The sequence below is a fragment of the Neisseria sp. DTU_2020_1000833_1_SI_GRL_NUU_006 genome, assembly GCA_032388755.1.
Classification (GTDB): Bacteria; Pseudomonadota; Gammaproteobacteria; order Burkholderiales; family Neisseriaceae; genus Neisseria; species Neisseria sicca_C.
Genome location: CP135593.1, coordinates 1 through 230,686 on the forward strand (window position 1 = coordinate 1; position 230,686 = coordinate 230,686).

A 230,686-nucleotide genomic window follows, 5' to 3' on the forward strand; every position below is an offset into this window, starting at 1 on the left:
ATGACGCTAGCAGAATTTTGGCCGCAGTGCCTCCGCCGACTTCACGATATTTTGCCTGCCGGGCAGTTCGCGCAATGGATTGCGCCCTTGACCGTGGGCGAGGAAAACGGCGTGTGGGTGGTTTACGGTAAAAACCAGTTTGCCTGCAATATGCTCAAAAGCCAGTTTGCCGCCAAAATTGAAGTGGTGCGTGCGGAATTGGCTCCGCAACAGGCGGCTTTTGCGTTTAAGACGGGCGCGGGGCAGCATTATGAAATGTCGGAAAATGCGGGGGTAGTTGCGCCTGAACAAGCCGCGTTGACGGAAGAAATGCCGAAAGCGGACGCGCAAGAATCTTTTTCGGACGGGACGTCGTCTGAAAACTTAGACAGACCCTCCGTTGCGAAAACAGCGGCGGACATTTTGGCGCAGCGCATGAAAAACCTGCCGCACGAAAACAAGCAGCCTGCCGCCGCGCCCGCAGAATCCAAAGCCGTTGCCAAAGCCAAAACGGAAGCGCAACGCGATGCGGAAGAAGCGCGTTACGAACAGACCAATCTGTCGCGCGACTACACATTCGATACCTTGGTAGAAGGTAAGGGCAACCGCCTTGCCGCCGCCGCCGCCCAAGCCATTGCGGAGAACCCGGGGCAAGGCTACAACCCGTTTTTCCTGTACGGCAGCACGGGTTTGGGTAAAACCCACTTGGTGCAGGCCATCGGCAACGAACTGCTGAAAAACCGTCCTGATGCCAAAGTGCGCTATATGCATTCAGACGACTATATCCGCAGCTTTATGAAGGCAGTGCGCAACAATACTTATGATGTATTCAAGCAGCAATACAAACAATACGACCTGCTGATTATCGACGACATCCAGTTTATCAAAGGCAAAGACCGCACGATGGAAGAATTCTTCTATCTGTACAACCATTTCCATAACGAGAAAAAACAGCTCATCCTCACTTGCGACGTGTTGCCTGCCAAAATCGAAGGCATGGACGACCGTCTCAAATCGCGTTTCTCATGGGGTTTGACTTTGGAACTCGAGCCGCCCGAGTTGGAAATGCGTGTGGCGATTTTGCAGAAAAAGGCAGAAGCGGCAGGCATCAGCATTGAAGACGAAGCCGCATTGTTTGTCGCCAACCTGATTCGTTCCAACGTGCGCGAACTGGAAGGCGCGTTCAACCGCGTCAGCGCAAGCAGTCGTTTTATGAACCGCCCCGTTATCGACATGGATTTGGCGCGCACGGCTTTGCAGGACATCATCGCCGAAAAACACAAAATCATTACCGCTGACACCATTATCGATGCGACTGCCAAATATTACCGCATTAAAATCAGCGATATACTCGGCAAAAAGCGCACGCGCAATATTGCCCGTCCGCGTCAAGTCGCCATGAGCCTGACCAAAGAACTGACCACCCTCAGCCTGCCGTCCATCGGCGACGCGTTCGGCGGACGCGACCACACGACCGTTATGCACGGCGTGAAAGCCGTAGCAAAACTGCGCGAAGAAGATCCCGAGTTGGCGCAAGATTACGAAAAACTCCTGATTCTGATTCAAAACTGAGTCAGAACCGGCTTTCAGACGACCCCTCTCTTAAAAGGTCGTCTGAAAGCGCAAATACACATTGATTTTAACGGCGGCGCATTATCCATCCCGCACGCCGAACCCGATTCAAAAACACCCGAAATAACCGATTCAAAAGGAATTGACCATGCTGATTTTACAAGCCGACCGCGACAGTCTGCTCAAGCCGCTGCAAGCCGTTACCGGTATCGTCGAACGCCGCCATACCCTGCCCATCCTCTCCAACGTCCTGCTCGAAAGCAAAGACGGTCAAACCAAACTCCTGGCGACCGACTTGGAAATCCAAATCAACACGGCCGGTCCGGAAAGTCAGGCAGGCGACTTCCGCATCACCACCAACGCCAAAAAATTCCAAGACATCCTGCGCGCCTTGCCCGACAGCGCCATCGTTTCGCTCGACTGGGCGGACAACCGCCTGACCCTGCGTGCAGGCAAATCGCGCTTCGCCCTGCAAACCCTGCCTGCCGAAGATTTCCCGCTGATGAGCGTCGGCGAAGACATCAGTGCAGCGTTCTCCCTGTCGCAGGAGACTTTCAAAACCATGCTTTCACAAGTCCAATACAGCATGGCAGTGCAAGACATCCGCTACTATCTCAACGGCTTGCTGATGCAGGTTGAAGGCAACCAACTGCGCCTCGTCGCCACCGACGGCCACCGCCTTGCCTACGCCGCCAGCCAAATCGAAGCCGAATTGCCAAAAACCGAAGTCATCCTGCCGCGCAAAACCGTTTTGGAACTCTTCAAACTGCTGAACAACCCGTCCGAACCTATCAGCGTCGAACTGCTCAACAACCAAGTGCGCTTCCAATGCAACGGTACGACCATCGTCAGCAAAGTCATTGACGGCAAATTCCCCGATTTCAACCGCGTTATTCCGCTGGACAACGACAAAATCTTCCTCGTTTCACGCACCCAACTTTTGGGCGCGCTTGAACGTGCCGCCATTCTTGCCAACGAAAAATTCCGCGGCGCGCGCCTGTTCCTGCAACCCGGCCTCTTGAGCGTCGTGTGCAGCAACAACGAGCAGGAAGAAGCCCGCGAAGAACTCGAAATCGCCTACCAAGGCGGCGAACTCGAAGTCGGCTTTAACATCGGCTATCTGATGGATGTATTGCGCAACATCCATTCCGACGATATGCAGCTCGCCTTCGGCGATGCCAACCGCTCGACCTTGTTTACTGTGCCGAACAATCCGAACTTCAAATACATCGTTATGCCGATGCGCATCTGATGCAGCGGTTGTTTTGAAATGAATAAAAAGGTCGTCTGAAGTTGGTTTTCAGACGACCTTTTTATTTATTCTTCCCAATCCCGCGTTTCTTCCAAATCATCGCTCTGACTGCCTTCCATGACGGATTTGATTTCTTGGAAGAGTGCGCGGAAGTTTTTCGGCGGTTTGTTTTGTTCCTGCTCTTTTTTCGTGTTGCGGATTAAGGTGCGCAATTTGCCTGCGTCGGCATGGGGGAAGTCCGCCATGAATTGGGTGATTGCGTTGTCGTCCGCCAAGAGGCGCGTGCGGGCTTGTTCGACGCGTTGTAAGAAGGCGTTGTGGGCGGTATTTTCGCCGCGCAGTTTGGCGAGGAAGGCTTCGATGGGCGCGGGGTCGGTGTCGCGCATGAGCCTGCCGATGAATTGGCTTTGGCGTTTGAGCGCGCCGTTGGACGTGATTTTTTTGTAGGTAACGACGGCTTCGTACAAGTCTTCGTCCAAGCCGATTTTTTTCAGCGTATCGGTCGAGAGTTTGGTCAACTCCATGCCCAAAGCCTGCAAATCGTTCATCTGCTTTTTCATTTGGGTTTTGCTGACCCATTCGTCTTCGTTTTCAAACATTTTGATAAACCTTTAATTTTGTTTCGGGTATTTTAGCACGTTCGGGCAGGTTTCACGTCAACGCCCTGTTGAAACGGCGTTTTCAGACGATCTTTTATAGTGGATTAAATTTAAACCAGTACGGCGTTGCCTCGCCTTGCCGTACTATCTGTACTGTCTGCGGCTTCGTCGCCTTGTCCTGATTTAAATTTAATCCACTATATCTTCTGCGGCGGTATTTTTGCCGAGGTCGTCTGAAAACGGTTAAAATGCCGCAAACCTCTGTCAGGAAACCTTTTATGCTGTTCAACCACACCGCCTCCGAGCTGACCGGCTTATGCGGGCATGCCTTGGATTTGGCAAAAAACATGGGCGCGGCGGCTGCCGAAGCCGACTTTAGCGAATCCATCGGACAAAGCGTCAGCGTACGGCTGGGCGAAATCGAACAAATCGAGTTCCAGCAGGATAAATCGCTGGATATTACCGTGTACGTCGGCAAACGCAAAGGTCGCGCCAGCACCGCCGACTTCTCCGAAAAAGCCCTGCAAGACACCGTCAAAGCCGCTATTGACATCGCCCGCTATACCGCCGAAGACGATTGCGCAGGTCTGGCAGATGCTTCGCTTATGGCGCAACACGTCGGCGACCTCGACCGTTATCACGAATGGGATTTAAGCACGGAAGCCGCCATTGAGTTGGCAAAACAATGTGAACAAGCCGCCCTGAGCGCGGATGAACGCATCGAAAACTCCGAAGGCGCAGGCGTTCAGACCGGACATTACCAATACGTTTACGGCAACACCCACGGCTTCACCGCCCACCAACAAGGCACGCGCCACAGCATTTCGTGCAGCATCGTCGCCGCCGACGAAAACGGCATGCAGCGCGACTACTGGTACGACGCTGCCTGCCGCCATCAAGACATGGACAGCCCCGAGCAAATCGGCAAAACCGCCGCCGAGCGTACCTTACGTCGTCTGAACAGCCGCAGCATCCCGACAGGCAGCTATCCCGTCCTCTTCGATACCACCGTCGCAGGCGGCCTTATCGGACACCTCGTCGGCGCACTCAGCGGCGGCGCGCTCTACCGCCAAAGCAGCTTCCTGATCGACAGCATAGGCAGAAAAGTCCTGCCCGATTTCCTCAGCCTGCGCGAAGAACCGCACATCACCCGCGCCTTCGGCAGTACCTATTTCGACTCCGAAGGCGTCGCCACGCGGCCGCGTTTCGTCATCCGCGACGGCATTGTCGAAGGCTATTTCCTCGGCAGTTACAGCGCGAGAAAGCTCGGTATGCAGACCACGGGCAACGCCGGCGGCGCGCACAACCTTTATTTGAACCATACGCACGAAACGCAGTCCGACCTGCTGAAAGAAATGGGCACGGGATTGTTGGTTACCGAACTGATGGGGCAGGGTGTGAACACCATCACGGGCGACTACTCGCGCGGCGCGGCAGGGTTTTGGGTGGAAAACGGCGTCATCAGCCACCCCGTCCAAGAAATCACCATCGCCGGCCGCTTGCAGGATATGTACCTCGGCATCGTCGGCACTGCCAACGACGCGCTGCGCCGCTCTTCCAACAAAATCGGTTCGGTGCTGATCGAGAGCATGACCGTGGCGGGGGAGTAGGTTTTACCCGGTTATTAAAAAGGTCGTCTGAAAACGGCGAATGTTTTTTCAGACGACCTCAGATTGATTATTACGAAAGTTTTTTCATGCACGTTGCCGTTATTCCTTCTTGGTATCCCAAAACTGAAACCGATGTGGACGGAATCTTTTTCCGTCTTCAAGCACAAGCCTTGCAGCGAAAAGGTTTGAAAGTCGGGGTGATTGCGCCGATGTTCCGTTATTTGCGCGTCCATACCAAATCTATTTTTACCGGTCCGTACGGCATCCGGAAACACAATCAGGGCGGGTTGAATACCTACGCTTACGACAGTATGTATTTTTTCCCCCGTTTTCCTGTTATTGATTTGGACCGCATCCGCTGGGTGCGCGCGGGGATGAAGGCATTTGCGCGGTATGTGCGTGAAAACGGCCGCCCCGATATTGTTCATGCACACTCCATGAACTACGCGGGCATCCTCGCTTACGAAATTTATAAGACTTACGGTATTCCCTACGTCATTACCGAACACAGCAGCACCATTACCCGCAACCTCATACGGCCTCACCAATGGCCGATCATGCGCCTCGCTGCCGAACATAGTGCCGCGCGTTTTGCCGTCAGCCGCGATTTCAGCCGCCTGCTGAAGGAAAAATACGGTTTGGAATGGGAATACCTGCCCAACGTACTGGGCGACAATTTCGCACGGGATTTCACGTTTCCCGATAAAGGAAACCAAGACTACACCTTCTGTACCGTTTCGCATCTGCGCCATCTGAAAGGGCATGACCTCCTGCTGCCGGCCTTTGCGAAAGCATTGGAAAAATATCCTTTCCTCAAATTGAAAATCGGCGGGGACGGCGTGGAAGCCGCCAATTTGCGCCGTTTGGCACAAGAGTTGGGCATTACGCATGCCGTCAGCTTCCTCGGCGCGCTCACTACGGACGAAGTATTGGATTTGATGCGCCAAAGCGACGCTTTCGTCCTTGCCAGCCGCACGGAAACCTTCGGGGTCGTGTTTATTGAAGCGTTGTCTCAGGGCTTGCCCGTCATCGCCACCATGTGCGGCGGTCCGCAATCCATCGTTACACCCGAGAACGGTATTTTGGTGCTGACCGAAAATATCCCCGCGCTTACCGGTGCATTGATTGAAATGTATGAAAATCGCGAACGCTTCGATCATGAAAAACTGCGTCGAGATTGTTTGGCGGAGTTTAGCGAGGAGGTTATCGCTTCAAGCTTAATCCGAACATTTGAACAAATCGTCGGAGAAAAGCAAAAGCAGCCTTAAGCTTTGCTATAAAGCCAATCTGACGCATCGGTTTTCCGCCGTCCCGCCATCCGTTTAATCCGTTTCCTTTTCAGACGACCTTCAAGAACAAAGGTCGTCTGAAACACTGTTTACACACTACATAATGTCTCAAACCAACCTCCCGTCCCGCCGCCTTTCCGTCGCCCCCATGCTCGACTGGACAGACCGCCACTACCGCTACCTCGCCCGCCAGATTACCCGCAACACATGGCTTTACAGCGAAATGGTCAATTCCGGCGCCATCGTTTATGGCGACAAAGACCGCTTTTTGATGTTCAACGAAGGCGAGCAGCCCGTCGCCCTGCAACTGGGCGGCAGCCACCCGTCCGATTTGGCGAAAGCGGCCAAAGCCGCAGAAGAATACGGCTACAACGAGGTCAACCTCAACTGCGGCTGCCCCAGCCCGCGCGTACAGAAAGGCTCGTTCGGCGCGTGTCTGATGAACGAAGTCATGCTGGTTGCCGACTGCCTCAACGCCATGCAGGACGCGGTCGGCATCCCCGTTACCGTCAAACACCGCATCGGCGTCGACAGGCAGACCGAATACCAAACCGTCGCCGATTTCGTCGGCACGCTGCGCGACAAAACCGCCTGCAAAACCTTCATCGTCCATGCCCGCAACGCATGGCTGGACGGACTCTCCCCCAAAGAAAACCGCGACGTTCCGCCGTTGAAATACGATTACGTTTACCGCTTGAAAAAAGAGTTTCCCGATCTGGAAATCATCATCAACGGCGGCATCACCACCAACGAAGCAATCGCCGGACACCTGCAACACGTTGACGGCGTAATGGTCGGACGCGAGGCGTATCACAACCCGATGGTCATGCACGAATGGGACAGGCTGTTTTACGGCGATACCCGCAGCCCGATTGAATACGCCGATTTGGTGCAGCGCCTCTACACATACAGCCAAACCCAAATCCAAGCCGGGCGCGGCACAATCTTGCGCCACATCGTCCGCCACAGCCTCGGGCTGATGCACGGTCTGAAAAACGCCCGCACCTGGCGGCGTATGCTTTCCGACGCGACGCTGTTGAAAGACAACGACGGCAGCCTGATTCTCGACGCGTGGAAAGAGGTCGAGCGGGCGAACGTATGGGAATAAAGCGGTTTTCTCAAACATCAAACACGTCGTCTGAAAACAGATTCCTTTTTCAGACGACCTTTTTACCTTTTGAATCCATCCCTATGATGAAACGAACCATACCGATTATCTTCTCAGCCTTCCTGCTTGCCGCCTGCCAAGCCTCGTCCACTCAAGAAACACGAACCATGAATACCCGACTTTGGGCAGTATCCGTCAAGCAAGATGCCAACCTTTACCGTATCGACGACAAACTCTACCGCAGCGAACAGCCCGTCCCCGAGGACGGCGAAACCATTTCACAGCAGGGTATCAAAAGCGTCGTCAATCTGCGCTTTTTCGACCGCAATGACGACGACTATCTCAAGCAATACGGCATCAACATCATCAACCGCCCGCTGCTGTCGTGGAACGTCAAACCTAAAGACATCGCCGAAATCCTGTACCTGATTGAAAAACAGCAACAAAACGGCGCAGTCCTCATCCATTGCTACCACGGTGCGGACAGGACGGGGCTGATTGCCGGAATGTACCGCATCCTTTACCAAGGCTGGCAGATTGAAGAGGCAAAAGCCGAAATGCAGCACGGTCCCTACGGTTATCACAGCATTTGGAAAAATATCGCTAACCTATTTACCGAAGCAAAAGTACAGGAAGTCAAAAACCATTTGGAACGCTTGCGCAGCAACGAGCGCAATGCAGTATCGGGGTAATAACGCTGACTTATAAATCCAATCCTGACTTTGGCTGCCAAGCTGATTTTTAGAGACAACATACTGATTGGTGCATTATTCCCGCTCAGGCAGAGATCCATCGGAAATCTTCAGAAGCAGGTATTTGAAAAAAACGGTTGCCGAAATTCAAAATCAGATTCAGTTCCATGAGAAAGGGTGGTTAATGGCGGGTGACGTATTCCAGATAAGTGTGGCGGCCGTATAGAAAAAGGTCGTCTGAAAACCTTATACATCAGGTTTTCAGACGACCTTTTCGTATCTGCGGTCTTAATCGGGCGATTCAGTTCAAATCACAAAATCCATCGCCGTTCCCTGCAAGCTCTGGTCCATGTCCGCCGACGGGGTTTTGACCGAACGCCCCACCGGTTTGGCAGGCACGCCGACGACGGTGATTGACGACGGTACGTCCGCAACGACCACGCTGCCTGCGCCGATTTTGGAATTGTCGCCGATGCGGATGTTGCCCAATATCGAAGCGTTCGCGCCGATCATCACGCCGTCGCCGATTTTCGGATGGCGGTCGCCGCTTTCCTTGCCCGAGCCGCCGAGCGTTACGCCGTGCAGGATGGAAATATTGTTGCCCAACACGGCAGTTTCGCCGGCGACGAAACCGGTGGCGTGGTCGAGCATCAGCCCATGACCGAAACGGGCGGCGGGGTGAATATCGACGCCGAACACTTCCGACATACGGTTTTGCAGGAAATACGCCAGCGTTTTGCGGCCGTTTTGATAGAGCCAGTGGTTGATGCGGTGCGCCTGAATGGCATGGAAGCCTTTGAAGTATAAAAGCGGCAGCGAATATTCGTCGCACGCGGGGTCGCGTTCGTAAATGGCTTTCAAATCGGCTTCGACGCAGTTGCTGATGCGCGCGTCGCTGCCCAATGCCTGCTGGTAGATTTCAAACAGGGCGCGCACGTCCATAATCGGGCTGCCGAGTTTGCTGGAAAGGTGGTAGGCGAGGACAGAATCGAGCGAGTCGTGGCGCAATACGGTTTGGTGCAAAAAGCTCGCCAGCATCGGTTCGGCTGCGGCTGCGGCTGCGGTTTCTTCGCGGATGGTGTGCCAGAGGTTGAAATCGGTTGTGTTCAGGTGGTCTTTTTTCATGGCTGAGGTCGTCTGAAAACAGGATGGTATCGGCGTATCTTACCTTTTATCAACGATTTGCGATAGCGCATCTCGGAATATGTTTATTACATCGGCTTTATAGTGGATTAAATTTAAATCAGGACAAGGCGACGAAGCCGAAGACAGTACAGATAGTACGGAACCGATTCACTTGGTGCTTCAGCACCTTAGAGAATCGTTCTCTTTGAGCTAAGGCGAGGCAACGCCGTACTGGTTTAAAGTTAATCCACTATATATGCTTGAAGTTTTTTCAGACGACCTTATATAAAGCTGCATTGAATACCAACCTCTATTTAAAAGGATGTCCGACATGACGGAGCATAACGAACCGCAACAAACCGAAACTGAAATCGAAACAGCGGCAGAAGTGGAAACCGCCGAAGCCGTCGAAACCGAGCAAACCGAAACACAACCGGAAGCGCCGACTTACGAAGAATTGCAGGCGCGTATCGCCGAGTTGGAAGGACAGTTGAAAGACAGCGAGCTGCGCGGTTTGGCGAACGAGCAAAACCTGCGCCGCCGCCATCAGCAGGAAATTGCTGATACGCACAAATTCGCCGGACAAAAATTCGCCGCCGAAATGCTGCCGGTCAAAGACTATCTCGAAATGGCATTGCTCGACCAAAGCGGCAATTTCGACGCACTGAAAATGGGCGTGCAGATGACGTTGAACGAATTGCAAAAAGCGTTCGACACCACGCATATCAAAGAAATCAACCCGCAACCCGGCGACAAACTCGACCCGCACCAACATCAGGCGATGCAGGCGGTCGTCAGCGAGCAAGAGCCGAACACCATCGTCAGCGTCATGAAAAAAGGCTACACCCTCTCCGACCGTGTACTGCGCCCTGCGATGGTTATCGTAGCGAAAAAAGAAGCCTGAAGGCACCGCTTGATGAAGTTTATCAAGCATAAAATTTTCAGACGACCCTTCCCTGTCCCTCAGTCTTCAATCCCGCTTTTGGAAAATCATTCCGATGATGCCCAATCGGAAAACAAAGACAAGGTCGTCTGAGAAACAAAATACCGTCCTGTGGATAAATAGTTTAGCTTGTTGAATTTTATATAAAAAAAATTTCAACAAAACCCTTGAAAAAATATCGGGCAACCTTATTTACAGGTCAACGGAACAAAATGTTCCACACAATTATTAATTTAGAAAAATCTTTTTAGGAGCAACATCAATATGGCAAAAGTAATCGGTATCGACTTAGGTACAACCAACTCTTGTGTATCCATCTCTGAAAACGGTCAAACCAAAGTTATTGAAAACGCAGAAGGCGCACGCACTACGCCGTCTGTCGTCGCTTATCTGGACGGCGGCGAAGTCCTCGTCGGCGCACCTGCCAAACGCCAAGCCGTAACCAACGCTAAAAACACCATCTACGCTGTAAAACGTTTGATCGGTCATAAATTTGAAGACAAAGAAGTCCAACGCGACATCGAATCTATGCCTTTCGAAATCATCAAAGCCAACAACGGCGACGCATGGGTGAAAGCGCAAGGCAAAGAGCTGTCTCCGCCGCAAGTTTCCGCAGAAGTCCTGCGTAAAATGAAAGAAGCCGCCGAATCTTACTTGGGCGAAAAAGTAACCGAAGCCGTGATTACCGTTCCGGCCTACTTCAACGACAGCCAACGTCAAGCTACCAAAGACGCGGGGCGCATCGCCGGTTTGGACGTAAAACGCATCATCAACGAGCCGACCGCAGCCGCTTTGGCATTCGGTATGGACAAAGGCGACAACAAAGATCGCAAAGTAGCCGTATATGACTTGGGCGGCGGTACCTTCGATATTTCCATCATCGAAATCGCCAACCTCGACGGCGACAAACAATTTGAAGTATTGGCAACCAACGGCGACACCTTCCTGGGCGGCGAAGACTTCGACCAACGCCTCATCGACCACATCATCGCCGAGTTCAAAAAAGAACAAGGCATTGATTTGAAACAAGATGTGATGGCATTGCAACGTCTGAAAGAAGCTGCCGAAAAAGCCAAAATCGAATTGTCCAGCGGTCAGCAAACCGAAATCAACCTGCCGTACATCACCATGGACGCAACCGGTCCGAAACACTTGGCAATGAAAATTACCCGTGCCAAATTCGAAAGCCTGGTTGAAGACCTGATTGCCCGCTCTATCGAGCCTTGCCGCACCGCATTGAAAGATGCCGGCTTGAGCACCAGCGACATTGACGACGTGATTTTGGTCGGCGGTCAGTCCCGTATGCCGAAAGTACAAGAAGCCGTTAAAGACTTCTTCGGCAAAGAACCGCGCAAAGACGTCAACCCTGACGAAGCCGTTGCCGTAGGTGCAGCGATTCAAGGCGAAGTATTGAGCGGCGGCCGCAGCGACGTATTGCTGCTGGACGTAACCCCTCTGTCCTTGGGTATCGAAACTATGGGCGGCGTGATGACCAAGCTGATTCAGAAGAACACCACCATCCCGACCAAAGCGTCGCAAGTGTTCTCTACCGCCGAAGACAACCAAAGCGCAGTAACCATCCATGTACTGCAAGGCGAACGTGAACGCGCCTCCGCTAACAAATCTTTGGGTCAGTTCAACTTGGGCGACATCGCACCCGCACCGCGCGGCATGCCGCAAATCGAAGTAACCTTCGACATTGATGCCAACGGTATCCTGCACGTTTCCGCCAAAGACAAAGGCACAGGCAAAGCCGCCAACATCACCATCCAAGGTTCTTCAGGCTTGAGCGAAGAAGAAATCGAACGCATGGTGAAAGATGCCGAAGCCAATGCCGAGGAAGATAAAAAACTGACTGAATTGGTCGCTTCCCGCAATCAAGCCGAAGCCCTGATTCACTCCGTGAAAAAATCTTTGGCGGACTACGGCGACAAACTCGACGCAACCGAGAAAGAAAAAATCGAAGCCGCGCTGAAAGAAGCCGAAGAAGCCGTGAAAGGCGACGACAAAGCCGCCATCGATGCCAAAGCTGAAGCGCTGGGCACAGCCAGCCAAAAACTGGGCGAAATGGTTTACGCACAAGCGCAAGCCGAAGCCCAAGCGGGCGAAAGCGCACAAGCCGAACCGTCTTCTGCAAAGAAAGACGATGACGTCGTAGATGCCGACTTTGAAGAAGTAAAAGACGACAAGAAATAATTGAGGTCGTCTGAAAAAAAAGCGCGAATCGCAAGGTTCGCGCTTTTTGTTTGAATTATTCATAGTAAAAGGTCGTCTGAAAACTTTTCAGACGACCTTCTGCCTATCTGTTGCCCTGTGTGTGGAAACATAAGAAAATAGCCTTATTTTTCAAACCATCCAATCAAAGGAAACCTTTATGACGACATTCCCCATAGCGCGCGCGGGCGATAAGACACTTGAAATCCAAGGCAAAATGGCGAACCGCCACGGCTTGATCGCCGGTGCGACCGGTACGGGTAAAACCGTGACCCTGCGCCGTATGGCGGAGGCCTTCAGCAGCGAGGGCGTTCCCGTATTTTTGGTTGACGTCAAAGGCGATTTGTCGGGCATCGCGCAAGCGGGTGCCGCCAGCGGCAAGGTGGGCGAACGCATTGCCGAGTTTGGCTTGGGCGAGCAATGGCTGCAAAGTTTCCCCGTGCGCTTTTGGGATGTTTACGGCGAAACCGGCATTCCGGTGCGCGTAACTGTTTCGGAAATGGGCCCGCTGCTGCTGGCGCGTTTGATGAATTTGAACGACACGCAGGAAGGCTTGTTGAACCTTGTGTTCAAAGTCGCCGACGACAAAGGCTGGCACATTCTGGATTTGAAAGACTTGCGCAGCATGCTGAAACACGTTTCCGACCATGCTTCGGAATACCGCACGCAATACGGCAACGTCTCCGCCGCCAGTATCGGCGCGATTCAGCGTCAGCTTTTGACGCTGGAGAACGAAGGTGCGGAAAAATTCTTCGGCGAGCCGTCGCTCAACCTGCAAGATTGGATGCAGACCGACAACGGCAAAGGCGTCATCAACGTCCTCAATTCGGAAAAACTGATGCGCTCGCCGCGTATGTACAGCGCGTTTTTGCTGTGGATGTTGGCGGAGTTGTTTGAAACCCTGCCCGAAGTCGGCGATTTGGACAAACCGAAATTCGTGATGTTCTTCGACGAAGCGCATTTGATGTTCGACAACGCCGCCAATGCGCTGGTGGAACAGGTCGAGCAAGTCGTGCGCCTGATCCGTTCCAAAGGCGTGGGCGTGTATTTCGTGACCCAAAACCCGCTCGATTTGCCCGATACCATCCTCGGACAGCTCGGCAACCGCGTGCAACACGCCCTGCGCGCCTTCACGCCGCGCGACCAAAAAGCGGTTAAAGCCGCTGCCGAAACCTTCCGCAGCAATCCGAATATCAAAGTTGCCGAAGCGATTGCCGAACTGGGCGTCGGCGAAGCGCTCGTTTCCTTCCTCGACGAAAAAGGCATGCCTGAGCCGGTAGAGCGCGCGCTCGTCCTGCCGCCGCAATCCGCCTTGACCCCGCTTGCCGCCGAAGAGCGCAACCGTTTGTTCCAAAACGATGATTTGTATCCGACCTATAAAGACATGGTGGACAATTATTCCGCGTTTGAAGCCTTAGCCGAAGCCGACAGTCAGGTTGAGGCGGAGAAAGAGGCGGCAGCAGCGGCAAAAGGGCAGGAAAAAGCGCAAAAAGCCGCTGAAAAAGAAGCCGCCAATGCCGACCCCGGCATACTCGGCGGACTGCTCGGCGGTTTGAGCGGCGGTCGTAAAAAGTCAGGGCAGGGTTTGGGCTACAACGTCGCCGACGCCATCGGCAGCCAAATCAACCGCCAAGTGACCAATGCCATCTCCCGCAGCGTGATGGGCATTATTAAAAATATGTTTAAGAAATAAGGTGTAAAAAGAAGGCAGAGGTCGTCTGAAAGCCTGACAATCGGTTTTCAGACGACCTTTTATATTAAATTCAAAAAATATAACGTCATTCCCGCGCAGGCGGGAATCTAGACTTGTCTGCATAGGAACTTATCGGGTAAAACAGTTTCTTTAACTTTACGTTCTGGATTCCCGCCTGCGCGGGAATGACGATTCAGGTATTTCTATATTGAATCCGCTATATTTTTACCTCAACTTACCATCAAACCGCGTTGTCGAAGCCGCTGTGGCGCAGCAGTCTGTGTAGGTCTGACTCTCGAATCAGACAGTTTAAGATGTTTGGAATCCTCGTAAAAAAGGTCGTCTGAAATTTTCAGACGACCTCTAATATTTTTGAAAATTGAAATGAAAAAACTACCTGCCGTTACTTTTGAGTAGGTGAGGAGGGAGGATTTTGTACCTGATTTTGCAAGTTTCTTTTGTCTTGCGCTTCTGCGGCGGTTCTTGCATTTTCGGGCATCAGCTGATAAAGCTCGTCTAGTTCTTTCGGTTCGGTAATGGCTTTCTTCACAATGAAATTGATTAGGTCGAACATTTTTGCGGCAACCTTGTCGAAATCCTCATCCACAATTTGGCCAGGATGTACGGCATTATTGCCGGTAATCCGCAAAGTATCGGCAACTTTGACAACCTGTCCTGATAATACTTCTTTTTTGACCAGCGACCTGATGTCGGTATTGATGTTTTTTCCTTCTTCTCCCAAATGAATACATAATTTTTGCAAGCCTAAACGCAGTAATGCCGCCGCTCCTCGAGGGGATTTGATGAAAATTCGGGCGGCTTCTTCGTAATCTTTTTTGACATCCTCGGGCATATCTTCAGCAGGAAGAGGGGCAGAGCCAAAATCTGGATAGAGCATTTCACCTTTTCTTCGGAGTTCCAAACCTGTCAAGTTCGTTTCGGTTACTCGCCAAAAACTATATTGTTCACAATGAGCACAAATGGCTTTGTAATAAACATCGGGTTCGTAACTTACCCATTGCATATGCGCAAATGCCCCGCAATACGGGCAATTAAAAGCGTCTTTATAAAAATAAGGTGCTGCGTATGTTGTCATTTCTGACATCTCCCTATCAGTATTTATTGATTTCGATAAAGGTCGTCTGAAAACTTTTCAGACGACCTTTTATAGTAAATTTCAAATATAGTGGATTAAATTTAAACCAGTACGGCGTTGCCTCGCCTTGCCGTACTATCTGTACTGTCTGCGGCTTCGTCGCCTTGTCCTGATTTAAAGTTAATCCACTATAAAAAACATCTTCGCCGTCATTCCCGCGCAGGCGGGAATCCAGACCTGTCCGCACAGGAACTTATCGGGTAAAACGGTTTCTTCAACTTTACGTTCTGGATTCCCGCCTGCGCGGGAATGACGATTCAGGTATTTCTATATTGAATCCGCCATATTTTTACCTCAACCTTACTCTCAAGCCGCGTTGTCGAATCCGCTGTGGCGCAGCAGTGCGTCTATACTCGGTTCGCGTCCGCGGAAGGCTTTGAAGGATTCTGCCGCGCTGCGGGAGCCGCCGACGGCGAGGATTTCCTGCCAGAAGCGTTTGCCTGTGGCGGCGACGTCGCCGCTTTCTTCAAAGGCGGCGTAGGCGTCGGCGCTGAGGACTTCCGCCCATGCGTAGCTGTAATAGCCTGCGGAATAGCCGCCGGCGAAGATGTGGCCGAAGCTGTTGGCGAAGCGGTTGTATTCGGGCGGTTGGATGACGGCGACTTCTTTGCGCACGCTGTCTAAAACCTGTTGCCAGTTTTTCAGACGGCCTTCGTCGTCTTCGCTGTAAATGGTCATGTCGAAGAGGGCGAACTCCATTTGGCGGACGAGGAACATGCCGCGTTGGAAGTTTTTGGCGGCGAGCATTTTGTCGAAGAGTTCTTTCGGCAGGGGCTCGCCGGTTTCTTCGTGGGCGGACATTTGTGCCAAGACGTCGTATTCCCAGACGAAGTTTTCCATAAACTGGCTGGGCAGCTCGACTGCGTCCCACTCGACGCCGTTGATGCCGGATACGCCCAGTTCGTCCACTTGGGTGAGCAGGTGGTGCAGGCCGTGGCCGGTTTCGTGGAAGAGGGTGAGGATTTCGTCATGGCTCAAGCGGGCTTCTTTGCCGCCGACGGGCGGGGTGAAGTTGCAGACGAGGTAGGCGGTGGGCAGTTGCAGCGTGCCGTCGGCGAAGCGGCGGCGGCCTTTGTAGTCGTTCATCCACGCGCCGCCGCGTTTGCCTTCGCGGGCGTAGAGGTCCATATAGACGCCGCCTATGGTTTTGCCGTTTTGCTCCAGCTCGAAGTAGCGCACGTCTTTGTGCCAGACGGGAACGGTTTTTTCGGCGAACCCGATGCCGTAGAGTTTTTTGATTTGGGCGAACAGGCCTGCCAAAACTTTGCTGACGGGGAAGTATTTTTTGACTTCGGTTTCGCTGAATGCGTATTTGGCTTCGCGCAGTTTTTCGCTGGCGTAGCTCAAGTCCCACGGCTGCGGGTCGGCGAGGTTCAGGCGTTCGCGGGCGAAGGCTTTGACTTCGGCGAGGTCTTTTTCGGCGTAGGGTTTGGCGCGGCGGGCGAGGTCGTGCAGGAAGGTGAGGACTTGTTCGGGTGTATCCGCCATTTTGGTTGCCAATGATAGCTCGGCGTAGTTTTTGAAGCCGAGCAATTTGGCGGTTTGCAGGGCGTTTTCGAGCGTGCGGTCGATGTTGGCGGTATTGTCGAATTTGCTGTCGTCTGAAAGTTCGCTGGCGCGGGTCACGTAGGCGCGGTAGATTTGTTTGCGCAGATCGCGGTTGTCGGCGTATTGGATGACGGCGAGGTAGTGCGGAATCTGCAAACCGATTTTGTAGCCTGTTTTGCCTTCGCTTTGCGCGGCGGCGGCAAACATGGCGAGCGAGTCTTCGGGAATGCCGGCAAGCGGTGCGGCGTCGTCGAAGTAGAGGGCGAAGGCGTCGGTCGCGTCTAGGACGTTTTGCGAGAATTTGGCGGAGAGTTGCGCGCCTTCGGTTTGCAGTTTCGCCAGTTCTGCCTGCTGTTCGGGCGGCAATTCCGCGCCGCTGAGGACGAAATCGCGCAGGTCGTGGTTGAGCTTGGTTTTTTGTGCGGGGGAGAGGGTGGCGAATTCAGGGGAATTTTTGATCACTTTGAAGCGGTTGTACAGCTCGATGTCTTGTCCGATTTCGGTGAAGAAGATGGTGATTTCGGGCATCAGTTCGTTATAGACGGCGCGCAGTTCGGGCGTGTCAACCACAGAGTTGAGGTGCGACACGACGCCCCAAATTCTGCCGACGCGTTCGGTGATGTCGGTCAGACGCTCGACGGTGTTCGCCCAGTCGGTGTGCGTTTGGGCTTTGACTTCGGCAATCTGCGCGCGCGCTTCGGCGATGGCGGTTTGCAGGGCGGGTTTGATGTCGGCGGTTTGGATGGCGTCGAAACGGGGTTCTTCGCCCAAATGGAGCAGTACGTTGTCGGTCATGGATGGGATTCCTTTGTGTGGGTGGCGGGTTCGGACGGAGGTCGTCTGAAAAGGGCTTGCGGAGACAAACATGGCGGATTTAAATAAAAATCCTGTACCGTCATTCCCGCGCAGGCGGGAATCCAGAAGGCTGAAGTTACTGAAAACTTCCAACAGCCTGTCATTTTAATGTCTGGATTCCTGCATGCGCGAGAATGACGGCGGGTGTCTGGGTTTTAGGTTTGCCGTTCGGGCGAACCGATTGTGTTTTCAGACGACCTGTTTGGATTCGGGGTCGTCTGAAAACGACGGGACAAACGATAGGGGAGATATAGTGCCATCGCGTCAGGCTTAAAGCGTCTTTCCCTGTTTTTACGCTATTCTGCGCCGCGCGGGTTGGATTTGAGCGGGGCGGCGAGGTCGAGGCTCATTGGTGTGCCCGCAGGGGCGAAAACGGCTTGTGCGATATTGGTTTGCAGCGAATCGGCAAACGTGCCGCGGTAGATTTTCGCGCCTTGGTGGGTCAGGTTGGATTGGACATCGACGTAAACTTCGCCGCCGATTTGCTGCCACAGGCGGCAGAACGTGTAGTCTTCGGAAAGGTAGCGTTTGCTTTCGGGATCGACCATGCAGTCGAAGAAGCGGTAGTGCAGCCCTTTGTCTTCGCGCTTGTAGTCGCTGTCGGAGATGTAGTTCAGCTCGGGGTAGGCTGCCATCATTTTTTCGAACACGCTGCGTTTGATGACCATGAATCCGGTCGGCGCGTCATCGACTTTCATAAAGCCTTCTTCATCGACGCGCAGGACGATTTCGCCGTTTTCGTTTTTATCGCCTGTGTTGACGGTGTAGGCGGTGTACATCCGCTCGAAATCCGCTTGGGTTGTGCCGGCGGGAACGCCTTCGTCCGGCCAGTTTTCCCGTTTCAACGGATAAATGCCGGCGACGACGTCTTTATCCGCCAGCAGCAGGCGGTAGAACGCTTCGGCGGAAAAACCGATGTCGGAGTCTATCCAGAAGAGGTGCGTCCATTCTTGGTTTTCCAAGAAGGTCGCCACGCAATTATTGCGCGCGCGGGTAATCAGGCTCTCGCCGCGCTGCATCATCACTTGCAGCGGCCAGCCGTTTTGCGCGCTGGTGTGGACGATATTGAGCAGCGAAAGGACGTAATTGTGGAAATATTTCCCGTCGTGGCTGGGGGTCATGATGACGGGGTACATTTGCGTAAGGGCGGATTCGGGCAACATAGTATTTTCCTGATTATTAATAGATTATGGGGTTAAGCTTGAGGGTTTAGCAGGCGGTATTGTACGCGTAAAAACTCATCCAACACCGCCTGCTGGATTTCTAAACGCTTCGCTACGGGCGAGGCATAGCGCACGATGATAAGGTACACCTTGTCGTCATGCGGCACGCGGGTTACGCGCGGCTGGGCGGCAGGGGTGATGAACAGCTTCTCCGCCTGCACGTTTTCCAAATGCCGCTGGATGGCGGGTACATAAGGTTGGCACAAAGGCTCCAATACGGCTTTCAGACGACCTACAATCACATCCGAATCCAAATGAATCGGCACGGGAATTTCCACCGTATGAATCACATAATCGCCCAAGATATTGTCGCGGCGGACGGAGTGGTTCAAAAGCAGGCTGTTGGGAAACGACAGCGTTTTACCCGAAAGCTGCCCGACCAGCGGATTCGGACCGATCTGCATCATCAACGTGTTCAAAAGATTAATATCGACCACGCGCCCGCGCAGGCCGTTGACCTCGATATAGTCGCCGATCGAATATTGTTTCGTTACCGAGCGCAAGATGCTGCCCGACAAACACATAATCAGTTCCTTCGTCGCCACCACAATCGCCGCCGCTACGGCAAACATCGACAGCGCCAGCGTCTGGATTTGTGTCGCCCAAATTATCGCCAGCCCGAAAATGGTCAAAATCAGCGTCAGATTGCGGCTGAGTACCAAGGAGCGGCGTTTTTCCTCGATGCTGTAATGCGGGTGGCGGCGCAGATACAGGTTCAGCAAAACGCCCCGCAAAACCAGCAGCGCCATGACCATCAGCACCGATTCCACCACTTCCTCGCGTACTGGCAGAGTATGCAGCCATTGCCGTACTGTGTCCCACATAGTGTAAAAATCCTATATTTATCTTGATATTGTTTTCAGACGACCTATACACATCATCGGCACGGACTGCCGGGCCGCCTAAGAAATGACATTATAAATGATAACGAATGGGGAGGTCGTCTGAAACATCCGCAAGAGTCATAACATCGAAATGGCGCGTTCAGACGACCTTTAAAGCCTATAATGATATACCGTAACACTATGTTAATAAAGAAGAAATTGTTTACTGAGCTGCCAAAAAAGGATAACATAGAGACCGTAACCTAAAGGGTTTTAATTAACCATCGATAACGAGGAATCAAAATGACTTGCAAAATCCACGATCATCACGACCATACCCATGGCACCGGTTGCGGCCATACCGCCATCAAACATGACGACCACACCGACTATCTGCACGACGGCCACCTGCACCACGAACACAACGGTCATTACGACGAACACAGCTTAAGCGTCAATGAAACCAACCCTGACGGCTGCCATCCCGTCGATACCTGCAAAGGCCACGTTCACGGCGAAGGTTGCGGCCATGAAGCCGTACCGCACGGCGATCACACCGACTACATCGTCAACGGCCGCCTGCACCACCAACACGGCGACCACTGCGACGATCACGGTCCGGTTGAGATTGTGAAGTAAGCAGTTTTTAAAGCTTAGGTATAAAAAGGTCGTCTGAAATACATTTGGGTTTTCAGACGACCTTTTTACACTGTGTATGACAAAAAACCTGCCCGAATCGTCGGGCAGGTTTGCTTATGGCTGAACCGAGTCGGATTAGTTTTTGTCCAAATCGACCAGTTTGTTTTTGGCAATCCAAGGCATCATGGAGCGCAGTTGTGCGCCTACTTTTTCGATTTGGTGGTCGGCAGTCAGGCGGCGGCGGGCGGTCATGCTGGCGTAGTTGACGGCGCCTTCTTGGATGAACATTTTGGCATATTCGCCGGTTTGGATGCGTTTGAGGGCGTTGCGCATGGCTTCGCGGGATTTGTCGTTGATGACTTCCACGCCGGTAACGTATTCGCCGTACTCCGCGTTGTTGGAAATGGAGTAGTTCATGTTGGCGATGCCGCCTTCGTAAATCAGGTCAACGATGAGCTTCATTTCGTGCAGGCATTCGAAGTATGCCATTTCGGGCGCGTAGCCTGCTTCGGTCAGGGTTTCGAAGCCGGTTTTGATCAATTCGACCACGCCGCCGCACAATACGGCTTGTTCGCCGAAGAGGTCGGTTTCGGTTTCTTCGCGGAAGTTGGTTTCAATCACGCCGCCTTTGGTGCCGCCGTTGGCTGCTGCGTAAGACAGGGCGATGTCGCGCGCTTTGCCGCTTTTATCTTGGTAAACGGCGATCAGCGAAGGTACGCCGCCGCCTTTCAGGAATTCGCTGCGTACGGTATGGCCGGGGCCTTTGGGGGCGACCATAATCACGTCCAAGTCGGCACGCGGTACGATTTGGTTGTAGTGTACGTTGAAGCCGTGTGCGAAAGCGAGTACCGCGCCTTGTTTCAGGTTAGGCTCGATTTCGTTTTTGTACACAACAGGCTGGTTTTCGTCGGGCAGCAGAATCATCACTACGTCAGCTTTTTTGGTGGCATCGGCTACGGACAATACTTCGAAGCCGGCTGCTTCTGCTTTTCTCCAAGAGCCGCCTTGGCGCAGGCCGACTACTACGTTTACGCCTGAATCTTTCAGGTTTGCCGCGTGGGCGTGGCCTTGTGAGCCGTAGCCGATGATGGCGACGGTTTTACCTTTGATCAGGGACAGGTCGGCGTCTTTATCGTAATAAACTTGCATTTGATTTCCTTTGGATAAAATGGGTTCCGGCTTTGTGTTGAGGATGCCGGACAGTTGGATTGAGGGTAAAGGGTTAAACGGAGAGTTCTTCCATCAAAACGATTTCGAGCGCGTCGGTTTTGCCGTCGATGGCTTTAACGAAACCTTGGAAATGTTCGCTGGCGTTGTGCGTATCGATGGCTGCCTGAGATTTCCAGTTTTCGACGAAGACGAAACGTTCGGGTTTGCCGATTTCCTGATGCAAATCGTAGCTGATGTTGCCTTCTTCCGCTCGGCTGGCTTTGACCAGGCTTTGGAACAAGGGTTTCAGCGTTTCTGTATGTTCAGGTTTGACGGTAACCAGCGCGACGATTTTAATGTTTGACATCAATCTCTCCTGCCGTTTCTGTTTTCAGACGACCTATCGGGTCGTCTGAAAAACCGACGGTGTTAAATTTTCAAAATACGCTCGCCGCGGCCGATGCCGGCTGCACCTGTGCGTACGGTTTCCAAAATCTGGGCGCGTCCGACGGTTTCGAGGAAGGAGTCGAGTTTGTCGGTCGAGCCTGTGATTTCGATGGTGTAGCTGCGGTCGGTTACGTCGATGATGCTGCCGCGGTAGATTTCGGTCAGGCGTAAAAATTCGTCGCGGTCTTTGCCGACGGCGCGGACTTTTACCAACATCAATTCGCGTTCGACAAAACGGCTTTCGTTCAAATCGACCACTTTAATCACCTCAATTAATTTATTGAGTTGCTTGGTGATTTGTTCGATGACTTGCTCGTCGCCGTGGGTAACGATGGTCATGCGCGAAAGGGTTTTGTCTTCGGTCGGTGCTACTGCCAAGGAGTCGATGTTGTAGTCGCGAGCGGAGAAAAGACCGACCACGCGGCTCATCGCGCCTGATTCGTTTTCCATCAGAACAGATAAGATATGTCGCATTGTCGTTCTCCTTACGCTTTCGGGTTTTCGCGCATGTGCGGCGGCAGAACCATTTCGTCCAAACCTTTGCCGTTGCCGACCATGGGCAGCACGTTTTGTTTCTTATCGGTCAAGAAGTCGATAAATACCAGACGGTCTTTTTGTTTGACTGCTTCCAAAAGCGCACCTTCAACATCGGATTTTTTATCCACGCGGATGCCGATGTGCCCGTATGCTTCCGCCAGTTTGACGAAATCGGGCAGAGAATCGAAATAGGTTTCCGATTCGCGGTTGCCGTAATACAGTTCCTGCCATTGGCGAACCATGCCGAGGTAGCCGTTGTTGAGGGTAACGACGTTTACCGGAATGCGGTATTGGAAGCAGGTGGACAATTCTTGGATGTTCATCTGAATCGAACCTTCGCCGGTAATGCAGAACACGTCTTGATCGGGGGCGGCAAGTTTCGCGCCCATCGCATACGGCAAACCTACACCCATCGTACCCAAGCCGCCGGAATTGAGCCATTGGCGCGGGCGTTCGAACGGATAATATTGCGCCGCGAACATTTGGTGTTGTCCCACGTCCGAAGTGATGATGGCGGAATTGCCGGTAACTTCGGCAAGTTTCTGCACGACATATTGCGGCTTGATGATTTCGCTGTCGTTGTCAAACCACAGGCAGTTGCGCGAACGCCATTCTTCGATGTTTTTCCACCATTTGTCCAAAGAGTCGGCGGCAGGTGCATCCTGCTTGCCCCACAAAGCAATCATTTCGGACAAGACGTTTTTCACATCGCCGACAATCGGAATATCGACTTTGACGCGTTTGGCGATGCTGGACGGGTCAACATCAATATGAATGACTTTTTTGGCTTTTTCAAAGAATTTGGACGGAACGGAGACGACACGGTCGTCAAAACGCGCACCCACTGCCAATACGACATCTGCGTTTTGCATGGCGAGGTTGGCTTCGTAAGTGCCGTGCATACCCAGCATACCCAAGAATTGGCGGTCGCTTGAAGGGTACGCGCCCAGCCCCATCAGCGTGCCGGTACACGGTGCGCCCGTCATGCGGACAAATTTCGTCAGCTCTTCCGAAGCATTGCCCAATACCACGCCGCCGCCGAAATAAACGATCGGACGTTTGGCGGAAGCCAACATTTGGATGGCTTTTTTAATCTGCCCGATATGGCCTTGCACGACAGGTTGGTAAGAGCGGATAAAGATGTCTTCCTGCGGATAGCTGAATTTCGCCATCGCCTGCGTTACATCTTTGGGAATATCGACTACGACCGGACCGGGTCGGCCGCTGGCGGCGATTTGGAATGCCTTTTTAATGGTCTCGGCAAGCTCGTTGACGTTGGTTACCAAGAAATTGTGTTTGACGCACGGACGGGTAATGCCGACCGTATCCACCTCTTGAAACGCATCCGTACCGATGAGCGAATTGCCGACCTGTCCGCTGATGACCACCATCGGAATCGAATCGCTGTATGCGGTGGCAATGCCTGTCAGCGCATTGGTCACGCCCGGACCGGAAGTAACCAGCGCGACGCCAACTTTGCCGCTGACGCGCGCATACGCATCTGCCGCGTGTACCGCCGCCTGCTCGTGTCGGGTCAGGATGTGCTTGAATTTATTGAGTTGGAAAATAGCGTCGTAGATTTCGATGACTGCGCCGCCCGGATAGCCGAAAACATACTCTACACCTTCGGCTTTGAGACTTTGCACTATGATTTGTGCACCTGATAATTGCATAATGACCTCTTTTATACGGCTTCAAACCAATAGGGGCAACCCGCCTCGCCACAGCACCTGTAATGCAAGCCCTCCAAGCAGCGGTTTAGGGTACGCGCATTGAAGGAACACGGCGACAGTCAGACTGTCCAATCAATTGGAATGAAACACAGAGTTTATGAATGAAAGAATGCAAACGATAACGCAAACCGCCTGTTCAATCAAGACAAAATCTTTCATCTTTTAACGTTGTTTGAATATTGTGAAGATTGCTTTTTGATTTTTATAGGATAAATATGATTTGGGTTTCTTGGATCTTGTATCTTCGTTCATAAAATTGTTGACATTTTGAAGCTGGATTGCAAGTTGCCTTCTTCAGTTCGATTAATAAGCAAAGGTCGTCTGAAAACTCCAATTCAAGATTTTCAGACGACCTTTCACTTCAAAACATCAGTTTGAACCGACTTTAATCTTCTGCCACAGATTAACCGACAGTTTCTTCGCATCCGAACTCATTTGCGGCATCACAAAACCGTCTTTCATATCCTGAGCATTCGGGAAGATGGAGCGGGTGTTAACCAACTCGGCAGGCATTTTCTCGCGTGCCGGTTTGCTTGCAGGCGCAAAGGTAACGGCAATGCCGTTTTTCGCAGCCACTTCGGGATCAAGCGTATAGTTGATGTATTTGTGGGCATTGGCAATGTTTTTCGCATCGGCGGGAATCAGCCAAGATTCAATCCAGAAGCCCATACCCTTCGGCGTCAACACTTCGATGCCGACATTGTTTTTCACTTCTTCGGAACGCGCTTTCGCCAAGTTCAAGTCGCCTCCGTTACCGGCCGCAAGACAGATGTCGCCGCGCGCCAGTTCGTCAATGATGGACGGACTGAAACGTTTTACATCAGGACGGATGGCTTTCAGCACTTCCGCCGCCGCTTTCAAATCATCAGGATTTGTGCCTTTGGGGTCTTTACCCAAATAATTCAGTAAAATTGGGAACATCTCGCTCGGCGTGTCCCACAAGGCGATACCGCATGATTTCAGCTTGTTGGTGTATTCAGGCTTGAACAGCAAATCCCAACCGTTTTCAGGCAGCTTGCCGCCCAAAAGTTCTTTGCCCTTCGCCGTAATTGCCAAAGTGTTGACACCGGAGAAATAAGGAACGGCATACTGGTTGCCCGGGTCGGCAGTTTCCAGCATTTTCAACAATTCGGGATCGATGTTTTTGTAATTGGGAATCAGGTCTTTATTGATTTTTTGATAAGCACCCGCTTCGATTTGACGGGGCAGGAAGGCGATGCCGGGAACGACCAAGTCATAGCCGGATTTGCCGGTCAGCATTTTGGCTTCGAGGGTTTCGTTGTTTTCGTAAAGGTCGTAGGTCAGCTTCAGCTTATTGGCTTTTTTGAAGTCTTCAACGGTGCTCTCGTCAACGTAGTTCGACCAGTTGTAGATGTTCAAAGTATCGGTGGCGGCTGCTTCGGCATTGGCAGCAGGCGCGCTGCCTGCTTGAGGTTGCTCGGTTTTTTTCTCGCCACCGCCGCAAGCGGCCAGCGATAATGCCGCCAATACGGCTAATACGGATTTTTTCATACGGGCAGATTCCTGATGAAAGATTGTTAACGGAAAATGAACACTCTGCACCCCATCAATACCCCGGCGCAAAGCGGGGCTATTGTAATGGAAGTGGGTGAGAACTCAAAGCAATATCTGACTGATTTTTATTGAAATAAGGCACGATTTCTTAGGCTCGGGAAAACGGCGTTGCACAAGATGTCGTTTTTGGGCAAAATACGGGCGATTTGCGCGCACGAACAGAGAAAATACTTGCATATAGAGGAATCTGTCTTTAAAATTGCGCGTTTACAGAATTTATTTTTTCAGGAGATATTCAATATGGCAAACAGCGCACAAGCCCGCAAACGTGCCCGCCAATCGGTTAAACAACGCGCCCACAACGCCAGCCTGCGTACTGCATTCCGTACCGCGGTGAAAAAAGTGTTGAAAGCAGTTGAAGCCGGCGACAAAGCTGCTGCTCAAGCAGTTTACCAAGAGTCCGTCAAAGTCATCGACCGTATCGCTGACAAAGGCGTATTCCACAAAAACAAAGCAGCCCGCCATAAGAGCCGTCTGTCTGCCAAAGTAAAAGCATTGGCTTAATCTTTTTCGCCCATCCTCTTGGCGTTTTATCGCGTCGGGACAGGCAAGCAGATAACGATGCCCCTGAGGTCTTAACCTTTCAGGGGCATTGCCGTATGTGATGCAAGTTGATGTAAACTTTTCAGACGACCTGCCGTAAAGAAGGCGCAAGGCGGTAAAATGCGGTTTAATCTGTTTTTCAAACGATTAATCCCGATTTTCAGGCAAAAGGTCATCTGAAAACATCCAATCGGCAATCCCATGAATGAAATGATGAACAAGATGTTGAAACACGATTTGGCGCAAAGCAATGCCCTAAAGAACAAAAAACCGTCATTCTCCAAATGTCGGCGCGCTTTGATGCTTATCCTTATCGGCGGAACAGCCGCCCCTGTCGCCTATGCCGACACAGCTTTGCAATGCACCTCCATTCAAGACAATGCCACCCGTTTGGCGTGTTACGACAGCATTTACTCGGCTCAACTGCCGCCGCAAGCACCGCTGCCCATCATTCGCGAAGAAGCCGCCAAAGCGCCGGTCGATTTGCCCAAAACCATCAGCACTAGCCGCGAGAAAAAGGCGGCGACGATTGTGTTTGACGAAAATAAAGAACAATCCACACTTTCGGAAGACAATCTCCGCATCACAGCCGATGCCTACACGCCGTTGAGCCTGATGTACGATTTGGACAAAAATGACTCGCGCGGCTTATTGAGCGTGCGCGAGCACAATCCCATGTACCTGATGCCCGCATGGTACAACAGCTCGCCCAACCTGCATCCCCATTCCCCTTCGCGCGGCACGACCAATCAGGAAAAATTCAGCGAACAGAAACACATAGAAACCAAACTGCAAGTTTCGTTCAAAAGCAAAATCGCCGAAGATTTGTTTAAAACCCGCGCGGATTTGTGGTTCGGCTATACCCAAAAATCCGATTGGCAGATTTACAACCAAGGCAGAAAATCCGCGCCGTTCCGCAATACCGATTACGAACCCGAAATCTTCCTGACCCAGCCCGTGAAGGCAGATTTGCCGTTCGGCGGCAAACTGCGGATGGTCGGCGCAGGCTTCGTCCACCAATCCAACGGACAAAGCCGCCCCGAATCTCGCTCATGGAACCGCGTTTACGCATTGGCGGGGATGGAATGGGGCAAACTGACCGTCATCCCGCGCGTGTGGATGCGCGCCTTTGATCAGACCGGCGAAAACAACGACAATCCCGACATTACCGACTATATGGGTTATGGCGATTTGAAGCTGCAATACCGTCTGAACGACAAACAAAATATTTCGTCCCTGCTGCGCTACAATCCCAAAACCGGACACGGCGCGGTTGAAGCCGCCTATACTTTCCCGATTAAAGGCAAACTCAAAGGCGTCGTGCGCGGCTTTCACGGCTACGGCGAAAGCCTGATTGATTACAACCACAAACAAAACGGCATCGGCATCGGCCTGATGTTCAACGACTGGGACGGAATTTGATGCCCGACCCTGTTTTCAGACGACCTTTTACATCATGTTGCACACAGGTCGTCTGAAAGCAAAACAAACACCCTTCCCATATTAAAAACACTCGTTTCCTATCGCCCAAACGCGTATAATGCAACGTTTGGGCGATATTTGTCGGAATAACACAGAAGATGACGGAACAAACGGCCGAAGGCGGAAAAGTTGCCAAGGCATTAAAAAAATATCTGATTACAGGCATGCTGGTATGGCTGCCAATAGCCGTAACCATTTGGGCGGTCAGCTATATCATATCTGCCGCCGACCGGCTAATCAGCCTGCTGCCCGAGCAATGGCAGCCCCAATATTTCTGGGGATTCAACATTCCCGGCCTGGGCATTATTGCCGCCATTGTCGTCTTGTTTCTGACCGGCGTGTTCGCCGCCAACGTTTTGGGGCGTCAAATCCTCGCCGCATGGGACAGCCTGTTGGGACGGATTCCCGTCGTCAAGTCCATCTATTCCAGCGTCAAAAAAGTATCCGAGTCCCTGCTCTCCGACAGCAGCCGCTCGTTCAGAACGCCCGTGCTGGTTCCATTCCCGCAACCCAATATTTGGACGATTGCCTTTGTATCAGGGCATATTCCCGACAAACTCAAAGGCAGCCTGCCGCACGATGACGACTATCTCTCCGTCTATGTGCCGACCACGCCCAACCCGACCGGCGGCTATTACATCATGGTGAAAAAGAGCGACGTGCGCGAACTCGATATGAGCGTGGACGAAGCATTGAAATATGTGATTTCGATGGGTATGGTGATGCCGGATGAAGTTCGGGTCAAGGCTTTGGCAGAACACAGGTCGTCTGAAAACGGCGATACAGAACAAAACAATTAAGGTGTCTTTTTTCAGACGACCTTTTCCTTCTTTTCAAATTGAACAATATAAAAAGGTGATTTTATGCGTACCAACTATTGCGGCCTGATCAGCGAGCAATACTTAGACCAAACCGTAACCGTCAAAGGATGGGTACACCGCCGGCGCGACCACGGCGGTGTGATTTTTATCGACCTGCGCGACCGCGAAGGTATCGTCCAAGTCGTGATTGACCCCGATACGCCCGAAGCGTTTGCCACTGCCGATTCCGCCCGCAACGAATACGTTTTGAGCATTACCGGCCGCGTGCGCAACCGTCCCGAAGGCACGACCAACGACAAAATGATTTCCGGCAAAATCGAAATCCTTGCCAAAGAAATCGAAGTGTTGAACGCCGCCGCTACGCCGCCGTTCCAAATTGACGACGAAAACATCAGCGAAAACGTGCGCCTGACCAACCGCGTTATCGACCTGCGCCGTCCGGTGATGCAGCGCAACCTGCGCCTGCGTTATCAAGTTGCTATGGGTGTTCGCCGTTATTTGGATGCGCAAGGCTTCATCGACATCGAAACCCCGATGCTGACCCGCTCTACTCCAGAAGGCGCGCGCGACTATCTCGTGCCGAGCCGCGTTCATCCGGGCGAGTTTTTCGCGCTGCCGCAATCGCCGCAATTGTTCAAACAACTGTTGATGGTGGCGGGTTTCGACCGTTACTACCAAATTACCAAGTGCTTCCGCGACGAAGACTTGCGCGCCGACCGCCAGCCTGAATTCACCCAAATCGACTTGGAAACCTCGTTCTTGAACGAGGATGAAATCATGGACATCACCGAAGGCATGGCAAAACAAGTTTTCCAAGACGCATTGGGCGTGGACTTGGGCGATTTCCCGCGTATGCCTTACGCCGAAGCCATGTTTTACTACGGCTCCGACAAACCCGATATGCGCATCAGCCTGAAATTTACCGAGCTGACCGACCTGATGAAAACGGAAGAATTCAAAGTCTTCCGCGGCGCAGCCGACATGAAAGGCGGCCGCGTGGTTGCCCTGCGCGTACCGAACGGCGCGAAATTCAGCCGTAAAGAAATCGACGAATACACCAAATTTGTCGGCATCTACGGCGCGAAAGGTTTGGCGTACATCAAAGTGAACGATGTCAGCAACCTTTCCAACGGCGAAGACAGCGGCCTGCAATCTCCAATTGTGAAATTCCTGTCCGAAAACGCCCTGAAAGAAATCATTGCGCGTACCGGCGCGCAAAACGGCGACATCATCTTCTTCGGCGCAGACAAAGCCAAAGTCGTGAACGAAGCCATCGGCGCTTTGCGTATCAAAGTCGGCTTGGAACACGGCGCGGAAAACGGCTACTTCGTGGACGAATGGAAACCTTTGTGGGTCGTTGATTTCCCGATGTTCGAATACGACGAAGACGGCGACCGCTGGGCGGCCATGCACCATCCGTTCACCTCGCCCAAGCCAGGCCATGAAGACCTGATGGCGTCCGATCCTGAAAACTGCCTGGCCCGCGCCTACGACATGGTGTTGAACGGCTGGGAAATCGGCGGCGGTTCCATCCGTATCCACCGTGCCGACGTACAGGAAAAAGTGTTCGCCGCGCTGAAAATCAGCCCTGAAGAGCAGCAGGAAAAATTCGGCTTCCTCTTGGACAACCTGAAATTCGGCGCGCCTCCGCACGGCGGTTTGGCATTCGGCCTCGACCGTCTGGTAACGCTGATGACCGGTGCCGAATCCATCCGCGACGTGATTGCCTTCCCGAAAACCCAACGCGCCCAATGTCTGCTGACCAACGCACCGAATGCGGTGGACGACAAACAACTGCGCGAATTGAGCTTGCGCCTGCGTCAAAAAGCGACCGAAAATAAAGAAGCGTAATTTTTAAAAGCAGGTGGGCAACACCTGAGAGTCAAAAGGTCGTCTGAAACCTATTACACGGGTTTCAGACGACCTTTTTCATTGTTTGGCCAAGAAGTTAGGTTGAACGTTTCATTTATCTGATTTGTTGAATAGAAGTACGCCATGATTTTGTGAAAACTGTTATTCGCGAGCGGTTGAAGCAAATGTTAGCGCTTGAAGAATATGAATATGGTCCGATTGCGGTTGCAAAAAAAAATTCTCTAGGCTTTTTTTTGAAAATGTGATTTTTGCAAATATATGACAATGTACGTTATTGATTATATATATCGGCACGGCAGCTGTGTGGCAATAATATCTATCTGATAATATTATGAATTTTATGTATTTTATGAATTTTATATTAGCAGACGGGGGTTTTGAAGAACTTAAAATTAATTTGAAGCTTGTGTAATATTGATAAATATAAGAAAATTTTCAAATATTACATTTAGATTTTTGTAAATCTCTCATTCAACAAAGAAATCACTATAAAAATGCTAAATGTATGAATTTGCAAATTCACAAATGTAATATTTTAAAAAATAATTACAGGGGTTAAGAATGTCATTATTTACAATGCTTGCAGTATTGATAATTGGGTTGGTGTGCTTCTTGATAATAATTATGAGAATGCACATGAAACGCTTTGCTTATGACGTTACAAAGGATTATCGCTATGACTGTTTGCCACAGCATTTCGTGTCGAAATTAGAGGAGGGGGTTATTAAGCTACCTCAAGAAGTGGATATTAATGATACGGTCTTGGCTGCGGTCAGTGTTGAAACTTCTTTGTTGGGCAAATGGTTGTTGCCCTATATTGAGATTGAAACCCGCAAAGGTATTTGGAAACATTACATCGAATTTGGCGGTAGAGGCGTGAGATATTTGAACTTCAGCGATATGTTTGATGCTGAAAGTCGGGAAATTTCCTTGAGGAGCAGAAGGGTCTTGTTGAAAAATCAGGAAGTCAGACTGACTGTTTATCCGCGTATGTCTTTGGATGATAAAAAAATCCTAGTGCTTGCGCCGCACGCTGACGATGCGGAGTTGGCAGCTTACGGTCTGTATGAAAAATATGCTGAAAATTCGATGGTGGTAACGGTAACGGCAAGCGAAGCAGGGCGTTTCCATTATGAAAACCTTTTCTGCAAACGCTGTCCTACGGAAACTAAGGAGCAATATTTGGAAAAGGGGCGGATGCGGGTCTGGAACAGTCTGACCGTTCCGCTTTTGGCAGGGGTATCGTCTGAAAACATTTTGCAGCTCGGTTTTTTTGATACGACGCTGAAAACTTTATATCGCCACCCCGAGCGTGAAATTCCTTCTGCCAAGTTGGAGACGGCAGACGTGGGTATTTTCCGGCGGGCCAATAAATCTGCCATATCAGAGGGTTTGCACGGTGGTTCGAATTGGCATGATTTGGTGGACAATATGGCTTACGTCATCGAATCATTCCGTCCGGATGTTATTGTTACGCCTTCGCCGAATATTGATGTCCATACCGATCATCAATGTACAACTATTGCTGCTGTTGAGGCATTAAAAAAGCTGAATTACACCAACGGTTCGCTGTTTTTATATGCGGTTCACTATCTGACCGATGACTATCCTTTGGGGAATGTCGGTGCTTCGTTGAGTCTGCCGCCGTTTTTTAGCGAAGAAGACAGTAGCGATATGTTGTATTTCCATTCAATTTATTCCCATCCCGTTGATAAAAAAACGCAAAACCATAAATTGTTGGCATTGGATGCGATGAACGATATTCGTCCGAATGCGCGTAACTACATGGATTGGAAACATGTATTACGTAGAGGTCTGAGCCTGCTGTATCACGATCTTACCTCTATCCGTTCGGATCTGATCAACCGATTTGTCCGCAGTAATGAGTTTTTTATGTTGTTCCTATCAGTGATGTCCACAATCAGGAGACTTACCAGAAAATTATTTCTCGAGGCGGGAAGAATCACCTTCATTGATCCGATCTGAAATGTTTTCAGACGACCTTTAAATATACAAAGGTCGTCTGAAAACCTATAATGGCCTGAGATTTCATATATTGCAGCCGTTATGCCGACTTATTTTATTGCCGATTTACACCTGAGTGAAACCCGTCCTGAGTTGACCGAGCTGTTTTTGCGTTTCATGCGCGAAAAAGCACCGTCTGCGAGGGCGGTTTATATTTTGGGCGACCTGTTTGATTTTTGGATAGGGGACGACGAACATTCCGAATTGACGGATACTGTTTCCCGTGCCGTCCGTAACGTTGCAGAGGGCGGGGTGGAATGTTTTTTTGTTCACGGAAACCGTGATTTCCTGATAGGTGGGAAGTTCGCAAGGCAAGCGGGCATGGTACTGCTGCCGGAATATTCTGTCGTCGATTTATACGGTACGCCGGCTTTGATTTGCCACGGTGATACTTTGTGTACCGATGATGTGCGTTATCAGAAATTCAGGAAAACAGTTCATCAAAAATGGTTGCAACGGTTGTTTCTCATGTTGCCCCTCAAGCTGCGTTTAAATATTGCGCGTAAAATCCGCCATACCAGTAAGCACGACAAGCAATATAAGGCTGCTGAAATTATGGATGTCAATCCCAAGTTTACCTCTGATACCGTCCAAAATTACGGCGTCAGCTTGCTGATTCACGGACATACGCACCGCGAACATATCCACGAAGAGAACGCATATACGCGTATTGTGCTGGGAGATTGGCGTAGCGACTATGCTTCTATATTGGAAGTCGATGAGTACGGATACAGGTTTGTTGAGTTATAGATGGTTGATTTGCAAATGTTGAAAATATAAAAGGTCGTCTGAAAGTTTTCAGACGACCTTTTTAATGACGGAAAATCAAAGTCGGATTATTTCTGGCATGGTTTAAACTGCCATCCGCTCTTTGCAGGTCAGTTTTGCGTCTATCCAATCGTTTCCTCCGGGTAAGACTATTTGGGAAACCAACGCATCCAAGTCGTGAAGGTAGGCAGAGGCTTTGGGGCTGTTGATGATTACGACGACAATCATCGGCTTGTCGCCCAGCCAGTAGCCTGCCAGTGCCCGCACGTTTTTGAGCGTGCCGGTTTTCAGACGCAGGCGGCTGCCGGGTTGCTTCAGGCGTTTTTTCAATGTTCCGTCCTGTCCGGCAATCGGCAGCGTGTCGATAAATTCTTGTTTAAACGGGCTGAAATAGGCTTTTTCCAGCATTTGCCCCATCATGTGCGCGGTAACGCGCTCGCTTCTCGATAAGCCCGAACCGTTTTCCAAAACCAGGTTTTCCGTATCTACCCCTGCAGTCGCCAATTCCAGGGAAACCGCTTCCGCTGCTTTTCTGCGTGCGGTTTCGCTGTCGCCGTTGCCGCCAAGTTTTAAGAATACGGACCGTGCAATCAGGTTGTTGGAATGTTTGTTCATGTCGGTCAGTATGTCTGACAACGGTTTGGAGCGCGAAACTGCCAGCGTTTTTGCGTTACTCGGTGCAGGAGCGGTTTTGAGGTCGTCTGAAATCGTACCGCCAAGTGCGCGCCATTGATTAACAAAGCTTTTGTGTGCAAATTCTACGGAGGAGAGCATGTTGATATGCATTTCCCCGCCTAAACAACTCTCCGGAACCTTACCGCCGATATGTAGCTTTCCACCGGAATAGCCGGCACGCATATGATTTTGCAATGCGCCGCATTTCAAAGCGTTTGACAGTACGGTTTTGTTTTCAATAGGAATATCGGGTAGGGGAGGCGAGGTCTCGACGGTAATGCCGCCTGCACCATCTGACTGCGGCCTGAGCCAGACAACCTTGTAAGCCAGCATATTCGGATCGGGGGCGGTCATAAACGGTGAACCTGCGTCGGATTCGAAATCCGGAGGGTTGCCGACGGTACCCCAGAGATGGCGGTCAAGTACCAGGCTGCCTTTAATATGCCTGATGCCTTTGTTTTGCAGTTGTTGCAGGGCATCCTTCAGCCCGTCCTGGTCGAACACGGGATCGCCGCTGCCTACCCAATAAATATCGCCTTCCAGCGTATCGCCGTTGATTATGCCTTCACTTTTAAATTCCGTAGCCCAGCGGTAATCCTTGCCCAAAGCTTTGAATGCCGCAAATGCTGTTACCAACTTCATCGTTGATGCGGGATTGACCGCTTCTCCGACTCTGTGCGACTCAATAATTTTGCCGCTATCCAGTTCTTGAACGTAGACGGAGATTTCGTCCGGCGGGATTTTGCCGAGATTCAAGGCGTAGGCAGAGAACGGTATTAGGCACAAATACCATGCAGCCACCGTTTTTTTCCAATTCATAATTATTCAGACTTTTTGAAAAATACATTAGGCATTATTATAAAATAAAGCACCGTTGTAGTAAAAATAGGCATACTTTTAGTCGAAGCAATGAAATTCTGCCATTTGCAGTCAACCTAATCAAATACAAAAATCAATTCGAGATAGAAATGATTTTGCTTGAATTTAGATGTCAAAGACGATACGAAAATTCGAACAGCATTTGAAATCATAGTATCTTTAATATTTTAAATTTATATTCGGTAGTTTTGTAAAAAATGAAATTATAATGCAAGTATATATTTTAAAATACATATCGTATTTTAATGTAACGGTTGTCAGAATATTAAGTATATGAATATTTAAAAAATAAAGAAAATGAGAAAATATACCCGGATATATTTGATTTATTGATTTTTATCTGATAGTTTAAAAAAACTGTGTTATATTATGAAATAAACCATTTGTTTATTTCGGAATAATAAAGATAGTCTGGAAGAAGAGCATGAAAGATACAGCTAATTTCATCCGCGACGACATCAAAGCCATGTCCGCCTACCGAATTGCCGACTTGCCAGAAGGCTTCATCAAACTGGATGCAATGGAAAGCCCGTATCATCCGTTTGCCCGTTTTCCCGAGCTGTCAAACGAATGGCTGAGGCTGATTGCCCAAGCTCCGATTCATCTTTACCCCAATCCCGCCGCCAGCGGGATGCAGGAAACTTTAAGAAAAGCCTTCGATATTCCTGAATCTGCCGCCATCGCTTTAGGAAACGGCTCGGACGAGTTAATCCAATTCATGACCCTGCTCGTTGCCCAATCCGGCGCGACCATGCTGGCGGTAGAGCCGAGTTTCGTGATGTATCGGCATAATGCCGAGCTGTACGGCATGAATTATGTCGGCGTACCGCTCAATGAAGATTTCACGCTTGATTTGCCCGCCGTTTTATCCGCCATTGAAAAACATCAGCCCGCGTTGATTTTCATCGCCTATCCGAACAATCCGACAGGCGTATGTTTCCGCCGCGAAGAAGTCGAAGCCATTATCCGCGCGGCGCGCGGCATCGTGGTTGTCGATGAAGCATACGGCGCATTCAGCCGCGACAGTTTTCTGCCGCAGGCGGGCAGCGTTGAAAATCTGGTCGTGATGCGCACCATCAGCAAAATCGGTTTTGCCGGACTGCGCATCGGCTATGCGGCAGGAAGCCCCGCCGTAATGGACGAGCTGGCGAAAATCCTGCCGCCCTACAATATGAACCAATTAAGCTTGGCGACCGCCAAATTCGCCCTGCAACACCATGACGCGATTCAGACGACCATCGATATTTTGAAAGCCGAGCGCGAGCGCGTTTTCAACGAATTGTCCGCCATAGGTCGTCTGAAAGCCTTCCCCAGCGAAGCGAATTTCATTACCGTGCGCGTTCCCGATGCAGACGCATTGTTTAACACGCTTAAAGAAAACCGCATCCTGATTAAGAAACTCCACGGCACGCATCCGCTTTTGGCGCAGTGCGTCCGCATTACCATCGGCAGCCCCGGGCAAAACGATGCCGTACTGGACATTATCCGCAAGCTTTATGCCTGATTTTTTAAAATTTCACAGAGAGTAAACCTATGACCATCACTCAACTCCACCTTGCCAATTTCCTGCAGCTTGTCGAAGAAGCAGGCTCGCTGACCAAACTTGCCCGCAAATGCGGTTACGACAACGCGGCATCCCTGTCCCAACTGAAACGCCGCCTTGAAGAGCAGGCAGAAGACGAAAAAGCGCGCGGCATCCGCCCCAGCCTTGCCGCCAAACTCGAAGCCGGCATGCATAAACGCAAAGGCTGGTTAAACCGCGACCACAGCAAAGACAGAGAAAAAGCCGCAGCCGCCGAAGCCGCCCGCCAAGAGCGAGCCGCCCAAGCCGCCGCAGCCGCCGCACCGGCATTCCATATGCCCGCAGAAGGCCGCGCAGTCAGCATCACCCGCAACACCAGCGAAACCCAAATCAGCCTCAGCCTCAACCTCGACGGCACCGGACAATACCGCCTCGACACCGGCGTTCCCTTCCTTGAGCATATGCTTGCCCAAGTCGCCCGCCACGGCATGATCGACCTCGACATTACCTGCAAAGGCGATTTGCACATCGACGACCACCACACCGTCGAAGACATCGGTATCGTACTCGGTCAAGCGCTGAAACAAGCCTTGGGCAGCAAAGCCGGCATCCGCCGTTACGGCCATGCCTACGTTCCGCTCGACGAAGCCTTGAGCCGCGTTGTCATCGACCTCTCCGGCCGCCCCGGACTCGTGTACAACATCGACTTCACCCGCGCCCTCATCGGACGTTTTGACGTTGACCTGTTCGAAGAATTCTTCCACGGCGTCGTCAACCACAGCATGATGACCCTGCACATCGACAACCTCAGCGGCTACAACGCCCACCACCAAGCCGAAACCGTATTCAAAGCCTTCGGCCGCGCCCTGCGCATGGCGGCAGAATACGACCCGCGCATGGCAGGACAAACCCCGTCCACCAAAGGCACCTTGAGCGACGAATCCGTTGCCGTTGAACAAGAAGAAGCGCAAAGCGAAGCGTAATCCGCTTTAAAAAAGGTCGTCTGAAACCCAAAAATCAGGTTTCAAACGACCTTTTGCCAATGCTTTTATCAGAAGCGGTAATTCACGCCCAAGGCGAACTCGCGGCCGCGCTCGTAGAAGGGAGTGCGTCCGTTGCCGTCGGGGAAGCGTTGGCTGTGCGAACGGTATTGCTTGTTGCCGATGTTGTTGACGGCAAAGTTGACGTTCAGGTTGTCTTTTTTCAGCGGCTGCCAGTTGGCGTAGATGTCGTGTACACCGTAACCGGCTTTCTTGCCGTGTATCGTGCCTTGTCCGCGGGCGACGTCGGTGTATTTCACGCTTTGGGCGTAGCGTCCGCGCCAGCCGATTTCAAGTTTGGGGTTTTCAAACTGATAAGACAGGCCGGTCAGCCATTGGCGGCCGGTGTTCCAGAAGGTGAACGAGCTTTCGTGGTCTTCCGCTTGAATCGGGCTTTCGCCGTAGTACATTTCGCCGTTCAGACGCGGTTTGACGTAGGACACGCCGGCGCGCGCGGTCAGGCCGCCCCAGCGGTAGGATGCGTCAAGTTCGTAGCCGTAGGTTTTGAGCGTGCCGCCGTTGTAAATCTTGCCGCGCTCGGTGATGGAGGCGGTGTTGTTGTTGATTTTTGCCCAACGATAGACGATGAGGTCTTTGATGCGTTGATGGAACACGCTGCCGCTGACGTTGAAGTTGTCGTTGCGCCATTTGAAGCCGAGTTCGGCACGGCGGGCGGTTTCGGCTTTGAGGTTGCTGTCCAAATCGGCGGCGGCGCCTGCGCGTTCGTTAGCCAACAGGGCTTCGTTCAGGCGGGGCGCGCGGCTTGCCTGATTGAGGTTTGCCAAGAGGGAGAAGTTGTCGTTGATGTCCCAAATCGCGCCGATGCTGGGGTTGAGCTGGCCGTGCGACGCGCTTTGTTTGCTGGCGGCGTTGTATTTGAAATGGTCGTAACGCAGGCCGGTGGTCAGGGTAACGGGGTTCAAGTTCCAAATGCCTTCCGCGTACACGCCGTATTCGGCTTTTTTCTCTTTGTCGCGGTCATACAGGCCGAGAATTTTCAGCCATGCGCCTTTGTCGGACGGCTCGGAGGTTTCGTGGCGGTAGTTGACGCCGTATTTCACCATGTGTCCGTCGCCGAAAGAGCTGGCGAGGTTCAGGTTAGCGCCGGTTGCTTTGATTTTGCTTAACTCAAGCTGGCCGATGGGAACGCCGCCTTGAGCCGTGCCGGAGGCGTGGGCTTTCGGGGAAGGCGCGCCTTTAGGCGGCTTGGTGTCGTCGGTGTTAATTTGGAAGACGTTGGCGTCGATTTTGTCGAGGAAGCCGACGTTGCGGCCGCGGTATTCCAGATTGTAGGATTGCTCTTTTTGATAAGTGCCGTCCACGCCGACGTAGCTGTCAACGTTTTGGAACTCGGCTTTGTCGGTGCGGTTGCCTTTTTGGTATTCCTGACGGTAGGTCAGGCGGATGCCGTGGTCGTCGTTGAAGTCGTAGCCGATTTTGGCGAGGTAGCTGTGCTGTTTCAGACGACTGCCGCGGTTGACATTGCCGTTGCCGTCTTTGTAGTCGCGGTTGTTGAGGAAGTTGCCTGCAAACAGGGCATCGAAGCCGTTTTGATAGCCGTAAACCGCCGCGTTGCCGGTTGAACCTTTATTGCTGCTCAAGCCCGCGCCGAGTTTGAAACCGAAAGGTTTGCCGTCGGTCAGCAGGTCTTTCGCGTCAACCGTCGTTACGCGGATGGTGCCGCCGACCGCGCCCAAGCCCGCGCTCGCCGCGCCTGTGCCTTTTTCGACGTTGATGCTTTTCACCAAAGCGGGATCAAGCTGGAAGCGGCTTTGGTGGTGGAAGATTTTGGTGGATTGGCTGGTGCCGTCCACTTCCAAATTAATCTTGTCTTCGCCGACGCCGCGGATGCTGTAAAACTGCGCCACGCCGTTGCCGCCGCCGACATCCATGCCGATTTGGTCTTTCATGACTTGTTTCAAATCGGTCGAAGTTTCGCGGTCAAGCTGGTTGCGGGTGACGCGGGTCGGTACGGCAGTACCGGTAACGACGACTTCTTTCAGTTCAGCAGTCGCTTCGGGGCGGACGTTGTCTGCATGGGCAAAACCTGAAGACAGTGCCAGCACCATGATGCTGAAACGGAAGGCGGGGGAATGGGGGGATTTCATAATTCTTCCTCTAAACGGGTTGTTCATGGGTTACGTTGATTTGAGAGTACGTATTCTAATATTAATTGATAATGATTTGCAAGTAATTATATTTATTAAAAGAATATTAATTACAATTTCAGAGATTGGGACTTGCTTATGTGTTTTAGCCAAACTTGATGGCGGTCGGATTTTCGGAAGGGTAGGGAAAACCTGTGTTTTAGGAAGAGTGGGCTTGTTGTGATGCGGATATTTTGATGGAGGGCCGGCGCATAGAGAAAGGTCGCCTGAAAACGGTTTCAGACGACCTTTGGTGGAATGAGGGAAAGGACAGCAAGAGAAAATAAATCTTTCTCCAAAAAATTTTCTTGCAGGATACCCGTAGAAAGCCTATTGGGCGGTAAAGGTCGTCTGAAAAGTCTGTCCGCCTATGGTGATGTCGGCGATGTAGTCGCGTCTGCCTTCGACGCAGACGGGCAGGTGGATTTGGTGCGCTTGCCAAGTGTGCGGAGATTGTTGTTGGAGCATATAGCGGTTGAAGCCCATGTCCATGTCTTTCATGCTGAAACTGATGCTGACTTGTTGTGTTTCGGCAGGGGTGTTTCCGACGGTGATGTCGAAGGCGGAGCGGTGGCTGATGGGGGTGGAGCGGACGTGCGAGCCGTCGGGCAGGATGCAGCCTTTGATGAGGTCGCACTCGGCGGCGCGGGCTTGGGGCTGTTGTTTTTGCCACCAGTCCAGCAGCAGGAGTTTGGCGGCGGCGAAGAGGATGAGGAGGACGCCTGCGAGGAGGAGTTTGCGGTTTTTGTCCATTTCAGACGACCTCGGTGTCATTGTCGGTCAGGACGGCGTGTGCGCCTGCTGAGAGCCAGCGGTCGCGGTAGTTTGAAACCAGTGTTTCGGGCGCGGCGACAACCAGTGGAACGGATACGCTTTGTTCCAATATTTCAAGCACTTGTCGTGCGCTTGCTTCGTTGTTGACTTGCCAAACGACGACGTCGGCATCTTGTACGCGCTGCCATTGTTCACGGGTGTGTACCGACACCCAAACGCTTTGGGCTTGGGGCAGCTTGCCGAGTTTGCGCAGTTCGGTTTCTGAGATGAGGATGTTGGCGTGGTGCGGTTCAGCTAGGGAGTAGGGCGCGACGCGGTATTCGCCGGTGCTGTTTTGTCCGTACAAACCGGTTTTCAGACGACCTTGAAGTCGGCGTGGGACGGAAAGGGCGCGCAGCAGCGGACCGTTGGCGGGCAGCATGGGGGCGACGTTGAAATCGCCCGCTTTTTGCCACGACCATGCCTGTCCTTCGCGGGATTGGGGTTCGCCCGTCCATTGGTCGGGGTTTACCCATAGGAATTTCAGGCAGACGCGGGCGTGTTCGTAGGAATGGATTTTGGTCAGCCAAGGCGTAGCGGCGAGGATGCGGATGCCGAGTTCTTCTTCAAACTCGCGTTGCAGGGCTTGGAAGTCGGTTTCGCCCGCTTCAACTTTGCCGCCGGCAAATTCCCAATATCCGGCATAGGGCTTGCCTTCGGGGCGGGAACTGAGCAGGTAGTCGCCGTCTTGGTTGAGCAGGATGCCGGCAACGACGCGGATAAGGGGGCGGGTGTCTTGGGTCATGGGAATAGGGAGAAGGGTCGTCTGAAAATTCGGAAAGGTCGGATTTGCGAATCCTACCTGCCAATGGGTACTGTCTTATTTTTCGGCAACGACAAATGCCAACACGGTGTCTTCTTCGTCGCTCATGCTGAGGCTGACGCGGCTGATGCCTTGTTCTTCCAGCCATTTGGACAGGGCGGGGGCGTAGAAGAATTCGGGTTTGCCCAATGCGTCATGCCCGATGCCGATGTTGCGGAAGGAAACCGCGCCGCGTATGCCCGTGCCGACGGCTTTGGCGAAGGCTTCTTTGGCGGCGAAGCGTTTGGCAAGGTAGTTGACGGGTTTGCCTGCCTGCGGAAATTCGAGCAGTTCTTCGGGCGTAAGGATGCGCTCGGCAAACGCTTGTCCGAATTTTTTGCTCAGGCGGATGATGCGTTTGAGGGAAACGATGTCTGTGCCTATGCCGTAAATCATGCGGTGGTCTCCTTGTTGAGAGAAGGTCGTCTGAAAAGGTGGTGTCGCCTATCAAGGCAGCAGTCTTGCCCTGAACATGGTTTCCTTCATCTGGCGGACGGCTTCGGGCAGGCCGAGGAAGAGGGCTTGGGCGATCAGCGAATGCCCGATGTTCAGCTCGCGGATGGCGAGGATTTGGGCGACGGGGGTAACGTTGTGTATGGTCAGGCCGTGTCCGGCGTTGACGACCAAGCCCAAATCGCTGGCAAAATGCGCGCCGTTTTGCAGACGCTCGAATTGCTTGATTTGTTCGGCGTGGCTGTGTGCATCGGCGTATGCGCCGGTGTGCAGCTCGATAACGGGCGCGCCGACATCATGGGCGGCTTGGATTTGCTCGTTGTCGGCATCGATAAAGAGCGAAACGCGGATGCCAGCGTCGGTCAGGATTTTGGTGAACTCGGCGATTTTTTCTTGTTGCGCCAATACGTCCAAACCGCCTTCGGTCGTGATTTCCTGACGTTTTTCAGGCACGATGCACACGTCTTGCGGCATGACTTTGAGCGCGTTTTCCAGCATTTCTTCAGTCAGTGCCATTTCAAGGTTCAGGCGCGTGCGGATGGCGTTTTTGACGGCGAACACGTCCGCGTCTTTGATGTGGCGGCGGTCTTCGCGCAGGTGCATGGTAATCAAATCCGCACCGTGCGTTTCCGCGACCAATGCCGCTTCCACGGGGCTGGGATAGGTCGTACCGCGGGCGTTGCGGACGGTGGCGATGTGGTCGATGTTTACACCTAAGAGCATGATGTGTCCTTTCTTTGGATTTTCAGACGACCCGCTAATTGTAATCTTTCTGGTCGAAAAAGGCAGCATACCGACGCATGCTGCCTTGCTGATTGGGAAAAATTGCAGTTGCCATAAGGATGGAAAGTCGTCTGAAACTCCCTTTCAGACGACCTTTATAGCTTTATACGCCTGCGGCTGCTTTCAATGCGGCTGCTTTGTCGGTGCGCTCCCAAGTAAATTCAGGCTCTTCGCGGCCAAAATGGCCGTATGCGGCGGATTTGCTGTAAATCGGGCGCAAGAGGTCGAGCATTTGGACGATGCCTTTGGGGCGCAGGTCGAAATGTTCGCGAACTAAGGCAATCAGTTTGTCTTCGCTGATTTTGCCTGTGCCGAAAGTATCGATGGAAATCGAAGTCGGTTCGGCAACGCCGATGGCGTAGGAAACCTGAATCTGACATTGGGTCGCCAAGCCTGCGGCGACGATGTTTTTCGCAACATAACGGCAGGCGTAAGCGGCGGAACGGTCCACTTTGGACGGATCTTTGCCGGAGAATGCGCCGCCGCCGTGCGGAGCTGCGCCGCCGTAGGTATCGACGATGATTTTACGGCCGGTCAGACCGCAGTCGCCTTGCGGGCCGCCGATGACGAAGCGGCCGGTCGGGTTGATCAGGTATTTGGTTTCGGCAGTCAGCATTTCGGGCGGCAGAACGGGCTTGATAATCTGCTCGATCACGGCTTTGCTCAGTTCTTCATGGCTGATGGCAGGGTCGTGCTGGGTGGACAGGACGACGGTGTCGATGCGTTTTACTTTGCCGGTTTCGCTGTCGTAAACCACAGTCAGCTGTGCTTTTGCGTCGGGACGCAGCCACGGCAGGCGGCCGTCTTTGCGCAATTCGCTTTGACGCTGCATCAGGCGGTGGCTGTAATAGATGGCAAACGGCATCAGGGTCGGGGTTTCGTCGCAGGCGTAGCCGAACATCAGGCCTTGGTCGCCCGCACCTTGGTTCAGGTCTATGCCTTCGCCTTCGTTCACGCCTTGGGCGATGTCGGGGGATTGCTGATCGTAGTACACGCCGATTGCGCAGCCGTTGGCATCAAAGCCCAGCTCGGACGAGTTGTAGCCGATGCGTTTGATGGTTTCGCGTGCGACTTTGATGTAGTCCACATGGGCAGTGGTGGTGATTTCACCCGCCAACACGCACAAACCGGTGTTTACCAGAGTTTCCGCCGCGACGCGCGCTTTGGGGTCTTGCGCCAAAACCGCATCCAAAATCGCATCGGACACTTGGTCGGCTACTTTGTCCGGATGGCCTTCGGAAACCGATTCGGAAGTAAACAAATATTCGCTCATTTCAATATTTTCCTTCAAAAACAAGCCGTCTGCTTTCAGACGACCTGTTGTTTCATCATATATCCCACAACGGAAATCATAACAAAATTTCCACCTGCGCTCCATCCAAATGATAAATATTCCCACTTGGATAAAGCGGTTCGGAATCCTGCCCGTACAGAACATACAGGCAAAAAAATTCCCGCATCAAGCGGGGGGATTTGAATTGCCCTCTCGGACCACATCGGCTTTGCAGCCGTCCACCTTACCTTTCCGTCTGAAAAGCAGGTTGGCATGGAATTCCCAACTCTTAATGCAGCGCGGATGTTAGCAGAAAAGCCCTTCCCCCGCAAGCCGCGCGCCCTTGCGTTTTACGTTACAATACGTCGTCTGAAAACACCCGAACACTCTATCATGCACCTGCCCTCCGCCATTCCCGCCCTTGCCGCCGCCCTCGTCCTTACCCTGCCCTTGGGCGCGTGCGGCAAAAAAACATCCGAACAAACCGTGCTTCAGGGCGAAACGATGGGTACGACCTATACCGTCAAATACCTTTCAGACGACCTCCCCAACCCGCCCGCGCCCGAAGCCGTGAAAAGGCAGATTGACGGCGCGCTCGAAGAAGTCAACCGCCAAATGTCCACCTACCGCGAAGACTCCGAAATCAGCCGCTTCAACCAAATGCGCGAAACCCGCAAACCCATGCCCGTTTCCGCCGATTTCGCCGCCGTTACCGCCGAAGCCTTACGCCTCAACCGCCTCACACAAGGCGCGCTTGACGTAACCGTCGGCCCGCTCGTCAACCTTTGGGGCTTCGGACCGAACAAAGAAATCACCCGCGAACCCACCCAAGCCGAAATCGACCAAGCCGCCGCCCAAACCGGTACGGACAAAATCATCCTCACGCAAAACGGCAAACAAGCTACGCTCGCCAAAACCCGGCCCGAAGCCTATCTCGACCTTTCCTCCATCGCCAAAGGCTTCGGCGTGGACAAAGTGGCAGGCGAACTTGAAAAACTCGGCATCCAAAACTACCTTGTCGAAATCGGCGGCGAGTTGCACGGCAAAGGCCGCAACGCCCAAGGCGAACCTTGGCGCATCGGCATCGAACAGCCCAACATCGTCCAAGGCGGCAACACCCAAATCGTCGTCCCCCTCGACAACCGCTCCCTCGCCACCTCCGGCGACTACCGCATTTTCCACGTTGACCCGCAAGGCAGGCGGCTGTCCCACATCATCGACCCCAAAACCCGCCGCCCGCTGTCGCACCGCCTCGCCTCCATCAGCGTCGTCGCCGACAACGCCACCACAGCAGACGGCCTGTCCACCGGACTTTTCGTACTCGGCGAAACCGAAGCCCTCAAACTTGCCGAACAGCAAAACCTCGCCGTTTTCCTGATTATCCGCGACCAAAACGGCTACCATACCGAAATGTCCGGCGCGTTTAAAAAACTACTCCATTAATACCTGCACACCCATATCCATCCCACAGGAACACCATCATGAAAACCCTACTCCTCACCTTCGGCCTCTTCCTCCTCGTCATCCTCGGCATGGCGGTCGGCTATATTTTTTCCAAGCGCACCATCAAAGGCAGCTGCGGCGGCATCTCCTCGCTGGGCATGAAAAAAGTCTGCGACTGCGACACCCCGTGCGACACGCTGCAAAAGAAACTGGACGAACAGAAACAGAAAGAAAGCAAAGGCATTACCGTCGATCACTGACCTTGCCCGGATCAGTTTCAGCCTGGCTTTGAGCTTGGCAACACAAAAGGTCGTCTGAAAACCGCATATTGCAGTTTTCAGACAATCTTTGATTTGCAAGTGTGGCTGTTTTAAAAGGCAGATAACAATTTATCGAAGCTGCTCAAATTGCCTTTGTTCCCGCGCAGGCGGGAATCCAGCCTTCGGCTTTCTCAGAGGCACTTAAAGATTGCCGTAAGCCCGAACCTCCGGCTTTCCGTCGTAGCCCGTCTCCGCGCATGCAGAAATGACAGAACAGATACTTCCGATGTGGACTTACGATACTGAACTTGTCAAAAGGTCGTCTGAAAAACCATCGTGTAAGGTTTTTCAGACGACCTTTTAATAAGAACTTCAGGCAGGATTATTCGATGATTTCGGTGAAAACGACGGTTTTGCCGCCGCGGGTAAGCGTGGCGAAGCCGTCCTGAAGCTGCCATATTGTGCTTGCGTTGCGGTATTCCGTGGTTTTCGTCATCGAATGGGTTTGCGTCAGTTTTTCGACCGTACTTCCCTGACGCAGTTCGACCGTCATCGGGCTGTTGCTGTTGATGTAGATGGCGGAGATGCGGCTGCCGTCGGCGGCTTGGTAGCGGATGGCGTTGTTTTGCGCTTCGGCGACGACGGCGAGAGGGGCATCGGGGCGGACGGCTTTATACGAACCGCAGGCGGTACACAGTCCGAGCAACAGCAGGAGAGCGTATCTCTTCATAGCGTCTCAATAATGGTGGTGGGGAATGTGGCCTTCGAGATGGTAACGCATTCCGCAGTAGGGGCATTCGATGTCGCTGTCGGACTGAATCGGGAGGAAGACGCGCGGATGACCGTTCCAAGTTTCGTGGTTGGGGCCGGAGCAGTGCAGCGGCAGGTCTTTGGGGTAGATAATGACGGTTTCGGTGTTTGCGTTCATGATTTTTCCTTGGTAAGTCCGGCCTTATTGTACGATATAGTGGATTAACTTTAAACCAGTACGGCGTTGCCTCGCCTTGCCGTACTATCTGTACTGTCTGCGGCTTCGTCGCCTTGTCCTGATTTAAATTTAATCCACTATATATCGCCTGCTTGTGCAGCGTAAAAGGTCGTCTGAAAATAGGTTTTGGTTTGATAATGCTTTGGTTATAATGCGGTTTTTATGATGAATCAGCTTTAAATCGCTTTATTTTCAAACGGGCTTTAACATGACGACACTTTTCCGGAAGGATGATTTGAACCCTCAAGACGCCGCAGAATTTCTCTACACATTGAGCGCGGCGTATTTGGATTATACGGATGCCGCAGGCGATGAGGAAATGCGGTGTTTGAACGACGAGCAGCACACGCTGACGGCTTACTGCTATTTGGACAGCCAAGTGCAGGAGGGCGGTTTTGTACAACTGATTGCGGCGGGTTACGGCGAATATGTGTTCCATAACCCCGTTGCCGACAGCCTGCGCCGCTGGCGGATTAAACCGACACCTAAGATTTTGGATAAGGCAAAGGCTTTATACGAGCGGGACGGCGCAAAAATCGAGGAAATGGCGGACAGCGGGGCATCTTTGGACGAGATTCGTGCCGAGTTTCCCGATTTTGAGGAATTGGACGGCGAATATTACGAAATCGCGGACGACGATATGGCGGCGGCTGTGGCGTATGTGTTGGCAAATTGGGAGAAGTTTGCGGAGATCGCGGATTGATGTGCGCGGTATGCTTTTGATTTTCCGCATCAGTATGAAACTAAGAGAAAAAATCGAAATTTAAAAGGTCGTCTGAAAAGGATTAAATACCGAAACTGAATTGCTGGAGCTGTTGCAAAACCTGTCTGGATTTAATGCCTTCGGGCAGGAGGTTGTCAATCAGCAGGCGCGTGATTTTTAGCGACTGTCCGAGGCTTTCGGGGTGGGTGAAATCGCCTTCGCGCAGCTGGATCAAAATGTCGCCGCCGACTGCCACGCCATGGTTGCGCGGATTGAAGCGTTCAGCTTCTTCGATGGGGACGACCGCGTTTTCAGGCGTCAGCCAGTAGGTTTCTTCGGCGCGGATTGATTCGCCATTGCCATCATGGAACAAATCGGGCGCGAATCCCAAGCGGCTGAGTAAAGTCCATTCAAAGCGGCGCAGCGCGGCGGTATGGCTGCTTTCGCCGCATACCGCCCGCATGACTGCTTCCAGCGCGTCGTAAAGCTCGGGTATCGGGTCTTCGCGAGCCGTCAGTTTGAGCATCAGTTCGTTGATATACAGACCGCTGAACAAAGCCCTGCCTTGCGGTTGCGGCCAGCCGCCTATCCACTCTGCACGATGCAGCGTTTTCAACTCTTGCGAACCGTACCAAGAGGCGCTGACCGGTACAAACGGCATCAACACGCCGCGCAACTCGCTCTGCCGCTTGCGCGCACTTCTTGCCAGCAAAGCCACGCGCCCGTAACGGCGGCTGAACACCTCCACCCACAAACTGCTCTCGCGCCAAGGGGCGGAAGCAAGCAGGAAGACGGGTTCGTGGTTGATGCGCTGGTTGGTCATGGGCAGTTGGCGTTGCTGGGGAAGGGTGGAAAAGGGCGATTGATTGTATGGTGTATAGTGGATTAACTTTAAACCAGTACGGCGTTGCCTCGCCTTACCGTACTATCTGTACTGTCTGCGGCTTCGTCGCCTTGTCCTGATTTAAATTTAATCCACTATATTTTACCAAAGCGGGCAGGGGTCGTCTGAAAATATTGGACGGGTGTCTATTTGTCAAACAGATAATCCGAAGGTCGTCTGAAACTGCTTTTTGGCGTTTCAGACGACCTTTATTTGCTTTGCGGCGCGGGTTTAGCGGAAGAAGTCGCCCATGCCTGCGGGCAGGCCTTGGGTAAATGCGCCCATGGTTTTGTTGGTGGTTTCTTCGGCTTTTTCAGAAGCGGCGTTGATGGCGGCGAGCACCAAATCTTCGAGCATTTCTTTGTCGTCTGCGGCTTCTTGAATCAGGTCGGGGCTGATTTCGAGTTTGCGCACGACATGGGCGCAGGTCATGACGACCTTAACCAAGCCGTTGCCTGCTTCGCCTTCTACTTCGGTCTCGGCAAGTTTCGCTTGCGCTTTTTTCATGTTTTCCTGCATTTGCTGCGCCTGTTTCATCAGGCCGCCTAATCCGGCTTTTCCGAACATATTTAAAACTCCTGTGGTTGAATCGTTAAGGTTATGGGGTCATACCGTTTGGTGTGAAGGGTCGTCTGAAAGCGGGTTGACGGTTTTCAGACGACCTGAATGTTTATGTATCCGAAGGGAAACGGAAATTCCCGATTGCCGTTATTCCGCCTGCTCCGCCAGTTCCAAAGAATCGGGCTGCCATTGGGCTTCGAAAACTTTTAAAACCTGACGCGCGGTTTCGTCGGCTTCGAGCAAATCCTGTGCCTGCTGCCTGCCTTCGAGCTGGAGGCGTTGGCGGCGCATGGTCGGGGTTTCCCAACCGGCGTCGTCGCGCCACGGTTCGGTTTGCAATTTCAACGGCAGTCCGTAGGCTTCGGCAAGCGTGTTTTTGATTTTGTCGAGCCGCTCTTTGTTGGCAGTCGCGCGGGCTTCGTCGGTCAGCGACAGCATCATCAGATGGCTGCCTGCGTCGTAGTGCGTCCATGCGGCGTGTTGCGCCAGCATTTGCGCGGCGCCGAGCTTGCGGGCGAAGTGTCGGACGATTGCCGCCCAGTTTTCAGTAGAGAACTCGGGTAGTGGGGCGAACTGCGTGTCTTCTTCATCGTCGCCGTCTTCTTCGGCTTCCGATTCTGCTTCTGCCGTATCGGCAGGGACGGCATGTTCCCAATCCGGCGGCGGGGGCATTTCCGCGCTATCCGCTACGGGGTAGTCATGCTCGGGCGAACCGTAATCGTAGAAAGGCTCTGCGGAAGCTTCATGCGCAAACGATTCTGCATCCACGGCTTCTTCAATCGGGGTCGTCTGAATGGGGTTTTCAGACGACGTCTCAGGCAAGGAAATATCGGTTTCGTTGTTTACTGCCTCGTTATCGGAAACTTGATTTTCAGACGACGTTTCGGCTTGAGGGGTCGTCTGAAACGGCGTTTCTGCTTCGTTTGCGGACTGAGTGTTTGTCTCTGCTGCTTCAGAGGTCGTCTGAACGCTCGTATCCGCCTTTTGCGCAGGCGTTTCTGTTACGGTTTCTGCCTCGCTCGGCGCATCTTCCCAAGGTGGGACGTCGTTGTTTCCTTGAGTCGAAACCGGTTCGGCAACTTTGTTTTCAGACGACGTGACAGGCGCAGGGGTCGTCTGAACGGGTGGTTTGGCGGCTTCAGGCTGGGGAAGTTGCAAAGGCTTTTTTGCGGTATGGACACCCGTTTCGGCAGAATGCAGCTCGGTATTTTCAATATGTCCGCCAACGTCGTGCGCATCCGCTGCCAACGGCGCAAACGCAAGCATACGCAGCAGGGTCATGACGAAGCCGGCGTATTCGTCGGGCGCAAGGCTCAAATCCTGTTTGCCATGGATAGCACATTGATAATAAAGCTGGATTTGTTCGCCGCTGAGTGCCTGACTCAGTTGCAACAGGGTTTCGCGCTCAGGGTCGTCGTGTGCCAAAGCGGAAGGAACCGCCTGTATCAAGGCGAGGCGTTGCAACAGCATGGCAAGTTCGCTCAACGCGCTGTCAAAGCCGATGGCGCGCGCCGCCATTTCCTGCGCTTTCGCCAGCAGGGCTTCGCCGTCCTGGTTGACGATACCCGCCAGCAGTTCGTACAGATATTGCTTGTCCACCGCACCAATCATTTGGCGGACGTCTTGTTCGGCAACGCTGCCCGAACCCATGGCGATGGCTTGGTCGAGCAGGCTCAGGGCATCGCGCATCGAGCCTGCGGCGGCACGGCCTAAGAGTTGCAGGGCGGCAGGTTCGTAGGCGATGTTTTCGTTGTTTAAAACATGGGCAAGGTGGTCGGCAACCTGTTGCGAAGTCATGTTGCGCAAGACAAATTGCAGGCAGCGGCTCAAAACGGTAATGGGGACTTTGTGCGGATCGGTGGTCGCAAGGATGAATTTGACGTGTTCGGGCGGCTCTTCCAGCGTTTTCAGCATGGCGTTGAACGCGCTTTTGGAGAGCATATGCACTTCGTCGATGATATAGACTTTGTATTTGCCGGCGGTCGGCGCGTATTGGGCGTTTTCCAGTACTTCGCGGATGTTGTCGATGCCGGTGTTGGAGGCGGCGTCGATTTCCAGCAGGTCGACGTAGCGTCCGGTGTCGATTTGCGTACAGCTTTGGCACACGCCGCAAGGCTCGCCGTGTTGCGCGTTTTCACAGTTCAGGCTTTTCGCCAGAATACGGGCAATGGTGGTTTTCCCGACCCCGCGCGTACCGGTCAGCAGGTAGGCATGGTGCAGGCGGCCTTCGTCCAGCGCGTTGCGCAAGGCTTTGACGACGTGTTCCTGACCGACTAAGTCGGCAAAGGTTTTCGGACGCCATTTGCGGGCAAGAACTTGATAAGCCATAAGGTTTTCTCTGCTGGAAATAAATCGGAAGGTCGTCTGAAAAGTGGTTGAACGCCTTTCAGACGACCTTGGAAGATGACGGGTATTTTAGCATTTTTTTGATTTTTATTAAGGATTTTCTGTCTGCATATCGGGAAAGGCGCGTGTATAATCGTTAGAATATTACAAAATCTAAAATATCTTGAAGAACAAATCACTATGCCTGAAATCATCTTACGCAATCATTCCGCATCCATGCAGATAAACACCCTGGGCGCATATGTGGACAATTTGGTTTTACACGGTCGAGAAGTGTTATTTCCGAAAACCAGTGTCCAAGTCGGTGCTGATACAAAATTACGCGGCGGGATGCACGTCTGCCTGCCGCAGTTCGGACCGGACGGTAAAAACCATTTGGCGCAACACGGTTTCGGCAGAACCTCTACTTGGCAAATCCGTTATCAAAACGAATCGGATGTCGGCTTGAGATTGATCAGTACGGCAAAAGGCTACGAAAACGTCGAATGGCTGCTGGATTACAGCCTGCCAAACGAAAACGAAGCAGTCGCTACATTGACCGTCTGCAATTACGGCGACGCGCCCGTGCGCACTTCGCCCGGTTTCCATCCCTATTTCCCCGCCGTCGGCACCCAATTCGATTTCAACGGCGCGCCCTACGACGCCGACTATATCGCACACACGGAATTTGTCGCTTCACCGCCGGATACACATGTTGCGTTTGACGGACTGAAACTCGACATCCGAACGCAAAACCTGCCCGTTTACGCGCTTTGGAGCGACCGCAACGGACAATACACCTGCGCCGAGCCTACCGCCGAAGGCAACGCCTTTTTATCGCCTGCGCGCGGTGGGCAGTTTGTATCGGGACATGGCAAAAAGCGTTACGGCATGAAAATCCGTTTGATTGCTTGAGTTTGGAGTGGATTTGTTTCAGGCCCTCAAATAAAAAACCACCTTGGAGAAGGTGGTTTTTAAACATTACAAACCGTTGTTGTTGATTGCATTCGCAATGTCGCGCACGGCGGTAACATACATTCGGCTGTTGTTATACTGCCAAACCGTATAGAAATTATTCAGACCGAGATAATATTCAAATACGCCCGGACTGGTTTCCAAGCTGAACAAAACGGCTTTCTCATTGTCGGCAACCGCTTTTTGCGGAACCACACCCATTGCTTTGAAATCCGCAACGGTACGGTTCAATGCAGTTTTTTCATCAATGATGGCTTTTAAATCGGGCGTAATTGTCAGATTGACGGGAACAATCATTTTGCCGCCTGTTTTCCAACCGTGCTGCTTCATATAATTGGCAACAGAGGCGGCAACGTCGCCGATATTGTTCCAAATATCGCGGTGTCTGTCGCCATCATAATCGACCGCCCATTTGCGATAGCTCGAAGGCATGAATTGCGGCATCCCCATTGCGCCCGCATAGCTGCCTTTGAAATCAAAAACGTTCTCTTTTTCTTCTTTCGCTATCAGCAAAAGCTCAATCAGCTCGTTTTGGAAAAACTCGGCGCGGCGCGGATAATCAAAACCCAAGGTGCTCAAAGCATCGGCGACACGGAAGCTGCCTGTATTTTTACCGTAGTTGGTTTCAATGCCGATAATCGCCACAATCAGCTCGGCAGGTACGCCGTATTTGCGTGCCACATCATCGATAACGGCACGGTTGGCAGCGTAAAACTGTTTGCCGCCGTTAAATTTCGTCGCGCCGGAGTTGCCCGTGCGGAATTCATACCAAGGGCGGGAAGTTGACGGGCGGTACATGATATTGATGATATTGCCCTTGTAAACCACGCCATTGAAGAAGTTTTGCAACTCAGCTTCCGTAAACTGCTTTTTCGCCACCTCGTAACGGATAAACTGGCGGACATTGGTATTGGCATTAAAGCCGCTGCTGGCAACCGATTCCGCAGCAGAATCAAAAGCAGGACGCTGGTTTTTGCTTTGATTAATCGGTTCAACCGTTTTAGCGGACTCAACGTTTGTTTTGGTTGTACTACAAGCGGAAAGCAGCAACGCGGTTGATATTCGGATGAAAGGGATAAGTTTTTTCATATCTGAATTTATAGTCACTAAGGAAGCAGTCTTAATTATGCAAAAAGGTCGTCTGAAAGACGGCAGGAATATACATTCCATTCCCTTTCAGACGACCTTTTAAGACTGTCTATTACTCGGCAGCCGCAACAACAGCAACGGTAATCGCAGCAACAGCGTCAGTGTGCAGAGCCACTTCAACTTCGTACTCGCCTACGGCTTTCAGAGGACCGTTAGGCAGGCGGACGTTGGATTTTGCAGCTTCAACGCCTGAAGCAACAATCGCGGCAGCGATGTCGGCATTGGTAACGGAACCGAACAGACGACCGTCCACACCTGCTTTTTGAGCGATAGTGATGGTTTGACCGTCCAGTTTTTCTTGACGTGCTTTAGCATCGGCCAAGATTTCGGCTTGTTTGGCTTCCAATTCGGCACGGCGTGCTTCGAATTCTTTCATGTTGGCTTCAGTAGCGCGTTTGGCTTTGCCGGCAGGAATCAGGAAGTTACGGGCATAACCGTTTTTCACGGTAACGATGTCGCCCAGGTTGCCCAAACCGCCGATTTTCTCTAACAGAATAATTTGCATGATTTAAACTCCAAAATTATTTGTGTTGATCGGTGTAAGGCAACAGAGCCAGGAAGCGTGCGCGTTTGACTGCAGTAGCCAATTGGCGTTGGTAATGCGCTTTGGTGCCGGTGATGCGGGCAGGGATGATTTTGCCGTTTTCAGAAATGAAGTCTTTCAGCAAATCAACTTGTTTGTAATCGACTTCTTGGATTTTTTCAGCCGTAAAGCGGCAGAATTTTCTACGTTTGAATGATTGACGAGCCATTGTCGTTTAACCTTTATATTCTTTAATGTTCTGTATGCGGAGTATCGGCCTTGGGAAGCGTTTGCTTCGCTGTGCGAGAAAGCCTTCTGCTTCAACCATCGTATCTTGCCGATACTGCCATTCTTCAGCCTGCTTACCTAAAATACGCGCGGGAATTTCAAAACTGACCAGGCATTTTTGCCCGTTTTCTTCCTGCCAAGATTCATGCTTTAACATAATATCCAAAACAGGGATTCCTGCCGGCGTGTATCTCAAGGATTCAACCTTGTAAATCAAGGCGGTAAGCTTTGTAAGATTATCCAATCTTATTCGGCTGCTGCAACTTCTTCAGCCGCACCGTTCAGCAAGTTTTTTGCTTTTTCGCCGCCCAGCATAGGAGAGGCTTCGGTTACAGCATGTTTTGTTTTGATGGTCAGATGGCGCAGTACGGCATCGTTAAAGCGGAAAGCGGTTTCCAGCTCTTCAACTACTTCAGGAGTAGTTTCGATGTTCATCAAAACATAGTGTGCTTTGTGGATTTTGTTAATCGGGTAAGCCAGTTGACGGCGGCCCCAGTCTTCCAAGCGGTGGATTTTGCCGCTGGCTTCGGCAATCATGGTTTTGTAACGTTCAACCATAGCAGGCACTTGCTCGCTTTGATCAGGATGAACGATAAACACGATCTCATAATGACGCATGTTATCTCCTTATGGATGATTAAATACAGCCTTTTGCCATGCGAAAGCAAAAGGCAAGGTTTGACAAAACGATGGATTCTATCCCATTCTTGCTTTTTCTGCAATGGATGATATGTAAGAAAGGGGTTTTTGAATAAAAGTGTTGTCATGAAAAGATTGGCGATTTGGTTTACAATAATGCCATTTCTGAATTCTATCGAGAGAATAATAAAATGTTAGACATCCAACAGCTCCGCAGCCACACCGCAGCCGTCGCCGAACGTTTAGCACAGCGCGGTTACGAGTTTGATACCGCACGTTTCAATGCCCTGGAAGAGCAGCGCAAAGCCGTCCAAGTGAAAACCGAAGAGCTGCAAGCCTCGCGCAACAGCATTTCCAAACAAATCGGCGCATTGAAAGGACAGGGCAAACACGAAGAGGCGCAGGCAGCCATGGATCAAGTCGCCCAAATCAAAACCGATTTGGAGCAAGCCGCTGCCGATTTGGATGCCGTTCAGAAAGAATTGGACGCATGGTTGTTGAGCATTCCCAACCTGCCGCACGAAAGCGTGCCTGTTGGTAAAGACGAAACCGAAAACGTCGAAGTCCGCAAAGTCGGCACCCCGCGCGAATTTGACTTTGAAATCAAAGACCATGTCGATTTGGGCGAACCTTTGGGCTTGGATTTCGAAGGCGGCGCGAAACTGTCCGGCGCACGCTTTACCGTCATGAAAGGTCAAATCGCCCGCCTGCACCGCGCACTGGCGCAATTCATGCTCGATACGCACACGCTGAAACACGGCTACACCGAGCATTACACGCCCTACATCGTGGACGACACTACCCTGCAAGGCACTGGCCAACTGCCTAAATTTGCAGAAGATTTGTTTCATGTTACCCGCGGCGGTGACGAGAGCAAAAAAACACAATATCTGATTCCGACCGCCGAAGTGACGCTGACCAACACCGTTGCCGACAGCATCGTGGCAGGCAGCGACTTGCCGCTGAAGCTGACCGCCCATTCCCCATGTTTCCGCTCCGAAGCGGGTGCATACGGTAAAGACGTGCGTGGTCTGATTCGCCAACACCAATTCGATAAAGTAGAAATGGTGCAAATCGTTCATCCCGAAAAATCATACGAAGCGCTGGAAGAAATGGTCGGTCATGCCGAAAACATCCTGAAGGCCTTGGAACTGCCCTACCGCGTGATTACCTTGTGTACCGGCGATATGGGCTTCGGCGCAACCAAAACCTATGACTTGGAAGTCTGGGTTCCCGCGCAAAATACTTACCGCGAAATCTCAAGCTGCTCCAACTGCGAAGATTTCCAAGCCCGCCGCATGAAGGCGCGTTTCAAAGACGAAAACGGCAAAAACCGCTTGGTGCATACTTTGAACGGCTCCGGCTTGGCAGTAGGCCGTACTTTGGTCGCTGTTTTGGAAAACCATCAAAACGCCGACGGCAGCATCAATATTCCTACCGCTTTGCAGCCTTATATGGGCGGAGTAGAAAAGATAGAGGTTAAGTAATTTAACTTGATGATATGAGACTTGAAGAGGGTATTCTGAGCAATCTTAGGGTGCCTTTTTTTATCCGTTTTTCATTAAGTTTTGTTTATTGATTTTTTGATTATTTATGGAGGTGGGTGTAAGAAGGGATAAAAAGTCTCTTAATTTGTAGAGGGGAAAATACAAATATAAGGAAACCCCGCAGAGGCGGGGTTTTGAATTAAAACTAAATTTAGTTAAGGTTTGGCGTAACCGTGTACACCGTTGTAGGGAGAAGGAATCCAACCTTCATCTACTGCAGGACGTTCACCTTGTCCCTCGACTGTTTGCCCCGGAGTGACTTGTTTGGTGACAGTGCTGCGGATTTTCACGTCAACACGACGGTCAGGTTCGATACATGCGATCAAAGCAGCGCGTTTTTTGGCTTTGGATACTTTTTTGCCCAGTTTTGCTACTTCTGCTTCACAAGTGGCAGTCATTTGAGCTTGAGATTCGCCAAGACCTACAGCGGAAACTTTGCTGGAAGGAACACCACGACCAACTAAGTAGTTGGCAACTACGTTTGCACGGCGTTCGGATAGAGCTTGGTTGTACTCTTCTGAACCCATAAAGTCGGTGTGACCTTCGACACGCACAGTTTGAACGTTTTCATTGCTCAGGCGTTGGGCTAATGCGTCCAAGTTCTCTTGAGCTTCAGGACGGAGGTTGTCTTTATCGAAGCCGAACAGTGTTTTAGAAGACAGAGATACGGTTTCATCAACATATTCGGGAGCTTGTTGGACTGCGGCTACTGCTTCACGGTCGCCACATTCGACACGACCTTGGGTCTCTTTGTCGAAATAGCTGGTTTTCCAACACTCGCCATAGTTGTTGCGGACGACTTCTTGAGACTGGCTGCTTACAACGTAACCATGTTTGGTATGCGGTTCGCTTGCCATTGCGGTGCCGGAAGCAACCAATGCAACGAACAATGCGCTTAATTTCAGCTGTTTGGTCATTTTATTCCCTCATCTAAATTGTTATGCGGCGGGTGTTTAAGAACCGCTGCAAATTACCAATATACAGGCCGCAGCATTAAGCAGCGGCAAATCGGATATATCAGTCTGCACTATAAAGAAGCATGGTGCAGACTGTCAATACTCGATGCCTCATACAATCATGAAACTGCCTGCTTCCTAGCTTTAAATCATGCCTAAAAATCAAGTTTGTGTCATTTATTTATGGGTAAATCGGAGTTTGTTGCCATTTGTTGTTGTATGAAGGATACAGTTTGTGCTGAGGGAAATGTTGGTTTCGATAATCGGTTTGTATAGTACTATTTAAAACAAAAGTTTTTATTTGAGGTGAGGGTGCTGCCGACAATTTAGGAAAAATATGTTAAATTGTCTGCCATTTGTCGCACAAATCATACAAATATATAGAACACGAGCCGTTTATGAAATTACAGCAATTACGGTATGCATTGGAGGTGTACCGGCATAATCTGAATGTGTCTGAAGCTGCTGAAGCCCTTTTTACCTCCCAGCCGGGTATTTCCAAGCAAATCAGGCTTCTTGAGGAGGAGTTGGGCGTACAGATTTTTATCCGCAGCGGCAAACGCGTGGTTTCTGTGTCGCAGCCCGGCAAGGCTGTGTTGGAAATTGTAGAACGGATTTTGCGCGATGTGCAGAATATTAAAAATATAGGCAGTGAGTTTACTGATCATGACAGTGGTTCGTTGATTGTTGCGACGACTCATACGCAGGCACGTTATGCCCTGCCTTTGATTGTGGCGGAATTTGTCAAACGTTATCCGAAGGTAACACTGACCATCAAGCAGGGCAGTCCTGCGGCCATCGCCCAGATGGTTAGTAACGGAGAGGCGGATATTGCGATTGTAACTGAGCGTATCGATGAGCATCCGGAGTTGGGTAAATTAACTTGTTATGAATGGAATCATGCGGTTATCGTGCCGCATGAACATCCTTTGTTGGATTGTAAAAATCCTTTGAGTATTGAGGATTTGGCCTCTTTTCCCTTGATTACTTATGAATTTGCGTTCAATCAGGGGAGTAGTATTGCCCGGGCTTTTAATAAAGCCAGATTAGAGCAGCCCGATGTTGTGTTGTCGGCAGCGGACACGGATGTTTTAAAGACGTATGTCCGTTTGGGTCTTGGTGTCGGGTTGATGGCGAAGATGGCTTACGATCCTGAGAATGACACGGATCTGGAATTAGTGGACGCCTCACATTTGTTTGAGTCGTCTCCAACTTGGATTGCCGTTAGGAAAGATACCTATCTTAGGGGGTATGCATATGATTTTATAGAATTGTTCGCGCCTAAGTTGACGCGTGAAGTGGTCGATAGAACGCTTTATGCTCCAGTAGTCGAGGACTTTTCTATTTGATTGTTTAGTTGAAATACGCCTGATGGTGCAAGAGGTCGTCTGGAAACGGGCGGTTTTGATTTTGTCAGAACCGTGCTTTCAGACGACCTTTTAGTTTTGCCGTATGCTTGGTTTGAATATTTCTATGTTTTTAAAGGTGTGTTTCTTGTAAGGATGCAGAGTTTGATAAACCCAAGGTGTCGAGGGTAGGAAGGCTGATTATTTAATCGGAACTGTTTTCAGAGCTAGAAACAAAAGTGTTCTGCACCTTCCGTTTAGATATTGTATTCGCTGCAATCCTTGAGTATTTTTGAAAACCCCAGATTCGGATTCCTACCTGCGCGGAAATGAAGGATATTGGGTGTTTTTTATTTTAATTGATTATAGAAGGTCGTCTGAAAACCTGATTTGTCAGGAATTTCAGACGGCCTTTGGGTGATTGGGGGAAGCGTTTGCCAAATATAGGAAGCTGCTGTTTTGTACTTATTGTCAGGCTCTCTCCAGCCATGCACTCAAACCTCCTCCGTCGCGGTTTTCAAGTTTCAACGTCAGGCCGTGGAGTTTGGCGATGTGTTCGGCGATGGACAAACCCAGTCCGCTGCCTTGGGCATTTTGTCCGGCAGGACGGTAGAAACGTTCTTTAATCCGCGACAGGTGTTCGGGGGCGATGCCGGTGCCTTGGTCACGTACTTCGATACGGTCAGCGTGAAAATACAGTCCAACCTCGCTGTTTTCGGGTGAATAGCGCACAGCGTTGTCGAGCAGGTTGCGCAACATGAGTTGCAGTAGCGCGTCGTCGCCTTGCAGGAGGGGCGGCTCGGCAAGAAATTCGCGCTTGAGGCGGATGCGTTTTTCGCGGGCGGGGAGGTTGGTGTTTTGCAGCACTTGGCTGCTGAGGCTCTCCCAATTGATGGGGGTGGTATTTTTCAGGCCTTGTTCGGGATCGAGCCGTGCCAGCGTGAGCAGTTGGTTGATTAGGTGTTCGGCGCGGTTGAGGCTTTGTTGGATTTGTTGCAGGTGGTAGGGCTGTTCGGCAGTGTCGCTGAGGGCGAGGACTTCGGCCTGCACTTTCAATGCGGCAAGCGGGCTGCGCAGTTCGTGGGCAGCATCGGAGGTAAAGCGTTGTTCGCGTTCGATGCTGGTCTGAACGCGGGCGAACAGGCGGTTGAGGGCGTCGACCAGGGTTTGGGTTTCCTGCGGTACGGCGCGGCTGACGGGGGCAAGGTTGTCGGCGCGGCGTTCGGACAATTCTGATGCGAGCTCTTTCAGCGGGTAGATGCTGCGTTTGACCGCCAGATGCAGTAGCAACACCATCAGCGGCAGAACAAGCAGCGAGGCGGCAAGGTGCGCCCAAACAATATTCCACAAAATTTCAAGGCGGTTACGCCAAGGTTGGGCGACGGCGACTGTCTGTCCGGTTTTCCCGTCGTGGTAATAGATGACGCGTAGGCTTTTTTCCTGCCAAGGCTTCCCGATGTCGGTGAAGCCGGAAATTTTGCGGAATGGAATTTCTTTACCCCTTTTGTCTGAGAGCAACAGCCTGCCGTCTGCATTCCAGACGGAAATGCCGTTTTGTTTGTCTTCTGCAAAACCGGTGTGGCCTTTGCCCAGGCTTTTTTTAACTTTGGGCAGCAGCACGGCTTTTTCCGGTTCGATGTAGGGCAGTGATTGGGCAAGGTCGCTCATCTGACTGTCGGCGGATTCGTTCAGTTCGTGTAACGCCATTGCCAGTGAAACAGCGTTGGCGGCGAACCATGCCAAGAGCAGTCCGCTGCCGATATAGAGTATCAGGCGTTTGCGGATAGAAGTTTCGGGCGGAAGCTTTTTAAACATGGAACGACCTTTTTGTGCAAGGGGGCTGTTTCTTCAATTTTTGCGTTTTCAGACGACCTTAAGGCATTTCTCCGAGTTGGTAACCCAATCCGCGCTTGGTTTGAATCACGGATGAACCGATTTTTTTGCGCAGGTTGTGGATATGCACTTCGACCGCGTTGCTTTCAACTTCTTGATCCCAGCCGTATAGTTTGTCTTCGATATGGGCGCGGCTGATGATGTGTTTCGGATTGGCGACCAGCATTTCCAGCAGCCGCCATTCGCGCGCGGTCAGGTTCAGCGGCTTGCCGCCGAGTGTGGCGGTTTGGGCGGAGGTATCCAAATACAGGCTGCCGAAGGTCAGGCCGCTGTCGCTGCGTCCGTGGCTGCGGCGCACCAAGGCATTCAGCCGTGCTTCAAGTTCTTCCAATGCGAAGGGTTTGCACAGGTAATCGTCCGCGCCGCTGTTCAACCCGGTCAGGCGGTCGGGCAGCGCATCGCGTGCCGTCAGAATCAGCACGGGTAGCGTCAGACCTTGTTTGCGCCAGTGCCGCAATATTTCTATGCCGTCGATGTTCGGCAGCCCCAAATCCAACACCGCCGCATCATAAGGCGCAGCCAGTGGTGCGGACTGTCCTTGAGCGCCATCTGAAAACCAGTCCACCGCCATACCGAGCTTTTTCAGCCCGGCGGCAATGCCGTCGCCGATGTGCGGGTCGTCTTCCACCAGCAGGATACGCATAAAGATACTCCTGTTTGTTCGGATAAATGCAGTGAATTCAAATCAAGACGCTCTGCCCCGCCATTTCCCGCCTTCGCAAGAAAAGGCATGGCGAAAACCGGGTGCCTCTATTTTAATTGGCTCTATATGATATGGATTATATAGCGGATTGGCTTGAAACTCGTTTTGTTGTACTGCCTTGCTTCAAAACAATAATGTAAGACAGGGTCGTCTGAAAACCAAAGTCGGGATGGCAATGGAACATCATGCAGACTGCCCGCTTTACCCTTGGTTTCAGGCTGAGGCCTGTCATTAAAACAGGCTGGGCTTAAGTAGAACTTAAGAAATTTTGGAGGAATAAATATAAAATAAAAACAATAATTTGAATAAAATTTATAGAAAAATCTTTTTCTTAAGGTTCGCTTAAGTTTGGCTTGTTTTAATACGCTCAATCCAGCAGACACTGTTGGCAGATTTCAAATACACAAACATTTTTATTTTTATCCGACAAAAAAGGAAACATCATGAAATTCAGCAAAAAAGGTCTCATCATCGCCGTCGCAACCGCTCTGACCATCGGTACTGCCAGTGTCGGTGCATATGCCGCAGGTGCCATAATACCCGGAACCAAAGCCGCCGCTTTCTCCAGTAGCAAAATCAGTGCCGCCCAAGCTGTCGATTACGCAGTGGCCAAAATTCCCGGCCGCGCCGTCGAAGTCGATTTCCGCCACAAAAACGGTCAGAGCTACTATAAAGTAGAAATAGTTGCCGATGACCAGAAACAAGAAGTCTTCGTCGATGCAGCCAACGGGCACATCATCGAAAGCCGCCCGGACTACGACAAAAAACCGCTCCAACCGCTGCCGAACACCAATATTTCCCTGAAACAGGCGATTGCCGCAGCCGAAGCCGAAACAGGCGGCCGCGCGAAGGATGCCGATTTGAGCTATAAAAAAGGCCCGTCGGTTTATAAAGTGGAAACCGTCAACGGCATCCAAAAATACGAAGTACGCGTCGATGCCAACAGCGGTCAGGTACTGTCTTCACACATCGATTTATAAAGTAAAAACCGATTCGTGGCGACATGTTAAAAGGTCGTCTGAAATCCCAAATCAGGTTTCAGACGACCTTTTAATATTTTGATTCTGCAAAAAACGTCCGCAAGCTGCCCAAATAGATTTAAAATCCTTATCTTTTGATGACAAAGGTCGTCTGAAAACCGTTTCGATAAATAATCAGGAGCAAAATATGCAAGCGAACACCTTAATCAAAACCCTTTCTGCTGCTGCGCTAGCCGTTATGTTGGCAGCCTGCGGCGGTCAAAAAGACAGCGCACCTGCCGCATCCGCCGCATCGCCGGCCGCCGACAACGGCGCGGCGAAAAAGGAAATCGTCTTCGGCACAACCGTCGGCGACTTTGGCGACATGGTCAAAGATCAAATCCAACCTGCGCTGGAGAAAAAAGGCTACACCGTCAAACTGGTCGAGTTTACCGACTACGTCCGTCCCAACCTTGCTTTGGCCGAAGGCGAGCTGGACATCAATATTTTCCAACACAAACCTTATTTGGATGACTTTAAAAAAGAACACAAATTAGACATTACTGAGACTTTCCAAGTGCCGACTGCGCCTTTGGGCCTGTATCCGGGCAAACTGAAATCTTTGGACGAAGTCAAAGACGGCAGCAGTGTTTCCGCGCCTAACGACCCGTCCAACTTCGCCCGTGCGCTGGTGATGTTGAACGAATTGGGTTGGGTTAAGTTGAAAGACGGCGTTAATCCGCTGACTGCTTCCAAAGCAGACATCGCCGAAAATCCGAAAAACATCAAAATCGTAGAACTTGAAGCCGCGCAACTGCCACGCAGCCGCGCCGATGTTGATTTCGCCATCGTAAACGGCAACTATGCCATGAGCAGCGGTATGAAGCTGACCGAAGCCCTGTTCCAAGAGCCGAGCTTTGCCTATGTTAACTGGGCAGCAGTCAAAACTGCCGATAAAGACAGCCAATGGCTCAAAGATGTAACCGAAGCCTATAACTCCGATGAGTTCAAAGCCTATGCGCACAAACGCTTCGAAGGCTATAAATATCCTGCTGCATGGCGTGAAGATGCAGCTGTCGGTGCAAAAGCCGAAGCAGCCTCTACGGCTTCGGCAGCAAAATAAGCAGTAAACTTCAAAAGTAAAAAAAGGTCGTCTGAAAACCCAAATAAGGTTTCAGACGACCTTTTTTAGATTGGTTTTTATAAACAGTGTGCGTGAATTGAAAATCTTGTTGTGCTGCCAATTGAAAGAAAATTTAATGCTGTTCTTTCTATCTCAGTATGTTTTGTGTAGGCAGGGTAGAATGAACGGGTTAATGAATAAAATATATCCTAAATGAAGTGGGGATGATATTTGTCCCAAACCTGCGTTGATAGGGGATTACATATTTCTTGGAACTCATAAAAAACGCACCTTGTTCAAAGGTGCGTTTTTGATGGGATATATGGCGTTTTTTGAACAAATCAGAATTTAGCGCCTGATTGGTTGGCCATGTAGTCGACCGCTGCTTTGACTTCATCATCGCTCAGGCCGGCGTTGCCACCTTTTGCAGGCATGGCGTTGAAGCCTTCGAGAGCGTGTTTGTGCAGGGTTTCTTTACCTTGTTTGATGCGCGAAGCCCATTCGTCTTTTTTACCTATGCCTGGAATGCCGGGGACTGCGCCGCCGTGACATGCCTGACAGGTTGCTTCGAAAACTTTTTTACCGTCTGCGCCGGAGGCCGCAGGAGCGGCTGCGCCTTTGTCTTCGGCTTTAGGTGCATCGGCTGCGGGGGCAGAGCCGGCAGCGGCCGGTGCGGAGGCGGCTGCATTGCCTGAAGCGGCTTGATCGGCAGGTGCTGCGGCATCCGGATCAGGGAAGGTACCGCCGCTCTTGTTCGCCATGTAAGTGATGACGCGTTTGAGTTCTTGGTCGGTCAAATCGGCTGCGCCGCCTTTTGCAGGCATGGCGTTAAAGCCGTTCAGAGCGTGTTGGAAAAGAGTATCGAAGCCTTGGGCGATACGGGGCGCCCAGTTGCCGTTATTTTCGATTTTCGGCGCGTTGGGTACGGAGCTGTCTGCGCCGTGGCACTGGATACAGATTTTGTTGAAAATCTGATCGCCTTTGCGTTCGCCTACCGGAATGCCGTCTCCCAAGGTAAGCTGTCCTACGGGCTGGATGCGGGTTTGGGTAGCAGTTTCGGAAGATTGGGCAACGTCTGCATACGAGCCGCTGCCCGCCAATTTGATGAGGAAGTAAATGACTGCAATGGCAATAACGATACCGCTCACAAGGGTAAACAATGCAGAGCCTTGGGCTTTGGAGTCGCGGAGTTGTTTCATTTGGTAGGCCTCGCCGTTAGGTTAGGTTGTGCTTTGAGTTATAGTTTGGTGTGTTAAACGCAGTTAACAATATTTTGCTGGATTATACTGAATTCACAAGGGCTTTCCAATCGCTCTTGTGGAAAATATACGCAAAGGCGGCGGTTTTTTGCCGCCTGTTAGGGGGTGAGTTGTGTATGTTGTTGATTATTTTATGGGATTTTTCTTCAAATTTGTCTTGTTTGCGCCATCCTGCATAATAGGCTTTGCCAACAGGCGGGATTTGCGTTAATCTTACGCCTTCTTCGCACCCATAGCTCAGTTGGAAGAGTGTCAGTTTCCGAAGCTGGAGGTCACAGGTTCGATCCCTGTTGGGTGCGCCAATTATAGAGAGGCCGTCTGAAAGATGAAAATTTTTCGGGCGGCCTTTTGACTTACTTCAAATAAAACTACATCAGGTTTCAGACGACCTTTTACTTTTTGCGTTTTATTTCAACACTTCGGCAAACGCATCGGCAACATAGGCGATATTCGATGCGTTCAGCCCGGCGACGCACATCCTGCCCGAATCCAGCAGGTAAACGGCAAATTCGTCGCGCAGCCTGCGGACTTGTTCCACGCTCAATCCTGTGTAGCTGAACATGCCGCGCTGTTTGATGAAATAAGTGAAATCGCGGTCAGGGATTTGGACGGTCAAGACGTCATAAAGTTTCTGCCGCATGGCGCGGATGCGGTCGCGCATGACATAGACTTCTTTTTGCCACAAGGCGTAAAGTTCCGGGCTGTTCATCACGTCGGCGGCGATATAGGCGCCATGTGCGGGCGGGCTGGAGTAGATGCGGCGGACGGTAAATTTGAGTTGACCGAACACCAATTCCGCTTCTTCTTTATTCGGGCAAACCACGCTCAAGCCGCCGACGCGCTCGCCGTAGAGCGACAGGTTTTTCGAGAATGAATTGCTGACGAACAGCGGCAAATCCATTTCCACCGCTTTGCGGATGGCGTAGGCATCGCTGTCCAAATCGCCGCCGAAGCCTTGGTAGGCGATGTCCATAAACGGAATCAGTTTGCGCGTTTTGATGATTTGCAACACTTCGTCCCATTGCTGTTCCGACATATCCACGCCGGTCGGATTGTGGCAGCAGGGGTGTAGGATTAGGACGCTGTGTTCGGGCAGGGTGTTGAAAAACGCGGTCATTTCGTCGAATTTCACGCCGACGGTGGCGGGGTCGTAATAAGGATAAGTGCCGACCTCGAAACCGGCGCCTTCAAAAATGCCGCGATGGTTGTCCCAAGTCGGGTCGCTGACGTAGGCGCGCGCTTCGGGGAACCAGCGGTGCAGGAAGTCCGCTCCGACTTTGAGCGCGCCCGAGCCGCCCAAAGTTTGTACGGTAACGATGCGTCCTTGCGCAAGCGCGGGGTTGTCTTTGCCGAACAATAAATGCTGCACCGCACTGCGGTAAGTGTTCAAGCCTTCCATAGGCAGGTAGGGCGACGGCGCGGGCGTGGCGGCGCGGGCGGTTTCGGCACGGTTTACGGATTCCAATACGGGCATTTTGCCTTCATCATCGAAATAAATGCCTATGCTCAAATTGACTTTTTCGGGACGCGGGTCGTTTTTGAAGGTTTCGACCAAACTCAAAATCGGGTCGCCGGGGTAGTATTCGACGTGTCGGTACATGATGCTTCCTTTGTCAGACGGATGGTGGCGGAAAACCTGATTTTTGCATTAAACGGCAGGATTTGTAAAACGGGGTCGTCTGAAAGCTGCATGATGTTTTCAGACGAGCTATAATTTCGTCTTCATTATTTTACGGAACACCATCATGACCACGCGCATCTGGCAGGCAGGCAGGTTTGAAATCGGTTTGGACAAGCCGAAAATCATGGGTATCGTCAACCTGACGCCCGATTCTTTTTCCGACGGCGGCGTGTATTCGCAAAATGCCCAAACAGCCTTGGCACACGCCGAACAGCTTCTAAAAGAGGGTGCGGACATTCTCGACATCGGCGGAGAATCGACGCGGGCAGGTGCGGATTATGTTTCGCCTGAAGAAGAATGGGCGCGGGTTGAACCTGTATTGGCAGAAGTGGCGGGGTGGGGCGTTCCCGTCAGTTTGGACACGCGCCGCACGGTGGTTATGGAAAAAGCGTTGGCACTCGGCGGCATCGATATTATTAACGATGTGGCGGCGTTGACCGACGAAGGCGCGCTCGAATTGCTGGCGTGTCAGGCGGATACGGGCATTTGCCTGATGCACATGCAGGGTTTGCCGGAAAACATGCAGATTAATCCGAAATATCAGGATGTTGTCGGCGAAGTGGCAAGGTATTTGAAGGCGCGGGCGGCGGAATGTGTCGCGGCAGGCATCGCACCGCAACGCATCACACTCGACCCCGGTTTCGGCTCCGGCTTCGGCAAAACCTTGCAACACAATATCGCGCTGATGCGGCATTTGCCCGAATTGATGGCGGAAACCGGTTTGCCGCTGCTGGTCGGCGTGTCGCGCAAGAGCACGATAGGCGAGCTGACCGGCGAGGCAAATGCGGCGGAACGCGTACACGGCAGCGTGGCGGCAGCGTTGGCTTCCGTGGCGCGCGGTGCGCAAATCGTACGGGTGCATGATGTGAAGGCGACGGCGGATGCGTTGAAGGTGTGGGACGCTTTAGGACCTGCCGGCGTCCGATAGTTTTCGTTTTGGAAGCAAAAAACCACTTGGAAAATGAAATGTCGGCAGCCCCTGAAGTGGTGATAAAGAGGTCGTCTGAAAACGAGTTGGACGGTTTCAGACGACCTGTTTGTTTAATCCGGTTAACTTGTTCCGTATTTTGATAAAATAAGAAACTATACCGCTCAGGCGCAATCTAATGACGCTAAACATAAATCCCAACAGTTTTGCATAAAATCCCCTATACTGCCCGTTATGACATTTACGGGTAACCCCATTCTAAAAACATCCTCACGGAGCAAACTCATGGCAAAAAAATATTTCGGCACGGACGGCGTGCGCGGCGAAGTCGGTCAGTTCCCGATTACTCCCGATTTCGTATTGAAACTCGGTTATGCGGCGGGGCAGGTGTTGGTGCAGCATGACGGCGGGCAGAAGCCGACCGTCCTTATCGGCAAAGACACGCGTATTTCCGGCTATATGCTCGAAGCCGCGCTGGTGGCAGGTTTTACCGCCGCAGGTGTTAACGTCATCCAAACCGGCCCGCTGCCTACGCCGGGTGTGGCTTATCTGACCCGCGCGCTGCGTTTGTCCGCCGGCGTGATGATTTCCGCGTCGCACAATGTGTATTCCGACAACGGCATCAAATTCTTTGCCGAAGGCGGCGTGAAACTGAGCGATGAAATCGAATTGGAAATCGAAGCCAAAATCGACGAGGAAATGAAAACCCAGCCGTCCGCCCGACTCGGACGCGCCCGCCGCATCAACGGCGCGGACGACCGCTATATCGAATTCTGCAAATCCACCTTCCCCAGCCATTTGGATTTGCGCGGCCTGAAATTGGTGGTCGATACCGCGCATGGCGCAGGCTATGACGTTGCGCCCAAAGTGTTCCACGAACTCGGCGCGCAAGTCGTCAGCATCGGCGACGAACCGAACGGCTACAACATCAACGAAAAATGCGGCGCGACCCATCCTAAAGCCTTGCAGGCCGCCGTATTGCAAAACGAAGCCGACTACGGCATCGCTTTGGACGGCGACGGCGACCGCCTGATGATGGTCGACCGCAACGGCAAAGTGTACGACGGCGACAGCCTGATTTACGTCATCGCCAAAGCCCGTGCGCGCGAAGGCATCAACATCGGCGGCGTGGTCGGTACGGTCATGACCAATATGGCGATGGAAATTGCCCTGAAAGAGCAGGGCGTCGATTTCTGCCGCGCCAAAGTCGGCGACCGCTATGTGTTGGAACAACTGAACCAACGCGGCTGGCTCATCGGCGGCGAAGCCAGCGGCCATATTTTGTGCATGGACAAACACAACACCGGCGACGGCATCATCTCCGCGCTGCAAGTTTTGGCGGCGCTGCAAATCCTGAACCAAGACCTCGCCACCGTTTGCGCCGATTGGCAGCCGTATCCGCAAACCATGATCAACGTGCGCATCCAAAAAGGTCAGAAATGGCAGGAAGCCTCGAAAGACGTATTGGCTGAAGTGGAAAAAGAACTCGAAGGCAAAGGCCGCGTTGTCTTGCGCGCATCGGGTACTGAGCCGGTCGTGCGCGTCATGGTCGAAGCGCGTCAGGCGGACTGGGCGAAAAAAGGTGCGGAACGCATCGCAGCAGCCATCACCGGCAAGCAGTAATGCTGTCGGACAATAAATCGGGTTTTTAACAAACCTTGAAACTGCCGTCATTTCCGTGTAAGCGGGAACGGCGGTACAGTGGATTGATTTTAAATCAGGGCAAGGCGGGGAACGCCATGCCGGTTTAAGGTTAATCCACTGTGTTTTTTAGGATTCAAGGTCGTCTGAAACAGATTAATTCATATTGTTCACGCCTATTTTCATAACCTTCCTTGTTATTTCTTTCAGACGACCCTATCTTTGGTAAAATACGACATTCAGTTCAAATGAATTTCCCCTCCACATTACAACCGACGGATACGCCATGTTTGCCTTTTTAGAAGCCTTTTTTGTCCAATACGGCTACGCAGCCGTGTTTTTCGTTTTGGTCATCTGCGGCTTTGGCGTACCGATTCCCGAAGATTTGACGCTGGTGACAGGCGGTGTGATTTCCGGCTTGGGGTACACCAATTCGCATTGGATGGTTGTCGTCGGTATGCTCGGCGTGTTGGCGGGCGACGGATTTATGTTTGTCGCCGGACGCTTGTGGGGGCAGAAAATCCTTAAGTTCAAACCGATTGCCCGCGTGATGACGCCCAAGCGTTACGCGCAGGTGCAGGAAAAATTCGACAAATACGGCAACTGGGTATTGTTTGTCGCCCGCTTCCTGCCCGGCTTGCGTACCGCCGTTTTCGTGACCGCTGGCATCAGCCGCAAAGTTTCCTATACCCGCTTCATCCTGATGGACGGGCTTGCCGCGTTGGTTTCCGTGCCGGTTTGGATTTATTTGGGCGAATACGGCGCGCACAACATCGATTGGCTGATGGCAAAAATGCACAGCCTGCAATCCGGCATCTTTACTGTTTTGGGTATATTTGCAGTGGTGTTGGCTTGGTTTTGGTGGAAAAAACGCCAGCGCCTCCAGTTCTACCGTACCAAATTGAGCGAAAAGCGGGCGCAGCGCAAAGCCGCCAAAGCAGCCAAAAAAGCCGAGCAAAGCGAACAATAAAATCAAGCCCCCTGAAAAGTCTGCCGATATTCAATAGTTTCTGTGTTTTTTATCCCCAAAGCGGTGTCTTCTGCCTTGAATCTTCTGCTTCGTGAATAAAAATCCACTCGGAAAATCAAATATCGGCAGCCTCGGGGTGCTTTTTCATTTCAAGGTCGTCTGAAAACCGTCTGCGCCGCCAAATTGCCAGCCTGTCCGAAATATAGTTAAATAAGCCGCATCATTATTTTCAGACGACCCGATGATGTCCATGAAACAAAAAATCTTCGTCCTCTACACAGGCGGCACCATAGGCATGACCCAAAGCAGCGAAGGCCTGCGCCCCGATACCGCGCTTGTCAGCCAAGCCCTTTCCCCCTTTTCAGACGACCTCGACTTTGAGTGGCACGTCTGCAATCCGTTGATTGATTCCTCCTCCGTCACCCTGCAACACTGGCGCGACTGGCTGGACATCATCGCCGCCAAACTGCCTTCCTGCGACGGCATCCTGATACTGCACGGCACAGACAGCATGGCGTACACCGCCAACCTCCTCGCGCTCGCCTTGCAAGGCTTGGGCAAACCCATCGTCCTGACCGGCTCCCAATGGCCTTACGCCGCCGAAAACAGTGATGCCCCGCGCAACCTCTCCACCGCCGTCGCCGCCTTCAGCCTCAAGCTCAAACAAACCGTCATCGCCTTTGACGGCAAACTTTATCCCGCCGTCGGCAGCAGCAAAGTCAGTACCGAAACCGCCGCAGGCTTCGACAATCCGCATTTCGGCGCCATCGCCGAATGGGACGAAACCCAAGGCTGGCACAATATCTGCGTCCCGTCCCAAGACGCGGCAGATGTTTCAGACGACCTCAAAATCCGCTATCCCGACCCGCAGGCAAAAATCGCCGTCCGCACGCTTATCCCCGGCTTTGCCGTCCAAGAACTTGCAGACGGACTCGGACAGCTTCCCGCCCACGCCCTTATCCTGCAAAGCTACGGACACGGCAACACCCCCGCAGACGAAGGCTTCATCCGCGCCGTCCGAGACTTTACGCAGCAAGGCAAACTGCTGCTCAACATCAGCCAAGTCCGACAAGGCAGAACCGCCGCCGTTTACGCGCAAGGCAACGCGTTCCGCAATTCGGGCATCATCAACGGCGGCAAATGCAACCTCGAAACCGCCACCGCGCTCATGACCCTCGCCGTATCACAAGGCTGGGGGATGGAAGATGTTCACAAAGAATTGGTAAGACTAAAATTAGTGTGAAACCGATGAACTTCACCGACACCCATTGCCACCTTGCCGATCCCGCCTTGCGCGAAAACCTGCCGCACATCCTGACCGCCGCGCGGGAGGCAGGGGTAGGGCGGTTTATCGTTCCCGCGACCCGGCCGCAGGATTGGCAGGACGTGGCGGATTTGGTGCAAAGGTCGTCTGAAAACCCGCTTTGGGGCAACATCCATATCGCGCTCGGCATCCATCCTTGGTTTTCAGACGACGTTTCCGAACCGGATTTCCAGCGTTTGAAACAAACATTGCAAACGCTTCCGACGGCATGGGTCGGTGAAATCGGCTTGGATTTTTACGACAAAACCCAAACGCCGCCGCAGCGCGAACGGCAAATCCAAGTCTTCAGCCGCCAGCTTGAAATCGCGCAAACCCTGCGCCGCTGCGTGATTATCCATAATCTTAAAGCCACCGCCGACATCGCCGCCGCCGTCAAGCAGACAGGCTTTGCCCAAGGCGGCATCGTTCACGCCTTCTCCGGCAGCGCGGAAGAAGCGCACGTGTTGACGACACTGGGTTTCAAAATCGGCATCGGTTCGCTGTTGCTCAACCCGAACGCACGAAAAATACGCGAAACCCTCAAAACCTTAAATGACACCGACTTCGTCTTGGAAACCGACAGCCCGTTTATGCTGAAAAACGAAATCAACACGCCCGCCAACATCCGCCAAATCGCCGCCATCGCCGCTGAAATTCGCGGCGTTGCTGTTGAAGAGATAGCCGAAGTGACCGAGCGGAATGTGGAAATATTGCTGGCAGCAGAAAAGGTCGTCTGAAAACATTCCGTCTTATCGGAATCGTGTTTTCAGACGACCTTTGGTTGTGAATTTTTGTGATAATGCAACGAACACCGCTATTTATAAAAGAGATGTCTTGCCGGACAGTTTCCTGTAATGTAAACGAGTTGACAATTTTTTACACTAAATATGACAGAATTTGACTTTATTAGACAGTTTTTGAAAAAACAGCAGGCGGAAGGTTTGGTGTTGGGTATCGGGGACGATGCAGCTATTATCCGTCCAAGTATCGGATTTGATTTGTGTTTTAGTTCCGATATGTTGATTAAGGACAAACATTTTTTTTCAGATGTTTCTCCTGAAGATTTGGCATGGAAAATGCTTGCAGTTAACATATCCGATATGGCGGCGATGGGTGCCGTTCCAAAATGGGTTCTGCTCAGTGCGGGATTGCCCGATTTGGACGAAAAATGGCTGACGCGGTTTTGCGAAAGTTTCTTCTCGCTGGCACAACGTTTCGGCATCACGCTTATCGGCGGCGATACGACCAAAGGTGATTTGGTATTCAACATCACCATCGTCGGCGAACTGCCCCAAGGGCAAGCCCTGCGGCGCGATGCGGCGCAAGAAGGGGATGATATTTGGGTGTCCGGGCAAATCGGTATGGCTGCGGCAGCATTAAACCATCGTCTGAAAAACTGCTCACTGCCGCCGAAAGTCTTCGGACTTTGCGAAGATAAACTCCTCCGGCCGGAGCCAAGGGTAGATTTGGGTTTGGCACTTTTGCCGCTTGCCCATGCCGCCCAAGATATTTCGGACGGGCTGGCGCAGGATTTGGGGCACATTTTGACCGCGTCGTCTTTGGGGGCGGAAATTTCGACAGATGTGTTGCCGGTTCCCGACGAATTGAGAACATCGCTGTCTGAAGAACAATGGACGGCTTTCGCCTTATCGGGCGGCGACGATTATGAATTGGTATTTACCGCTTCCGCAGACCGTCGCAGTGAAATCCTTGCCGCAGCAGCGCAATGCGGTGTGGCGGTAACGAGGATAGGGAAAACAAACAACTCAGGCCGTCTGAAAATAAAGGATAAAAAAGGCGGCGAATTATTGCTTACTTCACGGGGGTTCGATCATTTTGGCTGAATTTAAACCTACTTTCAAATGGCTCAAAGAGCGTCCTTTATGCTTCTTGGGCTTCGGTTTCGGCAGCGGTCTTTCTCCCGTCGCGCCGGGAACGGCCGGTACTTTGGCGGCTTTGCCTTTGGCATTTGTCCTTCATTTGATCGGAATCGGCGGCTGGGTTTTGGCATTGCTGTGTATCGCCATGTTTGTTTGGGGAATCCGCATTTGCGGTTATACCGAAAAAGAGCTGGGCATACAGGATTACGGGGGTATCGTTTGGGATGAAATCGTAGCAATGATTTTGGTTTTGTCTTTCGTGCCTTTCCGCTGGAGCTGGTGGCTTGCGGCTTTTATCGTGTTCCGACTGTTCGACATGCTTAAGCCTTGGCCAATTAAATGGTTCGACAGCCGCATCCACGGCGGGCTGGGTATTATGCTTGACGACCTGATCGCCGCACTGATGACCGGACTGGTATTGGCACTCGCAACTTGGATTTTTTAAATTTTCCATACACGCAAATTTGTATAAATATCTGTCGATGAACCATAAGTCGATAAACCATAAAAAGTAACATTTCCTATTTTTTGAATATTTAAATAAAACATAACCATACGGGGTAAACAAATGAACAATATCGAAATCAACGTAACGCCGCATTACATCGCCGGACAAAGCGATGTTTATCGCGACCGCTATGCTTTCAATTATCAAATCACCATCTGCAACCGCAGCAACAAAGTCATCACATTGCGCCAGCGGTTTTGGGAAGTTACCGACGGGCACGGGGAAATCGGGCAGGTCGGAAACGGCGGTTTGATCGAAGAGCAGCCCGTCCTGTATCCCGGTGAGGAATACGAGTACAACAGCGGCTCGCAGATTAGTACGCCTTGGGGCAGTATTGAAGGCGCCTACGAGTTTGAAGACAGCATCGGCGAGCGTTTTGTTATCGGCGTACCGAAGCTGGATTTCAAAGCAGGTTTTACCCTGCAATAAAATACTCGAAAACAATACAAAGCGGGAACCTAAGGTCGTCTGAAAGAAATAAGGGGCTTTCAGACGGCCTTTTTTTGCCTGTTCGTTTGATTTAAATGTTGAGTGATGGTTTTTTAGCGGCAAGAAGGTCGTCTGAAATTAATCGTGAATCAAAATAGAAGGCTCCGTCTTTTTATGTTTGTGCAGATAGGGCAGGTATTTTCAGTCGCCGATATTTATCGGCTTTTTGTCATGTTGAAATACAGATTTCCATTTGCGCAGGCTGACGTCAGATGGGTATTTTTATTTTAATGTTCTCTACATTTAGATCCGACTTGATGAGTTTGGATTTATAGAGAAAATAAGGAGCATATCATCAGACCGTTGCTTTTTTTAACGCTTTATGCTGAAATGACCGAACACTAAAAACACAATGAGGAGAAAATATGCAATTATTTTTGGAGAATTTAAAAGCGTTTTTTGAAACAGTCAGCGGCTGGGTCTGGGGACCCGTTATGCTGGTGTTGTTGGTCGGAACGGGCGTTTTGTTGACCGTTATGCTCAAAGGCCTGCAATTTTCTATGCTCGGTTACGCGCTCAAGCAGGCGTTTATGCCGCAGAAAACAACGGATGACGGTGAAGACCACGAAGGCGATATTTCCCATTTCGCTGCTTTGATGACCGCTCTGTCAGCCACCATCGGTACAGGCAACATTGCCGGTGTGGCAACCGCCGTGGTTACCGGTGGCCCGGGTGCGGTATTTTGGATGTGGATGACCGCCATTTTCGGTATGGCGACCAAATACGCCGAGGGCGTGCTGGCGGTGAAATACCGCGTGACCAACTCCAAAGGCGAAATGTCCGGCGGACCGATGTATTACATCGAAAAGGGCTTGGGCAAAAACTGGAAATGGATGGCATTGGCGTTTGCTTTATTCGGCACATTCGCTTCGTTCGGTATCGGCAGTTCGGTACAGTCCAACTCGGTTGCGCAGGCCGTTCAGACGAGCTTCGGCGTAGAACCGGGCTATACCGGCGTCGTCCTGACCATTTTGACCGCTATCGTCGTTTTGGGCGGTATTAAAGGCATCGCTAAAGCTGCTTCGTTTATCGTACCTGCGATGGCGGTGTTTTACGTTTTAGGCGGCATTGCCATTATTGCTGTAAATTCGGACTTACTGGCACCCGCTGTCAAGCTGATTTTCTCTGATGCGTTCAGCGCGCAGGCTGTGGCAGGCGGCGCAATCGGGACGGTGATCCGCTACGGCGTGGCGCGCGGCGTGTTTTCTAACGAGGCGGGTATGGGTTCCGCACCGATTGCCGCTGCAGCCGCGAAAACCGACCATCCCGTCCGCCAGGCATTGGTTTCCATGACCGGGACGTTTTTGGACACGATCGTCGTCTGCTCGATTACGGGAATTGTATTGGTGATGGGTTTGCTCGGCGCGGGCGGTGAGTTTGTCAAACCGGAATTGAGCGGCGCGGCGCTGACTACCGTTACCTTCCAAAAAATGCTGCCCGGTTTCGGCGGATGGGTCGTTACCATCGGTTTGATTTTCTTTGCCTATTCGACCATTTTAGGCTGGTGTTATTACGGTGAGAAATGTGCGGCATATGTATTCGGCGAAAAATCCGCGAGTCTCTACCGTGTTTTTTACGTCGCCTCGGTCATGCTGGGAACTGTCTTGAGTCTTGATTTGGTTTGGCTCGCTTCGGATACGTTCAACGGATTGATGGCTTTGCCCAACTTAATCGCCCTCTTGCTGATGGCGAAAGTAATTGTCAGGGAAACTCAGGATTTCAAACAGAAAATCCGTAGCGGTGAATTGCCTCATTAATTTGAATGAAACAAAAGGTCGTCTGAAAACCAAGATTTTGGTTTTCAGACGACCTTTTTATTTGTCTGAATGGGCGTTATTTCGCAGGGCTGCGGCTGATTTGCTTCATCCAGGCAAACAGTTCGTCCAGGTCATAATCGCCGCCGTGTCCGACATCCCAAGGCAGGGCGTAATCGACGGTGTAGCCGTTGTTTTGCAGTTTGGCGGCTAATATGGCGGAGACTGCCAACGAGGTATCGCGGTCGTTGGTGCCGACGCGGATGCGCCAGTTTTGCGGCAGGTTCGCGCCCGGTTTGCCGATGTAGTTGAGCGGGTTCATGATTTTGACGGTTTCTTCGTCCGCGATTTCGGCGTTGGCGGCGGTATTGTGTTGCATGGAAAACGCGGTGAAGTGGCGTTTATCGACGGTATCGGTGCCGAAAAGCTGGTTTTCGCCCGCGCTCAAATCTACGCCGTCAAAGGCAGGCGGTGTTTTTTGCCGTCCGGCGGCTTTGGCGTAGGCATCGAAATCGACGGAGACGACTTTGCCGTTGCGGACAGTCAGCCATTTGCGGTCGCTCAAGTCTTTGCCTGCGTCAAGCTGGGTCTGGGCGGATTGGGCGAGCAGGCCGGCAATATGGTTTTTAAAGCTGCCGTTGCCTTGGGCATCCAGCGTCAGGGGTTTGCCTTCGGGGGATTTCAGGTTCAGGCTGTTGAGATAGACGGGGTATAGCGGTTTGAGGAGGTCGGACAGTTTTTTCTCGTCGTCGGTCAGCGTGCCGGCGACCAGCTCGCGTTTGACGCGGTAGTCGAGCATGGAAATGTTCATTTTTTTATAGTCGTTAACGCCGTTGAACTGCCATTCGTAAGCCATGTCGGCATGGTCCAAGTCGGTAATCGGGCAGTAGGCGGATACGGCGAAAACTTTGTCGCTGCCTTCCGCCGTGCCTAAGGCTTTGAGGTGGTTTTCGTAATCTTTTTGGTCGGCTGTTGCGCCTAAGAGGGCGGACATCGCGCCGCCCGCGCTTGTGCCGTTGGAAATGATTTTTTCGGCATCGCCGGGCATGGTTTTGTCGTTGGCCTTCAGATAGCGGACGGCGGCTTTCAAATCAACGATGGCGGCGGGTGCTTTGCCGGTGGATTCCGTTCTGCCGCGCGCGCCCGGGGAGGCGACGACGTAGCCTTTGGAAAGGGCGGTCAGCGCGGCGTTCGGCGATTTTTGACCGTCTTCAGGTTCGCCGCGTTTGCCTTCTAAAGCAGGTTTGCCCGGTTCTGCAGGCATATAGCCGCCGATTTGGTTGGGCAGGAAAATCGGTGCGGTTTCAGCGGTAAAGCCGTCTATCTCGCCGCCGTTGTAATAGGCTTCGGGGACGTAAATATTGATGATTTCGTAGCGGGTATCGACAGGATTGCGGACGTAAACCACGTTTTCGTAAGCGCGGAATTTAACCGCCTGACCGTTCACTTCGATGCTTTGTTCGGTGTATTTCTGTTTGGAAAAGTCCAAGTCGTAGGTTTTGGCGGTTTGGACGTTGGCGCAGGCGTTTAAGCCCAGCGCGACGGAAACGGATAACAGGGTTTTGTTCAGCGTATTCATGATGTGCTTTCTGAAAGGGTAACGGAACGATGATAGCTAAGACAAAGGTCGTCTGAAAACGTTTTATCCTGTTTTCAGACGACCTTTGCGTTTCTAAACCTTTTCAATACCAATCTATTCAAGACTCGGCGCAATCTTTCAGCGTATCTTTATAAGTATAAAGGTACGACGCACCGACAAACGATGCGCCGCCTAAGACATTGCCTAAAAACACGGGAATCATGTTGAAGAAAAACTGCCCCCATGTAATGTCTGCGCCCGCCAAAATACCGGCGGGGATGACGAACATATTGGCGACAAGGTGTTGGAAGCCGTTTAATACGAAAATCATCACGGGAAACCAAATCGCCAACATCCGCCCTGCCGTATGTTTGGCGGCAAAGTGCAGCCACGCGCCCATACACACCATCCAGTTACACGCGACCGCTGAGACGAAGGACCTGCCGAAATCCATATGGACTTTGGCTTCCGCCACCGCAATCGTTTTTTCTGCCACGCTGCCTTCGGTCATGCCGACATAGTGTCCGAGGAGAAACGCCATCGCCAGCGTTCCTACTAAATTGCCCAGACACACGACGACCCAGTTGCGCAGCAGCATTTTTGTGGAAATTCGCCCTGCCAAACGTCCCAAAGACATAATCATCATATTGCTCGTTACCAGCTCGCCGCCGCCGAGCAGGATGCAGATCAAGGCGATGGGGAACATTGCCGCACCGAGCAAAGTCGCCAAGCCGCCCCATTCGTGCGGAATACCGCTGACCACTTTCAAATAAGCCAGATAACCGAAGCCGATGTATCCGCCTGCCAAAACGCTCAAAACCGCCAGCGTGGAAACGCTGGATTGTGCCTTGGCACAGCTTTTATCGAGGACGACCTGTAAAATTTCCTGTGGGTATAAATCGCGCGAAGCCATGATTTTCCTTAAAGTAGATTGAGGTGGGAACGCCGTTTCTGAAAGACGGCAAAACTGTCGCGGTAGGGCAGTGTTGAAGGATGCCGGTGTACGGTCTTGTTGGATAAAAAACAATAGTGTATTAAACCTAAAATGCGGTAGCGTTGCCTTGCTTTGGCTCAAAAGAAAGATTATTACATGAGGGGGTAATTGAGATAAGGCAGGAAGTATATATGTTTCAGATGCGTTTGAAGGAACCTGCCGTATCCGGTTTCAAATACCCGCCGATACGGTCTCCCGATTTGTCAAACCCGCCCGATTTATGGGAAAATCGCACGATTGAATTTAACGAAGGGCGACACCGTGTTAGACAGAGAAGGCTATCGCCCCAATGTCGGTATCATCTTAATCAACAACCGCAACGAAGTCTTTTGGGGCAAGCGTGTGCGCGAACATTCTTGGCAGTTCCCGCAAGGCGGCATCAAGCCGGGCGAAAGCCCCGAAACCGCCATGTACCGCGAGCTGTACGAAGAAGTCGGACTGCTGCCGCAACACATCAAAATCGTCGGCCGCACGCGCGACTGGCTGCGTTACGACGTGCCGAGCCACTGGGTACGCCGCGAATGGCGCGGTTCGTATCGCGGGCAGAAGCAGATTTGGTATCTTTTGCGGCTGGTCGGGCGCGACAGCGACATCAATCTGCGCGCCTGCCACCATCCCGAATTTGACGGCTGGCGTTGGCACCAATATTGGGCTCCCGTTGACGAAGTGATTGATTTTAAACGCGACGTTTACTTGGGGGCATTAAAAGAACTCTCCTCCCGCTTCCTGCGCGGCATGGAAAGCTACGAAGACTTTACCGCGCGCCTGCCTTTTGACAACCGATAAAACAACGAAACGCAACGCTTTCAGGTCGTCTGAAAGCGTTGTTCTTCCTTTCAGACGACCTCTTTCCCTATGACTAAAAACAACCAATACAGCGAATCCAGCATCACCGTCCTCAAAGGCTTGGAGCCGGTCAAAGAACGTCCCGGCATGTACACACGCACCGACAGCCCGACCCACATCTGCCAAGAAGTCATCGACAACGCGGCGGACGAGGCGTTGGGCGGTTTCGCCACTGAAATCGACGTGCGCATCCACGACGACGGTTCGCTTTCCGTGTGCGACAACGGACGCGGCATTCCCGTCGGGCTGCATCCTGTCGAAGGCGTACCCGTGGTCGAACTCGTGTTTACCCGTCTGCACGCGGGCGGTAAGTTCAACAAAAAAGACGGCGGCAGCGCGTATGCCTTTTCAGGCGGCCTGCACGGCGTGGGCGTATCCGTCACCAACGCCCTCTCTACCCGCCTCGAAGTAACCGTCAAACGCGAAGGCAAAATCCACCGCATCGTGTTTGCCGGCGGCGACGTGGTCGAACCGTTGGCGGAAGTGGGCAAATGCGCCGTCAAAGACAGCGGCACCGAAGTGCGCGTTTGGCCGGACGGCAAATATTTTGAAAGCCCGAATTACAGCATTCCCGAACTCGAACGCCTGCTGCGCGCCAAAGCTGTGCTGCTGCCGGGCGTGCGCGTTTCCCTGACCCGCCCGGTCAAAGGCGAAGACGAAGCGCATACCCAAACCTGGCACTACCCCGACGGCCTGAAAAGCTATCTGACCGACCTGATTGCCGACGCGCAGGAAGCCGTGCCGCTGTTCTCCTGCGAAAACTACATTTCAGACGACCACAACGGCGATTTCAGCATTGGCGAAGGCGCCGCCTTTGCCCTGACCTGGCTGGAAGAAGGCTCGTGCGCCAACGAAAGCTACGTCAACCTCATCCCCACCCCGCTGGGCGGCACGCACGAAGCGGGCTTGAAACAAGCTGTGTTCAACGCTGTCAACAACTTCATCAATCTGCACAACCTCCTACCGCGCGGCGTGAAAGTACAAAGCGACGACGTGTTCAGCAAAACTGCCTTCGTCCTCTCCGCCCGCGTCCTCGACCCGCAGTTCCAAGGTCAGACCAAAGACAAACTGACCAACCGCGACGCGCTGAAACTCGTCGCTGCCGTATCGGGCGACCCTTTGGAATTGTGGCTGAACCAAAACGTGGACTTTGGCAAAAAAATCGCAGAACTCGCCATCCGTCAGGCGCAGGCGCGGATGCGTTCGGTTAAAAAAATCGAAAAGAAAAAAGGCAGCGGCGTCGCCGTTCTACCCGGCAAACTGACCGACTGCGAGAGCGAAGACATCCGCGAAAACGAACTCTTCCTCGTCGAAGGCGATTCCGCCGGCGGCTCCGCCAAACTCGCCCGCGACAAAGCCACCCAAGCCATCCTGCCCTTGCGCGGCAAAGTGCTCAACAGTTTTGAAGTCCATCCCGACCAGCTTTTCGGCAACGCCGAAATCCACGACATTTCCGTCGCCATCGGCGTTGATCCGCACGGCATCAACGACCATCCCGATTTAAGCGGCCTGCGCTACGGCAAAATCGCCATCCTGTCCGATGCCGACGTGGACGGTTCGCATATTCAAGTCTTGCTGTTGACCCTGTTCTACCGCCACTTCCCCAAACTGGTCGCCGACGGACACATCTACATCGCCCAGCCGCCGCTGTTCCGCGTCGATGTCAACGCACAAGGCAAAAGCAAACCCGCCCGCAAATTCTACGCCCTCGACCAAAACGAACTCGACAGCATTTTGGAGCGGCTGCAAAAAGAAGGCGTCAAAGAAACTGCCTACTCCATCAGCCGTTTCAAAGGCTTGGGCGAGATGAACCCCGACCAGCTCAAAGACACCACCATGCACCCTGACACCCGCCGCCTGTTGCAGGTGCAAATCCCCGAAGGCGCGGATGACGAAACACGCGACATCTTCGTCAAACTGATGGGCAAAGGCGAAGCCGCCGCCCGCCGCGCATGGATGGAACGCGAAGGCGATACGGCTCAATTGGATATTTGACGCCGTTGGTTTGAAAAGCAAAAAGGTCGTCTGAAAACGGATTTGGGTTTTCAGACGACCTTTTCTCAATTATCTTTAGATTGTTTGATGGAAAGAACGACTGCTTGCAGGAGACCTATATTTGTGCGGCAGCAGGCAGGGTCCAGGTAAATGGAGAAAAGGCATCAAACCCTGAAAAACGATACCCTGAGTGGAGGGCTGTATATTGGAAACGTCGTCTGAAAATGTTCAGACGACGTTTTTATATGGGAATCTGCTTAACCCAAAACCGACGGCACGAATCGGGTGATGGTATCGCGCAGGACGATGAGTTTGCCGTGGAAGAAATGGGATGAGCCGGCGATGGTGATAACCGGCAAACCTTGCGGTTCCGCCCATGTCCAAGCCTTGCTGATTTCAACGACTTCGTCCTCCGCGCCATGAATCATCAGGGTTTTCGATACATCGGGGACGGAGGCAGGCTCGGGGCGGTCGGTGTAGTGGTGTACTGCCGCGCCGATGAGCAGCAGTAAATCCGGCTCGCGCTCTTGGGCGGCGAAGGTGGCGACATAGCCGCCGAAGGAGAAGCCCGACAATGCGAACTTTTCGGCTTCGGGATGTTGCGCGCGGGCGTAGTCGATGACGGCGATGCAATCTTGCGTTTCGCCGCGTCCATAGTCGTGAACACCTTCGCTGTTACCCACGCCGCGCAGGTTGGGCAGGTAACAGTGAAAACCGAGCTGAGATAAGGCTTTGGCGGCGGTTTGAATGACTTTGTTGGTGTTCGTGCCGCCTTGCAGCGGGTTGGGATGGTTGATGACTGCCACGCCGCGTGCAGGTGTTTGCACGGCTGGAAGATAGATGGTTTCGAGCAGCCCTGCGGGGCCTGCGATTTGGATGATGTCGGGTTTTTGCATGGGAGGTTTCCTTGGGGGGTGGTGTTTGGGTATGGGCATATGTTGTTGCCCGCAAGAGGTCGTCTGAAAACTGGGAGTTCGGGTTTCAGACGACCTTTTGTTGTGTGGTTTGTGTTACCACATCAATATTTTGGGCATGGGCGTTACTTCGTAACCGTCTTTGCGCAGCAATTCGATCAAGCCTTGTTCGGACATCAGGTGCATGATGCCGACGGCGAACAGCGTGCTTTTTTCGGCGGATTGGGCTTTGATTTCAGGCAGCCATTTCAAATTGCGGCCGACTAGTATGTCTTTCTCAAGCCAGTTCAACATAAAAGGGGCAAGTTCAGGGTATTTTTTCAGGGTGTCCCTGTCGTATTTTTGCTGGATGTCGGCGAAGCCTTCAAAGTTGCCTACTTCGTAAAGGTGGTACATTTCATTAATTTGTTCTGAAAAGGCTTTTTTGTCGTCTGAGATTTTCAAGACGCGGATGGGGGTGTCTTCAGGCAGGTTTGAAAAAAATGCCGCCATTTCGGGCATGGTTTCGAGGAAGCGGCGAGCTTTGCCTGTTTTTTGGGCTGACTTGGAAAGCAACATATCGACTCCGGTCATCGAGCTGTATTCGGCAGGATAAACGCTTTGGACAAATAGAAATGCTGCCCAAGGTTTCATACCGTCGGCGGCTTCCGCCAAGGGAGCGGTTTCGGGATTTTGACGGAAGGCTTCTTGCAGGGCTTGGAAAGCTTTATCGCCGAGCTTGGTTTTTAGGGATTTGGTGTCGGCGGCTTGGTTGAAAAACTGTTGGTATTGTTGTTGCGTTTCCGGATTTTCTTCCGGTAATACGTCGGTTTCCGTGGTCAGTTGTTCGACGGAGGCAAGCAGGTTTTCGGCTTCTTTCGATAGGACGGCTTCTTTTTTGCCGATGTGGATGGTGCCGACAAGGTAAGAGTCGGGCTGTCCTGCCTTACTGATTTTCCAAACGTTGCTGGACAGTTGCGGTACCGACCAGTCGATAGACGGAGCGGAGGCGGTTTTGATTTTTTCATCGGAAGCAGTATGTTCTGCCTCGGGTTGGCAGGCGGTCAGGGTAAGGAGGGTAAAGCCTGCGGCAAGGAGGGAAAGGAATGGGCGCATGAAATTTCCTCTGAAAGATGCGGGCAACGGGATGATGTGCAATGTATAGTGGATTAACTTTAAACCAGTACGGCGTTGCCTCGCCTTAGCTCAAAGAGAACGATTCTCTAAGGTGCTGAAGCACCAAGTGAATCGGTTCCGTACTATCTGTACTGTCTGCGGCTTCGTTGCCTTGTCCTGATTTTTGTTAATCCACTATATTTGAATGGTTGCAATACGCCAAGCCGACAAGCAAGGTCGTCTGAAAAGGGATATGGGTTTCAGACGACCTTTATCTGCCGGATTCGGCCACTCTATTTCTGATGTTCCGCCAGTTTCAGGTAAACGCCGGCAACGTCTTGTTCGCCGTAACCTGCTGCGACGGCTTGACGGTAGCTCTCGGCAACGGTTTCAACGGCGGGCAGCGAATTGCCTGCCTGTTTCAATTCGTTGACGGCGAGATTGAGGTCTTTGGAGGCGTGTTTGAGGGCGAAGGCGGGCGGGAATTTACGGTTTGCCCACAGGGATTTTTTGGTTTGGAACATGGGCGAATCCATGGCAGAACCGCCGACGGCTTCGATGATGGTGTCGGTATCGATGTCGAATTGCCGCGCCATCAGCATGGCTTCGCTGTATGCCTCGCCGAAAATGCCCAAGAGCGAATTGAGCACGAGTTTCGCGCCGGAGCCTTTGCCGACGTTGCCGAAATGGAAGGTTTTTTTGCCGAGGATGCCGAATACTTTTTGCAGCGGATTTAAAACATCCTCTTCGCCGCCGAAGAGAATCAGCAGCGTGCCGTTGGTGGCGGGGACAACCGAGCCGGAGACGGGGGCTTCGGCGAACTGTCCGCCCGCCGCCTCGACGATGGCTTTGACGGCGAGGTTTTCTGACGGGGCGATGGTGCTCATGTTGACGACGATTTTGCCGTCAAGCTCTTTGCGGGTGTCTTTATCGAGGATATCGAGGACGGCGGCGTAGTCGGAAACCATCAGGAAAATAACGGGATACGCGCGGATAAGTTCGGCGCGGCTGGGGTAAACTTTTGCGCCTTTGGTTTGCAGGTCGGCGGTTTTATCGGGCGAGCGGTTGTAAACGCCGACTTCGATGCCCGCATCGAGCAGGCGCGTTACCATCGGGTTGCCCATCTGCCCCAGGCCGATCCAGCCGATTTGAGTGTATTCATTGTTTGACATGGTGTTTGCTCCTTTGTTGGTTTGATTTGCCATCATATCGGTTTGGCGGTCGTCTGAAAAGTTTTGAAGGTTTTCAGACGACCTTTTTAGCGGAGTCCAAATGAGAACATCCGCCGTTATTCCTTTGTAAACAGGAATAGCGGCGGATTGGTGTTTTCTATAACCATGCTGTTTTTTCTTTTCAGACGACCCTTCGGATCAGTATCGGATATCGACGGTTACCTTATCCTTATACTCACCCGGGGTGTAGTCGGTGTTTTGGACTTCTGCCGAGATGGTGTGTGTCTGGCTGCTGCCGTCGCCGGTAAATCTTTGCGCGCTGCCTGTGCCCGAAGATTGGTTGCCCCAGAAGTCGGAACTGTTACCTTTTTTGAGGCGGTAGGGGACTTTGTCGGCGTTGGCGGGATTGGTGGATTTCATCTCGCCCCTGCCTTCCTGATTGCCGTTGGAAGGAATCAGACCGACGGTGTAGGGCGTACCGTTGGTACAGCGGACGGTGAGGTTGCCCGACTGTTTCAGGTTGGTGCTGCCGGCGGTGTGTGTGCCGAAGTCGATGTCGTCGGCGGAGATGAATTCGCAAACGGGGCTGGCATGTGCCTGTACCGTAAAAGGGAAACTGTCGTTGGATGAGTAATATGTACCGCAGTTGGCGGGATGCTTACTCCAAAAAGTCGAATTCCAATTCAGCGAGGCCGATACATCATTGAAGATAGCTTCATACGGGCTGCCATCAGCGTAAGGTGAGGCGGTTTCCTGATGGTTGAGGAGTTTGGCGGTGAGGGTAATTTGACCTGAAAAGGTACCCTTGGGACCAATAATCAGCTTATCAGTCATATAGGGTGTGGCGTTGCTGTTGGGCGCGTTGCTGCCCCAGACGGTGCCGTCGGGTTTGTAGAGCTGGAATTGTAAGGTATTGGTAGGACGTTTGGGGTGGGTAAGCAGCCTCGGATTGTTTTGTGAAGGGGAACGATTGCCGCCATTGATATTGAAACACAGACGGGTATGAGAGGTACTTGTCAAAAAACTTTGACATGAGTAGCTGATGGTGGCTTTGGCTTCAGGAATCTGTCCTTCGAGCAGGTTAATACCTTGTGCGGGGCTACCGAATGACAAGATATTGCCGCTGACCCCAGAAATACTGCTGACGGAGGCGGTACATGATATGTAGTTGCCGACTTCTCCATTGTGCGCCCATGTTTGGACAGGGGCAAACATCAGCCATAAGGCTGCGGGCAATATGGTTTTGTAGAGCAGTCGCGAAGTTTGAATGAAACCTGCAGGGTTTGTTTTCAGACGACCTCTCTTTATATTTATCTGCATATGATGTCTCCCAGTTCCGGGATGGAATCCGGATTGTGTGTTTCAGGGTAGTCCGCTTCGAAGGTGCAAGTGCCACCGTTTTCGGGGAGGATGACGGTGAAGCGGTTTCTACCTTCTTTCATGTTTTCAATATATGTTTTGCCATCAAAGCCGGTTACGGCTGCCGGTGTGCCGTCTTCGGCAGTAATGCTGCCGCCGCTCGGGAGTAATTGGTTTTGTGCGTCTTTCAGCGTCATGGTGGCGGCGCGGGTACGCTGGATTTTGAATTCGACGCGCATGCCCGAGCGTTCGGGCGGAGCGATTTCGGCGACAGTGTGTTCAAGCTGGACGTCCAGCGGCAATTCGGCGATATCGACGCTGACAGTGTTTTTTTGGTAGGCGGAGAGGCTGGGGATCAGTGCCAGTCCCTTGCGGTTGGTTTTGCCTACGGGCATGCCGCCTGCGCGGATGGGGACGTCCGCCATATCGCCGGTGCTGACGACGGCAAAACTGTCGTTGACTTGGCGGGTGGCGAAGAGGCTGCCGCCCATGAGGACGAGACCGCCCCTCCAGCCTGCGTTCCAGTTGCTGTTGCCGCTTTGGCTGTAAACGTTTGCCCAGCCGTCGCCGTAGGTGTTTTGATGGCGTATGTTGCCGTTGAAGGTATTGCTGCGGCTGCCGTTTGCGTTGTCGTTTTGCTGCCAGCCTATGCCCCAGCTGGTGCTGCCCATGCCGCTGCTGGTTTTGTTCAGGGTTGCCTGATAACTGTTGTTGTGTTTGTTTCTGCTGATGCCTGCGGAGGTCGAATAGCCGTTGTCGAGGCTGACGGAGATGCCTGCGTGGAAACTCAGTTCGCGCCTGTTGCGGAAGTTTTTATTGGCGCCGGCGTAGAGCGAGGTACGGTTTTTGAAGCTGCGGCTCCAGCCGAACGAGCCTACGCCGTCGGCGGGGCTGCCTTCTGTGTGGGAATGGACGTAGGAAAGGCTGAATGAGCCGAGTTTGTCGCTGCTCCAGCCTGCGGATGCGGAGGCGGATGTGGCGGGATGGCGGGTGGCTTTGAAAAAGTCTGCGCTGTATGCGGTATCGCCCAGTTCGGCAAATTGCCCGTTGGTACGACTTGCGCCCGCGCTGAAGGAGAGCCTGTCCCATTGGGTGCTGAAAAACGCGCTGCCGCGCCGTCCTGTTTTGCCCGCAAAGCGGCTTTCGGCATAATTAAGATTGAGTTGTCCGAGCGAACCCAATACGGTGTCGGCGGCAATGCCCGCCTGACGGTAGCCGCGCGCAGCCTCACCATGGATTTGGGCGGTCAGGGTATTGCTGACGCCGTAACGCAGCGTGCCGGAGGCGGCGGGGTCGGATTGGTATTTGGCGGAACGGATGCCGTAATCGCGGCGGACGTAGCCTGCTTCAAACGACCATTCGTTCAAGCCTTTTGCCAAAAGTCCGCTGCCGCCGTAAAGCGGCATATCGACGACGACGGTGCGCCCCAGTACGTCGGTGGCGACGACTTGGGCGTTGCTGCGGCCGCTGATGGACGGCGGCAGGATGAGTTCGTATTCGCCCGCTTCGATGTCGCGGCTCATTTGTTTGACGCCGTCGAGGTAGAGGTCGACCGTGCCGGGCAGGGTGCTTTTACCGAGGTAGGAGCGCAGTGGGGCGGTTTGTTTCCATGGGCGGGTGTTGTAAGTGCGGGAGATTTTGATACCGCCGATGCGTGTGCCGCCCCATGAGCCGATTTGTCCGGTCAGGGTGTCGCCGACGGTCAGCGATATGCCTTGTTCGGGCCAGACGGTGCGCCAGTAGGTATCCAGGCGGGCGGTGTTGCCGCGGGAGCCGCTTTCTTTGTTGCGGCTACGGTTGGCAAATTGGGTGTGGTTCAGATAGCCCCAAGGCGTACTCAGGCGCATTTCGCCGAAAACGCCCTGCGTGCCGTTGCCGGAGCGGTTGCGCGAGATATTGGCGTCATAGTTCAGAACGGCGGCAAAGCCGGGTTTGGCGATGGCGTAGCGGTTTTCCTGCAATGCGCCGATTCGGGCGGTTTTCAGGTCGGGCTGCCATTCGAGGGGGGCGGTGAGGTCAAGGGTTTGCGCGGCGGCATCGTATTTCGCCTGCAAGCCGGGGATGGCGGAGAGTTCGAACCATACGCCCGCGCCGGGTGTGGATGCGCTGTCCTGAATTTCAGGCACAACGCCGTTTTTGCCTGCTTCGGCAGCTTCTGCGTCGGGCAGGGTAATGCCGTAGGCGCGCAGGGATTCGGGGCGCGCATACAGCACGCCGTTGCGCGACATGAAGGGTTCGATACCGTCGCGTATGCTGCCGTTGACTTTGACCTGCGGGTAAACAGTCAGCCATGCCTGCTCGTAGGCAGCAGGTGCTGCCTGCGTCAGGACGTCTTGAGCAGGAGAGGGCAGGGCGTAGAAACACAGCATCAGCGCGGCACTCAGCCGGGTGAGCCGTGTCCTTAAGTCATGGGACGGCAAACCGTACCTCCGTTTGGATCGGCATACCGTTTACCGTGGCATTCAGACGACCTGGATTCAGGGAAGCGGGGGAAACTTCCAATTCGCGTTTCCAAGTGTTGCCCGGCAGGACGTAGCCCGCCAGACCGCTTGCCAGCATCAATGCGTCTTTGGCGGAGGTCGTCTGAAAAGTGATATTGCTCAGTTGCGCATGGGCATTGCCTGTATTTTCGGCAACCAAAACCGTTTTGCCGTTCGCGGCTTTTTCCGCACGCCATTGCAGCTTCGGTTCGGTATTGTTTTGAACGTTGACAAACAGCGGTAGCGAGTAGCGCATTACCAACTGAATGCCTTTTTGCGGTTTCAAATCAGGAGCGGGCAGCTCGTCCACAATCAAGCGGTAGGCTTCTTCAGCCTGTTTGTCGGACGGTTTGACACGCATCACGCGGAATTGTTGTTGCGCACCTGCTTCCAGCTTGATCATGGGCGGGCTGGCAATGACGGTATCGGTAGGTTCGAGTATCTCTCCGCCGTTTTCGTCCTGCGACCAGCGGAATACGCGTACCTGCGCCGTCAACGGCTCTGTACCCTTATTTCCCAAAGTAAAAATGCCCGCCCGCTGTTTGGCGGGCAGGGACAAAGATGTCGGACTGACTTGCAAGCCGGCGGCATGGCTCTGTAAAACCGCTGCCGCCGTCAGCATACCGACAAGTGTGCTGATTGCTTTTTGCATGAGTATTTTTTAGTTGTTTTATTTTGAGGGAGTAAACCGGATTAGTAGGTCAGGGTTACTTTTACGCGGTCTTGGTAGGTGTCAGGGGTTTTGTCAGAGAGTTCATTTTGTGGAACTTTGGCAAAAACAGGCAGCATGATGGGAGTGCTCAAACCTTTGCCAGTCAGAGTCAGCGCGTTGCTGCCTTTACCCCATTTGTTGGCTGAAATGGTGTTGCTAATCGTTTCATCTCCTGAATCGCTGACAGTCGGTTTGTAGAGTTGATAAGCGATTTTATCTTGGTTGGTGCCCTTCAACCCGCTCATCGAACCAGTGCCTTCTGCATTGGTATTGCTCGGTTCTAAGGCTACTTGGAACACAGTGTTTTTGCTGCAATTAACTTGGATATTGTTTGTTGCTTGGCCAACGTTGCCTTGAGACAACTCTTCGCTGCTGCTTTTTGCAATGTGAGTACCGAAATTAATGTCTGCACCGGCAGTAGCGTCGTCTTCGGCTGAAATTGCGCTTGATTTGCCGCTTTCAACGGTAAAGACTTCGCAAGAACCTGTCAGTTTCAATTTGACATTGAAATAAGCATCTGTGTTGCTAGGAACAACAGCAGCCATTGCAGCATTGCCCATCATCATGAGAGAAGCCAGAGCCAGAGAAGTTAAAGTAAAACGGGTTTTCATCGGAATTTATCCTTATAGGTGAGTTTAGATGTGTATTAACACAGTCTCCGTAATATTTTCTGTGTAATGCTTATACAGTAGGCTTTTGTGCCCGAACGGTATATATGACATTATTATGATTTGTGATTATTGTTTCAACTGTTATTGTTTTATATTTTATAAGTTCCTGTGTTTTTTGTAAATTTTTGTATTATTTTTTGTTGTTTTTTTGCAAAGTGAAAGGCTTGGTCGGTTGATTAAAAAGATAAAAGGTCGTCTGAAGGCAGTATTCAAGGTTTGCGGGGTTTTCAAATCACATTGATTTGAAAACCTGGAAATGTCGGAATTGTATGCGGGAAATGCCGCATTGAAAGGCAAGGTCGTCTGAAAGCATTTATAATCCCGCTTTCAGACGACCTTTTGAACATCCGTTCTCTAAATAAACTTGACCTTATGAAACCCAAATTCATCACTCTGGACGGCATAGACGGCGCGGGCAAATCGACCAATCTTGCCGTTATCCGCCAATGGTTCGAATCCCATAATCTTCCCGTATTGTTCACCCGTGAGCCGGGCGGTACGCCTGTTGGCGAGGCTTTGCGCGGAATTTTGCTGAATCCTGCGACAAAAGCAGGGCTGCGCGCGGAGACGTTAATGATGTTTGCCGCGCGGCAGCAGCATCTTGAAGACGTTATCCTGCCTGCTTTGGCGGACGGCGTTCATGTTGTTTCCGATCGTTTTACCGATGCAACTTTCGCGTATCAGGGCGGCGGTCGCGGCGTTCCTCTGCAAGATATTGAAATGTTGGAAAATTGGGTGCAGGGCGGGTTTGGTCCTGATTTGACGTTGCTGTTGGACGTGCCGCTGGAGGTATCGATGGCGCGTATCGGACAGACGCGTGAGAAAGACCGTTTTGAGCAGGAACAGGCGGATTTTTTCACCCGCGTGCGTGCTGTTTATCTCGAACGCGCCGCCGCGCATCCCGAGCGCTATGCGATTATCGATAGCAACCGGAGTTTGGAAGAGGTAAGGACTGATATTGAATATGCGCTGGCGCGCAGTTTCGGCATGGATATTTAAAAACGAATGAAGGTCGTCTGAAAGTATTATGTTTTGCCTCAAAATTAGCTGTTTCAGATAGAAAATAGCGGTATGCGCCGTATTGGGAACATGATAAAATTACAGCCCGTTACAAAATAGGTTCATTTATGAATAAATGGTTTTGTAACGCCAATCGTCCCGAAACGACCGTTTCAGACGACCTCAACTCAAAATCTCTCTCTCGCAACAGGATCGAAAAATGGAAAACTCATTGAAAGAAGCCGCACTGAAATTTCACGAATTCCCCGTGCCGGGCAAAGTCTCCGTTACCCCCACTAAATCGCTGGACACTTCCAAAGACTTGGCTTTGGCGTACTCGCCGGGCGTAGCGGCTCCTTGTATGGAAATCCATGCCGATCCGCAAAATGCGTACAAATACACCGCCAAAGGCAACTTGGTTGCTGTAATTTCCAACGGTACCGCCGTTTTGGGCTTGGGCGACATCGGCGCATTGGCAGGCAAACCTGTGATGGAAGGCAAGGGCGTATTGTTCAAAAAATTCGCCGGCGTAGATGTGTTCGACATCGAAATCGATGAAAAAGACCCGCAAAAACTGGTGGACATCATCGCCGCATTGGAGCCGACTTTCGGCGGTATCAACCTCGAAGATATCAAAGCGCCTGAGTGCTTCTACGTTGAACGCGAATTGCGCAAACGCTGCAAAATCCCCGTATTCCACGATGACCAGCACGGTACCGCCATCATCACCGCCGCCGCCGTATTGAATGCCCTGCGTTTTACCGGCCGTAAAATTGAGGAAGCGACTTTGGTTTGCTCCGGCGCGGGTGCGGCTGCGATTGCCTGCTTGAACCAACTGCTCGACTTGGGTCTGAAACGCGAAAACGTTACCGTTTGCGACTCCAAAGGCGTGATTTACAAAACCCGCGAAGACAAAGACCGTATGGACGAGTCCAAACAGTTCTACGCCATTGAAGACAACGGTCAACGCGTGCTTGCCGATGCCGTAAAAGGCAAAGACATCTTCTTGGGTCTCTCTGGCGCGAACCTGCTGACGCCTGAAATGTTGAACACTATGAACGACAAGCCTATCGTGTTCGCCATGGCAAACCCGAATCCCGAAATCCTGCCTCCGCTGGCGAAAGAAACCCGTCCGGACGTGGTCATCGGTACCGGCCGTTCCGACTTCCCGAATCAAGTGAACAACGTATTGTGCTTCCCGTTCATCTTCCGCGGCGCGTTGGATGTCGGCGCGACGACCATCAACGAAGAAATGAAACGTGCCTGCGTCTATGCTTTGGCGGATTTGGCGAAAGAAGAAGTAACCGAAGAAGTGGTTGCCGCATACGGTAAGAAATTTGAATTCGGTGCGGAATACCTGATTCCGACCCCGTTCGACTCCCGCCTGCTGCCGCGCGTTGCTTCGGCTGCCGCCAAAGCTGCAATGGAAAGCGGCGTGGCAACCCGTCCGATTGCAGACTTGGAAGCCTATGCTGCCAAACTGAGCGAATGGAAACTGTAATCCGGTTTTAAGTTGAATGTGATGTAGAAAAGGTCGTCTGAAAACTTTCAGACGACCTTTTTTCGTTTTACAGAATCTTTAGCAATGCCGAAGGCGCTGCGATGCGGTGGTCGAACGGCCAAGTTTCGGTTTGGTCTTCGGCGGCGATATAGCCCCAGTCGGCAAGTATGGTTTTCATGCCTGCGTTGCGTCCGGCCTGCATGTCGCGTTCGGCGTCGCCGACGTAAACCGTGTGTTGCGGGTCGGCATGGATTTGTTCGCACGCATACAGCATGGGTTTGACGCTGGGTTTGGATTCGCCGCAGGTGTCGCCGCTGACGACGATGGCGGGCGGGATGACGAAGCCGAGTTTGGGGACAAGTTTGTCGGTGAAGCGCATGGGTTTGTTGGTGATGATGCCCCATTTGATGCCGCGTCTGTCGAGTTCGGCGATGAGTTCGTTCACACCGTCAAAGAGGGCGGTGTCTTGGGCGTAGCGGCTGTCGTATTCGTCGAGGTATTCGGTGCGCCATTGGGCGTAGTCGGGATGGTCGGGGGTGATGCCTGCGCCGAGTTTGAGCAGCCCTGCTGCGCCGTGGCTGGCTTGGGTGCGGATTTCGTCCATGCTTTTTTCGGGCAGTCCGTGGCGGTTAAGCAGGGTGTTGAGTGCGCCGCCGAGGTCTAGGGCGGTGTCGGCGAGCGTGCCGTCGAGGTCGAACAATACGGCTTGTATCATGTGTTTTCCTTTGGTTTTTTGATGGGGTCGTCTGAAAAGGGTTTCAGACGACCTTTGGGTTTAGTGGTGGTGATGGTGCGCGCCGTCGGTTTCGTTGGCACACAAGACGCTGTCGGGATGCGGGTGGTGTTCGCTTTCGATTTGGATGGTGCAGTGTCCGATGTTTTTGTGGGACAACTCGTGTTCGATGCGGTAGGCGATTTGCTCGGATTCGGCCACGGTCATGCTGCCGTCCACGACGATGTGGCAGGATAATACGTTGATATTGCTGGTAATTGTCCAGACGTGTAAGTCGTGGACGGATTTGACGCCGTCGGTATTGCGGATGACGGCGAGCAGGTCGTCGGTGTGGATGTTTTCGGGCGCGCCTTCCATGAGGATGTGCAGCGTTTGTTTGAGCAGACTCCAGCCGCTGCGTCCGACCAGCGCGGCAACGAACACGCTGGCGAGCGGGTCCGCCCATTTCCAGCCGAACGCCATCATGAGCACGGCGGCGGCAATCGCGCCGATTGAGCCGACAAGGTCGCTTAAAACGTGCAAATACGCGCCGCGCATGTTGACGTTGGCTTCGGTGTCGCTGTTTTTCAGCATGTAAACCGCCACGCCGATGTTGACCAGCAGCCCGACGACGCTGATCACGAGCATCCCCAGCGTGGCGATTTCGGGCGGATAAAGCAGGCGTTTGACGGCTTCGTAGAAAATCAGCACGGCGATAACCACCAGCGACAAGCCGTTAAACATGGCGGTGAGGATTTCAAAACGTTTGTAACCGAAGGTCTTTTGCAGCGTGGTTTCTTTTTCGCCGAGTTTGAACGCCCACAACGCCACGCCCAAAGAAAATGCGTCGCTGAACATATGTCCTGCGTCGGAAAGCAGCGCGAGCGAGTGGGTCAGCCAGCCGCCGACCGCCTCCAACAGCATAAAGGCGGCGATGATGATGAACGACACGCGCAATACTTTTTTGTTGGCGGTATGCGTGTGGGCGTGTGCGTGATGATGGTGTTCGTGATGGTGAGTCGACATAACGTTCCTCAACAGAGGTCGTCTGAAAATCCGGATTCGGGGTTTTCAGACGACCTTTTTGCCTTGTTTCAAACCCTGTTCGAAATCTTCCAACATATCCAATTCGAAGCGGCTGAAGCCCGCTTTTTCCCGCGCTTCGATGTTCACATAGCCGCGGAAGATAAACATATCGTAACGGGCAATCAGACTGCGGAACAGGGCCACAGGTTCCAAACCGCGTTCGCGGCAGAGGTGTTGATACCAATGGTTGCCGATAGCGACATGGCCCACTTCGTCGCGGTAAATGATGTCCAACACGCCGCAGGTTTCCGAATCGCCGCGCTGTTCCACCTTCGCGCGTATCCTAGGCGTAACGTCCAGCCCGCGCGCTTCCAATACGCGCGGCACCAACGCCATGCGCAACAGCGGGTCGTAGGCGGTTTTATACGCCATGTCCCACAAATGGTTGTGCGCCTCGAAATCGCCGTAATCGAAGCCGAAAGCGCGCAGCCTTTCGCGCATCAGGCGGAAGTGGTACACCTCTTCCTTCGCCACCCGCACCCAGTCGCGCACAAACTGAAACGGCAGCATGCGGAAGCGGTATGCCGCGTCCAAAGCCAGATTGATGGCGTTGAACTCGATATGCGCAATCGCGTGCAGCATCGCCGCATAGCCTTCGGTCGTGTTCATCTTGCGCGGCGTCAGTTGCGACGGCGCGACCAAAACAGGCTTCGGCGGCCTTCCCGCGTGGCGGAAGTCCAGCGGCGCAGCGTTTGTTTCAGCCCCGTCCATGTTCTGAACGGCGGCAAACGCCTCGTCCGTCAGCCGTCCTTTTTCATCGGGGTCGTCTGAAAGCAGGGCAAGTTCCAGCAAAGCATAGATATCAGGTTTCATTCCAAGTCCGCCGTTTTTCGGAAAACAAACATTATAGCGTTTAAAAAAAACAATATAAAGAATATAATCTTTACAATTTGGCGTTGCGCGTCAAAAACCATTAAATACCACAGTTTGCGCAGTCGGCATACATTAAAGAATTGTGAAACCCGATTGTCTTTTCCGCAGGAAAAAATCCCGCAGCTTCAAAAAATTAGCCCTCGGGAAACACTGTTTGCAAAATGTAAACCGCCCATAAGCGGCTTGCATTGTTATTTTGTAACATCGATACTGGGCGCCACACCCCTTCCAACAAGGAAAAATAATGATGAAACAACACAACCTGTTCAAATTCCTCGCCGCTTCCGCTTTGACCGCGACCATCGGTTTCGCACAGGCAGGCGCAGTGGATGCACTCAAGAAATTCAACAACGACGCCGACGGTATCAGCGGCAGCTTCACCCAAACCGTCCAAGGCAAAAAGAAAACCCAAACCGCACACGGCACTTTCAAAATCCTGCGTCCGGGCCTCTTCAAATGGGAATACACCAAACCCTACAAACAAACCATCGTAGGCGACGGTCAAACCATTTGGCTCTATGACGTTGATTTGGCACAAGTGACCAAGTCCGCCCAAGACCAAACCATCGGCGACAGCCCTGCCGCCATCCTTTCCAACAAAAACGCCCTTGACAGCAGCTACTCCCTCAAAGAAGACGGCTCGTCCAACGGCATCGACTACGTCTTGGCAACACCCAAGAAAAACAACGCCGGCTACCAATACATCCGCATCGGCTTCAAAGGCGACAACCTCGCTGCCATGCAGTTGAAAGACAGCTTCGGCAACCAAACCTCCATTACCTTCGGCGGCTTGAACACCAAGCCCAACCTCTCGCGCGGCGCATTCAAGTTCACCCCGCCCAAAGGCGTGGACGTGTTGAGCAACTGATTGTTTGATTATAAAAGGTCGTCTGAAAGGTTTCAGACGACCTTTTTGTTTTTGGGCTGTTAGTGATGGTGCGTTGGGTGTCAGTTGCCCGCAGTCAACACGATTCAGCTTTTGAAGTGTAACTCGGATGACTGGTGGGCAATATTGGAGACTCTATAAGAAAGCGGATACCAAAAGGTCGTCTGAAAACCTTTCAGACGACCCCGTTCGTTTATGCCTCAGGCTTTTTCGCCAACATGGTAACAAACTTAAACTGTATCGGATTGCCCGCCGCGTCTTTCGCGTGCATGGCGCCGAGTTCTTCCTTGTATTCGACAATCTCCCAGTCGCGGTAGTATTCGCGCAACTCGCCTTCTTTAAATTTAAACGGAAAAGGCATGGGGCAGGGGAAGTCTTCGGTGTCCATCGCCGAAACAATCAGGTTGTAGCCGCCGGGGGTGGTGTGCGCCTGCATATCGGCAATCACTTGCGGCACGAAGCGCGGATGCAGGAACATAAACACAACCGTCGCGACAATATAGTCGAAATGGTCTTGAAGGTTGGCGGCATTCAAATCATATTCCAACGCCCGCACGTCCAAGCCTTCCATACGCGCCAACTCGTTGACGTTTTGAACCGCCTGCGGATTGTTGTCCACGGCGGTTACGTCAAATCCCTTCAAACCTAAAAACAGCGCATTGCGCCCCTGACCGCAGCCCATATCCAAAGCCTTGCCCGCAGGAACGATATTTTCAGCCGCCACTACCGCCGAATGGGTCGCGCTCATGCCGTATTTCTTATTGAAATAATCTTTTGCCGCGCAATAAAGCGAGAGCTTGATTTCCGTGTCGTCCGTCAAAGGCTCGACCGTAAACTGTTGCTGCGGCGCGATCATGTGATCTCCGTCTTCGGCAGTCAGCTCGACAGAAGCATTATCAGCTTCCGTCAATTTCAGACGACCTTGCAATACGTTCAGGCAAACCCATTCCCCTTCGTCAAACGCATGACCCGCCCGCAGCGCGTCGGGAATCTCGTCTGCCTGCCAAACCGGCAGTTCCTGATAGCAAAAAAGCGCCATTTGTCCGTCCATCGTCGGTTCCTTCCAATTTGTTTGCGATAAGGTGCATATTATATGCCTGTTTGGGGCAAAGCCGCTTGGCGGATTCAAACCTTGTGATAAGATGAATGCCTTTATTGTGCAAATTGCAAAACAAACCGATATATGGACGATACCGTTTACCTTTATACAGACGGAGCCTGCAAAGGCAATCCGGGGGCAGGGGGGTGGGGAGTATTGATGCGCTACCGAAATCATGAAAAAGAATTGTGCGGCGGCGAGGCCGAAACCACGAACAACCGAATGGAGCTGACCGCCGTCATAGAAGGGCTGAAAGCGCTCAAACGCCCGTGCCGCGTCGTGATTTGTACTGACTCGCAATACGTCAAAAACGGTATGGAAGGCTGGATACACGGCTGGAAGAAAAACGGCTGGAAAACCGCCGCCAAAAAACCGGTGAAAAACGACGATTTGTGGAAAGAACTCGATGCCTTGTCGCATAAACACAAATTACAGTGGACGTGGGTGAAAGGCCACGCGGGGCATTCCGAAAACGAAAAGGCGGACGCATTGGCGAACCAGGGAGCGGCACGGTTCCTTCAACCCTCGTCCTGAAAGGTCGTCTGAAAACGCCTGAAAAATGTTCAATCAACCGCAAACAGGATTACCCCAATGGCAATGACTTGGTCCCAACTGCTTTCCCCGCAACGCTTCCGCGCGAAAAACGGCGAAATTATCCCTACGGTTACGCCGTCCACACAAGAAGGTATCGATGCACTGCGTACCGATTTCCACATTGATTACGATAGAGTCGTGTTTTCCGGCGCATTCAGGCGGTTGGGCAGGAAAACCCAAGTCCACCCGCTTGCCGAACATGACCTGACGCACAACCGGCTGACACACAGTGTCGAAGTCGCCAGCGTCGGACGCAGTTTGGGTAACCGCGTCGGCGTCATGTTGCAAGCCGGCGGATTCCTGCCCGAAAACAATACTCCGGGCGATATTGGCGCTGTCGTCCAAGTCGCCTGTTTGGCGCATGATTTGGGTAACCCTCCGTTCGGGCATACGGGTGAGGACGCATTGCGCCATTGGTTCAGAAAGGAAACAAATCTCCGCTTTCTGACATCGCTGAGTGAAGCCGAATTGAGCGACGTGCAAACTTACGAAGGTAATGCCCACAGCCTGCGCATTATCGCCAATTTGGAAATGTATCCCGATGCGGGCGGAATGCGTTTGAGTGCAGCATCAATCGGCGCATTGATAAAATATCCGTGGACAAGCCAAGGTCCGCGCGGGCGTTCCAAATTCAATATCTATCAAACCGAGCTGTCGTTTATCCGCCGAGTTGCAGCAGAGTTGGGATTGCTCGAAGCAGGCTGCGACCAATGGGTGCGCCATCCGCTGTCATACCTGATGGAGGCTTCAGACGACATCTGTTACGCATTGCTGGATTTGGAAGATGCGGTGGAGCTTGAGTTGCTGACCGATACTGAAGTCGAAAGCGTCTTGTCTGAGCTGACTTTTGAAGAAAGCACATGGCATGCCCAATCCAGCCGCCAACGTTGCGCCATGCTGCGCGGCATTGCCATAGGCAAAGCCATCGAAGATGCCGCGCAAACCTTCATGAAACACCAATCCGATTTATTAAGCGGCGGATTTAAAGGAAAAGACTTGATTTCCTTGTGCAGCCCGGAAGTCCAAAACACTTTGGAAAAAGCCAAAGAACTCGCACGCACGCGCATCTTTCGCCACCGTACCAAGCTGATGACCGAAATTGCCACTTTCCCGTGCTTAGGGTCGATACTCGATTTGTTTGTCCCTGCTGCCCATGCCTTGCTGGTTGAGCAGAAATTAGATGTCCGCCAATCTTTAATCTTGGATCTTCTGAAAAACCATAATCCCATACTTGAAACGGACAGCCTTTATCAGGCATATATGAAAATTTTAGATTTCGTCGGCGGTATGACAGACAATGCCGCCGCCAAAATGGCTCAGGACTTGTCTGGAACCGGGATTTTAAGGTGATTTAATTTCTTTAATTTTCAAAATGTTAATATTTTATCTGGAAAAATTGAATTTAAAGGCTGGACAATAGGGAAGGGTTTCTATAATATTCGGTCTTCTTGATTCACAGCGCAGAAGCGAAGTGATGAAAATGCACCCGTAGCTCAGTTGGATAGAGTATCTGGCTACGAACCAGAGGGTCGGGCGTTCGAATCGCTCCGGGTGCGCCAAAAAATTTATTTATCCGCGCCCATCGTCTAGCGGTTAGGACATCGCCCTTTCACGGCGGTAACCGGGGTTCGATTCCCCGTGGGCGTGCCAAATTCTTAATAAACCCTTACTAAAAAGTAAGGGTTTATTTTTTTATCTTTTAATGCTTTGCCCGCGATTTCAGCTTTATTGATGTGCTTTTTACCAAAGTTTTATCTGTCCGCTTTGTCGGGCATCGTTGCTAAATATGACGTGAATTGAAATATAATGGTAAGGGAGGTTTTCTATTGAAGTTGCCATGTATTTTTTGGTATCAACATTTCTTCACCCATATGATTGACTTTGCCATGCCAAATTCGGGGCATTAATACTCAATCATGTATCAAGCTCCTATCTTAAACTTTGCTGTCAAAATGCAAAGGTCGTCTGAAAACTCCGGATACGGGCTTTTCAGACGGCCTTTCCCTTATTCTTCTTTGTTTACTGTCTCAAGGCAGGGCGATGAATTTAATCAGCACTTCTTTAAAAATAAATCCGAAAACGCCCAAGCCCAGTACCAGGAACAAAATCGCGATGCCGAATTTGCCTGCCTTGGATTCCTTACCCAAGTTCCAAACGATAAAGCCCAAGAAGATAACCAGTCCGGTCAGGCAGATTTTCATTGCCCAGTCAGAAAATTCTGCTTCACTCATAATCAATTTCCTTATTTGATGTTGTGTGTATTTTAATGTTTTCAGACGACCTTTGGAACGCCAAGAGGTCGTCTGAAATGTAATGGCTCAGGTAAATGCCGTCCGTCGGGCGTTTGGCTTAACGCGCCAACGCCTGTTTCAAATCGTCAATCAAGTCATCGACGTATTCCAAACCGACGGACAGGCGCACCAGTCCGGGGCGGATGTTGGCGGCGAGTTTTTCTTCGGGCTGCATCCTGCCGTGTGTGGTTGTCCACGGGTGGGTAATGGTCGAGCGCACGTCGCCGAGGTTGGCGGTACGGGAGAAGAGTTCGACGCTGTCGACGATTTTCCACGCGGCGTCAGTGTCGGCGACTTCAAAGCCGATGACGATGCCGCCGCCGTTTTGCTGTTTGCGGATAAGCTCCGCCTGCGGATGATCGGGCAATCCGGTGTAGTACACGGCTTGAACCTGCGGCTGCGCTTGCAGCCATTGGGCGATTTTCAAGGCGTTGTCGAACTGTTTTTCCATACGCAGCGACAGGGTTTCCACGCCGCTCAACAACTGCCATGCGTTAAACGGCGACATTGCCAGCCCGCAAGAGTTGCAGTAAACGGCGACCTGCGTCATCAATTCTTCCGAACCCGCCAACACGCCGCCCATCACGCGCCCGTGTCCGTCGATGGCTTTGGTTGCGGAGGAAACGGAAATATCCGCGCCGTGTTTCAAAGGCTGCGAGCCGACGGGCGACAGCAGGCTGTTGTCCACCACCAAAAGCGCGCCGATGCTGTGCGCCAATTCTGCCAAAGCTTCCAAGTCGGCCACTTCGCCCAAGGGGTTGGAAGGCGTTTCCAAAAACAGCAGTTTGGTGTTGGCTTTGACGGCGGCTTTCCATTCGTCCACATCGGTCGGCGACACATGGCTCACTTCGATGCCGAATTTGGTGACGATGTTATTGATAAAGCCGACGGTCGTGCCGAACAGGCTGCGGCTGGAAATCACATGGTCGCCCGCCTGCAGGAAGGTGAAAAACGCCGCCTGAATCGCGGACATGCCGGTCGAAGTGGCGACTGCGCGTTCTGCACCTTCCAAAGCGGCGATGCGCTTTTCAAAAGCGGCGATGGTCGGGTTGGCGGTGCGGGTATAAGTGAACCCTTTGATTTTTTTGGAAAACAAATCGGCGGCGTGTTGGGCGCTGTCCCACATGAAGCTGCTGGTGAGGAACAATGCCTGATTGTGTTCGCGGTATTCGGTTTGCTCTTTGCCGCCGCGTATGGCGAGCGTCTGCGGGTGGAGTTTTTTACTCATTTGTTTTCCAATCTTGTTCAGCAGGTTTGTTTGATGTCTTATAGTGGATTAACTTTAAACCAGGACGGCGTTACCTCGCCTTAGCTCAAAGAGAACGATTCTCTAAGGTGCTGAAGCACCAAGTGAATCGGTTCCGTACTATCTGTACTGTCTGCGGCTTCGTCGCCTTGTCCTGATTTAAAGTTAATCCACTATAAATAAGAGAAGCCATAGGTTAACTTGTTAACATTTTGCGCTTATTTGTGCCGTCTTTCAAGTTTGGCGGCGAATGGCAAAAGGTCGTCTGAAAACGTTTTTCAGACGACCTTTTCTTGCCAACCGATTTATTCGGCTTGTTCTTTCAACACGGCTTCAATCAATTCCTGCGCGCCGTCGTCCGCCAGCTTTTTGGCGACCGCGCGTCCGAGCGCATCGGCGTAGGCGGAGGGGGCTTGCGCGTCTGCCTGCAAGATTACCGAGCCGTCGGGGTGTCCGACCAGTCCGCGCAGGGTGAGCAGGCTGTTTTCTTCAGTGCAATACGCGGCAAGCGGCACTTGGCAGCTTCCGCCCAAAGCGCGGGCGAGGGCGCGTTCGGCAGTCACGCAGGCGTGTGTCGTGTCGTGGTTTAAGGGTTTCAATACGTCGAGAAGGTCGGTGCGGTGTGCGGCGATTTCGATGCCCAACGCGCCTTGTCCTGCGGCGGGCAGGCTGTCGGCTTCGGAGATAATCAGGCGGATGCGTTCGTCCAGTTCCAAACGCTGCAATCCGGCGGCGGCGAGGATGATGGCATCGTATTCGCCGTTGTCGAGTTTGGACAGGCGGGTTTGTACGTTGCCGCGCAGGGGTTTGATGACTAAGTGCGGATAGCGGGCGCGCAACTGGGCTTCGCGGCGCAGGCTGGATGTGCCGACGACGGCGCCTTTGGGCATTTCTTCCAAACGCGCGTATTGGTTGGATACGAACGCGTCAAACGGATTGGCGCGCTCGCCGATGGCGGCAAGGGCGAAGCCTTCGGGCAAATCCATCGGTACGTCTTTAATCGAATGCACTGCCAAATCGGCGCGACCGTCCTGCAAGGCTTGTTCCAACTCTTTGATAAACAGGCCTTTGCCGCCGATTTTCGACAGGGTTTTGTCCAAAATCTGGTCGCCGCGCGTGGTCATGCCCAAGATTTCGACTTCGCAGTCGGGATACAGGGTTTTCAGACGACCTTGGATATGCTTCGCCTGCCACATGGCAAGCAGGCTTTCGCGGCTGGCGATAACGAGTTTTTTCGGGTTCATTTGCAGTTTCTGATTTTCTAATTCATGAGGCGGGAAGTTCGACAGTCTGACACAAACTTTCTACGGTAACCGCCTGACTGTACTTGCCCAAGGGACCGAATCCGTTGCCTTGGTTTTGTTCTTTAGTCAATACTTTCCCCTGAATGCAGACATTGTTCAGGGTAACGTTGTACGAGCCGGAACTCAGGCGGTTCTTTTCTACTTGGTCTATTAAGTTGTCGCCTCCATTGATGAAATAGGTTTTACCATTGGCGGTAAATTCAGCCTGTTCGAGCGAATAATGGACTGTTCCTATCATTTTGACTATATTGCCGCCACTTTTTCCTGTCTGTACATTTGTCATATCGGATGCGGGAACGGTGGCTTGTCTTGGTTTTGCTTCAGCGTCGACTTTGTTTTGCGGTGAACAGGCTGCCAGAATGATTAGTATGGGATAAAAAAAATTTTTCATTTTAATCTGTCATGTTAATAAAAACACAGTCCGAAAGTAGTCAAATAAACTAACTATTTTATTTGACTACTTTCGGGATTACGTTTGGAGTTTTGTTCTTTAGTTTACTGAAAACAAAAATTATCGCGAAGTCTAGGGAAACCGATAATGAAAATTATCGCGAAATCTAGGGAAAATGCCTCTATACTCTTTCCATAGTGGATGTGTCCTCCAATTTGTGCGTCGATCCTCTACATTTTTACTCATTGGGCGAAGCCGCCAATTCATACCTCCTGTTACCAACTCAATTTCTTTTTTGGTTAATTCTTTCATTTGAATTTTCTTTTATGAGAGTAAAATTGTACCAACTGGTACCAACTATATTAACAGTAAATTAATATGAAATAATATATAACATAATTTAATATTTATATAGTAATTCTATAATATCACCTTTTTTAAAAAGAATATAGTAATTATTATTTAATTTAATAAGTTTAACTTAAAATAATTATTGAAGTATCATCATTATGTTTTGTCATGTTTTAATGTCATGTTTGCAAGTTACCTGTTTTGTAAGTAATATGCATTCAAAAAAATTACTATTTATTTTTTACATCCTATTTTTTGAAAATATGGTAAAACTTGTAAGTCCCAATTTTTTCTAATGTTAACAACACTTTAATGAAACGCGCCAAAAAATATCCCTTCTTATCGTTGCAGCGGCAACGTTTCTGCCTGAATTTTGAAAACGCCTCAACCGCCGCCAATCTTCCGAGCGAACGCGATTTCTACCGCTGGGCATGGGCGGCGTTGAAAAACGAATACTGCCGCGCCGACATCAGCCTGATTCTTCTGGACGAAGAAGAAGCCCGCGCCTACAACCGCGATTACCGCGGCAAAGACTACGCCACCAATGTGTTGAGTTTTGCCTTGAACGAAGGCGAAATCCTGCCCGATCAGTTTTCAGACGAGCTTTGCGGCGATTTGATCATCTGCCCGCAAGTCGTATTGAAAGAAGCTGCCGAGCAGGGCAAAACCGCCGAGCAGCACTTTGCCCACCTGACCATGCACGGCACATTGCACCTGATGGGCTACGACCACATAGAAGAGACCGAGGCCGAAGAAATGGAGGCGCTCGAAATCCGCCTGATGCAGGCGGCAGGTTATCCCAACCCCTACCAAGAGGACGAATACTGAAATGGACGACACCCGGTCGAAACCGACATTTTTCGAACGTTTGATTTCCCGACTTGCCGGCGAACCCGATTCCGCCGAAGATGTACTCAGCCTGCTGCGGCAGGCGCACGAGCAGGAAGTGTTTGACGCGGATACACTTTTGCGGCTGGAAAAAGTCCTCGACTTTGCCGACTTGGAAGTGCGCGATGCTATGATTACCCGCAGCCACATGAACGTTTTGAAAGAAAACGACAGCATCGAGCGCATCACTGCCTACGTCATCGAAACCGCCCATTCCCGTTTCCCCGTCATCGGCGAAGACAAAGACGAAGTCCTCGGCATCCTGCATGCCAAAGACCTGCTCAAATACATGTTCAATCCCGAGCAGTTCAACCTCAAATCCATCCTTCGTCCCGCCGTCTTTGTACCCGAAGGCAAATCACTGAACGCGCTTTTGAAAGAATTCCGCGAGCAGCGCAACCACATGGCAATCGTCATCGACGAATACGGCGGCACATCGGGTTTGGTAACTTTTGAAGACATTATCGAACAAATCGTCGGCGACATCGAAGACGAGTTTGACGAAGACGAAAGCGCGGACAATATCCACGCCGTTTCCACCGAACGCTGGCGTATCAACGCCGTAACCGAAATCGAAGACATCAACGCCTTTTTCGGTACGGATTACAGCAGCGAAGAAGCCGACAGCATCGGCGGGCTGGTCATTCAGGAATTGGGACACCTGCCCGTGCGCGGCGAAAAAGTCGTGATCGGCGGTTTGCAGTTCACCGTCGCCCGCGCCGACAACCGCCGGTTGCATACGTTGATGGCGACTAAGGTGAAATAAACGGGATTTGTCTGATATAGTGGATTAAAATTGCAATGATACGGCGTTGCCAACGCCCTTATGTACTACCTGTACACGGCGGGCGTTGCCGCCTTGTCTCATTTTTATTTTAATCCACTATAATTAAAGAAAAAGGTCGTCTGAAAACCTTGTATATCGGTTTTCAGACGACCTTTGCCGTATCTTGAAGCCAATCTTATTTCTGATTGTCTTCGATGATTTTTTTGAGGTGCGGCATGGGGCTGTATCCGCTTTGGCTGCGGCCGTTCGGGAAGACGAGGGTAGGTGTGCCGTTGAAGCCGAATTGTTCGCCCAAAGAAGTAGTTTCGGCAACGGGATTGTCGCAATTGGCTTTGCCGCTCGGGAATTGGCCTTTGCGCATCCAGTCGGTCCAGGCTTGGGTCGGGTTGGGCTGACACCACAGGATTTCGGCTTTACGCGCGGCATCGGGGTGCAGGCTCGGAATCGGCATCATGAAGTTGTAGATCGTGATGTCGGTCATTTTTTCAAACTCGTGTTCCAAGCGTTTGCAGTACGGACAGTCGGGGTCGGAGAAGACGGCGACTTTCAGCTTGCCGTTGCCGCGTACTTCTTTGATGGCTTTATCCAAAGGCAGGGAGGCGAAGTCGATTTTGTTCAAATCGGCGGCGCGCTCTTCGGTCAGGCTTTTGCGCGTGTTGACGTCGATGAGGTCGCCGACGAACATATAGTCGCCTTTGGCATCGGTGTAAATGATTTGTTTGCCGCTGACGATGACTTCATAAATGCCTTGAATAGGGGTTTCGCTGACGCTGATGACTTTCAGACCTTGGGATTCGTAAATTTTTTCGAGGCGGGCTTTCAAGGCTTCGCCGACTTTGCCTTGTACGGGGGCGGCGGGCTTGGCGGCGGCTGAAGAGGGCGCTGCATTTGCCTGTGAAACGGGTGTTTGCCCGCACGCGGTCAGTGAGATCAGAGCGATGGGGGCTAAGATTTTGATTAATTTGGTTTTCATTTTTAAGTATAGGCGTGTGTCAAGAAAACCGCATTGTATCAAACCTCTGTCATGCCTGCATTGTATTGAGGCTCAATTTATCGTCTGAAAATAGCTTTCGGCTGTTAAAATACGCAAAAAAACGATTTGCCTGCCTGTATGAACTACCACCGTATCGCCGTAAACGTGCCGCTTTCAGACGGCCTTTTGACTTATTCCCATTCCGAGCCGCTGCCGCAGGGAACGCGGGTGCTTGTGCCTTTCCGCAACAAGACCGTGGTCGGGATTGTGTGGGAAACGGATATTGCGCCCGATATGGATGCGGCGCGGATTTTGGGTGTTCAGACGACCTTTTCGGACGAGCCGCCGTTGCCCAAAAGCTGGCGTGATTTGCTCTCGTTTACGTCGCGTTATTACCACTATCCGACGGGGCAGGCGGTGTTTGCCGCGCTGCCGCAGGGTTTGAAGGAAACGCGCGCGGTGGAAATGCCGCAGCCGCCGTTGTTTTATGAGTTGAACGAAGCGGGCAGGGCGCAAACGCCGCCGCCGTCGCGGTTCAACAAAAAAGCGGCTTTGTGGGACGCGCTGCTGTCGGGCGGGATGACGATGGCGGCGTTGAAGCAGGTGAACGCGCAGGCGGCGAAATTAATCGAGGATTGGGCGGGACAGGGTTGGATTGAAACGACGGAAGCGGCAATGCCTGTATTGAGGTCGTCTGAATTTCAGCTCAACGCTGACCAGCAGAAGGCTTCCGATGAAATTCAGACGGCCTTCGGCAGCTTCCAGCCGTTTCTACTTTACGGCATCACCGGCAGCGGCAAGACCGAAGTGTATTTCGATGCGATGGCGAAAGTGTTGGCGCAGGGGCGGCAGGTGTTGTTTCTGTTGCCAGAAATCAACCTCACGCCGCAGCTTTTGAAGCGGGTGGAAAACCGGTTTGCCGACGTGCCGACTGCCGTGTTGCACAGCCAGATGGCGGCAGGCAGGCGCACGCAGGATTATCTGCGCGCAATGTTGGGGCAGGCGAAGTTGGTCATCGGCACGCGGCTGGCGGTGTTCACGCCGATGGATAATGTCGGGCTGATTGTGGTCGATGAGGAACACGACGGCTCGTTCAAACAAGACAACGAATTGCGCTACCACGCCCGCGATTTGGCGGTGTGGCGGGCGAAGCAGAGCGGCTGCCCCGTCGTGTTGGGCAGCGCCACGCCCAGCCTGGAGAGCTGGCACAAGGCGCAAAGCGGCGCGTACCGCCTGTTGCAACTGACCGAGCGAGCCCATACCGCTGCGCAACTGCCGCAAGTGGAAATACTCAACGTAGGTCGTCTGAAACTCGACAACGGCTTCTCGCCGCAAGCCTTGCAGCTTTTGAAACAGAACTTTGAAGCGGGCGGTATGTCGCTGGTGTACCTCAACCGTCGCGGTTTCGCACCCGCGCTGTTTTGCGGCGACTGCGGCCATACCTTCGGCTGCCCGAACTGCTCCGCCAAAATGGTGCTGCACCAACGCGCCCGCCAACTGCGCTGCCACCATTGCGACCACCGCGAACCCATCCCGTTCAAATGCCCCGACTGCGGCAACCAAGACCTGACCGCCGTCGGCCACGGCACGCAGCGCGTCGAAGAAACCCTGCGCGCCTTCCTGCCGAAAGCAACCGTTGTCCGCGTCGATAGGGACAGCACGGCGCACAAAAACGACTGGGCGGATTTGTACCGCCGCATCGCCGATAACGAAATCGACATTCTGGTCGGCACGCAGATGCTCGCCAAAGGCCATGATTTCGCGCGGCTCAACCTCGTTATCGTGTTGAATGCCGACGGCAGCCTGTACAGCGCGGACTTTCGCGCACCGGAAAGGCTGTTTGCCGAGCTGATGCAAGTGTCCGGCAGGGCGGGGCGCGCCGACAAACCCGGCAAGGTGTTGATACAGACCCAACTGCCCGAACATCCCGTCTTCGCCGCCGTCAAAGCGCAGGACTACGCCGTGTTTGCCGAAAACGAATTGAACGAGCGGCAAATGTTCGCCATGCCGCCCTTCGGTTTTCAGACGGCCGTCCGTGCCGACGCGCCGCGCGTTGCCGATGCGATGGAATTTCTCAACGCCGCCAAAGAAACCCTCGCCCCGCTCTTGCCCGCAAGCGTCTCCCAGTTCGGCGCCGCCCCCATGCTGATGGTGCGCCTCGCCGAACGCGAACGCGCACAAATCTTCCTCGAATCAACATCCCGACAGGATTTGCACCGCGCCGTGAGTTTATGGGTGCAGGTGTTGCAGCAGAACCGCGACGGCAAAATCAGATGGTCGGTGGATGTGGACGCGCAGGAAGCGTAAGCGGAATAGGGAAGGGGTCGTCTGAAAAAGCGGAAGAGGCATTTTCAGACGACCTTTTGCGCTATAATCGGGCAAACGATAAAGACACACACCAATCCTACCCGTACCCCCATGAACAAACAGATCCGCCAAGAAATTTTCGAGCGTTTCCGCGCTGCCAATCCCCATCCGACCACCGAGCTTCATTTCAATTCACCCTTCGAGCTTTTGATTGCCGTTTTGCTGTCGGCGCAGGCGACCGACGTGGGCGTGAACAAGGCGACGGAAAAGCTGTTTCCGGTTGCCAATACGCCGCAGGCGATGTTGGATTTGGGTTTGGACGGCGTAATGGAATACACGAAAACCATCGGGCTTTATAAAACCAAGTCCAAACACATCATGCAGACCTGCAGCATCCTGCTGGAAAAATACAACGGCGAAGTGCCGGAAGACCGCGAGGCTTTGGAATCGTTGCCGGGCGTGGGTCGCAAGACGGCAAACGTGGTGTTGAATACGGCGTTCGGCCATCCCGTCATGGCGGTCGATACGCACATCTTCAGGGTGTCCAACCGTACCAAAATCGCGCCGGGCAAGGATGTGCGCGAGGTGGAAGACAAGCTGATGCGCTTTGTGCCGAAAGAGTTTTTGATGGATGCGCATCATTGGCTGATTCTGCACGGACGCTACACCTGCAAGGCGCAGAAGCCGCAATGCGGGAAGTGCATCATTAATGATTTGTGCGAGTATGGCGCGAAGTTGATGTAAACATTGATAAATTGTAAACAATCAACAAAACAACCTTTCTATCAGGTTAAAATTTCTGACGGCATTTTTTTATTTAAAATGAAATGCTTGAAAAAATATGGGCAAAAGGTAAAATTCGACCTTATCGGGTTGGAAAACGATAAAAGTTTCAGACGACCCCCGGTTTTTAAGATGCAAGAACACAATCCGTTATTCGGAAAAGGAAACGCGGTGCGCGAAAAAATGAACAAATACAGATACTTTGCTTTGGTAACGGCTTCTGCGCTGGCCTTGGGCGGCTGTGACAAAATCAGCAGCTTCTTCGGCGGCGACAGTAAAAGCGAAGAATTCGTACAAAGAATCGAACCTTCCAAAGATAACGGCAGCGTCGGCATGCTGCTGCCCGATTTCGCTCAATTGGTGCAAAACGAAGGCCAGGCGGTGGTCAATATCCAAGCTTCTCCCGCGAGACGCTCCGCAGGCAGCGGGCAGTCTGAAGAGCAGGGCATGGATTTGAGCCAGTTCCCTGACAACGACCCGTTTTACGAGTTTTTCAAACGCCTTGTCCCGAATATGCCCGATATGCCGGAAGACCAGTCTGCCGACGAGGATTTGAACTTCGGCTCCGGCTTCATCATCAGTAAAGACGGCTATATCCTGACCAATACCCACGTCGTCGCCGGCATGGGCAATATCAAAGTCCTGCTCAACGACAAACGCGAATACATCGCTAAGCTGATCGGATCGGATACGCAATCCGATGTCGCGCTGCTGAAGATTGACGCTTCGGAAGAGTTGCCCGTCGTCAAAATCGGCAATCCGAAAGATTTGAAACCGGGCGAGTGGGTTGCCGCCATCGGTGCGCCGTTCGGCTTTGACAACAGCGTCACTTCGGGCATCGTGTCCGCCAAAGGACGCAGCCTGCCGAACGAAAGCTACACGCCTTTCATCCAAACCGACGTTGCCATCAATCCGGGCAACTCCGGCGGCCCGCTGTTTAACCTGAAAGGTCAGGTAGTCGGCATCAACTCCCAAATTTACAGCCGCAGCGGCGGATTTATGGGCATTTCCTTTGCGATTCCGATTGATGTAGCGATGAATGTTGCCGAGCAGTTGAAAACCAGTGGTAAGGTTCAGCGCGGTCAGTTGGGCGTGATTATTCAGGAAGTGTCTTACGATCTGGCGAAATCGTTCGGCTTGGACAAAGCCAGCGGCGCGTTGATTGCCAAAGTGATGCCGAACAGCCCTGCCATGCAGGCAGGATTGCAAGTGGGCGACATCGTCCGCAGCGTCAACGGCGAAGAAGTACGCGTGTCCAGCGATTTGCCGGTCATGGTCGGCTCGATGCTGCCGGGTAAGGAAGTCGCGCTGGAAGTATGGCGCAAAGGTGAGAAGATTAATGTGAAAGTCAAACTCGGCAGCATGGCGGAGCAGAACGAAACGTCTTCTCGCGCTACCGAGCAGCCGCAGCAGGCAAATCCGGCAGACGGCTTTACCGTCGATAATACGGGACTGACCCTGCGCGTCGATGAAGGTGCAGGCAAAAGCCGCCTGATTGTTTCCCGCGTTAGCGGCGCGGCGGAACGTGCCGGACTCAAACGCGGCGACGAAATCCTCGCCGTCAGCCAAATCAGCGTCAACGACGAATCAAGCTTCCGCAGCGCGTTGGCTGGTGCGGGCAAAAATGTGCCGCTGCTGGTTCAGCGCGACGGCAATACGCTTTTCCTCGCCCTGACCCTGCAATAAGGTGCAACGCAAGCGCCATTCAATGATAGAATACCCGCCATCCTAAGGTGGCGGGTATTTTGTAATTTTAGCAACTGATTGATTTGTTTGTTTTTTGATGGTTTTGCTCTTTTGGCTTTGTCAACAATCGCATTCAAAGGTCGTCTGAAAACGTTCCGCTCCGATTGACTTACTATTAATAAAAATATTATGCACCTGATTGATTATTCACATTCGTTTTTATCCGTCGTGCCGCCGTTTTTGGCATTGGCGCTTGCCGTCATCACCCGCCGCGTGCTGCTGTCTTTGGGCATCGGTATCTTGGTCGGCGTTGCCTTTTTGGTCGGCGGCAGCCCGATTGACGGACTGACACACCTGAAAGACATGGTGGTCGGACTGGCTTGGGCAGACGGCGATTGGTCGCTGGGAAAACCTAAAATCCTGATTTTCTTGTTGTTGCTCGGTATTTTCACTTCTCTTTTAACCTTTTCGGGCAGCAATCAGGCGTTTGCCGATTGGGCGAAGCAACACATCAAAGGGCGGCGCGGCGCAAAAATGCTGACTGCCTGCCTCGTATTCGTTACCTTTATCGACGACTATTTCCACAGTCTCGCCGTCGGTGCGATTGCCCGCCCCGTTACCGACAAATTCAAAGTCTCCCGCGCCAAACTCGCGTATATCCTTGATTCCACCGCTGCGCCGATGTGCGTACTGATGCCGGTTTCAAGCTGGGGCGCATCGATTATCGCCACGCTGGCAGGTCTGCTCGTTACTTACCACATCACCGGATACACGCCGATGGGTGTGTTCGTTGCCATGAGCCTGATGAATTATTACGCCCTGTTCGCGCTGATCATGGTGTTTGTCGTCGCTTGGTTTTCTTTCGACATCGGCTCGATGGCGCGCCTTGAAAAAGCGGCATTGCAGGAAACCCATGACGAATCCGCCGGCTCGAACGGCCCTAAAGGCAGGGTTTACGCGCTGATTATCCCTGTTTTGGTGTTGATCGCATCCACCGTTTCCGCCATGATTTACACAGGCGCGCAGGCAAGCGAAACCTTCAGCATTTTGGGCGCGTTTGAAAATACCGATGTAAACACTTCGCTGGTGTTCGGCGGTGCTTGCGGCGTACTCGCCGTCGTCCTTTGCACGCTCGGCACCATCAAGGCCGCCGACTATCCCAAAGCCGTCCGTCAGGGCATATCTTCGATGTTCGGCGCGATTACCATCCTGATTCTTGCCTGGCTCATCAGCACCGTCGTCAGCGAAATGCACACCGGCGACTACCTCTCCACGCTGGTTGCAGACAACATCCATCCCGGCTTCCTGCCCGTCATCCTCTTCCTGCTCGCCAGTGTGATGGCGTTCGCCACAGGCACAAGCTGGGGCACATTCGGCATTATGCTGCCGATTGCCGCAGCGATGGCGGTTAAAGTCGATGCATCGTTGGTTATCCCGTGTATGTCCGCCGTGATGGCAGGCGCGGTGTGCGGCGACCACTGTTCGCCCATTTCCGACACCACTATCCTGTCTTCCACCGGTGCGCATTGCAACCACATCGACCACGTTACATCGCAACTGCCTTACGCCCTGACCGTCGCAGGCGCGGCAGCGGCAGGCTACCTCGTGTTGGGTATGACGCAATCGGCTTGGCTGGGCTTTTTTGCCACCGGCGTCGTCATGACCGCCCTCATCTTCATACTGAAAGACAAAAAAGGCAAAGCTGCCTGAATACGCATAAAAAGAACTCGCCAATTTCATTATTAAAATTGGCGAGTTTGTCAGTTGATTTTATGATTTAATCCACAAAACCGATGCCACCGTTTTGTTTCATTGCTTTATTTAATCTGTTCAGATTGGCTTGCCCTGCTATGGGAATACTTTTAATATATTTGTCATAAATAGGATCAAATACAAATTTTCCTAAAGCCCATCCTGTAAGAGCATCTCTTGCAGAAAATCCTCTCCATCCTCCAGATACTTTCTCCAAATCATGATTGTTCAAAGGTTTCATAATAGAAACTCCTATATGAGTTGACAAAGTTTTTTTGTATAATATAGAAGTACTTACACGAATTCATGCTATCATAAATTAAAATAAATGAGAAATATTTTCGTTAATTTGCAATTTGCAAAAAATGGTAAGATTTAACAAAGTAAGGAAATATACCTTAAAGTCAGTTGGATGCTGCCTAGGAAAAGGAAAATTATAATGAAAATATTCATTTTGATAATAATCGGTTTGTATTATATTGTATTCACAAGAGTTATTTATAATTTTATCGGTTGGAATATAAATAAGGATTTATTGTTTTTAGTTACTGTATTTATTGCTATGGGAATTTATAAATTATTTCTCAAGTCAAATAAATAGCAAAAGACGAATTTGAATATTTAAGGTTTCAGAAATATGTCCCTCGTTTTCCTCCCGCGCGGCCCCGTTATGGCAGACGTCGCCGCCTACTGTCTGACCGAAGAAGAAAAACAACGCCTGCTCGACCCATCTATCGGCGGCGTTATCCTGTTCCGCCGCAACTTCCAAAACGTCGGGCAGCTCAAAGCCCTTGTTCAAGAAATCAAAGCACTGCGCACGCCCGAACTCATCATCGCCGTCGATCACGAAGGCGGCAGGGTACAACGCTTTATCGAAGGCTTCACACGCCTGCCCGCCATGAACACTTTAGGGCAGATTTGGGATACCGAAGGCGAAGCCGCCGCCAAAGAAAAAGCCGAGCAGGTCGGCTGGGTATTGGCGACGGAACTGACCGCCTGCGGCATAGACCTCTCCTTCACGCCCGTTCTCGACCTCGACTGGGGAACATGTCCCGTCATCGGCAACCGCAGTTTCCACCGCAACGCTGACACCGTAACCCAACTCGCCCTTGCCCTGCAAAAAGGTCTGAACCGGGGCGGCATGAAATCCTGTGGCAAACATTTCCCCGGACACGGATTTGTCGAAGGCGACAGCCATTTGGTGCAACCCGAAGACACGCGCAGCCTTGTCGAACTCGAAGCTGCCGACATGATTCCGTTCCGCGCCTTAAGCAGCGCAGGCATGGCGGCGGTCATGCCCGCCCACGTCGTTTATCCGCAAATTGACAGCAAGCCCGCCGGTTTCTCCGAAAAATGGCTCAAACAAATCCTGCGCCAAGACATCGGATTTAAAGGCGTTATCTTTTCAGACGACCTCACGATGGAAGGCGCAGGCGCAGCGGGCGGCATCAAAGAACGTGCAAACGCTTCCTTTACGGCAGGCTGCGACATCGTCCTTGTCTGCAACCGTCCCGACCTCGTGGACGAACTGCGCGACGGCTTCCAAATCCCCGTCAATCCCGATTTGGCAAGCCGCTGGCAATACATGGCGAACACATTGGGCAAGGAAGCCGCCCAAGCCGTGATGCAAACCTCCGCTTTCCAAGCCGCCCAAGCCATGACCGCGCAACTTGCTACGCCTAAAGACACCGCCGGCGGCGTGAAAGTCGGCGAAGCGTTTTAAAGGCGTTTGATTTAGAAAGTATGAAAGAAGGTCGTCTGAAAAGCTGAATTGGGCTTTTTCAGACGACCTTTTTATTTCACAATGATAATTTGATTATCCTTCGTCAGGCAGCTTGGTGATCTGTACCCGCTCGATGCGTTGGCCGTCTTTTTCAACGACTTGGAAACGCCAGCCGTGGAAGTCGGCAAAGTCGCCGACATCGGGAATGCTTTGCAGCTCTTCCATAATCAGTCCGGCGACGGTGTGGAAGTCGGCATCTTCTTCCTGCGGCGGGAGGTTGAGTTGCGGCGCGAGTTCGACGTATTCGAGCGAACCGTCCACGGTCAGGCTTTCATCGGCATTTTCTTGAACGGCGGGTTCTTCTTGGCGTTCAAACTCTTCGGGGAATTCACCGGCGATGGTTTCCAGCAGGTCTTTCATGGTGACCATGCCCAAAACCGCGCCGAATTCATCGACCACCAAAGCATAATCCGCGCTGCTTTGGCGGAACAGTTCAATCGCACCCAATGCGGTCGTACTGTCCGGCAGGACGAGCGGCTGGCGCAGGACGGCTTGGATATTGAGTTCGCCGGTTTCGAGCAGTTGGGCAAGCAGGTCTTTTTTATTGATATAACCCAACGGTTCGTCCACGCCGGCTTTACCGACGACGAGCAGGCGGCTGTACGGGGTGTTTTGCAGTTGGGCATGTTGCTCTTCGCGGCTTTGGGAGATGTCCAAACGCTCAATGTCGCGGCGGGGAATCATCACGCCGAGGATGGGACGTTCGGCAAGCGTGAGGACGCTGCGTATCATGGATTTTTCGTTTTCTTCGAAATGCCCGTCATCCTCCGCTTCGTCGCCCGCTTTGGCAAGCACGCTTTCGCGTATGCCCATCATGCCCAAGACGTTCTCGGCGGTGCGTTTGCGCCACGAGCTGCTGATGTAGTCGTTTTTGCGACTGTTGCGCTGCGAAATTTGGTTGAACGCTTCAATCAGGATGGAGAAGCCGATAGCGGCGTAGAGGTAGCCTTTGGGGATATGGAAATGGAAGGCTTCGGCAATAAGGCTGAAACCGATCATCAACAGGAAACCCAAACAGAGCATAACGACGGTAGGATGTCTGTCCACAAACTCGGTCAGGGGTTTGCTGGCGGAAATCATGACGGTCATGGCAACGGCAACGGCCCCCATGGCGACGACGATGTGATCGACCATCGCAACCGCCGTAATGACGGAATCGATGGAAAATACCGCGTCAAGAATCAGGATTTGGGCAACCACGCTCCAAAATCGCGCGTGTTTTTTCTGACTGTCGGCAACGGCAAATTGGTTATGCCCTTCGAGGCGTTCGTGCAGCTCGGTGGTGGCTTTGTAGAGCAGGAAGATACCGCCCGCGAGCATAATCATGTCTTTGCCGGAAACGTCCAACCCGCTGATGTGGAACAGCGGGCGCGTCAGGGTCATGATGTGTGCCATGAAGCCGAGCATGATGATGCGGATAACGACCGCAAGCCCCAAACCGGTAATACGCGCGCGGTCGCGTTGGGCGGGTTTGACTTTGTTTGCCAAAATAGCGACGAAAACGAGGTTGTCTATCCCCAAGACAACTTCGAGCACCAGAAGCGTGGCAAAGCCTATCCAAGTATGCGGCTCTGCCAACCAACTGAAATCCATGATTTTTGTATTCCTTTGTGTTCAAACGCGAAAAGGCAGCCTGAAACGCTCAAGCTGCCTGATTCATATCGATACGCACGAAAAACGGCGGGCGGTCATGCTGCTCTGCTCTGGGTCTTTCATGTGTGCGTATGTCTCAAGTAAAAATAATGTAAATAGTTTAACAGTTTGGAAGACGGATGGCAAAAGGTCGTCTGAAAGATAAGTCTTATTTTCAGACGACCTTTTGTTTAAGCTAAACCTGATTCAGATTCAGCCTCTGTTTTTCAACCGTCCATGCAACTCCTGCACGCTGTATACGCCCAGGTGGTCGCGGCTTTTTGCGCCTTCGCTCATGGCTTCGCCACCGGCGATGGTGGTGTATTGCGGCACGCGTTGGGTGAGGGAGGTGCGGCGGATGCTGTGGCTGTCGGCGATGGATTGTGCCGAGCTGCTGACGGTGTTGACCACCAGCGCGATTTCGCCGTTTTTAATCGCGTCCACGATGTGCGGGCGGCCTTCCTGCACTTTGTTCACCGCTTGTACGATGATGCCGTGCTCTTTCAGGTATTCGGCGGTGCCGCGTGTGGCGCAGACGCCGTAGCCTAAGGCTTGGAAGTTTTGCGCGGTTTTGACGATGAGCGGTTTGTCTTCGTCGCGCACGGCGAGGAAGATTTTGCCGGTCGGGTTCAGGCGTTCGCCTGCGCCGAGTTGGGCTTTGTAGTAGGCTTCGCCGAAGCTTGCGCCCACGCCCATCACTTCGCCGGTGGAGCGCATTTCCGGGCCGAGGATGGTGTCCACGCCGGGGAATTTGATGAAGGGGAACACGGCTTCTTTAACGGCATAAAAATCGGGGACGACTTCTTTTTCCACGCCTTGCCCTTGCAGGGAAATGCCTGCCATGCAGCGCGCGCCGACTTTGGCGAGCGGCACGCCGGTGGCTTTGGAGACGAAGGGGACGGTGCGGCTGGCGCGCGGGTTCACTTCCAATACGAACACCACGCCGTCCTGCACGGCAAACTGGACGTTCATCAGGCCGACCACGCCCAGCGCGTAGGCCATGGCTTTGGTTTGGCGGCGGATTTCGTCTTGGATTTCTTCGCTGAGCGAGTAGGGCGGCAGCGAGCAGCCGGAGTCGCCGGAGTGGATGCCTGCCTGTTCGACGTGCTGCATGATGCCGCCGATGACGACGTCTTTGCCGTCTGAAACGCAGTCCACATCGACTTCAATCGCGTTGTTCAGGAAGAAATCGAGCAACACGGGACTGTCTTCGGATACCTGCACGGCTTCGCGCATGTATTTTTGCAGCTCTTCGGCGGAGTGGACAACCTGCATGGCGCGGCCGCCGAGGACGTAAGACGGGCGCACGACCAGCGGATAGCCGATTTCTTCGGCTTTGACGAGTGCTTCTTCTTCGTTGTGGGCGATGCGGTTGGGCGGTTGGCGCAGGCCTAAGTCGTTCAACACTTTTTGGAAGCGTTCGCGGTCTTCGGCGGCGTCGATGCTGTCGGCGGACGTGCCGATGATGTTCACGCCGTTTTCAACCAGCGCGTTGGCAAGTTTTAGCGGGGTTTGACCGCCGTAATGCACAATCACGCCCCACGGGTTTTCGGTGCGGACGATTTCCAACACGTCTTCCAGCGTCAGCGGCTCGAAATACAGGCGATCGCTGGTGTCGAAGTCGGTGGACACGGTTTCGGGGTTGCAGTTGACCATAATCGTTTCAAAGCCTGATTCGCGCAGGGCGAGCGCGGCGTGAACGCAGCAGTAGTCAAACTCGATGCCTTGACCGATGCGGTTCGGGCCGCCGCCGAGAATCATCACTTTTTTACGGTCGGAAGGACGCGCTTCGCATTCTTCTTCGTAAGTGGAATAGAGGTAGGCGGTTTCGGTGGCGAATTCGGCGGCGCAGGTATCGACGCGTTTATAGACGGGATGCAGATCCAGTGTGTAGCGGTGTTCGCGCACTTCTTTTTCTTTTACGCCTAAAAGCTGCGCGATGCGTTTGTCGGAGAAGCCTTTGCGTTTCAGACGACGTAAGGCGGCGAAATCCAAATCTTGCAGGCAGCCTGCACTTACCTGCTGCTCTTCTTTCACCAAGTCTTCGATTTGCGCCAAGAACCAAGGGTCGATGGCGCAGATTTCGTGGATTTCTTCCAGCGTGAAACCCGCGCGGAATGCGTCTGCCACAAACAGCATACGCTCGGGGCCGGGGTTCGCCAGTTCGCGGCGGATTTCCGCTTTGTCTTCGCTGCGCGGATTGAAGCCGCACAAACCCGTTTCCAAGCCGCGCAGGGCTTTTTGGAAGCTTTCCTGAATCGTGCGTCCCATCGCCATCACTTCGCCCACCGATTTCATCTGCGTGGTCAGGCGGTCGTCTGCGGCGGGGAATTTTTCAAACGCAAAACGCGGGATTTTGGTTACCACATAGTCGATGGAAGGCTCGAACGACGCGGGCGTACGGCCGCCGGTGATGTCGTTGCGCAACTCGTCCAGCGTAAAGCCGACTGCCAGTTTCGCCGCCACCTTCGCAATCGGGAAGCCCGTCGCTTTGGAAGCCAGCGCGGACGAACGGCTCACGCGCGGGTTCATCTCAATCACAATCATCTCGCCGTTTTCAGGGTTCACCGCAAACTGCACGTTCGAGCCGCCCGTGTCCACGCCGATTTCGCGCAATACCGCCAACGAGGCATTACGCATGATTTGGTATTCCTTGTCCGTCAGCGTTTGCGCCGGCGCAACTGTAATCGAGTCGCCCGTATGCACGCCCATCGGGTCGAAGTTTTCAATCGAGCAAATGATGATGCAGTTGTCGGCCTTATCGCGCACCACTTCCATCTCGTACTCTTTCCAGCCAAGCACGGACTGCTCAATCAGCAGCTCATGCGTGGGCGATGCATCGAAACCGCGTTCGCAAATTGCCAGAAACTCGTCTTTATTGTAGGCAATGCCGCCGCCCGAACCGCCCATCGTGAAAGACGGACGAATCAGCGTCGGGAAGCCGACCTGTTCCTGCGCTGCCAAGGCTTCGTTCATCGTGTGGCAGACAAAGGATTTCGGGCAGGAGAGACCGATTTTTTCCATCGCTTCCTTAAAGCGACCGCGGTCTTCCGCCTTGTCGATCGCGTCTTCCGTCGCGCCGATCAGCTCGACATTGTATTTCGCCAGCACGCCGTTGCGCGCCAAATCCAGCGCACAGTTCAGCGCGGTCTGACCGCCCATTGTGGGCAGAATCGCATCAGGCCGCTCCTTGGCGATAATCTTCTCCACCGTCTGCCACATAATCGGCTCAATGTAGGTAACATCCGCCATTTCAGGGTCGGTCATAATCGTGGCAGGGTTGGAATTCACCAGAATGACTTTATAGCCTTCTTCACGCAAAGCCTTGCAGGCCTGTGCGCCGGAATAGTCAAATTCGCAGGCCTGACCGATAACGATAGGGCCGGCGCCGATGATAAGGATGGATTTTAGGTCGGTACGTTTGGGCATGGTTTAACCTTTTCTATTTAAAACGCGAAGAGAAGAATGGAAAAGTTCTATTTTGAATTGGTTGCAATAGGTCATGAAAAGCATCGCATATGATACATAATTCAAATAGCAAATACATATTTGGCTGGGTAGTAAAGGTAGTGTAATAACAAACAGCCCTAGAATGGTACTGAAAAATAACAAGAAACAATTGTAATTATTAACTTTTTTTATATGCTCCTTTTGGTTATCGTTTAAACGAGCCTCTTCAATTTGTTTTATTTTAATTCTAGAAAAAATTGTAGAATACAGACAAATTTGCACAAACAACCAGAATAAATTTGTATCATTAATGTTAAGGTTCTTCTCCTGAATATTTATATTTTGAGCAATAAATATTACAACTGAAAAGAATATAACCTGCAAGTTGTATTCACTCCAATTTTTTAATGCATCCTTAAACTCCGTATTATGAATTCGTTTTTCTTCTTTTTCTTTTAATTTCTTTTGTATCTCTTCCGCTGTTTCAGATACCGGTTTTGTTTTTAATGACCAATTGTATAATTCTGGTAGGTAACCATTATAAAAACTTGGAATAAATATAGCTATTAAAGCAATTATATTAGAACAATAAATGCTTTTAAAACGAAAAATAATAGGGATAACAAACAAGACAAAACACAGCCAAAATAATGAAGAATGTAATGGTTTTCTAGTATTTACATTTTCGGATTTTTCCATTTTCAAATTACCTTGATTAAACATTTATAGTAAGCCGTAGCCCGCATGTAGGGTGCGTGCGGTACGCACGCACGCGTTCTCTATTTTCCCTGCAACCCCAACCCACCGCGTGCGTGCCTTGCGGCACACACCTTACCGATGGGTTCAAAGGTCGTCTGAAAAAACGCTTGCGGCGTTTGCTCCATCTGCCTTGTGATAAAGGCTGCCTGAAAAATTCCTGCCGTTGATATTTCGGGCATTCTTTTTCAGACGGCCTGCAACGCCTGAATCCGCTGCAACCCGCTCCCTCTCCCGTGGGGAAGGGTTGGGGAGAGGGCATTCCCCGAATGGCGGCAATCTTTCCCAAACACCTTAACCGCCCCAATACAAGCCTTGCGGCTTGTTGCCCTCTCTCTAGCTCTCTCCCACGGGAGAGAGGACGGGGCGGCTGTTGGGGTTAAAGGTTATGCAAGGAAAACAGGTTGTGCAGACTGCTTTTTATTTTTCAGACGACCTGCATCAACAGTTGTAAATCCAAGTTGCTTTTCAAACCGCCTGCGACCGCAAAACCTGCTGCAACCCGCTCCCTCCCCCGTGGAGGAGGGTTGGGGAGAGGGCATTCTCCAAATTTCGGCAACCTTTCCCAATACCCTACCGCTCAAAATATAAGCCTTACGGCTTGTTGCCCTCTCTCTAACTCTCTCCCACGGGAGAGAGGACGGGGCGGCTGTTGGGGTTAAGGGTTCTGCAAGGAAAACAGGTTGTGCAGGCTGCTTTTTACTTTTCAGACGACCTACAATCAACGGCTGCAAATCCAAGTTACTTTTCAAACTGCCTGTAACCGCAAAACCTGCTGTAACCCGCTCCCTCCCCCGTGGGGGAGGGTTGGGGAGAGGGCATTCCCCAAATCGCGACAATCTTTCCCAACACTCTAACCGCTCAAAATACAAGCCTTGCGGCTTGTTGCCCTCTCTCTAACTCTCTCCCACGGGGAGAGAGGACGGGGTGGCTGTTGGGGTTAAAGGTTCTGCAAGGAAAACAGGTTGTGCGGGCTGCTTTTTGTTTTTCAGACGACCTGAAATCAACGGCTGTAAACCCAAGTTGCTTTTCAAACCAACTGAAACCGCAAAACCTGCTGCAACCTGCTCCCTCCCCCGTGGGGGAGGGTTGGGGAGAGGGCATTCCCCGAATTTCGGCAACCTTCCCCAACACTCTAACCGCTCAAAATACAAGCCTTGCGGCTTGTTGCCCTCTCTCTAACTCTCTCCCACAGGGAGAGAGGACGGGGTACCTGCTGGAGTTAAGGGTTATGCAAGGAAAACAGGTTGTATTGGCTGTTTTTTACTTTTCAGACGACCTTTATAAATGCTCAATTCAGGCAGCCTGCACCTTATAATTTTCAAAAACCCAATCAAAATCAGCCGTCTGCTACCGTGCAGGCTGCTTTTCCAATTCTTGCAACACGCGCAGGATTTCCGCGAGCACATCGTTTGTCTGCTGCAAAATTTCGTGGTTCCAAAAACGCAGCACGGTAAAGCCCAGGCTGTTCAGATAGGCTGTCCGCGCGTGATCGTATGCGGCTTGTTCCGTATGTTGCCCGCCGTCTGCTTCGACAATCAACTTAGGCGTTACGCACGTAAAATCAACAATATAGTTTCCCATCGGCTGCTGGCGGCGGAATTTATAGCCGTTCAGACGGCCTGCCCGCAGGTGCTGCCACAATTTTGCTTCCGCCTCGCTCATTTCTTTGCGCATGGCTTTGGCGCGTTGGCGCAGGGCGGGGTTGTCGGCGGTCAATAGTTTTTCGGGCGGGGTCATTTTTTTATTATTGGGTGTGGAAAACGCCTTGATGACCATCTTTTTTCTTTTTTCAGACGACTTTTTGCGTTTTACTTTTACATAGGGTCGTCTGAAAAGCTTTCTTTAAAAGCTGGTAAAAAACGTAATCAAGCCCAAAATGATGCCGGGGGCATTTGCCAGCATAACGGGGTAGTCGCGTTTTTCTTTCAGAAAGCCGTAGGCAACCCATAATGTGCAGTTGATGGCGGCAACGAGGGGTTGCAGCGGCGAGCCGGGGTTACCGGCGAGGTTGTTTTGGATTTGCGGGATGTAGGAAACGTACATGCCTACGGCGGTCAGGGTGGCGACGACGGAGAGTACGCGCATTTGTTTTTCAGTCATGATTTTCCTTTCTGATTTGAGGGTTGGGGGGGATTTTTCAGACGACGTTTTGAGTTGAGAGGTCGTCTGAAAAGGCGGCTTATTATTTTGCCGCTTTCATGTTGTCAATGAATTTGTCAAACAGATAGCCGACATCTTGCGGACCGGGGCTCGCTTCGGGGTGACCTTGGAAACAGAACACGGGTTTGTCGGTCAGCTCGATGCCTTGCAAGGTGTTGTCGAACAAGGATTTGTGGGTAATCCTTGCGTTGGCGGGCAGGGTGTCGGCATCGACGGCGAAACCGTGGTTTTGGCTGGTGATGACGACTTTGCTGCTGTCCAAGTCTTGAACGGGGTGGTTTGCGCCGTGGTGGCTGAAGTGCATTTTCAGGGTTTTTGCACCGATGGCGAGGCTGATGAGCTGGTGTCCCAAGCAGATGCCGAAGATGGGTTTGCCGCTTGCCATCAGTTTTTGCACGGCTTCGATGGCGTAGGTACAAGGCTCGGGGTCGCCTGGGCCGTTGGAGAGGAACACGCCGTCGGGATTGAGCGCCAACACGTCTTCCGCGCTGGTTTGGGCGGGGACGACGGTCAGGCGGCAGCCACGTGCGGCGAGCATACGTAGGATGTTGGTTTTCACGCCGAAATCGTAGGCGACGACGTGGAACGGCTGTTCGGCAGGGGTAACGAAACCTTTGCCCAGCGCCCATTCGCCTTCGGTCCATTCGTAGGCTTCTGTGCAGGAAACTTCTTTCGCCAAATCTTTGCCGACCATGCTGCCGAACGCGGCGATGAGTTCTTGCGCTTTTTCAACCGTGGCATCCGCGCCGGTCAAAATCGCGCCTCCTTGTGCGCCTTTTTCGCGCAGCAGCGTGGTCAGGCGGCGGGTGTCGATGTCGGCGATGGCGACGGTTTTACTGCGCACCAGATAGTCGTGCAGGCTTTCGGAGGCGCGGAAGTTGCTGTGCAGCAAAGGCAGGTCGCGGATAATCAAGCCTGCGGCATAAACGCTGCGGCTTTCTTCATCTTCGGCGTTGGTGCCGGTGTTGCCGATGTGGGGGTAGGTGAGGGTGACGATTTGTTTGCAGTAGGACGGGTCGGTCAGGATTTCCTGATAGCCGGTCATGGAAGTGTTGAACACGACTTCGCCGGAAGTCGAACCTTCGTAACCGATTGATGTGCCGTGAAATACGCTGCCGTCAGCGAGAACGAGAAGAGCCGGAGTGGTCATGATGAATCCTGTTTGCCTGATGATGGTCGGTTTGCAGAAACGGGCAGGGGTCGTCTGAAAATTGTTTACAAAAAAGACCGCCTGAGAAAATATCGGCTAAAAAAAAACACGCCCCGCAGCCTTGATTTTGCTGCGTAACGTGCTTTTTCAGGCATAGCTGCCTATGCCGTAGAAGCAATGCATTCTACGTCAAAAAGCCATATCGTTCAAGCTGTGGCTTGGCAACGGATTTTCCCTTTACAATCATGAAGTCTGTTTCATTTTCGCCATTGTTCGCCGCATCAGATAAAAAAAACAGCCCGAACCCCACATAAATGACATCGTAAATGTTAGAATCTCATTCCGAGAAAATAAAAACAACGTCATCATCCGTCAACCGACGATTTTATGAAAAAAGAACGCATTATGAAAAACAAACCTTCACGTTGCCCCGGCTCCATCCGTCCGATGATTTACAGCATCGCCTCCGCGCTCGCACTGATGGGGGCGGCATCACAAGCGCAAGCACAGTTTGCCAAAACCCCGCTTTATTTGCAAAACGAAAGCCAAATTACAGAGCAGCCGAAAGTCAAACATAACATTATGTTTTTTATTGATGATTCGGCGAGTATGGGTTCTATTGTACCTGGAGCCAGGGGGAAGAGGGGGGAACCTTTAAATAGGTTAGAAGTAACGAAAAATGCGCTAAATGATATTCTTGATCAATATAAGGATCAGTTTAACTGGGGGTTGCAGACGCTTCATAACAATGGTCGATCAGATGCTGATTTTTTCAGTTCTGACCCAGAGGCAATGAAAACGCGTGTCAACAAGATGAGTACTGGCTATGCAACCCCAGCAACACGCCGCTATTTTGAAATTGTCAGTACGATTGTTATGCCTAAGGTTGAGTACCGTTGTCAAAAATCGTATGTCGTCATGATGTCGGATGGCGATGCTAACTATAGCTCTTATTGTGGTAATTCTCCATATTGGCCAGATAGGACGATTTTTGATTATGATGCCCGTCGTTTTTATTATGCTGCTAAAGATTACAATTGGAGAGTTCATAATGCTTATGATAGTGAAGATTACCAGAAAGCATACGAATATTTCGGCGAACGAAAAGGGCAAGATAGGCTTTTACGTTGTATGAGGGCAGAGCCTTCCTACGATCAGTTTTGGGATCGCGGTAACGGTTTGGCCTTTTTCAGTAAAAAACTAGCAGAAAAAGATTTTAAAGTCGGTGGTAAGGATAAAGCGGGTAAGAGCTGGGATGGCGATCCAAATGATTTTGGGGACTACAAAAAGCAAACTGTTCAAACATTTACTGTAGGTTTTGGTGGCGATATTACCCTGGCAGGTGAAGATTATCTGAAGCGAGGCGCCAGTAAAAAAGAGTGGTATTACATTGCTAATAAATCAGAAACCTTACTTGAGGCATTCAAAACTATTACAGATACGATTAAAAATGATAGCCAAAGTGAACCGATTACTTTGGATGGCGGTACCGCTCCGGCAACTTCCAGCAGCGGTATTCCCGATTTGGCGGCAACCATCAAGCTGAATACCGGCTCTTGGAGCAGTCAGATTTTATTTAATAAATTGAATAATAGTGATGGTAGACGGGAAGGTACGGTTACCCAGCCTTCCTTTGGTAATCGTAAAACATTGATTAACACAGGTTCTAATACTTACTTTATCGACGCCATCCCTACCGATAAAGTCAACAATGCCTATTTCGGCATTGAGAATAGTGACAAAGACGAATGGAAAAAACTGCTCAATTGGACGGGTAGGGTCGGCAATGATGACAGTGCATACAAGCCTTACCGTGACCGTAAACCTGGAGAGCGTGATTTGGGCGATATTTTGGACGGTTCCGTTGCTGCAGTCGGTAATCAGGAGAATGGTCGCCGCAAATATTTGGTTGCCGCAGCCAACGACGGTATGGTGCATATTTTCCAAAGTACGGCAGGCGAACATCCTTATGATTTGAAAGTCAGCTATCTTCCTTCTGCGATGGAGCGCGAAAACGATGCGTCAGGCAACCCGATTACGCTTGCCAAAGTATTGAAAGACATTGCACATGCGGATTACGGAAAATCCATTGAAAACCATAAATACGGCGTAAATGGTGGCTTTACCCTGCGTCAGACTGCCGCAGCTGAACAAGGCAGTAAGTTTCAGCAACGTGTCTTTATGTTTGGCGCAATGGGACAAGGCGGACGTGGTGCATACGCTCTCAATATAGGCGGTAAAGAAGATCAAACCACCAATACCGGTATGGATGCGGCTGCTTGGAGCGATAAAGTTCCTTTGTTTGAAACGGCCAAAGGTAAAGACAATACTTTGGGCTTTACCATCGGTACGCCGCAAATCGGTCGTGTTTCCACCAAACGTGAAACTGACGGTAGTGCCAAACTGGATGAAAACATCCGTTACGCAGGCTTCCTCGCCAGTGGCTACGCAGCCGAAGAAAAAGATGCGACAGCCAACGAAACTGCGTTATATGTTTACGAAATGCTTGGTAAAGAAGTTGGTACAGGCGAGAAACGCGGTCAGGCTGCAGGAAAACCCGGTGATCAACTGGCGAAAATTGTCGTGAAGGGTGGTGTAGGCGGGCTGTCTACACCGACGTTGCTCGATACCGATTTTGACGGGGTTGTCGATTTTGCCTTTGCAGGCGACCGAGGGGGTAATATGTACCGCTTCGACCTGCGTGCTGCAAGCCCGAAAGATTGGACTGCGGTTAAAATTTTCTCCGGTTCACCAAACAAGCCGATTACCTCGGCTCCTGCCGTATCACGAAAAGGAGCTAAGGAATACGTCGTGATTTTCGGTACGGGTAGCGAGATTTACCAAAGTGATTTGAGCAATACTGAAACACAATCGATTTACGGTATTTTTCAAAAACTGGATAAAGCGCCGAAAGATCTTGCTGCAGATAAGACAAATCAAGATGTTGCCGAGCAAAACCTACGCAAGCAAACGATTACTGAGGTAGAGCAGTCATATAACGATGGAAACAATCAGCCACGAACCAGTAAGGCATTGTATCTGAGTAATGAAAAAATTGAAGAGACGCATAAAGGCTGGTTCATCAATCTAGGTTCTGGCGAGCGTGTCAGCATTAAGCCGACTATGATTCTGCGGACTGCCATCGTTACGATACGCAAGTACACTTCCGATGGCGGTAAGACTATCGGCAAGGAGGAAGCGGAAAAAGACTTGTGTATGCCTGTCAGCAACAATAAGTCAACCGTAACCAGCACAACCTTCCTCGGCATCAATGCTGATAACGGCGGTGCACTCAATAGCCGTAGCGCACGTTTTACGCCTGATATATTTAAGCGTGAATTGAGTGGTTTTGGTACGCAATACGCCAATGGTTTGACTCAAGAAGGTATTGTCAGCTTCACCTTTATCGATCCGAACAAGCGTACGGACGATCCTGTTACCGCCGATGGTGATAGCGGTGAAACCGGTACGGATAAAGAGCTTGGGTTGGGTTCTGGTACGCCCAACAATAGATGCTTCTCAGGCAAAGAGGGTGACCAACGCAGCTTGTTGCTGAATAATGCGCAATCACTGGAAGTGAAAGGCCGTATCTGTGGTCTGCAACGTATCAGCTGGCGCGAGCTGTTTTTCTGATTGGTTCGTGTAAGCGTATGAAAACCAAGAGGTCGTCTGAAAACTTGGAAACAGGTTTTCAGACGACCTTCCCTTTTTCTTTTGCATGGCTCTTTTAGTTGTTAATTGAATTTTGAGCGAGTAGTAAACTGGGGCTTTTACGTGGGTTAAACTTCATGATAAATATTGCGGCGCAACATTGGTCGTCAGGCAAAGCTGATTTTTATGCTGCTATCAAATACAGTTTGACGAGATGTGTGGACACGGGAGTCTGATTGATAAAACGAAAGGTCGTCTGAAACCTTAAAACAGGTTTCAGACGACCTTTCGTTTAATATGCTTGGTTTAATTAACCCGGCTTGCCGTCCAAACGCGGGCGGATGAGCCAAGGGATGTATTTCCATGCGTAAAGCAGCAAGGACAGGGCAAACAAGACTGCGGAAGTGCGGATGCTGTGGATGTAACCGGTGCCGCTGACGAAGGTTGCAATGATGCGGATGACGGTGGCGGCTATCATCAGCCAAAAGGCGACGGGTACGGATTTGGGTGGCGGATAGATGGAGTTGCCGGTATGCCCGAGCGCGGTGCGAGCCATCATGCCCAATGTCAGGACGCCGATGCCGCCGACGCCGATGAGATGTACGCCAAGATTAAGGAAAGAGCTGTGGAAGTAGGAGGCACCGATGGCAATCAATCCCAATCCTGTGAACAAATAGCCTGCGAACAAAATCCACAGCATCGGTTCTTTCAGAACAGCTTTATACCACCAGCGGTAAACCTGTACGGTAAAAATCACGCCCGCTGCAAAGGCAAAAGCAGATGAAAGCCAAGGCAGGGCATGGTGCGCCATCAGCATGGCAGTCAGCATGGGCAACCAGAGGGACGCGTGCGCGACCCACATCGGACTGGGGATTTGCGGAACATTCAGGCGTTTGGAGGTAAAGAAGGAAATAATCCGCATGCCGATAAGGCCGATAAAGCCTGAGACCATAATCAGACCGGACTGCAGCCCGCTGAGCAGTGCAGATGCGTTTCCGGCATGCAGTTGGAAGTGGAATGCGGCGTGCGTGCAGCCTAGGACGACGATGGCGAACACGGCGACGTAGTTGCGTTTGTTTTTGGAACGGATGACGGGCAATGCCATGCAAACTGCGCCGTACCAAAAAAACAGCGTGCCGAGTATGCCGCTGGCGGTTGCACCCCAGCCCGGAATGAAAACGACAATCCTTGCCGCCAACCAAAATGCGGTCAATCCTGCCAAAACGCCTCCGCGCGTGGGCGGCTGCCCCGTCCAAGTGGCAACGGCAGTCAATAGGAAGGCGATGACGACGAGTCCGGCATAGCCCCAGATCATCTCATGGGCGTGCCAATAAAAATTGGACAACTCGGGCGTACCCGTATAGCCGAAGCCCCAAAGCAGGATGGAGAGTGCGCCGTATAGTGCCGCCAGCGAGTAAAACGGGCGGAATGCCATTGCCCAAACAGGGTGTTTGAAAAAGGCGGTCATGGTAGTTCCTTGGTTTGTTTTTTGAATGGTTTGTTTTAGGTTTGAATAGACAGGAGGGTCGTCTGAAAACGCTAAAATCATGCTTTTGGACTTTTCAGACGACCTTTTTATCAGATTCCTTCGGGTTCCGGCAAAAACGGCTCGACTGCGGGGAACAGTTCGCGTTCTTCAAAACGGGCATGGTCGCGCAGAGTAACGGCAAAGTCTTTGTTCCATGCTTCGTTAAGATATTCAGGATTTGCCATCATGCTGCGCAGTTTGGCGTGTTCGGCTTCGAAACGTTCGCGCATCGCAACGGGAATATTCTGCCAATGCGGGGCGAACATGGTTTCTTCTTCGACAAAATGCGGTTCCAATTCAAGGAAATGGGCTTCAAGCTCTGTTCGATGGCTTTCAGCGGGCGCGCGCAGGAGGCGGACGCAGAGTGAAAGGGCGTGATGGTGTTCGCGGGAAAGTTCGATAAGTGCGGGATGGCGTTTTAGCGGCTTCATAATATTTGATTATAATGATAATAAATTATCAAACTACACTGGATTAATTTAAATGTTTCAGATATTATGAAACTTAATCATATATAAAGTCAAACACATAACGGCGACAGTCATCCATAGGACACACTGCCGCCGTTCCAAAAAATAATATTCAAACAGAGAAAACCATGTATCTGACGCAACATACGGATTATGGTCTGCGGGTATTGATTTATGCGGCCGTAAACGACGATTCGTTAGTCAATATCGGAACCATTGCCGAAGCCTATGACATTTCTAAAAGTCATCTGATGAAAGTCGTTACCGCGCTTGTCAAAGGCGGATTTCTGACCAGTACAAGAGGGAAAGGAGGCGGACTGCGTCTTGCCAATACTCCCGATAAAATTAATGTCGGCGCAGTAGTGCGCCACCTTGAGCCTATGCAGGTTGTCGAATGCATGGGGGAAAATAACGAATGCCTGATTACGCCGTCCTGCCGTCTTGCCGGTATTTTGGGCGGAGCGATTAAGGCTTTCTTTGCACATTTGGATGGGTTTACTTTGCAGGATTTGCTTAACAAGCCGACTTATGATTTGTTGTATGAGCCGAGAATTGAAATCATTGCAGAAAAAGTGAACGGCAAAACAGCATGATTTAACCCGTCAAATAGAGGATTCGAAAATTTGGATGAACCCTGGTAGTAATGGAAATATCAGGCGTATTTTTGTAATCGCGATATGCTCGTATAGGTGAGTTTTACTTTCAGACGACCTGGTAAATAGGCAAATGAAGTAGGTTTGTTTTTCCGTTCTTGTCGGTTTCTTGTTGATGGGGCTGGAAATAAATCTGAATAAACCCTATGTGTGAGAAATCGTCGCGTTGTTTACAGTTTTTTTTACGGCGGGAAACTTTTATTTTTGCTTAAACGACGGGTCTTCAGCAAAAGCGAAAGTGTAAAAAACGCTGTTGGTTTCCACGCCCATGATAATGATTGTTTGTGCCATTCGTTTGATGGGAGTTACACCATTGTTGTTATTTTATACGTACGTTATATTATAAATTTTGAACTTTTTCTGTTAACCGCATTCTAATGCAACCAAATGAGGCAGTGCGTCCTCTTTTTCTTTTGTTTTGTTGTGATAATGAATAGCAATATCAAAATATTATGCCGTATGATATTAAGTTGAAGAAATATTTTTAGATAAATATTCACTTCAAAAACAAATGTAAAAATAGGTTGCAAACACGAATTGTTGCTATTATCATGCGTCGATTATGAATAAAGAACGAATTTTAACTCCTTCTGTCGTCATCTCGGTGGTTTTGATCCACGCGAGTTTGGTCGCGTTGTTATGGCAGGCACACAAGCCGCCTGTGCCGGAAATGATGAATATTGAGTTTGTCGATTTGGCAGATTTGGGCGGCGATGGTGGTGGAGACGGTAGTCCTGAGGGCGAAGGTGCGCCGGCGGCTCCGGAAAAGATCCCTGAGCCTGAAAAGCCAAAACCGAAACCCAAGCCGGTTGAGCCTACAAAGCCTGTTATCAAGCCGGTGGTGACGAAAAAAGATGATGCTGATATCCAGCAGCCTAAAGAGAAGCCGAAGCCGGTTGAAAAACCGAAACCGAAACCTGAACCTAAGCCGGAACCCAAACCTGAGCCTAAACCGGAGCCACGCCCAGAGCCTAAGCCTGAACCTAAAACAGAATCTAAGCCTGCACCTCAAGCTTCGGAATACACCGGTACTAAAACCGGTCCGAATACTGCGGAAAACGGAAAAGGCAGTGGAGAAGGTAAGGCCCTTCACGGTGAGGGTAAAGGAAGTGGTGGCGGTACGAAAGGTACCGGCAGCGGACGCGGTGAGGGCAGTGGATCAGGCAGTGGCGGTGCCAAAGGTGAGCATGGATCAGGTACCGGTAGCGGCGGAGGTGCAGGAGGTGGAAGCGGTGGCCCTCCTGCTGTCGTAGATAAAGGTTTCCTGCCTACACCGGCTTACCCGCCCCTTTCTCTAGAAAATGGGGAGGAAGGAGTAGTTCATTTATCTATTCTTGTTCAGCCCGGTGGTAAGGTTGTAAAAGTTACCGTAACTAAAAGTAGCGGATTCCAACGTTTGGATAATGCAGCAAGGAAGGCAGCTACTGCCGCCGGCAGCAGATACGCTACAAACCGTTTGACAGAATACCGGGGTAAAATTAATTTCCAACTTCAGTAAATGAACGCGAATTACCTGTATTTTGACAAAAAAGAAATTTTTTAATTTTATTTTTAATCTGGAAAAATTATGGATTTGAAATTAGTGTTTGAATCAGGCGATTTCGTCCTGATCAGTGTATTCGTACTGATGCTGTTGATGAGCATTGTTACTTGGTGTCTGATTATCCTGCGCACTATCAAACTGAAAAAAGCCAAAAGTGCCAATGCTGAAGTGAAAACGCAAATGCTAAATGCTTTTACGCTGTCGGAAGCAGTACAAAAAGTGAAAAGCATCGATTCACCGATGAGCCGTGTGGTGGACGAATCCCTGCGTGCCTACCAAAGCTATCGTCAAAGCAATGCGAAAACACTTACTACCGAACTGCCTTTGAACGAATACCTCGTCATTCAAATCCGAAACAGTATGGAGCAAGCCATGCGCCAGTTTGACTACGGTATGACTGCTTTGGCATCCATTGGTGCAACCGCTCCATTTATCGGTTTATTCGGTACGGTTTGGGGAATTTACCATGCTTTAATCAATATCGGTCAAAGCGGACAAATGAGTATTGCTGCCGTTGCCGGTCCGATTGGTGAGGCGTTGGTATCTACTGCTGCCGGTTTGTTTGTCGCCATTCCTGCTGTTTTGGCGTACAACTTCCTCAATCGCGGTAAGAAAACCCTCTCTCAAGATATGGACGCTTTCGCACACGATTTACACGTCCGCCTGTTGAATCAAAAGGACTAAATTATGGCATTCGGCTCTATGAATTCCGGCGATGACGCGCCGATGTCGGACATCAACGTTACGCCTTTGGTCGATGTTATGCTGGTGTTGTTGATCGTTTTCATGATCACTATGCCCGTATTGACCCACTCGATTCCTTTGGAATTGCCGACCGCTTCGGAAAAAGCGGCAAAGCAGAAGGAAAAGCAGCCTAAAGACCCGCTGCGACTGACGATAGATGCCAACGGCAGCTACTATGTCGGTGGTGATTCTGCGACTAAAGTCGATATTGATACGGTGATTTCACGTTTGAAAACCGAGAAGCAGGAAAATGCGGATACGATCGTAGCAATTGCGGCTGATAAAGCAGTCGAGTACGAATACGTCAATAAGGCGCTCGAAGCTGCGCGTGAAGCCGGTATCAGTAAAATCGGCTTTGTAACTGAGACTAAGGCGCAATAGAATGAGCAATATAGTGGATTAAATTTAAATCAGGACAAGGCGAGGCAACGCCGTACTGGTTTAAAGTTAATCCACTATAATTTTCAAAATCTACTCTTTACGTGAGGCAGATAGAGAAAAATTAGCAAAAGAACATGAACAACAAGGCAAATACCAATAACAAATTTAAAGGTTAATAATGATGAAAAGCACGCTAAAAGCTTTTATTCTAGGTTCTGCCATGTTTGCAGCCAGTAATGCAATGGCAGCAAATAATCCTGCTGAACAAGTAGTGCCTGATTTTGATTTGCCTGTTGCAACATGGAAAAAGGAAATTAAAGAGGCTCATGATCCTGTTGTACAAAGTGCCTTATCAGACTGGATGCTAAAAGAACTTAAGAGTACGCCTAATGGACCTGATGCTTATCGTTCTTTGCAAAAATGGGTATCACTAGAATTAATCCGATATTTTGAAATTTGGAATGAAATTGTTACAAAATATCCAGATGCAAAAAATTCAAGAATTGCCATGTGTGAGTTTGCAAAAGAGATTAAACTAAATAATGCAAAGAAACAAAAATGTAATGGCGATTTTGTTCCCAATGAAAAAGAGTTTAAAAAAGAGGTTACTTTTGAAGAATTTCGAAACTCACCCGGGTTTAATGTCCCAATGAAAACACCCAAACGCAAAAAAATGTAATTTTAGACAAGAAAAAATCCAACCTATCTTATTGGTTGGATTTTTGTTACACAATAATTATCGGTATGAAGGTTTTTTAACTTTCGGACTTTCAGGCTGTTCATTATTATCTATGGTTTCTTCTTTGCCAATCTCTTTATGATTGCAAATGGTTTTCCATGACATATTATATTCATCTTTGAAGATTTTACCTCGAGCAATGTAATAATCATCACTTGCTTCTTTAGGTTGCCTTATATTCGTGGCTGGATCAGCTAAAACCAATTTAATCTCAGATAAAGATTTCAAATCTTCATTAGAATCAATGGTTTTTTATATTTTTGAAGAAAATCGCCTTCTATTGAATTAGATAAAGAGTTTGGAACTATATCCAACATAATATGATAAAAGGTCGTCTGAAAGGCTAAAGAATTTTCAGACGACCTTTTTATAATGGGTTGCCACTCTTTGCCTTTGCTATCTTCCTTATAGTGGATTAAATTTAAATCAGGACAAGGCGACGAAGCCGAAGGCAGTACAGATAGTACGGCAAGGCGAGGCAACGCCGTACTGGTTTAAAGTTAATCCACTATAATAAGGTAAGCATCGGGCAGGTGATAGGCTGGGGAAGTGATAAAGGTCGTCTGAATCACTACCAAGCGTTTTCAGACGACCTTTCGTGTTAAATACAACAGGAACAGTACGGATTTGCGTCCCGTCAATGCAGACAATACGACGACCGATTACAATGACTCGGAATTTTCCGGATTTCCGATATTCAAGTTGTCCATTTCTTCTTGATGCGTAGCAAACCATGCTCCGACGACTTGGTTGACTTCTTCGATGCCTTGCTTTTTAAGGCTGGAAAACAGTTGTACGCTGATGCGTTGACGGGTCATATAGGGCTTGAGCGATTTTTTGACTGCGCCTAAAGTTTTGATTTGCTCGTTTTTCGACAGCTTGTCGGCTTTCGACAACAAAATATGCACAGGGCGGCCGGTGATGTGGAAAAAGTCCAGCATCCGCAAATCCAGCTCTTTCAATGGGTGGCGCGCATCCATAATCAACACCAAGCCGATGAGCTGGCGCCGTTGTTGAAGGTAGTCGCCCAAGAGTTTGACCCAATGCGTGCGGATGGCTTCGGGAACTTGTGCATAGCCGTAACCCGGCAAATCGACCATGAAGCTGCCGTTGCTCAATTCGAAGAAATTGATGTGTTGGGTTCGTCCCGGCGTTTTGGAAACATAGGCAAGCCGGACATGGTTGGTCAGGGTATTGATCGCGCTGGATTTGCCTGCGTTACTGCGTCCGACAAATGCGATTTCTGCGGGTGTGTCGGGCAGGTCTTTGAGATGGTTGACGGTGGTGAAGAATTTGGCGTTCTGAAAGAGGTTCATCCGTATTTCCTTGTTCCCTGAGACGGAGTGGCGGAATTTGCCGTGTTCATGTTGCGAAACATGGTAGTAATTTAATGTAAATCTAGTATAGAATAGCACGTTTATAGAATTATCGGTTTTTATCGGGTAAAATTTATCCGGCGTTTTGAGTATAAAAAAGGCATTGTCGCGGTATGCAATGCTGTAATCAGGAGCACTCCATGAAACGATTGACTTTAGCGGCCTTGGTTTTGGCTGCCGGCGCGGCTGTCGCTGCCCCGAAAGCGGATATTGCAAAAGGCAAAGAAGTGGCTACTACCATTTGTGCGGCATGTCATGCGGCGGACGGCAACAGCGGCATCGCCATGTATCCAAAGCTCGCCGCTCAACACAGTGCCTATATCTACCGTCAAACCTTGGACATTAAAGAAGGCAAACGTACAAACGGTTCCGCCGCTGTGATGAAACCTATGGTGATGAACCTGTCCGAGCAAGACATCCTGAATGTATCCGCATTCTATGCCAAACAACAGGCCAAATCCGGCGAGGCTAACCCGAAACAAAATGATCCTGTTTTGGGCGGCAAAATTTACCGAGGCGGTTTGGTGGATAAAAAAGTTCCTGCCTGTATGTCCTGCCACGGTCCCAGCGGCGCGGGTATTCCGGGCGGCGGTACCGAAATCGGCGCATATCCGCGCTTAGGCGGTCAACATATGTCTTATGTGGTCGATCAAATGAAGGCATATAAATCTGGGCAACGCAAAAACGCGATTATGGAAGATATTGCCAAACGCCTGACCGAAGAAGAGTTGAATGCGGTTTCCAACTTCATCCAGGGTCTGCATTGATTCCTATCGGTCCGTCTGTTTGCGGATGATGTGAATATCAAGGTCGTCTGAAAACACTTGCCCTTGGGCAATTGTTTTCAGACGACCTTGTGCGATGGTATGCCGCCGCTTTTGAGGCAATAAGTATTTTCAAATGGCAGCCTTTGGCTTTTTGCCCCATTATGTCTATTTTTCGTGCCGTTCGATAATCGGGTCTCTTCCGAATCCCGACCATCCCCGTATTCTTTATCAAATCAAACCGCTATGAGCAAATCCCCTTCATCCGTCCCCCTTATCCGCAAACCTTGGTTCGCTTTTTTAAGCTCCATGCGTTTTGCCGTTGCCCTGCTCAGTCTTCTGGGCGTCGCTTCGGTTATCGGGACGGTGTTGCAGCAAAACCAGCCGCAGGTCAATTATGTTGTGAAATTCGGTCCGTTTTGGTCGCAGATTTTCAACTTTTTAGGCTTGTACGATGTTTATGCGTCCGCTTGGTTTGTGGTCATCATGATGTTTTTGGTGATATCGACCAGTTTGTGCCTGATTCGCAATGTTCCGCCTTTTCTCTGCGAAATCAAATCATTCCGTGAAAACGCTAAAGAAAAATCATTGGCGGCGATGCGCCATTCGACTGTGTTGGAAGGCAAGATGTCGTCTGAAATCGCCCGGCGTTATCTCGAAGTACAAGGCTTCAGCTGCAAAACCGTAACGCGCGAAGACGGATCGGTTTTAGTTGCTGCTAAAAAAGGGGCGATGAACAAGTGGGGCTATATTTTTGCCCATACCGCGCTGATTGTGATTTGCTTGGGCGGCTTGATAGACAGCAACCTCCTGCTGAAAATCGGTATGCTGACCGGACGCGTCGTACCGGACAATCATTCCGTCTATGCCAAAGACTTCAAACCGGAAAGCATTTTGGGTACGTCGAACCTGTCGTTCCGCGGCAATGTGAACATTACCGAAGGGCAAAGCGCGGACGTGGTCTTCCTCAATGCCGACAACGGGATGCTGGTTCAGGATTTGCCGTTTGAAGTGAAGCTGAAGAAATTCCACATCGACTTTTACAATACCGGGATGCCGCGTGATTTTGCCAGCGATTTGGAAATTACCGACAAGGAAAGCGGCAAAAAATCCGAACACACCATCCGCGTCAACCATCCGCTAACGCTGCACGGCATCACCATCTATCAAGCGAGCTTTGCCGACGGCGGCTCCGATTTGAAGTTCAAAGCCTGGAATTTGGGTAATCCCAGCCGCGAGCCGGTAACGCTCAGGGCGACATCTATGCGCGACTTCCCGCTCGACATCGGCAATACGTCCTACAAACTGGAGTTTGACCAATTCACGTCCATAAACGTGGAAGACATGAGCAAGTCGTCTGAAAAAGAGCAAACCCTGCAATCAGCGATTAACGACGTGCGCGCCGTCTCTCAAGAAAACAAAAAATACACCAACATCGGCCCATCCGTTGTTTACCGAATCCGCGACAAAGCGGGTCAGGCTGTCGAATATAAAAACTATATGCTGCCCGTTAAGCAGGAACAGGATTATTTCTTCATCACCGGTACGCGCACAGGTCTGGAACAGCAATACCGTTGGCTGCGCATTCCTGCCGATAAAACTTTCAAACCCGACACCTTCATGGCGATGCGCGAACTCTTGAAAGACGAAGCCGCACGCAAAGCCGTCATCCGCAACGCGACCTTGAACGCGCCCGACAACATCCGCGAGCAATTCACCCTTGCCGCCGAAAACACCTTGGGCATTTTTGCGAAAGGCGGCTATTTGGCGTTGGACGAATTTATCACCAAAAACATCCCCAAAGAGCAGCAGGAAAAAATGCAGGGATATTTTTACGAAATGCTGTTCGGTGTCATGAACGCCGTATTGGAAGAAACCATCCAAAAATACAAGCTGCCCGCATGGCCTCAAGACGAAGCGCGCAACCGCTTCCTGCTGCACAGCATGGACGCCTATACCGGCCTGACCGAATACCCCGCCCCCATGCTCCTGCAACTGGACGGCTTTGAAGAAGTCCGCTCCTCCGGCTTGCAAATGACCCGTTCGCCCGGTGCATTTTTAGTCTATTTAGGCTCTGTTTTGCTGGTTCTCGGCACGATATTTATGTTCTACATCCGCGAGAAACGCGCGTGGGTCCTGTTTTCAGACGACCACATCCGCTTTGCCATGTCTTCCAGCCGCAACGAGCGCGACCTGCAAAAAGAGTTTCCGCAACATACACAAAGCCTGCAACGACTGGCGAAAGATTTGAACCATGACGCATAACCATAACCCCCTACCCGAACACGAGCTGCTGACGCACAAATCGTTCCTCAAGTCCCTGAATACGGTCGACTGCCTATTCGCCCTCCTGACCGCAGCCGGCGCATTCTTCGCCCAAACCCGCATTCAGCACACCATGGACATCTACGAAATGGTGATTTTGTGGGCAAGCGCGGGCATAACCGTCTTTTTAGGCTGGTTTTTCAAACCCATGCGCTGGTTTGCCCCCTTGTGTGCCGTCCTCGCATACGGCGCCGTCATGCTCTACGATGGCGAAATCACGCATTCCGACGGCTTCCTGCTCAAATACTTCCTCAGCAGCCAGTCCGCGATTATGTGGCAATGCGCCTTCGTCTTCTTCGCGCTCTTCGCCTACATCACCGGCGCCGTGTTGGCACAACGCAAAAACGTCGCCACCAACACCCTGCTCGGCATGGGTTCCGTATTCGCCTGGGTGTCTGCCGTCGCAGGCTTTACCGGACTTTTAGTGCGCTGGCACGAAAGCTACCTCCTGCGCCCTGACGCAGGACACATCCCCGTTTCCAACCTCTACGAAGTCTTCATCCTCTTCCTCGTCATCACCGCTCTGATGTACCTCTACTACGAAGCCCGTTTCGCCGTACAAAAACTCGGCGGCTTCGTCTTCAGCTTCATGGCGATCGTCGTCGGCTTCGTCCTTTGGTACAGCTTTTCCCGCGAAGCACACACCATCCAACCCCTGATTCCCGCCCTGCAATCATGGTGGATGAAAATCCACGTCCCCGCCAACTTCATCGGCTACGGCGCATTCTGTATCGCCGCCATGCTCGGCATCGCCGAACTTCGGGCATTGAGAAACGAAAACGCCGGCAAAAAATCATCGCTGCCGCCTTCGCAAGTCATCGAAGAAGTCATGTACAAAGCCATCGCCGTCGGCTTTCTGTTCTTCACCATCGCCACTATCCTCGGCGCACTGTGGGCAGCCGACGCATGGGGACGCTACTGGAGCTGGGACCCGAAAGAAACTTGGGCATTCATTGTCTGGCTCAACTACGCCGTCTGGCTGCACCTGCGCCTCGTCGCCGGCTGGCGCGGCAAAATCCTCGCATGGTGGGCAGTCATCGGACTGTTCGTTACCGCCTTTGCCTTCATCGGCGTCAACATGTTCCTGAGCGGCCTGCACTCTTACGGCACCTTGTAAGCTTCAAAGCACAATAAAGAAAGGTCGTCTGAAAAGCTTATATGGTTTTCAGACGACCTTTTTTTGAAAATACAGGGCATGCTTGTATCCCTTTTGCTTTGATAGCTTCGGTTTATAGTGGATTAACTTTAAACCAGTACGGAGTTGCCTCGCCTTGCCGTACTATCTGTACTGTCTGCGGCTTCGTCGCCTTGTCCTGATTTAAATTTAATCCACTATAAAACAGAGATCGCACCCGTAAGAAAAAAGGGAGTATGCCAGCTCCCTTAAACAGAGGTCGTCTAAAAATAGTTTTATATTTTCAGACGACCTTTTCTTTGCATAAAGCACTAAAGGCTTAGTAGCGGTAAGCTGCCAGTTTGCGCCGTATTTCAGGAATAGCGGCTTTCGCGGCACGCTCCCCCTCGGCGATCGCACGTTGTTTTTGGCTGAAGCCGCCGACTGCGCCTAAGTCCAAGACTTGGGGATGGATAACGACATTTGCTTGGCTCAATTCATGTTGCAGGGCGGATTGCGACATGACGTTGATCGATTGGTCGAGGTAGGAGAAAAAGCCTTGTTCGAGGTTTTTAGACGGCCGGTCGGAAATATCAACGGCGATGATGAAGTTTGCTCCCTGTTTTTTTGCCGCGCTGACGGGTACGGGCTGGGTCAGTCCGCCGTCAACGTATCGACGGCCGCCGATCAGGACGGGTTGGAACACGTTGGGGATGGCGGCGGATGCGCGGACTGCCTGTCCGGCATTGCCGCGGTTGAAGGCGACGGCTTTGGAAGATTCGAAGTCGGTGGCGACGGCGGCGAATTTAATCGGGAAGTCTTGAATCGGGCGGTTGCCGACTTTGCGGTTGATGTAGTCTTGCAGTTTTTGTCCTTTGATAAAGCCGCTGGTGGATAGGGTCAGATCGACCAAATCGGTTGAGCCGAGAATTTCGGCTTCCAATTCCAAACGGTCGGGACTTGCGCCGGAGGCATACAGGCTGCCGACGATGGCGCCTGCCGACGTACCGGTAACGATTTTGACGGGGATGCCGTTTTGTTTGAGGACTTTGATGATGCCGATATGGGCAAACCCTTTGGATGCGCCGCCGCCGAGTGCTAAGGCAACGACTGCCTGCGGTTTGGGGGGAGGGGTGATTTGGGTGTTGTGCCGCGGCGGGTTGACAGGGGAAGTGTTGCTTGGACACGCGCTGAGGATTAGGACGGAAGAGACGGTCAGCGCGGTACGGAAAACGGAGGAAAAGGAGGATTTCATTTTCAGACAACCTCTGTGTAAGAAGGATGTTTTGCCAGGGTGATAATGGAACACGGTAAATTTTATCTTAGCAATCACGTTAAGATGTTATCGTTTGGCATTATCGCACAGCAAGAGGTCGTCTGAAAACGGTTTGTCATTGTTTTTCAGGCTTTTTTACTGCCGTATAGTCTGCCGGTGCGGGAGGGGCGGATTCCGGCATGATGATGACGGTACTTGAACGGTCGTCCGTCAGCATTTGTGCGGCTTTTTGAACTTCTTCGGCGGTTACGGCCTGTATGCGGCGGCGGATTGCGGCTTCATCGGAATATTTGAACCCGCGCGCTTCCAAACGACCCATCAGCGAAGCTTGTGAAACCATGGAGTCGCGCGCGTAGATTTCGCCCGCCAATGCCTGTGCTTTGATGCGGTCGAGTTCTTCTTTGCTGATGCCGTTGTCGGCGATGTCTTTGATTTCGGACTTCATCTGCGTAAGCAGGGTCTCGGCGGATACGTTTTCAGCAGGCATTCCAAATACGCCGAAAAGCGGCATTTCGCGGCTGAGCAGGTCGTAATGGGCATTTGCGCTTAATGCGGTCTGTTTACCGCGTACGAGGTTTTTGTCCAAACGGCTGGAGGTGTTGCCCGCCAAAACGTCGGTCAGGACATCCAAGGCGTAAGGCAGCTTGTCGTTAAGGCGTGAGAGGGCGGGAACGCGCCAGCTGGTGGCAACCAACGGTTGACGGGTTACGGGAGAGGAAGCTTGGGCAAAGGAAGGGGCGCGTTTGACCGGTTCGGCTTTCAGGTTGTTCCGTTCAGGCAAAGATTTACGCGGTATTTTGCCGAACAATCCTGCCGCCGTGCGCAGGGTCTGTTTGGCATCGACATCGCCGACGATGACCAAAACGGCATTATTGGGTGCGTAAAATTGTTTGTACCAAGCACGCAAATCGTCGGCACGCAAGGTGTGCAGGTCTTCCATATAGCCGATAACGGAGGCTTTCATGGAGGGCAGGGTGAAGCTGTTCAGGTAGATTTGCTCCCACATCTTCCCGCCGGCATCGTCTTCTGTACGCTGGCGGCGTTCTTCTCGGATAACGTTCATTTCGTTAGCGAACTCTTTATCGCTGAAATTGAGGTTGTGCATCCGGTCGGCTTCAAGTTTGAGGACTTCGGGCAAGTTGGCAGAGGCGATATTGGCGTAATATACCGTTTCGCTGCGGTTGGTATAGGCATTGTCATCGCCGCCCAAACGAGCGATGCGGCTGCTGTATTCGCCTGATGGTACGGAAGGCGTACCTTTGAACATCATGTGTTCTAAGGCGTGGCTTAATCCACTTTTGCCCGGTTTCTCATCCACGCTGCCGACTTTGTACCAAATCTGGGAAACGGCGACAGGTGCGCGGCGGTCTTCTTTGACGATGATTTTCAGACCGTTGGGCAGGGTTTGGGACAAGGTTTGTGCGAAGGTGGCGCAAGAGAGGAGGCAGGCAGATAGAAAAACGTAACGGCTCAGCATAACGGCTCCTAATAAATGGCAATGGACAGACTGTAACAAGAAATTTGCCCTCAGGCTATAAAAAAGGTCGTCTGAAAACCTTGAATTAAGGTTTTCAGACGACTTTTACACAGCCTAAAGTCAGGTCAATGAGACTTACACAATGCCTTGCGCCAGCATCGCATCGGCGACTTTGACGAAACCGGCGATGTTCGCACCGTTGACGTAGTTGGTTTTACCGTTTTCAGTGCCGTATTTCAGGCAGGATTCGTGGATGCTTTGCATGATGTCGAACAAGCGTTGGTCGACTTCTTCGCGGCTCCAGGCCAGACGGACGGCGTTTTGGCTCATTTCCAAGCCTGAAGTTGCCACGCCGCCGGCGTTGGAGGCTTTGCCCGGCGCATACAGGATGCCCGCTTTGACGAACTGTTCGACCGCGCCCAAAGTAGAAGGCATGTTCGCACCTTCGGCAACGACGTAGCAGCCGTTTGCCAGCAAGGTTTTGGCGGCTTCTTCGTCCAATTCGTTTTGGGTCGCGCAGGGCAGGGCGACTTCGGCGGCAACGCCCCACGGTTTTTGGTTTTCAAAGTATTTCAAACCTTGTTCTTTGGCATAGGTGGAAACACGTTCGCGGCGGACTTCTTTCAGCTCGATAAGCGCGGCGAGTTGGTCTTCGGTCATGCCGCTATCGGGGAAGAGGACGAAGCCGTTGGAGTCGGAAACGGTCAGCACTTTCGCACCCAGTTGGATGGCTTTTTCGGCGGCGTATTGTGCGACGTTGCCGGAGCCGGAAATCAGCACGCGTTTGCCTTCAATCGAATCGCCGCGCGTTTGCAGCATGGATTGGGCGAAGTACACGGTACCGTAGCCGGTCGCTTCAGGACGGATGAGGCTGCCACCCCATTCGAGGCCTTTGCCGGTCAGGACGGAGGCAAATTCGTTGCGGATTTTTTTGTATTGACCGAAGAGGAAGCCGATTTCGCGGCCGCCTACGCCGATGTCGCCCGCAGGTACGTCGGTGTTCGGGCCGATGTGGCGGTAGAGTTCGTTCATAAAGGCTTGGCAGAAACGCATCACTTCGGCGTCGGATTTGCCTTTGGGATCGAAGTCGGAGCCGCCTTTGCCGCCGCCCATAGGCAGGGTGGTCAAGGCGTTTTTGAACACTTGTTCAAAGGCGAGGAATTTCAATACGCCCAAATCGACGGTCGGGTGGAAACGCAAGCCGCCTTTGTAAGGACCGATGGCGGAGCTCATTTGAATGCGGTAACCGCGGTTGACTTGGACTTGTCCTTTGTCGTCCACCCAAGTGACGCGGAACATAATGACGCGCTCAGGTTCGACGATGCGTTCAAGCAGGTTTTGTTGGGTGTATTTCGGGTTTTTTGCCAAAAACGGACCCAAGCTCATGAATACTTCTTCAACCGCTTGGTGAAACGGCTCTTGATTGGGGTTACGTTGTTTGAGGTTGGCAAACAAGGCGTTCAAATCGGTCATTTTATGCTCCCTGTGGATTAGATTGGAAAGGATGATGAATTTGTGGAAAGCAATATAAACCTAATTTTTTTGCCTGCCAAGCGGTTTTGATGAAAATTGTTGACATTATTTTTTTGAGAATTTTATTATTTGGTATATATAGCCAATAAAATATAAAAATATTTTTGAAAATTCCATTATTTTAAAATAAATTGGTTATATATTCTAAGTAATTTAACTAGAAATTTGAAATGAAAGAGTGTAAAAAATTCAATCCGACACAAATTTTCATGTGAAAACGGTCAATATTGTCAACAATTTTACGAAAATTACGCTTGGAAAATAGGGTAAGAAAGAAAATAACACCTTAAACAACGAATTTTGTTTCAGATAGAAAAACGTGTTTCAGGACAATCCATAACGGATAATGCCAAGGTCGTCTGAATCTAATTTCCAGTTTTCAGACGACCTTGATTATGCTGTTAATCGACAAATTGCTATACAATACGCCCCAAATCATCTCCAACAACACACACCCTTAAAGGACACCAATGAAAGCCTACCTCGATTTAATGCGCCACGTTCTCGAAAACGGTACCGATAAATCCGACCGTACCGGTACAGGCACTCGTTCGGTGTTCGGCTATCAAATGCGCTTCGATTTGAGTCAAGGCTTTCCGCTGCTGACTACCAAAAAGCTGCACCTGCGCTCGATTATCCATGAGCTGCTTTGGTTTCTCAAAGGCGATACCAACATCAAATATTTGAAAGATAATAATGTTTCCATTTGGGACGAATGGGCGGACGAAAATGGCGACTTGGGGCCTGTGTACGGCTACCAATGGCGCAGTTGGCCTGCACCCGACGGTCGCCATATCGACCAAATTGCCAACGTCGTGGAGCAAATCAAGAAAACCCCCGATTCCCGCCGCCTGATTGTGTCGGCATGGAATCCCGCGCTGGTAGACGAAATGGCATTGCCGCCCTGCCATGCGCTGTTTCAGTTTTACGTTGCCAACGGCAAATTGTCCTGCCAGCTTTACCAACGCAGCGCAGATATTTTCCTCGGTGTGCCGTTCAACATTGCCAGTTACGCGCTGTTGACCATGATGATTGCCCAAGTCTGCGGGTTGGAGGCGGGCGAATTTATCCATACTTTGGGCGATGCGCATCTGTACAGCAACCATTTCGAACAGGCAAAACTGCAATTGAGCCGCGACACCCGCACGCTGCCGGTGATGAAAATCAATCCGGAAGTCAAAGACTTGTTTGCATTCAAGTTTGAAGATTTCGACTTGGAAGGTTACGACCCGCATCCGCACATCAAGGCCGCAGTGGCGGTGTAGGGCAGGGAATAGATAAAAGGTCGTCTGAAACTTTTCAGACGACCTTTTGATTACGGCGGGTTTATAGGATGCCGTTGGTGTGCACGTGGTCTTCCGTTACCGGTAAGGTTTTGTGCTGGTAGGAATAAACGGAGTCTTGAATAGTGTTGATATTTTTGCTGACGCTGACCAATACGTCCGACAGGCTGAGGTTGCTATCTTTGTTATTGACATTATCAAGTGTGTCTCCGTTATGGGTGTTGGAGTCGGAATAAACATCAATATCGGACTCATAACGCAACCAGGTTTTGTAGATTGGGCCTTTGATGTCCGTTACCAAGGTATTGTTTGCCATATTTAAATTAGCATTAACCTTGCCGTCGCCTGTGCTGCGGACTTCAACGATGCTGTTATCCAGGCGTCCGTGCAGCGACAGGGTATTGTTGGTAACGTTATATTCCTTGGCATTTGTTCGCATAAACGCAAATTCGGCATAACCGCCCGATTCTTCACGAACGGTAACGGCATTGTTGTTCAGCGTAACCGAACCGTGCATCGGTACGTCGGAGTGATGTTCTTCAATATAGAAAGGAACGGCCCCGTTCTTTATTTTGCCAATATCGGCAACATTATCACTGATGTTGATGGTGCTGGTGCCGATACCTTTTTCCTTGATTTGAGGAGCGTAGGTATCATTGATAACCGCCATCAGGTATTTGGTCGATTCGCCGCTGATTTTGTTACCGGTAATGTTAAGTGTGTAATCCATTTTTTGTTCATGGTTGCGGAATTCGATACCATAGGTTTGGATATTGTCTTTATAGACCTCCAAGTTATTGATTGTGTTGTTGCTGATGTCAAAATAGCCTTTATCTTTGGTATGTAAATCCCGGCGTTGCGTATTGGTCTGTATTTGGATACCGGAATACATATGATAGTCGTATCCCGGAGTGTCATCGACCGCAAGGCGGAATGAAGTGTCTTGTGTGATGACATTGCCGGATATTTTGACGTTGTCCAGCGAGAATTGGCGGTTATAGACCGCAATACCGTACAGGCGGTCGCCATTTAGTGTGTTGTTTTCAATTAAGACGTCTGTGCCGTCATGTACGTCAAGACCTTTCCGGTAGTTGTGGTCGGTCGTATTTTTGCGGTAGGTGATGCCATAATTGTAGCTACCTGCAGCAGCGGCGATGCCGTAGCCTGTGCCGCCATCATCTTGGTGTCCGTTCCAGGACAAGAGGTTGCCTTCTCCGAGGAAATTCTTTTGATAGGAAACCAGTGCGCCGGCAACGCGGTTGTGGTGCAGGTTGGAGTCAACAATACGGTTATTTTCACCTAAAGGCAGTGAATCGTATTTGTCGTCGATGGAGCCGTTGGCAACACGGTCTTTATAAGACAGTTTGTAGCCTGCTTCGCGCATGAGTGCAGCGGTAGAGGTAAAGGTTACGCCTGCACGGTTTGCACCGGATACTTCCACTTTGCTGATCAGGGTGTTGTCTGCATCGTTGACTAAAATGCCGTTTACTTTACCGAAATAGCTTAAACCTTTGCGGTAGAAGTCGGCGTTGGTGTATCGAACGGATAGGTCGGCAATCGTTTTGCCATTTTGACCATCTACCAAGATGCCTGCAAAAGCCCGAACATCATCGTGGTTGGTGTTGGAATTGAATATACCAACTTGAGCTTTGTCAAAGTTGATTTGGGTTTTGCCCATGCCAGCACCGAAGATGCCTTTAACGCCGGAGGTATTATTGTCGATAACGATTTGGTCAGAAATGTAATAAGTGCCGTCCATAAACAGCATGGCTTTTTCTTTATGAGCAGCTTCGAGCGCGGTTTTGATAGCCGCCAGGCTGTCTTTTTTACCTGTCGGATCTGCGCCGAAATCATTTACATTAATGTAACGGCCATATTGTTTGGACTCATATACTTTATAGTCGCCGGATTCCGATTGCTTGCCTTCGGCAGGATGATGGATATGGGCAGTCGCAGTCGTTCCTTTTTCAGCAGCAGGTTGCGCGGTAGAAACGCTTTTGTTGTTTTGCTGACGTACTGCATTATTGTCGTCATCAGAAAGGTCGGTTACTTTGTCTGCATGGGGTTTATCGGAGGACAGATTGCCTGTTTTGGAGACTTTATTTTTTACATGGCTGCCCGTTTCTTCATCGGATGAAGAATGGTTGCCGGATTTATTTTCCGAATGTTTGATTTGTTCGGCACGTTTTTTCTCTGCTAATTCGGCTTTTACAGCCGCATCGGCCGCCTTACGTGCTGCTTCTGCTTTTTCGCGGGCAGTGATGATGGCTGCTTTACGATCAAATTCATGTTTTTGCTCCAAGGCTATACGGTCGGCTTCCGCTTTCTCCCTGGCTGCTTTGCGCTCGGCTTCCGCTTTTTCTTGTGCAGCTTTTTTTGCTTCGAGGGCTTTTTTCTCAGCTGCTGCCATTGCGGCTTTATGTAAAGCATAGGCTTTTTCCTGGGCGGCTTTTTTTGCTGCAGCGGCTTTTTCCTGGGCGGCTGCCATAGCGGCTTTATGTGCGGCTTGAGCTCTTTCTTGGGCAGCCTTTTTTTCGGCAGCTGCTTTGGCTTGTGCAGCAGCCATGGCGGCTTTATGTGCAGCTTCTGCTCTTTCTTGAGCGGCTTTTTTTTCGGCAGCAATTTTGGCTTGAGCAGCAGCTACAGAAGCTTTATGTGCGGCTTCAGCTCTATCCTGAGCGGCTTTTTTGTCGGCCGCAGCTTTTGCTTGGGCAAGCAGCTTGGCTTCAAAAGGGGTCAGTTTGGCTTTGTTCGCGTTAATCTTGGTTGGTTGCGCATTTTGCCTTCCTGTAATATTGGTTGTGCCGTGGGTTTGCTTAGGCAGTGCGCTGGCGATATTTATTCCACCCATTGAGTGTTGGAAAATCAGGGCGTTGAGCGTAGAAGATTTCTCTTGGCTCTGGCTCTCCGGGTTTGATTTATTTGGAGAAGTGTGGATATTGGTTTGTCCGTGATTAGTGAGTGCAGACAGAGTTTGTTTTGACATGATTTGTATTTCCCATGATTGAATTTTACGAGTCTAAACCCGTAGCAATGTAATGTTATGGTATTCCATGGACCAAATAGACAAAGTTTCCGGCAAGAGCAAATATTCTGCCTTCAGTGGATTTCGAGGAAGAAACCTATTGAAACTTAGGATATTGGCTTTGACTGGGCGGTCTGTATCTAATTGATTTTCTGATTGCGTTTTGCTGCATTAGAAAATAAGGAAACCTTTTTATGGTTCGGACTATGGCTGTTTCGATTGTGTTTTGCATATCTTGACGGCCGGCGTCTCTTATCATTTCGTTCATTTACGCTATCTGTACAATATTTTAGGATTTTAGGTAAATTAACCTAAATTAGGTAAGATTGCGTTACTAATCATTAGTTCACTGTTATTCAACAAATATTCCCTTTTGTCTTCGAGCAGATCGCTAATATTCGAAATGGGTAATTCAAAACAATTCTAGCATAACGGAAATAAAAATGATGTGTTCATAAAACAATAATTGGCCAGATAATATAATATATTGAAAATATTAGTAATAATATTTATTCAGTAAGAGAAAAAATAGATTTTTTTGGAAAAAACTGTTGTTTTTTGTACCGCTTGGCAAAATAAAAGACCGTTTATTTTCAAAAAAAGGTCGTCTGAAACTTTTCAGACGACCTTTTTTGTTGGTTTGCTTCACACTTCGATTTTATTGGGCGTGAAGGTTTCCCATTTGTTGCAGGCGGGGCAGTGCCAGAAGAAGACTTGGGATTTGAAGTGGCAGTTGCGGCAGCGGTACATGACGCTGCGTTGGAGTTGGCGGCCGATGACGGAGCGCATCATGTCGGCGTCGGCTTTCCATGCGGGATTCATGTCGCTGATTTTCAAACCGAGCAGGCGGTATACGCCGTTGAGGTCGGGTTTTTGACGTACGAGGTCAATGGCAAGTTGGGCGGCTTCGCTTTCGCCTTTGAGCAGAAGGGCTTTTTCGTAGATGACGTTGATGAGGTCTAAATCGGGGAAAGTCTGCATGTAGCCGATGAGCCGATTCAACCCTTCTTCCTGTTTGCCTTGGGCGGCGTAGGCTTCGTAGAGTTTTTCGCCGACCATGCTCAGGTAGGCATGGTTTTGCTGTTCGATGGCGCCGTATGCCTCGACAGCGGCGGGGAAATTGCCCTGTTTGGTTTCGATGTCGCCCAAAATCATATTGGCGCGGGCGCATTTTTTGTTTGCGTCCAAGGCTTTCTGGACGTTGTAACGGGCGGCGTCAAGATTGGATTTGAACAGCGCGGTTTGGGCAAGTTCGCAATAAAACTGTGCAATTTCAAATTGGTAGGTCTGCTCGTCGTGGCTGAGGAGCTGCGCGGTTTCGATGGCTTTTTCCCAGTCGCGGTCTTGCTGGTAGATGCTGAGCAGGTGTTGACGGGCTTCGCGCGCCATGTTGCCTTCCTGCAAGCCGATGAAGATTTGTTCGGCACGGTCAACCAAGCCTGCGCTTTGGTAGTTTTGCGCGAGTTCGAACAATACCCGCGCGCGTTTTTCGTTGACGGTATCGGGCGAGTCGAGCAGGGCTTGGTGCATATTGATGGCTTTGTCGTTTTCGCCGCGCTGACGGTAGAGTTTGCCCAAGGTCAGGTTGAGGTCGTAAGACTGTGGCTGCTGGTCAATGACTTCCGCCAGTTCGCGGGCGGCACGGCCGCTGTTGCGGTCAACCAATGCGTCCAGACTTTTGTAAAAGCCGGCAGGCACGCTTTTCGCCTGTTTCAACACGGTTTTCATGTCGATACGGGCGGCAAACCAGCCCATGGCGAAGAAGACGGGCAAAAGGGTAATGGGCAGGAGGATGACCCACAATTCGTTGTCCATGTGATTCCTTTTTTAAGGCTTGGGCGTTTGTACGGGTTGTTTGGCAGGGGCAGTCGTTTGCGGTGCGGGTTGCTGCGGTACGGGGGCGGCAAGGTCTTTTTCGCCCAAATGCGCGTGTTTTTTGACTTCGGCACGCAGGCGGTTGTTTTCGCTGCGCAGCGCCAAAAGTCTGCCGAACAGGGCGAACATGCCGAACACGATGCCGATAACAAACGCACCGAAGAGGACGACAATCAGCGGTAAATCGGCTTTCTGACCGGGCAGGTAGTGGAAGGCGACGCTATCGGTATTGATGACGGCGAGCAGTAAAAACAATAATAAAATGATGACTTTGATAATGGTGTAAATCAGTTTCATGGATGTCTCCGGCGGTATGCCTGTCGGAAAGTTTTGAAAAGGTCGTCTGAAAATTCAATAGGCGGTCGATAGGGATTCCGTTTCCGAATCCGTTTGCCGCAGATGCGGCTTAGTTTAAACGATTTGGATTGTTTCGGATAGGATGTGCGGCAGTTTTCAGACGACCTTAGGCTTCATTATATAGTGGATTAACTTTAAACCAGTACGGCGTTGCCTCGCCTTAGCTCAAAGAGAACGATTCTCTAAGGTGCTGAAGCACCAAGTGAATCGGTTCCGTACTATCTGTACTGTCTGCGGCTTCGTCGCCTTGTCCTGATTTAAATTTAATCCACTATATGTATGTAGTACACGGTAGGCATGATTGCTGACAATTCGTATGCGTATAGGAATGGATGGTTTTCCGTATTTCGTTATCAGGCAAGGGCTTGGGCGAAAGCTGTTTGCGAAACAAGTATTCGGACTTGTCAAAACCATCCGTACAGGCGTATCTTTCAACTTTTAATATCTAAACAGAACCAAACAGAATAAGAAAGGCAATCACCATGAGCAGACCCGTACCCGCCGTGTTCGGCAGCGTCTTCCACGCCCAAATGCCCGTTATCGCCCACAAGGACGGCAAATGGCAGCCGACCGAATGGCAAACTTCCTCAGACCTCACCCTCGCGCCCGGCGCGCACGCCCTGCATTACGGCAGCGAATGCTTTGAAGGTTTAAAAGCCTTCCGTCAGGCAAACGGCAAAATTGTCTTGTTCCGCCCGACGGCAAACATCGCCCGTATGCAGCAAAGCGCAGATATTTTGCACCTGCCGCGCCCCGAAACCGAAGCCTATCTGAATGCCCTGATCGAATTGGTCAAACGCGCCGCCGAGGAAATTCCCGACGCGCCTGCCGCACTCTATCTGCGCCCGACGCTCATCGGTACCGACCCGGTTATCGGCAAAGCCGGTTCGCCGTCCGAAACTGCGCTGCTCTATATCCTCGCGTCTCCGGTCGGCGACTATTTCAAAGCCGGTTCGCCCGTGAAAATTTTGGTTGAAACCGAACACATCCGCTGCGCACCGCACATGGGCCGCGTCAAATGCGGCGGCAACTACGCCTCTGCCATGCCTTGGGTGCTGAAGGCAAAAGCCGAACACGGTGCAAACCAAGTCCTGTTTTGCCCGAACGGCGACGTACAGGAAACCGGCGCGTCCAACTTTATCCTGATTAAAGGCAACGAAATCATCACCAAACCGTTGACCGACGAATTCCTCCACGGCGTAACCCGCGATTCTGTGCTGACCGTCGCCAAAGACTTGGGCTACACCGTCAGCGAACGCAATTTCACCGTGGACGAACTCAAAGCCGCAGTCGAAGAGGGCGCGGAAGCGATTCTGACCGGCACCGCCGCCGTCATCTCGCCCGTAACCTCTTTTGTCATCGACGGCAAAGAAATCGAAGTGAAGAGCCAAGAACGCGGCTACGCTTTGCGCAAAGCCTTGACCGACATCCAATATGGTTTGGCGGAAGACAAACATGGCTGGTTGGTTGAAGTGTGCTGATTTGATTTCGTATTGATGTAATCGGTGAAAGGTTGTCTGAAAAGGATAAAATGCTTTTCAGACGACCTTTTTTATGGTTAATGGAAATAGAAAAATTCCTGCCAGCCATTATTTTTTTATCAGAGAAGTATGGCAGGTACAATGCTTTAATATTTTGGATTTCTGATGGCGGGGGTCGTCTGAACATACTGTTCGGATGATGGATTAATTTTAATCGGAAAGGTGTTTTTCTTGCCTTGTATCCATCATTGCAAAAGGGATAACGTTATATGGAAGAACCGCAAATACACCTACGACGCGATAAGCAGATCAGGCTGCATGACAAGCGGCGGCATGCCCCGCCGTTTTGGCAGGCAGACAGGCCGTATCTGCACGAACACCATATTTCCGATGCGCGCTTCCGCAGGCTGGGTTACATCATGGCGATGTTGGCGGGTGCGATCAATGCAGGCGGTTTCTTTGCGTTTGCACGCTACACGTCGCACGTTACCGGCTCGATGTCGCTGCTGGCGGACGCTGTTTATCTGCGCGAATGGATAAGAGCGATTGGTATATGGGGCTATCATCAGATAAAACACCATTTTGCCTTACCGTTTGCGTTGGTGTCGTTTGTGTCGGGGAGGGCAGAATCAGTCGGTTAGGATACGCGTTTGAAACTGAAATATATGTTGATAAGTTAAGTATGCAGCCGTTACACTAAGAAACTGGGCAGAGTTATAGTTATAATGAGATATGTACACAACTTCATTGCGTTGCCCTTGTGTAATGCGTAGAATATAAATCTAATTATTCATTGCGGTCGTTTGGATTATCTCAGGTCAAACGAAATTCAATCGCCGCAGTCTTAGCTATCATCCTGATTCAATCTGTTTTCAAGGGTTTGCGACTCTTGGAAACATCGTTGGAATACACTATCCGCTTTTCAGACGACCTTCGTTGTCGGAGCGGTATTTTTTAAAAGGAAATCTAAATGAAGCTCTTGAAATCCCTGACCGTTGCCGCATTGGCAATCCCCTTGGCTCTGACAGGCTGTGTAACCGACCCTGTAAGCGGACAACGCAACACCAGCAAAACCGCCATGTACGGCTTGGGCGGCGCGGCAGTGTGCGGCATCGTCGGCGCATTGACCCACGGCGGCAAAGGCGCGCGCAACTCTGCGTTGGCGTGTGGCGCGATTGGTGCGGGCGTAGGCGGCTACATGGACTATCAAGAGAAAAAACTGCGCGAGAACCTGAAAAACACCAACATCGAAGTGGAACGCCAAGGTAACCAAATCAAGCTGGTGATGCCTGAAAACGTTACCTTCGCAACAGGCAGTGCGGCATTGAGCGATCAGGCGCGAAATGCTTTGGCGACCGCCTCCGAAACGCTGGTGCAATACCCCGACACGACTTTGACGATTAACGGCCATACCGACAACACCGGCAACGATGCCATCAACGAGCCGCTGTCCCGCAACCGCGCGCTTGCCGTTGCCGACTACCTGCAATCGCGCGGCGTGAACGGCTCGCGTCTGACCACCGCCGGCTACGGTTCGCGCCATCCTATCGCGTCTAACGCCACAGCCGAAGGCCGCGCCCAAAACCGCCGCGTGGAAATTTTGATCAATCCCGACCAAAACGCCATCAAGGCGGCGCAACAGCAAATGTAAGAAGCTATCCGTCTGAGGATAAAGTTTAAAGGTCGTCTGAAACAAAATCAGGTTTCAGATGACCTTTTTATATGGAAGTAATGCGGGCCGGATGTCCGAATACCTCAAGACAATTTGAGGTCGGAGGCAATAATGAAATGGTGGAAACGCATGAAACAAAAAAAGGAGGCAATCCCCCACAGGATTGCCCCAATACCTCAAATCAGAGATTTACGCTTCACAAACAATACAGGCTTTCGCCTGCGGCTTTACCTGCACGGCTCAACTCCGTGCGGGTAAACTTTTGTTCCGAGAGATTGAGGCTCGGAACATCCGCTGCAAATCAAAGGATTTGCAGCTGAAAACCGGAGTATCAGATTTGCCGGTACGGCTGTAATTTGATGTAGCGAAATTTACTCGAAAAATTTGGGTTTGCCAAGTAGTTTACATTATTTTTTTATGAAAAATTAATATTTATAATATTTCAATATTTATTTAAAATTTAGAATATAATTTTTCTTAGTCAAATTTTTCATGAATATAAAATAAAAAAATTTATAATATTGAAATTATATTCTTTATGGATTAGACAATATAATTGATTCTTTTAAAATATTATTTTATAACACTCTGATTTTAAATTAAATTAAATTTTAATATATTAATCAAAATTTCGCATCATATTTATGTTTTACGGAAAACGCCCCGATTTTTCCTGTATTGAGCGTTTGATAGGCCAAAATACCCAGTTTATCCAAAGAGTTAATGTGAAAAATTCTCAATTGAAAATTTGTTACTATCGTTGTTAATTTTCGATTTAATAGAAATGATAAAAGCCCGAATATGACGGGCTTTGCTTTTTGTTGTAACTGTATGTAATTCAATAAAATCCCTGTTCGCCTTCGGGACGGGTTTTGAAGCGTTTGTGCAGCCAGAAATATTGTTCGGGATTTTCCCTTGCCCGCGCTTCGATAAAGTCGTTCATGCGTTGGGTGTCGGCTACAACGTCGTCTGAAGGGAAGTTTTCCCATGCCGGATAGAAACGCAGTGTAACAGTGTTGTCGGCATTGCGCGTAGGGATGGCAGGAATGACTTTGGCTTTCGTCATGCCGGCGATGCGGCTTAAGCCTGTAATCGTGGCGGTGGGGATACCGAAGAAGTTGACGAAGATGGAGTCGTTGCGGCCGAAATCTTGGTCGGGCAGGTAAAGGAAGGGGGCGTCGCTTTTGCGCAGTTGCTTGATAATCGCGCGCAGGCCTTCGGTGCGGCCGATGAGGAAGACGTTGTTGTAGCGGTGGCGGCCTTTGAGGATTTGTTCGTCCAACGCTTTGTTTTTTTGGTGCGAATACATGCTGGTCAGCGGCACGTACTGATTGAGGGTGTAAACCGCCATTTCAAATGCGGTGAAATGCGGATAAAGCAGGATGACTTTTTCGCCTGCCGCGAGCGCGTCGTCAAGATGGTGTTTGTCTTGATAATGCACGAGTTTGCGCAGCCTTTCGGCAGGCGCGTACCAATACAGGCCGTATTCGAGCATCAGCTTTGCCATGTGCTGAAAATGGCGTTTGAGCACGGCTTTGCGTTTGTCTTCGCTCCATTCGGGAAAGCATTTTCTAAGGTTGGTCTCGCCGACTTTTCGGCGCGGTTTGACGGCGTAATAGGCAAGGATGCCCACGGCGTCGGCGATTTTGTGTATGGCCTTGAAGGGCAGGAGCTGAATGAGGTAGAGGAGGAAAAAGGCGGCTTTCATGGCGGCTGTTGAGGAATGGGGCGGGAAAAAGGGAATTATAACGGAAAGGGCTGTTGTCTAGTCAGAGAGTAGGAGTCTGAGTAAACTTGTTTTGGCTAAACCTGCTACGCTCTTTTTCAGACGACCTTTTCACCATTGGAAGCGTCCCCGTCTGACTTTCATTCCGTTCGGATTCAACTGTGCGGCAAGTCCGTGGTTGCGCAGAGCGTGGGTCAGGGCGACGGCGAGTCCGTCGGCGGCATCGGATTGGGGCGTGCCGGAAAGGGAGAGCATTTGCACGACCATGTGCTGTACTTGTTCTTTCGCTGCCTTGCCTTTGCCTACAACGGCCTGTTTGACTTGCAGGGCGGTGTATTCGGATACGGGCAAGCCGTGCATGACCAATCCTGCCAATGCCGCGCCGCGCGCCTGTCCGAGCATGAGTGTGGAGGCAGGATTGACGTTGACGAATACCTGCTCCACGGCGGCCTGTTGCGGCTGGTAAGTTCGGACGATTTCATCGATATGGCGTACGATGACGGCGATGCGTTCCGACAGCGGCGCGTTCGGAGGGGTTTTGATGCAGCCGGAGGCGATGTAGAAATGCTCGCGGCCGCGGACGTCGATGACGCCAAAACCGGTTACGCGGCTGCCGGGGTCTATGCCCAGGATGCGGGTGGTTTGTGAAGCGGAAGTCATGATTATGCTGTTGAGGCGGTGAAACCAGGATTATAGTGAAATCAATATAAAACGGATATGGGATGCGATGTGTCTTTTCAGACGACGTTTTCACGATTTATGGTTTGTTTACGCAAGAGGGGCATATACTGGTTGGTCAAATTGGTTATCGCTATTCGGTTGTGTAAGAAATATTTGAAAGGAACGGACAGGATGAAACCCTTGTATATTTTGGTTGCGGCCTTGACGGCTTTGCCTGTGTTGGCGATGGCGGAAGTCCGCCTTTATGGCGAAATCAAAAGCGGCGTTGAAGCGTCGCGCATTAAATCGAGAGACAGTTCGGTATCACATAGCGGCATATATGATTCAGGCAGTTATATCGGTTTGCGCGGCTCGCTACCCATCGGTAGTGGGAATAATGTGTTGTTTCAGGCAGAACAGGATACGCCGGTAGGTTCGCGCAGCCTGTCGCGCACGGTTTGGCATAGTCCTTCCCCCCATTCGGGCAATATGGGAGACGATGCGGCAGGGCAGTTTGGGAAATATTGAATTTTTTGTCGTTCGTGTAATGAAAAGGTCGTCTGAAAACCGATTTGGGGGTTTCAGACGACCTTTGCCGTTTTGTTTAAGCTTCCTTGTTTAAACCCAGCTTTTCAGCAATTTTGTTCCACACGGCTTCCAGCGGAATGGCTTTGAGCAGGCGTTTTTTGCCGGATGTATTGATGCTGTCGGGGTGGGGTAGGTCGCCGAAATCACCCGCCCAAATAACCTCGGCATTGTCGGAATAGGGATGCCATCTGTCCAGCCATGAGGGACCGAACAGGGCGATTTGCGGTTTGTTCAGTGCAGCGGCGATGTGCATGGGGGCGGAATCTACGCCGATGAAGAGTTTGCAGCCGTCGATGGCGGCAGCCAGTTCGCGCAGGTTAAGGTTGCCCGACAGTATCCATAATTTACCGCCTTCGGGAATTTTGACGCGTTCTAAAACTGCATCGATCATTTGTTGTTCGGTTGCTGAGGGTGCGGCGGTTAAAACGACGTTTTGACCGTGGTTGAGCAGTAATTGGACGATGGCGGCGTTTTTGCCGTCTTCCCAGCATTTGAATTCCCAACGCGCGCCCGGGTGGAATAAGACATAATCCTCCCCGTTCCAGCCTTGTTTGTTCAGCTTGCTTTGCAAATTCGAGCGGGCATCTTCGCCGATTGCCATCATCACTTTTGCCGGCGGTGTTTCCTCAGGCCGGATAAGCGGTGGCAAAACGTTCATATGATATTCGGTAATGTGGCAGCCGCGTCCGGCTTCGGGGTTGAGGAAGTCGTGGCACCAACGCCAGAAAAAGTGGTTGCGTTTGATATGGCTGATGCCGACGCTGCATTGTGCGCAGAATTTGGCGAGTATTGCCGAGCGCCATTGGTCGGACAGGTTGAACGCCCAGTCGTACCTGCGCTTTTTCAGGCGCGAGAACAGCTTTTTCTCTTCGCATAGCTGGGTTTTCAACCCCTGCTTTTTCCAGGAGCGGTCTATGGTGAAGATTTCGGCAATTTCAGGATTGTCGCTGATGATGTCGGCGGTTTCCCGGTAAACCAGCATGTCGATTTCGCAATCGGGAAAGCGGGTCTTGAGGGCGTGGACGACGGGCGTGGCTAACAGGACGTCGCCGTGGTGGCGCAGCTTGATGACTAAAATACGTTTCGGTTGGGCCAGGGACATAGTTTGCTTTCGGCGGATGGATTTCGGTCTGCCTATTGTAAAACGAAACGGCACAATGGCGAACTGCCTTTTTATGGTCGGAAGGATGGTGTTCGGGGCAGTATCGTTGCACGATATGCGCTTGCCTTTCGGATACGATAGAATGCGGACAATTAATCCCTAGAATAGCGGGCGTACCGTTTTCAGACGACCTTTGTCCCGCGCATCTGCCATGAATACACTCAAACATATCGTCCTCATTGGTGTCGGGCTGATCGGCGGCTCGTTCGTGTTGGACTTGAAACGGCTCGGATTGGTCGATACGGTAACCGGCATCGATTTGGATCGCGACAACCTTGACCGTGCGCTTGAACGGCGCGTCATTGATCGCGCCTACACGCAAATCGACGCTTTGAGTATGCACGAAGCGGATTTGGCCGTTATCGCTACGCCTGTTTCCACATTTCCAGACATTTGCCGCACCGTCCGACCTTATTTGAACGCGCATACTGTGGTTACCGATGTGGGCAGTACCAAACAATCTGCCGTTCAGGCTTTCCGCAGCGTCCTGCCCGAACATTTGTCCCGTTGCATCGCAGCCCATCCGATTGCAGGCTCTGACAGGAGCGGTGCGCTTTCCGCACAGTTCGGATTGTTTCAGGACAGGAAGCTGGTGATCACGCCGCACGGGGAAGAAGATGAACAGGCCGCCGGCCTGGTTGAAAACCTGTGGCTGGCAGTCGGGGCGAAAACTTTCCGCATGAGCGCGGAAGAACACGATGCCGTTTTTGCCGCCGTTTCCCATATGCCGCATCTTGCCGCCTTTGCCTACGTCCACCAAATCGCCGATCATCCCGACGGTCGGCATTATCTTGAATTTGCCGCGACGGGCTTTCGTGATTTTACGCGCATCGCATCCAGTCATCCCGCCGTATGGACGGACATCTGCCTTGCCAACAAAAACAGCCTGTTGGATTTGATTGGCGGCCTGCGTACCCAGTTGTCCGAACTCGAACGCATCCTGTCCGAAGAAGACCGCGCCGCCCTTTACCGCTATTTTGCCGCTGCCAAACAAACCCGCGATGAATGGCTGGAGCAGCAATAGTAGGTTTGAAAGAGGCAGTTTCAGACAATCTCTGTATGAATAGATAATTAAACCGGGTCGTCTGAAAACAAAGCTTCGTTAAAACCCTTTATCCGAACAGGACAACTCTTGCTATAATTGCCCGATAGACACAATAAGCCCGCAAAGACACACCATGAGCCACACTCCGTTATTAGACACCATCCATCTGCCTGAAGATTTACGCATGCTGGATAAAAGCCTGCTGCCGCAGGTTGCTGCCGAATTGCGGGCATTCCTACTCGAATCCGTCGGTCAAACCGGCGGGCATTTCGCCAGCAATCTGGGCGCGGTCGAGCTGACCATCGCCCTGCACTATGTATACGACACGCCGGAAGACCATTTGGTTTGGGACGTCGGCCATCAAAGCTATCCGCACAAAATCCTCACCGGCCGCAAAAACCGGATGCACACCATGCGCCGCTACGGCGGCTTGGCGGGCTTCCCCAAGCGCAGCGAATCCGAATACGACGCGTTTGGCGTGGGCCATTCCTCCACCTCCATCGGCGCGGCTTTGGGCATGGCGGCGGCAGACAAGCTCTTGGGCAGCAACCGCCGCAGCGTCGCCATCATCGGCGATGGTGCGATGACGGCGGGGCAGGCGTTTGAAGCCTTGAACTGCGCGGGCGACATGGACGTGAACCTGCTGGTCATCCTCAACGACAACGAAATGTCGATTTCCCCCAACGTCGGCGCGCTACCGAAATACCTCGCCAGCAACGTCGTGCGCGATATGCGCGGCGTGTTGAGCACCATCAAGGCGCAATCGAGCAAGGTTTTGGACAAGCTGCCCGGCGCGATGGAGCTTGCCCAAAAAGTCGAGCACAAAATCAAAACGCTGGCGGGCGAAGCCGAACACGCCAAGCAGTCGCTGTCTTTGTTTGAAAACTTTGGTTTCCGCTACACCGGCCCCGTGGACGGACACAACGTCGAGCATCTGGTTGACGTATTGAAAGATTTGCGCAGCCGCAAAGGCCCGCAACTGCTGCACGTCATCACCAAAAAGGGCAACGGCTACAAACTCGCCGAAAACGACCCCGTCAAATACCACGCCGTTGCCAACCTGCCCAAAGACGTTTCAGACGACCTCAAAACTTCAACGTCGTCTGAAAAAGAAAACAAGCCTGCCGCCAAACCGACCTATACGCAAGTGTTCGGCAAATGGCTGTGCGACCAGGCGGCGGCAGATTCCCGATTGGCGGCGATTACCCCCGCCATGCGCGAGGGCAGCGGACTGGTCGAATTCGAACAACAATTCCCCGACCGCTATTTTGATGTCGGCATCGCCGAGCAGCACGCCGTTACCTTTGCCGGCGGGTTGGCTTGCGAAGGCATGAAGCCCGTCGTCGCCATTTATTCCACCTTCCTCCAGCGCGCCTACGACCAACTGGTGCACGACATCGCCCTGCAAAACCTGCCCGTTTTGTTTGCCGTCGACCGTGCGGGCATCGTCGGCGCAGACGGCCCGACCCATGCCGGTTTGTACGATTTGAGCTTCTTGCGCTGCGTGCCGAATATGATTGTCGCCGCGCCGAGCGATGAAAACGAATGCCGCCTGCTGCTTTCAACCTGCTATCAAGCAAACGCCCCCGCCGCCGTCCGCTATCCGCGCGGCACGGGAACAGGCTCGCCCGTTTCAGACGGCCTCGAAACCGTAGTCATCGGCAAAGGCGTCATCCGCCGCCAAGGCGAGAAAACCGCATTCATCGCCTTCGGCAGCATGGTCGCCCCCGCATTGACGGTTGCCGACAAACTGAACGCAACCGTCGCCGATATGCGCTTCGTCAAACCGATAGATGAGGAACTCATCATCCACCTCGCCCAAAGCCACGACTATATCGTTTCCGCCGAAGAAAACGCCGAACAAGGCGGTGCAGGCAGCGCGGTGCTGGAAGTATTGGCGAAACACGGCATCTGCAAACCCGTTTTGCTTTTGGGTGTTGCCGATACCGTAACCGAACACGGCGATCCGAAAAAACTTTTGGACGATTTGGGCTTGAGCGCCGACGCAATGGAAAAACGCATACGCGGATGGCTGCCGGCAGCTTGAATTAAAGCTGCTAGCAAATAACGCCGCGCCGTTGCAAGCAATGAATAAAGGTCGTCTGAAAACTGATTTTCAGACGACCTTTGTCCTGTTTTCGATACGGTTTATTTATCGGCGTATTGCGTGTGGACGGAAATGACGGCTGATGATGGTGCCGTATCAAAAACGAGGCGAACTGCCGTATCAAATAGAAAGCCTATGCCGTTGTTTCAAATTACACAGATAATGGTACAGGTATTTTTTGGGATATACCGTGAATCTTTATTCAGACGACCTGCTGATAGGTCGTCTGAACACGCAGATAGGAACTGATATGCAAAAAAACATCCGTGCCGCCGCCGTACAAATGATTTCGTCCACCGACCCCGATAACAACATTAACACCATGAAACGCCTCGTGCGCCAAGCAGCCGAACAAGGCGCGGATTGGGTGTTGCTGCCTGAATATTGGCCGCTGATGGGGTGCAAGGATACTGACAAACTGGCTTTCGCCGAACCTTTAGTCGGTAGCAATTTTAGCGAAACCCGCAGCGCTCGTTTTCAGACGACCTTGAGCGAGACGGCGGCGGAATACGGCGTGGTGCTGTTCGGCGGCACGATTCCGCTGCAAAGCCCCGACTTGGGCAAAGTGATGAACACGATGTTGGTGTACGACCGCGACGGCACGCAAATCGGGCTGTATCATAAAATGCACCTGTTTGGTTTTTCAGGTTTGGGCGAACGCTATGCCGAGGCGGACACCATCAGCGCGGGCGGCGATGTGCCGAAATTGGCTGCCGACGGCGTGCCGCTTGCCGCCGGAGTGTGCTACGACTTGCGCTTTCCCGAGTTTTTCCGCGCCCAGCAGCCGTTTGACGTTTTGCTGCTGCCTGCCGCCTTCACTTACACGACAGGCAAGGCGCATTGGGAATTGCTGCTGCGCGCCCGAGCGGTGGAAAACCAATGCTACGTCATCGCTTCGGCGCAAGGCGGCGAACACGAAAGCGGCAGGCGCACGTTCGGTCATAGCATGATTATCGATCCGTGGGGCGAAATCTTGGACATATTGCCCGAAGGCGAAGGCATCGTCATTGCCGATTTGGACGCTGCGAGGCTGCAAAGTGTACGCACCAGACTGCCCGCTTTGAAGCACAGGTTGTTGTGAAGATGATTAAAGCGGAATTCAAGCTTGCTGATCTAGCATGACTGTTTGATTGCTCAGCTAAAAAAGGTCGTCTGAAAACGGTTTCCATTTTTTGAAACGGTATTTTCAGACGACCTTTGCGTTTGGCTAAACGGATAGCGTGTTACGCCAGCCCGTTTTGTTGCGCGTCTTGCAGGCGGGCTTCAAAGTTGCTCAGATTGACGCCTGCTTGTTGTGCGGCAGCGACGACTTCGGCGACGCTTGCGCCGTTTTGTACCTGATGATAGCCCCAGAGCAGTGAGCAGCGGGTGCCGGTGCGGCAGTAGGCGAGGACGGGTTGGGGAACGCTTTTGAGCAGGTTTTGGAAAGCGGCGACATCGGCGGCGTTGATGGCGGGTGCGACGACGGGCTGATGGTGGTGTTCACGGATGTCTGCGGCTTCAAGCCAGCTTTCTACTTGTTTGAACGTCACTTGGTTTTCTTCTTCGCCGTCGGGACGGTTGCAGATGACGGTTTGGATGCCGAGTTTGGCGGCTTCTTGTACGTCGGCTTCGGTCAGTTGCGGGGCGATGTAGAGGTTGTCGGCAAGTTTTTGGATGGACATGGGTTTTCCTTTCTGTAAGTGATTTTCAGACGACCTCAATCTGGTATTTGAGGTCGTCTGAAAATCAGGCTCGGTCATTATAAAGCCAGTTTTCAAATAATTCGCGGTCGGTGATGTAGAGGACGGCAGTGTCGGCTTCGGCGGCTTGGACGGTAATGTCGGCGACGTACAGGATGCCGGTGCGGAAGTAGTGGAGGCGGGTGGTGTAGCCGATGGGGAGCTGCGCCCACTGTGCGGCAAGGTCGGTGCAGGCGTAGCCGTCGATGGCGATGATTTTGTCCTGCGGGCAGAGGGCGGCGTTTTCTGCGCTGCCGCCGTTGAATACGTGGGTCAGGGTGGCGTGGTCGCTGTTTTGTTTGAACCTTGCGCCGAAGTCGGATGCGGGGGCGGGCGTTTCGGTTGGCGGTTCGGACAGGAACGCGCCACCGTGTCCACGCGGCTGTGCCTGCCATTGCAGTCCGATGCCTATGGTGGCGAGGAGTTCGGCAAGGGGCAGGTCTGAGGTGGTGTAGAGGGTCGTCTGAAAAAAGTCTTCGAGGTACAGGCCGGTAAACGCCTGGCAACGGGCTTGCCATTGTTTTTCGGGGATGCCTTGTCGGGTGTCCAGCCAATCGCGGTAGTGTTGCTGCATGACGCTGTCGAGGGTGTGTCGCCCGCTGCTTTTACTGCGGATGGCGAGGTCGAGGCAGAGGGCAGCGAGCGCGCCTTTTTGGTAGTAACTGACGATGGCGTTGGGGCTGTTTTCGTCTTGTTTGTAGAATTTGTTCCAAGCGGTGAAGCTGGATTCGGCTAGGCTTTGTTTCAGACGACCTTTGGTTTGCTGAACGCGGGTGATGCTTTGGGCGAGCAGGCGCAGGTAGGCTTCGGGGGCGATGGTGCGGCTGCGGGCGAGGAAGAGGTCGTCGTAGTAGGAGGTGATGCCTTCAAACGCCCAGAGTTGCTCGGTGTAGTTTTCGCGGTCGAGGTCGTAGGGGGCGAAGGCGGCGGGCTTGATGGATTTGACGTTCCAAGCGTGGAAGTATTCGTGTGAGAACAATCCGAGCAGTTGGGTGTAGGCGTCGTTGGCATCGGTCATGCCGTGCGGCGGCAGGCTGTGGCGGTCGGCGAGCAGGGCGGTGCTGCTGATGTGTTCCAGTCCGCCGTAGATGTTGTCGCCGACGTGGAGCAGGAAAAGGTAATGCGTGAACGGGGCAAGGGAGGGGAACATGGCCAGTTCGGTTTCGCAGATTGTGCGGATGTCTGACACGAGGCGGTCGCGGTCGAAATCGGGATAGTGGCCGCTTAAGGCGATGCGGTGCGGTATGCCGCCGGCTTCGAAATCGAGAAATTCGATGTTGCCCAGTTCGACAGGGTGGTCGATTAAGTCGTGGTAGGAGGTCGTCTGAAAACTGTGGACGTCGGTTTGGGGTAGGGTGGTGGCAATCCGCCATGTTTTCGGCAGGATGGGGAATTCGATTTGGTGTGTGCTGTTTTCTTGTCCGTTTACCTGCAAAAAGAGGCATGCACCGTCAAAGAACCCGCGTTCGGCAGTCAGAAACGAGCCGCGGACGGACAGGTCGTAGGCGTAAACGGTGTAGTAAATTTCCCACTCTCCGGACTGTGGGGCAGTGCGCCATCGGTTTTTTTTGACTTGGGTCAGATGGGTATATTCGCCATTGCAAAAGGCGCGGATGGTGGTGATGTGGCGCGAGAAATCTCGTATCAGATAGCTGCCGGGAACCCAGTTTGGGAGACTGATTTCTGTTTCCAAATCATGTTCTTGTCGGAATGTTAGGCGGATGTGCCACTCGTGGGCGAGCGGGTTGGGGGTGATTTTGTAATTAATCATGACTATTGGTTTATTTGTTAATTCTTATGGTTGAAAGGGTGTATTATGCAATTTAATTTATATCAATAAAGTCGAAGTCTCATGCAAAAGGCGGCTAAACTAAAAAGGATGAGTTGAAAAATAAAATAATACTATTGGAGGGGTTTTTAAATAACGTTATGATTATAAGTTAAAAAATATAAAAAATCGATCGTACGGCTATATGGTGGGAAATGTAATTCCGCTTGGCTAGGCTAGTCTTATATGTTAAATTTAGAAAAATTTAAACTTAGCTCTTGTTGCGTTTTTTCAAAATGCATACGGCAAAGTGAGATAAAAAATTTTTATTCCCATAATTCATGGAGACTCTCATGGACACACAAACTTATAACTACAAGGTGGTGCGCCAGTTCGCCATCATGACCGTAGTTTGGGGTATTGTGGGTATGTTGGTCGGCGTCATTGTCGCTGCCCAATTGTTCGCCCCTTCCCTTGATTTATCAGATGTCGGCCCCTGGTTCCACTTCGGCCGCCTGCGTCCGTTGCACACCAACGCGGTAATTTTTGCGTTCGGGGGTTGCGGTCTGATGGGTACATCATACTACGTTGTTCAGCGCACCTGTAATGCACGTCTGTTTGGCGGTTGGTTGCCGGCATTTACCTTCTGGGGCTGGCAGGCAGTTATCGTTGCGGCAATCGTCAGCCTGCCTTTGGGTTATACCCAAGCTAAAGAGTATGCCGAATTGGAATGGCCTATCGACATCCTGATCGCTTTGGTTTGGATTGCTTACGCCATCGTATTCTTCGGTACGATTGCCAAACGTAAAATCAAACATATCTACGTTGCCAACTGGTTCTACGGCGGTTTCATTTTGGCCGTCGCCCTGTTGCACATCGTCAATAACCTGAGCATTCCTGCGGGCTTCATGAAATCCTATCCGGTTTATGCGGGTGCAATCGATGCTATGGTTCAATGGTGGTATGGTCATAATGCCGTAGGTTTCTTCCTGACTGCAGGCTTCTTGGGTATGATGTACTATTTCGTGCCGAAACAAGCAGGTCGTCCGATTTATTCTTACCGCCTGTCCGTCGTCCACTTCTGGGCTTTGATTTTCACCTATATGTGGGCAGGTTCCCACCACTTGCACTATACCGCTCTGCCTGATTGGACTCAGTCCTTGGGTATGGTGTTGTCCCTGATTCTGTTCGCACCCTCTTGGGGCGGTATGATCAACGGTATCATGACCTTGTCCGGCGCATGGGACAAACTGCGTACCGACCCTATCTTGAAATTCTTGATCGTTTCTCTTTCCTTTTACGGTATGTCCACCTTCGAAGGTCCGATGATGTCTATCAAAACCGTCAACGCTTTGAGCCACTACACTGACTGGACTGTCGCACACGTCCATGCCGGCGCATTGGGATGGGTGGGTTTTGTAACGATTGGTTCTGTGTACTACATGATTCCCCGCCTGTTCGGCAAAAATGAAATGTACAGTACCAAATTGGTGGAAGCGCACTTCTGGATCGCGACCATCGGTGTGGTGCTGTATATAGCCGCTATGTGGATTGCCGGTGTATTGCAAGGACTGATGTGGGGTTCTTTGAATGACGACGGTACTTTGACTTACTCTTTCGTAGAGTCAGTGAAGCGTACTATGCCTTACTATATGATTCGTTTTACCGGCGGCCTGCTGTACCTGAGCGGTATGTGCATCATGGCATACAACGTTTACCGTACGGCCATCAGTGGCAAAGCGGTTGACGCCGAGATTCCTGCGGTGTCTCAAACCCAGCACCACTAAAAACATAAGAAAAGGCTACCAAAATGAAATTACAACAATTAGCTGAAGAAAAAGTCGGCGTCCTGATTGTATTTACCCTGCTTGTAGTCAGCGTAGGCCTGTTGGTTGAAGCAGTGCCGCTGTTCTTTACTAAAGCTGTTACCAAGCCTATTGAAGGTGTGAAACCTTATAACGCTTTGCAAGTGGCCGGTCGCGACATCTATATCCGTGAGGGTTGTTACAACTGCCACTCTCAAATGATCCGTCCGTTCCGTGCGGAAACCGAACGTTACGGCCACTACTCCGTTGCCGGCGAGTCTGTTTATGACCATCCGTTCCAATGGGGTTCCAAACGTACCGGTCCGGACTTGGCACGTGTCGGCGGCCGCTATTCCGACGAATGGCACCGCATCCACCTGCTGAATCCGCGCGACGTTGTGCCGGAGTCCAATATGCCCGCTTTCCCATGGCTTGCCCGCAACAAAGTCGATGCCGAAGCAACCGTGGCGCATATGAAAGCCCTGCGTAAAGTCGGTACGCCTTACAGCGACGAAGAGATTGCCAAAGCGCCTGAAGCCTTGGAAAACAAATCGGAGCTGGATGCGGTGATTGCATACCTGCAAGGCTTAGGCTTGGCATTGAAAAACGTAAGGTAACATCATGGACGTAAACTGGGCCCGCTCGCTCTTTACTGTTTGGGTTTTTATCAGCTTTATCTTAGTGCTTTATATCGTTTTCAACCGACGCAATAAAAAGAACTACGATGATGCTGCCAACAGTATTTTCGAAAATGATGATAAAGAGTCGTCTGAAAAAGACGGGCGATAACAGTTTAGTCCGTGATCACGGAGCAAAAGAATGAACACAACATCCCAATTTACCAGCAATTTCTGGAATATATACATTGCAGTCATCGTCGTGCTCAGTTTTATCGGCTTGGCATGGCTGCTGCTTTCCCAAAACGTTGTGAAGCGTCCTAAAAAGGGCGAAGAAGTCAAAACGACAGGTCATCAATGGGACGGTATCGAAGAATATAACAACCCGTTGCCACGCTGGTGGTTTTGGCTGTATGTTTTTGTCTGGCTGTTCGGTATCGGCTATCTGGTCATGTACCCGGGTTTAGGCGATTATAAAGGCCAGTGGAAATGGAGCAGCCGTGGACAATATGATCAGGAAATGGCTAAAGCAGACCAGAAGTACGGCAAAGTTTATGCTAAGTTTGCCAATATGCCGATTGAACAAGTGGCAAAAAATCCTGAAGCACACGCCATCGGTCAAAACCTCTTCAATACCTACTGTATCCAATGTCACGGTTCTGATGCTAAAGGTTCCAAAGGCTTCCCGAATTTGACCGACAACGATTGGTTGTGGGGTGGCGAACCTGAGAAAATCCATGAGACCATTGAAAAAGGCCGTACGGCGACGATGCCGGCATGGGGTCCTGCTTTGGGTGAAGAGCGGGTAAAAGATGTGGCAAACTATGTCATGTCCTTATCCAAATCCAAAGATCAATACGATGAAGAACGTGCCGCACGCGGTAAAGTATTGTTCAGTGGTCCACCGGCAAACTGCTTTACCTGTCACGGCGACAAAGGTCAAGGTATCCAAGGACTGGGTCCGAACCTGACCGACAACGTATGGCTGTGGGGCGGTACTCAAAAATCGATTATAGAAACCATCACCAACGGCCGACACAGTCAAATGCCGGCTTGGGGTCGTTTCTTGGATAAAGACAAACTCCACATCATGACTGCGTATGTATGGGGTCTGTCCAATAAAGACGGCAAAGCGCCCGTGAAAAAAGCCGAAACTGCTCCCGCACCGGCCCCTGCTTCTGCTGCCGCATCATCCGCTGACGTTTCATCTGCGTCCGCACCTGCACAAGCTGAAAAAGCGGCTTCAGCAGCTGATGCAAAAGCGGCCGCTCCTGCCGAAGCCAAGCCGGCAGAAAAAGCAGATGCTTCTTCTGCCAAAGTGGACGGTAAAGCCGTTTTTGAAGCCAACTGTAAAATGTGTCACGGCGGTACCATCCCCGGTGCTCCAGGCATAGGTAAGAAAGACGAGTGGGCTCCGCGTATCAAACAAGGTAAGGATACCCTGCACAAACACGCGCTCGAAGGCTTTAACTCCATGCCTGCCAAAGGCGGTAACACAAGCCTGAGTGATGACGAAGTCAAAGCAGCGGTTGACTATATGGCCAACCAATCCGGCGCTAAATTCTAAACCGTAGAAATTAAAACGCACCTTTTCATAAGGTGCGTTTTTTTATGGTCAAGCCATCTGTTTTCATAGCAATTTAATTTCTGTCTTTATCTTATAGTGGATTAAATTCAAACCAGTACGGCGTTGCCTCGCCTTGCCGTACTATCTGTACTGTCTGCGGCTTCGTCGCTTTGTCCTGATTTAAATTTAATCCACTATAAATGTGTATGAAATACAGGGAACAGCTTATGGTTTGCTATGGGTCGCAAAGTAACTAATGAAACTATTGAGACATATTAGGGATAATGTCCTGCACCCAAAATACAGGATTTTTCTGCCCCTGTCGCATGGTGCGGACTGCTTGGAATTTTATTCATCCAACAGGCCGCAAGCCAGCCGAAGGCAGCGGCTTCGACCCATTGCGGATCAAGATTGAGTGCTGCTGTACTATGTAATTTCGTGGTAGAGGAAAAAAGTTGGTGCAAATCTTCCATTAAAACAGGATTGCGGATACCACCGCCACAAACATAAAGATTGCAAACATCAGGAGCGGCAGAGATGGTTGCATCATAAATCGTTTGGGCAGTAAACCTGAGTAACGTTCGCAAAATGTCTTCCGGTTTTTCACCACCTTTCAGACGACCTTTCAACCAATCCAATGAAAATAATTCACGCCCGGTACTTTTGGGGTATGGGGAGGAAAAATATGGGTGGTCGAGCAGGCGGGTTAGCAGTTCGGGTAAAACGGTTCCTGTTGCCGCAATCAAGCCGTCTTTGTCATAAGGACGTTGCCAAATGGCTTGCATCCATGCGTCAGACAGCATATTGCCCGGGCCGGTATCAAAGCCGAATGCCGGAGAGGAATTTGGTAGGACGCTGATGTTGGAAATACCGCCGATATTCAAAACAACGCGTGTCTCGGAGTCGCTTTGGAACAAGGCTTGATGGAATGCGGGGACAAGAGGGGCGCCTTGTCCGCCTGCCGCTAAATCCCTGCTGCGGAAATCGCCGATGGTAAAGATACCGGTCAGATGTGCCAAAAGCGGTAGATCGGCGAGTTGTATGCTGTATCCTGCTTCGGGGGCATGGCGGACAGTCTGCCCGTGGCAGCCAACGGCGGCAATATCGTAGGCTTGCAGGTTGGTTTGTTTTAGCAGTAAAGAAACCGTATCTGCGTAAAGGCAGCTTAGTTTTTGAGATAGCAGCATACTGAGATGCAGTTCGTTATTGCCGATATTTTGCAAATCCAGCAATTCATGCCTAAGGTCGTCTGAATAGGGGATGAATGCGTGGGAAACGGCTTTCAGCCATCGACTGCCTTCCATGCGGATTAAAACTGCGTCCGCACCGTCCATGCTGGTGCCGGACATAATGCCGATATAGTTTCGGATATTCATAAAATTGTGATTTTGAAGTAGGCAAAAAGAAACATTGTAACGCTGTTTTAGATTTTATTTGGATTCAGGATTGGAGAAGATAAAGAAATATTTCAAGAAAGATTGTAAAAAGGTTACAATTAGGTCGAGATTCCGAATCTGCCAACTTTCGTATTTCCAAAGGAAAACTTCCATGGCTCAAACTCAATCGAGTGCGAACTTGAAGCTTATTAACGCCGCTTTTGCCGCTATGCTGGTGGGCATGGTCGGCTATTTTATTTATTGGGGTCTGGGATATACCCATTACAACAATCCTATACTTTTCATCATTGCCACGATGTTCGGCGTATTTATGGCATTTAATGTCGGTGGCAACGATATTGCCAACTCGTTCGGAACCAGTGTCGGCTCCGGCACGTTGACCATCCCGCAGGCACTCTTGATTGCCGCTGTATTTGAAGTCAGCGGAGCCGTTATAGCGGGTGGCGAGGTTACAGATACCATCCGTAAAGGTATTGTCGATTTGAACGGGTTGGATTTGCAACCCATGCAATTCGTCTTCATTATGATGTCAGCCCTTTTGGCAGCGGCATTATGGCTTTTGTTTGCTTCGCGTAAGGGGCTGCCGGTGTCGACTACCCACGCCATTATCGGCGGTATTGTCGGCAGTGCGTTGTGTATGGCGTTTATGCACAAAATTGATGCGGGTACGCTTATCCAATGGGGTAAGCTTGGAGAGATTGCCCTTTCATGGGTATTATCCCCGATGTTGGGTGGGTTGGTTTCCTACCTCGTTTTCTCCCGTATTAAGAAAAACGTATTAGACTACAACGACTGGGCAGAAGGAACGCTTAAAACCATCAAGCAGGAAAAGAAGTCATACAAAGAGCAGCACCGTCTTTTCTTTGAAGCCCTTAGTGAAACTGAAAAAGTCGAATATGCAACCAAAGTAGCGCACGATGCGCAAATTTACGACGAACCCGATTTCGAACCTTCCGAATTACAGTCTGACTATTATCGCGGGCTGTATGAATTGGATAACCGGAAAAACAATGTCGATTCCTATAAAGCCCTTCATTCCTGGGTTCCCTTTATCGGCTCGATAGGCGGTATGATGATTGCTGCAATGCTGATTTTCAAAGGATTGAACAACTTGCATTTGGGCATGAGCAATGTCAACAGTTTCCTGATTATCTTCATGGTCGGCGCGGCGATTTGGATGGCGACATTCGTATTCGCCAAAAGTCTCAAACGAAAAGACCTTGGCAAATCAACCTTTCAAATGTTTTCTTGGATGCAGGTTTTTACCGCATGCGGCTTTGCATTCAGCCACGGCGCAAATGATATTGCCAATGCCATCGGACCGTTTGCCGCCATTATGGATGCATTGCGTACCAACAGCATTACCGCGCAAAATGCCGTCCCGCCTATCGCTATGTTGACCTTTGGTATCGCATTGATTGTCGGGTTATGGTTTGTCGGTAAAGAGGTTATCAAGACCGTCGGGACCAGTCTGGCGGAAATGCATCCCGCTTCGGGTTTTGCGGCCGAGCTTTCCGCTGCCGCCGTTGTGATGGGTGCATCATTCATGGGATTGCCTGTATCGAGTACCCATATCCTGGTCGGAGCGGTTTTGGGGATCGGCTTGGTTAACCGCAATGCCAACTGGAAACTGATGAAACCCATCGGTTTGGCATGGGTAATTACCTTGCCCGCAGCCGCAGTTTTGTCTGTGATCTCTTATTTGGTGTTGCAGGCGGTTTTCTAACTGTTTCGAAAGTCGAAAGGTCGTCTGAAAAATAATTAAGTTTTAAACCAGTCTCCAAATATTGGATACTCATAAAAGCTTACTCAGATGCCCTGTACAAGCTGAGTTCTGCGTGCTACAGAACTCAGTTTTTTCAATGTCAAACTACACCGCTCCTGATTGTTGTAATCCATACAATCATCTATTTACTTCATCAATCGTGTTACTTTTTTGGTTCCAACCCAATATTGCGGCAATGCGCCTTTTTCCGTAGTGCCCTTTATGCTGTTCATAGATTTCGGCGATATGTCTATATAAAATACCAACAGAGTAGGAATCATCAAAGCTTCCGATGCCAAGATGAATCCCCATAAAGGCGAGCGCAGCTCGCCGTTTCTGCTCAAGACATAACGCATCACACGGCTCAAAATCAGCCACTTTATGACGGTAACCATCACGGCAAAGACAAAGACGGCAGTGCTGACGTCGAGCAAGATCGACATATCTGGCGCATTAATTATGCCAAACAGCAGAAAATCGCCAAAATGACAGGCAGCGTATAGAAATAATCAGCAGGATTTTTATAGAGCAGACGCAGAATATCCCAGATATCGATAAGAAAAGAATAAAGCATTGAATGACGGGTGGTTCGATAAAAAATAGAAGGCTGGATTTTAGCTGAAAATATAAGATCTAATAAATACAGACGGTGTGATATGAATTGTCGCCACCTGCGAATATCCGCTAGAATACGCGCTTTATGGAAGGTCGTCTGAAAAGGATTCAATATGGCAAAAGCAAAAGGCGGTTTGGGCCGCGGTTTAGATTCCCTGATTTCCAACGGCGTGGACAACAGCAGCAGCGACCGCCTGACTACCGTCGCCATCAACGACATCCAACCCGGCCGTTATCAGGCGCGGGTACAGATGGACGACGAAGCCTTGCAGGAGCTGGCGGATTCGATTAAAGCGCAAGGCGTTATCCAGCCGGTCATCGTGCGCGAACACGGCCTTTCCCAATACGAATTGATTGCCGGCGAACGCCGCTGGCGCGCATCCCAACTCGCCGGACTGACCGAGATTCCGGTCGTCATCAAAACCATCAGCGACGAAACTGCGCTGGCAATGGGTTTGATTGAAAACCTGCAACGCGAAAACTTAAACCCGATTGAAGAAGCGCAAGGTTTGAAACGCCTCGCCGACGAGTTCGGACTGGCTCATGAAACCATCGCCAAGGCAGTCGGCAAAAGCCGCAGTGCCATTTCCAACAGCCTGCGCCTGTTGAGCCTGCCCGAGCCGGTCCAAGAAATGCTCTACCACCGCCATCTTGAAATGGGACACGCTCGCGCCCTGCTGACCCTGCCCGTGGTCGAGCAGCTTGAATTGGCGCAAAAAGCAGTAAAAAACGGTTGGTCGGTGCGCGAAGTCGAACGCCGCAGCCAAATCGCCCATCAAACCAAACAGGAAATCAAAAAAACCATCAGCCCCGATATACGTCGTCTGAACGACGTGTTGACCGAAAGACTGGGCGTTAATGCGGAAGTCAAAACCACCAATCACAAAAAAGGCAAAATCGTCCTCCACTTCGATACGCCGGAAACATTTGAGTATTTACTGAAACAATTGGGCATTGATTATCAGATGTAAATTAGGTTGTGCGGAAAATTTAGAATTAAGGTCATCTGAAAACTTATTCTCCGGTTTTCAGATGACTTTTTTATTGAAATAAAATTACTGGGCAATGGCTGTAATTTAATGTAATTTGTGATATGATTGAAAATTGTAGTGTAGAAGTTGGGAATGTGGTAGGGGTTATTATTTGACAAAGATTAACTATCCCTTGACGTGTATAGGCTTCTTCATTATATTCTAGTATCGCTGCTTGGCCATTTCGTTGTAGCTTCTAAATTTGCATGAATCAGATTTTAGTTTATCAAGTTGTTGTTTTATTAATTATTTCTGCATTAAGTGCTGTTTTTGCAGGTTTGAATGGATTTTGGTCATCTGTCGTAGGCGGGATTTGTTATTTAGTCCCGTCTTCTATTGCAGTTTTACTTTTAAAACTTTCTAAGTGCAACCCTTTGTATCATGGTAAGGTTTTCATTATTGGGGAAGTTTTAAAAGTAGTGCTGTCGCTGGTGATGATGCTTGCCGTATTCATGGTTTGGTATCAGTCTTTAATATTCTTTCCGTTCTTGTTCGGATTGCTCGGTGTCAGTCATTTGGTTTTTTTATTAGTATTGTTGAGAGTGAAGCATTATGGCAGGTGAAACAACAATGACCGCTGCCGACTACATCAAGCACCATTTGCAAAGCTTGACCAGTCTGTCGGATGTTGCCCAAGGACAAGGCCTGAAAAATATTGCCGATTTTTCGTTTATCAATCTTGATGCGATTTTTTTTGCTGTTTTGTTAGGCGTAATCGGAAGTTTCCTGCTTTGGCGTGGCGCTAAGAAAGCAACTGCAGGCGTGCCCGGACGTTTTCAGGCTGCTGTAGAGATTTTGTTTGAGTTTGTGGATAATATGTGCAAGAGCATTATTCACAACGAACAATCACGAAAAGCCGTTGCCCCGTTAGGCTTGACGCTGTTTGTATGGATTTTCCTGATGAATGCCATGGATATGTTGCCGGTAGATTTGCTGCCGTGGCTGTGGCAAAACGCTACCGGTAACCATCATGCATTGTTGCGCATTGTGCCGACTGCGGATTTGAATACCACGTTGGCGTTGGCTATCGGAGTCTTGTTAATTTGTATTTATTACAATATCAAAATCAAAGGTGTTCGTGGTTGGATTCATGAGTTGTTTACTGCCCCGTTCGGCGCCATGCTTGCTCCCGTCAACTTCTTTTTGAATCTGGTCGAATTCCTCTCTAAAACCGTTTCTCATGGGATGCGGTTGTTCGGTAATATGTATGCCGGCGAGCTGGTATTCCTTCTGATTGCTTTACTGGGTGGTGCCTGGGCAACATCTGGAAGCGTTGAAGTGTTGGATCCAGTTCTGTTTGGTTTTCACATTCTTGCCGGATTGGCATGGGCGATTTTCCATATTTTGGTGATTACCCTGCAGGCATTTATCTTTATGGCTTTAGCGTTTGTCTATATCGGACAAGCTCATGATGCCCACTAAATTTTCTAGGTGGTTTTATTTTTGTTTGTAGTTATTTGTAGTTTAACCTTTGTTTTTTTAAGGAGTTTAAAATGGGTTTGATTGCTATTGCATGTGGTTTGATCGTTGCATTGGGTGCATTGGGTGCCTCTATCGGTATCGCAATGGTAGGTTCTAAATATTTAGAATCTTCTGCTCGCCAACCCGAGTTGATTGGCCCTCTGCAAACTAAGTTGTTCCTGATAGCCGGTCTGATTGATGCTGCGTTCCTGATTGGTGTGGCTATTGCACTGTTGTTCGCCTTTGTTAACCCGTTTGCAGGTGCATAATCAAACGGCGTGATCCGTCTAGGTACAGACTTTGGTCTGTTTGATTAACACTAGTACGAAGGTTAACTAACGTGAATATTAATGCAACCTTATTCGCTCAAATCATCGTCTTTTTCGGTTTGGTTTGGTTTACCATGAAATTTGTGTGGCCGCCGATCGCAAAAGCATTGGATGAGCGTGCCGCAAAAATTGCCGAAGGCTTGGCTGCAGCCGAGCGCGGTAAGAGCGATTTTGAACAGGCAGAGAAGAAAGTTGCAGAACTCTTGGCTGAAGGGCGTAACCAAGTTTCCGAAATGGTAGCTAACGCCGAAAAACGTGCCGCCAAAATCGTAGAAGAAGCGAAAGAACAAGCTTCTGTCGAGGCAGTGCGGATTACAGCACAAGCTAAAGCCGATGCCCAGCAAGAAATGAATCGTGCACGCGAAGTTTTGCGTGAACAGGTTGCTGCGTTGGCGGTTAAAGGTGCCGAGTCTATTTTGCGCAGTGAAGTTGATACTTCAAAACACGCGCAGCTGCTCAGTGCTTTAAAACAGGAGCTGTAATCTTATGGCTGAGTTCGCAACGATTGCCAGACCTTATGCGAAAGCATTGTTTAATCTGGCGCAGGAAAAAAACCAAATTGAGTCTTGGTTGGGCGGACTGGAAGAATTAGCCGCGGTTGTTCAAAATCAGAAAGTGATTTCTTTGATCGAGCAACCTGAAACAAATACTTCTGAAAAGGTGAATTTGCTTGCCAAACTCGTTGAGTTAAAAAGTAATGAATTGAAAAATTTCATTACTGTTTTGGCAGAGCAAAAACGTTTGCCAGTATTGCCTGAAATCTATGCTCAATATCAAGCTTTAACCTTGTCATTCAATCATACTAAGTCCGCTGTAATTTACAGTGCTTATCCATTGACTGAAGAACAACTGGCTGAGTTGGCTGAAATATTGAAAAAACGCTTTGACAGTAAGTTGCGGATTACAACTGAAGTTGCGCCTGAATTAATTGGCGGTGTCAAAGTTGAAGTGGGTGACCAGGTCTTGGATTTGTCGGTGCAGGGTAAATTGAATGCCCTGTATGCGACTATGACAAATTAGGAGAGTTTTCATGCAGCTTAATCCTGCTGAAATTAGCGATTTGATTAAAGCTAAAATTGAAAATCTGTCTGGAAATACAGAAGTACGTACCCGTGGTACGGTTATTTCTGTAACAGACGGTATTGTTCGTATTCATGGCTTGTCAGACGCAATGCAAGGTGAGATGCTCGAATTCCCGGGTAACACTTTCGGTTTGGCGATGAACTTGGAGCGCGACTCCGTCGGCGCCGTAGTGTTGGGTGAATACGAACATATTAAAGAAGGCGACACAGTTACTTGTACCGGCCGTATTTTGGAAGTACCTGTCGGCCGTGAGTTGGTTGGTCGCGTTGTAGATGCGCTGGGTCGCCCGATTGATGGTAAAGGCCCGATCAACACATCTTCCACAGCGCCAATTGAAAAAATTGCACCGGGTGTGATTGCCCGTAAATCAGTTGACCAGCCTATGCAAACCGGTCTGAAGGCCATTGACTCAATGGTTCCGATTGGTCGCGGTCAACGTGAGCTGATCATTGGTGACCGTCAAACAGGTAAAACAGCCGTAGCATTGGATGCTATTGTCAACCAAAAAGGTACAGGCGTTATCTGTATTTATGTTGCAATCGGTCAAAAAGCATCTTCTATTGCCAATGTAGTACGAAAATTGGAAGAGCATGGCGCAATGGAACACACTATTGTGGTTGCGGCGACTGCATCTGAAGCTGCGGCTCTGCAATATATTGCACCTTATGCAGGTTGTACGATGGGCGAGTTTTTCCGCGACCGCGGTGAAGACGCATTGATTGTATATGATGACTTGTCCAAACAAGCTGTTGCTTACCGTCAAATTTCCCTGTTGCTGCGCCGTCCTCCCGGTCGCGAAGCCTATCCTGGCGACGTTTTCTATCTGCACTCCCGCTTGTTGGAGCGTGCTGCCCGTGTAAATGAGCACGAAGTTGAAAAACTGACTAATGGCGAAGTGAAGGGCAAAACAGGCTCTCTGACTGCATTGCCGATTATTGAAACGCAAGCCGGCGACGTCTCTGCATTCGTACCGACAAACGTAATTTCGATTACCGACGGTCAAATTTTCTTGGAAACCGACTTGTTTAACGCCGGTATCCGTCCTGCGATTAATGCCGGTATTTCGGTATCGCGTGTAGGTGGCGCAGCGCAAACCAAAGTAATTAAAAAACTGGGTGGCGGTATCCGTTTGGCACTTGCCCAATATCGTGAGTTGGCAGCCTTCTCGCAATTTGCTTCGGATTTGGATGAAGCTACACGCAAACAGCTGCAACACGGTGAAGTGGTTACTGAATTGATGAAACAAAAACAATTCAGCACTTTGGATACGGCTGAAATGGCTTTGACTTTGTGGGCTATTAATAATGGTTCTTACGAAGATGTACCGGTATCCAAGGCATTGGCTTTTGAAGCGGAATTTTTGAGCTTTGTACGTACTCAACATCCTGGTGTTTTAGAAGCAATCAATGCATCAGGTGCAATGTCCGACGAAAGTGAAAAAATATTGACTGAAGCCATGAATTCTTTCAAATCTTCTTATGCTTACCAAGCTTAAGAGCTGAAATGAAAGGAGTCTGAAATGGCAGTCGGAAAAGAGATTCTCACCAAAATCCGTAGTGTTCAAAATACCCAAAAGATCACTAAAGCGATGCAAATGGTGTCAACCTCTAAAATGCGGAAGACTCAGGAACGGATGCGCTTAGCGCGTCCGTATGCCGAAAAAGTGCGGACAGTTATGAGTCATTTGGCGCAAACCAATGAAGATCATGGTATTAAATTATTGGCACATCATCGTGAAACACGTCGGGTGGGTTTCATTTTAATCACCTCTGATAAAGGTCTTGCCGGTGGTTTGAATGCGAATGTTTTGAAGAAATTTTTAGCGCAAGTCCAAGAATACCAAGAGCAGGGAATTGAAGTTGATGTTGTCTGTTTAGGTAGTAAAGGCTTGGCAGCTTGTCAAAGCATCGGTTTGAACGTTATTGCCAGTGCGATTAATTTGGGGGATACCCCAAAAATGGAATTACTGCTTGGTCCAATGACTGAAATCTTCCAACGTTACGAGAGACATGAGTTAGACAAAATATTTTTGGTATACTCACGCTTTGTCAATACCATGCGTCAAGAACCACGGTTGGAGGTATTGCTGCCGATCGGCGAGAATGTGATAGAAAACGAGGATAACTATTCTTCATTCAGTTGGGAATATCGTTATGAACCAAGTCCTGTCGCTGTGTTGGAATATCTGGTTCGCCGCTATTTAGAGTCTGTGGTTTATCAAGCATTAAGTGACAATATGGCATCAGAACAAGCTGCGCGTATGGTGGCGATGAAAGCGGCCACCGACAATGCAGGCAATGCCATTAAAGAGTTGCGTTTGGTATATAACAAATCGCGTCAAGCTGCGATTACCACGGAATTGTCAGAAATTGTAGCAGGTGCAGCGGCAGTTTAATGTCGTCTGAAATCTGAACAGGAAATTAGGATACGATAATGAGCCAAGGCAAAATCGTACAAATTATTGGTGCGGTAGTTGACGTGGAGTTCCCGCGTGATGCCATTCCGCGTGTTTACGACGCCCTGAAATTGGATGCAAACGGCCTGACTTTGGAAGTGCAACAGCTTCTGGGTGACGGCGTAGTCCGTACTATTGCAATGGGTAGTTCGGATGGTTTAAAACGCGGCATGACTGTAAGCAATACAGGTGCGCCAATTACAGTGCCGGTAGGTAAAGGCACTTTGGGACGTATTGTCGATGTATTGGGTACGCCTGTTGATGAAGCAGGTCCGATTGATACCGACAAACATCGTGCCATCCATCAGACAGCTCCGAAATTTGATGAACTGTCTGCGACTACTGAGCTGTTGGAAACCGGCATTAAAGTAATTGACTTGCTGTGTCCGTTTGCCAAAGGCGGTAAAGTAGGTCTGTTCGGTGGTGCCGGTGTGGGCAAAACCGTCAACATGATGGAATTGATTAACAACATCGCCAAAGCACATAGCGGTTTGTCCGTGTTCGCAGGCGTGGGTGAGCGTACCCGTGAAGGTAATGACTTCTACCACGAGATGAAAGATTCCAACGTATTGGACAAAGTGGCGATGGTTTACGGTCAGATGAACGAACCCCCGGGTAACCGTCTGCGTGTAGCCTTGACCGGTTTGACGATGGCCGAATACTTCCGTGATGAAAAAGACGAAAGCGGCAAAGGCCGTGACGTATTGTTCTTCGTGGACAATATCTACCGTTACACCCTGGCCGGTACCGAAGTATCCGCATTGTTGGGCCGTATGCCTTCAGCAGTAGGTTACCAACCGACATTGGCTGAAGAAATGGGTCGTTTGCAAGAGCGTATTACCTCTACCCAAACAGGCTCCATTACTTCCATTCAAGCCGTATATGTACCTGCGGATGACTTGACTGACCCGTCTCCTGCAACGACGTTTGCCCACTTGGACGCCACTGTCGTATTGAGCCGTGATATCGCCTCCTTGGGTATTTACCCCGCAGTTGATCCGCTCGATTCTACTTCGCGCCAACTGGATCCGATGGTATTGGGTCAAGAACACTATGACGTAGCCCGCGGCGTACAATCTACCCTGCAAAAATACAAAGAATTGCGCGATATTATTGCCATTCTGGGTATGGACGAATTGTCAGACGAAGATAAACTGACCGTGATGCGTGCGCGTAAGATTCAACGCTTCCTGTCGCAACCGTTCCACGTTGCCGAAGTATTTACCGGCTCTCCCGGCAAATATGTATCGCTGCGTGACACCATTGCCGGCTTTAAAGCTATCTTGAACGGTGAATACGACCATCTGCCTGAACAAGCTTTCTATATGGTAGGCGGTATCGAAGAAGCGGTCGAGAAAGCGAAAACCTTAAACTAAGGAGGTCGGCATGAGCATCATGCGAGTTGAAGTGGTAAGTAGCGAGCAGAACATCTATTCAGGCGAAGCCAGTTTTGTAGTGGTTCCGACTGTTCAAGGTGAGCTCGGTATTTATCCGCGACACGAGCCGATTATGAGTTTGGTACGTCCCGGTGCATTGCGTTTGACCGTGCCGGGCGAAGCCGAAGAAGTGCTTGTTGCCGTGTCCGGCGGAGTGCTGGAAGTGCAGCCCAACCAACTTACTGTGTTGGCAGATGTTGCCGTACGCAGTTCCGAGATGGATCGGGAGCGCGCGGAAGCTGCCAAGAAGGCGGCGGAAACAGGCATTTCTCAAGCCAAAGACGATAAATCGCTGGCTGAAGCACATAAAGCTTTGGCCGCAGCGATTGCCCAGCTCAAAACCTTGGATTATCTTCGTTCGCACAAAAACAAATAAGCAGATTTGCTTTACAAAAAGCACGGTTGATTACCGTGCTTTTTATTTTTTCATGATGGATGATTGATGATTTTGAGAAGAACGGAATCTTTAGGTAACGAATGCTGTAAAAAAGTTTTAAATGATTCCTTTATTGCGCATAATTTTGCTTTTCTGAGTCAGCGATAAAGGTTGTTTATTGAATACGGTTTTTATAGGATAAAGCAAATCTTTTGGTAAGGATCTATCGCATTTTAAAGTGGTGTTAATGTCGTCTGAATGTATTTAAGACGCCTTTTTTGTTTTTAAGGACACCTATTTACCTATTTCAATAATGAATAAAGTTTGGCTATTTGGGAAGATTGCCATTGTATCTGAAATCAAAAAACAACAAATTTTAGAGACAAAAGGTTTTTATTTTGCATAAGCGGTATTTTTATTGTAAAAAATGCCGATTGGGTTATAATTTTAAAATACATTATCATAAATTAATGTGTAACCTATTGCGAAAAAATAAATATTTCATATTGCGGATAATTTGTCATGAACTTTGATTTCATATTTGGGGATGGTGTATCAGGTATGGCGGAATATAGCCTGATACTGATTTTGGCTGCGCTTGTCAGTAAGCAAGATTCAGTAAAACAGTTTATCAGCCGTTTTGCTGTTAATGTGCGTGCTCAATGCTACTTGGATGAAAATTCATATCATGTTTTCCGTCATCTTGATATACGTATTTCAGGAACACATGAACAAATTGATTATGTTTACGTTTCACGATTCGGTATTTTTATCGTATCGACGCCGAATTACCAAGGCCGTATTTGGGGGGATAACGGGGACGGGAAGTGGACGCAGAAATTCCATAGAACCAAGATGCTTTTCCCTAATCCTTTGGCACAGAACCAACGTTATATCCAAGCATTAGTGCGGCAGCTTGATTTAAGCCCGCGTTTGTTTTATTCGGTTGTTGTATTTGCGGGAAATTGCCAATTTCAAACCATGATGCCGGATAATGTCATTGAATCTGCTGAATTCAATGAATACATTGCTCAATACAGTGAAGTCGTTTTGAATGACGACAAAGTTGCTGAAATCAAGGAAATTTTAGAGAGTAATGAATTTGATAATGTGTTTGGTCAAAATGGTTCTCGATCACACGCTTAATGAAGTAGGCCAAAAAATTTGTAGGTAATACAGCAGTTTTTGAAATTATAGGTTGAACACAAAAGGTCGTCTGAAACCTGAATCGGTTTTCAGACGACCTTTTGTTTGAGCGCATCGCTATCAGCGTTTGACGCCGCTGAGCCTTGCCCAGCCTTCGTCGATTTCGGCGGGTTCGATGTCGAACCATTGACGGTAAATGCCGCTGAGTTCTTCGACTTGTTCGTCCAGCAAACCGGACAACACGATGCGGCCGCCTTGTTTGGTGCGGGCGGCGAGCATTTCGCTGAGCATGCGAAGGGGGTTGGCGAGAATGTTGGCGACGACGATGTCGAATTGTCCTTGTGGCAAACCGTCGGGCAGGTAGAACTGTGCATCGACGTTGTTTTGTGCGGCGTTGTCCTTGCTGGCGCGGATGGCTTGTTCGTCAATATCGACGCCGACGGCAGAACCTGCGCCGAGCTTGAGGGCGGCGATGGTCAGGATGCCTGAGCCGCAGCCGTAGTCGAGGACGCTTTCGCCGCCTTTGAGTTGTGTGTCCAGCCACTTGAGGCAGAGACGGGTGGTCGGATGGCTGCCGGTACCGAAGGCAAGGCCGGGGTCGAGCTGGAGGTTGACGGCGTTGCTGTTGGGCGCTTCGTGCCAAGAGGGGGTAATCCACAGGCGTTCGGAAATTTGGATGGGGTCGAACTGCGCTTGGGTCAGGCGCACCCAGTCTTGGTCGGCGAGGATTTCGCTGGTGTATGCCAAGTCTTTCAGTCCGCATGCTTGGCTGGCAGCTTGAATCATGGCTGCGGCATCGTCGTTTTCGCCGAACAAGGCGATGACTTTGCTTTGCTGCCAGATTTGTTCGGTCGGCATACCGGGTTCGCCGAAGATGGCTTGTTCGTTTTCGGTGCCTGCGTAGGCGTCTTCGATGGCGGCGGAGAGTGCGCCGTTTTCCATCAGGGCGTCGGCGAGGCGTTCGGCGACGGCGTCGTTGACGTTGATGGTGATTTGTTGATAGGACATGGTGGGCTTTCTCGGTGGGGTCGTCTGAAATTAGGAAATGGCGGTCAAATACGCGATGTTGGTCGTTTGCGGTATGTTTCGGCTATTGGCGTAACAGTGTGATTGAATCGTTTTTCTGCCTGAACACGTTTTTTTCTTGCGTGAAATGGCGGCGGACAGGCTTACTCAGTCATAATTATAGGCTTGTCGGCAATCGCTGATGTACACCCGAAATCAGGTTTCAATTTGTCTGAAAAAAGGTCGTCTGAAAGCCATGCGGTTTTTCAGACGACCTTCGACTATCCAAGCGGGACGGTTTTATTTGTCCTGTTTGGCTTTGCGTTCTTCCAGCCAGTGTTCCAGATAATGGATGCTGACGCCGCCTTTTTCAAAACCGGGGTCGCTGAACAAATCTCGGTGCAGCGGGGTATTGGTTTTGATGCCGGTTACGGCAAGCTCGGCGAGGGCGACACGCATTTTTGCCATTGCCTGCTCGCGGGTTTTGCCGATGACGCAGACTTTGCCGATCAGGCTGTCGTAGTAAGGCGGGATGCGGTAGCCTTGGTAAATGTGGCTGTCCACGCGGATGCCGAAGCCGCCGGGTAGGTGGCAGCTTTCAATCAGGCCTGGGCTAGGGATGAAGTTGTACGGGTCTTCCGCATTGATGCGGCACTCGAAAGCATGGCCTTCGATGTGGATGTCTTTTTGCTTGTATTGCAAAGGCAGGCCGCCGGCAATGCGGATTTGTTCCTGTACGATGTCCACGCCGGTAATCAGCTCGGTAACGGGGTGTTCGACTTGGACGCGGGTGTTCATTTCGATAAAGAAGAATTCGCCGTTTTCATACAGGAATTCAAACGTACCTGCGCCACGGTAGCCGATGCGTTTGCAGGCATCGGTACAGGCTTTGCCGATTTTTTCGCGGGCTTTTTCGTCGATGAAGGGAGCGGGTGCTTCTTCGATGACTTTTTGGTGGCGGCGCTGCATGGAGCAATCGCGCTCGGCAAGGTAGATGGCGTTGCCGTGTTCGTCGGCGAGCACTTGGATTTCGACGTGGCGCGGGCGTTGCAGGTAGCGTTCCATATAGACCATCGGATTGCCGAACGCCGCACCTGCTTCGGCTTTGGTCATTTCGACGGATTTGATCAGGTCTTCTTTTTTCTCGACCACGCGCATACCGCGTCCGCCGCCGCCGCCCGATGCTTTGATAATCACGGGATAACCGACTTTGTCGGCAGTTTTGAGGATTTCGGCGGGATCGTCGGACAGCGCGCCGTCCGAGCCGGGAACGCAAGGGACGCCCGCTTCAATCATCGCGTGTTTGGCGGAAACTTTGTCGCCCATCAGGCGGATGGTTTCGGCTTTGGGGCCGATGAAGATGAAGCCGGACTGTTCGACCTGTTCGGCAAAATTGGCGTTTTCGGCAAGAAAGCCGTAGCCCGGGTGGATGGCATCCGCGCCGGTAACTTCTGCGGCGGCGATGATGGCGGGAATATTGAGATAGCTTTGTGCGGAAGCGGCAGGGCCGATACACACGGATTCGTCGGCAAGTTTGACGTGCAGACTGTCTTTGTCGGCTTCGGAATGCACGGCGACGGTGGCGATGCCCATTTCACGGCAGGCACGCAGGACGCGCAGCGCGATTTCGCCTCGGTTGGCGATTAATACTTTTTTCAGCATGATGACCTTTCCTGTGGTTTCAGACGACCTGCTTGTTACCTTTTGCCCAACGCATTGCGGATTTTTTCATCGGTCTTGTATTGGCTCAACGCGTACACCGCCCACATGGCGGCAGGAATCCAGCCGATTAAGGTGAATTGGAGAATCAGGCAGATGATGCCCGCAATCGGACGGCCGATGGTGAAGAATACGGCGAAAGGCAGGAAGATGGCTAACAGCAGGCGCATGGTGGAAATCCTGAGTTGGAAAGCATTTCAGACGACCTCCCCGCAATCCGGAAGGTCGTCTGAAAACGAATTATTCGATGATGAAAAGCGGCTCGCCAAATTCCACAGGCGTACCGTTTTCCACCAGAATCTCTTTAACCGTGCCGGATTTCTCGGCTTCGATTTCATTCATCAACTTCATCGCTTCGATGATACACAGCGTATCGCCGGCTTTGACTTGCTGACCGACTTCGACGAAGGAGGCGGCATTCGGGCCGGGCGCGCGGTAGAACGTACCGACCATAGGCGATTTTTGCGCGTTGGATAGGTCGCGGGCGGCTGGGGCTGCGGGAGCGGGGGCTGCTGCGGCGGCAGGCGCGGCGGCGGGTGCAGAGGCAGGCACCGCTACTTGGGCGGGCGCGGCATAAACGGGAGCCGGAGCGGCGGTGGCGCGGGTGATGCGGACTTTTTCCTCGCCTTCGGTCACTTCGATTTCGGCGATACCTGATTCTTCTACTAAATCAATCAGTTTTTTTAACTTGCGCAAATCCATTTTCGTTCCTTTAGATACGGCCCAAATGTCGTTAAGCGGCCGTGTTTGTTGCGTGATATTTCAGAAAACAACCGGCCTGCGGCAACGGCGCAAACCGGACAGTATTTTGTTCCATAAAGGGGCATTCTCAGGAGCAGAAACCCCGTAAATGAATTTGACTATTCTCCCGAACTTGCCGACAAATGTCTAGCAAAATCTCGAAAAAAGGCGGTTTTTGAACAAAACGGGCAGATTCGGAAAATTCGTCCGAATGCGTATTTTTTCAACGAGTGTTTATTCTAATTTGTTGGTTTATGAAGGGAAAAGGTCGTCTGAAAATTCAGGTGGGGATGCCGATAAACCATTTTGCCCGTTTTCAGACGACCTTTACATTTTGAATTATTCCCCGTCTTTAACCGGATGGTCGGGCAAATACACATCGAAGCGGGTGCTTTTGCCCGTGTATTGGTAGGCAGGTTTTTCGCCGTTGAGAAACTCGCCGAGGCGCGGGCGTTTGACGACGACACGTTTTTTGGCGACGGCGCGGGCGACGGCAAGCAGCTTGGCTTCTTCTTGGGCGGCACCGACGACGCTGTGGAAATACGCCATTTCTTTTTTGACGGCGGCGGATTTTTGGCGTTCGGGGTACATGGGGTCGAGGTACACGATATCGGGGCGCGATTGGGCGGCGAGTTCCTGCATCAACTCGACGGCGTCGCCGTAATGGAAGGTAATGCGGCGGGCGATGTCTTGGATTTCAGGGTCTTGCAGCGCGCGTTCGAGACCGTCGGCAAGCAGGGAGGCGACGGCGGGATGCTGCTCGAAGGTTTGGACGTTCAAACCGAGCGAAGCGAGGACGAAGCTGTCGCGCCCGAGTCCGCCGGTGCCGTCCCAGACGGTCGGTTTGGTTGTGTGGTTGACCGCTTTGGCAATCAGCTCGCCGCCGCCTTTGGTGCGCCGGTATTGGGCTGCGCCGCCGCCGAAGTCGACGCGGACGCGCCCCTTTTCCCCCGCGCGGCACAAGCTGACACCCTCCGCATCGGCAAGCAGGTATTCGCCGTTGTCGGGCGGGCAGGGCAGGGTAGGGAGGTCGAATTTCTGCGCCAAACGGCGGGCGTGTTCGGTGGCGGTGTCGGAAAAATAGACGGCGGGTATGGTGTGGGTGTGCAAATCTTTTGGGACAGACATTTTTCAGACGACCTTTGATTATGAATTGTCAACAATATGAACTGTATTTTTATTGAATTATCGAATTTTTCACTGCGATTCATTCTCAGATAACGCTATAATATGCCTAAAATTCTTTTGAATCCATCAGCGTTTGTCTTTCCGATGGGCTTTCAGACGACCCTCCTCTTTTTCTTCTCCATTCAGTAAAGGAAAACCATGAGCTTCAAAACCGATGCCGAAATCGCCCAATCTTCCACCATGCGTCCGATTGGCGAAATTGCCGCCAAGCTGGGTTTGAACGTTGACAATATCGAACCCTACGGCCATTACAAAGCCAAAATCAATCCTGCCGAAGCGTTCAAACTGCCGCAAAAACAAGGCCGTCTGATTTTGGTTACCGCCATCAACCCGACTCCGGCGGGCGAAGGCAAAACCACCGTTACCATCGGTTTGGCGGACGCGTTGCGCCACATCGGCAAAGATTCTGTTATCGCCCTGCGCGAACCTTCTTTAGGGCCTGTATTCGGCGTCAAAGGCGGCGCAGCGGGCGGCGGCTATGCCCAAGTTTTGCCGATGGAAGACATCAACCTGCACTTCACCGGCGACTTCCACGCCATCGGAGCGGCGAATAATTTGCTCGCCGCCATGCTCGACAACCATATCTACCAAGGCAACGAATTGAACATCGACCCCAAACGCGTGCTTTGGCGTCGCGTGGTCGATATGAACGACCGCCAGTTGCGCAACATCATCGACGGCATGGGCAAACCCGTTGACGGCGTGATGCGTCCCGACGGCTTCGACATCACCGTCGCCTCCGAAGTCATGGCGGTATTCTGCCTTGCCAAAGACATCAGCGATTTGAAAGAGCGTTTGGGCAACATCCTCGTCGCCTACGCCAAAGACGGCAGCCCCGTTTACGCCAAAGATTTGAAAGCACACGGCGCGATGGCGGCATTGCTCAAAGACGCCATCAAACCCAACTTGGTGCAAACCATCGAAGGCACGCCCGCCTTCGTACACGGCGGCCCCTTCGCCAACATCGCCCACGGCTGCAACTCCGTTACCGCCACCCGTCTGGCAAAACACCTTGCCGATTACGCCGTAACCGAAGCAGGCTTCGGCGCGGATTTGGGCGCGGAAAAATTCTGCGACATCAAATGCCGCCTTGCCGGCTTGAAACCCGATGCAGCCGTCGTCGTCGCCACCGTCCGCGCCTTGAAATACAACGGCGGCGTAGAACGCGCCAACCTCGGCGAAGAAAACCTCGAAGCCTTGGCAAAAGGCCTGCCCAACCTGCTGAAACACATTGCCAACCTGAAAAACGTATTCGGCCTGCCCGTCGTCGTCGCCATCAACCGCTTCGTGTCCGACTCCGATGCTGAGTTGGCCATGATTGAAAAAGCCTGCGCCGAACACGGCGTCGAAGTTTCCCTGACCGAAGTGTGGGGCAAAGGCGGCGCGGGCGGCGCGGATTTGGCGCGCAAAGTCGTCAACGCCATCGACAACCAACCCAATAACTTCAGCTTCGCCTACGATGTCGAGTTGAGCATCAAAGACAAAATCCGCGCCATTGCCCAAAAAGTGTACGGCGCGGAAGATGTCGATTTCAGCGCAGAAGCATCCGCCGAAATCGCCTCGCTGGAAAAACTGAGCTTGGACAAAATGCCCGTCTGCATGGCGAAAACCCAATATTCCCTCAGCGACAACGCCAAACTCTTAGGCTGCCCCGAAGGCTTCCGCATCACCGTGCGCGGCATCACCGTTTCCGCCGGCGCAGGCTTCATCGTTGCCCTGTGCGGCAACATGATGAAAATGCCCGGCCTGCCCAAAGTCCCCGCCGCCGAGAAAATCGACGTAGACGCAGACGGCGTGATCCACGGCTTGTTCTGATTTGAATCGGCAGTGAAATAAAACGGCAAAGAGGTCGTCTGAAAACGGGTTTCAGACGACCTTTTATTATTTGAAACGGTTTAAACTCAACCGCGACAACCCGTAGCGCGGGCTTTGCCCGCGAATCTTCCTCTGATGAAAATAGTCGTCTGAAACGATAGAGCAAACCCGCCACATTCGTTTTCAGACGACTATTTTTATGGTTTTTCATCTTAATTCTGCTTTTGTAAATACGTTTGTTTTTATAGTGAATCTGTCTTTTCAGACGACCTCCCACCCTATCAACCGCCCGCCCATCCCGCACCACTGCCCCGCCCGTCCGAAACGCGTTATACTTCCCAATTAACCGTCCGACCCACCCGCTTCAGGAGAACACCATGCCCGAACAAAACCGCATCCTCTGCCGCGAACTGAGCCTGCTTGCTTTCAATCGCCGCGTTTTGGCGCAGGCGCAGGATGAAAACGTGCCGCTTTTGGAACGTTTGCGGTTTTTGTGCATCGTCTCTTCCAATCTCGACGAATTTTTCGAGGTACGCATGGCATGGCTCAAACGTGCGCAAAAAATGAATCCGCACGAGCGTTTGGACAACGGCACCACGCCGTCCGAAACCATCGCCGCCGTCGCCGCCGAAGCGCACGCTCTAATACAGGAGCAATACCGCCTGTTCAACGAAGTCTTGCAGCCCGAGTTGAGCAAACAAGGCATCCATTTCTACCGCCGCCGCAACTGGACGGCAGGGCAGCAGAAATGGATCGAGCAGTATTTCGACGCCGAACTGCTGCCCATCCTTACCCCCATCGGACTCGACCCGTCGCACCCCTTCCCGCGGCCCTTGAACAAATCTCTCAATTTCGCTGTCGAGCTTGAAGGTACGGACGCATTCGGCCGCCCCTCCGGCATGGCGATTGTACAAGCCCCGCGCATCCTGCCGCGCGTCGTCCCCTTACCCGTAGAATTGTGCGAAGGCGGCAGCGGCTTCGTCTTCCTCTCCTCCATCCTGCACGCCCACGTCGGCAAACTCTTCCCCGGCATGACGGTCAAAGGCTGCCACCAGTTCCGCCTCACCCGCGACAGCGATCTGACCGTCGATGAAGAAGACCTCAAAAACCTGCGCGCCGCCATTCAAAACGAATTGCACGACCGCGAATACGGCGACGGCGTGCGCCTCGAAGTCGCCGACACCTGCCCGCCCCACATCCACGACTTCCTGCTCGCCCAGTTCAAACTCACCCCCGCCGAGCTTTACCAAGTCAAAGGCCCGGTCAACCTCGTGCGCCTTAATGCCGTTCCCGATTTGGTTGACCGTCCCGACCTCAAGTTTCCCGCGCGCGGAGCAGGTCGTCTGAAAGCATTGCGCAAGAACGGCTCTATTTTCAAACTGGCGAAACAATCGCCCATCCTGCTGCACCATCCGTATCAGTCCTTCGACCCCGTCGTCCACATGATACGCGAAGCCGCCGCCGACCCCGCCGTCCTCGCCGTCAAAATGACCATTTACCGCACCGGCAGCAATTCCGAACTCGTCCGCGCCCTGATGAAAGCCGCCCTTGCCGGCAAACAAGTAACCGTCGTCGTCGAACTCATGGCGCGTTTTGACGAAGCCAACAACGTCAACTGGGCGCAACAGCTTGAAAACGCAGGCGCACACGTCGTTTACGGCGTATTCGGCTACAAAATCCACGCCAAAATGGCACTCGTCATCCGCCGCGAAAACGGTGCGCTTAAACGCTACGCCCACCTCGGCACCGGCAACTACCACCAAGGCACCTCGCGGATTTACACCGACTTCGGCATCATCACCGCCGACGACCAAATCACCGCCGACGTGAACACCATCTTTATGGAAATCACAGGCTTGGGCAAACCGGGTCGTCTGAACAAGCTCTACCAAAGCCCGTTCACCCTGCACAAAATGGTCATCGACCGCATCGAGCGCGAAATCCAACACGCCAAAGCAGGCAAACCCGCCCGCATCCGAGCCAAAATGAATTCATTGATCGAGCCGAGCGTCATCGACGCCCTCTACCGCGCCAGCAGCGCAGGCGTGCAAATCGACCTCATCGTGCGCGGCATGTGTACCCTGCGCCCCGGCGTCAAAGGCCTGTCTGAAAACATCCGCGTCCGCTCCATCATCGGCAGACAGCTCGAACACTCACGCGTGTACTGCTTCCACAACAACGGCGCGGACGACACCTTCATCTCAAGCGCCGACTGGATGGGGCGCAACTTCTTCCGCCGCATCGAAGTCGCCACCCCGATTTTCACGCCCGAACTCAAAGCCCGCGTCATCCGCGAAGGCATCGAAATGGCGCTGCAAGACAACACTCGCGCCTGGCTGATGCAGCCCGACGGCAGCTACATCCGCGCCCGCCCCGAAAACGGCGAACCCGCATTCAGCCTGCAAGAAAGCTTGTGGGAAATGTACGGCAGATAAAGCGAGGGCGGTATTAAAATGAAGGCCGTCTTTGAATATTTCATGAAGGCAGAAGGATTCGAACCGTGCCTGCACGGCAATAACGGAATGGGTGATTTTTAGGTTCATACACTATAAAAGGTCGTCTGAAATACTTAAAGATAGGGTTTCAGACGACCTATCCACACCCAGCCGTAGCGTGGGCTTCGCCCACGAAAAAAAACAATACTATTTATCGCCCGACTCGGAAACCAAGCCATCGATTTCGTGGGCAAAGCCCACGCTACAATCCGCGGCAGGTATCGCAGCGTCCTACTCACAGCCCCGCCGAATTTACCTGTCAAGGAAGTTTTTTGTATTAATGGGGAAGTTTTTTGTTTATCTTCAATTCACGCTCATCCACCATAAAAGTTAAAAAGGTCGTCTGAAACCCATAATCACATGATTTCAGACGACCTTTTATCTTTCCCATCCGCTTTTCAGACGACCTCACAGCAAAAACATCGTTGCCAGCCCCAAGAAAATCAGAAAACCGCCGGAATCCGTTACCGCCGTAATCAGCACCGAGCTGCCCAAGGCGGGGTCGCGTCCGAATTTATCCATGATGACTGGGATGAGTACGCCGACCGAAGCGGCAAGCAAGAGGTTCAGCGTCATTGCGGCGACCATCACCAAGCCGATGCCGATGCTGCCGTACAGCAGCCATGACACCACGCCCATGACCGTTCCCCAGATGATGCCGTTGACCAAAGCGACGCCGACTTCTTTTTTCAACAACCGCCCTGCCTGCATCCCTGTCAACTGCCCCATCGCCATCGCGCGGACAATCATGGTGATGGTTTGGTTGCCGGAGTTGCCGCCGATACCGGCGACGATGGGCATCAGCGCGGCGAGTGCGACGATTTTCTCGATACTGCCTTCAAACGCGCCGATAACGCGGCTGGCGAGAAAGGCGGTGCAGAGGTTGACGGCAAGCCACATCCAGCGGTTTTTTACCGAATCCCAGACGGGCGCAAACAAATCTTCCTCTTCCTGCAAACCCGCCATGTTCAACATATCCGCTTCCGATTCTTCACGGATAACGTCCACCATCTCGTCGATGGTAATCCTGCCTATGAGCTTTTTGTTTTCATCGACCACGGGCGCGGTAACCAAGTCATAACGTTCGAACGCCTGCGCTGCTTCCTCCACGTCGTCTTCGGGACGGAAGCGCACGACTTCGGTCGCCATCACGTCCGCCACCAAGTCTTCAGGATCGGCAACCAAAAGTTTGCGGATGGGCAGCACGCCTTGCAGGATGTCGTTTTCATCGACCACGAAAATCTTGTCTGTATGGTCAGGCAGGCTCTCGAAGCGGCGCAGATAACGCAGCACCACTTCACAAGTAACGTCGGCGCGGATGCTGACCAACTCGAAGTCCATAATCGCACCGACTTGGTTGTCTTCATACGACATCGCCGCCTTGACTTGGGCGCGCTCTTCCTCGTCGCGCGTCTGCAAGGCTTCATAGACCACCTGGTGCGGCAAATCGCCCGCCAGCTCCGCCAGCTCGTCTGCGTCCAAATCATCGACCGCCGCCAACAGCTCATCTTTGTCCATCGACTCGATCAGCGTTTCGCGCACCGCATCGGAGACTTCCAGCAACACTTCGCCGTCGTCTTCAGGCGTAACCAGAAGCCAGACGATATTACGTTCGCGCGGCGGCAACGATTCCAACACCGCCGCCACGTCGGCAGGGTGCAGCTCGTTCAAAAGGACGGTCAGCTCAGTAAATTTGTCGCGCAACGCCTCGTCCTCAATCGGCACGCCTTCCTCAATTTGCGGGAAGGCGGGCGAAAGAATTTCGCACAGCGCGTGGATACGGTCGAAATCGGCGGAAACGCGCTCTACGTCGCTTTCGATACCGTCGTTTTCAAGGTTCGGAGGGGTTTGTTCGATGCTCATAAATGCTCCGCCCGCCGGATGCGGGAGGGCATTTCGGCGGGATGGTTATCGTGTATTTCGGGATAAACCGGAAGGGAAGTTCAGTAAAAACGAACTGGGAAGGTCCATAATAAAAGCCTGCTGATTCAGGCGTCGTGTTGGAAACGGAGCGTATTTTACCCTGTTTTAGGGCGGTTTACTATTTTAAACGGTGAATTGAAAAAGGTCGTCTGAAAACTGTCTGTGGGGATTTTTCTCTTTTTCGGGCAAAAGGCAGGGAATGTATTCTGTAAATAGGGGAAAAGAAAGTTTGCCGTTATGTTTGATGTAAGACAGGTTTGGGACGTGCAACGGTTGTCTGTTTGCCGCCGTCGTGGATAGAATGGGGAAATTTTGCGTACGGGCAACATGACGCTTTCCCGTGCTTATCAGAACTACGCTTTCAGACGACCCCTTCCTTAATTTTTCGAACGCCCGATTGTAAAGATAAATGAACGAATAGGGCTGGTTTGGGTCAATGCTTAAATGGTTTTATTGCTTTCTTTACAAAAAAACGAAAGGACTACCTCATGTCGGACAATACGCAACCTACGCGGCAGGGCTTGCCCTCGCTGCCGAAAAGCACGATTTGGATGCTCAGTTTCGGTTTTCTCGGCGTTCAGACGGCCTTTACCCTGCAAAGCTCGCAGATGAGCCGCATCTTCCAGACGCTCGGTGCCGACCCGCACAGCCTCGGCTGGTTCTTTATCCTGCCGCCGTTGGCGGGGATGCTGGTGCAGCCGATTGTCGGTTATTACTCCGACCGCACATGGAAGCCGCGCTTGGGCGGCCGCCGTCTGCCGTATCTGCTTTACGGCACGCTGATTGCGGTCATTGTGATGATTCTGATGCCGAACTCGGGCAGCTTCGGTTTCGGTTATGCGTCGCTGGCGGCTTTGTCGTTCGGCGCGCTGATGATTGCGCTGTTGGACGTGTCGTCGAATATGGCGATGCAGCCGTTTAAGATGATGGTTGGCGACATGGTCAATGAGGAGCAGAAAAGCTACGCCTACGGGATTCAGAGCTTCTTGGCGAATACGGGCGCGGTTTTGGCGGCGATTCTGCCGTTTGTGTTTGCGTATATCGGTTTGGCGAACACTGCCGAGAAAGGCGTCGTGCCGCAGACCGTGGTCGTGGCGTTTTATGTGGGTGCGGCGTTGCTGGTGATTACCAGCGCGTTCACGATTTTTAAAGTGAAGGAATACGATCCGGAAACCTACGCCCGCTACCACGGCATCGATGTGGTGGCGAATCAGGAAAAGACCAACTGGATTGAACTCTTGAAAACCGCACCTAAAGCGTTTTGGACGGTTACTCTGGTGCAGTTTTTCTGCTGGTTCGCCTTCCAATATATGTGGACTTATTCCGCAGGCGCGATTGCGGAAAACGTGTGGCACACGACCGATGCGTCTTCCGTAGGCTATCAGGAAGCGGGCAACTGGTACGGTGTATTGGCGGCAGTGCAGTCGGTTGCGGCGGTGATTTGTTCGTTTGTATTGGCGAAAATCCCCAACCAATACCATAAGGCGGGTTATTTCAGCTGCCTGGCTTTGGGCGCGCTCGGCTTTTTCTCCGTATTCTTCATCAGCAACCAATACGCGCTGGTGTTGTCTTACATCTTAATCGGCATCGCTTGGGCGGGCATCATCACTTATCCGCTGACGATTGTGACCAACGCCTTGTCGGGCAAACACATGGGCACTTATTTGGGCTTGTTCAACGGCTCCATCTGTATGCCCCAAATCGTCGCTTCGCTGTTGAGCTTCATATTGTTCCCGATGATGGGCGGTTTGCAGGCCAATATGTTCTTGGTAGGGGGCGTCGTCCTGCTGCTGGGCGCGTTTTCCGTGTTCCTGATTAAAGAGACACACGGCGGCGCATAATTTTCTTCATTTATCGGCAGGAGGGTCGTCTGAAACTTCTGCCGACGCTTTATCCGATTGAATAAGACGAACCGTATTTCAAAACGGTTTGCCATAAAACCATTAAAACAGGAGCTTTACGATGTACACAAGAATCATGGAAATCAGCCCTTGGACGCTGCGTTCGGCAAAACTGGAAAAAGAACACAAACGGCTGCAAGAGAGCCTGACCAGCTTGGGCAACGGCTATATGGGTATGCGCGGCAGCTTTGAGGAAACCTACTCTGCCGACAGCCACTTGGGTACCTACATCGCCGGCGTGTGGTTCCCCGACAAAACCCGCGTCGGCTGGTGGAAAAACGGCTACCCCAAATATTTCGGCAAAGCCATCAACGCGCTCAATTTCAGCAAAGTCAAAATCTTTGTCGACGGCCAGGAAGTGGACTTGGCGAAAAACGACGTTGCCGGCTTCTCCGTCGAACTCGATATGCAGCACGGCGTGTTGCGCCGCTCGTTCACCGTATTCGGCGTGCGTTTCGATGTGTGCAAATTCCTATCCGTCGCGCAAAAAGAACAGGCTCTCATCCGCTGGGAAGCCGTATCCGTTGACGGCAAAACCCACCAAGTCCGCATCGATTCCATCATCGATGCCGACGTGAAAAACGAAGACTCGAACTACGAAGAAAAATTCTGGCAGGTATTGGACAAAGGCGTTTCAGACGACCGCTCCTACATTGCCACCCAAACCGTCGCCAATCCTTTCGGCGTGGAACAATTCATCGTCAACGCCGAGCAAACCTTCGCCGGCAGCTTCAAAGCCCTCGGCGGCAGCCAAACCGACTGGCAGGTCTCCAATTCTTTTGAAGCCGAAGTCGGCGGTACGCCCGAAACCTTTGAAAAACGCGTGATTGTCACCACCAGCCGCGATTATCAGGGCTTGGAAGCAGTGAAAGCCGCAGGCCGCGCCTTGTCGGAAAAAATCGCAGGCGTTGCGTTTGAAACCTTGCTGGACGCGCACAAAGCGGGCTGGCTGCACCGTTGGGAAATCGCCGACGTGGTCATCGAAGGCAGCGACGAAGCGCAGCAGGGCATCCGCTTCAACCTGTTCCAACTGTTCTCCACCTACTACGGCGAAGACGCTCGCCTGAACATCGGCCCGAAAGGCTTTACCGGCGAAAAATACGGCGGCGCGACCTATTGGGACACCGAAGCCTATGCCGTGCCGCTCTATCTTGCACTGGCTGAACCCGAAGTTACCCGCAACCTGCTGCAATACCGCCGCAACCAACTGCCGCAGGCGCAGCACAACGCGCGCGAACAGGGCTTGGCGGGCGCACTCTATCCGATGGTGACGTTTACGGGCATCGAGTGCCACAACGAATGGGAAATCACCTTCGAGGAAATCCACCGCAACGGCGCGATTCCTTACGCCATCTACAACTACACCAACTACACCGGCGACGAAAGCTATCTTGCCAAAGAAGGCTTGGAAGTCTTGGTCGAAGTGTCCCGCTTCTGGGCGGACCGCGTCCACTTCTCCAAACGCAACGGCAAATACATGATTCACGGCGTAACCGGTCCGAACGAATACGAAAACAACATCAACAACAACTGGTATACCAACACCCTCGCCGCATGGGTATTGGACTACACCCGTGAAGCCCTGGCGAAATACCCGCGTCCGGATTTGAACGTGAGCGCCGCCGAGTTGGAAAAATGGGCGGACATCAGCGCGAATATGTACCGTCCGCATGACGAAGAACTCGGCGTGTTCGTACAACACGACGGCTTCCTCGACAAAGACATCCGTCCCGTGTCCGCGCTTTCGCCCGACGATTTGCCGCTCAACCAGAAATGGTCGTGGGACAAAATCCTGCGTTCGCCCTTCATCAAACAGGCGGACGTATTGCAAGGCATCTACTTCTTCGGCGACCGTTTCAATATCGACGAAAAACGCCGCAACTTCGACTTCTACGAACCGATGACCGTGCACGAAAGCTCGCTGTCGCCGTGTATCCACGCCATCCTCGCCGCCGAACTGGGCAAAGAAGAAAAAGCCGTGGAAATGTACCAGCGCACCGCCCGCCTGGACTTGGACAACTACAACAACGACACCGAAGACGGTCTGCACATCACCTCCATGACCGGCTCCTGGCTCGCCATCGTCCAAGGTTTCGCCCAAATGAAAACCTGGGGCGGCAAACTCAGCTTCGCCCCGTTCCTGCCGAGTGCGTGGACAGGCTATGCCTTCCACATCAACTACCGCGGCCGTCTGATTAAAGTCGCCGTCGGCAAAGAAAACGTCGTCTTCACCCTGCTCAAAGGCGAGCCGCTCGATTTGCAGGTGTACGGCAAAGACATCACGCTCAACGGCAGCCACACCGTTGCGTTGGAAAAATAAGGAGGGCGTAAAATGACTTTTACCGCAGTGCTCTTTGACCTCGACGGCGTCATCACCGACACCGCCGAATACCACTACCGCGCATGGAAAAAGCTCGCCGAAGAACTGGGCATCAGTATCGACCGCAAGTTTAACGAGCAGCTCAAAGGCGTATCGCGCGACGATTCGCTCAAACGCATCCTCGCGCACGGCGGCAAAACCGTCGGCGAAGCCGAGTTCGCCGAATTGACCCGCCGCAAAAACGACAACTACGTCGAGATGATTCAGGCAGTCAAACCCGAAGACGTGTACCCCGGCATTTTGCCGCTGCTGGAAGCATTGAGGGCAAACGGCAAAAAAATCGCCCTCGCGTCCGCCAGTAAAAACGGCCCGTTCCTGCTGGAACGCATGGGGCTGACCCACTTCTTCGACGCCGTCGCCGACCCTGCCGCCGTCGCGCATTCCAAACCCGCCCCCGACATCTTCCTCGCCGCTGCCGAGGGCGTGGGCGCGGACATCCGCCGCTGCATCGGCATTGAAGACGCCGCCGCCGGCGTCGCCGCCATCAAAGCCTCAGGCGCCTTGCCCATAGGCGTGGGCAAAGCCGAAGACTTGGGCAGCGACATCGCGCTGGTCTCCGGCACCGCCGAGCTGACCTACGCCTACCTGCAAAACGTGTGGGCACAGTCGGGCAGGTAAAACGCGTCAGGTAAAGTTGTTAAGGAAGTAAAAAGGTCGTCTGAAAACCTGAATTTTGGTTTTCAGACAACCTTTCTCATTGGAAAAATATAGTGGATTAAATTTAAATCAGGACAAGGCGACGAAGCCGCAGACAGTACAGATAGTACGGCAAGGCGAGGCAACGCCGTACTGGTTTAAAGTTAAGCCACTATATTTCTAGCGTTTCAAAGCCAATGTCAATACGCCCGCCGTAACCAGCCCCAGCCCAATCCATTCCTGAGTGCTGGGGCGTTCGTCCAAAAAGACCACCGCCATCAGCGCAACCAATACCAAGCTGAATTTATCGACGGGGGCGACTTGCGAAGCGTTGCCCAGTTGTAGGGCTTTGAAGTAGGCGAGCCAAGATGCGCCGGTGGCGAGGCCGGAGAGAATCAGGAAAGTCCAATTTCTTCCTGTAAACCCGTTCACACCCTGCCATTTGCCGGTATAGGTCAGGAACAAGACCAGCGCGGCAAGGATGACCAGCGTGCGGATGAAAGTGGCGAAATCTGAATCGATGCCCTGCAAACCCATTTTGGCGAAAATCGCCGTCAACGAGGCGAAACCTGCGGAAGCCAATGCCCAAAAAAGCCATGCGTTGCCGCTCATGTTTTTCCTTTCTGAATCAAAATCCGATCTTATGGGGGATGGGAGAGATACTATTTGACGTCCCCATATTATATCCATCCGATGATGCGAATGTTTCCCATCATACCACCGGATAGGATTGCTTTAAACGGAAAAGGCCGAATCCCTGACTTCGGGTTCGACCATTTTGACGGTGAGAGATTATCTGAAATTTTATCGGCGGTATTGGGCGGAATCTATTTTCAGACGACCTAATTGTCTATCAGATAACTTTTTCTTTAAATTCGGGCTTTTTGTCGATAAAGCCGTCAATCGGCGCATAGCCGAGGAAGTCGGCGTTTTCATCCATGACGACAATCCAGTTTTTGATTTTCCCGCTGGTAAGCGGCAGGAAAAACAGAGGTTTGTCGGCTTGTTTGACGGAGGTGGCTTTGAGGATGTCCGCTTCGCTCATGTTTCGGGCAATGGCAAGTTCTGCCAAAGGTTTCATCGCACTGCGGATTTTCGCACGTTCTGCAGGACTGTCGGGCTGCCACCAATTCGGGCGCATACTCGGTTCTATGCCTTTGAGGGAAAGGCTGAGGCTTTCGTTGGCTTCTTCGACGGTTGCGGGATCGCGCAGGCTGACGCGTTCGATGCCGAACCACGGCAGTTGACGCATTTTTTCGGGGGCTTTGGCTAAATCCGCTTCGTCGATTTCAGCGGCGGTAACAATGTTGATACGGTCTTTTTCAAAGGCTGCAACGACGGGGCGCGCTAAGGAAACGCTGTGCAAGCCGTAAATCAGAGCGGCGAGCTGGATGATGCCGACCAAAGAAAAGTCGGTAATGCGTTCGCGCAGTTTTTTCTTGGGGCTGGCGAGAACCAGTGTCAGAAGGGGGCCGCAGACAATATCGACCGAGACGACGAGTGTGTACAAATTCAATCCGCCCGTCAGTTCTGAGTAGGGGTAGGGATACCAGACGGCGAAGACCAAAAGTGCCGCGAGGCCTGCAAGTATCAGGCTGACGACAAGATGCCAGCCCGCGTTTTTGAGGGCAAAACGCCAACGGGAGGGAGTTTGGGTATTTTCCATTTGTTATTTCCGTAATGTAATTATTGAGGGAATTATTTTTGAAGGTCGGTATTATATATGAATATGACCGACAACATAGAGTTTCATGGTGCAAAACGTGAGGGATGTGGTGTGGCAGCAAAAAAGTTGAATAAAAAGGTCGTCTGAAAACGGATTTGGGTTTTCAGACGACCTTTTATAGTGGATTAACTTTAAACCAGTACGGCGTTGTCTCGCCTTAGCTCAAAGAGAACGATTCTCTAAGGTGCTGAAGCACCAAGTGAATCGGTTCCGTACTATCTGTACTGTCTGCGGCTTAGTCGCCTTGTCCTGATTTTTGTTAATCCACTATAGTTTTTGGGGCTTACAGACCGAATAGGGCGGTGTCGCCTTTGCCCTGGCGGATGAGTTCCGTGCCGTCGGTCATGTCGATGACGGTGGTCGGCTCGGTGCCGCACCAGCCGCCGTCAATCACCAAATCGACGCTGTGTTCGAGACGGTCGCGGATTTCGTAAGGGTCGGTCAGCGGCTCGTCGTCTTCAGGCAGCATCAGGGTGCAACTGAGCAGCGGCTCGCCCAATTCCTGCAACAGGCTCAAGGCGATGTTGTTGTCGGGCACGCGCAGGCCTATGGTTTTGCGTTTCGGGTGCAGCGTGCGGTTGGGGACTTCTTTGGTCGCTTGCAGGATGAAGGTGTAGCTGCCGGGGGTGGCGGCTTTGAGCTGGCGGAATTGGGCGTTGTCGACTTTGGCGTAAGTGCCCAATTCGCTCAAATCGGCACACATGAGGGTCAGGTGGTGTTTCAAGTCGATTTTGCGGATGGCGAGGATGCGTTCCATCGCGGCTTTGTCGCCGAGTTTGCAGCCGAGCGCGTAGCAGGAGTCGGTGGGGTACACGATGACCCCGCCGTTGCGGACGATGTCGGCGGCTTGTTTGATCAGGCGTTCCTGCGGGTTGTCGGGGTGGATGGCGAAGAATTGTGCCATGGCGGTTTTCCTTTTGGCAGTTTGTGTTGCGGATATTTTAAAACCGATGGTTTGAAATGACAAAAGGTCGTCTGAAAATACGGTTTCGGAACGGAAACTGCGTTTTCAGACGACCATTAGGATTGTTAAATGTCAGGGGAGAGAACAGCCTTCAGGTAAAAAAATACGGCAGTTGCTCAGGCTAGAATCAGCTTTACATTTCGCCAATGCGACAGCTTCTGCTAATCCTTTTTCTCTACCAACATAAAAAGAATGCCAATGCCCCGGAGGATTAATTGCCTTGCCTTCGGCTCCAGCAATACATCCATTCCTAACCCATGAAACTATTTTGCATGAACCTTGAGGATCTCTTTTCTTGCATTCGGCCAAAGCATTTTTCTTCGCGTTAGACAAAGAGTCCTGATTTAATACGCCGCTTACGTAACCTGTATCCGGATTCACAGCTACAGCACCGTATTTAGAAGGGAGATATATAGTAGTGGTCTTAGGTCTGCCTACTTGACCATTATTCATAGAACCATTGTAATAGGGATCGTTTGCCAAAATAGGGGCCATACAATGGGGGTCTCCGGAAGGGCCGCCGCCAATGCCGGGCGAACAGGCAAAGGAGACGGCGGAAGACGCGCCAAGACAAAGGGTTAAAATAAATTTATTCATAAAGGGATGCCTCATTTATTTTTCTTGGGATCAATCACATCTTTGTTGTCAGAGGCTTGTCTTAAAGCCGATTGTCTTTGTAATTCCATGATAATGATATTAGACACGGAATTTTCTGATGTCAATATTCTATGTATATTGGGATTAGAAGTTTGGTTTGAGGATAGTTTGTTGCTGCATGGTATTCAGCTAAAGAGGCACTATAATTGAATATCGGATTTTGAACACGACTCAGGGTTCGGGACGCAGCCACATCCAGACGGCGACGCAGCCGCAGCCCAATGTGGACGCCGCGCCTATCCACCATTTTTCGGGAAAGCGCCAAAACATGAAGATGCAGGATAGGCTCATCATGCTGATGGCGAAGATTTTGGCTTTGCGCGGGACGGCGCCGTTGTTTTCCCAGTTTTGTATCATGGGGCCGAAATAGCGGTGTTGGTGCAGCCAGCGGTGGAAGCGGGGCGAGGCTCTTGCCCAGCAGGCGGCGGCAAGGATGATGAAGGGGGTGGTGGGCATAATCGGCAGAAAAATGCCGATGATGCCTAAGAGAAAGGAAACTGCGCCGCAAAAGATGAGTAAGTAGCGAATCATGTTGTTTTGTTGGAAATCTTATTCGGATGCTTTGGTTTTGCCGTGATCAAACGGGCAGCGGGGAATATTGAGCTTGTCCCAGCCTTCGTGTCCCATTTTTTCAAGTAGGGCGATGTTGCGCTCGAAAATGGCGGAGGCGTCGGGGAAGGCTTGTGAGGCTTTGGCGATGCTGTCTTCGCGGATGAGGTGCAGGGTGGGGTAAGGCGAGCGGTTGGTGTAGTTGCCGATGTCGTCTGAATCCGTGCCTTCAAATTGGAAATCGGGATGAAACGGGGCGATTTGGACAATGCCTTCCAAACCGTTGTCGACAACGGCGGCATCGGCAATGTCGAGCATTTGGTTGAAGGTGTCGAAGTCGGGAAAAAGGGTCGGGTGGACAAGCAGGGTGGTTTCCAGCTCGTCGGCGGGCGTATCGCCCAAAAGCTGCAATTCGCGGTCCAGGTCTTCGAGGAAACCGTCCAGATGGCGGGCCTGGCTGACGCTGATGCGCACGAGGTTTTTGACGTGCGGCGCTTTGGCGAAGGGGCAGAGGTTGAGCCCGATGACGGCTTTTTCGAGCCATTGGCGGGTGTGGTCGGTTACGGTGGCGGAGTCGGGGGTAGTCATGCGGGGATTCGGATTTGATTTAATTAAAAATAGTTCTCAAAAAGTATAACAAATAACATGGGTTTCAGGCAAAGGACATGGGTGTGCGGATAGGGAAAATTTATGTGTAGCCAGTATGTAACAGGTCGTCTGAATATTTTTTTGTTTATGAAGAAAACCATAGCTGGAAACAACGAAAAAAAGAAGAAATTTTCCCGTCTAACCTATTGCGCCGACAGGGATTTTGCCGTTTAATGCGAACCTGCTGAATCAAGGGCCCGAGGCATATGCCGGCCGCCCCCACAGTTAACCTTTTGTATGCGGACAGTCTGCGCTTGACTGACTGACTGCCGCCGCTGCAACAATCCCCCCTTCCACAAAAGGACTGTACCCATGAAAAAAACTTCAATGGCGGCGGCACTCATCGGCCTCGTCTTGACTGCATGCAGCGGCGGACAACAAACCGCCGCAGAATCTTCCGCCCCTTCTTCCCATACTGCGTCCGACAAGCTCAATATCTACAACTGGTCGGACTACGTCGATCCCGCCACGCTTGAAGCGTTCGAAAAAAATACGCATATCAACGTCCGCTACGACTACTACGACAGCAACGAAGCCCTCGAAGCCAAGCTCTTGACCGGTAAATCTGGTTACGACCTCGTTGCACCGTCCATTGCCAACGTCGGACGCCAAATCAAAGCCGGCGCGTATCAAAAAATCGACAAAAGCCAAATCCCGAACTACGCCAATATCGATGCCGACCTGCTTGCCATGATGGCAAAAGTCGATCCGGGCAACCAATACGCAGTCCCTTATTTCTGGGGCATCAACACGCTCGCCATCAACAAAAAACTGGTTCAAAAAGCCTTGGGAACGGAGCAGCTGCCCGAAAACGAATGGGATTTGGTGTTCAATCCCGAATACACCAAAAAGCTGAAATCCTGCGGCATCAGCTATTTTGACAGCGCCATCGAACAAATCCCGCTCGCGCTGCATTATTTAGGCAAAGACCCGAATACCGAAAACCCCGACGACATCAAAGCTGCCGTCAACATGATGAAAAAAGTGCGTCCCGACATCAAACGCTTCACTTCGTCAGGCTATATTGACGATATGGCAGCGGGCAACCTTTGCGTTTCAGTCGGTTACGGTGGCGATTTGAACATCGCCAAAACACGCGCGCAAGAAGCGAAGAACGGCGTCGAAATCGAAGTGTTAGCACCCAAAAGCGGCGTCGGCATCTGGGTGGATTCCCTGATGATTCCGCGCGATGCCCAAAATACCGCCAATGCGCACAAATACATCAACCACACGCTCGATCCCGAAGTCGCGGCGCAAAACGGCAATTTCGTTACCTACGCCCCCGCCAGCCGCCCTGCCCGTGCATTGATGGACGAAAAATATACCGGCGATGCGTCTATCTTCCCGACCAAGGAATTGATGGATAAAAGTTTCATCGTATCGCCCAAATCAACAGATGCAAGCCGTCTGAGCGTCCGCCTGTGGCAATCGCTGAAAGCGGGCAAATAGCGATTTGATGCGTTGGAAACTTAAAGGTCGTCTGAAAACAAATATCTTACGTTTTCAGACGACCTTTTATTTTTGTTGAGATTTCTAGTTCAGAAACGGTACTCCTGCTTCTCAATCATGATTTTTCATCTGCATCGAAATGGCAGCAATGGCAACAACATACCCGCACACCAGCTCCTTCGTTTGAGAAAGGCGCAATCATGCGCCTTTTTTTACGGGCTTAACGATTAGGTATGTGTGTCCAAAAGAATGCGGAATCCGTCTATTTGGATAGTGCCTCAATCCAAAATCTTGCCGACGATTTCACCTACGTCTTTCGACAATCCTTCCTGCGCCCGAATGCGCTGCAATGCTTGTTTCACCAAGTTTTTGCGTTGCGGTTCGAGCTTGTTGCAGAGGTTGAACGCCTGCACCAAGCGGGCGGCGACCTGCGGGTTGAAGCGGTCGATTTCGATGACTTTGTCGGCGATGAAGCGGTAGCCGCTGCCGTCTTCTGCGTGGAAATGCGGGACGTTGCGGCTGAAGCTGCCGATGAGCGAGCGGGCTTTGTTGGGGTTTTCGAGGCTGAATTTCGGATGCTGCAAGGCAGTTTGAACCTGTTGCAGGGTATCGCTGCGGCGGCTTGAGCCGATGAGGACGAAATATTTGTCCATTACCAACGCGTCGTCTGAAAACTTGTCGGCAAACTGCGTCAGCAGGCGGTTGCGCGTATCGCTTTCGTTGCCGTTGACGGCGGACAGGATGCCCCATTCGTGGGTCATGTTTTGCGCCATTTCGCCGTATTTTTCGGCAACGGTTTCGATGTGCGCGGGGTCGGCGCGCAGGACAAAGGCGCGGCAGACGTTGCGCAGCGTGCGCCAGCCGGCGGCTTCGGGGCTGTATTCGTAGCTTTGGTTTTCCTGCTTCGCCGCCTGACGGTTCAATTCGTGCCATTTCGGCAGGAAGTAGACAGCAAGCGTATCCAATAAGGCTTCGCGCGCCTGATGGTAGCGCAGCGGGTCGATGTTTTCCGCACCGTCCCACAGCTCGGCTTCAGACGGCACACCCAAAAGCAGGGCTTTGAAGGCGTTGTCCAAGAGGTCGTCTGAAATGACTTTTTCGACGGCGGCAAGCAGTTTTTCGTGTTTCGGCAGTTCAACGCCGTCTGAAAGCGCGGCAAGATTGGCGGCGACGGCGCGGCGGTAGAGCGTTTGGGCGGCTTCCCAGCGCGTGAAGGCGTCGCTGTCGTGGGCGAGCAGGAGCAGCAGGTCATCGTCGCTGTACGGATAGTTCAGATGCACCGGCGCGCTGAACCCGCGCAGCAGCGAGGGAACGACGGCTTCGGTTACGCCTTCGAGCGGGAAGGTCTGTTCGGCTTCGGTCAGCAGCAATACAGCTTCGGTTGCGCGTTTGCCCTGATAATCGAATGCCACTGCTTCGCCGTTGCGGTTCAGCAGCCCGATTTTGACGGGAATCATCATCGGCTGTTTATCCGCCATATCGGGCGTGGGCGGCACGGTTTGTTTGACGGTCAACTCGAAAATATTGTTTTTCAGACGACCTTCCGCTTCCAAAACGGGCGTGCCCGCCTGGCTGTACCACAAGGCGAACTGGTCGAGATTGATGCCGTTCGCGTCCGCCATCGCCGCGCGGAAATCGTCGCAGGTCACTGCCTGTCCGTCGTGGCGTTGGAAATAGAGCTTCATGCCTTTCTGAAAGCCCTCTTCACCGAGCAGGGTGTGATACATCCGCACCACTTCCGCGCCTTTTTCATAAACGGTCATGGTGTAGAAATTATTCATCTCCTCATAGCTGGCGGGGCGCACCGGATGGGCGGTCGGGCCTGCGTCTTCGGGGAACTGGTGCTGGCGCAGCAGACGGATGTTTTCGATGCGGCGCACGGCGCGGCTGGCGCGGTCGCCGGAAAACTCTTGGTCGCGGAAAACGGTCAGCCCTTCCTTCAGCGAAAGCTGGAACCAGTCGCGGCAGGTTACGCGATTGCCCGTCCAGTTGTGGAAATATTCGTGTCCGACCACAGATTCGATGCCTTCGAAATCGGTATCGGTGGCGGTGCGGCTGTCGGCAAGTACGAACTTGGTGTTAAAGATGTTCAAACCCTTGTTTTCCATCGCGCCCATATTGAAATCGCCCACGGCGACGACCATGAAAATATCCAAGTCGTATTCCAAACCGAAGCGCGTTTCGTCCCACTTCATCGCGTTTTTCAGCGATTCCACGGCAAAGCTGACCTTGGGTTTGTCCGCTTCGGTGGTGTAAAACTCGATTTTGACGTTTCTGCCGCTCATGGTGGTGAAGCGGTCTTCCGTGACCGCCAAATCGCCCGCAACCAAAGCAAACAGATAACTCGGTTTGGCAAACGGGTCTTCCCATTTCACCCAATGGCGGCCGTCTGAAAACTCGCCGCCGTCGATTTTGTTGCCGTTGGAAAGCAAAACGGGATAGCGTTTTTTGTCCGCGACGATGGTGGTCGTGAACTTGGACATCACATCAGGACGGTCGATGTAGAACGTGATTTTGCGGAAGCCCTCCGGCTCGCATTGGGTAAACAGATTACCGCCGGAAGCATACAGCCCCATCAGCGATTTGTTTTCCGCCGGCAGGATTTCGGTTTCCACTTCGACGGTGAAGCGTTCGGACGGCACGCCCGCAATCGTCAGCGTCTCACCTTCCAACACATAATCCGCCGCCACGCCGTTGATTTTGACGGACAAGAGTTTCGCCGAACCGTCCAACACCAGCGGCTCCCCCACCCTCTGCGGCTCGACCGTCAAACGGGATTTCACGACGGTTTGCGGTTCGGCAATGTCAAAATGCAGGTCGGTTTCGAGAATGCGGTAGGCAGGCGTTTGGTAATCTTTCAGATAACGGACGGTTTTGCTCATGGTTTTGCTTTCGGGTAAAAATGGGAATACAGACGGTAAGCATAACGTTTCAGACGACCTTAATTCAAGCCTTCTATCAAATTTTTATCGTATAGTGGATTAAGGTCGTCTGAAACCCGAGACTATTGCAAACATACTTAACTTTAAATACAGTAGGTCATCAAATTCCGTCATTCCCGCTCAGGCGGTAATCCATCGTACAATCTAAAGAAACCTCGATTTGAAAAACAGTTTCTGAATTTCAAAAATGGATTCCCGCCTACGCGGGAATGGCGACAGTCAGTAAGTTGCGTATCGAAAATAAAGTATAGTGGATTAACTTTAAACCAGTACGGCGTTGTCTCGCCTTAGCTCAAAGAGAACGATTCTCTAAGGTGCTGAAGCACCAAGTGAATCGGTTCCGTACTATCTGTACTGTCTGCGGCTTCGTCGCCTTGTCCTGATTTAAATTTAATCCACTATAATTTAGCTATATCACAGATTCAAATAAAAACCTTCTGCATATCCGTATTTGCAGCCCACAACGAAAAAAAGGTCGTCTGAAACCCAAATTGGATTTCAGACGACCTTTTATTTCAAGCCGGTTGGCTTATTTGTTGAAGAAAACCAGCGTCCACGGCAAGACATAAGCTTGCAGCAGGGTCAGCAGGCCGACGAAGGTACAGAAAATCAAGCTGTGTTTCACGGTAAAGCGGAACAGGTTGGATTCTTTGCCTTCCAGACCGACCGCCGCGCAGGCGATGGCGATGGATTGCGGCGAAATCATTTTGCCGGTCACGCCGCCGGTGGTGTTGGCTGCGACGGTCAGTTCGGGTACGACGTTGATTTGATGCGCAGTGCTGGCTTGCAGCGAACCGAAGAGCGCGTTGGCGGAAGTGTCCGAACCGGTCAGGAATACGCCCAGCCAGCCGAGGAACGGCGAGAAGAACGGGAACACGGTGCCGGTGGCGGCGAGGACGAGTGCCAATGTGGACGACAGGCCTGAATAGTTTGCCACGAATGCGAAGCCGAGTACCAAGCCGATAGACAGGATGGACAGGCGCAGTTCTTTGAGCGTTTCAAAGAAAGTGCCGACGGCTTCGGAAGGTTTCATTTTCAGCAAAGCGGCGGAAACGATGGAAGCAAACAGGATTGCCGTACCGACTGCGCCGAGGAGGTCAATTTTGAACACGGCGGCGTATGGTGTCGGTTCGCTGACGATGGGCGCGGCTTTTTGTACCAAGTTGTGCAGCATCGGCCAGTCGAATTTGATGGTGGCAACGCCCAAAGCCTCTTTAACGCCCTTAATCGTCCACACGCTGACGAAAACGGTCAGGATGGCGAAAGGCGACCAGGCTTTGATGATTTGTCCGGCAGTGTATTCGCCCGCTTTGCGTTCGGCCGGTTTTTTCATGCCGTTGAAGGTGAAGATTTCTTTAGGCTGCCATTTTTTCAGGAAGGCAGACAGGCAGACCAGGCTGACCAATGCGGAGGTCACGTCGGGCAATTCCGGGCCGATGAAGTTGGCGGTAATGAACTGGGTAGTGGCGAAAGATACGCCCGCCACCAATACGGCAGGCCAAGTTTGGCGTATGCCGCGCATACCGTCCATCATGGCGACCAACCAGAAAGGAACGATAATCGACAGGATCGGCAGTTGGCGGCCGGCGACCTGACCGATATGGTAAGGGTCGAGGTTGGACACTTGACCGGCAACCAGGATTGGAATACCCATCGCGCCGAAAGCCACGGGCGCGGTATTGGCAATCAAACACAAACCGGCGGCGTAGAGCGGATTAAAGCCCAAGCCCACCAACAACGAGGCGGTAATCGCCACCGGCGCGCCGAAGCCTGCCGCGCCTTCGAGGAATGCGCCGAAGGAGAAGCCGACCAGCAGCATTTGCAGGCGTTGGTCTTCGGTAATCGAAATCACGGAAGCGCGGATGATGTCGAACTGCCCTGTTTTCACGGTAATTTTATACAGGAACACGGCGGTAACGATAATCCATGCAATCGGCCACAAACCGTAAGCAAAGCCGTACAGCGCGGAAGAAACCGCCATGCCAGCAGGCATTCCGAAACCTAATACGGCAACGCCAAGCGCAATCAGAAGCGTATAAAGCCCCGCCTGATAGCCTTTAAGCTTCAGGACGGTCAGTGCGACAAAGAAAAAGATAATGGGCAGGAGGGCGACGGCTGCCGTCAAATATAGGCTGCCGCCCACTGCGGTATAGTTTTGAATCCAAGTATCCATAGGGAAAATCTCCGAATATTTTTCTAATATATTTTCTTAAATTGGTAAAACCAATTTTGAGAACGGAGGACACTTTACGAAACTTTAATATGGCGGTCAATTATTTTTTCAGACGACCCGGCTGCATCGGCGCAAATTTGTTATTTAGTTTTAAATAAAACAAAATATTATATGAATTGTAAAAATGTAGCCCAATGTAGTTTTAAAACACATACGGGTAGGACAAGCCATATTGACGGGATACGGGGCGGTTAATTAGAATACGGCGACATTGGTCATGCCAATTTGGTCATGCCAATTTTGATGCAGACTGCCCTTTCGGACGGCCTGCCGCATCACATTATCGGATTTGGGTCTTCTTCGCAGAAAAAAACATGATGGAAAAGAGGGAATTACAATGACAAAACTGGTTCGTCCACAAAAAATCAGCGACCAAATATTGTCGATATTGGAGGAACGCATCGCGGCGGGCATTTACGAAGAAGGCGGCAAAATCCCGCCCGAGCGCACGTTGGCGGAAGAATTCGGCGTATCGCGCCCGTCGGTCAGGGTCGCGCTCAACATCCTGATTGCGCGGCAGGTTTTGGAAGCGCGTCAGGGCGACGGCTATTACGTTTCCGTCAAACCGCAGCAGGATTTCCTCCAAAGCTGGCAAGAATTGCTCGGCAAACATTCCAACTGGGAAACCGACGTTTTCGATTTCAGCTGCCACATCGAAGGCTGCATGGCGTCGCTGGCTGCCGAGAGGCGCACCGATGCCGATTTGAAACGGATTGATTTTTGGCGGCAAAAATTCGAATCCGCCTGCGAAAGCGGCCATCTGGAACATCAAAGCGAAGCCGACGTAAGCTTTCACCAAACCATCGCCGATGCCGCACACAATATCCTCTTCAGCCACCTCTCCGGCGGCCTGCTCAAAATGCTCTACCGCCAGACGCGCAGCAGCATCATCTATTCCAACCAAACCGAAGACCCGCGCCCCAAGCTGATCGCGCAACACCGCGCCATCTACGAAGCCATCTTGGAACGCCGCCCCGCCGATGCCGCCGAAGCCGCCAAAATACACTTAAACTACGTCGCCAACAGCATCTTGCAAAACAGGGAATACAAAAGCCGCAACGAACACGCCGACACGCTGGCGCAGAAAGACTTGAAGCGGGTGCAGGACTGGTAAGCACCCGACTTCCCTTTGGATTGATGCATACCACTCCGGCTGCGGCTAATCCTTCTTGCTGATATAAGTTCATGCACACAAAGGTCGTCTGAAAACCCAAACGCAAGGTTTTCAGACGACCTTTTTCTATTTCTTGTTTTACACATTAAGCCCATACAACAAGATTTGTCTGAAAATTAAACCTATTCAAATACCAATATTTATATAGTGGATTAACTTTAAACCAGTACGGCGTTGCCTCGCCTTGCCGTACTAGCTGTACTGTCTGCGGCTTCGTCGCCTTGTCCTGATTTAAATTTAATCCACTATATTAAGCGCAGGCAAAAAACTGCGGGCAAAAAAACGCCTCCTGCCGGGAGCTGGCGGAGGCTATCCAAGGAGTTTTAAAAGTAACCCTAAAGAACTATGAAACTAGTCAGAAAGAACTATATTACTAATCTGAACGGTTTGCAAGTTCGCCGAGTGGTTTTAAATTAACTTTACGTCCGAACAAGGTTTGGATTTCGGGTTGGTGGCTGATACCGATGACGAGAGTGTCGGGAAGGTTTTGTTTGAGAACTTGCATCAGCATCAATGCGGATTCGCCGTCGAGCTGGTTGGTGGCTTCGTCGAGGAACAGGATTTGCGGTTTGTGCAGCAGCGCGCGGGCGAGGCTGAGGCGTTGCTGTTCGCCGCCGGAGAGGATGCCGTGCCATTCGTATGGTTCGTCTAAATTATCTTTCAGGCGGCCTAACCCGACTTGTTCCAAGGTCGTCTGAATGATTTGGTCGTCTTGGCAGACGGTGTGGGGATAGCTGACGGTATGGCGCAGGGTGTCGGCGGGGAGGTAGGGGCGTTGGGGCAGGAAGAGGAGGCTGCCGTCGAGGGCGAAGCTGCCTTGGTAATACGGCCACAAGCCTGCGAGGGCGCGCAGCAGGGTGGATTTGCCGATGCCGCTTCTGCCTTCGAGCAATACCCATTCGGGGGCGTGGGCTTCGAGGTTGATGTCGGTGAGCAGTGGGCTGCCGGTTTGGGTGTGGACGGTGAGGTTTCTTGGCGGAATTCGCAGTTGGTGAGCCGCCGCCAGTTGTCGCGGATGCGGAGGTAGCGTTGTTTCAGACGACCTGTTTCGGCTTCGCCGCCGTTGTAGAAGGCGATTTGTTCGGCGTGGTCGCGCACACGCAGGAGGACGGCGCGGTAGTCGGCTTCGCGGTGTTGGCGGTCGATGTTGAGGTTTTTGAGTTTGCGGCCGACGAGGTGGGCAATCAGGGTGCTGATGACGGAATAAATCAGGGCAACCCAGACGAGGTAGCCGTGTATGGTGATGTCGCGTCCGCCGATGTTGAAGGTCTGTACGCCGGAGAGCGTCCACAATACGGCGACGAACGCGCTGAATTTGGCAATATTATTGATGAAGGAGCGGAACAGTCCGATGCTTTTGTCGGCGAGGAGGTAGATGTCTTCGGCGATGCGCTGGTCGGGGTTGTCGGGTTCGCCGGTCAGGCGCAGGCGGTAGTGTTTGTGGCCTTCGAGCCAGTTTTGCTGGAATTGTTCGGTCAGGTGGGTGCGCCAGCGGAAAATGAGGCGTTTTTGCAGCCAGTCGCCGCAGACGATGCAGCCGATAATCATCGCCATGTAACCGAGGTATTCGGCGATGAGCGCGGGCATGGACGCGCCGTCAAACGCGGCGAGCGCGTCGTAGAAACGTTTGTCCCACTCGGCGATCCAAACGCTGATGGTGATGGAACAAAGGGTAAAGCCGATGAGGACGGCAAGCATCAGCCATTGGATGCGTCCGTGCGCCCCCGTCCAAAAGGGGCGGGCGAGTCGGGAGAATTTTTTGAGGATGTTCATGGGGGTGTGTTGGTACAAATAACGGGAGGTCGTCTGAAAATCTATGTGTGCAAGATAAGATTTTGGTTAGACACATAATAGACAACCCAAAATTCATTGAATTATGAAGAATCCTTAGATCTAAGCCGTTCCAATTCCCAGCGAAGTTTTTTATTTTCCTCAAATAGCCTGTTATATTCCAAGTTTTCTTGTTCCCGCTGTAAATGAAATTCTTTTTCCCTTTCTTGTCGCATATCATTTTCTACTTGTTGGGTTTGATACGAAATATATTCAATCCTCTCTTGTAGTTCAGCTATTTCCTTATTCAAATTTTCAATTTTTTTCTGATAATCCGAATGAATACTTCCTATTTCATCACTATGTAATTTGTTCATTTCCTCTATTCTATTATTATAGTTTTTTGAAAGCCTACCCATCTCTGCTAATAAATTACGCAACTCATCATCCCTATCGCGTAATTGATCGGCAAAGCTTCTATCAGTAGTATTTTGATTCTGTAAATTTCTATATTCTCGTTCTTCTATTTCTCTTTTTAGTTTTATTTTTCCACATTCAGATTAAAATTCCGCTTGAATATTAAAATTCTTCTTCTTAAATGAAGAAATTATATAATTAACTTTTAGTTGTATATATGGAAATAAAATCGTATATATAGTAGTTATAAAAATAGAAAATAGAATACTTTGCCACCAAGAAGAAATACTGAAATTTTTTTCAATCAAATTAATTTGATTATCTATCTTAATAATTCTGGTTTCTATATCTTCCTTAGAAAGGAGAAAAATACTAATTGGTTTCCAATAAGTCCAGATTTTAAACACTAAGAAAGCAATTAAAAACGTAAAAAATGTAGGAAGTTTTATTTTTTCTTCCTGTGATTTTAAAAAATTAGATAAAAAGTCTTTTAACATTTCTATAATAGAATAGTGCGCAAAAATTCTTATGAATTTAAAAACAATATGAATAAAAACTTATATACCATCATTCCCGTGCAAGCCGGGAATGATGGTACTACTATACTATATTACATCTTCCACTTCAGGCTGAACACGGCGTTGCGCGGTTCGCCGTAGAAGTTGCCGTAGCTTTTTGTACGGTTGCTGTTGTTTTCATAGTAGCGTTTGTCGGACAGGTTGTTGACTGCCAGCCCCAGTTGCAAATTGTCGGTCGGACGGTATTGCAAACCGGCATTCCAAACGGTATAGCCGCCTTAGGGCAGCTTGCTGCCGGTTTTGCTTTGACTGGACAAGCCTATACCGATACTTAACTTACCTTTTGCAAACGGCGGCGTATAGCTGCTTTAAGCGCGGAGAATGTGTTTTGGGGTCCAGTTGGCAAAATCGCCCTCGGTATGGGGATGGTTTTCTGTTTTGCGGATATTGTAGGTATAGCCGGCAAACAGCTTCCAATTTGCGCCGATTGCTCCGGAAATTTCTGCATCTACACCACGGCTGCGTTCTTTTGCGGGAACGTAGTAGAAAGTCTGTTTCCTGTTGCCGCTGGCCGGAACGTTGACACGCACGGCGACGTTGGTGTTATCGGTTTGGAACAGGGAAAAGGCCGAATTGGGTTTGCTCTGCGTCCATTCGCCTTTCCAACCCAATTCGTAGTTTTTACCGACTTCGGGCGCGAGATAGCTGTTGTCAGCATTTGTTTTCGGAGTCGGTTTTTAGATGAATGTATAGCCTGCATAGAGGCTTTACCCCGGCATGAAATCGTAAGTGATGTCGATGTATGGAATGAATTTGCTGTTTTTGACCGAATAGGTTTTTGCATCGTTGTCCGGAGCGCCTGTATAACGGGATCAGTTGTAATCGAAGTCGCGTTTTCAATGGGTATAGCGTCCGCCTGCCAGCAGATGCAGTTTTTCAGTAGGATTGATGCGGGTACCTGCTTCAAGGGTGTGCGTATAGAAATGGTTGTTGCTGTATTTTCTTGCGAACAGTGAAAAAACGGATTACCGTGTGGATGGGCAGGTCGTCTGAAACGGCTTTCAGACGAACTATGCTACAATTTCACGCATCCGAACCCATTACAGGAAACCTCATGGAAGCCACCGTCTATCTCGAAGACAACGAATACATCGCCTTATGCGACCTCTTGAAGCTCGCCGGACTTGCCGAAAGCGGCGGACAGGCGAAGGCGTTTATCGCCGAAGGGCTGGTGTTGCGCAACGGCGAAACCGAAACCCGCAAAACCGCCAAAATACGCGGCGGCGAAGTCATCGAGTTTGACGGTGCGCGCTTGGAAATTGCCGATGGATACGACCCTGAAGAATAAAGCCGAAGCCCTCTTGGGCGAGCCGCTTTTAGACGAACCCGTCCGCCCCGAATCGTGGGAATGCTGCGGCAGCGACTGCGGCGATGTCTGCATCCAGACGGTTTATTGGACGGATAAAGCTCGCTACGACGCGCAACAGCGGAAATTGAAAGAAGCGGGTTGGTCGGACGATGAAGAGAACGGAAAGGTCGTCTGAAAAAGGCTCGGCTGGATGGAAACCGCGTTTTCAGACGACCTTTTATTGTTAAACACCGCTGCTCGGATAGTGGCATCCGACAAAGCTTCTAATATTTCGTCCATTCAAATCATCGCGGCGGAATTTGAAATGTCGGATTTAAAAATCCGACCTACTGATTTTTAGACGACCTTTGTCCGACTCGGTTTTCAACATGACCGTCCCCGCCCTTCATTCACCACACACATAACGCCCCATGATAGACCTGCACTGCCATTCCACCGTTTCCGACGGTATGCTCTCCCCTACCGAAGTCGTGCGCCTTGCGCATCAAAACGGCTGCACGCTGCTGGCGCTGACCGACCACGACCACACCGGCGGCATCGCCGAAGCGCGCGCCGAAGCCGATAAGCTCGGGCTGCGTTTCGTTAACGGCGTGGAAATCTCCGTAACTTGGCGCGGGCGCACCATACACGTTGTCGGTTTGGATTTCGACGAACAGGACGAAAATCTGCAAAACTTGTTGGCGCAAGTACGGCAAGGTCGTCTGAAACGCCTCGAAGCCATCGCCGCCAAGCTCGAAAAGAAAGGCATCGGCGGCGCATACGACGGCGCGCTCGCGCTGGCGGCAAACAAAGGAATGGTCAGCCGTACCCACATCGCCGAGTTCCTCATCCGAGCGGGACACGTCAAAAACAAACAGCAGGCGTTCACCAAATACTTGGGCGACGGCAAATCCTGCGCCGTCCGCCACGAATGGGCGACGCTGGCAGACTGCGTCTCCGCCGTCAACGGCGCAGGCGGCATGGCAGTCATCGCCCACCCCATGCGCTACGATTTGTCCGCCACCGCCAAGCGCAATCTGTTTGAAGAATTTAAAAATCTCGGCGGCGTCGGCATCGAAGTCCACAGCGGCAACTGCTGCAAAAACGACCGCCTCAACTACGCGCTGCTGGCAGAACGCTTCGGCATGCTCGCCAGCGCGGGCAGCGACTTCCACCGCTTAAACGATTTCAGCGGCGGTATCCTCGGCGCATGCCCCGAACTGCCGGAAAACTGCAAACCGGTTTGGGAACATTTCAAAAGGGTTTAAGGCGTTTAAGGCCAAGTTTGGATATTGGGACAAACTTGCCGACGCTACACGCCAAGCTTTACCGAATCACGTCGTGTAGGTTTTATCCGCAAATTTACCGAAAATTTCAAGCAACCTGTCTGCGGACAATCTTGGCAGGTAAACCAAACCGTACCGCTGCCGTCATGCCATACACACAAAAGCAGCCATGACGGCGAATAAGCGTTCTATTTTGATTCAAAAGAATCATTTCGCCCTCAAAGGTCGTCTGAAAACCGCTTCATCGCATCGCCGCACATATACAGCTTTCATCAGAAATTCCGTTTTCAGACGACCTTCCCGATATGAAATCTTCAGGCTTTGCTATAATCCGCAATCCGCATTTTTTGAGCCACCGCCATGCCGCACGCCCTCGTCCTCCAATTCCCCTCCGCCGAAGCCCTGCCTTCCGCCCTCCTTGCCCGCCTGCCCGAGCCTGATTACGCCGATGAAAAGTGTATGCGTTTCATCGTTGAAGAAGGGTTTTCTTTAAGCGGGGCAGACGCGGCGTTGCTGGACAGCCGTCAAATCGACCACGCCGTGTTGCCCGATAGGGCGTTCGGCGAACTCGGGCTGATTGTCAGCGATATGGATTCGACGCTGATTACCATTGAATGCGTCGATGAAATTGCGGCGGGTGTCGGCTTGAAAGACCGCGTGGCGGAAATTACCGAACGCTCGATGCGCGGCGAATTGGATTTCGAGCAGTCTTTGCGCAGCCGCGTCGCCCTGTTGGCGGGATTGGACGAACAGGTTTTGGCAGAGGTTTATGAAAACGTTTTGCAGCTCTCGCCCGGCGCGGAATTTTTGTTGGACGGATGTAAGGCGCACGGCGTGAAATTCATGCTGGTGTCGGGCGGGTTCACGTTTTTCACCGAAAGGCTGCAACAACGCCTCGGCTTCGAATACCAACACGCCAATGTTTTGGAAATTGAAAACGGCAAGCTGACAGGTCGTCTGAAAGGCAGAATCATCGACGCGCAGGCAAAGGCGGATTTATTGCGCGAATACCGCGACCGCCTCGGATTGCAGCCGCATCAGGTGTTGGCAATGGGCGACGGTGCGAACGATATTCCGATGCTCAAAGAAGCCGGCGTAGGCGTGGCTTACCGCGCCAAACCGAAAGCGCAGACAGTCGCCGATGCCTGCATCAACTTCGGCGGACTGGAGCGCGTCAGGGGTTGGTTTAAATAAACCGTCTGCATCGGTTGTCAGGAGTTTCCCGTTAAAACCAAGGTCGTCTGAAAAATTTTCAGACGACCTTTTTGCTGTTTGAAATATCGTAATGACTGTAAACGGAATGCCAAAGGACACGCCGTCTCAACATGCCAAAACAGGTTTGCACCCTGCTCCTGAACACAGCCCTCTTTATTCCCGTAACAGCCTTATCCCTTCTTCCTCCCAAACGGGAACGTAGGCAATTAATCAACACGGTTATTACTATTATTCAAATAATTTAATTATGCCTCGAAAATATTGACTTAAATTAAATAAAACCGTTTTCTTCCTCACAAACTGCCTGACATTCTTTATACTACCAAAGTAGTAATTAACTACGCCCAATGAACTAAATCAATAAAAGGAGCTCTAAGAATGAAACACCAGCTACTCCTTCTGCCGATTGCCTTAGCCGTATCCCAGGCTTGGGCGGACACAGACCCCGTTCCCGAAGAAACTGTTATCCTTTCCCCCGTTACCGTCACCGGCACACAACAACAAAAAGCCAATAGCGTTACTTTCAACCCCAAAGCTGCTTTGCAACCCCTCCCTGCCGGAGACGGTGCGGACCTTTTACAATCCGTGCCCAACATGAGCATCATCCGCAAAGGCGGAAGCTCAGGCGATCCATTGTTCCGCGGTTTGGGCGGTTCGCGCCTATCGATTAACGCCGACGACCAGTTTATTTACGGCGGCTGCAGCATGCGTATGGACCCGCCGACTGCCTACATCCACCCGAATTCTTTCGACAAAGTCGTCGTTACCAAAGGCCCGCAAACCGTAACCCAAGGCATGGGTTTGGTCAGCGGCTCGGTACAATTCATCCGCAAAGACCCTGATTTCAGCGAAAAATCTTACAACATCAATGCCTCCCTGACCGCAGGCAGCAACGACCGCCGCGACGGCTCGCTTGAAGCCGAGTTCGGCGGCAAATACGGCTACGTCCGCAGCAATATTTCCCACAACGAGGCCGGCGACTACAAAGACGGCTCAGGCAAACGCGTCCACTCCCATTTCAAACGCGACAGCCAAATGCTGCAACTGGGCATCACCCCGACCGAAAACACCACCATCGCCGGCACATACGAACGCAGCAGGGCCAAGGTCGCCTACGCCGACCGCATGATGGACGGCAGCAAATTCGACCGCGACGCATGGAACGTCCGCTTTACCCAACGCAACCTCACCCCTTGGTTCAGCGAACTCGAATTGCGCTACGGTGAAAGCGAAATCGACCACGTCATGGACACATACAGCCTGCGCACCATCCGCAATCCGGCAGGCAAACAGATTAAAAACGCCAACAACCCCAAACGCAACACCGACACGGGTCGTCTGAAAGCCACCTTCGATTGGGACAAACTCAATCTGCAAACAGGTCTGGACTATCTGGACGACGTCCATGTCGTGCGCAATGAGCACGGCGGTGACGGCTACCGCCACAAGCCTTTTATGCCCAACCAAAGTTTCAAACAATGGGGCGTTTTCACCGAAGCCGCTTGGCAGCAAACCGACAAACAACGTTGGGTAGCAGGCTTGCGCCACGACCGTGTCAAAGCGGATTATGATTCCGCAGACGTAACCGATCCCGCTTTGAAACATCAGAAATTCAACTTGAATTCCGGTTTCTTACGTTGGGAACGTGATACAGATAACGGCTTGAAATACTACGCCGGATTCGGTATCGCCGAACGCTCGCCCGACTACTGGGAACGTCTGCGCGCCAAAAAGAAAATCATCCATCCCGAACAAAACCGCCAAATCGATGCGGGCATCATCTGGAAACGTCCTAACCTCCATGCCTCCGTGTCCGTATTCGGCAGCGATGTCAAAAATTTCATCATACTCGAACGCCAAGGCACGGATTTAGGTGTACGCAACGTTAAAGCCTCGCGTTTCGGCGGCGAAGCCGAAGTCAAATGGACGTTTGCACCCAATTGGGAAATCGGCAGCAGCCTCGCCTACACCCACGGCAAAAACCGTACCGACAGCAAACCTTTGGCGCAAACTCCACCGCTCGAGTGGAACAACACCCTCGCCTTTGACAACGGCAAATTCAGCGCAGGTGCGTTATGGCGCGTCGTGGCGAAACAAAACCGTTACAGCAAAGGTCAAGGCAATATCGTCGGTCAGGACATCGGCGCATCTTCCGGCTTCGGTGTACTCTCGCTCAATGCCGGCTGGAAATTCAGCAAATACGCCACCTTGCAGGCCGGTATAGACAACGTGTTCAACAAAACCTATGCCGAATTCGTCAGCAAAGGCGGCGACCCTTCAGCAGGCACGCAAACCCTGCGCGTCAACGAACCCGGCCGTACCGCTTGGTTGAGGTTGCAAGCGAAATTCTGATGTTGAGTTGAGAAAGAAAAAGGTCGTCTGAAAACCCGATTCGGTGTTTTCAGACGACCTTTTCTATAAACTGAAGAAAGAACAAATCTCACGCGATCCTCGTTCCTTCGTTGGTAAAAATGACAGTATCGGGTTAAGCATATTCATATTCTATTTGAGTTTAACCAAATCCTTAACAATCGGATATTGCAACACAACAAACCAAAACCCGCCCTAATGTAAGGTAAAAAGGTCGTCTGAAAACCTACGATATTTGTTTTCAGAAGGCCTTTTTGTATGCAGTTGGTTATTTTTGCTTACGCAGTTGCGGGTGGTTTTTCAGATTGTCCAAGAGGATGTCAATCATGCGCGGTGCGGTTTGGGCAAGGTCGAAACTTTTGTCGGACGAGAGCCAACGCCAAATCAGACCGTCCAGCATCGATTTGATGAAGATGACCGCCATGTCGGTATCCAAATCTTCGGATAAGGCATGTTGGGCAATGGATTTGGTCAGTACTTCGGTAATTTTCTCGCGCCAAATCGCTTGATGTTTATCCGCAATGTCGATGACCGCGGCGTTCTGCTCGGTGTGTTCGCATTTTAAAAACAGGATGCTGTGGAATTTATAGTGGATGTCGTTGGTTTGCAGGCGCGTGAAAAAGTGCATCAAGGTGCGGCGGAAAAGCGACCATTCTTGTTCATCGCTATCGGCCGCGTCCTGATGCATACAGTTTTCGATGTCGTCGCAAATGCGCTGGAAGAGGGCGTCGAACAAGTCTTCTTTGTTTTTGAAATGCCAGTACAACGCGCCACGCGTCACGCCGGCGGCCTGGGCGATTTCGTTGAGCGAAGTGCGCGCGATGCCTTTTTGGTGGAAGGTTTCCAGCGCGGCGAGCATTAAATGTTCTTTGGTTTTAAGAGCTTCGGTTTTGGTTTTCCGCATGATGCCTGTTTCAAGTTAAGTGGAATGTTGGGGATTATAAAAAATACTTTGTATCCATGCAAGCATGTATGTATAATGACGCCTGTAATTGAGATTGGCTCTCAAATATAAACTCTTTTTTTCAGACGACCTGCTTCAGATATTGAAGCAGGCGATTGTTGTTTTCGGAACCACAAATCGGCTACAATAACAAAACATATAGTGAAACTTCATAACAATTATCTAGATAGGAAAAATAATGACTTTTTATGCTTCTAAGGTGAAAAGCATGACGGCAATCGCTGCCGCTATTGCGCTGGCTCTTTCGGCGTGCGGTAAAGGTGGTGATACGGCGAAAGGCGAAGCGGGCGGAGCAGGGCAGCAGGCAGCGGCACAGCAGGCTCCCGCTCCTGTGGTCGGTGTCGTTACCGTCCATCCTGAAACTATCGCGTTGACGACCGAGCTGCCGGGACGTTTGGAGTCGCTGCGTACTGCGGATGTCCGCGCGCAAGTCGGCGGTATCATCCAAAAACGCCTGTTCCAAGAGGGCAGCTATGTCCGCGCCGGGCAGCCGCTTTACCAAATCGACAGCTCCACCTATGAAGCAAATCTGGAAAGCTCGCGCGCCCAGTTGGCAAGCGCGCAGGCAACTCTTGCTAAAGCCAATGCCGACTTGGCGCGTTACAAACCGCTGGTTGCCGCCGATGCCATCAGCAAACAGGACTACGATGCGGCGGTAACGGCGAAACGTTCAGCCGAAGCAAGCGTTAAAGCGGCTCAGGCGGCGATTAAATCTGCCGGTATCAATCTGAACAGGGCGCGTATTACCGCGCCGATTTCCGGTTTCATCGGTCAGTCCAAAGTATCCGAAGGTACGCTGCTGAACGCGGGTGATACGACCGTACTGGCGACCATCCGCCAAACCAATCCTATGTATGTGAACATTACTCAATCCGCGACCGAAGTGATGAAGCTGCGCCAACAGGTTGCCGAGGGCAAGTTGTCGGGCGTTGACGGCGCGATTGAAGTGGGCATCAAGTTCGATAACGGCGAAGTTTATCCGCACAAAGGCCGTTTGCTGTTCTCCGATCCGTCTGTGAACGAAACAACCGGACAAATCACGCTGCGTGCGTCAGTGCCGAACGACAAAAATATCCTGATGCCCGGTCTTTATGTGCGCGTCCTGATGGATCAGGTAGCTGTTGCTAATGCCTTTGTCGTACCGCAGCAGGCAGTAACGCGCGGTACGAAAGATACTGTAACGATTGTGAACGCCAAAGGCGAAATGGAGTCGCGCGAGGTAACAGTCGCCCGGCAGCAGGGAACCAATTGGGTTATTACTTCTGGTTTGAACGACGGCGACAAAGTCGTTGTGGACGGCACCAGCATTGCCGCCATGATGGGTGCGAAAAAGGTTACGCCTAAAGAATGGACGCCTGCCGGAAGTGCTGCAGAAGCCGCGCCCAAAGCTGCTTCTGAAGCGAAAAAAGACGTTCAGACGACCTCTGAAGCTAAAGCTGCATCTGAAGCCAAATAAGGAAGGCACCAATGGCTAAGTTTTTTATTGACCGCCCCATTTTTGCATGGGTTATTGCGATTTTTATCATCGCAGCGGGTATTTTCGGCATTCAAAAACTGCCGATTTCCCAATATCCGTCCGTTGCTGCACCGACCATTACTTTGCGCGCTACTTATCCGGGCGCTTCTGCTCAGGTAATGGAAGACAGCGTACTGGCCGTTATCGAACGTAATATGTACGGTGTGGAAGGTTTGGACTATATGACGACTTCTGCCAATTCCAGCGGCAGCGGCAGCGTCAGTCTGACGTTTACACCGGAAACCAATGAAGATTTGGCGCAGGTAGACGTGCAGAACAAATTGTCGGAAGTGTTGTCCACATTGCCGTCTACCGTACAGCAATATGGTGTAACCGTATCTAAAGCGCGTTCCAACTTCTTGCAAGTGGTCATGCTTTCTTCTGAAAAGCAATCCATTGAGGAAATGAACGATTACGCCCAGCGCAATATCATTCCTGAACTGCAGCGTATCGACGGGGTAGGGCAGGTACAATTGTTTGGTGCGCAACGCGCCATGCGTATTTGGGTTGACCCGAAAAAACTGCAAAACTACAACCTGTCTTTTGCAACGGTAACCAACGCACTGGCTACTCAAAATATCCAAATTTCTGCAGGCTCTATCGGCTCTTTGCCGGCGGCTGCAGGTCAGACCATTTCAGCAACTGTGACGGCTCAAGGTCAGCTGAGCACTGCTGAAGAGTTTGGCAACATCATTTTGGTATCCAATACCGATGGTTCTAATGTCTATCTGAAAGACGTTGCCAAAGTCAGCTTGGGTATGCAGGACTATTCTACTTCCACACGTTTGAACGGCGTGAATACCACCGGTATGGCAGTGATGCTGTCCAACAGCGGTAACGCTTTGGCAACGGCGACTGCCGTGAAAGAAAAAATGGCAGTTTTGCAGAAGTATTTTCCAGACGGCATGAGCTGGAAAGTTCCTTACGATACTTCCAAATTTGTGGAAATTTCGATTGAGAAAGTGATCCATACGCTTTTGGAAGCCATCGTATTGGTATTCTTAGTGATGTATCTCTTCCTGCAAAACATCCGCTATACGCTGATTCCGACCATTGTTGTACCGATTTCCCTGTTGGGCGGTTTTGCCTTTATCTCATACATGGGTATGTCGATTAACGTATTGACCATGTTTGCGATGGTATTGGTGATCGGTATTGTGGTCGATGACGCGATTGTGGTCGTTGAAAACGTTGAGCGTATTATGGCGAGTGAAGGTCTGTCGCCTAAGGCTGCAACCAAAAAAGCGATGGGTCGGATTTCCGGCGCGGTGATTGGTATTACTGCCGTGTTGATGTCCGTATTTGTTCCGCTGGCAATGTTTAGCGGTGCAACAGGTAACATTTACAAACAGTTTGCCTTGACCATGGCGGCATCGATTGCATTCTCCGCATTCCTTGCCTTGACGCTGACGCCGGCATTGTGCGCCACCATGCTCAAACCGATTCAGAAGGGTCATCACGAAGAGAAAAAAGGTTTCTTCGGTTGGTTTAACAAAAAATTCGACAGCTGGACACACGGCTACGAAGGCTGGGTTGCCAAAGTCTTGCGCAAGACTTTGCGCATGATGGTTGTCTATATTGGTTTGACTGTTGTGGGCGTATTCCTGTTTATGCGTCTGCCGACTTCCTTCTTGCCGACTGAAGACCAAGGTAACTTGATGTTGAGCGTACAGCTGCCTGCCGGCGCGACCAAAGAGCGTACCGATGCAACTTTGGCTCAAATCACTCAGCTGGCAAAATCTATACCTGAGATTGAGAACATCATTACCGTTTCCGGCTTCAGTTTTTCAGGTTCCGGTCAAAACATGGCTTTGGGCTTTGTCATTCTGAAAGACTGGAGCGAACGTACTGCCCCGGGCAGCGATGCGACTTCTATTTCCGGTAAGTTGACCGGCATGATGATGGCTACGCTGAAAGACGGTTTCGGTTTGGCGATTGTGCCTCCAGCCATTATGGAATTGGGTACAGGCTCCGGCTTGACGATTTACCTGCAAGACCGTAACAACAGCGGCCATGCTGCATTGTTGGCCAAGCGCAATGAGTTGATTGACAAAATGCGCAAAAGCGGTTTGTTTAACCCAAGTACCGTTCGTGCGAGCGGTTTGGAAGATGCGCCTCAGTTGAAAATCGACATCAACCGCTCTGCAGCAGCCGCACAAGGTATTTCGTTCTCTGATATCCGTACTGCTTTGGCTTCCTCTTTGGGTTCGTCTTATGTCAACGACTTCCCAAATCAAGGACGTCTGCAACGCGTGATGGTACAAGCTGATGCGAGTGCCCGTATGCAGCCTGCCGATATTCTGAACCTGACCGTGCCGAACAAATCCGGCGTTGCTGTACCGCTTTCTACCATTGCTACTGTTTCTTGGGAAAACGGTATGGAACAAAGCGTCCGCTTCAATGGTTATCCGGCAATGGAGCTTTCCGGCTCGCCTGTTAATGGCGTATCTTCCGGTCAGGCCATGACTGCGGTACAGCAAATGGTTGATGACATGGGCGGCGGTTACAGTCTGGAATGGGGAGGCCAGTCTCGTGAAGAGGCTAAAGGCGGCTCGCAAACTGTCGTATTGTACGCATTGGCCGCTGCCGCTGTATTCTTGGTATTGGCTGCTTTGTACGAAAGCTGGTCTATCCCGTTGGCGGTTATCCTTGTGATTCCGTTGGGCTTGATTGGCGCGGCATTGGGTGTGACTGGCCGTAACATGTTTGAAGCATTACTGGGCAGTATTCCGGCATACGCCAACGATATCTACTTCCAAGTCGGTTTCGTTACGGTGATGGGTTTGAGTGCGAAAAACGCGATTTTGATTATCGAGTTTGCCAAAGACCTGCAAGCGCAAGGCAAGAGCGCGCTTGAAGCTGCGCTTGCCGCCGCACACTTGCGTTTCCGTCCGATTATCATGACTTCGTTTGCCTTCATCTTGGGCGTGGTACCGCTTTATGTTGCCAGCGGTGCCAGCTCCGCCAGCCAACGTGCGATTGGTACGACCGTGGTCTGGGGTATGTTGATCGGTACGATTCTGTCTGTGTTCCTTGTGCCTTTGTTCTATGTGGTTGTGCGCAAATTCTTTAAAGAAACCGCACACGAGCATGAGATGGCCGCCAAACACGCCGCTGAAGCCGGCATGATTGAAGACGGTAAACAAGATTCAGACAAGCACTAAAGCAAAGGCCGTCTGAAAAATTTTCAGACGGCCTCAAAATGCTAAAGGATTCTAAAATGAAGAAGATTACATTCAAACCTGTACTGACCGCCGTTGCCGCCGCCGTGGCTTTGTCGGCCTGTACCATGATGCCGAAATATGAGCAGCCTCAAGTTGCCGTGGCCGATACGTTTAAATACGACACTGTTGACGACGGTATCCGTGCAGCCGAATTGGGTTGGCAAGATTACTTTGCCGATCCTCGCCTTCACCGCCTGATCGACATCGCATTGGAACGCAATACCGATTTGCGTACAGCCGCGCTGAATGCGGAAATCTACCGCAAGCAATACATGATTGCGCGTAATAATTTGTTGCCAACCGTCAATGCCAGCGGTACAGGTTCGCGTCAAGGCAGTTTGAGTGGCGGCAGCGTTAGCAGCCAATACAGCGTGGGTTTGGGCGCAGCCTCTTATGAGCTTGACCTCTTCGGCCGTGTCCGCAGCACCAGCGAAGCCGCGTTGCAAGGTTATTTTAATGTGGCCGCAAACCGCGATGCCGCCCATCTGACCCTGATTTCTACCGTTGCCAAAGCCTACTTTAACGAACGCTACGCGGAAGAAACCATGGCATTGGCACAACGCGTATTACAAACCCGTGAAGCGACTTACAAGCTCTCGCAATTACGCCATAAGGCCGGCGTGATTTCCGCCGTTGATTTGCACCAACAGGAAGCGCTGATTGAATCGGCCAAAGCCGATTACGCATCTGCGGTAAAAAACCGCGAGCAAGCGCGAAATTCCTTGGCTATGTTGATTAATCAACCTTTGCCTGAAGACTTGCCTGCCGGTTTGCCTTTGAACAAACAGTTCAAAATGACCAAACTGCCTGCCGGTTTGAGTTCGGACCTGTTGCTCAACCGTCCGGATATCCGTGCGGCCGAACACGCGCTCAAACAAGCCAATGCCAATATCGGTGCGGCACGTGCGGCGTTTTTCCCGCGCATCAGCCTGACCGGTTCTGTCGGTACCGCTTCCGGCGAGTTGAGCGGCCTGTTTAAGAGCGGCACGGGTATTTGGGCTTTTGCACCATCCATCACTCTGCCTATCTTTGATTGGGGCACAAACAAAGCCAATCTTGACGTAGCCAAACTGCGCCAACAGGCACAAATCGTTGCTTATGAAGCCGCTGTTCAATCCGCATTCAAAGACGTTTCCAATGCGTTGGTTGCACGCGAACAGCTGGATAAAAGCTATGCCGCTTTGAGCAAACAAAGCCGTGCCTACAACGACAGCCTGCGCCTCATCAGCCTGCGCTACAAACATGGCGTATCCAGTGCATTGGATTTGCTGGATGCCGAGCGCAGCAGTTACGGCGCAGAAACTGCTCTTTTGGCTAATCAGCTGACCCGTTTGGAAAACCTTGCCGACTTGTATAAAGCACTTGGCGGCGGTTTGAAACGCGAAACCGTTAGCCAACCTGCCGCGCAGCAGTAAGACTGTTCGAAATAAGCGGCATTAAAAACGTCGTCTGAAAACCGGATATCCAGTTTTCAGACGACGTTTTTATATTTTGGCATGGATACAATATGGATGGACTGGGCTAGCAGGCAGGTATCTAGGAGTTTGAGCTTACGGCAATTTTTAAGTATGACTGACAATCTGAGGTCAGGATTCCTGTTTGTGCAGAATAAATATGATTAGGTATTTCCTATTACGATTCACGATATAAAAAGGTCGTCTGAAAACTTCAGACGACCTTTGCTGTTTGATTATACGGTTAGCTGCCCATCAATTTTAAACGCTGACCCGGAGTAACGGTTCGGGTATTTTTATTCCAGCGGCGGATATCGTTGACATCTACGTTAAAGCGGTTGGCAATCGTATTGAGTGTATCGCCTCTACGGACTGTATAAGAAACATTTTGAATGTTGTTTTTACGGGTTTTGACCGGAGCCGCGCTAACGCGTAACAGCTGACCCTTGCGGATGTTGCTGCCTTTGATATTGTTGGCCACAATCAAATCGGCAACGCTTAAGTTGTAGCGTTTAGAGATATTGAACAAAGTATCTCCATCAGTCACGCGGTGCATACCTGCCATAGTTGTCGGCTGTGCAGATGATTGATTATTTGCTCTTGCCAGTCGTGCTTCAGTACGGCTTTGATGCTTGGCAATATTTTCGGCAATGCGTTCGCTGCGTGCTTTGGTTGCGTCAACCTCTTGATGATGCGTGATATTTTGAGCAACAGTGGTTTGATCCTCTTCTGCTTTTTGCAGACGTGAATCAACATTGGCAAGCAATGTCATCATTTGGTCAGGTTCTTCGACTGCAGAAGGAGTGGGAGGAGTAGCTGATTTTGCGGATGCCACAACCTGCGGCTCTGTTAAGGTGAAGGCAGGTTGTGCAAGCTCGGCTGCCGCAATGACAGTTGTGTCTGCTGCAGGTTTTGCTTCCGTGGATTGTACAGTTTGAACGCGTTCTACACGGGGTTGGGCGGTTGTAACGGTATCGACGGCAATAGGGGCAGTTGCAGCTTTGGTATTGGTAACAAAATCAAAGGTTGCTGGAGCTTGTTCTTGTGCAACCGTATTGGCAGGGATGACGACTGTTTTGACTGTATCGGTTTTGAGTTCTGCCGTTTGAATCGGAGCCATTGTCGGCATATTCGAACGGTAGGTATCCGGAGTATTGTCAGTATCGATGAAATTAATCATATCCTGTTTGGTAGCAGTATCGGTTTGTGCAACCAAAATGGTACGTCCTTCAGACAGCGAATTGCCGTTTAAGCCGTTTAGTCGTTTGATTTCGGCAACGCTCATCCCGGTTTCTGTCGCAATCGTGTTCAGATTGGTATTGCGGGCCGAGGTATAGGCATTGAAAGAGAGCAGGGTTTCGGGATTCGCATTGCGGTAATTTTTTTCGAATGCGGATACGGCGGAAACAGGCAGCAATAATTTTCGGTTGTTTTTCGGGATGAAGACGGGTGCGTTGAAAGCAGGGTTCAATGTCAGCAGCTCGCTCTCACTGATATTGGCGAGACGGGCGATGGTGCTGTTGTCGATGGGTTTGTCAATACTGACTGTTTGGAAATAAGGTTGATTGGTGATTTCGCTGATATTCATGCCGAAAGTCTGGGGGCTGGCGACAATATTGCGGACAGCCAGCAATTTGGGAACGTAGTTGCGTGTCTCGTTCGGCATGCGCAGGTTTTCGTAAGTTGGTTCCAGGCCTTGTGCGCGGGCACGGTTGACGGCGCGGCCTACATTGCCTTCGCCCCAGTTGTATGCAGCCAAAGCCAAAGACCAGTCGTTAAATAGCCCGTGCAGATATTGCAGGTAGTTCAGCGCGGCATCGGTCGCGGCATATATGTCGTGGCGGCCGTCATACAAAGGTGTTTTTTCCAAGCCGAAATGACGGCCGGTTGCCGGCATGAACTGCCACAGACCGGATGCGCCGACGTGGGATTTGGCTTTGGTGACGAATGCGCTTTCAATGAAGGGGAGGAGTGCGATTTCGGCGGGCATATTGCGTTTTTTTACTTCGGTTGCAATATGGTACATATAAGGTTTGCTGCGCGTGATGGTGCGGTCGAAATAGGCACCGTTTGCGGCGAATTTGCTTTCGTGGCGGCGGACCAGCTCGGAATTGACTTCGCTCATGCGGAAGTCTTTTTTCAATGAAGCCCACAGGCTGCCGGAACCGAAAGTCTTGGCTTTGGCTTGGTCGAGAAGGGCAGAATTGAGCCGCATCATTGCCATACCTGTTTGGTTGGGAGTGGCGTTTTGTGCGGCGGCCGCGCCGGAAACGGCGGATAAACCGGACAGCGTCAGGGCGATGGTTTTCAGTTTTGCCATAGTAGTCAATTATCAATATATATTATTCAGTCTCCGCGATGTTACTGTCTGATTCATGTGAACGTCAAGGATATGAGGGTAATTTACATATGACCGGGGCTTAATGATAAAATTTGTCGCGAAAATACGGCGGTTTGCGTATATATGCCGTCAAAATCAGATTAAGCAAAAGAACATCCTATGATTTCCGAAAATTCCTCCCTGCTCGATTTCGACCGCGCCCATCTGCTCCATCCCTATACGTCCATGACCGATCCGTTGCCTGTTTATCCGGTGCGCCGTGCGGAGGGCGTGCATATCGAATTGGCGGACGGTACGCGGCTGATTGACGGGATGTCGTCTTGGTGGTGTGCGATACACGGCTACAATCATCCCGTTTTGAATCAGGCGGTTGAGGCGCAGATTAAACAAATATCGCATGTGATGTTCGGCGGTTTGACGCACGGGCCGGCGGTGAAGCTGGGCAAATTATTGGTCGGGATTTTGCCGCAGGGACTGGACCGTATTTTTTATGCGGACTCGGGTTCGGTTTCGGTGGAAGTTGCGCTGAAGATGGCGGTGCAATACCAGCAGGCGCGGGGTTTGACGGCGAAGCAGAATATTGCGACGGTGCGGCGCGGGTATCACGGCGATACTTGGAACGCGATGTCCGTCTGCGATCCGGAAACGGGGATGCACCATATTTTCGGCAGCGCTCTGCCGCAGCGTTATTTTGTCGATAATCCGCAAAGCCGTTTTAACGATGAATGGGACGGGGCGGATTTGCAGCCTGTCCGCGCCTTGTTTGAAGCGCATCATGCGGATATCGCCGCCTTTATTTTAGAGCCGGTCGTGCAGGGCGCGGGCGGCATGTATTTTTATCATCCGCAGTATCTTCGCGGGTTGCGCGATTTGTGCGACGAATTTGATATCGTGTTGATTTTTGACGAAATCGCCACCGGGTTCGGGCGCACGGGCAAGATGTTTGCCTGCGAACACGCGGAGGTCGTGCCGGATATTATGTGTATCGGCAAGGGCTTGAGCGGCGGCTATATGACGCTGGCGGCGGCAATCACTTCGCAAAAAGTCACCGAAACGATTTCGCGCGGCGAAGCGGGCGTGTTTATGCACGGGCCGACATTTATGGCGAACCCGCTGGCGTGTGCCGTTGCCTGCGCTTCGGTCAAGCTGCTTTTGTCCCAAGATTGGCAGGCAAATATCCGCCGCATCGAAAGCATCCTGAAAGGTCGTCTGAAAACCGCATGGGACATTCGCGGCGTGAAAGACGTGCGCGTTTTGGGTGCCATCGGCGTGATTGAGCTGGAAAAAGGCGTGGATATGGCGCGTTTTCAAGCGGGCTGCGTGGCGCAGGGCATTTGGGTGCGCCCATTCGGCAGGCTGGTGTACCTCATGCCGCCTTACATCATTTCAGACGACCTCTTGACCGAACTTGCCGACAAAACCGTACAAATCTTGAAGGAACACAGCAAATGAAAGGCGTTTACTTCGTCAGCGGCATAGACACGGACATCGGCAAAACCGTCGCCACCGGCGTGTTGGCAAAACAATTGTTGCAGCAGGGCAAAAGCGTGATCACGCAAAAGCCCGTGCAAACCGGTTGCCAAAACATCGCCGACGACATCGCCGTCCACCGCAAAATCATGGGCATACCCATGCAGGAAGCCGACAAGCAAAAGCTGACCATGCCCGAAATCTTCAGCTATCCCGCTTCGCCGCATCTCGCCGCCCGTCTGGACGGTAGGGCTTTGGACTTGGACAAAATCCGCAACGCCACGCAGCAACTGGCGGCACAATACGAAATCGTCTTGGTCGAAGGCGCGGGCGGATTGATGGTTCCACTGATGGAAAACCTGTTGACCATTGATTATATTCAGCAACAGGATTATCCCGTCATTCTCGTTACCAGCGGACGGCTCGGCAGTATTAACCACACCCTGCTCAGCTTCGCCGCACTCAAGCAATACGGCATCAGCCTGCATAGCCTGATTTTCAACCACATCCACGACAGCCGTGACAAACACATCGCCCAAGACAGCTTGGCATATCTAAAGGGTCGTCTGAAAAAAGATTTTCCCGATGCGGAGTGGATGGAGTTGGATAAGGTGGAGACGGACGAAAGGTCGTCTGAAAATGATTAAAACATGAAATCCATCAATCTAAACACCATGAATCCCCCTTTGAATTGGCAAGACAAACTTCCCGAAGAACTGCCGCAAGGCTGGAACGAACGCGCTGCCGCCTTGTGCCAAGCGCAATCGCTGACCGCCGCCTTACGCGCCTTGGGCGGCAGTTTTACGGTAAAAGTACTGTATATGGGTGAACTAGACGGGCTGGGTAATTCATCTGGCGAAAACCATGCCGAAACCGCCGCCCCGCAATTCGTCCGCGACGTTTTGCTGCATCTGGACGGCGTTCCCGTCGTACAGGCGCGCAGCGCGTGCAGCCCGCAATCGCAAGCCTGGCGCGGCGTGTTGGATTGCGGCACGCAGCCTTTGGGCGAGCGGCTGTTTGACGGCACGCTGCCCTTGAAGCGTTCGGCATTCGAGTTTTGCCTGATGGAAAACGCAGGCGGACAGGATGATTTCAGACGACCTGTCGCCGCCCGCAGGTCTTATTTCGATTGGGATGGCGAGGTGTTGGAACTGACGGAATATTTTTTGCCGGGGTTGGCGCGGATTATGCGCTAAACGTCGCAGCAATATAAGGAAAGGTCGTCTGAAACGGTTTTCAGACGACCTTTTTAATCTATTACAATTTCACCGAATGCTCGCGCGTTTCGTGGAACACGATGTCCGGCCAGCGTTCTTGCGTGAGTCCCAAATTCACGCGGTTGGGGGCGAGGTAGGCGAGGTTGCCGCCTGCGTCGATGGCGAGGTTGCCCGCATTGGCTTTTTCAAACTCTGCCAGCTTTTTCTTGTCGTCGCACGATACCCAGCGTGCCGACCAGATGGATGCGTTGTCGAACACGGCTTCTACGCCGTATTCGTTGGCGAGGCGCGAGGTAACGACTTCAAATTGCAGCACGCCGACTGCGCCCAAAATCAAATCCGCGCCGCTCATGGGTTTGAACACCTGCACCGCGCCTTCTTCGCCGAGCTGTTGCAAACCTTTTTGCAGTTGCTTGATTTTCAGCGGGTTTTTGATGCGGACGCTGCGGAACAGTTCGGGTGCGAAGAAGGGGATGCCGGTGAATGCCAGTTGTTCGCCTTCGGAGAAACTGTCGCCGATTTGGATGTTGCCGTGGTTCGGGATGCCGATGATGTCGCCTGCGTAGGCTTCTTCCACCAGCTCGCGGTCGTGCGACATGAACGTTACCACGCTGGACGCGGCGATTTCGCGGTTGATGCGCAGGTGTTTCATCTTCATGCCGCGCTCGAATTTGCCGGAGCAGACGCGCAAGAAGGCGATGCGGTCGCGGTGTTTCGGGTCCATATTGGCTTGGATTTTAAAGATAAATCCGGAGAATTTCGGCTCGTTAGGCTCGACCATGCGCACGGTCGCGTCGCGCGGTTTCGGAGCGGGCGCCCAGTCAATCAATGAATTGAGGATTTCCTGAATACCGAAGTTGTTAATCGCCGAGCCGAAGAACACGGGCGTGAGTTCACCGGCGAGAAATTCGTCGAGATTGAACTCGTTGGAAGCCGCCTGCACCAATTCGATTTCGTCGCGCAACTGCTGGATTTCCAGCGGAAAGCGTTGTTCCAGTTCGGGATTGTTGATGCCTTTAATGATGTCGAACTCGTGCGGCAGGCGTTCGCCGCCGGCTTCAAAGAGATAGATTTCGTCGTTCAGGATGTGGTACACGCCTTTGAAGTTTTTGCCCATGCCGATCGGCCAAGTGACGGGCGCACAGCGGATTTTTAAAATGTTTTCCACTTCGTCCAGCAATTCCAAAGAGTCGCGCACTTCGCGGTCGTATTTGTTCATGAACGTGACAATCGGCGTATTGCGCAGGCGGCAGACGTTCAAGAGTTTGATGGTTTGCGCTTCCACGCCTTTTGCCGCGTCGATGACCATCAAGGCGCTGTCCACGGCGGTCAAAACGCGGTAGGTGTCTTCGGAGAAGTCTTGGTGTCCCGGCGTGTCCAAGAGATTGACGGTGTGGTCTTTATAGTCGAACTGCATCACGCTGGAAGCCACGGAAATGCCGCGCTGCTTCTCGATTTCCATCCAGTCGGAGGTGGCGAATTTGCCGGTTTTCTTGCCTTTTACCGTACCCGCGCTCTGAATCGCGCCTGAAAACAGCAACAGTTTTTCGGTCAGCGTGGTTTTACCCGCATCAGGGTGGGAGATGATGGCAAACGTGCGGCGGCGGCGCACTTGGTTGAGGATTTCTTGGGACATGGGCTTTCTTTGCAAAAAGGTTCAGGCCGCTTTTCCGACGGCCTGAGGAATGGTTGAGATGGCGGGGATTG

General features: G+C 51.4%; 193 protein-coding genes, 3 tRNA genes, 9 pseudogenes and 1 riboswitch. Of the genes and pseudogenes, 106 read left to right on the plus strand and 99 right to left on the minus strand.

The window, feature by feature from the left end:
* Entirely contained in the window at positions 1-1,551 is a 1,551-nt protein-coding gene (gene dnaA, locus RSJ68_00005; protein ID WNU97192.1) for a chromosomal replication initiator protein DnaA, read from the plus strand.
* 148 nt (positions 1,552-1,699) lie between these two features.
* Positions 1,700-2,803, plus strand: a complete 1,104-nt coding sequence (dnaN, locus tag RSJ68_00010; GenBank protein ID WNU97193.1) for a DNA polymerase III subunit beta — start codon at positions 1,700-1,702, stop codon at positions 2,801-2,803.
* Positions 2,804-2,868: 65 nt separating this feature from the next.
* Here the strand turns inward: dnaN and yjgA are convergent, their stop codons facing one another.
* Both yjgA and RSJ68_00020 read right to left on the minus strand, forming a co-directional pair.
* Positions 2,869-3,402 carry a ribosome biogenesis factor YjgA gene (gene yjgA, locus RSJ68_00015; GenBank protein WNU97194.1) on the minus strand — a complete coding sequence of 178 codons (534 nt, stop codon included), beginning with the start codon at positions 3,400-3,402 and terminating at the stop codon, positions 2,869-2,871.
* Between the two features lie 97 nt (positions 3,403-3,499).
* Positions 3,500-3,628, minus strand: a pseudogene (locus tag RSJ68_00020) (IS5/IS1182 family transposase).
* Between the two features lie 52 nt (positions 3,629-3,680).
* Here RSJ68_00020 and pmbA point away from each other — a divergent pair.
* From pmbA to RSJ68_00040, 4 genes are all read left to right on the plus strand, one after another.
* On the plus strand, positions 3,681-5,012 hold the full coding sequence (gene pmbA / locus RSJ68_00025; protein WNU97195.1) for a metalloprotease PmbA: 1,332 nt from the start codon (positions 3,681-3,683) through the stop codon (positions 5,010-5,012).
* 86 nt (positions 5,013-5,098) lie between these two features.
* Positions 5,099-6,280, plus strand: a complete 1,182-nt coding sequence (locus tag RSJ68_00030) for a glycosyltransferase (protein WNU97196.1) — start codon at positions 5,099-5,101, stop codon at positions 6,278-6,280.
* A 124-nt stretch (positions 6,281-6,404) separates the two neighbouring features.
* Positions 6,405-7,409, plus strand: a complete 1,005-nt coding sequence (dusA, locus tag RSJ68_00035; GenBank protein WNU97197.1) for a tRNA dihydrouridine(20/20a) synthase DusA — start codon at positions 6,405-6,407, stop codon at positions 7,407-7,409.
* A gap of 83 nt (positions 7,410-7,492) precedes the next feature.
* Entirely contained in the window at positions 7,493-8,101 is a 609-nt protein-coding gene (locus RSJ68_00040; GenBank protein ID WNU97198.1) for a tyrosine-protein phosphatase, read from the plus strand.
* Between the two features lie 306 nt (positions 8,102-8,407).
* On the opposite strand, the gene cysE is transcribed toward RSJ68_00040, so the two are convergent.
* Positions 8,408-9,226: a serine O-acetyltransferase gene (gene cysE, locus RSJ68_00045; GenBank protein ID WNU97199.1), complete on the minus strand. Its 819-nt coding sequence runs from the start codon at positions 9,224-9,226 to the stop codon at positions 8,408-8,410.
* A 331-nt stretch (positions 9,227-9,557) separates the two neighbouring features.
* Here cysE and grpE point away from each other — a divergent pair, with 331 nt between their 5' ends.
* The 3 genes from grpE to RSJ68_00060 all read left to right on the plus strand — a co-directional run bounded on the left by grpE (position 9,558) and on the right by RSJ68_00060 (position 14,076).
* Complete coding sequence (grpE, locus tag RSJ68_00050; GenBank protein ID WNU97200.1) at positions 9,558-10,130, plus strand: nucleotide exchange factor GrpE; 573 nt, start codon at positions 9,558-9,560, stop codon at positions 10,128-10,130.
* 303 nt (positions 10,131-10,433) lie between these two features.
* Positions 10,434-12,365: a molecular chaperone DnaK gene (gene dnaK, locus RSJ68_00055; protein ID WNU97201.1), complete on the plus strand. Its 1,932-nt coding sequence runs from the start codon at positions 10,434-10,436 to the stop codon at positions 12,363-12,365.
* Between the two features lie 178 nt (positions 12,366-12,543).
* The gene (locus RSJ68_00060; GenBank protein WNU97202.1) at positions 12,544-14,076 is read left to right on the plus strand and encodes a helicase HerA-like domain-containing protein; all 1,533 of its coding nucleotides are present in this window, start codon (positions 12,544-12,546) and stop codon (positions 14,074-14,076) included.
* Positions 14,077-14,479: 403 nt separating this feature from the next.
* Here RSJ68_00060 and RSJ68_00065 read toward each other — a convergent pair whose 3' ends face one another.
* The 5 genes and pseudogenes from RSJ68_00065 to RSJ68_00085 all read right to left on the minus strand — a co-directional run bounded on the left by RSJ68_00065 (position 14,480) and on the right by RSJ68_00085 (position 19,682).
* Positions 14,480-15,172 carry a DUF4145 domain-containing protein gene (locus tag RSJ68_00065; GenBank protein ID WNU97203.1) on the minus strand — a complete coding sequence of 231 codons (693 nt, stop codon included), beginning with the start codon at positions 15,170-15,172 and terminating at the stop codon, positions 14,480-14,482.
* An 82-nt stretch (positions 15,173-15,254) separates the two neighbouring features.
* A pseudogene (locus RSJ68_00070) lies at positions 15,255-15,365 on the minus strand (IS5/IS1182 family transposase).
* A gap of 173 nt (positions 15,366-15,538) precedes the next feature.
* Positions 15,539-17,575, minus strand: coding sequence for a M3 family metallopeptidase (locus RSJ68_00075; GenBank protein ID WNU97204.1), 2,037 nt, complete (start codon positions 17,573-17,575; stop codon positions 15,539-15,541).
* A 356-nt stretch (positions 17,576-17,931) separates the two neighbouring features.
* Positions 17,932-18,798, minus strand: a complete 867-nt coding sequence (locus RSJ68_00080) for a hypothetical protein (GenBank protein WNU97205.1) — start codon at positions 18,796-18,798, stop codon at positions 17,932-17,934.
* Positions 18,799-18,830: 32 nt separating this feature from the next.
* Positions 18,831-19,682, minus strand: a complete 852-nt coding sequence (locus RSJ68_00085; GenBank protein WNU97206.1) for a mechanosensitive ion channel family protein — start codon at positions 19,680-19,682, stop codon at positions 18,831-18,833.
* A 303-nt stretch (positions 19,683-19,985) separates the two neighbouring features.
* On the opposite strand from RSJ68_00085, the gene RSJ68_00090 reads away from it, so the two are divergent.
* Positions 19,986-20,321: a hypothetical protein gene (locus tag RSJ68_00090; protein WNU97207.1), complete on the plus strand. Its 336-nt coding sequence runs from the start codon at positions 19,986-19,988 to the stop codon at positions 20,319-20,321.
* A 135-nt stretch (positions 20,322-20,456) separates the two neighbouring features.
* Here RSJ68_00090 and ilvC read toward each other — a convergent pair whose 3' ends face one another.
* The 5 genes from ilvC to RSJ68_00115 form a co-directional block, all read right to left on the minus strand.
* Positions 20,457-21,470 (minus strand): ketol-acid reductoisomerase, encoded by a 1,014-nt coding sequence (gene ilvC / locus RSJ68_00095; protein WNU97208.1) that lies wholly within the window; start codon positions 21,468-21,470, stop codon positions 20,457-20,459.
* 73 nt (positions 21,471-21,543) lie between these two features.
* Positions 21,544-21,837 carry a putative quinol monooxygenase gene (locus tag RSJ68_00100; protein WNU97209.1) on the minus strand — a complete coding sequence of 98 codons (294 nt, stop codon included), beginning with the start codon at positions 21,835-21,837 and terminating at the stop codon, positions 21,544-21,546.
* A gap of 62 nt (positions 21,838-21,899) precedes the next feature.
* On the minus strand, positions 21,900-22,391 hold the full coding sequence (gene ilvN / locus RSJ68_00105; GenBank protein WNU97210.1) for an acetolactate synthase small subunit: 492 nt from the start codon (positions 22,389-22,391) through the stop codon (positions 21,900-21,902).
* A gap of 11 nt (positions 22,392-22,402) precedes the next feature.
* Positions 22,403-24,127 carry a biosynthetic-type acetolactate synthase large subunit gene (ilvB, locus tag RSJ68_00110; GenBank protein ID WNU97211.1) on the minus strand — a complete coding sequence of 575 codons (1,725 nt, stop codon included), beginning with the start codon at positions 24,125-24,127 and terminating at the stop codon, positions 22,403-22,405.
* A 429-nt stretch (positions 24,128-24,556) separates the two neighbouring features.
* Entirely contained in the window at positions 24,557-25,699 is a 1,143-nt protein-coding gene (locus tag RSJ68_00115; protein WNU97212.1) for an extracellular solute-binding protein, read from the minus strand.
* Between the two features lie 303 nt (positions 25,700-26,002).
* Here RSJ68_00115 and rpsT point away from each other — a divergent pair, with 303 nt between their 5' ends.
* From rpsT to lpxH, 6 genes are all read left to right on the plus strand, one after another.
* Complete coding sequence (gene rpsT / locus RSJ68_00120; GenBank protein WNU97213.1) at positions 26,003-26,266, plus strand: 30S ribosomal protein S20; 264 nt, start codon at positions 26,003-26,005, stop codon at positions 26,264-26,266.
* Between the two features lie 240 nt (positions 26,267-26,506).
* Positions 26,507-27,727, plus strand: coding sequence for a phospholipase A (locus RSJ68_00125; GenBank protein WNU97214.1), 1,221 nt, complete (start codon positions 26,507-26,509; stop codon positions 27,725-27,727).
* A gap of 158 nt (positions 27,728-27,885) precedes the next feature.
* A complete protein-coding gene (locus RSJ68_00130; GenBank protein ID WNU97215.1) occupies positions 27,886-28,587 on the plus strand; it encodes a DUF502 domain-containing protein in 702 nt (233 codons plus the stop codon).
* 63 nt (positions 28,588-28,650) lie between these two features.
* Positions 28,651-30,459, plus strand: a complete 1,809-nt coding sequence (aspS, locus tag RSJ68_00135) for an aspartate--tRNA ligase (protein ID WNU97216.1) — start codon at positions 28,651-28,653, stop codon at positions 30,457-30,459.
* A 657-nt stretch (positions 30,460-31,116) separates the two neighbouring features.
* Positions 31,117-32,466: a PIG-L family deacetylase gene (locus RSJ68_00140; GenBank protein WNU97217.1), complete on the plus strand. Its 1,350-nt coding sequence runs from the start codon at positions 31,117-31,119 to the stop codon at positions 32,464-32,466.
* 81 nt (positions 32,467-32,547) lie between these two features.
* Positions 32,548-33,255 (plus strand): UDP-2,3-diacylglucosamine diphosphatase, encoded by a 708-nt coding sequence (gene lpxH, locus RSJ68_00145; GenBank protein WNU97218.1) that lies wholly within the window; start codon positions 32,548-32,550, stop codon positions 33,253-33,255.
* 102 nt (positions 33,256-33,357) lie between these two features.
* On the opposite strand, the gene dacB is transcribed toward lpxH, so the two are convergent.
* A complete protein-coding gene (gene dacB, locus RSJ68_00150) occupies positions 33,358-34,767 on the minus strand; it encodes a D-alanyl-D-alanine carboxypeptidase/D-alanyl-D-alanine-endopeptidase (protein WNU97219.1) in 1,410 nt (469 codons plus the stop codon).
* Between the two features lie 484 nt (positions 34,768-35,251).
* Here dacB and hisC point away from each other — a divergent pair, with 484 nt between their 5' ends.
* Positions 35,252-36,331 carry a histidinol-phosphate transaminase gene (gene hisC / locus RSJ68_00155; protein ID WNU97220.1) on the plus strand — a complete coding sequence of 360 codons (1,080 nt, stop codon included), beginning with the start codon at positions 35,252-35,254 and terminating at the stop codon, positions 36,329-36,331.
* A 29-nt stretch (positions 36,332-36,360) separates the two neighbouring features.
* Positions 36,361-37,332 (plus strand): imidazoleglycerol-phosphate dehydratase HisB, encoded by a 972-nt coding sequence (hisB, locus tag RSJ68_00160; protein WNU97221.1) that lies wholly within the window; start codon positions 36,361-36,363, stop codon positions 37,330-37,332.
* A 68-nt stretch (positions 37,333-37,400) separates the two neighbouring features.
* Here hisB and RSJ68_00165 read toward each other — a convergent pair whose 3' ends face one another.
* The 6 genes from RSJ68_00165 to metK all read right to left on the minus strand — a co-directional run bounded on the left by RSJ68_00165 (position 37,401) and on the right by metK (position 43,660).
* Positions 37,401-39,497, minus strand: a complete 2,097-nt coding sequence (locus RSJ68_00165; GenBank protein WNU97222.1) for a TonB-dependent receptor — start codon at positions 39,495-39,497, stop codon at positions 37,401-37,403.
* Positions 39,498-39,866: 369 nt separating this feature from the next.
* The gene (locus RSJ68_00170) at positions 39,867-40,289 is read right to left on the minus strand and encodes a hypothetical protein (GenBank protein WNU97223.1); all 423 of its coding nucleotides are present in this window, start codon (positions 40,287-40,289) and stop codon (positions 39,867-39,869) included.
* A 1-nt stretch (position 40,290) separates the two neighbouring features.
* A complete protein-coding gene (locus tag RSJ68_00175) occupies positions 40,291-41,094 on the minus strand; it encodes an NUDIX domain-containing protein (protein ID WNU97224.1) in 804 nt (267 codons plus the stop codon).
* Between the two features lie 75 nt (positions 41,095-41,169).
* Positions 41,170-41,547, minus strand: coding sequence for a holo-ACP synthase (gene acpS / locus RSJ68_00180; protein WNU97225.1), 378 nt, complete (start codon positions 41,545-41,547; stop codon positions 41,170-41,172).
* A gap of 51 nt (positions 41,548-41,598) precedes the next feature.
* The gene (gene pdxJ / locus RSJ68_00185) at positions 41,599-42,327 is read right to left on the minus strand and encodes a pyridoxine 5'-phosphate synthase (protein WNU97226.1); all 729 of its coding nucleotides are present in this window, start codon (positions 42,325-42,327) and stop codon (positions 41,599-41,601) included.
* Positions 42,328-42,490: 163 nt separating this feature from the next.
* Positions 42,491-43,660 carry a methionine adenosyltransferase gene (metK, locus tag RSJ68_00190; protein ID WNU97227.1) on the minus strand — a complete coding sequence of 390 codons (1,170 nt, stop codon included), beginning with the start codon at positions 43,658-43,660 and terminating at the stop codon, positions 42,491-42,493.
* A 191-nt stretch (positions 43,661-43,851) separates the two neighbouring features.
* Positions 43,852-43,961: riboswitch (SAM-I-IV-variant riboswitch) on the minus strand.
* A gap of 92 nt (positions 43,962-44,053) precedes the next feature.
* Here metK and RSJ68_00195 point away from each other — a divergent pair.
* Positions 44,054-45,103 carry an FAD:protein FMN transferase gene (locus RSJ68_00195; GenBank protein ID WNU98320.1) on the plus strand — a complete coding sequence of 350 codons (1,050 nt, stop codon included), beginning with the start codon at positions 44,054-44,056 and terminating at the stop codon, positions 45,101-45,103.
* 38 nt (positions 45,104-45,141) lie between these two features.
* Positions 45,142-45,363 (plus strand): (Na+)-NQR maturation NqrM, encoded by a 222-nt coding sequence (nqrM, locus tag RSJ68_00200; GenBank protein WNU97228.1) that lies wholly within the window; start codon positions 45,142-45,144, stop codon positions 45,361-45,363.
* A gap of 382 nt (positions 45,364-45,745) precedes the next feature.
* Here the strand turns inward: nqrM and RSJ68_00205 are convergent, their stop codons facing one another.
* Both RSJ68_00205 and RSJ68_00210 read right to left on the minus strand, forming a co-directional pair.
* Positions 45,746-46,093: a hypothetical protein gene (locus RSJ68_00205; protein WNU97229.1), complete on the minus strand. Its 348-nt coding sequence runs from the start codon at positions 46,091-46,093 to the stop codon at positions 45,746-45,748.
* Between the two features lie 6 nt (positions 46,094-46,099).
* A complete protein-coding gene (locus RSJ68_00210; protein WNU97230.1) occupies positions 46,100-46,291 on the minus strand; it encodes a zinc-finger domain-containing protein in 192 nt (63 codons plus the stop codon).
* A gap of 268 nt (positions 46,292-46,559) precedes the next feature.
* On the opposite strand from RSJ68_00210, the gene RSJ68_00215 reads away from it, so the two are divergent.
* Positions 46,560-47,054: a DMP19 family protein gene (locus RSJ68_00215; protein ID WNU97231.1), complete on the plus strand. Its 495-nt coding sequence runs from the start codon at positions 46,560-46,562 to the stop codon at positions 47,052-47,054.
* 82 nt (positions 47,055-47,136) lie between these two features.
* Here the strand turns inward: RSJ68_00215 and recO are convergent, their stop codons facing one another.
* From recO to dnaX, 4 genes and pseudogenes are all read right to left on the minus strand, one after another.
* The gene (recO, locus tag RSJ68_00220; protein WNU97232.1) at positions 47,137-47,877 is read right to left on the minus strand and encodes a DNA repair protein RecO; all 741 of its coding nucleotides are present in this window, start codon (positions 47,875-47,877) and stop codon (positions 47,137-47,139) included.
* Between the two features lie 97 nt (positions 47,878-47,974).
* Positions 47,975-48,040 (minus strand): annotated as a pseudogene (locus tag RSJ68_00225) (transposase).
* Between the two features lie 128 nt (positions 48,041-48,168).
* Positions 48,169-48,504, minus strand: coding sequence for a YbaB/EbfC family nucleoid-associated protein (locus RSJ68_00230; GenBank protein ID WNU97233.1), 336 nt, complete (start codon positions 48,502-48,504; stop codon positions 48,169-48,171).
* 141 nt (positions 48,505-48,645) lie between these two features.
* Positions 48,646-50,826 carry a DNA polymerase III subunit gamma/tau gene (gene dnaX / locus RSJ68_00235; GenBank protein WNU97234.1) on the minus strand — a complete coding sequence of 727 codons (2,181 nt, stop codon included), beginning with the start codon at positions 50,824-50,826 and terminating at the stop codon, positions 48,646-48,648.
* A gap of 198 nt (positions 50,827-51,024) precedes the next feature.
* On the opposite strand from dnaX, the gene RSJ68_00240 reads away from it, so the two are divergent.
* Positions 51,025-51,738, plus strand: coding sequence for an aldose epimerase (locus RSJ68_00240; GenBank protein WNU97235.1), 714 nt, complete (start codon positions 51,025-51,027; stop codon positions 51,736-51,738).
* 66 nt (positions 51,739-51,804) lie between these two features.
* On the opposite strand, the gene mltB is transcribed toward RSJ68_00240, so the two are convergent.
* From mltB to rpsF, 5 genes are all read right to left on the minus strand, one after another.
* Entirely contained in the window at positions 51,805-52,887 is a 1,083-nt protein-coding gene (gene mltB / locus RSJ68_00245) for a lytic murein transglycosylase B (GenBank protein WNU97236.1), read from the minus strand.
* 112 nt (positions 52,888-52,999) lie between these two features.
* Positions 53,000-53,452 carry a 50S ribosomal protein L9 gene (gene rplI / locus RSJ68_00250; protein ID WNU97237.1) on the minus strand — a complete coding sequence of 151 codons (453 nt, stop codon included), beginning with the start codon at positions 53,450-53,452 and terminating at the stop codon, positions 53,000-53,002.
* 16 nt (positions 53,453-53,468) lie between these two features.
* Complete coding sequence (gene rpsR / locus RSJ68_00255) at positions 53,469-53,699, minus strand: 30S ribosomal protein S18 (GenBank protein ID WNU97238.1); 231 nt, start codon at positions 53,697-53,699, stop codon at positions 53,469-53,471.
* Positions 53,700-53,705: 6 nt separating this feature from the next.
* Positions 53,706-54,008, minus strand: coding sequence for a primosomal replication protein N (gene priB, locus RSJ68_00260; protein WNU98321.1), 303 nt, complete (start codon positions 54,006-54,008; stop codon positions 53,706-53,708).
* Positions 54,005-54,376, minus strand: coding sequence for a 30S ribosomal protein S6 (rpsF, locus tag RSJ68_00265; protein WNU97239.1), 372 nt, complete (start codon positions 54,374-54,376; stop codon positions 54,005-54,007). The genes priB and rpsF overlap by 4 nt, the downstream gene beginning before the upstream one ends.
* A gap of 212 nt (positions 54,377-54,588) precedes the next feature.
* Between rpsF and serS the strand changes: the two genes are divergently transcribed.
* On the plus strand, positions 54,589-55,884 hold the full coding sequence (gene serS / locus RSJ68_00270; protein WNU97240.1) for a serine--tRNA ligase: 1,296 nt from the start codon (positions 54,589-54,591) through the stop codon (positions 55,882-55,884).
* A gap of 215 nt (positions 55,885-56,099) precedes the next feature.
* On the opposite strand, the gene RSJ68_00275 is transcribed toward serS, so the two are convergent.
* A complete protein-coding gene (locus RSJ68_00275; protein ID WNU97241.1) occupies positions 56,100-56,861 on the minus strand; it encodes an OmpA family protein in 762 nt (253 codons plus the stop codon).
* 437 nt (positions 56,862-57,298) lie between these two features.
* Between RSJ68_00275 and RSJ68_00280 the strand changes: the two genes are divergently transcribed.
* Positions 57,299-58,249 (plus strand): CysB family HTH-type transcriptional regulator, encoded by a 951-nt coding sequence (locus RSJ68_00280; protein ID WNU97242.1) that lies wholly within the window; start codon positions 57,299-57,301, stop codon positions 58,247-58,249.
* 468 nt (positions 58,250-58,717) lie between these two features.
* Here RSJ68_00280 and RSJ68_00285 read toward each other — a convergent pair whose 3' ends face one another.
* Together RSJ68_00285 and RSJ68_00290 are read right to left on the minus strand one after the other, a co-directional pair.
* Complete coding sequence (locus RSJ68_00285) at positions 58,718-60,061, minus strand: ATP-binding protein (GenBank protein ID WNU97243.1); 1,344 nt, start codon at positions 60,059-60,061, stop codon at positions 58,718-58,720.
* A gap of 58 nt (positions 60,062-60,119) precedes the next feature.
* Positions 60,120-60,782: a response regulator gene (locus tag RSJ68_00290; GenBank protein WNU97244.1), complete on the minus strand. Its 663-nt coding sequence runs from the start codon at positions 60,780-60,782 to the stop codon at positions 60,120-60,122.
* A 503-nt stretch (positions 60,783-61,285) separates the two neighbouring features.
* Between RSJ68_00290 and RSJ68_00295 the strand changes: the two genes are divergently transcribed.
* On the plus strand, positions 61,286-61,822 hold the full coding sequence (locus RSJ68_00295; GenBank protein WNU97245.1) for a PepSY domain-containing protein: 537 nt from the start codon (positions 61,286-61,288) through the stop codon (positions 61,820-61,822).
* Between the two features lie 187 nt (positions 61,823-62,009).
* Entirely contained in the window at positions 62,010-62,924 is a 915-nt protein-coding gene (locus RSJ68_00300) for a MetQ/NlpA family ABC transporter substrate-binding protein (GenBank protein ID WNU97246.1), read from the plus strand.
* 341 nt (positions 62,925-63,265) lie between these two features.
* On the opposite strand, the gene RSJ68_00305 is transcribed toward RSJ68_00300, so the two are convergent.
* Positions 63,266-64,123, minus strand: a complete 858-nt coding sequence (locus RSJ68_00305; GenBank protein WNU97247.1) for a c-type cytochrome — start codon at positions 64,121-64,123, stop codon at positions 63,266-63,268.
* A gap of 286 nt (positions 64,124-64,409) precedes the next feature.
* On the opposite strand from RSJ68_00305, the gene RSJ68_00310 reads away from it, so the two are divergent.
* Positions 64,410-64,485 (plus strand) — tRNA-Arg (locus RSJ68_00310).
* 104 nt (positions 64,486-64,589) lie between these two features.
* Here RSJ68_00310 and RSJ68_00315 read toward each other — a convergent pair.
* Positions 64,590-65,783 (minus strand): amino acid aminotransferase, encoded by a 1,194-nt coding sequence (locus tag RSJ68_00315; GenBank protein ID WNU97248.1) that lies wholly within the window; start codon positions 65,781-65,783, stop codon positions 64,590-64,592.
* A 145-nt stretch (positions 65,784-65,928) separates the two neighbouring features.
* On the opposite strand from RSJ68_00315, the gene folP reads away from it, so the two are divergent.
* The 9 genes from folP to RSJ68_00360 all read left to right on the plus strand — a co-directional run bounded on the left by folP (position 65,929) and on the right by RSJ68_00360 (position 75,340).
* A complete protein-coding gene (gene folP, locus RSJ68_00320) occupies positions 65,929-66,792 on the plus strand; it encodes a dihydropteroate synthase (protein WNU97249.1) in 864 nt (287 codons plus the stop codon).
* Positions 66,793-67,077: 285 nt separating this feature from the next.
* The gene (gene glmM, locus RSJ68_00325; protein ID WNU97250.1) at positions 67,078-68,415 is read left to right on the plus strand and encodes a phosphoglucosamine mutase; all 1,338 of its coding nucleotides are present in this window, start codon (positions 67,078-67,080) and stop codon (positions 68,413-68,415) included.
* A 304-nt stretch (positions 68,416-68,719) separates the two neighbouring features.
* A complete protein-coding gene (locus RSJ68_00330; GenBank protein WNU97251.1) occupies positions 68,720-69,403 on the plus strand; it encodes a DedA family protein in 684 nt (227 codons plus the stop codon).
* A 250-nt stretch (positions 69,404-69,653) separates the two neighbouring features.
* Positions 69,654-70,646, plus strand: coding sequence for an asparaginase (locus RSJ68_00335; protein WNU97252.1), 993 nt, complete (start codon positions 69,654-69,656; stop codon positions 70,644-70,646).
* A gap of 5 nt (positions 70,647-70,651) precedes the next feature.
* Positions 70,652-71,443, plus strand: a complete 792-nt coding sequence (locus tag RSJ68_00340) for a TatD family hydrolase (protein WNU97253.1) — start codon at positions 70,652-70,654, stop codon at positions 71,441-71,443.
* Positions 71,444-71,593: 150 nt separating this feature from the next.
* Positions 71,594-72,550 (plus strand): thiamine-phosphate kinase, encoded by a 957-nt coding sequence (thiL, locus tag RSJ68_00345; GenBank protein WNU97254.1) that lies wholly within the window; start codon positions 71,594-71,596, stop codon positions 72,548-72,550.
* Positions 72,543-73,031 carry a phosphatidylglycerophosphatase A gene (locus tag RSJ68_00350; protein ID WNU97255.1) on the plus strand — a complete coding sequence of 163 codons (489 nt, stop codon included), beginning with the start codon at positions 72,543-72,545 and terminating at the stop codon, positions 73,029-73,031. Before thiL ends, RSJ68_00350 begins: the two co-directional genes overlap by 8 nt.
* A 123-nt stretch (positions 73,032-73,154) precedes the next feature.
* On the plus strand, positions 73,155-73,523 hold the full coding sequence (apaG, locus tag RSJ68_00355; GenBank protein WNU97256.1) for a Co2+/Mg2+ efflux protein ApaG: 369 nt from the start codon (positions 73,155-73,157) through the stop codon (positions 73,521-73,523).
* Positions 73,524-73,948: 425 nt separating this feature from the next.
* Positions 73,949-75,340 carry a sodium:alanine symporter family protein gene (locus tag RSJ68_00360; GenBank protein WNU97257.1) on the plus strand — a complete coding sequence of 464 codons (1,392 nt, stop codon included), beginning with the start codon at positions 73,949-73,951 and terminating at the stop codon, positions 75,338-75,340.
* A 76-nt stretch (positions 75,341-75,416) separates the two neighbouring features.
* Here RSJ68_00360 and RSJ68_00365 read toward each other — a convergent pair whose 3' ends face one another.
* On the minus strand, positions 75,417-76,916 hold the full coding sequence (locus RSJ68_00365; GenBank protein WNU97258.1) for a subtype B tannase: 1,500 nt from the start codon (positions 76,914-76,916) through the stop codon (positions 75,417-75,419).
* Positions 76,917-77,034: 118 nt separating this feature from the next.
* Positions 77,035-77,829 (minus strand): formate/nitrite transporter family protein, encoded by a 795-nt coding sequence (locus RSJ68_00370; protein WNU97259.1) that lies wholly within the window; start codon positions 77,827-77,829, stop codon positions 77,035-77,037.
* Between the two features lie 342 nt (positions 77,830-78,171).
* Here RSJ68_00370 and RSJ68_00375 point away from each other — a divergent pair, with 342 nt between their 5' ends.
* Together RSJ68_00375 and parE are read left to right on the plus strand one after the other, a co-directional pair.
* Positions 78,172-78,696, plus strand: coding sequence for an RNA pyrophosphohydrolase (locus RSJ68_00375; GenBank protein WNU97260.1), 525 nt, complete (start codon positions 78,172-78,174; stop codon positions 78,694-78,696).
* A gap of 69 nt (positions 78,697-78,765) precedes the next feature.
* Positions 78,766-80,751, plus strand: coding sequence for a DNA topoisomerase IV subunit B (gene parE / locus RSJ68_00380; protein ID WNU97261.1), 1,986 nt, complete (start codon positions 78,766-78,768; stop codon positions 80,749-80,751).
* Between the two features lie 257 nt (positions 80,752-81,008).
* Here the strand turns inward: parE and RSJ68_00385 are convergent, their stop codons facing one another.
* The 7 genes from RSJ68_00385 to RSJ68_00415 all read right to left on the minus strand — a co-directional run bounded on the left by RSJ68_00385 (position 81,009) and on the right by RSJ68_00415 (position 89,094).
* Positions 81,009-81,647, minus strand: a complete 639-nt coding sequence (locus RSJ68_00385; GenBank protein ID WNU97262.1) for an alpha/beta hydrolase — start codon at positions 81,645-81,647, stop codon at positions 81,009-81,011.
* Positions 81,648-81,761: 114 nt separating this feature from the next.
* Positions 81,762-82,760, minus strand: a complete 999-nt coding sequence (locus tag RSJ68_00390) for a TraB/GumN family protein (GenBank protein ID WNU97263.1) — start codon at positions 82,758-82,760, stop codon at positions 81,762-81,764.
* 293 nt (positions 82,761-83,053) lie between these two features.
* Positions 83,054-83,932, minus strand: coding sequence for an NAD(P)-dependent oxidoreductase (locus RSJ68_00395; protein WNU97264.1), 879 nt, complete (start codon positions 83,930-83,932; stop codon positions 83,054-83,056).
* Positions 83,933-84,130: 198 nt separating this feature from the next.
* The gene (locus RSJ68_00400; protein ID WNU97265.1) at positions 84,131-85,252 is read right to left on the minus strand and encodes a spore coat U domain-containing protein; all 1,122 of its coding nucleotides are present in this window, start codon (positions 85,250-85,252) and stop codon (positions 84,131-84,133) included.
* A complete protein-coding gene (locus tag RSJ68_00405) occupies positions 85,243-87,660 on the minus strand; it encodes a fimbria/pilus outer membrane usher protein (GenBank protein ID WNU98322.1) in 2,418 nt (805 codons plus the stop codon). Before RSJ68_00405 ends, RSJ68_00400 begins: the two co-directional genes overlap by 10 nt.
* 37 nt (positions 87,661-87,697) lie before the next feature.
* The gene (locus RSJ68_00410) at positions 87,698-88,423 is read right to left on the minus strand and encodes a molecular chaperone (GenBank protein WNU97266.1); all 726 of its coding nucleotides are present in this window, start codon (positions 88,421-88,423) and stop codon (positions 87,698-87,700) included.
* 41 nt (positions 88,424-88,464) lie between these two features.
* Complete coding sequence (locus RSJ68_00415) at positions 88,465-89,094, minus strand: spore coat protein U domain-containing protein (protein ID WNU97267.1); 630 nt, start codon at positions 89,092-89,094, stop codon at positions 88,465-88,467.
* Positions 89,095-89,526: 432 nt separating this feature from the next.
* Here RSJ68_00415 and tmk point away from each other — a divergent pair, with 432 nt between their 5' ends.
* Entirely contained in the window at positions 89,527-90,153 is a 627-nt protein-coding gene (gene tmk, locus RSJ68_00420; protein WNU97268.1) for a dTMP kinase, read from the plus strand.
* 220 nt (positions 90,154-90,373) lie between these two features.
* Positions 90,374-91,654 (plus strand): malic enzyme-like NAD(P)-binding protein, encoded by a 1,281-nt coding sequence (locus tag RSJ68_00425; protein WNU97269.1) that lies wholly within the window; start codon positions 90,374-90,376, stop codon positions 91,652-91,654.
* Between the two features lie 67 nt (positions 91,655-91,721).
* On the opposite strand, the gene RSJ68_00430 is transcribed toward RSJ68_00425, so the two are convergent.
* The 3 genes from RSJ68_00430 to RSJ68_00440 are packed head-to-tail and all read right to left on the minus strand — an operon-like array spanning position 91,722 to position 94,265.
* Positions 91,722-92,369 (minus strand): HAD family hydrolase, encoded by a 648-nt coding sequence (locus RSJ68_00430; GenBank protein WNU97270.1) that lies wholly within the window; start codon positions 92,367-92,369, stop codon positions 91,722-91,724.
* Between the two features lie 60 nt (positions 92,370-92,429).
* Positions 92,430-93,392, minus strand: a complete 963-nt coding sequence (locus RSJ68_00435) for a cation diffusion facilitator family transporter (protein ID WNU97271.1) — start codon at positions 93,390-93,392, stop codon at positions 92,430-92,432.
* 45 nt (positions 93,393-93,437) lie between these two features.
* Positions 93,438-94,265 carry a ferritin-like domain-containing protein gene (locus RSJ68_00440; GenBank protein WNU97272.1) on the minus strand — a complete coding sequence of 276 codons (828 nt, stop codon included), beginning with the start codon at positions 94,263-94,265 and terminating at the stop codon, positions 93,438-93,440.
* 304 nt (positions 94,266-94,569) lie between these two features.
* Between RSJ68_00440 and lolA the strand changes: the two genes are divergently transcribed.
* Positions 94,570-95,193, plus strand: a complete 624-nt coding sequence (gene lolA, locus RSJ68_00445; GenBank protein WNU97273.1) for an outer membrane lipoprotein chaperone LolA — start codon at positions 94,570-94,572, stop codon at positions 95,191-95,193.
* A gap of 211 nt (positions 95,194-95,404) precedes the next feature.
* Here the strand turns inward: lolA and tehB are convergent, their stop codons facing one another.
* Complete coding sequence (gene tehB / locus RSJ68_00450) at positions 95,405-96,262, minus strand: SAM-dependent methyltransferase TehB (protein ID WNU97274.1); 858 nt, start codon at positions 96,260-96,262, stop codon at positions 95,405-95,407.
* Positions 96,263-96,394: 132 nt separating this feature from the next.
* Here tehB and rnhA point away from each other — a divergent pair, with 132 nt between their 5' ends.
* The 4 genes from rnhA (at position 96,395) to RSJ68_00470 (ending at position 98,554) form a co-directional block, all read left to right on the plus strand.
* On the plus strand, positions 96,395-96,844 hold the full coding sequence (rnhA, locus tag RSJ68_00455) for a ribonuclease HI (GenBank protein ID WNU97275.1): 450 nt from the start codon (positions 96,395-96,397) through the stop codon (positions 96,842-96,844).
* 57 nt (positions 96,845-96,901) lie between these two features.
* Positions 96,902-98,254, plus strand: a complete 1,353-nt coding sequence (locus tag RSJ68_00460; GenBank protein ID WNU97276.1) for a deoxyguanosinetriphosphate triphosphohydrolase — start codon at positions 96,902-96,904, stop codon at positions 98,252-98,254.
* A gap of 132 nt (positions 98,255-98,386) precedes the next feature.
* A tRNA-Arg gene (locus tag RSJ68_00465) sits at positions 98,387-98,463 on the plus strand.
* A 16-nt stretch (positions 98,464-98,479) separates the two neighbouring features.
* A tRNA-Glu gene (locus RSJ68_00470) sits at positions 98,480-98,554 on the plus strand.
* Between the two features lie 377 nt (positions 98,555-98,931).
* On the opposite strand, the gene RSJ68_00475 is transcribed toward RSJ68_00470, so the two are convergent.
* The 4 genes from RSJ68_00475 to RSJ68_00490 all read right to left on the minus strand — a co-directional run bounded on the left by RSJ68_00475 (position 98,932) and on the right by RSJ68_00490 (position 102,028).
* Entirely contained in the window at positions 98,932-99,135 is a 204-nt protein-coding gene (locus tag RSJ68_00475) for a DUF2788 domain-containing protein (protein ID WNU97277.1), read from the minus strand.
* A 118-nt stretch (positions 99,136-99,253) separates the two neighbouring features.
* Positions 99,254-100,423, minus strand: a complete 1,170-nt coding sequence (gene metZ / locus RSJ68_00480; protein ID WNU97278.1) for an O-succinylhomoserine sulfhydrylase — start codon at positions 100,421-100,423, stop codon at positions 99,254-99,256.
* Between the two features lie 323 nt (positions 100,424-100,746).
* Positions 100,747-101,685: a hydroxymethylbilane synthase gene (gene hemC / locus RSJ68_00485; protein WNU97279.1), complete on the minus strand. Its 939-nt coding sequence runs from the start codon at positions 101,683-101,685 to the stop codon at positions 100,747-100,749.
* Positions 101,686-101,707: 22 nt separating this feature from the next.
* The gene (locus RSJ68_00490; protein WNU97280.1) at positions 101,708-102,028 is read right to left on the minus strand and encodes a hypothetical protein; all 321 of its coding nucleotides are present in this window, start codon (positions 102,026-102,028) and stop codon (positions 101,708-101,710) included.
* 771 nt (positions 102,029-102,799) lie between these two features.
* On the opposite strand from RSJ68_00490, the gene ybeY reads away from it, so the two are divergent.
* Together ybeY and RSJ68_00500 are read left to right on the plus strand one after the other, a co-directional pair.
* The gene (gene ybeY / locus RSJ68_00495; protein WNU97281.1) at positions 102,800-103,315 is read left to right on the plus strand and encodes an rRNA maturation RNase YbeY; all 516 of its coding nucleotides are present in this window, start codon (positions 102,800-102,802) and stop codon (positions 103,313-103,315) included.
* 1 nt (position 103,316) lies between these two features.
* On the plus strand, positions 103,317-104,141 hold the full coding sequence (locus RSJ68_00500) for a transporter associated domain-containing protein (protein ID WNU97282.1): 825 nt from the start codon (positions 103,317-103,319) through the stop codon (positions 104,139-104,141).
* A 196-nt stretch (positions 104,142-104,337) separates the two neighbouring features.
* On the opposite strand, the gene RSJ68_00505 is transcribed toward RSJ68_00500, so the two are convergent.
* Positions 104,338-105,135 carry a DsbC family protein gene (locus tag RSJ68_00505; protein ID WNU97283.1) on the minus strand — a complete coding sequence of 266 codons (798 nt, stop codon included), beginning with the start codon at positions 105,133-105,135 and terminating at the stop codon, positions 104,338-104,340.
* A gap of 138 nt (positions 105,136-105,273) precedes the next feature.
* On the opposite strand from RSJ68_00505, the gene RSJ68_00510 reads away from it, so the two are divergent.
* The 4 genes from RSJ68_00510 (at position 105,274) to RSJ68_00525 (ending at position 111,621) form a co-directional block, all read left to right on the plus strand.
* On the plus strand, positions 105,274-107,442 hold the full coding sequence (locus tag RSJ68_00510; GenBank protein WNU97284.1) for a primosomal protein N': 2,169 nt from the start codon (positions 105,274-105,276) through the stop codon (positions 107,440-107,442).
* Positions 107,443-107,553: 111 nt separating this feature from the next.
* Positions 107,554-108,186 carry an endonuclease III gene (gene nth / locus RSJ68_00515; GenBank protein WNU97285.1) on the plus strand — a complete coding sequence of 211 codons (633 nt, stop codon included), beginning with the start codon at positions 107,554-107,556 and terminating at the stop codon, positions 108,184-108,186.
* Between the two features lie 222 nt (positions 108,187-108,408).
* The gene (locus RSJ68_00520; GenBank protein ID WNU97286.1) at positions 108,409-109,911 is read left to right on the plus strand and encodes a DegQ family serine endoprotease; all 1,503 of its coding nucleotides are present in this window, start codon (positions 108,409-108,411) and stop codon (positions 109,909-109,911) included.
* Positions 109,912-110,100: 189 nt separating this feature from the next.
* Complete coding sequence (locus tag RSJ68_00525; GenBank protein WNU97287.1) at positions 110,101-111,621, plus strand: Na+/H+ antiporter NhaC family protein; 1,521 nt, start codon at positions 110,101-110,103, stop codon at positions 111,619-111,621.
* A 67-nt stretch (positions 111,622-111,688) separates the two neighbouring features.
* On the opposite strand, the gene RSJ68_00530 is transcribed toward RSJ68_00525, so the two are convergent.
* On the minus strand, positions 111,689-111,904 hold the full coding sequence (locus tag RSJ68_00530) for a hypothetical protein (GenBank protein ID WNU97288.1): 216 nt from the start codon (positions 111,902-111,904) through the stop codon (positions 111,689-111,691).
* A gap of 396 nt (positions 111,905-112,300) precedes the next feature.
* Here RSJ68_00530 and nagZ point away from each other — a divergent pair, with 396 nt between their 5' ends.
* The gene (nagZ, locus tag RSJ68_00535) at positions 112,301-113,386 is read left to right on the plus strand and encodes a beta-N-acetylhexosaminidase (protein WNU97289.1); all 1,086 of its coding nucleotides are present in this window, start codon (positions 112,301-112,303) and stop codon (positions 113,384-113,386) included.
* Between the two features lie 93 nt (positions 113,387-113,479).
* On the opposite strand, the gene RSJ68_00540 is transcribed toward nagZ, so the two are convergent.
* From RSJ68_00540 to RSJ68_00550, 3 genes are all read right to left on the minus strand, one after another.
* Entirely contained in the window at positions 113,480-115,039 is a 1,560-nt protein-coding gene (locus RSJ68_00540; protein ID WNU97290.1) for a TerC family protein, read from the minus strand.
* A 252-nt stretch (positions 115,040-115,291) separates the two neighbouring features.
* On the minus strand, positions 115,292-118,507 hold the full coding sequence (carB, locus tag RSJ68_00545; protein WNU97291.1) for a carbamoyl-phosphate synthase large subunit: 3,216 nt from the start codon (positions 118,505-118,507) through the stop codon (positions 115,292-115,294).
* Between the two features lie 3 nt (positions 118,508-118,510).
* Complete coding sequence (locus RSJ68_00550) at positions 118,511-119,227, minus strand: hypothetical protein (GenBank protein ID WNU97292.1); 717 nt, start codon at positions 119,225-119,227, stop codon at positions 118,511-118,513.
* Between the two features lie 56 nt (positions 119,228-119,283).
* On the opposite strand from RSJ68_00550, the gene RSJ68_00555 reads away from it, so the two are divergent.
* A complete protein-coding gene (locus RSJ68_00555) occupies positions 119,284-119,454 on the plus strand; it encodes a hypothetical protein (protein ID WNU97293.1) in 171 nt (56 codons plus the stop codon).
* 1,180 nt (positions 119,455-120,634) lie between these two features.
* Here the strand turns inward: RSJ68_00555 and RSJ68_00560 are convergent.
* The 3 genes from RSJ68_00560 to carA form a co-directional block, all read right to left on the minus strand.
* The gene (locus RSJ68_00560) at positions 120,635-121,024 is read right to left on the minus strand and encodes an endonuclease domain-containing protein (GenBank protein WNU97294.1); all 390 of its coding nucleotides are present in this window, start codon (positions 121,022-121,024) and stop codon (positions 120,635-120,637) included.
* A 105-nt stretch (positions 121,025-121,129) separates the two neighbouring features.
* Positions 121,130-121,387, minus strand: a complete 258-nt coding sequence (locus RSJ68_00565) for a SemiSWEET family transporter (protein WNU97295.1) — start codon at positions 121,385-121,387, stop codon at positions 121,130-121,132.
* An 82-nt stretch (positions 121,388-121,469) separates the two neighbouring features.
* Entirely contained in the window at positions 121,470-122,597 is a 1,128-nt protein-coding gene (carA, locus tag RSJ68_00570) for a glutamine-hydrolyzing carbamoyl-phosphate synthase small subunit (GenBank protein WNU97296.1), read from the minus strand.
* A gap of 387 nt (positions 122,598-122,984) precedes the next feature.
* Between carA and pilC the strand changes: the two genes are divergently transcribed.
* Positions 122,985-126,230: a PilC family type IV pilus tip adhesin gene (pilC, locus tag RSJ68_00575; GenBank protein WNU97297.1), complete on the plus strand. Its 3,246-nt coding sequence runs from the start codon at positions 122,985-122,987 to the stop codon at positions 126,228-126,230.
* A 328-nt stretch (positions 126,231-126,558) separates the two neighbouring features.
* Here pilC and RSJ68_00580 read toward each other — a convergent pair whose 3' ends face one another.
* Both RSJ68_00580 and RSJ68_00585 read right to left on the minus strand, forming a co-directional pair.
* Positions 126,559-127,716, minus strand: a complete 1,158-nt coding sequence (locus RSJ68_00580) for an NnrS family protein (GenBank protein WNU97298.1) — start codon at positions 127,714-127,716, stop codon at positions 126,559-126,561.
* Between the two features lie 110 nt (positions 127,717-127,826).
* Positions 127,827-128,207, minus strand: a complete 381-nt coding sequence (locus RSJ68_00585; protein ID WNU97299.1) for a hemerythrin domain-containing protein — start codon at positions 128,205-128,207, stop codon at positions 127,827-127,829.
* A 167-nt stretch (positions 128,208-128,374) separates the two neighbouring features.
* Between RSJ68_00585 and RSJ68_00590 the strand changes: the two genes are divergently transcribed.
* The 5 genes from RSJ68_00590 to RSJ68_00610 all read left to right on the plus strand — a co-directional run bounded on the left by RSJ68_00590 (position 128,375) and on the right by RSJ68_00610 (position 132,246).
* A complete protein-coding gene (locus RSJ68_00590) occupies positions 128,375-128,839 on the plus strand; it encodes an Rrf2 family transcriptional regulator (protein ID WNU97300.1) in 465 nt (154 codons plus the stop codon).
* Between the two features lie 622 nt (positions 128,840-129,461).
* Entirely contained in the window at positions 129,462-130,397 is a 936-nt protein-coding gene (locus RSJ68_00595; GenBank protein ID WNU97301.1) for a TonB family protein, read from the plus strand.
* A gap of 69 nt (positions 130,398-130,466) precedes the next feature.
* Positions 130,467-131,126 (plus strand): MotA/TolQ/ExbB proton channel family protein, encoded by a 660-nt coding sequence (locus tag RSJ68_00600; protein ID WNU97302.1) that lies wholly within the window; start codon positions 130,467-130,469, stop codon positions 131,124-131,126.
* A 3-nt stretch (positions 131,127-131,129) separates the two neighbouring features.
* Entirely contained in the window at positions 131,130-131,567 is a 438-nt protein-coding gene (locus RSJ68_00605; protein ID WNU97303.1) for a biopolymer transporter ExbD, read from the plus strand.
* A gap of 178 nt (positions 131,568-131,745) precedes the next feature.
* Positions 131,746-132,246, plus strand: a complete 501-nt coding sequence (locus RSJ68_00610; protein WNU97304.1) for a hypothetical protein — start codon at positions 131,746-131,748, stop codon at positions 132,244-132,246.
* A gap of 57 nt (positions 132,247-132,303) precedes the next feature.
* On the opposite strand, the gene RSJ68_00615 is transcribed toward RSJ68_00610, so the two are convergent.
* Together RSJ68_00615 and yihA are read right to left on the minus strand one after the other, a co-directional pair.
* Positions 132,304-132,534, minus strand: coding sequence for a hypothetical protein (locus RSJ68_00615; GenBank protein ID WNU97305.1), 231 nt, complete (start codon positions 132,532-132,534; stop codon positions 132,304-132,306).
* Between the two features lie 434 nt (positions 132,535-132,968).
* The gene (yihA, locus tag RSJ68_00620; protein WNU97306.1) at positions 132,969-133,622 is read right to left on the minus strand and encodes a ribosome biogenesis GTP-binding protein YihA/YsxC; all 654 of its coding nucleotides are present in this window, start codon (positions 133,620-133,622) and stop codon (positions 132,969-132,971) included.
* Positions 133,623-133,822: 200 nt separating this feature from the next.
* Here yihA and RSJ68_00625 point away from each other — a divergent pair, with 200 nt between their 5' ends.
* The 3 genes from RSJ68_00625 to ccsB all read left to right on the plus strand — a co-directional run bounded on the left by RSJ68_00625 (position 133,823) and on the right by ccsB (position 137,888).
* Positions 133,823-134,449, plus strand: a complete 627-nt coding sequence (locus RSJ68_00625) for a c-type cytochrome (GenBank protein ID WNU97307.1) — start codon at positions 133,823-133,825, stop codon at positions 134,447-134,449.
* 306 nt (positions 134,450-134,755) lie between these two features.
* Positions 134,756-136,711, plus strand: a complete 1,956-nt coding sequence (locus tag RSJ68_00630) for a cytochrome c biogenesis protein ResB (protein WNU98323.1) — start codon at positions 134,756-134,758, stop codon at positions 136,709-136,711.
* Entirely contained in the window at positions 136,701-137,888 is a 1,188-nt protein-coding gene (gene ccsB / locus RSJ68_00635; GenBank protein WNU97308.1) for a c-type cytochrome biogenesis protein CcsB, read from the plus strand. Before RSJ68_00630 ends, ccsB begins: the two co-directional genes overlap by 11 nt.
* Positions 137,889-138,225: 337 nt before the next feature.
* Here ccsB and RSJ68_00640 read toward each other — a convergent pair whose 3' ends face one another.
* The 3 genes from RSJ68_00640 to gdhA all read right to left on the minus strand — a co-directional run bounded on the left by RSJ68_00640 (position 138,226) and on the right by gdhA (position 142,111).
* On the minus strand, positions 138,226-139,140 hold the full coding sequence (locus tag RSJ68_00640) for a patatin-like phospholipase family protein (GenBank protein WNU97309.1): 915 nt from the start codon (positions 139,138-139,140) through the stop codon (positions 138,226-138,228).
* Between the two features lie 136 nt (positions 139,141-139,276).
* Positions 139,277-140,638 carry a pitrilysin family protein gene (locus RSJ68_00645; GenBank protein ID WNU97310.1) on the minus strand — a complete coding sequence of 454 codons (1,362 nt, stop codon included), beginning with the start codon at positions 140,636-140,638 and terminating at the stop codon, positions 139,277-139,279.
* A gap of 135 nt (positions 140,639-140,773) precedes the next feature.
* Positions 140,774-142,111, minus strand: coding sequence for an NADP-specific glutamate dehydrogenase (gdhA, locus tag RSJ68_00650; GenBank protein ID WNU97311.1), 1,338 nt, complete (start codon positions 142,109-142,111; stop codon positions 140,774-140,776).
* Positions 142,112-142,641: 530 nt separating this feature from the next.
* Here gdhA and RSJ68_00655 point away from each other — a divergent pair.
* The gene (locus tag RSJ68_00655) at positions 142,642-143,436 is read left to right on the plus strand and encodes a thymidylate synthase (GenBank protein WNU97312.1); all 795 of its coding nucleotides are present in this window, start codon (positions 142,642-142,644) and stop codon (positions 143,434-143,436) included.
* Positions 143,437-143,497: 61 nt separating this feature from the next.
* Here RSJ68_00655 and RSJ68_00660 read toward each other — a convergent pair whose 3' ends face one another.
* From RSJ68_00660 to RSJ68_00670, 3 genes are all read right to left on the minus strand, one after another.
* On the minus strand, positions 143,498-146,305 hold the full coding sequence (locus tag RSJ68_00660) for a glycosyl hydrolase family 28-related protein (protein WNU98324.1): 2,808 nt from the start codon (positions 146,303-146,305) through the stop codon (positions 143,498-143,500).
* A gap of 819 nt (positions 146,306-147,124) precedes the next feature.
* A complete protein-coding gene (gene lapB / locus RSJ68_00665) occupies positions 147,125-148,294 on the minus strand; it encodes a lipopolysaccharide assembly protein LapB (GenBank protein ID WNU97313.1) in 1,170 nt (389 codons plus the stop codon).
* 12 nt (positions 148,295-148,306) lie between these two features.
* Entirely contained in the window at positions 148,307-148,651 is a 345-nt protein-coding gene (locus RSJ68_00670; GenBank protein WNU97314.1) for a lipopolysaccharide assembly protein LapA domain-containing protein, read from the minus strand.
* Between the two features lie 542 nt (positions 148,652-149,193).
* Here RSJ68_00670 and ilvE point away from each other — a divergent pair.
* The 3 genes and pseudogenes from ilvE (at position 149,194) to RSJ68_00685 (ending at position 151,843) form a co-directional block, all read left to right on the plus strand.
* On the plus strand, positions 149,194-150,192 hold the full coding sequence (gene ilvE, locus RSJ68_00675) for a branched-chain-amino-acid transaminase (GenBank protein ID WNU97315.1): 999 nt from the start codon (positions 149,194-149,196) through the stop codon (positions 150,190-150,192).
* 269 nt (positions 150,193-150,461) lie between these two features.
* Positions 150,462-150,818 (plus strand): annotated as a pseudogene (locus tag RSJ68_00680) (DUF1275 family protein).
* Positions 150,819-151,162: 344 nt separating this feature from the next.
* Positions 151,163-151,843 (plus strand): OmpA family protein, encoded by a 681-nt coding sequence (locus RSJ68_00685; protein ID WNU97316.1) that lies wholly within the window; start codon positions 151,163-151,165, stop codon positions 151,841-151,843.
* 859 nt (positions 151,844-152,702) lie between these two features.
* Here RSJ68_00685 and RSJ68_00690 read toward each other — a convergent pair.
* Both RSJ68_00690 and ruvC read right to left on the minus strand, forming a co-directional pair.
* Positions 152,703-153,572 (minus strand): lipid A biosynthesis lauroyl acyltransferase, encoded by an 870-nt coding sequence (locus RSJ68_00690; GenBank protein ID WNU97317.1) that lies wholly within the window; start codon positions 153,570-153,572, stop codon positions 152,703-152,705.
* Between the two features lie 129 nt (positions 153,573-153,701).
* Positions 153,702-154,250: a crossover junction endodeoxyribonuclease RuvC gene (gene ruvC, locus RSJ68_00695; GenBank protein WNU97318.1), complete on the minus strand. Its 549-nt coding sequence runs from the start codon at positions 154,248-154,250 to the stop codon at positions 153,702-153,704.
* A gap of 192 nt (positions 154,251-154,442) precedes the next feature.
* Between ruvC and RSJ68_00700 the strand changes: the two genes are divergently transcribed.
* The gene (locus RSJ68_00700; GenBank protein WNU97319.1) at positions 154,443-154,778 is read left to right on the plus strand and encodes a porin; all 336 of its coding nucleotides are present in this window, start codon (positions 154,443-154,445) and stop codon (positions 154,776-154,778) included.
* A gap of 76 nt (positions 154,779-154,854) precedes the next feature.
* Here RSJ68_00700 and rfaQ read toward each other — a convergent pair whose 3' ends face one another.
* Positions 154,855-155,940 (minus strand): putative lipopolysaccharide heptosyltransferase III, encoded by a 1,086-nt coding sequence (rfaQ, locus tag RSJ68_00705; protein WNU97320.1) that lies wholly within the window; start codon positions 155,938-155,940, stop codon positions 154,855-154,857.
* Between the two features lie 211 nt (positions 155,941-156,151).
* Here rfaQ and RSJ68_00710 point away from each other — a divergent pair, with 211 nt between their 5' ends.
* From RSJ68_00710 to RSJ68_00720, 3 genes are all read left to right on the plus strand, one after another.
* A complete protein-coding gene (locus tag RSJ68_00710; protein ID WNU97321.1) occupies positions 156,152-157,024 on the plus strand; it encodes a prephenate dehydrogenase in 873 nt (290 codons plus the stop codon).
* 154 nt (positions 157,025-157,178) lie between these two features.
* The gene (gene dxs / locus RSJ68_00715; protein ID WNU97322.1) at positions 157,179-159,092 is read left to right on the plus strand and encodes a 1-deoxy-D-xylulose-5-phosphate synthase; all 1,914 of its coding nucleotides are present in this window, start codon (positions 157,179-157,181) and stop codon (positions 159,090-159,092) included.
* 310 nt (positions 159,093-159,402) lie between these two features.
* On the plus strand, positions 159,403-160,233 hold the full coding sequence (locus RSJ68_00720) for a carbon-nitrogen hydrolase family protein (GenBank protein ID WNU97323.1): 831 nt from the start codon (positions 159,403-159,405) through the stop codon (positions 160,231-160,233).
* A 142-nt stretch (positions 160,234-160,375) separates the two neighbouring features.
* Here the strand turns inward: RSJ68_00720 and RSJ68_00725 are convergent, their stop codons facing one another.
* Entirely contained in the window at positions 160,376-160,816 is a 441-nt protein-coding gene (locus RSJ68_00725; protein WNU97324.1) for a TIGR01244 family sulfur transferase, read from the minus strand.
* Positions 160,817-160,880: 64 nt separating this feature from the next.
* On the minus strand, positions 160,881-162,644 hold the full coding sequence (locus tag RSJ68_00730) for a M61 family peptidase (GenBank protein ID WNU97325.1): 1,764 nt from the start codon (positions 162,642-162,644) through the stop codon (positions 160,881-160,883).
* 350 nt (positions 162,645-162,994) lie between these two features.
* Between RSJ68_00730 and ccoN the strand changes: the two genes are divergently transcribed.
* Genes ccoN through ccoP form a run of 4 tightly spaced genes read left to right on the plus strand, consistent with a single transcriptional unit; the run spans position 162,995 to position 166,630 of the window.
* The gene (gene ccoN / locus RSJ68_00735) at positions 162,995-164,428 is read left to right on the plus strand and encodes a cytochrome-c oxidase, cbb3-type subunit I (protein WNU97326.1); all 1,434 of its coding nucleotides are present in this window, start codon (positions 162,995-162,997) and stop codon (positions 164,426-164,428) included.
* Positions 164,429-164,451: 23 nt separating this feature from the next.
* Positions 164,452-165,063, plus strand: a complete 612-nt coding sequence (ccoO, locus tag RSJ68_00740; protein ID WNU97327.1) for a cytochrome-c oxidase, cbb3-type subunit II — start codon at positions 164,452-164,454, stop codon at positions 165,061-165,063.
* Positions 165,064-165,067: 4 nt separating this feature from the next.
* Entirely contained in the window at positions 165,068-165,235 is a 168-nt protein-coding gene (locus RSJ68_00745) for a CcoQ/FixQ family Cbb3-type cytochrome c oxidase assembly chaperone (GenBank protein WNU97328.1), read from the plus strand.
* Positions 165,236-165,265: 30 nt separating this feature from the next.
* Entirely contained in the window at positions 165,266-166,630 is a 1,365-nt protein-coding gene (gene ccoP, locus RSJ68_00750) for a cytochrome-c oxidase, cbb3-type subunit III (protein WNU97329.1), read from the plus strand.
* A 275-nt stretch (positions 166,631-166,905) separates the two neighbouring features.
* On the opposite strand, the gene RSJ68_00755 is transcribed toward ccoP, so the two are convergent.
* Positions 166,906-168,006 (minus strand): anhydro-N-acetylmuramic acid kinase, encoded by a 1,101-nt coding sequence (locus tag RSJ68_00755; GenBank protein ID WNU97330.1) that lies wholly within the window; start codon positions 168,004-168,006, stop codon positions 166,906-166,908.
* A 172-nt stretch (positions 168,007-168,178) separates the two neighbouring features.
* On the opposite strand from RSJ68_00755, the gene RSJ68_00760 reads away from it, so the two are divergent.
* Positions 168,179-169,753: an inorganic phosphate transporter gene (locus tag RSJ68_00760; protein ID WNU97331.1), complete on the plus strand. Its 1,575-nt coding sequence runs from the start codon at positions 168,179-168,181 to the stop codon at positions 169,751-169,753.
* A gap of 185 nt (positions 169,754-169,938) precedes the next feature.
* Here the strand turns inward: RSJ68_00760 and RSJ68_00765 are convergent, their stop codons facing one another.
* Positions 169,939-170,235 carry a hypothetical protein gene (locus RSJ68_00765; protein WNU97332.1) on the minus strand — a complete coding sequence of 99 codons (297 nt, stop codon included), beginning with the start codon at positions 170,233-170,235 and terminating at the stop codon, positions 169,939-169,941.
* 285 nt (positions 170,236-170,520) lie between these two features.
* Here RSJ68_00765 and RSJ68_00770 point away from each other — a divergent pair, with 285 nt between their 5' ends.
* From RSJ68_00770 to RSJ68_00820, 11 genes are all read left to right on the plus strand, one after another.
* Positions 170,521-171,378, plus strand: coding sequence for a ParB/RepB/Spo0J family partition protein (locus RSJ68_00770; GenBank protein ID WNU97333.1), 858 nt, complete (start codon positions 170,521-170,523; stop codon positions 171,376-171,378).
* Between the two features lie 266 nt (positions 171,379-171,644).
* The gene (locus RSJ68_00775) at positions 171,645-172,001 is read left to right on the plus strand and encodes an ATP synthase subunit I (GenBank protein ID WNU97334.1); all 357 of its coding nucleotides are present in this window, start codon (positions 171,645-171,647) and stop codon (positions 171,999-172,001) included.
* A complete protein-coding gene (atpB, locus tag RSJ68_00780) occupies positions 171,991-172,860 on the plus strand; it encodes a F0F1 ATP synthase subunit A (GenBank protein WNU97335.1) in 870 nt (289 codons plus the stop codon). The genes RSJ68_00775 and atpB overlap by 11 nt, the downstream gene beginning before the upstream one ends.
* A gap of 71 nt (positions 172,861-172,931) precedes the next feature.
* Entirely contained in the window at positions 172,932-173,168 is a 237-nt protein-coding gene (gene atpE, locus RSJ68_00785) for a F0F1 ATP synthase subunit C (protein ID WNU97336.1), read from the plus strand.
* 71 nt (positions 173,169-173,239) lie between these two features.
* Positions 173,240-173,710 (plus strand): F0F1 ATP synthase subunit B, encoded by a 471-nt coding sequence (locus RSJ68_00790; GenBank protein ID WNU97337.1) that lies wholly within the window; start codon positions 173,240-173,242, stop codon positions 173,708-173,710.
* A gap of 4 nt (positions 173,711-173,714) precedes the next feature.
* Positions 173,715-174,248 (plus strand): F0F1 ATP synthase subunit delta, encoded by a 534-nt coding sequence (locus RSJ68_00795; GenBank protein WNU97338.1) that lies wholly within the window; start codon positions 173,715-173,717, stop codon positions 174,246-174,248.
* Positions 174,249-174,258: 10 nt separating this feature from the next.
* Positions 174,259-175,806, plus strand: a complete 1,548-nt coding sequence (atpA, locus tag RSJ68_00800; protein ID WNU97339.1) for a F0F1 ATP synthase subunit alpha — start codon at positions 174,259-174,261, stop codon at positions 175,804-175,806.
* 24 nt (positions 175,807-175,830) lie between these two features.
* Positions 175,831-176,706 (plus strand): F0F1 ATP synthase subunit gamma, encoded by an 876-nt coding sequence (atpG, locus tag RSJ68_00805; GenBank protein ID WNU97340.1) that lies wholly within the window; start codon positions 175,831-175,833, stop codon positions 176,704-176,706.
* 38 nt (positions 176,707-176,744) lie between these two features.
* Complete coding sequence (gene atpD / locus RSJ68_00810; protein WNU97341.1) at positions 176,745-178,142, plus strand: F0F1 ATP synthase subunit beta; 1,398 nt, start codon at positions 176,745-176,747, stop codon at positions 178,140-178,142.
* A gap of 10 nt (positions 178,143-178,152) precedes the next feature.
* The gene (locus tag RSJ68_00815; protein ID WNU97342.1) at positions 178,153-178,578 is read left to right on the plus strand and encodes a F0F1 ATP synthase subunit epsilon; all 426 of its coding nucleotides are present in this window, start codon (positions 178,153-178,155) and stop codon (positions 178,576-178,578) included.
* A 522-nt stretch (positions 178,579-179,100) separates the two neighbouring features.
* Entirely contained in the window at positions 179,101-179,724 is a 624-nt protein-coding gene (locus RSJ68_00820; GenBank protein WNU97343.1) for a nuclease-related domain-containing protein, read from the plus strand.
* Between the two features lie 120 nt (positions 179,725-179,844).
* Here the strand turns inward: RSJ68_00820 and prmA are convergent, their stop codons facing one another.
* From prmA to RSJ68_00850, 6 genes and pseudogenes are all read right to left on the minus strand, one after another.
* On the minus strand, positions 179,845-180,732 hold the full coding sequence (prmA, locus tag RSJ68_00825; GenBank protein WNU97344.1) for a 50S ribosomal protein L11 methyltransferase: 888 nt from the start codon (positions 180,730-180,732) through the stop codon (positions 179,845-179,847).
* A gap of 297 nt (positions 180,733-181,029) precedes the next feature.
* Positions 181,030-182,391, minus strand: coding sequence for an acetyl-CoA carboxylase biotin carboxylase subunit (gene accC / locus RSJ68_00830; GenBank protein WNU97345.1), 1,362 nt, complete (start codon positions 182,389-182,391; stop codon positions 181,030-181,032).
* A 35-nt stretch (positions 182,392-182,426) separates the two neighbouring features.
* A complete protein-coding gene (locus RSJ68_00835) occupies positions 182,427-182,618 on the minus strand; it encodes a YqaE/Pmp3 family membrane protein (protein WNU97346.1) in 192 nt (63 codons plus the stop codon).
* Between the two features lie 70 nt (positions 182,619-182,688).
* Positions 182,689-183,150 (minus strand): acetyl-CoA carboxylase biotin carboxyl carrier protein, encoded by a 462-nt coding sequence (gene accB / locus RSJ68_00840; protein WNU97347.1) that lies wholly within the window; start codon positions 183,148-183,150, stop codon positions 182,689-182,691.
* 58 nt (positions 183,151-183,208) lie between these two features.
* Positions 183,209-183,346 (minus strand): annotated as a pseudogene (locus RSJ68_00845) (acetyl-CoA carboxylase).
* Between the two features lie 182 nt (positions 183,347-183,528).
* Entirely contained in the window at positions 183,529-184,317 is a 789-nt protein-coding gene (locus tag RSJ68_00850; GenBank protein WNU97348.1) for a class I SAM-dependent methyltransferase, read from the minus strand.
* Positions 184,318-184,515: 198 nt separating this feature from the next.
* On the opposite strand from RSJ68_00850, the gene RSJ68_00855 reads away from it, so the two are divergent.
* Both RSJ68_00855 and ppk1 read left to right on the plus strand, forming a co-directional pair.
* Positions 184,516-186,192, plus strand: a complete 1,677-nt coding sequence (locus RSJ68_00855) for a formate--tetrahydrofolate ligase (protein WNU97349.1) — start codon at positions 184,516-184,518, stop codon at positions 186,190-186,192.
* A 377-nt stretch (positions 186,193-186,569) separates the two neighbouring features.
* Positions 186,570-188,627 carry a polyphosphate kinase 1 gene (gene ppk1, locus RSJ68_00860; protein ID WNU97350.1) on the plus strand — a complete coding sequence of 686 codons (2,058 nt, stop codon included), beginning with the start codon at positions 186,570-186,572 and terminating at the stop codon, positions 188,625-188,627.
* Positions 188,628-189,095: 468 nt separating this feature from the next.
* On the opposite strand, the gene mgtE is transcribed toward ppk1, so the two are convergent.
* Positions 189,096-190,550: a magnesium transporter gene (mgtE, locus tag RSJ68_00865; GenBank protein ID WNU97351.1), complete on the minus strand. Its 1,455-nt coding sequence runs from the start codon at positions 190,548-190,550 to the stop codon at positions 189,096-189,098.
* A gap of 548 nt (positions 190,551-191,098) precedes the next feature.
* On the opposite strand from mgtE, the gene RSJ68_00870 reads away from it, so the two are divergent.
* The 4 genes and pseudogenes from RSJ68_00870 to RSJ68_00885 all read left to right on the plus strand — a co-directional run bounded on the left by RSJ68_00870 (position 191,099) and on the right by RSJ68_00885 (position 195,705).
* Positions 191,099-192,451 carry an SLC45 family MFS transporter gene (locus tag RSJ68_00870; protein ID WNU97352.1) on the plus strand — a complete coding sequence of 451 codons (1,353 nt, stop codon included), beginning with the start codon at positions 191,099-191,101 and terminating at the stop codon, positions 192,449-192,451.
* A gap of 121 nt (positions 192,452-192,572) precedes the next feature.
* Positions 192,573-194,831 carry a glycoside hydrolase family 65 protein gene (locus RSJ68_00875; GenBank protein ID WNU97353.1) on the plus strand — a complete coding sequence of 753 codons (2,259 nt, stop codon included), beginning with the start codon at positions 192,573-192,575 and terminating at the stop codon, positions 194,829-194,831.
* Between the two features lie 12 nt (positions 194,832-194,843).
* The gene (gene pgmB, locus RSJ68_00880) at positions 194,844-195,509 is read left to right on the plus strand and encodes a beta-phosphoglucomutase (GenBank protein ID WNU97354.1); all 666 of its coding nucleotides are present in this window, start codon (positions 194,844-194,846) and stop codon (positions 195,507-195,509) included.
* 85 nt (positions 195,510-195,594) lie between these two features.
* A pseudogene (locus tag RSJ68_00885) lies at positions 195,595-195,705 on the plus strand (IS5/IS1182 family transposase).
* Between the two features lie 2 nt (positions 195,706-195,707).
* On the opposite strand, the gene RSJ68_00890 reads toward RSJ68_00885, so the two are convergent.
* From RSJ68_00890 to RSJ68_00915, 6 genes are all read right to left on the minus strand, one after another.
* Complete coding sequence (locus tag RSJ68_00890; GenBank protein ID WNU97355.1) at positions 195,708-196,139, minus strand: EamA family transporter; 432 nt, start codon at positions 196,137-196,139, stop codon at positions 195,708-195,710.
* 241 nt (positions 196,140-196,380) lie between these two features.
* On the minus strand, positions 196,381-197,193 hold the full coding sequence (locus RSJ68_00895) for a fimb protein (protein ID WNU97356.1): 813 nt from the start codon (positions 197,191-197,193) through the stop codon (positions 196,381-196,383).
* Positions 197,194-197,536: 343 nt separating this feature from the next.
* Positions 197,537-198,157 (minus strand): L-threonylcarbamoyladenylate synthase, encoded by a 621-nt coding sequence (locus tag RSJ68_00900; protein WNU97357.1) that lies wholly within the window; start codon positions 198,155-198,157, stop codon positions 197,537-197,539.
* Between the two features lie 132 nt (positions 198,158-198,289).
* A complete protein-coding gene (locus tag RSJ68_00905; protein WNU97358.1) occupies positions 198,290-198,814 on the minus strand; it encodes a DUF4189 domain-containing protein in 525 nt (174 codons plus the stop codon).
* 231 nt (positions 198,815-199,045) lie between these two features.
* Positions 199,046-199,405, minus strand: a complete 360-nt coding sequence (locus RSJ68_00910) for a YbaN family protein (GenBank protein ID WNU97359.1) — start codon at positions 199,403-199,405, stop codon at positions 199,046-199,048.
* Between the two features lie 18 nt (positions 199,406-199,423).
* Positions 199,424-200,011: a DUF1415 domain-containing protein gene (locus RSJ68_00915; GenBank protein ID WNU97360.1), complete on the minus strand. Its 588-nt coding sequence runs from the start codon at positions 200,009-200,011 to the stop codon at positions 199,424-199,426.
* Between the two features lie 372 nt (positions 200,012-200,383).
* Here RSJ68_00915 and RSJ68_00920 point away from each other — a divergent pair, with 372 nt between their 5' ends.
* Entirely contained in the window at positions 200,384-201,520 is a 1,137-nt protein-coding gene (locus tag RSJ68_00920) for a polyamine ABC transporter substrate-binding protein (GenBank protein WNU97361.1), read from the plus strand.
* Between the two features lie 278 nt (positions 201,521-201,798).
* On the opposite strand, the gene pepN is transcribed toward RSJ68_00920, so the two are convergent.
* Together pepN and RSJ68_00930 are read right to left on the minus strand one after the other, a co-directional pair.
* Complete coding sequence (pepN, locus tag RSJ68_00925; protein WNU97362.1) at positions 201,799-204,402, minus strand: aminopeptidase N; 2,604 nt, start codon at positions 204,400-204,402, stop codon at positions 201,799-201,801.
* 589 nt (positions 204,403-204,991) lie between these two features.
* Positions 204,992-206,635: a lactate permease LctP family transporter gene (locus RSJ68_00930; protein ID WNU97363.1), complete on the minus strand. Its 1,644-nt coding sequence runs from the start codon at positions 206,633-206,635 to the stop codon at positions 204,992-204,994.
* 397 nt (positions 206,636-207,032) lie between these two features.
* Here RSJ68_00930 and RSJ68_00935 point away from each other — a divergent pair, with 397 nt between their 5' ends.
* A complete protein-coding gene (locus RSJ68_00935; GenBank protein WNU97364.1) occupies positions 207,033-207,809 on the plus strand; it encodes a FadR/GntR family transcriptional regulator in 777 nt (258 codons plus the stop codon).
* Positions 207,810-208,242: 433 nt separating this feature from the next.
* Here RSJ68_00935 and RSJ68_00940 read toward each other — a convergent pair.
* From RSJ68_00940 to RSJ68_00950, 3 genes and pseudogenes are all read right to left on the minus strand, one after another.
* A pseudogene (locus tag RSJ68_00940) lies at positions 208,243-209,642 on the minus strand (SbmA/BacA-like family transporter).
* A 101-nt stretch (positions 209,643-209,743) separates the two neighbouring features.
* Positions 209,744-210,079 (minus strand): hypothetical protein, encoded by a 336-nt coding sequence (locus RSJ68_00945; protein ID WNU97365.1) that lies wholly within the window; start codon positions 210,077-210,079, stop codon positions 209,744-209,746.
* Positions 210,080-210,666: 587 nt separating this feature from the next.
* Positions 210,667-211,245: pseudogene (locus RSJ68_00950) on the minus strand (TonB-dependent receptor).
* A gap of 434 nt (positions 211,246-211,679) precedes the next feature.
* Here RSJ68_00950 and RSJ68_00955 point away from each other — a divergent pair.
* The 6 genes and pseudogenes from RSJ68_00955 (at position 211,680) to RSJ68_00980 (ending at position 216,775) form a co-directional block, all read left to right on the plus strand.
* Positions 211,680-211,922: pseudogene (locus tag RSJ68_00955) on the plus strand (RNA-binding S4 domain-containing protein).
* Positions 211,900-212,118: a hypothetical protein gene (locus RSJ68_00960; GenBank protein WNU97366.1), complete on the plus strand. Its 219-nt coding sequence runs from the start codon at positions 211,900-211,902 to the stop codon at positions 212,116-212,118. Before RSJ68_00955 ends, RSJ68_00960 begins: the two are co-directional and overlap by 23 nt.
* A 235-nt stretch (positions 212,119-212,353) precedes the next feature.
* The gene (locus RSJ68_00965) at positions 212,354-213,190 is read left to right on the plus strand and encodes a PHP domain-containing protein (GenBank protein ID WNU97367.1); all 837 of its coding nucleotides are present in this window, start codon (positions 212,354-212,356) and stop codon (positions 213,188-213,190) included.
* Between the two features lie 24 nt (positions 213,191-213,214).
* Positions 213,215-213,391 (plus strand): hypothetical protein, encoded by a 177-nt coding sequence (locus RSJ68_00970; GenBank protein ID WNU97368.1) that lies wholly within the window; start codon positions 213,215-213,217, stop codon positions 213,389-213,391.
* Between the two features lie 177 nt (positions 213,392-213,568).
* A complete protein-coding gene (gene serB, locus RSJ68_00975; protein ID WNU97369.1) occupies positions 213,569-214,402 on the plus strand; it encodes a phosphoserine phosphatase SerB in 834 nt (277 codons plus the stop codon).
* A 399-nt stretch (positions 214,403-214,801) separates the two neighbouring features.
* Positions 214,802-216,775 carry a TonB-dependent copper receptor gene (locus RSJ68_00980; GenBank protein ID WNU97370.1) on the plus strand — a complete coding sequence of 658 codons (1,974 nt, stop codon included), beginning with the start codon at positions 214,802-214,804 and terminating at the stop codon, positions 216,773-216,775.
* A gap of 286 nt (positions 216,776-217,061) precedes the next feature.
* Here RSJ68_00980 and RSJ68_00985 read toward each other — a convergent pair whose 3' ends face one another.
* Positions 217,062-217,697 (minus strand): TetR family transcriptional regulator, encoded by a 636-nt coding sequence (locus tag RSJ68_00985; GenBank protein WNU97371.1) that lies wholly within the window; start codon positions 217,695-217,697, stop codon positions 217,062-217,064.
* Positions 217,698-217,935: 238 nt separating this feature from the next.
* On the opposite strand from RSJ68_00985, the gene RSJ68_00990 reads away from it, so the two are divergent.
* Genes RSJ68_00990 through RSJ68_01000 form a run of 3 tightly spaced genes read left to right on the plus strand, consistent with a single transcriptional unit; the run spans position 217,936 to position 223,912 of the window.
* On the plus strand, positions 217,936-219,213 hold the full coding sequence (locus tag RSJ68_00990) for an efflux RND transporter periplasmic adaptor subunit (protein WNU97372.1): 1,278 nt from the start codon (positions 217,936-217,938) through the stop codon (positions 219,211-219,213).
* A gap of 11 nt (positions 219,214-219,224) precedes the next feature.
* On the plus strand, positions 219,225-222,437 hold the full coding sequence (locus RSJ68_00995; protein WNU97373.1) for an efflux RND transporter permease subunit: 3,213 nt from the start codon (positions 219,225-219,227) through the stop codon (positions 222,435-222,437).
* A gap of 56 nt (positions 222,438-222,493) precedes the next feature.
* A complete protein-coding gene (locus tag RSJ68_01000; GenBank protein ID WNU97374.1) occupies positions 222,494-223,912 on the plus strand; it encodes a TolC family protein in 1,419 nt (472 codons plus the stop codon).
* A 283-nt stretch (positions 223,913-224,195) separates the two neighbouring features.
* On the opposite strand, the gene RSJ68_01005 is transcribed toward RSJ68_01000, so the two are convergent.
* Positions 224,196-226,271: a LysM peptidoglycan-binding domain-containing protein gene (locus RSJ68_01005; GenBank protein ID WNU97375.1), complete on the minus strand. Its 2,076-nt coding sequence runs from the start codon at positions 226,269-226,271 to the stop codon at positions 224,196-224,198.
* A 180-nt stretch (positions 226,272-226,451) separates the two neighbouring features.
* Between RSJ68_01005 and bioA the strand changes: the two genes are divergently transcribed.
* From bioA to RSJ68_01020, 3 genes are read left to right on the plus strand one after another with little or no spacing between them, the layout of a single operon-like run.
* Entirely contained in the window at positions 226,452-227,744 is a 1,293-nt protein-coding gene (bioA, locus tag RSJ68_01010) for an adenosylmethionine--8-amino-7-oxononanoate transaminase (GenBank protein ID WNU97376.1), read from the plus strand.
* Positions 227,741-228,409 (plus strand): dethiobiotin synthase, encoded by a 669-nt coding sequence (gene bioD / locus RSJ68_01015; protein ID WNU97377.1) that lies wholly within the window; start codon positions 227,741-227,743, stop codon positions 228,407-228,409. Before bioA ends, bioD begins: the two co-directional genes overlap by 4 nt.
* A gap of 3 nt (positions 228,410-228,412) precedes the next feature.
* Positions 228,413-228,958, plus strand: coding sequence for a chorismate lyase (locus RSJ68_01020; protein WNU97378.1), 546 nt, complete (start codon positions 228,413-228,415; stop codon positions 228,956-228,958).
* 61 nt (positions 228,959-229,019) lie between these two features.
* Here RSJ68_01020 and RSJ68_01025 read toward each other — a convergent pair whose 3' ends face one another.
* Positions 229,020-230,615, minus strand: coding sequence for a peptide chain release factor 3 (locus tag RSJ68_01025; GenBank protein WNU97379.1), 1,596 nt, complete (start codon positions 230,613-230,615; stop codon positions 229,020-229,022).
* Between the last annotated feature and the right edge of the window lie 71 nt (positions 230,616-230,686).

Excerpts from the sequence above, each read along its gene's own strand:
- dnaA (WNU97192.1), top strand. The coding sequence starts at position 1 with ATGACGCTAGCAGAATTTTGGCCGCAGTGCCTCCGCCGACTTCACGAT.
- dnaN (WNU97193.1), top strand. The coding sequence starts at position 1,700 with ATGCTGATTTTACAAGCCGACCGCGACAGTCTGCTCAAGCCGCTGCAA.
- yjgA (WNU97194.1), bottom strand. The coding sequence starts at position 3,402 with ATGTTTGAAAACGAAGACGAATGGGTCAGCAAAACCCAAATGAAAAAG.
- pmbA (WNU97195.1), top strand. The coding sequence starts at position 3,681 with ATGCTGTTCAACCACACCGCCTCCGAGCTGACCGGCTTATGCGGGCAT.
- RSJ68_00030 (WNU97196.1), top strand. The coding sequence starts at position 5,099 with ATGCACGTTGCCGTTATTCCTTCTTGGTATCCCAAAACTGAAACCGAT.
- dusA (WNU97197.1), top strand. The coding sequence starts at position 6,405 with ATGTCTCAAACCAACCTCCCGTCCCGCCGCCTTTCCGTCGCCCCCATG.
- RSJ68_00040 (WNU97198.1), top strand. The coding sequence starts at position 7,493 with ATGATGAAACGAACCATACCGATTATCTTCTCAGCCTTCCTGCTTGCC.
- cysE (WNU97199.1), bottom strand. The coding sequence starts at position 9,226 with ATGAAAAAAGACCACCTGAACACAACCGATTTCAACCTCTGGCACACC.
- grpE (WNU97200.1), top strand. The coding sequence starts at position 9,558 with ATGACGGAGCATAACGAACCGCAACAAACCGAAACTGAAATCGAAACA.
- dnaK (WNU97201.1), top strand. The coding sequence starts at position 10,434 with ATGGCAAAAGTAATCGGTATCGACTTAGGTACAACCAACTCTTGTGTA.
- RSJ68_00060 (WNU97202.1), top strand. The coding sequence starts at position 12,544 with ATGACGACATTCCCCATAGCGCGCGCGGGCGATAAGACACTTGAAATC.
- RSJ68_00065 (WNU97203.1), bottom strand. The coding sequence starts at position 15,172 with ATGACAACATACGCAGCACCTTATTTTTATAAAGACGCTTTTAATTGC.
- RSJ68_00075 (WNU97204.1), bottom strand. The coding sequence starts at position 17,575 with ATGACCGACAACGTACTGCTCCATTTGGGCGAAGAACCCCGTTTCGAC.
- RSJ68_00080 (WNU97205.1), bottom strand. The coding sequence starts at position 18,798 with ATGTTGCCCGAATCCGCCCTTACGCAAATGTACCCCGTCATCATGACC.
- RSJ68_00085 (WNU97206.1), bottom strand. The coding sequence starts at position 19,682 with ATGTGGGACACAGTACGGCAATGGCTGCATACTCTGCCAGTACGCGAG.
- RSJ68_00090 (WNU97207.1), top strand. The coding sequence starts at position 19,986 with ATGACTTGCAAAATCCACGATCATCACGACCATACCCATGGCACCGGT.
- ilvC (WNU97208.1), bottom strand. The coding sequence starts at position 21,470 with ATGCAAGTTTATTACGATAAAGACGCCGACCTGTCCCTGATCAAAGGT.
- RSJ68_00100 (WNU97209.1), bottom strand. The coding sequence starts at position 21,837 with ATGTCAAACATTAAAATCGTCGCGCTGGTTACCGTCAAACCTGAACAT.
- ilvN (WNU97210.1), bottom strand. The coding sequence starts at position 22,391 with ATGCGACATATCTTATCTGTTCTGATGGAAAACGAATCAGGCGCGATG.
- ilvB (WNU97211.1), bottom strand. The coding sequence starts at position 24,127 with ATGCAATTATCAGGTGCACAAATCATAGTGCAAAGTCTCAAAGCCGAA.
- RSJ68_00115 (WNU97212.1), bottom strand. The coding sequence starts at position 25,699 with ATGAAAAAATCCGTATTAGCCGTATTGGCGGCATTATCGCTGGCCGCT.
- rpsT (WNU97213.1), top strand. The coding sequence starts at position 26,003 with ATGGCAAACAGCGCACAAGCCCGCAAACGTGCCCGCCAATCGGTTAAA.
- RSJ68_00125 (WNU97214.1), top strand. The coding sequence starts at position 26,507 with ATGAATGAAATGATGAACAAGATGTTGAAACACGATTTGGCGCAAAGC.
- RSJ68_00130 (WNU97215.1), top strand. The coding sequence starts at position 27,886 with ATGACGGAACAAACGGCCGAAGGCGGAAAAGTTGCCAAGGCATTAAAA.
- aspS (WNU97216.1), top strand. The coding sequence starts at position 28,651 with ATGCGTACCAACTATTGCGGCCTGATCAGCGAGCAATACTTAGACCAA.
- RSJ68_00140 (WNU97217.1), top strand. The coding sequence starts at position 31,117 with ATGAAACGCTTTGCTTATGACGTTACAAAGGATTATCGCTATGACTGT.
- lpxH (WNU97218.1), top strand. The coding sequence starts at position 32,548 with ATGCCGACTTATTTTATTGCCGATTTACACCTGAGTGAAACCCGTCCT.
- dacB (WNU97219.1), bottom strand. The coding sequence starts at position 34,767 with ATGAATTGGAAAAAAACGGTGGCTGCATGGTATTTGTGCCTAATACCG.
- hisC (WNU97220.1), top strand. The coding sequence starts at position 35,252 with ATGAAAGATACAGCTAATTTCATCCGCGACGACATCAAAGCCATGTCC.
- hisB (WNU97221.1), top strand. The coding sequence starts at position 36,361 with ATGACCATCACTCAACTCCACCTTGCCAATTTCCTGCAGCTTGTCGAA.
- RSJ68_00165 (WNU97222.1), bottom strand. The coding sequence starts at position 39,497 with ATGAAATCCCCCCATTCCCCCGCCTTCCGTTTCAGCATCATGGTGCTG.
- RSJ68_00170 (WNU97223.1), bottom strand. The coding sequence starts at position 40,289 with ATGGACAAAAACCGCAAACTCCTCCTCGCAGGCGTCCTCCTCATCCTC.
- RSJ68_00175 (WNU97224.1), bottom strand. The coding sequence starts at position 41,094 with ATGACCCAAGACACCCGCCCCCTTATCCGCGTCGTTGCCGGCATCCTG.
- acpS (WNU97225.1), bottom strand. The coding sequence starts at position 41,547 with ATGATTTACGGCATAGGCACAGACATCGTTTCCCTCAAACGCATCATC.
- pdxJ (WNU97226.1), bottom strand. The coding sequence starts at position 42,327 with ATGCTCTTAGGTGTAAACATCGACCACATCGCCACCGTCCGCAACGCC.
- metK (WNU97227.1), bottom strand. The coding sequence starts at position 43,660 with ATGAGCGAATATTTGTTTACTTCCGAATCGGTTTCCGAAGGCCATCCG.
- RSJ68_00195 (WNU98320.1), top strand. The coding sequence starts at position 44,054 with ATGCACCTGCCCTCCGCCATTCCCGCCCTTGCCGCCGCCCTCGTCCTT.
- nqrM (WNU97228.1), top strand. The coding sequence starts at position 45,142 with ATGAAAACCCTACTCCTCACCTTCGGCCTCTTCCTCCTCGTCATCCTC.
- RSJ68_00205 (WNU97229.1), bottom strand. The coding sequence starts at position 46,093 with ATGAAGAGATACGCTCTCCTGCTGTTGCTCGGACTGTGTACCGCCTGC.
- RSJ68_00210 (WNU97230.1), bottom strand. The coding sequence starts at position 46,291 with ATGAACGCAAACACCGAAACCGTCATTATCTACCCCAAAGACCTGCCG.
- RSJ68_00215 (WNU97231.1), top strand. The coding sequence starts at position 46,560 with ATGACGACACTTTTCCGGAAGGATGATTTGAACCCTCAAGACGCCGCA.
- recO (WNU97232.1), bottom strand. The coding sequence starts at position 47,877 with ATGACCAACCAGCGCATCAACCACGAACCCGTCTTCCTGCTTGCTTCC.
- RSJ68_00230 (WNU97233.1), bottom strand. The coding sequence starts at position 48,504 with ATGTTCGGAAAAGCCGGATTAGGCGGCCTGATGAAACAGGCGCAGCAA.
- dnaX (WNU97234.1), bottom strand. The coding sequence starts at position 50,826 with ATGGCTTATCAAGTTCTTGCCCGCAAATGGCGTCCGAAAACCTTTGCC.
- RSJ68_00240 (WNU97235.1), top strand. The coding sequence starts at position 51,025 with ATGCCTGAAATCATCTTACGCAATCATTCCGCATCCATGCAGATAAAC.
- mltB (WNU97236.1), bottom strand. The coding sequence starts at position 52,887 with ATGAAAAAACTTATCCCTTTCATCCGAATATCAACCGCGTTGCTGCTT.
- rplI (WNU97237.1), bottom strand. The coding sequence starts at position 53,452 with ATGCAAATTATTCTGTTAGAGAAAATCGGCGGTTTGGGCAACCTGGGC.
- rpsR (WNU97238.1), bottom strand. The coding sequence starts at position 53,699 with ATGGCTCGTCAATCATTCAAACGTAGAAAATTCTGCCGCTTTACGGCT.
- rpsF (WNU97239.1), bottom strand. The coding sequence starts at position 54,376 with ATGCGTCATTATGAGATCGTGTTTATCGTTCATCCTGATCAAAGCGAG.
- serS (WNU97240.1), top strand. The coding sequence starts at position 54,589 with ATGTTAGACATCCAACAGCTCCGCAGCCACACCGCAGCCGTCGCCGAA.
- RSJ68_00275 (WNU97241.1), bottom strand. The coding sequence starts at position 56,861 with ATGACCAAACAGCTGAAATTAAGCGCATTGTTCGTTGCATTGGTTGCT.
- RSJ68_00280 (WNU97242.1), top strand. The coding sequence starts at position 57,299 with ATGAAATTACAGCAATTACGGTATGCATTGGAGGTGTACCGGCATAAT.
- RSJ68_00285 (WNU97243.1), bottom strand. The coding sequence starts at position 60,061 with ATGTTTAAAAAGCTTCCGCCCGAAACTTCTATCCGCAAACGCCTGATA.
- RSJ68_00290 (WNU97244.1), bottom strand. The coding sequence starts at position 60,782 with ATGCGTATCCTGCTGGTGGAAGACGACCCGCACATCGGCGACGGCATT.
- RSJ68_00295 (WNU97245.1), top strand. The coding sequence starts at position 61,286 with ATGAAATTCAGCAAAAAAGGTCTCATCATCGCCGTCGCAACCGCTCTG.
- RSJ68_00300 (WNU97246.1), top strand. The coding sequence starts at position 62,010 with ATGCAAGCGAACACCTTAATCAAAACCCTTTCTGCTGCTGCGCTAGCC.
- RSJ68_00305 (WNU97247.1), bottom strand. The coding sequence starts at position 64,123 with ATGAAACAACTCCGCGACTCCAAAGCCCAAGGCTCTGCATTGTTTACC.
- RSJ68_00315 (WNU97248.1), bottom strand. The coding sequence starts at position 65,783 with ATGTACCGACACGTCGAATACTACCCCGGCGACCCGATTTTGAGTTTG.
- folP (WNU97249.1), top strand. The coding sequence starts at position 65,929 with ATGACCACGCGCATCTGGCAGGCAGGCAGGTTTGAAATCGGTTTGGAC.
- glmM (WNU97250.1), top strand. The coding sequence starts at position 67,078 with ATGGCAAAAAAATATTTCGGCACGGACGGCGTGCGCGGCGAAGTCGGT.
- RSJ68_00330 (WNU97251.1), top strand. The coding sequence starts at position 68,720 with ATGTTTGCCTTTTTAGAAGCCTTTTTTGTCCAATACGGCTACGCAGCC.
- RSJ68_00335 (WNU97252.1), top strand. The coding sequence starts at position 69,654 with ATGAAACAAAAAATCTTCGTCCTCTACACAGGCGGCACCATAGGCATG.
- RSJ68_00340 (WNU97253.1), top strand. The coding sequence starts at position 70,652 with ATGAACTTCACCGACACCCATTGCCACCTTGCCGATCCCGCCTTGCGC.
- thiL (WNU97254.1), top strand. The coding sequence starts at position 71,594 with ATGACAGAATTTGACTTTATTAGACAGTTTTTGAAAAAACAGCAGGCG.
- apaG (WNU97256.1), top strand. The coding sequence starts at position 73,155 with ATGAACAATATCGAAATCAACGTAACGCCGCATTACATCGCCGGACAA.
- RSJ68_00360 (WNU97257.1), top strand. The coding sequence starts at position 73,949 with ATGCAATTATTTTTGGAGAATTTAAAAGCGTTTTTTGAAACAGTCAGC.
- RSJ68_00365 (WNU97258.1), bottom strand. The coding sequence starts at position 76,916 with ATGAATACGCTGAACAAAACCCTGTTATCCGTTTCCGTCGCGCTGGGC.
- RSJ68_00370 (WNU97259.1), bottom strand. The coding sequence starts at position 77,829 with ATGGCTTCGCGCGATTTATACCCACAGGAAATTTTACAGGTCGTCCTC.
- parE (WNU97261.1), top strand. The coding sequence starts at position 78,766 with ATGACTAAAAACAACCAATACAGCGAATCCAGCATCACCGTCCTCAAA.
- RSJ68_00385 (WNU97262.1), bottom strand. The coding sequence starts at position 81,647 with ATGCAAAAACCCGACATCATCCAAATCGCAGGCCCCGCAGGGCTGCTC.
- RSJ68_00390 (WNU97263.1), bottom strand. The coding sequence starts at position 82,760 with ATGCGCCCATTCCTTTCCCTCCTTGCCGCAGGCTTTACCCTCCTTACC.
- RSJ68_00395 (WNU97264.1), bottom strand. The coding sequence starts at position 83,932 with ATGTCAAACAATGAATACACTCAAATCGGCTGGATCGGCCTGGGGCAG.
- RSJ68_00400 (WNU97265.1), bottom strand. The coding sequence starts at position 85,252 with ATGCAGATAAATATAAAGAGAGGTCGTCTGAAAACAAACCCTGCAGGT.
- RSJ68_00405 (WNU98322.1), bottom strand. The coding sequence starts at position 87,660 with ATGCTGTGTTTCTACGCCCTGCCCTCTCCTGCTCAAGACGTCCTGACG.
- RSJ68_00410 (WNU97266.1), bottom strand. The coding sequence starts at position 88,423 with ATGCAAAAAGCAATCAGCACACTTGTCGGTATGCTGACGGCGGCAGCG.
- RSJ68_00415 (WNU97267.1), bottom strand. The coding sequence starts at position 89,094 with ATGAAAACCCGTTTTACTTTAACTTCTCTGGCTCTGGCTTCTCTCATG.
- tmk (WNU97268.1), top strand. The coding sequence starts at position 89,527 with ATGAAACCCAAATTCATCACTCTGGACGGCATAGACGGCGCGGGCAAA.
- RSJ68_00425 (WNU97269.1), top strand. The coding sequence starts at position 90,374 with ATGGAAAACTCATTGAAAGAAGCCGCACTGAAATTTCACGAATTCCCC.
- RSJ68_00430 (WNU97270.1), bottom strand. The coding sequence starts at position 92,369 with ATGATACAAGCCGTATTGTTCGACCTCGACGGCACGCTCGCCGACACC.
- RSJ68_00435 (WNU97271.1), bottom strand. The coding sequence starts at position 93,392 with ATGTCGACTCACCATCACGAACACCATCATCACGCACACGCCCACACG.
- RSJ68_00440 (WNU97272.1), bottom strand. The coding sequence starts at position 94,265 with ATGAAACCTGATATCTATGCTTTGCTGGAACTTGCCCTGCTTTCAGAC.
- lolA (WNU97273.1), top strand. The coding sequence starts at position 94,570 with ATGATGAAACAACACAACCTGTTCAAATTCCTCGCCGCTTCCGCTTTG.
- tehB (WNU97274.1), bottom strand. The coding sequence starts at position 96,262 with ATGGACGGACAAATGGCGCTTTTTTGCTATCAGGAACTGCCGGTTTGG.
- rnhA (WNU97275.1), top strand. The coding sequence starts at position 96,395 with ATGGACGATACCGTTTACCTTTATACAGACGGAGCCTGCAAAGGCAAT.
- RSJ68_00460 (WNU97276.1), top strand. The coding sequence starts at position 96,902 with ATGGCAATGACTTGGTCCCAACTGCTTTCCCCGCAACGCTTCCGCGCG.
- RSJ68_00475 (WNU97277.1), bottom strand. The coding sequence starts at position 99,135 with ATGAGTGAAGCAGAATTTTCTGACTGGGCAATGAAAATCTGCCTGACC.
- metZ (WNU97278.1), bottom strand. The coding sequence starts at position 100,423 with ATGAGTAAAAAACTCCACCCGCAGACGCTCGCCATACGCGGCGGCAAA.
- hemC (WNU97279.1), bottom strand. The coding sequence starts at position 101,685 with ATGAACCCGAAAAAACTCGTTATCGCCAGCCGCGAAAGCCTGCTTGCC.
- RSJ68_00490 (WNU97280.1), bottom strand. The coding sequence starts at position 102,028 with ATGACAAATGTACAGACAGGAAAAAGTGGCGGCAATATAGTCAAAATG.
- ybeY (WNU97281.1), top strand. The coding sequence starts at position 102,800 with ATGAAACGCGCCAAAAAATATCCCTTCTTATCGTTGCAGCGGCAACGT.
- RSJ68_00500 (WNU97282.1), top strand. The coding sequence starts at position 103,317 with ATGGACGACACCCGGTCGAAACCGACATTTTTCGAACGTTTGATTTCC.
- RSJ68_00505 (WNU97283.1), bottom strand. The coding sequence starts at position 105,135 with ATGAAAACCAAATTAATCAAAATCTTAGCCCCCATCGCTCTGATCTCA.
- RSJ68_00510 (WNU97284.1), top strand. The coding sequence starts at position 105,274 with ATGAACTACCACCGTATCGCCGTAAACGTGCCGCTTTCAGACGGCCTT.
- nth (WNU97285.1), top strand. The coding sequence starts at position 107,554 with ATGAACAAACAGATCCGCCAAGAAATTTTCGAGCGTTTCCGCGCTGCC.
- RSJ68_00520 (WNU97286.1), top strand. The coding sequence starts at position 108,409 with ATGAACAAATACAGATACTTTGCTTTGGTAACGGCTTCTGCGCTGGCC.
- RSJ68_00525 (WNU97287.1), top strand. The coding sequence starts at position 110,101 with ATGCACCTGATTGATTATTCACATTCGTTTTTATCCGTCGTGCCGCCG.
- RSJ68_00530 (WNU97288.1), bottom strand. The coding sequence starts at position 111,904 with ATGAAACCTTTGAACAATCATGATTTGGAGAAAGTATCTGGAGGATGG.
- nagZ (WNU97289.1), top strand. The coding sequence starts at position 112,301 with ATGTCCCTCGTTTTCCTCCCGCGCGGCCCCGTTATGGCAGACGTCGCC.
- RSJ68_00540 (WNU97290.1), bottom strand. The coding sequence starts at position 115,039 with ATGGATTTCAGTTGGTTGGCAGAGCCGCATACTTGGATAGGCTTTGCC.
- carB (WNU97291.1), bottom strand. The coding sequence starts at position 118,507 with ATGCCCAAACGTACCGACCTAAAATCCATCCTTATCATCGGCGCCGGC.
- RSJ68_00550 (WNU97292.1), bottom strand. The coding sequence starts at position 119,227 with ATGGAAAAATCCGAAAATGTAAATACTAGAAAACCATTACATTCTTCA.
- RSJ68_00560 (WNU97294.1), bottom strand. The coding sequence starts at position 121,024 with ATGACCCCGCCCGAAAAACTATTGACCGCCGACAACCCCGCCCTGCGC.
- RSJ68_00565 (WNU97295.1), bottom strand. The coding sequence starts at position 121,387 with ATGACTGAAAAACAAATGCGCGTACTCTCCGTCGTCGCCACCCTGACC.
- carA (WNU97296.1), bottom strand. The coding sequence starts at position 122,597 with ATGACCACTCCGGCTCTTCTCGTTCTCGCTGACGGCAGCGTATTTCAC.
- pilC (WNU97297.1), top strand. The coding sequence starts at position 122,985 with ATGAAAAAAGAACGCATTATGAAAAACAAACCTTCACGTTGCCCCGGC.
- RSJ68_00580 (WNU97298.1), bottom strand. The coding sequence starts at position 127,716 with ATGACCGCCTTTTTCAAACACCCTGTTTGGGCAATGGCATTCCGCCCG.
- RSJ68_00585 (WNU97299.1), bottom strand. The coding sequence starts at position 128,207 with ATGAAGCCGCTAAAACGCCATCCCGCACTTATCGAACTTTCCCGCGAA.
- RSJ68_00590 (WNU97300.1), top strand. The coding sequence starts at position 128,375 with ATGTATCTGACGCAACATACGGATTATGGTCTGCGGGTATTGATTTAT.
- RSJ68_00595 (WNU97301.1), top strand. The coding sequence starts at position 129,462 with ATGAATAAAGAACGAATTTTAACTCCTTCTGTCGTCATCTCGGTGGTT.
- RSJ68_00600 (WNU97302.1), top strand. The coding sequence starts at position 130,467 with ATGGATTTGAAATTAGTGTTTGAATCAGGCGATTTCGTCCTGATCAGT.
- RSJ68_00605 (WNU97303.1), top strand. The coding sequence starts at position 131,130 with ATGGCATTCGGCTCTATGAATTCCGGCGATGACGCGCCGATGTCGGAC.
- RSJ68_00610 (WNU97304.1), top strand. The coding sequence starts at position 131,746 with ATGATGAAAAGCACGCTAAAAGCTTTTATTCTAGGTTCTGCCATGTTT.
- yihA (WNU97306.1), bottom strand. The coding sequence starts at position 133,622 with ATGAACCTCTTTCAGAACGCCAAATTCTTCACCACCGTCAACCATCTC.
- RSJ68_00625 (WNU97307.1), top strand. The coding sequence starts at position 133,823 with ATGAAACGATTGACTTTAGCGGCCTTGGTTTTGGCTGCCGGCGCGGCT.
- RSJ68_00630 (WNU98323.1), top strand. The coding sequence starts at position 134,756 with ATGCGTTTTGCCGTTGCCCTGCTCAGTCTTCTGGGCGTCGCTTCGGTT.
- ccsB (WNU97308.1), top strand. The coding sequence starts at position 136,701 with ATGACGCATAACCATAACCCCCTACCCGAACACGAGCTGCTGACGCAC.
- RSJ68_00640 (WNU97309.1), bottom strand. The coding sequence starts at position 139,140 with ATGAAATCCTCCTTTTCCTCCGTTTTCCGTACCGCGCTGACCGTCTCT.
- RSJ68_00645 (WNU97310.1), bottom strand. The coding sequence starts at position 140,638 with ATGCTGAGCCGTTACGTTTTTCTATCTGCCTGCCTCCTCTCTTGCGCC.
- gdhA (WNU97311.1), bottom strand. The coding sequence starts at position 142,111 with ATGACCGATTTGAACGCCTTGTTTGCCAACCTCAAACAACGTAACCCC.
- RSJ68_00655 (WNU97312.1), top strand. The coding sequence starts at position 142,642 with ATGAAAGCCTACCTCGATTTAATGCGCCACGTTCTCGAAAACGGTACC.
- RSJ68_00660 (WNU98324.1), bottom strand. The coding sequence starts at position 146,305 with ATGGGTGGAATAAATATCGCCAGCGCACTGCCTAAGCAAACCCACGGC.
- lapB (WNU97313.1), bottom strand. The coding sequence starts at position 148,294 with ATGGACAACGAATTGTGGGTCATCCTCCTGCCCATTACCCTTTTGCCC.
- RSJ68_00670 (WNU97314.1), bottom strand. The coding sequence starts at position 148,651 with ATGAAACTGATTTACACCATTATCAAAGTCATCATTTTATTATTGTTT.
- ilvE (WNU97315.1), top strand. The coding sequence starts at position 149,194 with ATGAGCAGACCCGTACCCGCCGTGTTCGGCAGCGTCTTCCACGCCCAA.
- RSJ68_00685 (WNU97316.1), top strand. The coding sequence starts at position 151,163 with ATGAAGCTCTTGAAATCCCTGACCGTTGCCGCATTGGCAATCCCCTTG.
- RSJ68_00690 (WNU97317.1), bottom strand. The coding sequence starts at position 153,572 with ATGAAAGCCGCCTTTTTCCTCCTCTACCTCATTCAGCTCCTGCCCTTC.
- ruvC (WNU97318.1), bottom strand. The coding sequence starts at position 154,250 with ATGACTTCCGCTTCACAAACCACCCGCATCCTGGGCATAGACCCCGGC.
- RSJ68_00700 (WNU97319.1), top strand. The coding sequence starts at position 154,443 with ATGAAACCCTTGTATATTTTGGTTGCGGCCTTGACGGCTTTGCCTGTG.
- rfaQ (WNU97320.1), bottom strand. The coding sequence starts at position 155,940 with ATGTCCCTGGCCCAACCGAAACGTATTTTAGTCATCAAGCTGCGCCAC.
- RSJ68_00710 (WNU97321.1), top strand. The coding sequence starts at position 156,152 with ATGAATACACTCAAACATATCGTCCTCATTGGTGTCGGGCTGATCGGC.
- dxs (WNU97322.1), top strand. The coding sequence starts at position 157,179 with ATGAGCCACACTCCGTTATTAGACACCATCCATCTGCCTGAAGATTTA.
- RSJ68_00720 (WNU97323.1), top strand. The coding sequence starts at position 159,403 with ATGCAAAAAAACATCCGTGCCGCCGCCGTACAAATGATTTCGTCCACC.
- RSJ68_00725 (WNU97324.1), bottom strand. The coding sequence starts at position 160,816 with ATGTCCATCCAAAAACTTGCCGACAACCTCTACATCGCCCCGCAACTG.
- RSJ68_00730 (WNU97325.1), bottom strand. The coding sequence starts at position 162,644 with ATGATTAATTACAAAATCACCCCCAACCCGCTCGCCCACGAGTGGCAC.
- ccoN (WNU97326.1), top strand. The coding sequence starts at position 162,995 with ATGGACACACAAACTTATAACTACAAGGTGGTGCGCCAGTTCGCCATC.
- ccoO (WNU97327.1), top strand. The coding sequence starts at position 164,452 with ATGAAATTACAACAATTAGCTGAAGAAAAAGTCGGCGTCCTGATTGTA.
- RSJ68_00745 (WNU97328.1), top strand. The coding sequence starts at position 165,068 with ATGGACGTAAACTGGGCCCGCTCGCTCTTTACTGTTTGGGTTTTTATC.
- ccoP (WNU97329.1), top strand. The coding sequence starts at position 165,266 with ATGAACACAACATCCCAATTTACCAGCAATTTCTGGAATATATACATT.
- RSJ68_00755 (WNU97330.1), bottom strand. The coding sequence starts at position 168,006 with ATGAATATCCGAAACTATATCGGCATTATGTCCGGCACCAGCATGGAC.
- RSJ68_00760 (WNU97331.1), top strand. The coding sequence starts at position 168,179 with ATGGCTCAAACTCAATCGAGTGCGAACTTGAAGCTTATTAACGCCGCT.
- RSJ68_00765 (WNU97332.1), bottom strand. The coding sequence starts at position 170,235 with ATGTCGATCTTGCTCGACGTCAGCACTGCCGTCTTTGTCTTTGCCGTG.
- RSJ68_00770 (WNU97333.1), top strand. The coding sequence starts at position 170,521 with ATGGCAAAAGCAAAAGGCGGTTTGGGCCGCGGTTTAGATTCCCTGATT.
- RSJ68_00775 (WNU97334.1), top strand. The coding sequence starts at position 171,645 with ATGAATCAGATTTTAGTTTATCAAGTTGTTGTTTTATTAATTATTTCT.
- atpB (WNU97335.1), top strand. The coding sequence starts at position 171,991 with ATGGCAGGTGAAACAACAATGACCGCTGCCGACTACATCAAGCACCAT.
- atpE (WNU97336.1), top strand. The coding sequence starts at position 172,932 with ATGGGTTTGATTGCTATTGCATGTGGTTTGATCGTTGCATTGGGTGCA.
- RSJ68_00795 (WNU97338.1), top strand. The coding sequence starts at position 173,715 with ATGGCTGAGTTCGCAACGATTGCCAGACCTTATGCGAAAGCATTGTTT.
- atpA (WNU97339.1), top strand. The coding sequence starts at position 174,259 with ATGCAGCTTAATCCTGCTGAAATTAGCGATTTGATTAAAGCTAAAATT.
- atpG (WNU97340.1), top strand. The coding sequence starts at position 175,831 with ATGGCAGTCGGAAAAGAGATTCTCACCAAAATCCGTAGTGTTCAAAAT.
- atpD (WNU97341.1), top strand. The coding sequence starts at position 176,745 with ATGAGCCAAGGCAAAATCGTACAAATTATTGGTGCGGTAGTTGACGTG.
- RSJ68_00815 (WNU97342.1), top strand. The coding sequence starts at position 178,153 with ATGAGCATCATGCGAGTTGAAGTGGTAAGTAGCGAGCAGAACATCTAT.
- RSJ68_00820 (WNU97343.1), top strand. The coding sequence starts at position 179,101 with ATGAACTTTGATTTCATATTTGGGGATGGTGTATCAGGTATGGCGGAA.
- prmA (WNU97344.1), bottom strand. The coding sequence starts at position 180,732 with ATGTCCTATCAACAAATCACCATCAACGTCAACGACGCCGTCGCCGAA.
- accC (WNU97345.1), bottom strand. The coding sequence starts at position 182,391 with ATGCTGAAAAAAGTATTAATCGCCAACCGAGGCGAAATCGCGCTGCGC.
- RSJ68_00835 (WNU97346.1), bottom strand. The coding sequence starts at position 182,618 with ATGCGCCTGCTGTTAGCCATCTTCCTGCCTTTCGCCGTATTCTTCACC.
- accB (WNU97347.1), bottom strand. The coding sequence starts at position 183,150 with ATGGATTTGCGCAAGTTAAAAAAACTGATTGATTTAGTAGAAGAATCA.
- RSJ68_00850 (WNU97348.1), bottom strand. The coding sequence starts at position 184,317 with ATGTCTGTCCCAAAAGATTTGCACACCCACACCATACCCGCCGTCTAT.
- RSJ68_00855 (WNU97349.1), top strand. The coding sequence starts at position 184,516 with ATGAGCTTCAAAACCGATGCCGAAATCGCCCAATCTTCCACCATGCGT.
- ppk1 (WNU97350.1), top strand. The coding sequence starts at position 186,570 with ATGCCCGAACAAAACCGCATCCTCTGCCGCGAACTGAGCCTGCTTGCT.
- mgtE (WNU97351.1), bottom strand. The coding sequence starts at position 190,550 with ATGAGCATCGAACAAACCCCTCCGAACCTTGAAAACGACGGTATCGAA.
- RSJ68_00870 (WNU97352.1), top strand. The coding sequence starts at position 191,099 with ATGTCGGACAATACGCAACCTACGCGGCAGGGCTTGCCCTCGCTGCCG.
- RSJ68_00875 (WNU97353.1), top strand. The coding sequence starts at position 192,573 with ATGTACACAAGAATCATGGAAATCAGCCCTTGGACGCTGCGTTCGGCA.
- pgmB (WNU97354.1), top strand. The coding sequence starts at position 194,844 with ATGACTTTTACCGCAGTGCTCTTTGACCTCGACGGCGTCATCACCGAC.
- RSJ68_00890 (WNU97355.1), bottom strand. The coding sequence starts at position 196,139 with ATGAGCGGCAACGCATGGCTTTTTTGGGCATTGGCTTCCGCAGGTTTC.
- RSJ68_00895 (WNU97356.1), bottom strand. The coding sequence starts at position 197,193 with ATGGAAAATACCCAAACTCCCTCCCGTTGGCGTTTTGCCCTCAAAAAC.
- RSJ68_00900 (WNU97357.1), bottom strand. The coding sequence starts at position 198,157 with ATGGCACAATTCTTCGCCATCCACCCCGACAACCCGCAGGAACGCCTG.
- RSJ68_00905 (WNU97358.1), bottom strand. The coding sequence starts at position 198,814 with ATGAATAAATTTATTTTAACCCTTTGTCTTGGCGCGTCTTCCGCCGTC.
- RSJ68_00910 (WNU97359.1), bottom strand. The coding sequence starts at position 199,405 with ATGATTCGCTACTTACTCATCTTTTGCGGCGCAGTTTCCTTTCTCTTA.
- RSJ68_00915 (WNU97360.1), bottom strand. The coding sequence starts at position 200,011 with ATGACTACCCCCGACTCCGCCACCGTAACCGACCACACCCGCCAATGG.
- RSJ68_00920 (WNU97361.1), top strand. The coding sequence starts at position 200,384 with ATGAAAAAAACTTCAATGGCGGCGGCACTCATCGGCCTCGTCTTGACT.
- pepN (WNU97362.1), bottom strand. The coding sequence starts at position 204,402 with ATGAGCAAAACCGTCCGTTATCTGAAAGATTACCAAACGCCTGCCTAC.
- RSJ68_00930 (WNU97363.1), bottom strand. The coding sequence starts at position 206,635 with ATGGATACTTGGATTCAAAACTATACCGCAGTGGGCGGCAGCCTATAT.
- RSJ68_00935 (WNU97364.1), top strand. The coding sequence starts at position 207,033 with ATGACAAAACTGGTTCGTCCACAAAAAATCAGCGACCAAATATTGTCG.
- RSJ68_00960 (WNU97366.1), top strand. The coding sequence starts at position 211,900 with ATGGATACGACCCTGAAGAATAAAGCCGAAGCCCTCTTGGGCGAGCCG.
- RSJ68_00965 (WNU97367.1), top strand. The coding sequence starts at position 212,354 with ATGATAGACCTGCACTGCCATTCCACCGTTTCCGACGGTATGCTCTCC.
- serB (WNU97369.1), top strand. The coding sequence starts at position 213,569 with ATGCCGCACGCCCTCGTCCTCCAATTCCCCTCCGCCGAAGCCCTGCCT.
- RSJ68_00980 (WNU97370.1), top strand. The coding sequence starts at position 214,802 with ATGAAACACCAGCTACTCCTTCTGCCGATTGCCTTAGCCGTATCCCAG.
- RSJ68_00985 (WNU97371.1), bottom strand. The coding sequence starts at position 217,697 with ATGCGGAAAACCAAAACCGAAGCTCTTAAAACCAAAGAACATTTAATG.
- RSJ68_00990 (WNU97372.1), top strand. The coding sequence starts at position 217,936 with ATGACTTTTTATGCTTCTAAGGTGAAAAGCATGACGGCAATCGCTGCC.
- RSJ68_00995 (WNU97373.1), top strand. The coding sequence starts at position 219,225 with ATGGCTAAGTTTTTTATTGACCGCCCCATTTTTGCATGGGTTATTGCG.
- RSJ68_01000 (WNU97374.1), top strand. The coding sequence starts at position 222,494 with ATGAAGAAGATTACATTCAAACCTGTACTGACCGCCGTTGCCGCCGCC.
- RSJ68_01005 (WNU97375.1), bottom strand. The coding sequence starts at position 226,271 with ATGGCAAAACTGAAAACCATCGCCCTGACGCTGTCCGGTTTATCCGCC.
- bioA (WNU97376.1), top strand. The coding sequence starts at position 226,452 with ATGATTTCCGAAAATTCCTCCCTGCTCGATTTCGACCGCGCCCATCTG.
- bioD (WNU97377.1), top strand. The coding sequence starts at position 227,741 with ATGAAAGGCGTTTACTTCGTCAGCGGCATAGACACGGACATCGGCAAA.
- RSJ68_01020 (WNU97378.1), top strand. The coding sequence starts at position 228,413 with ATGAAATCCATCAATCTAAACACCATGAATCCCCCTTTGAATTGGCAA.
- RSJ68_01025 (WNU97379.1), bottom strand. The coding sequence starts at position 230,615 with ATGTCCCAAGAAATCCTCAACCAAGTGCGCCGCCGCCGCACGTTTGCC.